Below are 230,686 nucleotides of genomic sequence, written 5' to 3' on the forward strand. Positions count from 1 at the left end.
TCTTCATATTTTTCGTCCTTCCTTACTTCTTGGCGAAAGAGAAGAAACCCGTTTGGGAGAGAAAGTGGGCGAAGTACTCGCAACTGTTTTTAAACCAATTATGTTTGGGCCTCTAAAAAAGTACCGTGCAATCGACTCTGGGAAAGTGGCTAACGCCATGCTCGCTTTTGCTAAAAAGTCTGAAAAAGGTGTTTTTATTCACAATTCAGCTGAATTGCAGGCTTTTTAATCTATGGCTTCCAATTTAATTATCCGTAAAGCAGATAAGGCAGACGAAGTAGTCATCTATCAAATGATCTGCGGACTCGAAGATGTTATTTTGGATCGCCTTGCTTTCAATCATGTCTTTTTACAAAATATAAAAGCTACGAATATTACTTATTTCATTGCGGAGATCAGTAATATTCCGGTTGGGGTGGTTAGCTGTCACATCCAGCCTTTGCTGCATCATGCAGCCCTGGTGTCTGAAATTCAGGAGATGTATGTTGATCCTGCTTACAGATCACAATCAGTCGGAAAAGCGTTGATGGAACACGTTGTCAGTTTTGCAAAAAGTGAAGGTGCTGTTCAAATCGAAGTGACGTCCAGAAATACAAGGGAAGATGCCCACCGTTTTTACCAAAGGGAAGGTTTTGCCAAATCTCATGTGAAGCTGGTGAGATATTTTGACCAAAACGAATAAAAAAGCATCCCGCCACAGACAGGATGCTTTCCAAAATTACCCTAAACCTTCAACTGCCTTTTAGTATCTTCCTCCGCGCGCCCAGTTATCACCCCGGCGATCACTCAGCCTGTGCGTATTGACCATCAGTTTTCTGAGATCTTCTTTCAGAATGCGCGTTTCTCTGTTTGATAATCTTCCGCGACGGCTGAATGCGCGTTCCATACCTTCAATTCTCTCATATTCACGGATCAGTACGCTTGCTTCACGTTGAGATAAGCGGCGGGCACGAATGCCATCCGAGATACGCTGACGAGCTTCTCTTTGAATCATATTGATCTCAGAATCACGTCCGTTATTGTACTCATGGTAGTTGTTGTCCCGGTTGTCGTAACGGTGGCCGTCACGGCCGTCATCGTAACGGCGATCGTCCCTTGGGCCATACTGTGCGTTGGCACTTGTGAAACCTAATGCTAAAATTGCGGCTACAAAAAGTATCTTTCTCATGACTTCTAATTTTAAAGTTCATGGGTTAGAGAAGAAGAATCCGGCCGGGTTTAAAGGTTGATTGTTAACGGTTGTTAAGGGATGTGCGGGGCAGGGGACAGAGAGTTGAGGGATATAATTAAAAAACGAGTTAGCTTCTGATTATCAGGTTTTTGGAAATAAAATTATATTTTTTCGTAAAATGTTAATGGTTTGTTAAGTGAATGCGGTTTTAAAATTGTCAGGATAAAATTACTTTTGATCAAGTATATTTTGAATTGCTGACTGTGCCTCCGCCAGAATATCTTCTACTTTTTTTCCGGCTGGTTCAATGCCGGGAAGTGTTGTCCAGGAAAGTTTAGAAAATGATTTCAGGGGAAATATTCCTTTGGGGTTAAAACTTCCTGTGCCGTTTATTGCCACCGGAATGATTATTGCATCCGGCGCTCTTTTTAATAAGGTAGCTACACCACCTGCAACAAACGGTTTCATAATGCCGGTCGCAGTACGGGTTCCTTCCGGAAATATAATAGCTGAGCTTTTCTCATCTTGAATCAGTTTACCTAATCGTGCGATTTCGACAATAGCCTGTTTACCGTCTTTTCTGTTAATTAAAGCTGCGCCGCTTTTTCGAAGATTATAGGAAATGCTTGGCACTCCTTTTGCTAATTCTATTTTGGAAACAAAGCGGGGATGATACTTTCTTAAAAACCAGATAATTGCAGGAATATCAAATGTACTTTGATGATTGGCGACAAAAATTATGGGGCGATCTTCCGGAATTTCAGACTGTTTATTCAGTGTAATTCTAGCACCCGTGAGATATAAACCGTAGGTGAGAAAGAAGTTTAACCAGTCGACTGAAACCTTGTGTACTTTTTTGCCAAAAACATGAAATGCAATGATCTGAATTACATGAAAAACAAGCAGCGTTAGGCCGAAATGTATCAGATAAACAACACTGAGGATATAGTCGATGATTTTTTTCATTCCTGTTTTTTCTGCAAAAATAGTTTAAAAGAGTTGGGTTTAGTAAAATTTGTGGACCAGGAAATGAGAATTATCATGCAAAACTTACATTAAATTCCCGTACTTTGTGAAATTAGTAGTTAGAGTTTAAAATCGGATTAACAATGGAAACCGCACTTTCAGCAGAAAGACTAGAAGTCATGCAACATGTAGGAAAGGATTTGGACGCGCTGATGTCTGAATATCTGAAGCCAATTGAGGAAAACTGGCAGCCTACTGATTTTTTGCCGGATTCCAGCAAAGATAATTTTTTCAGTGAAGTAAAACTATTGCAGGAAAGCTGCCGTGATTTACCCTATGATTACATAGCGGTATTGATCGGAGATACAATAACAGAAGAGGCTTTACCTACATATGAATCCTGGTTAATGGATGTAATCGGGGTGGATCAGGTTGATAATCCCTCCGGCTGGTCGCGTTGGGTGCGTGCCTGGACGGCGGAAGAAAACCGTCACGGAGATCTTTTGAATAAATATCTATACCTGTCCGGTCGTGTAAATATGCGGGCCATGGAAGTTTCCACGCAGTTTCTTATTGCCGATGGTTTTGATATCGGAACTGACCGAGATCCTTACCGTAACTTCATTTATACTTCTTTCCAGGAGCTGGCGACAAACGTTTCTCACCGCCGTACTGCCACTTTAGCCAAGAAATTCGGAAATCCGCATTTGTCTAAAATTTGCGGCGTTATTGCTTCCGATGAAATGCGCCACGCAAAGGCATATAAGGCCTTCGTTAGCAGAATTCTTGCAGTTGACCCGTCTGAGCTGATGCTTGCACTGGATGACATGATGAGGAAAAAGATTGTGATGCCTGCACATTTTTTACGGGAAACCGGTGTGAAAATGGGAGACACCTTTGCACATTTTTCTGATGCAGCGCAACGTTTAGGCGTTTATACGACCAACGACTATATCGAAATTCTGGAAGCGCTGCTGCTTGAATGGGAAATAGGTTCTGTTCGGGATCTTAATGAAAAAGCGGAAAAAGCACGTGACTATCTGATGGCTCTTCCCGGACGTTTAAAACGCATTGCGGATCGTACAAGAATTCCTGAACTGCAATACGAATTCAGCTGGATTAAGTAAATTAAAATAAAGTAATAAGTCAGGACTGATCCTAAACCGGGAATTAGTCCTGACTTATTTTATACCAATGTTTTCGAATATTCATCAAAGCTTAATACTTTGATACTTCCCTGAGTAGGTGACAAATTTCCCCACACCCAGTTGTAATGTTCAACGAGTAATTCAGCCTTTAAGTGAGTTCTGTCCGCAGTTGTGTGTCCATCTCCAATCACAGCCAGATCATAATCTTTCACCAATGCTGACTGTATAGTTGCTTCCACACAAAAATCCGTAGCAGAGCCGGTAATCGTAATTTGATTAATCCCCTTCGCTTTTAGCAGCTGATCCAGTTCAGTTTGATAAAATGAATCATTGGCGGTTTTTGAAATGAAAATATCTTCCGGTTTCGTAACAATTTCATCCAATAGCTGCCACTCGTCCGTACCGGGAATGAAACAATCTTCCTTTGTCCCGTCATGCTGAATAATGACCACCGGGTATTGCAATGAACGGAATAAGTCCGAGAGATTGTTAATCCTCTCTATTACAAGATCCTTCTGGTGTCTCGGGGTTTCTTCCGTAAATGATCCCTTCTGCATGTCGATAATGAGTAGTGCCTTCATAATATTACCGACGGGTTAAATTATTCTGTTTCAGGATAAAGGTTATAGATTTCCAGGATATTTTTAAGGATTGATTCAAAACCAATTTCCAGATCAATCAGTTTTCCCGTGCGGATATCAAATACCCATCCGTGTACGATCAAACCTCTTTCTCTGTACGCCTCCTGCACTGCCGCCGTTTTAATAAGGTTGGTGCATTGCTCTAAAACGTTAAGTTCTACGAGTCTGTCATAGCGTTTGCTTTCATCACTTATTGCATTTAATTCGTCCTTATGTATCCGGTAAACATCCCGAATATTTCTCAGCCAAGGGTTAAGAATACCTAAATCGGCTGGCTGCATGGCGGCTTTGACACCTCCGCAGTTATAGTGTCCGCAAACAACTATGTGATTTACTTTTAAATGCCGGACTGCATAATTTAAAACTGTCATCACGTTTAAATCCACATTGTTGACAAGATTGGCAATGTTTCTGTGAATAAAGGCTTCACCAGGCTGGATTCCCATCAAATCCTCGGCTGTTACACGACTGTCCGAACAGCCAATGTATAGAAATTCAGGCTTTTGTCCGGATGCCAGATTTTCAAAATAGTGCTCGTCAGTTTCTAATTTTTGAGCGATCCATTTTTCATTATTTGCAAATACGCTTTCAATTTTCATGATTATTTGGTTGACGTTGTAAGTTTAAAGATTTAGAAAAGATGTGAGTTATCGAAATTCAAAATTAATCCAAAATTCAGCGCCCGCAAGTATCTTAACAGAAGCTTTTGGTAACTATAGATAATATTAAGTAAGAATTCTCTACCTGATCAGCATTATATTTCCCTCCTTTTTAATTTTTACTCCACGATCCGTAATGCCTTCAAGCTGATAGGTATATGTTCCGCTGACCGGCTCCGCGCCCTTATATCTGCCGTCCCACCCGATATCCGGTTGATTCGTAAAAAACACCACTTGTCCCCAGCGATTGTAAATTTTGAAATAGGACAAATTCGTAATTGCTTTTGTATTCAGATAAAGAACTTCGTTTTTTCCGTCACCATCGGGAGTAAAAGCAGTCGGCACATAAATCCATGCAGGCGGGACGACGTTGAGTGTTACCTGTGCACTTCCCACACATCCTTCTGCCGAAGTGACGGTAACATTGTATGTCTGGCTGGATAAAAGTGTTGCGAGCGGGTTTGAAATCTTTGGATTATTTAATCCTGATGGCGGCAACCAGCTATAACTGACTCCGGGCTGTCCGGCGAGAGTTGGAGAAGATGCGCTGAGCTGAAAAGGTATCTCCGGTTCTATATCTGTATCCGGTGTAACATTGACTTCAATATCAGGTACAACAAATATCGTTACTGTATCTGTTGTTACACAGTCATCTTTTTTTGCTTCCACAATAAATTGTGCGGTTGACTCCGGAGATGCTGTTGGATTTTGTAACGCGGCATTATCCAGACCATTAACCGGCAGCCAGCTAAAAGAAACCGCATTGCTCTTTGTTGGAAGTGGTATCTGCTGTCCTTTGCAAATCGTAGTATCTCCGATTGTTTGAACAAAAATGGATTCTACCGGTGCAATTTTCACTTCTTTGACCGATGAGCAATTATTTGCATCCTTGATATATATACGATAGGATGCCGGTTTAACCCTAAATTGAGCATTACTTTGATAATTTACCGAATCAATCGAATACTGAAACGGGGCAGCGCCTTCTACGGCTGTCAGGGTTATGGTGGCCAGGCTGTCTGTACAGGTTGCATCTTTTACTGAAGCTGTAAGATCCAAACTGCTGATAACTGCCTTTTTTGTATTATTGATTTTATTTCCGCAAACAGTATTGGTGATTGTAAGTGTTACATTTTTCTCGCCGGGCGTGTTCCAGTTTACCACATAGGGCCCCCGACCGGTACCTGATACAACAGTACCGCCATTCCAGTCCCATTCAAAGGAATAACCTGTTGATGATGCCGGTAATGAGCCAGTATAGTCAATAGTAATATTTTTAGGGTAACCGCAGCTTGGATTCGGATCAATCAGAAATTCGGCAGATGAGTTGATATTTGCATTATAACAAATGTTGTTAAAATCATTTTCCACATCTTTTGGTGAAGTGAAGGCATTGCTGAAAGACAAGTATGCAAAGTTTGCTTCACCGGATTCACAGGAAACCGCAGCATCGTCTCTGAATATGTAAATTGGAGTGCCAGCCTTCCCAGTGTACCTTTTTCCTGAATCATTGTAGGATACGAAAAGCGAATTATTTACATATACATCCATAATACCCGTCCGGCCGTTTCTGGTGAAAGTCAAAAGGTAATAGGTTGAATTATTGAAAAAAGGACACGGACCTGCAATTCCCTGAGGATAAAAATCAATACAGCGGTCAGCGGAGGCATTGCGGTTTTTGAAGTAAATCCCGTCATCAGACTGGCCGTTTGAAAAATCGATGATCCTGGCCCAGGTTGTACCCCAGTCCGTAACTTTCAGGTACAACTGGATTGTATAATTTTCTGAAATCGTGCCGGTTATATTGGGATAGGATAGTCCCCAGTTGCGGTTGGTGTGATAAACTTTACGCTGAGCGCCACACGGAAGAACATCTTCTACAAAATCACCTGCATTCGTTGACGCGCTGCATGTACCAAGCGCTTTAGCCGCACTCAGGTTCGGACCGCATTCAGGCGCTGAGATTTTAAAGTCTTCGTGAAGCCTGTATGAGTTTTTTTCCGGCTGCCCGTTTGCAAAGCACACCGAAAGCCAGGAGGCAAGAAGAAATTGTAAAATTCCTGGTTTCATAACGTAAGCTTTTCAATTGTAGCAAAAAATGATCTGCCGCTATCAGGGCATCTGACTTCGCCTTAGATGCGTTTCTTCAAACCGTAAATTACGCCATAGATTAGCAAAAAGTCAGCAACGAGGTAATTTATCTTTTTACAGATGATAATTGCTCAATACGAACATTATAAAATCCCACAAGAGAATTTGTGAATTATGTTAAATTGATGACAGACTCGTAAAAAAGTAAAGGAGGCTGACTTCTACAAGACAACCTCCTTACAGACAGATTTTGGGTTTTAATTATTTATGAGCGGAAGAGCGTCTGTTTTTATCATCCGTTTATCCTGCTGCTGTAAATTATCTCTGAATGACTCTGCGGATAAAGATGTAACACTTTTTACAGCTTCTGTTCTGCCATTTGTACCTGCCGGAACGCCCATAACATCCAGTGCCTTCCGGAATAATGTTTCGTTTTCGTTACCAAAAGCTTTGTAGGGAATGTTGGTGTCATCAATTTTAAAAGTTGGTGTCATACCGTTAACAGTGCCATAATCCGATTCTCCGTTTACATTGGCGGTCTGACCCAGCATCATATAAATTCCCCATTTCCAGCGATCCTGATCATCGCGTATCAGGGATCCGAAAAGATTTTTTCCAGCTGTATGATCGCCAATCGTGATTACTTCCATATAAGGTTTTAAACCATTAATTACCAATTCACTAGCCGATGCCGTTCCCTGAGAAGTAAGCACAAAAATACGGCTTAAATTGCTGCCCACATTATTGGCTTCGCTAAGAAAATTATAGTTAAGCGCATTAGCTCCCTTTGTTTTTTGCCAATAGGCCATGTACTTATCATTCCACTGTTCTTTGTAAAATACTTTGGAAGCGGATATGTTTTTTCCTATCAGAGAAGCGAGTGTTTTTGCAGAACTGATGTATCCGCCGGAGTTGAAACGCAGGTCAAGAACGAGTTCATTAATCCCGGCAGTTTTAAAATTGGCAAAAACCTGACGTAGCTCGTTGTCGTACTTATTTGCGTCAGCGTCTGTTCCGGGTACAAACTGGGTATAAACCAGATATCCTATCTTTTTTCCACTGGCAGACTTATCAATTACCGTTGAAAATGCAACCGGATCTTCATTAACAACAGCCTTGGTAACGCTGATATTGGTGGTGGTTGCTGTGATAGTAGTACCCGATAGGGTTCCCAGCGTAAATGTTGCGCTCTCACTGCTGCTAAGCAAACCGGAGTAATTATCTTTTGTCAGCTGCGTACCATTGACTTTCAAAATGATGTCACCTCTTTTTAACCCGGCAGTTTCAGCCGGACTTCCTTTAACGACCAAATTAAGAAATAAACCCAGGTTAGATTTTGCATCGTCGGTATATGAAAGCGAATAACTGATGCCAAAGATTTTACTTATACCATTAAAACTGTTTTCCAGTGCATCAATATCTTCGGTAACCATAGAAAATCGGTCGACACTCGAACGTTGGTAGATTAACTTTTCAAAATAGTCATTCGGATCAGTTTTAGTATCCAGTGTTCCCTCGGCAGGCATCTGGCTATACCAGAAATAGGCGTCTTTCATCATTTCATAAAGCCATGTATTAACCGCAGGGTAAGTGGCCGATGAAGCAGAATCTGTCTCATCAACCGGGTCGACCTGTTTGTCTTTACAGCTAAGGAAAACAGTTAAAATAGAAAAGACAATTAGCAGGTTGATCTTTTTAAAGTGTAACATGTTAAATCAGTTTTTATATTTAGGTAAACTGATGGTGCATAGGCCATTCATGATTTTCAGATATCTATTAACGTAACTATTTAACATTACGTATCATCGCTGAAAAGTGTGGCGGATATATTAAAAAAGCCCGAAACAAAAAAAGGTCCGGGAAGCCCCAGACCATTTTATTCACATAACATCCTTTTTAGTTTAGGTTAAATTTTTATGCTGCGGTCTGAAAGGCAAAGCCGGGCTGAACACCAAAAAGCAGGCATGTGCCTTTTCTATTTTGTCCTGAATCATGGCCGACGTTCTGCTTATTCAAAGCTGTTACTACCGTTTACTCAATTATTGTATCCGTTCACTCATTTGCGTAGAATTACGGTTTTTTGACAGTATCAGCTCGTCTAATTTTACAAGAAAAAAAATAGACGCTATGCAGAAGCTTATCAAAACAATCATTTCGGGATCCGCTTACACTGCGGTAATGTTAGTCCTATCTTGCGGAGGAAAGGACAGCTCTCCTAATCCTCTAAACTGCGGTTCCAATTCGGATAAGGTCAGCGCCGCTGCCATGACATACGTACAAAGTCCAACGAAGGCCAATTGCGAAGCCTACAAAAACGTGGTCAAGGATTTTTATAAAAGCTGCGCATCGTTTTATACGGGATCTGCCAAACAAGCGCTGGACGAATTTTTGGCTGAACCCTGTCCAAATTAACAGATGCTATTTGGCGGGTTAACCCGGTTTTGTTCATTTGCTAAAATGAACGTTCAACCCGGCTTTTTAGCCGGGTTGAACGTAAAGTCATATCCCTGTCAGGCCGTTAAAAAACTTCCTTGCCATAATTGCATATTCCAGCGGATTGGCTTTTGCCGGGTCCTGCTCTGCTTCAAGAACAATCCAGCCGGCATAATTACTGACTCTGATTACCTCAAACAGTGAAGGAAAGTCAATACATCCCTCCGTGTCACCGGGAACTGTAAAAACGCCTTGCTTAACGGCCGTCAGAAAGCTAAGTTTCTCTTTGTGCACTCGCTGCAAAACATCAGGGCGGACGTCTTTGAGGTGAACATGAGCAGTTCTTCCGATGTATTTTTCCAGTGCAGCAACCGGATCTTCACCTGCAAAGTAAAAATGTCCGCAGTCGTAGTTAAGAAAAACATTTTCCGGATCAGTCTCATTTAGCAAACGGTCGGTTTCTGCCACAGTCTGGATGCAGGTGCCCATATGATGATGAAAGGCAAGTTTCATTCCCCGGTCACGTGCAATTTTTCCAAGCTCATTTAATCCGAAAGTGAAGCTGTCCCATTCTTGGTTGGTGTTCAGCATGCCCTTTCCTTCAAATACCGGAACATTCATTTGCCCCTGACAGCTGTTTCCGGTTTCACCACCACCGATCACTTTTGCTCCCATTGTTTCCAGGAAATCAAGAAGTTCGGTAAATGACTTTTTGTTGTCTGCCAATGATTTTTTTGTCAGTTCATAGCTGTTCCATTGGTTACAAATCTGGAGGCCACGTAATTCTAATGCCTTACGCAGCACATTCGTGTCACGGGGAAATTTGTTTCCTACCTCACAACCCGTGAACCCGGCCAGCGCCATTTCGCTCACACATTGTTCAAACGTATTTTCTCCACCCAGTTCGGGCATGTCGTCGTTGGTCCAGTTGATAGGAGCAACGCCCAGTTTTATGTTTTCGAAGTTCATTTTAATTTATGGATTACGGAGAAAGGGACGAAGGAGAAGGGATCCTCCGGTCATTCACCCCAATTCCATTTTTATATAATCATTAAAATTGCTTTATTTTTGCAGGGTGAGATAAATCCTTCCTCCCTTTTCTACATTCCTCCCTTTCTCCCTTTCATAAAAATATCCTTTGCTCTTTTTTATTTTCTTTATAGGTTTCAAAAGCCTTCTGTACGGATGGAGAAGTGGATACCTCTGCAACCGGCACTTCCCACCAGGCGTGATAACCCTTTACGGTTCGGTACAAATTGGTTTCAATGTAAATGACTGTAGTCCGATCATTGATTTTAGATTGAGCCAGGGCTTCATCCAGCGACTTTTTATCTGTTGCCTTGATGACAATCGCACCTAAACTTTCTGCATTTTTTGCAAGGTCAACGGGTAGGAATTCGCCTGATAATTGGCCGGATTTTTCGTCACGATATTGATAACGTGTCCCGAACCTTTCACTGCCTATACTTTCGGAAAGTCCGCCGATGCTTGCGTATCCGTTGTTATTCAACAGCAAAATGGTAAATCTGATACCTTCCTGAATGGCGGTAACGATTTCATGATTGTTCATCAGATAACCGCCGTCTCCGCAGATCACATAAATTTCTCTCGTTGGATCCGCCATTTTCGCACCTAATCCGGCAGCGATTTCATAACCCATGCAGGAGAAGCCATATTCGAGGTGAAAGTTTTTAGGATCTGTGGCGCGCCATAACTTATGAAGATCACCAGGCGCGCTGCCGGATGCATTGATCATCACATCACGATCATCCATAAAACTGTTCAATGCACCAATGACAACAGCCTGATCTATTGGAGCGACAGTGCTGTTTCCTTCTTCATATATTTTAGTTACCTCATCATCCCAGGCTTTGTTAATATCCCGAATTTTCTGACGGTAAGTGCTCTCAACTTCAAAGTCTTCCAGCAGTTCAGTCAATTCTGCGAGGACCACCTTTGCATCTCCAACGACTGGCAATGCAGCATGCTTGAACGCATCAAACTCACTGATGTTGATATTAATAAATTTGACATCAGGATTTTTGAAAATGGATTTAGATGCAGTTGTGAAATCGCTGTAACGTGTACCTATTCCGATAACAATATCCGCTTCGTTGGCAATTTCAATCGCGTATTTTGTTCCCGTTGCGCCAAGACCACCGATGCTGTACGGCTGATCAAAACGAACGGCACCTTTTCCGGCAAATGTCTCACCAACAGGAATTCCTGTTTTAGCAGCAAACTGATGAAGGACTTCACAGGCATCGCTGTAAATTGTTCCGCCTCCTGCTACAATAACCGGATTTTTAGATTTTTTAATCCATGCTGCTGCTTCTTTCACAATGTCAGCATCGGGTCTTGGCCGGCCAATCTTCCAGACACGTTTTTTAAACAAATCTTCCGGATAATCGTAGGCGTGTGTTTGTACGTCCTGAGGCATGGATAATGTCACCGCACCCATTTCAGCCTGAGAAGTAAGTACACGCATCACCTCCGGCAGAGAATAAATGAGTTGTTCAGGACGGTTAATTCTATCCCAATATTTGGATACCGGTTTGAAACAATCGTTCACAGAAATGTCCTGAGTACCTGTACTTTCCAGCTGCTGTAAAACCGGATTTGGTTCACGTGAAGCAAAAATATCACCGGGAAGCAGCAATACCGGTAAGCGGTTGATTGTGGCAAGAGCAGCTCCGGTAATCATGTTAGTAGCTCCGGGTCCGATGGAAGTTGTACAGACAAACGCGCCGAGACGGTTTTTTACTTTAGCATAAGCAACAGCAGCATGTACCATCGACTGCTCGTTACGGCTCTGGTAATATCTGAAATCCGGATTTTCGTGTAACGCTTGTCCTAAGCCAGCAACATTTCCATGTCCGAAAATTCCGAAACAACCGCCGAAATAGGGCTGTTCGATTCCGTCTCTTTCAATATACTGATTTTTTAAAAATGTTATGGTAGCCTGGGCTACGGTTAATCTTCTGGTCATAACTGATGTTAAATGCTGTTTTTCAATTTTGAAATTCCGAAGCCATGCCCGCGCATCCGAAGAGATCAAACTTTTTTAATATGAACTTCTTATATTCATCCATGAAAGTTTTACCAGGCGTTGTCGGCGCAAATTCCTGTGGTTTGTCACGGAAAAATTCACGGTTTACCATCGTCCAGAGCAGCCGCATATCGGTTGCAATGTTAATCTTGCAAATACCCAGCGGAATTGCTTTTCTGATTTCGTCTTCCTGGACGCCTTTTGCATCCGTTTTAATTTTGCCTCCCGCAGCGTTAATCCGTTCAACAACTTCGGGACTCACATTGGAGCCGCCGTGCAGCACAAGCGGAAACCCGGGAAGCCTTGCCTGAATTTCTTCCAGAATGTGCAGCTGCAAACCCTGTCCGCCGGAAAATTTATAAGCACCGTGACTGGTTCCAACAGCAATAGCCAGACTGTCGCAATCGGTCGCCTTTACAAAATCCTCCACTTCCTGAGGGTTTGTGTAAAACGAATGAGCTGGATCAACGGTCAAATCATCTTCCACACCGGCCAAAACACCAAGTTCTGCTTCGACGCTGATATTCTTTTCATGCGCTTTTTCCACAACTAGTTTCGTCCTTTCAACGTTTTTGTCAAAAGCATCATGCGAAGCGTCGATCATCACCGAAGTGTATCCGCCCTTTTCGATGGCGTCTAAAATGTGCTCTTCATACCCGTGATCCATGTGAATGGCATATACCGTATCAGGATAAATTCTGGCTGCCGAAGCTATCATAGAAAGCAGCATATCTGCATTTGCATAATCTCTTGCAAAAGGTGTTGTCTGCACGATAAATGGTGCATTAGCCTGCTGCGCCGCTGCGAAAAGCCCATGAATTTCTTCCATAAAAAACACATTCACAGCCGGAATGGCATACCGGGCGTAACATTTTTGGAAGAGTTCTTTTGTTGTTATTAGCATTTAGCTATCAGCTTTTAGCAATTAATCGTTTCAAATTCTCAGCGCACTCTGCGCAAAACTCATTTACTCTGCGTGAAATTCCTACCAGAAAACAGTATACAAGGCTGCCAGTACACCACAGATAAAAATAGACCCCACTACAAAACTTCGCCCCGGACTAAACATGCCTCCATCAATTTCCAGACCTTTTGGATTGTTTTTACTTCTGGAATCAGCCAATGTCATGACGATAATGACGGCGCATAAAATCAAAAATATAATTCCCATGCGATCCAGAAAAGGGACTTCTGGCCAAAGAAACTTTCCGGCAGTTGAAAGCGGAATCGTAAGGAGGGCAGCAGTTAAAGCAGCGGCAGACGTAGTTCTTTTCCAAAACATTCCAAAGATGAAAATCGCAAACACGCCCGGTGTGATAAAACTGCTGTATTCCTGAATAAACTGGTAAGCCTGTTCCAAAACGCGCAGCTGTGGAGCGATGATAATTCCAATGGCCATCGCAACCCAAATGCTTATTCTGCCGATTTTTACCAGCTGAACTTCACTTGCTTTCGGGTTAATGTATTGTTTGTAAATATCAAGTGTGAAAATAGTTGAGATACTGTTTGCCTTGCCTGCAAGCGAAGCTACGATTGCAGCGGTTAAAGCGGCAAAGGCCATTCCTTTTAATCCTGACGGAAGCAAATTCAGTAAAACAGGATATGCATGATCCGGTTTTACCAATCCCGAAGGATCTAACATTTCCTGCTGAAACATCCCGTTTTGGTATAAAACAAAGGCAGCAATTCCGGGAATCACAACGATGATCGGTATCAGCAACTTTAAAACAGCTGCAAACAAAATCCCTTTTCTTGCTGTGGAAAGATCAGCTCCAAGACTGCGCTGTATGATATACTGGTTGCATCCAAAATAAGCAAGGTTGTTAATCCACATTGCCCCGATAATCACAGACAAACCCGGAAGGTCTTTATAAAAAGGGTTTTCTTTTGGTAAAATCATGTGAAAATGGCTGTCTCCCTGTTCTTTAAGTAAAGCAAGCGCATTAAATATGCCCGGTCTGTTGAAATGCTGAGAAACCAGATCGAGTGCAAGATAGGTTGTCGCCAGGCCGCCAAGGACAAGCACAATCACCTGAACAACATCGGTGTAGCCGATCACTTTCATTCCACCTATGGTAATGATCACCGCAAAAATTCCCAGCCCGACAATGCCGTAAGTGAAATCAAGGCCGGCAGTTACTTCCAAGGCCAGAGCACCCAGATACAGGATCGACGTCAGGTTTACAAATACATAAAGCAACAGCCAGAAAACGGCCATAATCGTTGCCACAGTAGGGTTATACCTTTGCCGTAAGAACTGCGGCATGGTATAAATTTTATTTTTCAGATAAACCGGCAAGATGAATACCGCTACCACGATAAGAGAAGCTGCTGCCATCCATTCGTAAGAAGAAATAGCCAGACCGATTGCAAACCCGGAACCGGACATTCCGATAAAATGCTCAGCTGAGATATTGGATGCAATTATGGAAGCTCCGATTGCCCAAAAAGTAAGCGAGCCTTCGGCCAGGAAGTAATCCGTGGAGCTTACTTCCTTTGATTTTTTCTTTTTGTAAATCCAGTAGCCATAAGCTGAAACACCGATCAGATAGATAAAAAAGACAACGTAATCCAGTGTTTGTAAACCTGTGTTCGACATTTAGGATATTGTATAATAAAAGTGAATATTAATTGTACTTTTCAAATTGCAAACGTTTGAAATTCGAAAAGTATGCAATGTAATACATTAGATTTGAAGGAAAGCGAGCCGTTAAACGTGGCTCAATTCCAGTATCTCATTTATTTGTACAATACGACCTTCCGTCAGCGATTTCATAGCTGCAATTCCGATTGCCGTTGCCATCAAACCGTCGTGTGCGTTTACAGGAGAAGGTGTGTCGTTTAACACACAGTCGATGAATGATTTCAGACAAGTCCGGTAGGCAGTTTCGTATCTTTCAAGGAAAAAGTGCAGCGGCAAGGAAATGTGTCCTCCATCGCTGTCAAAACGTACCAATGTGTCTGAGGTATTGTTTTCTGCCTTGGCCATTCCTTTTGAACCGAAAATTTCCAGGCGCTGATCATATCCGTAAACAGCTTTTCTGCTATTGTCAATCACACCGATGGCACCGTTTTCAAAAGTGAGAACGATTACTGCTGTATCGATATCGCCAAACTCCTTAATTTCAGGATGAATAAGCGCATCGCCTTTTACAAAAACTTCTTTTACCTCACTGCCAACAATATAGCGGGCCATGTCAAAATCATGAATGGACATATCAAGAAATATTCCGCCGGATATTTTAAGGTATTCTACCGGCGGCGGTGCGGGGTCACGGCTGGTAATTCTGAGGATATGTGGATCACCGATTTTATTTGCTTCTACAAGGCTTCGGACATTACTGAAATTGGCATCGAAACGACGGTTAAAGCCCAACATAAGTTTTACTCCGTTGTCTTCTACCGCTTTTTCAGCCGCCTGAATTGCTTCAATTGTTACGTCCAGCGGTTTTTCACAGAACACGTGCTTTTTCTGTATGGCCGCGGCCACTGTATAAGGCACATGAAAAGGAGTAGGGGAGCAGATTATAATCGCCTCAACATCCGGATGATTTATAACTTCATAGGCATCTGTCGTCACTGTTTTGACACCAAGGTTGTATGCAAAAGCATGCGACTCTTCCATTACATCCGATGCAATGATCACTTCCGCATCCGGCATGTGGTGCATCAGGTTACTGAGGTGAATCTGGCCAATCCGGCCCAGACCAATCACACCTGTTTTTAATTTCTTTGACATAGGTTCAGGTTTGTTAAAATATATAATGGGGATGGGAATTAGGGAGAAACCTACGCCCCTTTCGCGTCAGAACTTTCTGTTCCACTCTTTCAGCCACCGTTCGATGACTACTTTTGTTTGGGTGAAAAATTCTACGGCATGTTTTCCCTGGCCGTGCAAATCTCCGTAAAAGCTGTCCTTCCAACCTGAAAACGGAAATTGTGCAACAGGCGCGGCAACACCGATGTTGATTCCGATATTTCCCGCTTCGGCTTCATGGCGGAACTTGCGTGCGTTCAAACCGCTGCTGGTAAATACGCAGGCCATATTTCCATATCTGCCGGAATTAATAAAACGGATCGCTTCGTCTATCGTATCAATATGAACAAGGCTTAAAACGGGGCCGAAAATTTCAGTTGCCGCCAGTTCTCCGTCCAGAGGAATATCTTCAATAATGGTGGGTGCAATAAAGTTTCCCTGTTCAAAACCAGGAACCTGAACATTACGGCCGTCAACAATCACGCGTCCGCCTTCCTGAATCCCTTTATCGATTAAGTGATTAACTCTGTTTTTACTTTCTGCGGTAATAACCGGTCCCATTTGTACCTCACTATCCAATCCAAATCCGGTTTTACGTGTTTTAACAGATTCAACCAGACTTTCAGTAATATCCTGATGATCACCGACTGTGATAATGGTAGACGCGGCCAGACAACGCTGTCCCGCGCAGCCATATACGCTGTCAATAACAATCTGGGTAGTCATGTCAATATCTGCATCCGGCAATACGATGACCGGATTTTTCGCTCCGCCCTGCGCCTGAACACGTTTTCCGTTTGCTGCACCCTTGGAATACACATATTTTGCCACATTGGAAGAACCCACAAAACTGATTCCCTTGATAACCGGATGTTCAAGAATCGCGTCAACAACTTCACGGCCACCTTGTACCAGACTTAAAACTCCCTTTGGAAAATCGAGCTGATGCATCAAACCGACGATTTTTGTCATAGTCAGCGGTACTTTTTCAGAAGGTTTGATAATATAGCTGTTTCCGCAGGCCAAAGCATACGGTAAAAACCAGAACGTGATCATTCCCGGAAAGTTGAACGGTGCAATACATGCGCAAACTCCCAGCGGCTGACGAATCATATACTCATCAATACCTTTTGCTATGTCTTCGGAAAATTCGCCCTGCATCATGGCGGGCATTCCGCAGGCATTTTCTACGTTTTCAATTGCGCGGATCATTTCGGCTTTCGCTTCCAGAAAAGTCTTGCCGGATTCCAATGTGATTGTTTTAGCAATATCATCGAGGTTGTCTTCCAGCAATGTTTTTAGTTTAAAAAGATATTGAACCCGTTTCGAAACCGGGGTTCTTCTCCATTCCTGAAATCCTTCATCTGCGGCAGCGGACGCATCAGCCACATCCTGCCCGTTACCAAAGGGAACCTGAGCCAATACTTCCTGCGTAGCCGGGTTAACCACGTTCATAAACTGGTCTGAATGACTATCCACCCACTGCCCGTTGATGTAATTCTTTAATTTTTCCATTATAATATTTTGTTTTAAATATTAAACCTGAGAGTCCGTAGGTGAGAGTTTCCAAGTTTTAGAAACTTGGAAAGTCTTTTTAACCTAAAATCCGCCGCGGCTTTCCACAAATGCCATCACTTCTGAATTAGTCGGCATGAAGTTCGCGCATCCTTCCCTAGTTACGATAATTGCTCCGCATGCATTACCCATTCTTACACTCTTATAAAGATCCCAATCATTCAATAAACCGTAAGAAAATCCTGCACAAAAGGCATCTCCTGCTCCCAAAACATTTAAAACATCAACCGGAAAGCCAGGAACTTTCACTTCCACTTTTCCGGGCTGAAAAATTGAAGCACCATCTTTGCCCCGTTTTACAACCAGCGTCTCTACCCCTGACTTCATAATTTCATTAATTGCATTGTCTATATTTCCCCTGATTTCAGGCGCTGAGATCTGCTGATGTTTAATTAAAAGCTGCTCTTTATCAGTCAGGTATGTGGCGAGAATCTCTTCTTCGGTGCCTACTACAATACTGAAACTGCTCAGAGCCGCACGAAGGGTCACACCAAATGAACGCGGGTCATCCCATTGGTCGGCCCGGAAGTCGATATCCAAAAGTGCTGTGACATTGTTTTTTTTAGCAAGTTCCAAAGCATAAAACATGGCGGTACGGCTCGGGTCTTTACTAAACGCCGTTCCGGAAAAAGCGGCAGCTTTAAAATCAGCAAAAGGAATGGCTGTAACATGATCCAGATTCAGGTTAATATCCGCACAATTTTCACGATAATAAACCAGTGGAAATTTGTCCGGTGGTTCAATGCCCAGAACAACCGCTGAGCTTCTGGTTCCTTCAATCGTCGGTACCCATTCTGTTAAAATCCCTTCCTGATCCAGGAAATGTTTGATAAAATTTCCGACCTGATCGTTTCCGATTCCGGTCAGAATTGCCGTTGTCAGTCCTAGCCGCTGAGCGCCCGTTGCAATGTTTAGCGGACAGCCACCGACAAAGGCATTAAAAGATGAAATTTTCTCGAAGGGGCTTCCAACATTCGCTGAATATAGATCGATAGACGAGCGGCCCAGGGTCAGCAGATCATATTTTTTGCTCATATTTTATTGGTGCCAAAAACGGTCAGAACGCTGTTTAGCGGGCTGAACGTTAATTTTTTTTTGATTTTAAGTTTTTTAAGTGCTGGATTTTTGGTGAATGCTTAGGATTCAGCCCGTATAAAAATACGTTCAGACTCCATGGGATCAGACTCCATTCATTACTGCGGTAACGATTGGTAACCTGGTATCTTTACCTTTCCAGGAATTGTAAATCCATTCATGATCAGGATCGGATGTAGCAGCCAGTGACTGATCGCTTCCTGCAAGAAAATTGAGATAGTAAACATTGTACCCATGCCCGGCCACTACCGGATGGTATCCTCTTGGAATCAGAATAGCATCATTGTTTTTTGCACGAACGATTTCATCCAGTGAGCGGTCATCGGTGTAGACCTGCTGGATAGCGTAACCCTGCGGTTTGTCTATTTTGTAAAAATAAATTTCTTCAAGATTTGCTTCCAATACTTTGCCGTCAGCATCCACCTTGCGCTCGTCATGTTTGTGGGCAGGGAACGAACTCCAGTTTCCGGAAGGGGTATACACTTCTACGCAAACAATTTTATGACAATCATAACCCGGTTCCAGCAAACTATTTATCTGGCGGTTTGCGTTGTCGCCTCCGCGGTATTCAATGGCTGCGTCTTCCGGCCGTTTCATACTTGGAGCGTGGTCTTCGTCAGTAGCAACCCAACAGATAGCGATGTCTGTATTTTCAGACTGGGCTGTTAACACAAAATCAGTGTTACGGGAAAGATACATGGCATGACCGATGCCGCTGAAAACATCCTTACGGCCATTTTTGGTTTCCCATATCTGACCTTTTGCTTCCACTTTGAAGTTTCCGCCCAACAGCACGATACAATATTCGTATTCACCGGTATGCCTGCTTATTTGTTCATTCAGATCCAGTATTTTCGCTTCGAAGTTCAGATATGTCCATCCGGCTTTTTCACTGGTTAAATGGTGGTAGATTTTTTCGTCTGCAGGCCTGATCAGTAAATCACTCATTGTGGTATTTTCAATTACATTTGTACAATAATAGTGTGGTATTAATGAAGTACAAAATATAAATATGTCTATATCCAATGCAAACGTTTGAAAAAATTTATAAAATAAAATTGTTAATATCCTACTAATGAATTCGTCCCGTCCGGTTACCATTAAAGACATTGCAAAACGTTTCCGTTGTTCACCTTCCACGGTTTCGAGGGCCTTAAATGACCATCCGGCCATTAATGAAGACACCCGGAAAAACATACAGGAATATGCCCGTGAGGTAGGATATCAGCGAAATGAAGTGTCGCTGAGCCTGCTGAATAAAAAGACTGCGACGCTCGGTGTTGTTGTGCCAAACATCAGTAACTATTACGAAACTGCCGTTATCGAAGGTCTTCACAATGTGTTGCAGCCGATGGGATACACGCTGAATATTTGCGTAACCAATGAAAGCTACATTTTAGAGAAAGAATATTTATCCAAACTACTTTCCAACAGGGCAGAAGGTATTTTTCTTTCTGTTTCTCAGGAAACTTATGATTCAGGTTATTACGAGCATTTGGAGCAGGTTATTCAGCGTAAAACACCCCTGATATTTATTGACCGCGAGTACGAAGATTTTGAAACAAGCCGGGCAACTGTTGACGATTACCACGGTGCTTTCGCTGCCGTAGAGCATTTGATCAACATGGGTTACAAACAAATCGCGCATTTAAAAGGACCCAACGGCCTGACCGTTTCAGAACAGCGTTTCAACGGATACAAAGACTGCCTGATCAAAAACGGTATGCCTGTCCGCGACGAGCTGATTATCAATACGAACTTTAAGGTAGAAAGCGCCATTTTACCTACAAAACGGCTGCTGGAAATGGACACGCCGCCGGATGCTATTTTTGGAGTGAACGATCAGGTAGCAATTGGTGCGATGCGGGTGGTAAAGGACAAAGGCTTGCGCATTCCTCAGGATATCGGGTTGGTAGGTTTTGATAATTCACCTATTTCCGCTTATACTTTTCCTTCCTTGACTACCGTAAGCCGTCCCGGGAGAAAGATCGGAATGGAAGCTTCCCGATTGTTTTTGAGTCAGTTAAATGCCTCCGGGGATTTTTCCCATGAAAGTATCGTGCTTCCTTCAGAGTTGATTATCAGGGAATCATCTTTGCGGATTTAATTTTTATGAGAATTGTTTAATTACTTATACAGCAGCCATGACAGAAGAAACAAATCAGCCCTACCCAAAATCGTATTTGGAAATCGACGAAGCTACAAAGGTATCCGGTTTTACGATGGCGTCAGATGTATGGACCTGCTCTTTACTTCGAACACTTGCGGCTTCAAAACCGGGTGGCAGGTTTCTTGAACTGGGTACAGGGACGGGGCTTTCCACATCATGGATACTTGACGGAATGGACGATGAATCAACGTTGATTTCCATCGATTTCGATCCCAGATTCCTGGAAATAGCGAAGCGGTTTTTAAGCAATGACAAACGCCTTTCTTTGTTAGAAGCCGATGGCGCTGATTGGTTTGAAGCAAATAAGGACGAAAAATTCGATTACATTTTCGCAGATACCTGGCATGGCAAGTATTTGCTTTTGGATGAGGCGATCAAAATGCTGAACAAAGGCGGCCTGTACGTCATAGACGATATGCTTCCCCAACCAAACTGGCCGGAAGGTCATCAGGAGAAAGCAGTTCAGCTTATTTTAGATTTAGAAAACAGGAAGGATCTGGTTTTGATAAAACAGGTTTGGGCAACGGGGATTGTGGTTGGTGTGAAGAGGTAAATGCCTGATATATTGTTTTAGCACTATTCAACAGGGAAATTATTAAAATTAACTTTACAGGAATTCGTTGAAAGAAAGTTAGGGAATAATGGCTTAATGAGGTTATACAGTTTATTGATTTAAAGGATTAAATTTGTCTGATACAATTTTTAAATTCAAAATAAATTTCATGATTATGAGCGAATTAATTATTGAAAATAAAAAGTATGTGGTTGTTCCTGAGGAGGATTTTCAGTTATTACAAAAAAAAGCTGCTCTGAAATGGAAGCCGGAAAGAACTTTTACAGTGTCCGAAGCGCGTGCGTATAGCAGTAAGCGAATTTCAGAATGGGCTTCAGAAAAGTAATTATTCGCGAATCAGTTGCTGATAGTATCGCAGATATTGCCTGGTTTATCGAATCAAAAGGATTGTTGCAAACTGCCCATAAATTTTCTGATGAGGTTTATGATTTCCTGGACAAACTATCCGAATCGCGTAAAATCTACCGCACTTGCAGAGAACCAGAGAGAGCTCTGTTGGGATTCAAATGCATTGTATATAAGAAAAAATATACCATAGTATTCCTGGAATCGAATGAAGAAATAATTGTTTGTGAGTTTATACCTTCCAAATTGGTATACTGGTAAACAGAAAATACTGTCGTTTCACTTAATATCTCTGGCAGATTGAAGGGCGTGTATTCTTCCCAACCAAACTGGCCGGAAGGTCATCAGGAGAAAGCAGTTCAGCTTATTTTAGATTTAGAAAACAGGAAGGATCTGGTTTTGACAAAACAGGTGTGGGCAACGGGATTGTGGTTGGTGCTAAGCACCAGACAGAAAAAAAATAAATCGCATCACATGAAAAATTTTACGAGCATAATTGCTTTGTCTGTTTTGTTATTATGTTTTGCTAAGACTACCATTGCCTGTGGTTGTGTCGGTACCAATCGAATCTAAAATCTAAATTTCAGTAATTTAATCTCCGCTTATTGAATTTATTTCTAGTTTTAAGCATTTATTCTACCTCTATCTTAAAACTATTACATTGATCCCTTCCTTAAAATTTATAAAATTACTTTTACAGTTCGTGTTAGCTTATCTTTTACTTGCTCACGATGCTCTTGCAACTCCTTCTGTTGGCATTAAGCCCGTTCCGTCCTGGATTGTACCGGTTACTCCAGGCGGCAAACCGCCGTCAGTCAAAGACTTCTCGGATGGATATTATTTCTCCTTCATCGATACTCAGGTTCATTTAGAGAAAAAGACAACCTATCAGCATATCATACGGCAAATCGCTTCTGAGACGGGTGTTCAAAATGGTTCGGAAATTTCTGTTGTTTTTGATCCTTCATATGAGCATATCGATTTTCACAAAATCCTGGTCTGGCGTGAGGGGAAGATCATTTCAATAATGAAAGCCTCCGATTTTAAGCTAATTCCGGTGGAAACTGATCGCCAGCGATTTATTTATAATGGATCTTACTCTGCATCAGTGGTGTTAAACGATATTAGGAAAGGCGACAAAATCGAATACGCTTATTCAATAACGGGATGGAACTCTGTTTTTCAAAACAAGTATTCCAACATTCTGGATTTCGGTGTTTACGATTATGTGGCACACAAACATTACGCGGTAGTTGCTGAAAAAAGCCGGAAGCTTTACATTAAAGAATTTAATAAACCTCCCAAAAAAACAATCCGAAAAGAGAACAAATCTTCTATTTATGAATGGGATCTGAAAGACATAAAGAATATTAAGTATCAGGATTATGTCCCTTCGTGGTTTGATAATCAGCCAAGGATACAACTGACAGAATACAAAAATTGGGATGAAGTTGTAAAATGGGGTTTAGAATTTTATCGGATACCTGAACTGTCAGGTACTTTAAAGCTTCAAATACAGGAATTGAAAAAGAAGGCAAATGGTAACCGTAATGCCTACATAGAGCTGGCCAGCAGATTTGTACAGGATGAAATCAGATATTTGGGTATTGAAACCGGTGAAAATTCACATCGGCCGCAGAGTCCGGATGATGTTTTCAGACAGCGATATGGTGATTGCAAAGACAAAGCCTTTTTGCTATGCGCTTTACTGAAGGCAAATGGAATTGATAGTGATCCGCTGTTAGTGGATACAAACAAAAGGTCGCACGTATCGGATTACCTGCCGTCGCCGGCAGATTTTAACCATGTAGTCGTCCGGGTCCGGATGGCGGATGAAGATAAAAAAATGAAGGGAGAAAAGGCATTTATTTTTATTGATGCAACTTACTCGATGCAGGGAGGAACCGCCTCAATGTTACACTTTCCGGCTTATGGTACAGGTTTGCTGTTAAGGGAAGGGCAGGATGATCTTATTCCTATTCCTTTGCAAAATTCAGGTTACTTAACTGTTGAGGAGGAATTTAATGTTCCGGAGAGTACTGCGGCGGACGCAACTGGTTCGCTTGTTACAAAAACCATATATTTTGAAGGAGAAGCTGACGATTTTCGTTCCCAGTTCCAGCAAGGTAAGGTTTCCGAACTGGAAGAAACTTACCTGGATTATTACAGGACCAATCATAAGCATGCGGAATGGGAAATGGCAGATTCGCTTGAATATTATGATCAGCGGGAAGCGAATAATTTTTCGTTAATTGAACGTTATGCCATGAAAAATCCCTGGCAGTATGACAGCACCCGTCAGAAATACTATTTTTCGGTATTCAGTAAGCTTTTGTACGATCAGGTGATCAGTTTGCCAAACAAGCCTCGTACTGATCCAATGTTTCTTAAATTTCCATATCATCTGTTATATACCATCAAGATACTTATGCCTGGCTTTTGGACCGTTGATGAAGATGAATGGAAGGTAAAACGGGAAGCTTATGAGATTAGTTTTAAATCAGAATTTGATAAAGAAGCAAATGCCTGGATGCTGAACTATGAATACAAGACGCTGCGGGACCACATCACTCCGGAAGAAAGTGACTTATATAAAAAGGACATCGCAAAACTACTGGATAATCTGGATCACGAGCTGACAAAACCTGCGTCTGCCGGAAATGGAGAGAATTCAAAAGATCTTTCTTCGATGATTTTAGGTGGAGTGGGATTTTTTGTTGGTTTAAGTTTTATGCTGGGTTTCTTTGGGATTGTTGTCTTTTTTTCAATTAAGCTGGTTCAAAAACTGGCTTCCAGATTTGATTGAAATTGGTTTAGTTTTTGTTTCATCGCCAATGATAGAAATAATAAACCGGCAAAATATGGCTGGAAGACGAATTTGTCCTATTGTTTAAAACAGAAAGAGAGACCGTCCTTTTAGGAAAGTCTCTTTTTCTGTCCTGATTTGTATTACTCTAATTCCTGGGTATGCCATTATTATCTGTTGGCCTTACCATCGTGGCCTTGTCCTCACCGAAGCAATAAAATAGATTATAAAAGAATGAAGTCATATAAGAAACTGTTTTTTGGAGCTCTTTGTCAGAATCCGAACAATTCAGGTTCCTATCCCACAAGCCCCGCGTATCAGAATAAAAATAAACATACCAGGCGACTTCTGTTTCTTTGGTTCCGGATGCGACTATCCAACTGCCATCGGTAGCGTGAATATTGTCCACGAACCGATTTGATACTTCTTTTGGAAGATTGCCGTCGGACCAGGTGCTGTCGACCAACCCTTTGCCGTTAACTCTGAATTTAAACATTGCCCAGGATGGCTTACAATCAGGGGTTTTCGCACCCACACCGACTGACAGCCGGTCATTTAAACTTCTGCCAGGTGCATCCCGAAATCGAAAATTTTCCGGTTTAATGTTTGAGTTATCTCTAACGTATGATTTGTGCGGCGGGAGTCGCTCATGCCAGGGTGCGAGTAACAATCCTATGTTTCTGGCAGCCTTTTCACCAGCCGATTCCTGAGCAAATGCGCTCGCTGTAAATAGCAAAAGCGCCGAAATAAGTATTTTCTTAATTTGTACAGTGCATCTCATGTGATATAGTCGATCTTGTCTTATGTTTCCAGATATAATATTAAAATAAAATTTTATATATAAGTAAATTTAATACATATAGTTAGATTTGATGACAGTTAGCTGAAGCTTTGGTTTAATTTCACTAATTCTTTAAAACAAGAAATCCCACCGGCAACAGCCGGCAGGATTTCTTTCTCAACTAATCTTAAACTCAATAACTGTCATTTTGCTTCATATAACCCGGTAGGTTAGAGGCTCCGTCGATTGCAGTTTGCGGAATCGGGAAGATCCTTTTCTTTACGTCAGCGTTGGTTTTTTCTGTCCATTTACCTTCGTATTTTCCAAAACGGATCATGTCTGTTCTGCGAAGCATTTCCCAGTAAAATTCAAATCCTCTTTCACGGAACAATAAATCCAGGGACATGGATGTCAGCGCAGGAGGGGGCAGGGTAACTGTACGGGAAGCTCTCACCAGGTTTACATCCGCAAGCGCACCAGCTGCATCATTGCTTTTACGAAGTTTTGCTTCTGCGCGCATCATATAAATATCAGCAAGACGAAGTATTACAATGTCCGCTTCACCTCTGTTACGACCTGTGTTCGAAGAACTGCTGAATTCGTATTTTTCAACACGGTAACCTGAATTATAGTTACTTCCTGCCGTTGTAAAATCGATCTTTTCCGTAAAATCAACCATCAAATCGGCTTTGTTTCTGGTAACGTAGCCAAGTTTTCCAACTTTTAGCTTTCCATCAGGGCATCTTACGAAAGCACCGTTCACACGAAGTGCACCATATTGCTGGCCGCGCAGAATTCCACGGTTTATTTTGTAGCTGGCATCGGTGATACAGGTATCGGCCTTGTTGGAATAGATAGACATATTTTCCTGATAGAACCTCGGATCACGTTTAGGATCCACCGCTCCGTAAGCCTGCACCCACGACTGATAGAAATCAGAAGTAATACCCGGCCCGTCGGTTCCGTTCGCCGCCGGAAATGCTGCCAAGGGGAACTGGTCACCAGAGATTGAAAAGTATGCCATACGGTTGTGACCGTTCAGTTCTGGCCGCTGGTCTACTGCAAAAATCAGTTCTTCGTTGGTGTGGTTATTATTTCCAAAAATCGCAAAATAATCAGCAGAAAGCTTAGCCTGACCTGATGCGATTACCTTGTCGCTGTACTGTATAACTTTATCCATTTCAGCAGCGCTGAAATCAAACGTTGCGCCGTAGATGTTGCGGTATACCGGTGCATTCAGATAAAGGCGCGCCAAAAGTCCCCAGACAGCTGCCTGATTTATTCTGCCCGGCCCAACAGTAGCTTTGGATTGTACCAATGGCTCAACAGCCAAAAGCTCACTTTCGATGTACTTCACCGCTTCATCACCTCTTATGATCTGCGATGTAGTACCTGCATCCTCTTTCAAAAACGCAATTCCAAACATGTCAAGCGCGATCAGATTGTAGTAAGCTCTCATCCCTCTGGCTTCGGCAAGATACAACGCTGCACTTGGGTTTGTAGAGTTTTTAAAGCTTGTGATTGCTGTAATAGATCTGGAAATTGACTGCACAAGGGTATTCCATGTACTCGCGACGTTAGGGTCTGTGCTGGTGGTATTGTGCGCGTGCAAAGCCAGGTAAATTCCATTATCCCCCCAGTCTGTACCTCCGCGGTAAGGCAAAATCGCTTCATCTGTTGAGATTTCCTGCAAGGCAAAATAGGTCGTATGCTGAAATAAGTTTGGCAATAAAGCATAAACAGGAGCAAGCAGACCGTTGGCTTCATCTTCATCTGTGAGTTTCGCACTTAAACTTTCGTCGAGTACTTTTTCCTTCAGATCTGTACAGGCATTACTCAGGAATAAAATTCCTGCAATGGTAAATATGAGAGATAATTTGTTTTTCATCATTTATAAATTAAAAGCCGAGATTAACGCTAAAAATGACTGTTTTAGCTTTTGGATAACTTAAATAATCGATACCATAAGAAGTGATACCATTTACAGAACGGTCGTTGTTTACTTCAGGATCATAGCCATTGTATTTGGTAAACAGAAGTAAATTCTGGCCGGTTACCGACACACGCGCTGTCTGAATCCATTTGTGAATTCCCAGTTTTGTTGTATTCAGGTTATATCCAAGTACAAGGTTATTTAATCTCAGATACGCGCCGTCTTTAAGATATCTGGTTGAAACGGGAGCAGAGTTATTGATAGATTCCTCTGCATTTGCAATGGCTTCCGGTGTTACGTTTACGCCTTTTGACAATTTCAGTTTGTAAAAATTTGAATTGGCTGTGTTATCATAAACCTTGTTACCTGCAACTCCATTAAAATTAGCAGTCAGGTCGAAACCTTTGAAACCAATGTTACCACTGAAATTGTACATTCTTGTTGGAAGCGCGGATCCTGCCGCTATCCTGTCTTTATCTGTGATGATGCCGTCTCCGTCCACATCTCTGAATTTACTGATTCCCTTTTCATCAAATCCGATGAATTCTTTCAGGAAAAACGTTCCGATCGGCTCATTGTTGATATAACCGTTGATCGTTGCAGAAGTAAGACCTGAGCCCTGCGCAGCACCCGATGGAATAACCGAATAAGGAGAATTTTTAACCGTATTTTTGATGAAAGTCATGTTACCACCAATCGAGTATCTCAATCCGTTTTCCAGTGATTTTCTGTAATTCAGATCAAGCTCAACACCCTGATTGACAATCCGCATGTCGGGAACATTTGTCCAGAAAGTACCAGCCGGCTGAACCGGGTCGGCTGGAATTACTTCCAGAAGTATCTTTTCCGAGGTTTTGCTGAAATAATCAATTTCCCCGCTCAGTGCACCTTTAAATAAAGCAAAGTCTAAACCGATATCGGTTTGTGAAGAAACTTCCCATTGAATATCAGGATTTGCCAGCCTGGTGTAGGTTGTTCCAGCAGGATAAGTTGTTGAGCTGTTTAAAGGATAACTGGTTGTTCCTGAAACCGCAGATGTAAACCTTGCCAAAGTAATCTTGGAAGGAATTTCCTGGTTACCTGTTCTTCCCCAGCCTGCACGAAGTTTCAGATCAGAAAACGGTGACGACTTCATAAATGCTTCTTCTGATATTCTCCATCCCAAAGAGAAGGAAGGAAACGAACCATATTTGTTGTTAGCTCCGAATTTTGACGAACCATCGACACGTAAAGTGGCCGTCATCAAATACTTATCCTTGAAGCTGTAATTTACTCTTGAAAAGAACGACTGAAGTTCATTGATAGTGGCATATCCGCCCGGCTGGTTTAGTACCAATGTCAGATCCTGCCCCAAACCGGGATTGTAAATTGGTTCGATGTCAGAAATCGGAAATTTGTTGATGCTGAAATTACGTCCCTGAAGGAAAATCTTTTGGTAAGAATGACCCGCAAGTGCTGAGAAGCTATGGTCTTTTTTGTTGAAATTATAGGTTAAATAATTTTCAATCAGACTGTTGGTATTTTTTACATTGTACGTATCCAATCGTCCGATTTGATAGGGAACTGTATTAGGAAGTGACTGTAAATCACGGGTCGATGTAGAGTTATCAATCCCGAAATTTAGCTTATAAACCAAACCTTTCAGGATTTGTACCGATGGTGATATACTTGCCAGCACACGGTTTGTACTGACCATATCCTTATTCAGTCTCAGCGGAATCAAAGGGTTGGTTCCATCCTGATATTGAAAGGGTTCACCTTTTGCATCATAAGCTGCATAAGTTGGATTAGCTGTAATGGCACCACCGATCATTGCCTGCACATCCGGACGCTGATTCTTGGTGTTGGTGGCATTCAGGTTTACATCCAGTGTAACGCGGTCGTTCAGCAGTTTTTGAGAAAGGTTAATTCTTCCTGTATAACGATCCTGCTGACTGCTTTTTATAATTCCTTGTTGTCTTTGCAAACCAAATGAGCCATAATAAGTCATTTTGTCTGTACCACCACCGATTGAAACGTTGTGATTATGAGTGGTTGCACGACGGGAAATTTCTTTTTGCCAGTCGGTATCCGAGCCGCCATTTACAACCGTGCTGCCTAACTTAGCCGCCTCGGCTATAAACTCAGGACCGGACAATACATCCAAAGGTCTTGCCATTTTCGATAAACCGAGACTTCCGGAGTAAGTTACACTCGCCTGGCCCGACTTTCCTTTTTTTGTTGTAATCAAAATAACCCCGTTTGCACCTCTTGCACCATAGATAGCAGTCGCAGAAGCATCTTTTAACACGTCCATGGATTCAATATCCTGTGGGTTTAAAAAGTTAAGCGGGTTGGTGTCACCGCCTGTTCCGCTGTTGTCAAGCGCCATACCGTCCACAACAAAAAGAGGGGTACTTCCTGTACGCACACCACCTGGACCCCGAACGGTGATACTTGTTTTCCCGCCTGGTTCACCCGTTGCGGAAGTTACGTTCACGCCGGATACCTTTCCCTGAAGGAGTTGTTCGGGAGAGTTGATGATACCGGTGTTAAACTCGCCGCTTTTTAAAGATTTTACAGAACCGGTGATGTCCTTTTTTACAGAACTTCCATAACCTACCACGACAACTTCACCCAGATTGGAAGCCGATTCTGTCATTTTCACAACCAGAGAGTTGCTGTTTGATTCGGTTAGCAAAAAATCATTTACAGCTTGTTTGTCAAAACCGATGTAACTGAATTGTATATTGTACCGGGTGCCGGTCTGAAGTTTTGTAAAAGTAAAAGTTCCGTTTGCGTCTGTTGTTGATCCTTGTTTATTTCCGCCGTCGGTGGTGCTGATTAAAACCGTTACACCAGGCAGGCCTCCGGTCGTTCCTTCGGTTACTACTTTACCCGTTAAAGTGATTTCCTGAAGTAGTACGGCTGGTGGTATTTTTTTCGGTTCCAGGGCACCGGCAAATGTAGTTGAACACAGCCCGCAGAGTACGGTAAACTGCAATAAACCACTTCGCAACACCCGTTTATTGAGAGGAGAAGTCGAGGTTTTTTTCATAGACTCTAATTGATTAGTAAATATTTATTGGTGATTTAACAAGCTGTTTAGCTTTGATAGGTTATAAAGTGACCACAATTTAGTAATTGTATTATTGATATAAATAATGTAAAATACTGAATGGGGTATGCAAACGTTTGTAATTTTTTAAAAGAATGAAATTTATTTTTATCAGAAGAAAAAATGATATGAAAACAGGTATTAATCACTTGTTTTATAACTATTGGAAAATATTCTTGTACGATTTGTGTATATTTAACACAATTTTATTTAGATACATTTGGTTATTTTGAAACAAAGTGCGAAGTAACCTTCTTATTATTATCCCAACATGAAGCCTGTTTTATCTTTGTGTTAATTTGTGGGCGTTATGAAAGACCGGAATTGCAGATAAACGAAAAAAGGCCATTCGAAAATGGCCTTTGAAACAAGTAATTGAGCTGTATCTAAACGTCCTGCCGTAATACTTCCAACGGTGGTTTTGATAAAATTCCCCGGCTGTTGATCAGGCCGATTAAAACAGTCAATAAAGAAACAAAGAAAAAAACAACGGCCACAGGCCAGATTTCCGGCTTGAATTCTGCTTCAAAACTGAATTTAGCCAGTGACCAGCTTCCTGCAACGGCAAGGATAATTCCCGTAAGGGATGCCAGTGAACCCAGGAAAAAATATTCCAGAGCAGTTATGGTGAAAATTTGCTTACGGCTTGCTCCCAATGTCCTGAGCAGAACGCTCTCCTGCAAACGCTGATATTTGCTGATAAGCACGGAGGCGATCAAAACGATGATGCCGGTAAGAATACTGAAACCAGCCATAAACCGGATCACAAATCCGATCTTATTAAAAATATCATCCAGCACGCGAAGTACCAGCGCGAGGTCTATAATGGAAATATTAGGAAACTGCCGGACGATTGATTGCTGAAATTTAGCAGATGCCTCCGGATTAGGAACATGGGTTAACATCACATGAAACTGCGGCGCTTCTTCCAGCACACCTTTTGGGAAAACAACTAGAAAATTGGTTTGCACCTCGCCCCAGTTCACCTCCCGCAAGCTGGCTACAACCGTCGACATCATCGTTCCCTGCACATTGAAGACCATCGTATCACCAAGTTTCACCCGGCTACGGTCAGCAAAGCCTTGCTCAAGGGATATTGGTATCAAACTTCCGTCATTCTTGTAAATACCTTCCCATTTTCCTTTTGTTATTTTTTCTGAGGAAGTGATTGAGTCACGAAAAGTAACCCGGTATTCCCTTCCAAAAATCCTGGCTGATTGTTCGTCAGTGGTATCTTTTTTAAAATCCGAAGGTCCGCGGCCGTTGACTTCTTCCAAACGCATGTTTACAATAGAAACACTCTGATTAACCGGAACATGCTGTTCTTTGGCCAAAGCGAGCACTGCTTCTTTCTGGTTTGACTGAATATCAAAAAGGACTATGTTGGGCTGGTTACCACTGGTAGATAAATTTACCCTGGTTAACAAAATGCCCTGAGTGAACAGGAGCGTACAAATAAGCGCCGTGCCCAAACCTATTGAAACGATCAGAATGGCTGTCTGGTTATTTGGCCGGTATAAATTGGCAAGTCCCTGTCGCCAGAGATAACTCCATGACGTCGGGAAAAATTTACGCGTCAGCCACATCAGCAGGGATGCCATCGCGAACAATACCAGAAACGCACCTAAAATACTGACGGTAAAAACCAAAGCCTCGATCCAGGTACGCATCTGCAGAAAGGAAAAACCAAAAATAAACAGTACGATCAGCGCATATAAAAGCCAGGTCACAGGATCTCTTTCAATGGTTGCACTTTCTCCGGAAGCCCGCAGCACGTTAAGGGGTGAGACTTTGCGGATCGATAAAAGTGGTGGCAGCGAAAATAGAATCGAAATTAATGTTCCAATCGCCAGTCCCTGACCGATTGCCAGCCAGGAAACATCAGTCGTTAATGTAAAGGGAAGAAAATCTTTGATCACAACCGGTAAAAATTGCTGAATTGCAGTCCCAAGGATTGCTCCCAGAACCGAACCGATAATTCCTATCCCAACGATCTGAATCAGATATATCAAAAATGCTTGCGACGCTTTAACCCCAAGACATCGAAGGATAGCGATTAAATTGATCTTTTCCTTTATATATATGTGAATGGCACTGGCAACACCGATACATCCTAAAAGCAAGGCCACAAATCCTACCAATGCAAGAAATCGCGTCAGGTCCTTAAATGACCGGCCCGTATCCTCCTTCTGACTTTGGACAGTTCTGTAATCTAGGTCGGCAGCTTCAAAGCGTTTTTCAAGGTTTTTAACCAGAGACTCAACATTAGTTTTTGGAGCGTATTTAATATAGTATCTGTAAGCGATCCGGCTGCCTTTTTGCATCAAACCGGTTTGGTTGAGATAACGCATCGGAATATACACCGAAGGCGCAACTGTACTGGTAAGTCCCGTTTGTCCGGGCGCTTTTTGCAATATACCGGCTATGGCAAAAGTTACTTCTCCGATTTTTATGGAGTCGCCTACTTTTGCCTGGTATTGCAGCATGAGTGTCTGGTCAACAAGCGCTTCTTTTTTATTGCGGAAAGTCTTACCAGCTGTAACCGGAATAGTTTCCAGCTCCCCGTAATAAGGAAAGTTACCTTCCAGCGCTTTCACCTGAGCAAGACGGTTTCCTCCGCCTTTTGGAAAAAGAATCATGGAAGCGAAACTTCGTTCTTCTGATCTTTCTACGCCAAGCGAATCAACAAGGTCTTTCACCTTACCTTCAACAGCTTTGTTACCCGAAAGAGCCAGATCTGCACCGATTAAAGTTGCAGCCTGATCGTCAATATTTTGTCTTAAATTATCGCCCAGAGAATAGATGGCAACCAGCGCCGCAATACCGAGAATAATTGAAGAAATAAAAAGAAAGAGCCGTGAACGGTTTTTTCTGCTGTCCCGCCAGGCCATTTTCAGCAGCCATGGAAAATTAAAACCCTCAGTATTCATTAGGCAAGAATGTTTTTTAATTGAAAAAAAGCAAGCCGGATAACTTCGGCAACTTACAATGCAGAGACCTGTAACCCGGTAGGTGCGTCTGAAATGATCTTGCCTCCTTTAATCCTGATAATACGCTGTGTTTTGGCAGCCAGATCCAGATCGTGAGTTACAACAACCAGTGTTGTGCCGGCCTCCTTATTGAGATCAAAAAGAAGTTTAACAACCTTTTCGCTCGTCTCAGCATCCAGATTTCCGGTTGGTTCATCTGCGAAGAGAATCTTTGGTTTATTTGAAAAAGCACGCGCCAGGGATACCCGTTGCTGTTCACCTCCGCTAAGCTGAGTAGGATAATGATGGCTCCTTTCGGCAAGCCCCACTTTATCAAGCAGGTCCAGCGCTCTGGGTTTTATATTTCTCTCTCCGCGCAGTTCTAATGGCACCATTACATTTTCTAACGCCGTTAGAGTAGGCATTAACTGAAAGTTTTGGAATATAAAGCCGATGTATTGATTTCTTACCGCAGCCAGCTGATCTTCACTTAAACCATTTAGTTTGGTGCCGTGTAGTTCCACCAGCCCCGAACTTGCTCGGTCCAATCCTGCACATAAGCCAAGCAGCGTTGTCTTTCCACTTCCGGAAGGACCAACAATTGCAAGTGTTGAACCGGTATCAATTGAAAAATTTATATTATCTAAAACTGTTAGCGAGCGGCTTCCGCTTTGGTAAATTTTGCCTACCTGGTTGAGGTTTAGTATGGTCTCCATCAATGACTTATTCTTTTAGGTTTTATGCGGTGCTAAGCTTGGGCAACTGCAAATAAAATATTTTGGTTCTTTTGACGTCTTCGTTCTACATAAATTTAGTTTGAACGGCGCTAAAAGATAAATGAGCGGCGGATGTCCGCAAATCATGATTAAACCGTATTTTTAGAATTCGTTTAAAGCTGTCATCAATTAACATGCCCGTTTTTCAATTTCAATCCGTTTTTATGAGATTTATAAATTCGTTTTTGTCCGTTTGCTTATTTTTCACTTTTCTCATTTCATGTAATTCTGACAAGAAAGAAAACGCCTCGGAAACAAAAGATGCAACCGGTACAGTCGCCAAAGTTACAGCGGCGCAAAAGAAAACAATCGTTTTTTTCGGAAACAGCCTGACAGCCGGATATGGACTGGATGATCCGTCGCTGGCTTTTTCTGGTTTAATTCAAAAAAAGATAGATTCGCTGGGACTGGCATACAAAGTGGTAAACGCTGGTGTAAGTGGTGAGACTACCTCCGGAGGCAATAGTCGTATCGACTGGCTTTTGAAGCAGCCATTGGATATTTTTGTTTTGGAACTGGGTGGGAATGACGGTCTTCGTGGTATTCCGGTTTCGGAAACAAAGAAAAATCTTCAGGCGATCCTCGATAAGGTGAAAGCCAAATACCCCGATGCACAGCTTGTGCTGGCCGGAATGCAGATTCCGCCAAATATGGGTAAACAATATGCCAATGAATTTAAAGCGGTTTACAAAGAACTTGCTGATAAAAACAATATCAAACTGATTCCGTTTCTGCTTGAAGGGGTAGGTGGGGAATCCAAACTCAACCAGGCAGACGGGATACATCCAACCGCCGAAGGTCACAGGATTTTAGCAGATAACGTCTGGAAGATAATTGAAGAACTTCTGTAGAAAAACATGTTCTGTTGTTTGAGTGTTGTAACAATCATCCGCAGCGATGACAATCAAACAACTAAACATTCAAACAAAGCAACATTAACAAGTTCATTTCGGTTTAATCAATTCCCAAAGTTCCATTTTAGCTTTTAAGATTTCGTCTTTTGATACGTAGCTGTCAAAGGTGTCCATATGTAATCCGTCAAGTTTTTTGAGGGAAACGACCCTTTTCAGATAGTCTTTGTCTGTAAACGGATCCAGCCAGCGATCGGAGTTTTTTTCCTGAAAAAATAATAAATATCCCCAATTAGACTGGTTTTCATGCACATAAAGCCAAACTGAAATCTTTATCCGCGTGCCGTCTTTTCGTTTGTATATCTTTTCGTGAGTCATGACAGGAGAGTGCTGCTATTTTTTTGTTTCAGAAAGAATAAAATTACTTATAGTGCTGTGTAAATAATTTAGATGGTAAAATTTTCATTTCCATGAAGTTGTCTGCCACCCAGATTATTCCATGAAGTAATAATTTCAATACGGTCTTCGACTGTTTTTGGGGTAAATGAAATGATGATCCCGCCTTCCTTAATTTTTGCGTCGTAGATATCGGCGTGCTCTTTTGACATTCCGGATCCAACCAGTGCGCCGATTAACCCTCCTGCGAAACCGCCGGCTCCTGCGCCTGCAAGTCCGGCCAGCAAAGGACCTGCAACAGCGATTCCCAACGGTGGTATAAGCACGGCTGTTCCTAAAGCGGCGACAGCTCCCAAAACTGCGCCGGTTGTTCCGCCAATAGCTGATCCGACACCTGCTTTTTCCATGGTTTTGTTTTCAGTATGTCCTTCTTCTTTATCCAGTTTACCATGTACAGGATGCTGTTCATCAGAGAAAAGTACGTTTATTTCTTCCTGTTTGTATCCCCGGTATATCAGCTCATCGTAAGCTTTTTCAGCAACAGGTCTACTGTCAAAAGATGCATTTACATGGGTTGGGTACACATATTCATCCACATTTTCCATAATTACGTTCAGTTTGTCGGTAGGTTTATTTCTGGTGTATAAGAATTATGCCGGCTTAAAATCTTTCTTTGTCAAAAGAAAGGTACCATACAAAAACTCCGGTCTTCATTGCTGAAAACCGGAGCTGTTATATTTTAAATCAATGTTAGACGACCCTGTCTCCTCTGATCACACGCAGAATAATTGCTACAACAGCAATAACCAAAAGAATGTGAATGATGTTACCCATTCCAAAGCTTGCGAATCCAAAATAGCCGATCAGCCAAAGAATGACAAGGATTACAGCTATTGTATAAAGAAGATTTCCCATTGTGTTGAAAATTTAATTAGTAAGATGATATGTTAAATTAATCTTATCCAATTTGGGTGCCAGCAGGGTTTTACTGAATTTAAGACGCCATATTTCCCCGTATTGTACAGAAGTTGAGTCTCGCTTCTTTTGTTACACCATTAAGTTGTAGAAATTTTATCTCAAACACGACCGTAAATAAATAAATTGACATGATGACTGATGCCGCTTTACCGCCTTGAAAGCCAATATTTTGGTGTTTTAAAAGAATAATATCAGAGTAAATGTGCTGGTTGAGTAACTTTGAACATCAATAAATACAGTGATCTCTATTTTGAAAATGAAAAAATCTCTTTTATCTGCTTTTTTATTCTTCGTTACTCTCTCGCTTCAAGCTGCCATTGTCGACACGGTTGAAACTTACAGTGCTTCAATGAAAATGAAAATTAAGGCGGTTGTCATCAGGCCAGATAATTACGAATCACAAAGTCCGATGCCGGTGGTATATCTGCTCCACGGTTACAGCGATAGTTACAATGGATGGATTAAAAAGGCGAATGGGTTTCAAAAAGCAGCCGATTTATACAATATGATCATTGTTTGTCCCGACGGGGGATTCAGCAGCTGGTATTGGGATAGTCCTGTCGATGATAATTTTAAATATGAAACCTACGTTTCGTCGGAACTCGTAAGCTTTGTTGACAGTAAATACAAAACAATAAAGGACAGAAAAGGCAGGGCCATCACAGGGCTGAGTATGGGCGGTCATGGAGCATTGTACCTCGCATTTAAACATCAGGATGTTTTTGGAGCTGCCGGCAGCATGAGCGGCGGTGTTGATATTCGTCCGTTTCCCAACAACTGGAATATGGCCAAAAGACTGGGTAAATATTCCGAAGAGCCCGACCGCTGGGAAAAAAACACGGTGATAAATCTTCTTCACCTGCTGACACCCAATTCTATTTCTCTTATCATTGATTGCGGAACAGAGGATTTCTTTTTTAAGGTAAATGAAAACCTGCATCAGGAATTACTCTACCGGAACATTCCTCACGATTATCTTACCAGACCCGGCGGGCACAACTGGCCTTACTGGACCAATGCTGTGCAGTTCCAGCTCTTATTCATGAACAACTTTTTTGCAAAAGCCAGATAATTTTTGCTTTCCTGATTTGGACGTACTGTGACATTTATCACCTGTCTTTCTAACACAGATCAATATTTTTCTTGCTGCTGTAGTCTAGTTTTGGATCTTAAAATTTATTGCTTACTGCAAAGTTATGATCCAGGAAAATACAGCACATACATTCCACATTCCGGTTTTAGGACTGGGTTACTCCGTTGACACACCCATTAAAGTCGCTCCCTTTGGTATTTCTTCTGTCGCTTCCATAGTGGATGATGAGATGATCGAAAGAATGCGCAGATTCCATACGGTTGCAAACGGTGAAATATTCACGCCCATTTATTCAGTGGAACCGGATTTCAGAAGCAGGCGTATTACCGCTTACCTGAATCTGATGGATAGAATCATCGGTAGACATTTTGATATTTTAAGGAACGAGCCATTTGAAAGGGGAAACGAAATCACACGTTATTTTGACCTTTTGCCCGATTCCTCAGCATTGAAAAAGCGCTACATGGAAATGCTTGCTTCATCAGATGTTGTGGCAAAAAGACAAATGCAGGAAGAATTACGGCTTGGGATGAGAAAGGGAGCAATTGATGTTAATATTATGTCCAAAGTGGACAAGTTGAATGTTGACAACAATGGTGAACTTTTGGAAGATCAATATTCGGATGCATCGGCTGCGCTTCGTGGATTTGCAAACAGCACACTCAATTCTTCCCTGGTGTTATCGGCGGGAATGAACCCGAGACTCTACAATTACCTCGAACATTTCCGGGATTTTTATCCCGACGAGAATGGTAATTTTTCGAAAATGATCATTTTGAAGGTTAGTGACTTTCGCTCAGCATTTATCCAGGCAAAGTTTCTTGCAAAAAAAGGAATCTGGGTATCGGAGTTCAGAATTGAGTCGGGGCTTAATTGCGGGGGCCACGCATTCGCAACTGAGGGTTATCTGCTTGGGCCGATACTGGAAGAATTTAAAGCCAGAAAGCAGGAAATGCTTACAGACCTTTATACTTTGTACCAAGCTGCTTTGGCAACAAAAGAGCTGGCAATTGATAAGGTTCCGGCTGTGAAAATTACCGTTCAGGGTGGAATTGGTACCGCAGAGGAAGATCGGTTTTTATTGGAACACTATGAAGTTGATGCAACCGGATGGGGAAGCCCGTTTTTGCTTGTTCCGGAGGTGACCAATGTGGATGAGGAAACTTTAAAGGATTTAACGCAGGCGAAAAGCGAGGACTATTATGTTAGTAACTCTTCTCCGCTTGGTGTTCTGTTTAATAACTTCAGAAGGAGCAGTGCTGAAAAACAGCGTCTGGAACGAATTGAGAAGGGCAGGCCGGGTAGTCCGTGTAAGAAAAAATATCTTGTTTCAAACACCGAATTTACAACCGAGCCAATTTGTACTGCTTCCCGTCAGTATCAGAATCTAAAAATCAAACAGCTGCAAGCCCTACATCCACGCCCGCTTGATTTTGAGGAGCAAATGAATTCCATTACAGAAAAACTTTGCCTTTGTGAAGGATTGAGTACATCGGCACTACTTAAAAATCATCTGCTGTCGCCGAGAGAAAATAAAGCTGTTTCCATTTGTCCCGGACCAAACCTGGCCTGGTTTTCAAAAGTGTATTCTTTGGACGAAATGGTAAAGCATATTTACGGGAAGGTCAACCTGCTAGATTCCGTAAACAGGCCAAATATGTTTATCAATGAGTTAAACCTGTATATTGAATACTATAAAAAGGGTATCGAACAGCAAGCCACACAGCTGAACGACAAAAAGAAAAAATATTTTCAAAAGTTTAAAGATCAGTTACTTCTGGGTCTTGATTACTACAAAGAGCTTGTCCCTAAACTAACCAGTCAAACGGTGGTATACCGGCAGGAAATGAGTAATCAGCTTCAGGAAATAGAGCAATGGCTCAAAATAGAAAACGAGCTGGTTATCAGTTAGCCGGACTATTTCTTAATGAACCTTAACTTCTTAATGTTGATTTAAAACCATTAAGGGATTAAGGTACATTAAGTTTTATTCAGTTGCTGAAGGAAGATGTATGAGATAAGCAATGTGATCATTGCTTCGTTTAAAATTTTTGCAATAAATAATCTGCGGGGATATTGTTTTCTGCTCTGAATGAGCCACTTCCCATTCAATTGAAACTTTTTAATCAGTCTGCAAAGATTGGGACAAAAAACTTTGATTGGAATCAGTATTTAAATTTCTCTAATTTACATTTGCAAAAATAGAACATACCATACATTTACTTTTATTATTCAGCTAAATGAGTAACTTTTCCCCTGTCGGTAACGCACCTGAACCGGCCCGTTTTACGGATAAAAAATACCTGATTACGCTTATCTTCGTCACTTCACTTTTTATGTTCTGGGGCATTGCCATCACCATGGGTGATGTTTTGAACAAACACTTTCAGCACGTTCTAAGCCTGACTAAAACACAATCCGCTTTCGTGCAATTTGCGATTTTTGGGGCATATGGTGTGATGGGAATCCCCGCGGGACTCTTTATGAAGCGGTTTGGATACAAAAATGGTGTACTTTTTGGCCTTACTCTTTTTGCATTGGGATCATTTTTGTTCGTTCCGGCTGCTGCTGCTGCATCATTTCCCTTTTTTGGTGGTGCTTTGTTTATCCTGGGATGTGGAATTTCAACGCTGGAAACGGTAGCGCATCCCTTTGTGGCTTCATTAGGTGATCAGCGGACAAGCGATCTTCGTATTAACTTCGCGCAGGCCTTTAATGCGCTGGGTACGATTATCGGACCGGCTGTGGGTTCTTATTTTCTTTTGCGAACCAATGTTCCGGGAAGTACGGATCTTACCTCGGTAAAAACGTTGTACATCGTGATTGGCAGTGTGATTGCCACGATTGCTATACTATTCTCCTTTGTGAAAGTTCCTGCACTAACTGATCCTCATACTGTATCAGATACCGAAGCGACCAACGTTGATGTTGCACCCGGAAAAACTCTTTTTCAGCATAAACATTTTGTTTGGGCAGTTATTGCGCAGTTTTTTAATGTAGCTGCGCAGGCGGGTACATGGGCCTTCTTTATCAATTATGGCCACGAGAAAATGGGCTTTACTGATTTGGTTGCAGGAAATTATATGATCCTGTTTTTTGTCCTGATGCTAACCGGACGATTTGTAGGTACTTTCCTGATGCGTTACATTGCACCGCATTCACTCCTGGCAATTTTCGCAGCCTGCAATATTCTGATGTGTCTGATTATAGCGCAAAGCTGGGGCTGGCCATCGTTTATAGCTCTATTGATGTTGAACTTCTTTTTCAGTATCATGTTCCCGACGATCTTCAGTCTAGGTTTAAAGAATCTGGGATCACACACACAACAGGCTTCTTCATTTATCTCAATGGGCGTTGTTGGGGGTGCTTTTTTCCCTTTTGCAATGGGTGCAGTAGCAGAGCATGACGTGGCAATGGCTTATTATTTGCCAATCATTTGTTATACCGTTATCTTCCTTTTTGGGTACAAATTTTATAAAGTGCGGTAAGAGAGTTAAAATCAAACCGTATAAAACTATTAATAATCAAACATAACGAAAGCTGATTGCCGATAGCCGATTCATATGAAACTCTGGGGAATAGATTTAGGAGGCACCAAGATAGAATGTGCCGTTTTGGATTCAAATAATAATTTAGAAGTAGTGGTTCGTATGCGTATTGCAACTGAATCAGCGAAGGGATATGAACACATTTTATCACAGATCAAAAAATTGATTGATCTGGTCGCCGAGCAGGTGGGAGAGCGGCCGGCTAAAATTGGTTTTGCTACGCCGGGCGTACTCGAGCCTGATTCGCAGCTAATGAAAAATTCCAATACGATCTGTCTGAACGGGAAGCCGATGAAAAAAGATCTGGAAGAAATACTGGGAATACCTGTGCAGCTTGCCAACGATGCCAATTGTTTTGCCCTTGCCGAAACATTGATAGGTGCCGGAAAAGATTATCCGAGAGCAGAAGTTGTTTTTGGCGTGATTATGGGGACAGGCGTAGGCGGTGGTCTGGTCGTGAACAATAAAATAATCGGCGGCCATCATGGAATTGGCGGAGAATGGGGACATAATATACTTGAAGAGAACGGTGACTCCTGTTATTGCGGTAAGGCTGGTTGTGTCGAGCAGGTAATTGCCGGTCCGGCTTTGGAACGTCATTACGAAAAGATCAGCGGAGTAAAATTATCATTGAAGGAAATTCTTGAAGAATATCACAGCGGTAAAAATGAGTTTGCCACTGCAACAATAGAACGTTTGCTGGAATTTTATGGCAGAGCTATTTCAACGCTAATCAACGTTTTAGATCCCGGTCTGATCGTTATTGGCGGAGGTGTTGGAAACATCGATCTTTTATATACCGCAGGCTACGACAAAATTAAGAAGTATATTTTCAACAAAGGCGTAGTTACTACCCCGATTGTTAAACCAAAACTTGGTGATAGCGCGGGTGTATTCGGAGCTGCTTTGTTGTAGATTTTAATTAAAATTCTTGAACCCGGATCTTTGCTATTTTGCGAAGTTCCGGGTTATTTTTTTGTGAAGTTATTAGTGCAGCCATCATATACGTAGCATCACTGCCTAATTTTGTTTACCTTGACTTTATGGTAATAGTCCCATTCAATTCAATCTAAACAAAGTGATTTATGAAAAAGGTATTTTTAATTATCCAGTTTGTCGCTGTTTCGTTTGGCGTTATGGCACAGTCGGTTTGGCAAAATGATAAAGCGCACTCGCAGCTCAAATTTGACATTACACACTTAGGCGTATCTACCGTTAGTGGCGCATTTACTGATTTTGATGCAACGATTACAGCCTCCAAACCTGATTTTAGTGATGCCTCTTTTGAGCTGACCGCCAAAACTGCCTCTATCAATACGGGTGTGGAAAAAAGAAATGATCACCTTAAATCGGCTGACTTTTTTGATGCGACGGCCATTCCCGAACTTACATTTAAAAGTACAGAGCTCAAAAGTGCAGGTAAGGACAAATATCAACTGACAGGAAATCTTACTTTGCATGGCGTAACCAAACCTGTGACAATGGAGCTTTGGTACCGTGGTACAATCACCAACCAAATGAGCAAAAAGCCTGTGGCCGGATTCAGGGCAACGGGTGTGATCAAACGTTCGGATTTTAACCTGGGTACAAAATTTGCTGTACCGATGCTCAGTGAAGAAGTAACCATCATAGCGGACGGAGAATTCGGTCCGAAGTAATTTAAAATAATATTTATGTACAAACTAAAAGTAATATCCTCAACGGTGAGGCCGGGAAGAAAAGGTCCGGTTGTTGCAGCATGGATACTGGAAGTCGCAAGGGCTCATGGTAATTTCGAAGTAGAACTGCTTGATTTAGGTGAGATCAATCTGCCGATGATGAACGAGGCTAAGCATCCGTCTATGAAACAATACGAACATGCTCACACCAAAGACTGGAGTGCAAAAATCGATGAGGCTGACGCATTTATTTTTGTAACCGCGGAATATGATTATAATTATCCGGCTCCGTTGAGAAATGCACTGGAATATCTGGTACATGAATGGGGCTACAAACCGGCAGGTATTGTAAGTTACGGAGGCGTTTCTGCCGGCACGCGGGCTGCGAACAGTCTCAAAGCTGATCTGGCAAGTTTTAAAACCGTTGCTCTTCCCGAAGCAGTTAATTTCCCCTTTTTTACAGAAAGCATCAATGAGCAGGGCGAGCTGGTTGCCAATGAAATTTCAAAGGCAGCTTCAAAAAAAATGCTGGATGAATTGTTGAAATGGACAAAGGGATTGAAAGCTATGCGGGAAGATAAGTAGTCTGTCCGATTTGAAGGTAAATACAAAAAGCTGAAAGCATGATCAATAATGTCATGCTTTCGGCTTTTTTGCTTTGCATTTAATTTCTTATTTTCACTGATCCATATACAGGTAGTTATCATAACCATTTCCTATGTCAGTCAGTCTGCTTCAAAGTGAACCCACCTCACGAATCAAATCGATTGATACGATCCGGGGAGCCATCATGATCATTATGGCACTGGACCATGTCCGCGAGTTTTTTCTGATTACCGCTTTCACGCAAAATCCGGTAGATCCGCAGACGACAACGCCAATTCTGTTTTTTACAAGATGGATAACACACTACTGCGCTCCTTCATTTATGCTGCTGTCCGGTATTTCGGCTTATCTGGCCGGAAGCAAACGATCGGCTACAGAAACGAGCCTTTTTTTGATTAAGCGAGGTTTTTGGATTGTTTTGATAGAAGTTACCTTAATGACGTTTATACTATCCTTCGATATTTCCTACAAATTTATTTTGCTGAATGTACTTTGGGCACTCGGATGCTGCATGATTGTGACAGGGATCTTTGTCAGATTTTTTTCAGCAAAAGCGGTGTTAGTTTTTGGGTTGGTGCTCATCCTGGGTCATAACGTTTTTGATTTTATCAAAGTGACGCCGAATTCAGTTTTGGATATTATACTCAATATTTTCTTTACAGCGGCTGGTAAGTTTTATCCTGTGGGCGGACGAACGATTGCTGTTTTTTATGTAATTCTTCCCTGGGCCGGTGTTATGATGAGCGGATACGGTTTGGGAAAGCTTTACGACAAAGATTTTGATGCCGGGAAAAGAAAAAAGATTTTGCTGCTTGCGGGCCTTTCAGCTACGCTTATTTTTATTGTTTTAAGATTTGCCAACGGTTATGGCGACCCGGCTTTGTGGACAACGCAAAAGGAAAGCTGGCGGACAGTGCTGTCCTTTTTTAATGTTTCAAAATATCCTCCATCACTGCTTTTTACACTGATGACAGTGGGGCCAGTTTTGATTTTGCTATCTTTCACCGACAGCACCTCTAACCGTTTGACAAAATTCTTATCTGTTTACGGTAAAGTGCCGTTCTTCTATTTTATCGTTCACTTTTCACTGATTCACGTGCTAAGTGCCATCACCGTCCTGCTGACAGGTTATACCTGGAAGCAGGCAACAGATCCGGAGTTGTTTTTTAAGTTCCGGCCTTTCGATTTTGGTTTTGAACTAGGTTGGGTGTATTTAATTTGGATTGCAATCGTGTTGTCGCTTTATTTTCCCTGCAAGTGGTATGGCAAATACAAAACAGAGCACAAAGCATGGTGGCTGAGTTACCTGTAATTTTTCAAATTACACAAAGTGCCACAAGGATTAGTAAGAGCACCACATAGAATGAATAACTTTCTGACTTACTAAATCTGTTGCTTACCTATTTTTCCTCGGTTTTACATAGAGTATAACAGGTGTCTTTCAGTAGATCTTGTTGGATTCAGATTTATAATGATGAATTCAACAAATCACATCGATGAAGAAAATTTTACTTTTCATTCTTTTTCTTTCCGGTCAAAACATCCTGGCGCAAAGTGTCGAAGAAAACTATCCGACGGATCCTGCCTCGGAACAGCAAGCCGGAATTCCGAAAGGAGAAGTGTTAAAATTTACTTTTGAGAACTCTAAAATTTTCCCAGGTACCTGGAGAGAATACTGGGTGTATGTGCCTGCTCAATACAAAGCCGATAAGCCGGCCTGCGTTTATGTCAATCAGGATGGGATTCAGTGGAAAGCACCGACTGTATTTGATAATCTGATTCACAAGGGTGAAATGCCGGTGACCATCGGTGTATTTGTAATGCACGGAAAAGTTAGAGCCATCGATCCGGATGCAGCGCTCGACCGTTTCAACCGCAGTTTTGAATTTGACGGGTTGGGTGAAAATTACGCGCATTTTATACTGGACGAAATTTTACCGGAAGTAGAAAAACAAAAAACCAGCGACGGAAGAGCGATTAAACTTTCCAAAAATGGAAATGACAGGGCAATTGGCGGATCCAGCAGCGGAGCAGTTTGTGCTTTTACGGCAGCCTGGGAACGACCTGATGCTTTTAGCCGGGTCTTTAGTGCAATCGGAACGTATGTTGGTCTGCGTGGTGCGGACAGGTATCCGACTTTGATAAGAAAATATGAACCTAAACCGCTCAGGATTTACCTTCAGGATGGAAGTAACGACCTGAATATTTATGCGGGTGACTGGTGGATGGCAAACCAGACGATGCTTCGTGCGCTCAACTTTGCAGGTTATGAAGTAAATCATAAGTGGGGAGCTGGTGGGCATAACGGAAAACAAGGAACGGCAATATTTCCCGAAGCCATGCGCTATTTATGGAAGGACTGGCCGGCAGAAGTCAAACTGGGGGTTTCTCAGAATCAGGTTTTGTCAGCCGTATTGGTAGAAGGTCAGGGTTGGGATGAAGTTGGAGCGGGCTTAAAATTCACTGATGGGTTGACCTCAAATAATTCTGGAGAGGTATTTTTTCAGGGTGTTTTGGGTAAAAGTTATAAATCGATACCTGACGGAAAGTTAGAAACGGTTGAAATACAAACGAAAAATACAAGTGCCATTAAATTTGATAAAAAGGGGAACCGGTATGAAGCAAATAAAAAAACCAGATCGATTATTAAGTACAACAGTGGAAAAAAGCAAAGTATTGCAACCAATATAGTTGCCGATGATCTGACGATTGCTTTTAATGGAAATATGTATGTATCTGTTTCTGAGGGAAAAGAAAACAGTTCAACCATTTATCTGATTCGGCAGGATGGAGAAAAAATGCTGGCAGACAAGGGCCTGCGATTAGCAAAAGGACTTGCACTTTCACCGGATCAGTCGTTGTTATATGTTACCGAATCAACTTCTCACTGGGTTTGGGTTTATCAGATTCTGGCAGATGGCACCTTAGCGTACAAACAAAAATATGGTTATCTGCATGTGCCGGATACGGAAGAAAATGCCGGAGCAAGGGCCATAACCTGTGACCGCGAAGGGCGGATTTATGTTGCAACAAATTCTGGAGTTCAGGTTATGGACCAGACAGGAAGGGTAAATGCTATATTGCCAACTCCCAACGGTTACGTATCGAATCTGGTTTTTGGTGGTAAAGAATTTGATTATTTGTTTGTCACTGCAAATGGCAAAGTTTACAGGAGAAAGCTGAACACACATGGTGCCAATAATTGGGATAAACCCAATAAACCTGCTGCGCCTAAATTATAGAAATTGCGGCTTGCTTGTTATTTAACCAGGAAACGGACCGCCCGGAACTCCCCATCCCCATTTTGGCATCGGTTCGGTAGGATTCATAAGTAGCTGGTCAGTATTGGAGTTGAGTACGGCAATCCGGGTTCCCCATTCGATATATGCGACAAAGGCGGAACGAAACTCAGGATCGTCAGGAAGGTTTATCTCGTCAGCGGTTTGCAGAAGAAGAGTAACCCAGCGTTTGCGATGTTGTTCTGTCAAATGTTTGAACAAATGTTTTTGTATCATTTTAAAATGACTACCCTCTTCAGTGCTATACAACTCAGGTCCGCCGAATACCTCTGCTATAAAATGAGCGACGTGGAGCCGATGTTCACCTGACATTTGTTTGAATACAGGTTCGAGCAACTCATCTTTAAGCACCTTATCATAAAAAACATTCGTTAGTTCTTCGAATGCAGGCATACCGCCCGCCCATTCGTACAAAGTTGGTATCGAATTTTCTGGCATGTTCCGGATAGTTTAGATGTAAAATCAAGCTCCAATATTTATGCTTCAAGCACTAAATTACAATGTTAATTTATTGATTTTTTTGAGATTTTAGGGTAAGAGGGAAAAGGATCCTGTAATTGTGAGAAGTTCAACATGGCTGGCGTGATTTTTTAAATAAAAGTTCGGCTATACGTAAAGCACATCTAACTTCGTAAACTTTGAATTTCAAATATCTTTGCTTCCTTCTGCTGGCAATTATTCCGGACGAAGCTGTTTTTGGTCAGGAAAAAAATGGCTGGGTTAAGCGTTTTATTCAAAAGTCTGTGTCTGATACCACATCCCCCGGAAAACCCAGTTTTCGGATATATCCAACACTGGCTTATTCGCCGGAAACAAGTTTTGAATTCGGGTTTTCATCGCTTTTTCTGTTTCAGTCAAAAAATGACACGCTCAACAGGTTAAGTGAGATTCAGGCCTTTACTTTTATTACACTTGAAGCGCAATACGGAATCTGGCTGGATAACGCAATTTACGGAGATAAGGATAATTGGTTTGTTTTGGGGAGGACTCGCTTTCAGCGGTTTCCTTTGCTTTACTACGGTATCGGTCCCGAAACTCCGGGTACGGAACCAGCTTTGATCGATGCCAATTATTTACTTTTAAGACAGCGGGTTTTGCGAAAAGTTGTTCGTAACTTTTTCATCGGTCCCGAAATAGACTATCAGCAGCTTTACAACACTAAATTCAATCAGCCGGAAGATCATGATGTTTATGAGCTTCCATTAGGTAGCAACGGTGGTAAAAACCTGGGGCTTGGCGCTGCCGTGGTATACGATAACCGCCATAATGTTTTAAACGTACGGAAAGGATTATTCAGTGAGTTTTCTTTTTTGACTTACCGAAAAGCGCTGGCCAGTGATCATGATTTTTATGGTTTTAATCTTGATGTACGATCCTCACATCCAACCAATACACGTAACGTGTTGGCCTGGCAGGTATATGGTAACTTCTTCTCCGGCGATGTTCCGTTTAATCAATTAGCTTTGATGGGCGGAGAGATGATAATGCGCGGGTTTTATTCAGGCAGGTACCGTGATAAAAATATGATAGCAGCCCAGGCAGAACATCGCTGGCTTCCTTTTAAATTCAGTAAAAGATTCGGAGGAACAGTGTTTGCCTCAGCCGCAGTGGTTGCTCCAAAAGTGAATGAATTTAGCTGGAAACATATCCGGCCGTCAGGTGGGGTAGGTTTGAGATATTTGCTGTTTCCTAAAAAGGACATTTTTCTCAGACTTGACGTTGGGTTTACCAAAGAAGGCCCCGGAATTTACCTGTTTACAGGAGAGGCATTTTAAGTTGCAAAAAAAACAAAGTTGTTAGTTACCAAGATTGTACAAAAAATCCCAATGGGATTTAATATGAATAGCCCCGGTTACAATCCGGGGAAACGGATATGGGAAATACCTCACAACTACAAAGTGGTTTAATGAATCTCAGAAATTTATTTTCTATAAGTAACCGCCACGATCAGCAAAAGCACACCGACAAAGCCCAGTGCAACCGGCAGTGAAGTCATTTCAGCAATAAATCCAATCATGGCAGGACCAGCCAGCTGACCACTGTATCCCAAGGTAGTGACTGCGGCCAGTGACACAGAGGTTGCCACATTGGGAACATTTCCGGCTGCTGTGAAAAATACCGGTACTACGTTAGCCGCTCCTAATCCGACTAGTATAAAACCGATCAGAGCCGCACCCGGCCATGGAATTGAAACCGCAATGAAGTAACCTGCCGACGAAAGCAGGGCTCCATAGAGTACCACTTTGTAAGAACCGATTTTGTTAACGATGTTATCCCCGGTAAGTCGCATAACTGCCATTGCGATCGAAAATGCTGCGTACCCCAGGCCGGCCATGGATGGTTCATATCCCCGGTTAAATTGAAGGAACACTGCACTCCAGTCCAGTAAAGCCCCTTCTGCAAGGAAAAACACAAAACACATCAATCCCAAAATCAGAACCGGTCCGCGTGGCAGTGCAAAAGAAAACGATTCGACAGAATTTTCCTGGCAATGTGGAAACAAATATCTGTACTGGCTGGCTGCAATAAACAACAGAAGGCCTGAAATGCTTACAGCGGCGATTGTAGGAGACAAACCGAATTTAATCAGAAATCCCAAACCTATGGATCCCAAAAGACCGCCCAGACTAAACATACCGTGAAAGGATGACATAATGTGTTTGCCATATCTTTCCTGCACCAGAACCGCATGCGCGTTCATGGCTACATCGATAGAACCGATGGCAGCTCCAAATATAAAAAGTGCTATGGATAACTGAATAGCAGAAGAGGCCAGCAAAAGATTTGGAAGAATGAGTGCAATGACCGTAGCGGCTGCAAGTGTTACTTTCCTGCTTCCGTATTTATTGATAAGAAAACCCGAAAACGGCATCATCAATATAGCACCAAGTCCCAGCGAAAGCAGTACTAACCCCAGTGCTGCTTCATCCAGATTCAAATTGGTTTTGGCAAAAGGGACCATGGGTGCCCAGCTGGAAAGTCCTATCCCGCAGACCAGAAAGATAAGCATACTTGCGCGCCTGGCGGCAATGACATTTGAATCCGGAGTTGCAGACTGGGTATTTTCCATTGATTTTTTTGAAACGTTTCGTGCAAAGATGACAATACAAAGCCAAAGAATGAAAATCAAAACAACAAAAAACCGGCAACATCACTGTTGCCGGCCGAAATTCCTTCCTCCTTTTCTCACTCCTCCTTTCTCCTTCTATAAATTTTTCTTCTTAGATTCTTTTACAGCAAAATCAACAGCACGTGCAGTCAGAGCCATATAAGTCAGCGAAGGGTTAACACAGGACGCCGATGTCATCGAAGCGCCGTCGGTAACAAAAACGTTCTTCACAGCATGCAGCTGATTGTTGCCGTTGAGTACCGAAGTTTTCGGATCGCGGCCCATGCGTGCAGTTCCCATTTCATGAATAGCCATGCCCAGATACGATCCGTTGTCGTACGTTTTAACGTTTTTGACTCCGGATTTTTCAAGCATTTCGGCAGCGTCATTCATCATGTCTTTACGCATCTTCTTTTCGTTTTCATGCAAATCAGCATCAAAAACGACCGTTGGCATTCCCCATTTATCTTTTTTCTCTTTGTTGAGGAACATGCGGTTGTCGTGGTAAGGCAATGTTTCTCCGAAACCGCCGAAGCCCATTGTCCAGTTACCCGGAGTGGTCAGTTCTTCTTTGAAATCAGCTCCGAAAGCGAGTTCGGCGATATTTCTTTGCCATCCCTGACGGCCGCCGCCACCCTGGTACCCAAATCCACGCAGATAATCACGTTTGTCAGATCCGAAGTTTTGGTAGCGGGGAACATAAATTCCGTTAGCTCGACGTCCGAAATAATACTTATCCAAATCTCCTTCCCAGGTTCCGCTTGCTCCTGTACGGAAGTGGTGATCCATCAGGTTGTGTCCCAGCTCTCCTGAATCGTTGCCCAGACCATTCGGGAAACGTTGTGAAGTTGAGTTCATCAGCACAAGGGTTGAACCAATCGTACTTGCGCAGACAAAAATGATCCTGGCATTGTACTCTCTTTCCTGCAATGTTACTGAATCCGTCACGCGTACACCGGTTGCTTTTTTTGTTTTGTCATCATAAATGATTTCACGAACAACCGAATCAGGACGCAGTGTAAGCAGGCCGGTTTTTACAGCCGGCGGAAGCGTACTGGATTGAGTACTGAAATAGGCACCATAAGGACAGCCCAATGAGCATTTGTTACGATACTGACAAGGAGAGCGGCCCCCTTCAAGTTGTATTTTGGTGGGCTGAGAAAGGTTTGCAACTCTGCCAATTGTCATCGTACGGCCCGGAAATTGTTTTTCAAGTCTCTTACGAACCTCTTTTTCAACAAAATACATTTCCATCGGCGGGATAAAATCGCTGTCGGGCAACTGTGGCAGTCCAAGTTTTTCTCCCGAAATACCTACGTGTTTTTCAACATAAGAATACCAGGGTGCAATATCTTTATAGCGAATCGGCCAGTCCACTGCAACACCATCTTTCAGGTTTGCTTCAAAATCCAGGTCGCTCCATCTGTAAGACTGGCGGCCCCACATGATCGATTTTCCTCCTACGATATTCGGACGGAACCAGTCGAATCTTCTTTTTTCCTCATAAGGTGCATCCGAATCGTTCATCCAGTATTTTTCCGTCATTTCATTGTACGGATAATCGCGGGAAAGAAAAGGATGTGTTTCTTTTTGTTTGATTGTCAAGCGTCCGTTATACTCAGATTCCCAGGGAGCCTTAAGAGCATTTTCGTAACCTGTAACGTGTTCGAGGTTTTTTCCTTTTTCAAGCATCAAAACCTTAAGACCTTTTGCGGTCAGTTCCTTTGCAGCCCATCCACCGGATACACCCGATCCGATAATGATGGCGTCATAGGTCATGTCCTTAACTGCGTCAATATTTAAATTCGCCATTTTTATAAGTATTGTTCATGATGGATTTAGTGCAACAGGCTTATAGAGCCCAGCTTTTTTGTCCTTTCGGCATTGGCCAGGAGCCATCGAAACGGCCGGGAATAGGCAGGTAATCCAATGCCTGTGTAGCCCCGATCTCAGATGTGAAGTATCCAGTGACGGTCAGTCCCTTCATTTGCACGAAGAAAGGTTTGTCGGATTTGGTTGATCTGGTAACCATATCTTTTTTCTGTGCTGCATCCAAAGCGGCAAACCCTTTTTGATAGACTTCCTTGCTGTCGTTGTTAAGCTTTTCGAGCCCGCCGTAAAACTTTTGCTGGTCCTCCATCGGGTAGCAATCACGCATAACCCTGACAATAAACTTTTCTGCTCCGGCAGCTTTTGCACCTGGCGTCGTGGTGGTTGGGATAATAACATCAGCTACTTCGGCAAGCAATGCTTCCTGTTCTGCGGAAACAGTAACAGACGGACCAAAATTTAGTTTTTCGCCCATTATTCCTGCCATGAGTGGTGCTGAAATCATACCGCCCATCATGAGGGTTATTTTTTCAATTGCTTCTCTACGGTTCATCGTTTTTGTAATTGGTTTATTTTTTAGGTTTATGTACAACCCGTTTTTCTTAAATATTATATGGTATAAGTTACATTGCTTTCAAAACAAGATAAAAACTTACAAAAACTACTAATGTTGTTCTAAGAAAGGTATTTAAATAAGTGGACGCCGGTCAGTCTGAGGGAGAGATAAAGACAAATGTTGTTTTATGCCTCTTATCTCTTGTACTAGTAAAGGTCATATCTGATCGGTTCGGGAATCTTACAGGTTACAATTTAAAAAACTTCCTTTTGATTTCAGCTCTTGTTAACGAAATTAATAATTAATATTCTTGAAACAAGAATCGCCGGTAAGCACACAGAAAATCTGCGGCAAACCGGCGATAGGTATTTTTGTGATTTTAATTTATGCCTGAGTTTCAAGGGGACAATCGATCATCCAGCAAATTCCAAATTTGTCGGCAAAACTGCCGAAGTAGGATCCCCAGAAAGTTTTTTCCATTGGCATTTCAATTTTGCCGCCTTGAGAAAGTCCGTAAAAAAGCTTATCCGCCTCAGCTTCATTATCGGCGGAAAGGCAGACATAGACATTATTTCCGACTGTGAGCTTTTGTCCCATTGATTCCAGCGAATCGGTTGCCATGATCATAGTGCCTTCACCAATTGGCAGAGAAATGTGCATTATCTTCGCTCTGTCTGCTTCCGGGAGGTTGTTGCCTTCGGGTGTGTCACTGAACCGTTGCAGGAATGTAAATTCTCCTCCGAAAACAGATTTATAAAAGTTAAATGCTTCTTCGGTCGTGCCCGGAAAATTCAGATATGTGTTAGCCTTTGCCATTTTGTTTATGTTTGATAGTGAATGAATGTTTATTCTAAAACCGGATAATATTTGGTACTGTGCATCATAATCTGGACAGCCGAAGGTGTTTCATCTTCCAGTATTTCAGCTTCGAATCCCAGTTTAAATAAAAGATCAATAAGCTGATAAGAGCATACAATCCCTTTTCTGTTGACGACTCTGAGGATTCTGTCGCAGTCTTCCAGATCGAAACTGGCCTGATAGCTTTCGAAATTCTGTTTAATGTGAGAAAGCACAAACCGGGCTTTCTCCTCATTGTCCACATTCGTTTTAAAAACTTCAATCATCCCGATAAGTGTTTAGTAATAGAGTTATTCGTGGCTGACTGATCGAAAAGGGCGTACTTAAATCTTTGTACTTAAAATGGCCGATTCGGGATAGCCTTATCTGGCTTTAAGCATCGGCAGGTAACTTTCGCGGTAGTGATAGATTACAAATATGTTCGCAAGCAAAACAAAGATCGCAACCGGCATCGCGCTGGCATCCAGGAAAGCATGGAACAAAAATATGTGAACGCTGATCGGAAATAAAACGATTGCAAAAAGTCTGAGGTAAAATCCCGAAATCAGGGATATGGCACAGATCAGTTCAAGCACTTTTAAAAAAGGTATGAAATAACCCGCAGCGGCGAGTCCTTCATTAAATAGTTTAACTTTCCCGGTAAGCGGTGGTGGTGGTATCAGATTTAACAACACAGAAACGGATGCAAAAAGAAATAAGATTCCCAGCAAAACACGAACGATGATAAATGTAATTCTCATAATGTCAATAGATTACTTTTAGGTGATGTTAAAATGATTTATTTCTCTAAAATTGCCTTCAAACTTTTCAGGCTGGTTTCCATGTCTTTGCCCAGCATGCCATTTACAAACAGGTTTGTCAGATTCATCGGGTATTTGCTGGTTCCGCTCATAGTCCAGCCAACTTTGGTTTGACCGCCGGATGAGGATTTAGTGGTCATCTCGATTTGTGCCAATCCTTCAAAAGGCCTGATAAAGTGAATTTGACTTTCCAGCTTTTCTGCCTCGGTAATATTTGTAATTTGTTGTTCACCTTCCCCAACCTGATCGTTTCCGTTCCAGCCATAAATAAAACCAACGGTGCCGTCTATACCTTTCAGGTCTTTTTTCATATTGGGGTCGGCCATGACCCACTTATTATAGTTTTCCTGATTTTTTAAATATTTAACATAGTCAAATACGTCCTTTTTAGGTTTGTTAATGACGATTTCCCTGTGAATGGAGTAATCCTTTTTAACAAAAAGGGCAACAATCAACAGAAGTACGATCAGGATCGCAATTCCGGACAGAATTATAGTGATGAAACGCATCGTGTTAGATAAGAAAGGTTAAGTATGCAGTGTAGTAATTAAACGGTAAGATATTGCAATTTTTGCTTATTTCTAATCTCTTGTTCAGGAAGTATATGAGCCAGACGATTACTGTCCAGGTTTAAGGATTTTATTAATCGAGGATACGGACCAGGCACAAAACGTCGTCACTTTTGTTGTACCATTCGATACAAGGGAAAGTGTAATCCAGCCGGGGATCAGCAAGTAATCTGGTAAAGATTTCACCAATCTGTTGGGGATCCTTCATCCAATCTTTAACAGCTTCGGCAAGATAAGTTCCTGTGGTAATCGTAAAGCTTTCAGCATTCAATTTTTCAGCCTCTGAATCTTCCAGTTCGTTTACGGCTGCTTTATAGATAATCACCCCGTCTTCATTTTGGCTGGAAATACCGTACCATGTTCTCTGTTCACAATTCGGCGTGTTTTCCTGTAAGGTATTAAAAGCGTCTTTGATCCCATCCGGAAAACTTGTTGCCGTCTGACATATCAGTTTTACATCTTTTTTCCATTCGTAAATTTCCATGACTGTGTCTGTTGTATAAAGCCGGTTAAAGAAATATGTTCAAACTTTTAACGTTGCCCGCTGTGTTGGTAAAAAGACAGAGTGAACTTACAAATCCGGACAGGAAGCTGAAAAATTTTAAATTATAACGTGTCAGCATGCTGTCGTTTTAAATACAGCGGATTAGTCTCACAAACAAAAGTGAATTAAATGGCTTTTTGGGTTGGAATTTGCGACAAGAAGCGGGGGGAGATGGGACAGCGGGATAGAAGCAATGGAATTTCGACTGTCGGGTGAAATGAATCATGCACCCAACAGTCGCGATTTATTCCTGAGGAACGGTTGTTAAAAAATATTCATCAATTTGATTCCAGGAATACCTGTATGTGATTCCGCGTACCTCTTCGATAAAATCAGCACCTTTGTCATCTGTATATCCAATCCGCCAGTTGGTCGTATTTTTGATTCTGAACTTTAAAATGGAATTCGCTTCGGGCAGATCTTTTCCCGTTATAATTTTAATCTTCATATCCTGAGTATAATTAATTTTCAGAAGTTACGACAATTAAACCGGACATAACCGGTTTACATGTTTTAATCACAATAAGCACATAACCTGCGCGCGTGAGTGAACAACAGTGTCCGGTAACGAACAGTCCGCTTTTTTTAACCTTTTGGAAATGAGCGGGTTTGAGGATGGCATAAGTTTTAGACAGGGAAATTGCGCGCGGGCGCGTTCAAATGAGCACTTTAAATGGTTTGTGATGATAAAAAATTACTTCAAGATCGCATGGAGGAATCTGCAGAGAAACCACCTTTACGCTATTCTCAATATTTCAGGATTGTCTATCGGGCTCGCCTGTGCGCTGATCGTATTCTGGTTTATCCGTTTTCAAACCACACATGATCATTTTCACAAAAACATAGATCGAATTTATCAGATCACAACCGAATTTCATTTTGATGGGGTAGGTTATTCCCGCGGCGTTCCTACGCCGATGTGGAAGGCCATGCGAACGGAAATGCCGCAGTTTACTACCGGCATGTGTATTGAAGGTTACAATGCTTTTATGGCCGTGCTGGACAATACTGGTAAAACGATCAAAAAGTTTAAAGAAGAAGGCCCTGCGGTGGCCTATGTTCATCCCGAATACTTTTCCATTTTTGACCGGCACTGGCAATTCGGTAATGCAAAGGCATCACTGAGCAAGCCAAACACAATTGTTCTGAGCCGGGCCATGGCAGAAAAATATTTTGGTAAAGAAAATCCTATTGGTAAAGTAATAAGGTTCGCAAACCGGCTGAATCTGGAAGTTACCGGGATAGTCGATAATGCGGTAGACAACACCGATATGCCTTATGGTTTCTTCGTTTCTTTTGCTACGCTCACAGCCAATCCCAAATTTAGCTATGGAGGAAGCGGAATTGATAATTGGGGAGGAGTCAATTCCAATACCTATTGTTTTACACTTGTGCCGGCCGGTACCAATATTAAAAATGTTGAGAAACAGCTGGCTGCTCTTAATAAAAAATATCACGGCAATGATTACAAATCTTACGCGCATCCTATTCTGCCATATAAAGAGATTCATCATTCTGAAAGATACTATGGGCCAATGCCTATGAAGTGGATCTGGATCATGAGTGCGATCGGTATCTTTCTGATCGTAACTGCCTGTTTCAATTTTATCAACATGGCCACTGCACAGGCATTACGACGATCCAAAGAGGTAGGAATTCGTAAGTCCGTTGGCGGAACAAAAAGTCAGGTTTTTTCACAATTTATGCTCGAAACCGGCATTATTACCTTTTTGGCGATGGCCATCGGTCTGATCATCGCCACGTTAACTTTACCCAACATTTCGGAATGGCTTGAACAGCCGGGCGGCTGGCCAAAGCAAATTGTATGGTCGGATGGTTTTCTTTGGATATTTTTAGCTTCATTATTTACTGCAGTGGTTTTGCTGGCAGGATCCTATCCGGGGACTATCCTGGCAGGCTTCCGTCCGGTGCTGGCCTTGAAAGGCAATGTCACGGCCCGTCATATCGGAGGCATATCACTCAGAAGGGGATTGATTGTTTTTCAGTTCGTACTTATTCAGTTGCTGGTTATCTGCACCCTGGTGGTGAATAATCAGGTAAGTTTTATGCTGTCAAGTTCTGTTGGGTATGAAACAAAAGGCATTGCAAGTATTCAGATCCCTGCTCCTGATAAAATAAATCAGTCTACATTCCGGCAAAGACTGCTATCTATCCCTGGTGTTTCGGATGCGTCATTCTGCTTGTTTTTGCCGACCACCACATCGAATAACACATCCAATTTCAGTTATGATACCAGGCAAAAAGATGAGTTATGGCAAATGAATACAAAAAATGCCGACAACCACTACACTTCAACTTTTGGTCTTACTTTGGTTGCTGGAGAGAATATACCGCAAAGTGACACGATAAAAGGGTATTTGATTAACGAGAAAGTTGTGGAAAAGCTGGGTGTGAAAAATTCGAAAGATGTTATTGGAAAAAATTTAAAAATCTGGGGTGTGACGGCGCCGATTTACGGCGTACTGAAAAACTGGAACAACGGTACGTTTAAAAGTGAAATTGATCCGATTGCCATTTTCACCTATAAAGACAATAGTTATCGCTGTGCCATAAAACTCAGCAGCACCAACCTGCACCAAACCATGAAGGAGGTTGAGAAGTTATGGAATGAGTATTTCCCTGATTATCTCTACGAACAGACTTTCCTCGATGAGCAAATCACAAAAGCTTATGAGCTGGAAAATATCATGCTAAAATTAATACGCGTATTCTCCATCATATCTATTTTCATCGGCTGTCTGGGGCTCTACGGACTTGTTAAGTTTATGGCATCCCAAAAGACAAAAGAAATTGGTGTCCGCAAAGTGTTAGGTGCCAGTTTAACAAGTATTCTTGGGATTTTTGGAAAGGAAATTTCGCTTCTGATCGTTGTCGCATTTATAATTGCAGCACCGCTGGGCTGGTATCTTATGCACGCCTGGCTTGAAGATTATCAATACCGAATTCCGATTGGCGCTGATATCATGTCTTTCGCCATTTTAATCACTTTTGTAGTGGCTGCGATCACTGCAGGTTACGAATCTTTGAAAGCAGCGCTGAAGGATCCGGTAAAGTCTTTAAAATCAGAATAGTGTTAGCTTGTTTTTTAGCCACGAATGACACGAATGAACACAAATTTTAAAATGCAATTTGTGTAAATTGGCGACATTCGTGGCTGAAACTTTTACAGAGTTTAAAAATTGGTGACATTTGCAGCCAGAAACTGACACCGATTAACTTCATCTTCCATGAAAAAATGGATCTGCCTGGTCTTATTTGCATTATTATATTTATACTCCGGACAAATATTTGCACAGCGTTTTCTAATGGATCTGGTTGATACAACCAACCAGATGGGAAAGGGAATGTTATCGATTTACGAGAGATACGACCGCGTGAGGATGAGCGGCTACATCCAACCTCAGTTTCAATATATCAAAACCAAAGGCGCTGAATCTTACAATGGCGGCAACTTTCCTGAGCTGTCCAATAATCGTTTCATGCTTAGACGCGGGCGTCTGCGCGTAGATTATGCGCATTTGAATGATAGACGGGAACCCACATCTTACTTCGTATTTCAATTCGACGGAACAGAGCGCGGCGTTGTGATAAGGGATTTTTGGGGAAGGTTTTATGAAAATAAGTTAAAACTGTTTTCCCTGACAACCGGGATGTTTGCCAGACCTTTTGGCTATGAAGTCAATCTCTCATCTGCTAACCGCGAAACGCCTGAAAGGGGAAGAATGTCTCAGATTTTGATGAAAACTGAGCGGGATATCGGAGTGATGCTTACGGTCACTGATCGAAATAAGGACAGTAAATGGGCCAGTGTGAAATTCGATCTGGGTGTTTTTAACGGACAAGGCATGGCCGGGCCGGTGGACTACGACAGTCATAAAGATGTAATAGCAAGGCTTAGTCTGAAGCCAGTAAAAATGGCTGGGTTATCCGGAGGTTTGTTGTCTGCCGGAGTTTCAGGTTATGCGGGAGGAATTGTCAGCCAGTCGGAGGTGCTCTATAAAACAGTTTCACAGAAAAACGGGTTTGCAATGATAAAAGATTCTTCGCGATCCAATTACGGAAAACTGGCACCCAGAAATTATGCAGGTGCAGACGTACAGCTAGTGTTTCCCAACCGTCGTGGAGAGACAGAATTTCGTGCAGAATATATAAGGGGTAAACAGACTGCAACCCTTGCAAGCAGTGAAACGCCGGGAGTTTATCCGGTTACGAACGGATTAAAAGATCCGCTTTATACGAGGAACTTTGATGGGGCATATTTTTATTTTCTTCAGAATCTGGGGAGTGAAGAGCATCAGTTTGTGGCCAAATACGACTGGTACGATCCGAATAAAAAAGTATCGGGAATGGAAATTTCTGAAGCAGCAGGTTTTAGCAAGGCTGATCTTGAATACCATACAATCAGCATGGGTTATGTCTACTACGCCAATACCTCACTGAAATTTATGTTTTTTTATGATTTTGTAAGAAATGAAAAATCGGGACTGGCAGCCTTTGGCGAAGATGTGGCGGATGATGTCTTAACGTGCAGGGTTCAGTATAATTTCTGATTTATTCTCCCCATGCTGTCACGATCAAATTTCTGGTTCCTCCATAATCGCGATGCTCGCACAGATAGATTCCCTGCCAGACACCCAGTGCCAGCTCTCCGTTGCGAATCGGAATCAATACGGAGCTGCCTAAAAGTGAAGCTTTCAGGTGTGCCGGCATGTCGTCCGAACCTTCATAATCGTGCTTATAATCGGGATCGTTTTCTCTTACAGTTTTGTTAAAATACATTTCAAAATCTTTTCTCACAGTCGGATCGGCGTTTTCGTTGATAGTAAGTGAAGCTGATGTATGCTGAATAAAAACCTGGCAGATACCGGTTGTGATCCGTCCGATCTGGGGTAAGGCATTCAGAATTTCACCTGTTATCAAATGAAATCCTCTTGTCCTTTGTCTTAAAGTTACCGGCTGCTGATAGATTTTCATGTAATTCTGTTTCGTTTTTGGTTTTTACAAGAATATCAAAATTTATGGGAACAAAAACACGCCACGAAAGTATTGCTACTATCGTGGCGTGAGGCAAATGTGATGTGTAAGCGTTGAGTAAGACTAAGTGTTATGCATATTGTTTTTCGTACTCGCTAAAATCAAATTCAAGATTTTTTACAAGATTGTCTATTGACCAGATTACAGAGTTAATCTGTCTGTTTTTATAAAAATGCGTTTTGTATCCATCTGAAAAGAAATCTTTTTCGATATAATATTCCAGGAAAACATCTTTTTCCGGACCCTGATGAAAAGGGTTGGGATATTTTTCATTTTTGTATTGCTGCAATTTTTCTGAAGACTCGGTTCTCGAACAGATTACAGCATAACCTCGTCCGGCACGATTCTCGACCGATATAAGCCAGGGAAGTTCCTCGTTTATCACGAATTCCCTAATCAGGTCCGAAGATGTGGATGGTGTAACTTTACCGGGTATTGCTTCTGCCGTAGACCAGCGATTCATAATTGCACTCGTAATTTCTCCCAGTAATTTTTCCATGTACGTGTCGAGCTTGTTTGTGAAAGTCACCTGCTTAATTTGATAATAGGACAATAGCAATAATCGGGCCTTTACCATAACAGCGTTAACAAATATATAAATTCTACATTAATTCTACAAAGTGTAGAATTAATTTTTTTTATATGCGCACATTTTCACACACATGAGAGAAAAATTTGGATAAGCTTTTTGACCTGGTTTTCAGGAGGTAACTATCAATTTCCGGTTACATATATTTCATTGCCGGATATCCAAGAAGTCTGCGCCACAATGCGATCTGACCAATAATATTAGCTTCTCTGTAAACAGAGAAGGAAAGCAAGTCATAAGCAGTCATTTTAAAATCCGGACTCATTTCAATTTCGCGATCCAGTTGCGGGGCAGAAGCGTTGAGGATAGCTTCTCGCAAAAGGGGGGAAATGATTTCCCAATCTCTTCTATAGACATCCAGCGTCGGATAGGTTGCGTTATCCTGAATTCCTTTGTTGCCGGCAAAAAAGTCTGCACCGTTTTGTACTTTGTTAACACCAAATTCCTTTGCCAGTCCGTAGCGCTGTGCTACCAGGCTACCCGTCAGCCAGGCAATGTGGTTAGCTCCTGTATTCAGCCGGTTGGTCGTATCGTTCTCTGAAATGCCGTCTATAACACTTGAAAAAAATGTTGTCTGCATGTCGTAGAGAACCAGAAATCCATCCGTTCTGCTATTTTTGATCTGTTCCATGTTTGTTGTTTTAAGTTTAATTTAAAGACAATGACATGGGTCAAATCCGGACAATTCGATTTTAAATCATATAAAACTCCCCATATTTACAGGTACAGGAGAAAGATAGTTGTGGAAACAGGTGCAGAGTACCCTTATATTTGTAGTTATAAAAAGTTATCCCGAAGCGGACAAGGTGTAGCGCACGTCAAGATTTAACGCACACGTTACTTCGTCTTCACGTAAAAGTGCGAAGCATTATTTTTACCAGTGTGCCTTTCTTCAACCTCAACCGCTTTAATCGAACGGATCAGATCCAGCAGTTTTTTATGTCCATAATTTCTCGGGTCAAAATCAGGGCGTTTTTTCAGAATCATATTACCCAATACACCTAGAAAAATCCAGCCATCCTCATCGGCAATGTCATTGATACTTTCTGAAATCAGCTTGACTAATCCTTTGTCGATCTTGGCGACTGGTGTGATATCTTCTTTCGGAGCCGGTGTTGATTTGGAGGTTTCCTTTGCTGGTGTGTCAGCTTTGGTTTCCTTTTTAAGGATTTCTATGTAAATAAATTTGTTACATGCAGCTATAAAAGCAGCTGGTGTTTTCTTTTCACCGATACCAAAAACCTGCATGCCCGCTTCACGCAGCCTGGTTGCAAGCCGTGTAAAATCGCTGTCACTGGAAACGATGCAAAACCCGTCCACACGGCCGGTATAAAGAATATCCATTGCATCAATAATCAATGCAGAATCCGAAGAGTTTTTGCCAGAAGTATAGCTGTACTGCTGAACAGGCGTAATCGCATTTTCCAGCAATACCGTTTTCCAGCCGGAAAGAGTAGGTTTGGTCCAGTCACCATAAATCCGCTTGAACGTAGGCGTGCCATAAATAGCCACTTCTTCAAGCATACCTTTTACATTGGCATAAGGTACATTGTCCGCATCAATCAGCACGGCGATTTTAAGTTCTCTGGTATTTTCCATGGACCAAAGTTAAGCGAAAGAAAATACAAACAATAGAACACCAAAAAAGGGAGAAACAAGCCAGCCGACTCCATTCCTCCCTTTCCTTTATTTTTCCTTACTACTTATTTCAGTTTTTCTTCAAACAACTTTAGAATCCTTTTGTATTCGTCTGTCCAGGAAGAGGGTTCTACAAAACCGTGATCTTCCATTGGGTAAGATGCCAGTTCCCAGTTATTTTTACCTAGTTCAATCAATCTTTGCGAAAGACGTACAACATCCTGGTAATGTACATTCACATCTATCATACCGTGGCAGATCAGCAGGTTATTCTTCAAACCTTCCGCAAAGTAAATCGGAGAGCTTTTGCGGTAAGACAGGCTGTCACTTTGTGGTTCGTTAAGGATGTTAGCAGTGTAACCATGGTTGTAAGCTGCCCAGTCTGTTACCGGACGAAGTGCTGCGCCGGCTTTAAATACATCAGGCGTAGTAAACAAGCCCATCAGTGTAATAAACCCGCCGTAAGAACCTCCGTAAATCCCGATTTTTCCGGCATCAATTCCGTATTTTTTTACCAGCCATTTGGCGCCGTCGGTATTGTCTGTAAGATCTTTTCCCCCCATGAAACGGTAAATTCCGGTACGCCAGTCACGGCCATAACCTGCACTTGCACGGTAGTCCATATCCAGTACCGTATAACCTTTGTCCACAAGCAGGTTATGGAACATATATTCACGGAAATACTGGCTCCACCATTTATGTGCGTTCTGCAGATATCCGGCGCCGTGTACAAAAATTACCGCGCGGCCATTTGATTTTTTAGGTTCGTAAACCCGTGCGTAAATATCTGCTCCGTCCGTGGCCTTGATGGTCACTACTTTGGCTTCCCGCCATTTATAAGAACGGAATTCCTCGGTTGTCGATTTAGTGATCTGTTCCGGTTTTGCGGCCGTCTGGTTGTCCATCACAAAAAGCTCCCAGGGCGTCGTGCTGTTTGAGTAGCGAACTGCCAGCTTGGTTTCGTCAGGCGAAAGCGTAACATCATGTGCGCCGGTTGCCTGTGTGATACGTGTACGTTCACCGCCGGTAGTTGCCATGCGGTAAAAATGCTGCTCACCCGGATGCAGTTCATTGGTCATAATGTAAAACGTCTTTTTGTCTTTGGACAGCGTAACGTTTTGTACTTCAAACTTGCCGCCGGTCAGCTGCGTTTTCTTTCCGGTTTTTACATTTAAAGAATATAAATGTGAATAACCGGTTGCTTCGCTCTGGAAGTAAATCGTTTTTTCATCCAGCCAGCCCAGCTCGCCTCCATTGAAACCGCCGATGCCAGGCCCGCCGATCCAGGCTTCGTCACGCTGTCTGTCCAGTAAACGAAGCGTCAGAGAGTCAGCGTTCAATGACATAATCCAGCGGTCCTTATTATCCTGGGCACGTACAATCACCACCGCGTTTTCGCCGTTTTCAGACCAGAATGGCCCTGCAATCGAAACCTCACGTTCTTTTTTCTTCCAGGCGCTATCCTGTTTCGGGTAGTCTTTCAGATAGTCCGGTTTGTCGTTGATGCCCGGAATGTTCTTTACGCTTACTTTTCTGGTTGTGTCTTTTTTGATATCATAAACCCAAAATTCATTCGCCGTACCCGGAGCGCCTACCTTGGTACGTCCGGGAATATCTTCGGTAAAACCTGACTCCGTAACATAACTCGGAACAATGGTTGACTTTGCAGCTTTATCCGGCTGTGAAACGCGGTATGTTACAAAACGGCCGTTTGGGCTCAATTTCGCGCCGCTAACGTTTTTTTCGCCGATGTAAATTTCCTTCGGATAATCCGGCTTATCAGAATCGGCGATTTTTTTACCCGCATCTTTTTTATCCTTTCTTTCTTTTAACACCTGAAACATTTTAATCTGGTCGTTTTTCAGGTATTTTTCTTCATCGCTAAGCTTAGGCTCCGGCCGTTTTGCACCTGATTTAAAATCAGTATGCTGTGTTAGCAATCCATTACTTAATGAAATGCTAAAAAGGTTGTTGTTACGTTCAAAGATGATGCTTTGCTCATCGCCGCTGAACGCCGGGTTACTCTCACGGTCAACTGTATTGGTCAATTGGAGAACATTGAAATTTTTGAAATCCACCACAAACAGATCTCCGTTCTTAGCATAGGTTTTCAGTGTATGTGAACGGTTAAAAACTCCGTTTCCGGCAGATGATTTTAACCTCTCTGCTGCACTGACTTTGTTTATCTTTTTGTCCGATAAGGAATATCCATAAAGAGAATCAGATAAGTTTTTATCAGGATTCCAGTCAAAGTAAATGGTTTTGGAGTCATCGGACCAGGATATATTGGATGGCGCTGTACCGATCCATATCTTTGGGTCCCGCATGATCTTTTCTACGGAAAGCGTGGTGAGTTTCTGAGCCGTGACCGGCGTAAGGGGTAGGAGAAAAAGTAATAAAATGGATTTTAAAAAGTATTTCATGGATTTGTAGGATGATTCAGTAATACGTTCCGCTGTCTTTTGAGTCTGAGTCTTAAATGTACAGATTTCAGCAGTATTTTTGCCAAACCCAGTTATTTTATCAGGACGTTTTACGAATGAACAAAATATTTTTAATCCTCTTAATTGTTGTCAGTTTTTTTTCTGTTAATGCACAGAAACTTCAATTTGTTTTTTCGGACAGTACCATTCTGCCGCTAAAACCCACCGGTAATCTGCATGGTATTTCAGCGATCGAATATGTTGCTTCAAAAAATCAGTGGCACCTTGCAAGCGACCGGGGAAACTACTTTGTTTTTGACAGCATCAAAACAATTCGTGATTTTGAAAAAGCAGAAAAAACGCTTGTGCCAAAGTCTACACATAACTGGTTTGAAGCGGTAAGATTTGATAAGGACAATGGGCGGTTCATTTACGCGGTAGAAAATGAGTATGAGCCGATTTGGGAAAACATCGATTCGACAACCTTTGTAGCATATTATGATTCTTATCCTCCGAAAGTAGGTAAACCGCATTTTCTAATTCCTCCAATGTGGCTGCCTGCCGACAACAAAGGAGTTGAATCGCTGGCGATCACCGAAAGTGGAAATATCTGGGTTGCGCCGGAAGCCGGTTGGACAGGTGAAACAGAAGTAGGGCAGGACACCATCCATTTCCGGAAGTTTGTAAAGTCAGCAGATGGCTATAAACAGCCGGAAGCTTTCAGTTATGTGATCGACCGGAGCGGCTGCCCGTTCGGACCCTCGGAAAAACGGGGAGGGATTTCTGAGATTTTATCTGTAAATGAAAATCAGCTTTTGGTTTTGGAACGTTGCTACGACAATGGCAAAGGCGGCACACTAACCACTAAAGCTAAACTTTGGAATGCTACCGTAAAAGGATCACATTTAGAAAAAGATAAAGAGCCCGCATTTGATTTTAACACACAAATGCCTTTTGCTCCGGATAATCTGGAAGGAATGTCATGGTGGCCAACCAATGGCGGCAAAAGAAAGCTTATTATAGTGAGCGACGACAATCCGGGACTCAAAAACAAGCAGCGAACACAGCTTATTTTGCTGGAAGAGAAGTAAGGCATGCATGTTTGAATCTATTTTATTTCAAAGGTTAATTTGCTAAATTTGATATTATGGATACACTACGAATCAACATACTGAATCCGAAAGCCAGAACGCTTCTGAAAGATCTGGCCGATATGGACCTGATAGAAATACAGGATACAGCTGATAATGGATTTGCAGCTGTTTTAAAAAGGATGAGGTCTAAACAAATTGTCCCTTCTTTGGATGACATCACCAGGGAAGTGGAGAAGGTACGTACCAAGCGATATGCCAAATAAGGTTAGCAGGATTATTCTCGACACCAATCTTTGGATTAGCTTCCTCATTTCAAGAGACTTCAGCAAGCTTGACGATCTTATTATCACCAAAGGTTGTGTGTTGATTTTCAGTAAAGAACTACTTGATGAATTTCTTGAAGTAGCCAGCAGACCCAAGTTTCGACGATATTTTTCCCAATCTGACGTTGAAGATATCCTTGATACAATAGACGAGTTTGCTGAGTTCATTACTGTAAAATCCCAATTTGATCTTTGCAGAGATGTGAAAGATAATTTCCTACTATCACTTTCTTTGGATGGCGCGGCCGATTTCCTTATAACAGGAGACAGCGACCTTATTGATATAAAAGAATTTAACAATACCCGGATTTTAAACATTACAGACTTTTTCAATCTTAATATCTAAGGGTGAGAAAATTGTCAGGAGCTATTCTTTTTTAACAATTCTTTTTCAAATTTCAATGCATTCATTTTCACTCAGCTCCATATTATTAACACTTCTCATTATAACTTTTAGCTGCAAAAAATCAGATAATACCATTCCTGAAAAAGGAGTTTCTTTCTCGTTAAACGAACATCGCAAACGAACCATTGACAGTATTGAGTATGCGATTGAACTGGATATACCTGCTTTGAAAAGTCAGTTTATCAAGGGCAAAGAAACCATTTCTTTTAATCTGAAAAAATTGGATCAGCCATTGACGCTGGATTTTAGTGCTGACAGTTCTCATTTGATCTCAGTAAAATTGGACGGAAAAGATCTGGCTTACAGGTTTGTCAATGAACATATTATCATTGATTCGGATGAATTTAAAAAGGGTGAAAATAAAGTAGAAATCGAATTTATTGCCGGAGATATGTCGCTCAACAGAAGTGACGAATATCTTTATACGCTTTTCGTGCCCGACCGTGCTTCAACCTGTTTTCCTTTATTTGACCAACCAAATCTTAAAGCAGGTTACAGCCTGACCTTAAAGACACCTGCAAGCTGGGAGGCGGTTTCTAACGGAATTTTAATGGAGAAGGTAAGCGAGGGAGAAAAGAGTGTTTACCGTTTTAAAAAAACCAGGCCGATCAGTTCTTATCTTTTTGCCTTTTCTGCCGGGAAATTTTTTAAAGTGACCAAGTCATTAAATGGCCGTGAGATGACGATGTATTACCGTGAAACGGATACGGCGAAAGTAAACCGTAGCCGCGATGAGGTATTTGCACTACATGAAAAGTCGCTTAGCTGGCTGGAAGAATATACCGCCATAAAATATCCGTTTGGCAAGTTTGATTTCGTATTGCTTCCCTCATTTCAGTATGGTGGAATGGAGCATCCGGGCGCTGTGTTTTACAGCGAGTCCGGATTATTTTTGGATGAAAATGCGTCGGTAAATAGGAAAATGGCACGTGCCAGTGTGATTGCGCACGAGTCGGCGCACATGTGGTTTGGTGATCTGGTTACAATGGACTGGTTTAATGATGTTTGGCTTAAGGAAGTGTTTGCCAACTTCATGGCTGCCAAAATTGTACATCCCAGCTTTCCGGAGATCAATCATGAGCTCCGTTTTTTGCTCGCCCATTACCCGTCTGCTTACGATGTTGACCGGTCCGTCGGTACCAATCCGGTTTTACAGGATCTTGGTAATCTGAAAAATGCGGGAACGCTTTACGGAGCCATCATTTATCAAAAGGCTCCCGTCATAATGCGTCAGTTGGAACGCAAAATTGGCGAAAAATTGATGCAGGAAAGTTTGATGGAATATCTGAAGACTTACTCTTTTGCAAATGCCCGCTGGGATGACCTTATTGGTATTATAGATAAAAAAACACCTTTGGATATTGCTGACTGGAGTAATGTTTGGGTAAAAACAGCCGGCATGCCGGAGTACGATCTGGCTAAAAAGGAAGGTAAGGCAGGGATTCAGCAAAAGAAAGATTCTGTTTCGGGAAGGATCTGGGAGCAGTCTGTTTCCGTTAAAACAAGGACCGGTGATACTTATACAAAAAGCAGTTTAAATCTTGCAGGTCCCGAGCCGGTTTATATGCCCGGATCGTCAGAGCTGACTTTCCCCAATAACGACGGAGTAGGTTACGGGTATTTTAAAATGGATAGTCTCAGCAAAGATTATTTTATAAAAAATTACAACCTGGCATCGGACTCGGTAGCGATCGACCCGGTTTTTCGCGGAGCGATGCTGGTAAACTGCTGGGAAGGTTTTTTAAGGGGCGACGGTCCTGCGCCGGAAGTTTTTGCAGAAAATATTTCAGGCCTTTTACCAAAAGAAGAAAATCCTTTGCTGGTGGATTATTTACTTGGTAACCTGCAATCGGTCTGGTGGAATTTTCTTTCAGAGCAGACAAGAGCAAAACATCAGGTGAAGATTGAACAGCAGCTTTGGGGTTTGCTGAACAAAACAAAAGATAAGGGGATAAAAACCTCCTACTTCCGTGCTTTTCGAAATGTTGCTTTAACGGCGGACGGCATTGCTAAACTGGAAAATTTGTGGAGTGACAAGCTTGTAATCAAAGATCTAATCTTGTCGGAGGATGATAAAATCGGGCTGGCTTATGACATTGCGCTAAAGGGTGCTGCGGATCCGAAAATCATTTTGGATAAACAATTAAACAATACGAAAAATCCTGACAGAAAGTCGCGTATGCAGTTTGTCATTCCTGCTTTAAGCAAAATTGAAAGGGACCGTGATGCTTTTTTTGAATCTTTAAAAAATGAGAAAAATCGCGAAAAGGAAGCTTGGGTGATTGATGCACTTGGCTTTTTGCATCATCCGCTTCGCCAGAAAAGTGCGCTGAAATACCTTCGTCCGTCACTGGATCTTTTACAGGAAATTCAACTGACCGGTGATATATTTTTTCCTACACGCTGGACAAACAGTACGTTTTCAGGACATTCAACCAAAGAAGCAAAACAGATTGCCGATCAATTTTTAGCAGAAAATCCGGACTATCCTTACTTCCTGAAAAATAAGGTATTGCAGGCAAAAGATATGCTTAAACGGGCAGTTACACTTAAACAGTAGCGCATGGCTGCAAGATCATCTATTCCGCTTCACTTTCTGGATGACGAGACGAAGTTTGGCATGTATGTGCATCGGCTCGATGAAATTGATGCTGATGAGGTAAAACTCATGCAGGCGCACCGTGACAATCACTGTAACTTTTTTTTTCAGGAATCCGGGACTTCGCATATGATGGTGGATTTTCGCGAAGTCAGCGCGAATGGCTGTGCTATTTTTTGCATATTGCCCGGCCAGGTTCATATGCCTTTGTCGTTGTTTAATGCCAGAGGCTGGTTTATTGCAGCGGATTTAATGTCCCTGGGGGATCAGTACCGATCAGTTTTTGAAGAATTTTCAATTAACGGAGAACCGATTTCCCTGAACAGCGAACAGGCTAAAAAACTGAGTAACTGCTTCGATATGTTGTCCGACCTTTCCAAACAACCGGACGATACTTTTTTTCATCAGGCAACTTTAAATGCGATGCTGCAGGTATTTCTGGGAATGTTTGCAGCCATCGTCTTAAATTACGAGCAGCAGTTTTCGGCCAGTAATTCCCGGACGGCGACAATTACCCGGCAGTTCAAAAGTTTGCTGGTGAAGAATTTCAAAACAATGAAAAGTCCTTCTGAATATGCCCGTGTTTTAAATATCAGTCCTTCTTATCTGAACGAGGTAGTAAAACAGCACACGGGTTTGGCGGTGAGTATTTTGATTCATCAGGAGATCATGATGGAAGCCAGAAGGCTTTTATACTTTACAGATCTGAGTGTGAAGCAGATTGCTTTTTCACTTGGTTATGATGATCACACTTATTTTTCCAGACTTTTCAGAAAAGTAATCCAGGTTTCTCCCGGTCAGTTTAGAAGTGTTTACCGCAAATAGTCCAATCATTGCCATTCTTCCTCTCTTTTAAAATACGGTCTTCGGGTGTTGCTTTGTCTTACAATATCGTTGTTAATCTAAGTGACGCAGGTTGCCGTTCATTTACGGTTATTAGCAGATGTTGTAGGTAAAGTTTTTGTAATGCTAACAGCTACATGCTAAATTTTATGAATATAATAAAACGAAAAGCACTGAGTATAATCGGAAATGCACTTGCTAAAACCGGCACAGTCCTGGCCGTACGCGCCTGGCAGCCCGCCACATTTTTTGAAGTTGATGTTCACTTTCCTAATATGGATATGTCGTCCTGGGAAAAAGTGCAATACATCAAAGTGAACGTAGAAGAAGGGGTTTACCGCGATTACACCCCGGCTGGCTGGGACGAAGACACCCGGACATGCACGCTGTATGTTGACGGTGTACACGACGGGCCAGGCAGCAGATGGGCCAAAATGGTGCAACAGGGCGACGAGATCAGTTACATTGGTCCGTCACGAACTTTTCACCGTCCGCTCGAAGGAAAGATGATTGTACTCGGTGATATGAGTGCTTTGGGACATTACCTTGCATTACAGCAACTTGCGGGTGATCGCGCGTTAACAGGTGCTGTTTCCGTTATAGAAGAAGGGCATCTGGCCAGCTTCTACGATTATTTTAAATGGGAAGTGGACGCGGTAAAGCAGCAGGACGAGGGAGGTTTTGAAGCGCTACTTGACTGGACAAAAGACAAAGATCTGACGGATACAGAAATATTCATTGTGGGGCACATTCCTACCAGTATTCAGCTTAGAAAAGAATTGAAAAAAAGAAAGGATCATCCCAATACGATCAGGGTACAAGGTTTCTGGTCTTAAAATAAATCAGGCCGGCATCATCTACCGGCCTGATTTGTAATATAAAATCCAGTTATTTCTGTCCTACATATCTTTCGAAGAACTCATAAATACGAAGTGTTCTGTCAATTCGCTGACGGGGATTTCCTGTCCTGCTCAGCTCATGGGTTCCTCCCGGCATACGTACATATTCCACGTCCCTGCCTAAAATTTTCAGACTTTTATAAAGCAATTCGCTTTGGATGACTCCTGTACGCAAATCTGTTTCTCCGTGTTTGATCAGCAGCGGCGTATGGATTTTGTCGACGAAAGTCTGCGGTGAGTTGGCATCCATTATTTTTTTGATTTCTGCCTCCCATGGATAACCTCCGAAATAATTCGGAACCAGATTCCAGGCGTTACCTTCGCCCATAAAAGTGGTTAGTTCATACACACCTCTTTGCGCATGTGCCGCCTTAAAACGGTTGTCATGTCCAACAATCCAGGCCGTGAGATAACCTGCATAAGATCCCCCGGTAATTACCTGGCGGGCAGTATCAGCCCAGGATTCTTTTGCTGCATCAGCGGCTGCGGAAAGCACATCCTCCGCTGGGCCCGTTCCCCAATCCCGGAAATTAGCTTTCATAAAACCAAGTCCGTATCCGCCCGATCCGCGTGGATTGGCATACACAACCCCGTAACCCTGCGAGCAAAAGAACTGAAATTCATGCCACATCGAAAGTTCACCAGGTCCCCACATTGCCGTCGGGCCACCGTGCATTTGCAGCAGCAGCGGATATTTTTTGCCAGGCTCGGTCTGCGAAGGTTTCATGATCCAGTATTCGATGGTTTGTCCCTTGGAGTTGGTCAAGGTCCTTTTTTCAGGATAACTGAGCAGTTTATCTTTCAGCCATTCACTGTTGTGGCTGCTGCGTTTTGTTTCGGATTGAAAAGTAAGGTCGGATACAAACAGTTCGGAAGGGTTGGCGACTTCTGTTTTGGCATAAACGGCAATGTTTCCTGCGATGTCAAAACTGTTAATTCCGGAGTTATAACCGGTCAGCTGGTTTACTCTTTTGTTCATCACGATCATCCGGTAAGCCGGAAAACCGCCATTGGAAGCGGCTGTAAAATAAAGTGATTTACTGTCAGACGACCAGGTCAGATTTGCAGCGCTCCGGTCAAATTGCGAAACGTAAGGTTTTGATCCCGAACCGAATGTTAGAACGCCGATGTGCCCCTGATCCAGAGATGCAGGTTTTAACGCTGCGGCAGAGGTGATGTAAGCAAGGTATTTATTGTCTCTAGAAACCGAAGGCTGGCTGAAACTGTATTCCGGATCACTCAAAAGTACCATTGTACCCGTTCCGTCTGCATTCATCCTTATCACACGGCTTGCTTTACTTCTGTCGGGATGCTGCAGACTGTCGCCCTGTGTAACCATGATAACTTTACCGTCGGGTGTCCATATTGCCTGACCGAAATTGTAAAACCCTTTTGTAACCGGCCGGGCGATTGCATTTTCTTTAACCTCAACGGTGTAAACATGAGAAAAAGTAAGTTCGGGCTGCGTGGTAGCTTCACCCTGGAAGTTAAGCCTGTTGATCACTTTTGCTTTTTTGTCATCAACATCTTTGTCCAGGTAAGCCCGGATCTCAGCAAGCGTTCCGTCCGGATTTGGTTTAACCGACGGGTCTTTTTTGATAAAATTGTTATTAGCAAAACCTGGTTTTTCCATCGACCAAAGCGGCACCAGTTTGCTGGGATTCAAAAGAGAATCTTTCAGGATCTCACTTAAAGACATACCTGCCGAAAAAAGTACTTTCCCTCCGTCAGGTGACCATTTTGGGCTTGATGCGCCGTAGCTAAGGCTGGTCAGCTGCCAGGCCTCTCCACCGTTTACAGGCAGAACAAAAAGCTGATTTTTATCTTTGATTTTTCTTACAAAAACGATCTTCGTTCCGTCCGGCGACCATTCCGGCTGGCTTGCACTTTCACTTCCGTGTGTGAGTGCAACAGGTTCATTTTTATTGGTAAGGTCCAGCAGATATAAATGCGTGTGATATTCGAATTCGAAGGGAGAATCGGGAACTGGGTCTGTTGTGAGCAGTGTATAAACCGCGCGTTTCTCATCAGGAGAAATTGCGATTGTGCCGACCTGCTTAATTTTTGTCAGATCGCTTGCTTTGATTTTTTCCTTCGGCTGAGCGTAGGCTGTAAAGCAAAACGAACTCAGCAGAAAAAAAACATATAATTTCTTCATAAGTTGGTATAATTGGGATTAGTGTAAAGGATCATCCTGCTTGAAAAACCAAGTTAGAATAAATTCCTGAAAATGATGTAGATAAAACCCGCTGGCGGAATACGGTAAGTTACAACAGCACTTCTCCGATTTTAAGAAATCTGATGTCGTCATCAGAAGTTTTTATTTGCCTTAAAACACGAATCGGATCTCCAACGGGTTCATCTGCCAGATCGAATGTACCGTAATGCATCGGAATCATTGTTCTCGCCTTCGTATCATGAAAGGCTTTCAGGGCGTCGGCAGGGCTGGTGTGGCTTTGTCCCATAAAAAACTCTGGTTTGTATGCACCGATTCCCACCATGCAGTAGTCGATGTTCGGGAAGACCTCAGCCACATCTGCAAAGTGGCTGTCGTAACCTGAGTCCCCGCAGAAATAAATGGTTTTATCAGCGCCTTCAATCACGTAACCACCCCATAGCCGCAGATTCGTGTCATTTAAACCACGTTTGCCCCAATGTCTGGAAGGAATGTAAGTAATTTTTAATTCCGGCAGGGTTTCAAATTGCTGGTACCAGCCGGCGTTTTGAATCTTTTTACTTCCCGAGAAAGAATAAAGTATTTTTTCCATGTTCAGTCCGGTAAGCCAGGTAGCGGCGGGATTGTTTACTGCCAGACAGCGGATACTTTTTTCATCAAAATGGTCACGGTGATCATGGGAGATCAATATATAATCCAGATTTATGAAGTCTTCCGGCAAAACCGGCAACGGACAAAGTCGTTTTAAAAACGTACTGTCAAACAGAATGGGATCAATCAAAAGTGTTATACCAGCCAACCGGATGAAAAATGATGCATGGCCAAGCCACACGATACAATCCTGCCCGGACTGTAAAAAATTGCTGTTTGATACAACTTCCGGTCGCCAGGTATCTTTTCGTTTTTCTTCTTTCTGTGGATTTGTCTGTAGCTGCCATTTAAGTAATTCCAGCAAAGAATCATTAAAAGGGTACTGCTGGTTAACAAACCTTCCGTTATCCAAAACCGGTGTGCCTTTCCATTCAAATGGTAAAGAAATCGTTTTCAGATCCGGATTTGAAGTGTAAGGCATAAAGTAATTGTTGAAATTTAAGAAAGAATAAAGTCAATTGCCTTTTCACATTGCACTGCAATCGTATTGATCAGAACAGGTTTTGCTGTTACGTTGCGAAATGCAAGCGGCAATTCTGTGCAGGCAAGAATAAACGCGTCAAAGTCGTCATATTTATCTGCCAGGGTCTGAAAGTAGGAGATAAATTCATCTTTAATAATCCCTTTTGCCAGTTCGGTTTGTATTTCCTGAATGGCTGCGCGTTCCTCCGGGTCAGGTATTGCCACTTCGATACCCGCGTCCATCAAAGGTTTTTTGAAAAAATCATCTTCCATGGTAAACTTTGTTGCCAGCAACAGCACGCGGTTCCATTTATTTTTTAGGATAAATTCCTGTGTGAGGTCAATAACATGAAATACCGGAGTCTGGATCTGCATTTCATTTTTGATCTGGTCAAAAGCTTTGTGCAGTGTATTGTTACAAATGATCAGACCGTCCGGATTCAGGGCAAGAATATTTTCAATTTCAGTTTTTAGGAGCAATGGTATCTCAGCCCAGCCATCCGCATATCTTGATTTAATTTCATGATAATCGATGTTGTACAAAAGCATCGGACAGCTATGCGATCCGCCGAGTTTTTGGTTTATGCGCTGGTTTAGTTCAGTATAATATTCAAGGGTCGAAGGCCAGCTGGTGCCTCCCAATAAAGCAATTCGTTTCATTTGGGAAGATACAGGATTTTGAATAATAATACCAAAGAGAGCGTTCTATAACTCCTGGCTCAGGATGTCTCGGGCTTCCATTAAAGCGAACCCAAGCAAATTTTTTCCTGCCCAGAGTTCAGGATATCTTGCTCCGTGACTTTCTGCTGTCAGTCCAATTCCCCAGATCGTGTCAACCGGACTTGCTTCGACAAGGATTCGCTGTTTGGTGTTAAGAAGAAATTCTCTCAGTCTGGAGTGTTGCCCAAACTTATGGAGACTTCCTTCTAAGACTATTTGATAGCGTTTTTGCTCCCAGATTGCGAGGTTGAAATTATCTACCTGTCTACCCAATTCCTTAGCCTCACCTGGTGATTTTGACGAGATAATTTTATGAAAGGTATTTTCATCTTTAAATAGTAAGGCTTTTTGAGCCATCATCCAGTGTTCTGAGGTAGGGTAAATAATTCCATCAACCAAAACCGGGGCGTTAAACCATTGACTAAAACATGACGAATTTATTGATCCATCCCGGCTTGGCTGATGTCCCCAAAAGAAGATGTACTTGACACTTTCTTCTCTTCCACAAATGTCAATTAACCAGGAGGTTGAATATTTCACCGTATAAATTGATTCTAGCTAAATAAAACTGAGCTGACTTCTGTAGCATCACTCAAAATTAATCTTCATTCCTTCATGCGAAGCAACAAATCCCAATTTTTCATAAAATCTGAGTGCATCCGGGCGTTTTTTGTCGGTTGTCAGCTGAAGTAAATGTGCACCGCGTTCTCTGGCTCTTTCAATAGCCCATTCAAATAATTTCTGTCCGATTCCTGTTCCTCTCACATCTTCACGGATCCTGACTGCTTCAATCTGCGCGCGGATTCCACCCTGGAAAGTCAGATATTGTAAAAAGCTAAGCTGCAGTGTTCCAAGGATTTCGTCATTATCATCCTCAACGACAATGAGTTCCTGGTTGGGGTCGGAGTCAATACTGGCAAAAGCAAGGTAATATTTGTTTGGCAGAGGTTCCCTGAAATCCTCCCTTGACTTTCCAAGCTCATCATCTGAAAGCATTTTGACGATGGAGGGAACGTCTTCTCTGGCGGCTCTTCTAAAATTCATGTTTGCTTATAACGGTGAATAAAACGGATGGCTAAAAGTAGTCTGCTTTTTATGTTTTGTCAATAATAAACGTTCCGGATTTAGTTTGGAGAGCTTTTAGTTCTACAAACTTGCCAGCATCAGATACAGGACAGATGACCGACCTGCCATCTTTCTCATTTTCTTCTGACCACGATCCCAACTGCCAGGTTAATAATAAACAGAGCCTGGGCAACTATTAAAAGAACCAAACCCGCCTGAATAATCATGAGTTGCTGATGGTATTTTTGAAAACCACCGTACGGCGCGTAACTGTCGATACTCATAAATCCGAAAAATGTTTTTTCAATCGCAAAAACTGATAAAATGCTGATCGTTAAAAGTATGTGAGCCCGGGTGAGATATTTGGACCACAAAAATTGATGCAGGAAATGGTAGAGCAGGTAAAATACCACGAAGATGAATATGACCAGGCCTAAAAGTAAATAAGCCGGAAACACAAGGTATGTGTCGTGAAGGTTGACATCCAGTTCCCGTTTACCAGCCGCAAGGGAAGCGATTAAAAAGATGATAATAAAAACGATGAAGAGATTGTGGGCAGTTTTGGTAAAATTGTTCATAGGTTCATTCTGACTTGCCGGGTGTAGTCTGGATAAAAAATGTATCCCGATGTAAATTACAGCCAAAATAATTATTAAATTCCGATAAACCGGACGTACCTGTTTTAGAAAAAATTTACCTTGGAATTAATACTTTGTTTTAACCGCTTAAATCGCTTAATTGAAATAGCTTACTGATAACTAACCAGCTTTATATGAAAAATAAAATTACGCTGATAATTAATTTTGTTTTAACACTTTCTGTCAGTTCTCCCAGTGTCTTTGCACAGGAAGAAGTGTTGAAAAAACTAAAAGAAATTGCGGTTATCGAACAAAAGATCATGATGCCTATGCGGGATGGTGCCCGCTTGGCTACGGATGTTTACCGCCCTAAAACCGATAAAAAAGTACCTGTTATTTTTTCAAAAACACCTTATAACTTTAATTCCTGGGGTGATGGTGAAATGAAATCCGGCACGTATCAGGCTGCTCTGGACGCGGTGCAACGGGGTTATGCATACGTCGTGCAAAACGAACGAGGTAAATTTTTCTCAGAAGGTCAGTGGGATATTCTCGGGCCACCTACAACGGATGGTTATGATGCCTTTTCCTGGATGTCTGCCCAGCCCTGGTCGAACGGGAAAATAGGTACATTAGGTTGCTCTTCAACAGCAGAATGGCAAATGGCTGTTGCAGCTTTGGATCATCCTTCACATGCAGCTATGGTGCCAATGGGATTTGGTGCAGGCGTAGGAAAGGTTGGCCCTTTCACAGAGCAGGGCAACTGGTATCGGGGAGGAGCCCAGCAAATGCTTTTTACAACCTGGCTGTATGGAACGGAAACGGATAACCTGGCAAGGCCCCTGTTTCCAAAAGATGCAAAAAGTGAAGATCTGGCACGTGTTTCCAGGTTTTATGATCTGGCTCCGGAAATGCCCAAAGTAGATTGGGCACAAAAACTGAAACACCTGCCTGTTCAGGACATCATCAAAAACGTGGACGGGCCGAAAGGCGTTTATGAAAAAATGATCGTAAGAAAACCAACCGATCCTGAGTGGTATAAAGGCGGGTTATATCACGAAACCATGCCATTTGGTGTTCCGAGTTTCTGGTTTGTTTCCTGGTATGACGTTTCAACCGGACCAAATCTTGCCTTGTTTAATCATGTAAGAAAAAACGGGATCGATCAGCAGGTAAAAGATGGCCAGTATCTTGTGATTGCGCCAACATTACATTGTGCCTACAAACGTGCAACCGAAAATACAATCGTGGGTGAACGCAGCGTTGGAGATGCACGTCTCGATTATGACGGTCTGATTTATGGCTGGTTTGATTATTGGCTTAAGGGTGAAGATAATGGTATGCTGAAAAAAACGCCGCGCGTTCAGTATTATACCATGGGCTCCAACAAGTGGCAGTTTTCCGAAACCTGGCCGCCAGTGAGTACGGAGCCGGTAACCTATTATTTTTCGAGTAAAGGGAGTGCAAATAGCCTGTATGGAGATGGGAAACTGACGACCAAAGCCCCGGCCAAAGATGAAAAGCCCGATCTTTTTACCTATGATCCGGCATTTCCGGTACCTTCTTATGGCGGTAATGTTTGCTGCACCGGGACGGCCATTCAGGGCGGATCCTGGGATCAGCATCAGATGGAAACCAGGCAGGATATCTTGGTTTATACCACCGAGCCTTTTAAGGAAGGTGTGGAGCTTACGGGTTCGATTGAAACCACACTTTATGTTTCTTCTGATGCAAAGGACACGGATTTTACGGTTAAACTCATCGATGTATATCCAGATGGCCGTGCTTACAATCTGGATGAAACGATCCTGCGTGCCCGCTACCGTGAAGGATTTGATAAAGAAGTCATGATGGAAAACGGCAAGGTTTACAAACTGACTTTGAGCCCCATGTCAACAAGTAATTATTTCGAGCCGGGACACAGCGTTCGTCTGGAAATTTCAAGCAGCAACTTTCCCCGTTTTGATCGAAATTTGAATACAGGTGGAAATAATTATGACGAAACAAAAGGGGTTGTCGCCCATAACAAGGTTCTTCACTCGGCTCAGTATCCTTCGGTTGTAGTGCTTCCGGTGGTGAAAAAGTAAGTGTGTGTCTCTGGTTTAAACACAACGTTTTTAGCGTTTTACGCGGAGTTTCTCAAAGGTGTTTCATCTGGGAAACTCCGCGTTTTTATTTGGCCAAAGTCTAGATTGTCCGGTCGAATCTTTCCTTTTTTAAGTCTTCTAAAATCTGTTTTGTAGATTCGAAACCTGTGTGCTGGAAAGCTTTTATACCCAGCTTTTTGGCTGTGTTGGTAAACATAATCCGGTCATCAAAGTATACGCACTGGCTCGGTGTTGCCTGGGCGATACCCATGGCTAACTGAAAAATTCCCGGATCAGGTTTACGCATTTTTACTTCGCAGGAGGAGATAAATGCATCGAAACAAAGGTGAAGTTTAAACTTTTGAACCCGGTAGTCATTGAGTTCTTTACCTTCGTTATTGATTGAGATAATCCGGAATCCGCAGTCTCTTTTCCATTCTTTCAGCCATGCGAGCATGTCAGGCAATTCCACAGACTGCGCATACATAAACTCTTTGAAATCTTCACGGACAAAATCTCTCGGGTGATTAAAGATAACCGTATCGAGATATTGATCTAAGGTGATGCTTCCAATTTCGTAGACGTTGAAGATAAAATTATGCAGCGAATCCAGCTCTTTATAATCCAGTCCGAATTTTTCAGCTGCCGCCATCCTTGACTCATGTCCCCAGCCATTACTTAGCAGTACTCCGCCGATATCAAAAAAAAGTATTTTCAGGTCACTGCTTTGCATGAATAAGCGTTTTTGGTGAATCGTAAAGATGGAAGGAAAAGTTGGTATTGACAATTCGTTCATCAGCGATGGTATTATCTTTTCCGTTCATCTTTTCACACAACACCTGGTATCAGCATATTTCCTAAACCAGATCCCATTTTTTTCGGGGTTTGCGGGAAAGTAATTTATTGGCTTCCTTATCTCCGATAAATTTTTCTTTCTCCGGATTCCAGTTTAATTCTCTTTCTAAGCGATAGGAAATAAGCGCCAGATGCATGGGAAGCGTAAGCTCACGGGCGTAAGCAAGGTTTGATTCCGGCTGCGTTCTTGATTTTACCGCATCGACGAAGTTCTGCTGATGTCCGGGTGACCTGGGATTTGTTTGCGGGATTTCGGCAATGTCTGTCATTGTTTGCCCATTGATTGTGATTTCTCTGCTGTCATAATCACAGACGAGTGTTCCTTTATCACCTTCAAAGTAGGCACCGATTCCTCTTTTTGCGGCTCCGGGAACATTTGGTGGTACGGTTGTCCAGAAAACTTTAAGGTTTTCAAATTCATAATCGACATCCAGCCACTTGGGTGCGTCGCCTATGCCACCTGGTTTTTCACCACGTGCAGATACCTTTTTAAGTCCGGCTGGTTGTATCGAAGAATAAACAACATCGGCAATGTGGCACCAGAAGTCAGCAAAAACGCCGCCGGAATAATCCAGAAAATAGCGAAAAGTACCGTGGCATTTTGCAGGAATATAGTCGGTGTAAGGAGCAGGCCCAAGCCACATATCCCAGTTTAATGTTTTGGGGATAGCCTGGACAGCCGGGTTACCGAGTTCGGGAGATTGTCCTGTTTTCCACAGACGTACAGTGCTGACCTTACCAATTGCTCCGGATTTAATAATCTCTACAACGCGGTGAAAGTTCTCACTGGCATGTATCTGGTTTCCCATTTGAAAAATCCTGCCGTGTTTACTCAAATTTTTAAGCATCATATTGCCTTCGCTGAAATTATATGACAGCGGCTTTTCTCCATATACATCCTTCCCTGCCTGAAATGCCAGCGTGGCAATTTGCGCGTGCCAGTGGTCAGGTGTGGCAATGGTGATCGCATCTATATCTTTCCTTTCCAGTATCTGTCTGAAATCTTCATACACGTCAACTTTTAAATTCGGCTGTATTTTCTCAAGTCTTTTTCTGGTCTCGCCCAAGTGAAGCTGATCAACGTCACAGAGTGCGGCGATTTCGACCTGTGGCAGATCTGCGAACCATCGCATGTGACTGTTTCCCATCGAACCCAGCCCGATATGTGCTATTCGCAAACGGTCGCTGGGAGCTGCTTTTCCAATCAGGGATGGTAATATTGTGAAACCTAACGCACCCAAAGCTGCTGTTTTGATAAAACTTCTCCGTTCTGTGTTTTTGTCTGTATGTTTGTAGTCCATGATCAGTTTTATTGAGCCCTGAAATTATTTATATCTATTCTTTAATCCGGATGTTTTTAAACCGAACGACTGATCCATGGCCCAAAAAAGCGATATGTCCTGACTTGTTTAAAACCGCCTGTTGGAATGATCCTGGCTTCAATTTCGATGTTGCCTGGTTCAGATTTCCGTCAAGAATGGTTTCCCCGTTTAGGATCACCTGAATGTGGTCACCTTTTGCCCGGACCTCCTGCATGTTCCACTCACCAGCAGGTTTCAGAAAACCACGTTTGGCAGGAATGATCTTATACACGGAACCATGATATTGACCTGGCTCCAGATCTTTGTAGCTTGCATGTTCGTTGTCCAGAATCTGAAGTTCCATTCCGCTATACCCCTGTTTTGGTTCAACATAGTCATGGCGCAGGCCAAGTCCGTTATTCCCTGCCGGACTAAGCAGAAATTCAAAACGTAAAATGAAATCGGAGTACGTATTTTTTGAGTATAAATTCCCACTTGCACTTTGAAGCGGACGCATTGTGATCGTGCCGTCTTCCAGCACATATTCTTTGGTATTACCTTTCCAATGATCCATTGAGGTGCCGTCAAAAAGAATTTTGTAACCTTGTTTCTTCTCTTTTTTTGAAAGCTCAAATTGTTTAACCGGTGGCGTTTGTCCTAAAAGTTTAAAGCATAGGAGACATAAAACAGACAGTGTAATAACACCAGCTTTTATACTTTTCATATTTTGGAAATATTTACGATTGGTTTGATACGCAGGAAACCCCATCGTAATTATTACTTTGGGGTTTCTTTGTGGGTTTAGTCCTGGATGGAAACAGGAATAAGCATCGTTGATTTTGCCGGATTTATTCCAAACAGAGATACCTGAGTCAATTTCAACGGCAGCATGTAAGCGCCTTTTGGCGCATTGTTTTTGAGCAGATAATAGGTCAGTGCCTGTTCGTTATTCAGGTTTTGTACAAGAAAGCTTGCCGGATCCAGCCTGTAAGCCTGAGAAGGAAGGATCTTATGACTTGTTTTTTTCTCAATGTTATACGCTGTCAGCACCGCCTCATCAACTTCTACCTTGTATTGCAGATCCGCTTTGTTGTTGTAATTGGTCTGCACAAATGCATAAAACTTTGTTTCGGCAGGTGAGCCCGCAAGACTTAAGGATGAAGTTGCTGCGGCAAGTCCGGCCGTTTTAAATCCCAGGTATGGACTTACCACAGTTGGTACAACCACTGAATAAAGTTGAGTTTCAACAGCGGTATGAAGTGACCCCGCCGAACTTAATTTAAACGGAATCGCATAAGTGAACTGTGTTGTAGTTTGCAAAGCTTCAATGCCCGCTGCGTCAAAAGATACTTCAAAAGGGACCTGATAATCTGATTTTTCTATTTTCAGTGTAGAGTTTTTTACCTTGTAATAGGCAGCAGGGAGCAAGGTATATTTTGTTCCGTAATACTTAGCCAGGAGGGATTCATCTACGGTTATGGTCACTTCACCTTCCTGTGTGCCGACACCACTTTTGACTACCTGTAAATTGTAAGTGAAGTTATCTCCTTTGAAAACGTTCTGGTTATTTAATCCGAAATTATTGAGGTACACCTTATCCTCCACCATATTGTTCATCCTGCGGTCTTCACAGCCTGCTGCTAAAATTATGAGTGAGAGCGCCAGCAGATGCAATAAACTGTTTTTATAATTCTTCATGATTCTGAATCGTTTGTAATGATTACCATCCATAATTTTGGGTGAAACTTTTCATTTCATTAAGTTGCTCCTGGTTGATAGGAAAGAAATAGTGTTTTTTTTCAAAAACTCTGGTGCCCGGAAAAAGCGTTGACGAGCGTTTCCATGAATCATCATAATTGGTTGCTGACAAATTACGGGTGTAGTTTGGTCCGACAAATTCGGTTTCGGCAATCATCCAGGTACGTGCATCATGGTAGCGGTGCGATTCAAATGCCATCTCTACCATACGTTCTTTACGAATGAGCTCGCGTAGCAGCGATTGGTTTCCGATCACTTCGGGGTAGGCCACCTGCAGGTTATTTAACCCGCTGCGGTTCCTGACTTTGTTGATGTAAAGTAGAGCATCGGCTTCATTTCGCTGTGGCTTTTCGTTGCAGGCTTCGGCGTAGCTTAGAAATATTTCAGCAAGCCTGAAAGTAGGCCAGCAAAATTGTCCCCACTGTCCGCTTTCCGTATTATTGCTTGGATCGCTCATTCGCCGCCACAAATATCCGGCTTTTACACAGTCACCGGACGCCTGGTATCCCGAAGTACCTCCTGTATGGAAAGTAATGAGTTTATCGCCTGCACCCCGGTTATACCAGTTGAACCCGTTGGCCAGCACGGAAGCATAAAAACGCGCATCACGGCCAACTGTGCTGTTATGGGCACGAATCGCTTTCCAGTTGTCGAGTGGGTGAATGTATCCGGCAGTGAAACCTTCTTCCTGATAACCCGACTTGGAATCAATAATCGGGTAGCCGGTGGCATCATAGCCGGTTACAGGGTAACGTCCGCTTGCGGCCATCGGGTAGGTATCTACCAGTTTCAGCGAAGGTGCATATCCGCCATAACCCTCTTTCACGGCGCGGGGAGGATTAGCCCTTACTACCCATCCGTTAGCCGCACCCAGCCAGCGTCCCCAAATCACTTCCGAATTCCAGAACTTGAAGAATACACCCTGGTAAGACTTGATTGCCTTGCGCATCGGATCGGTTTCGGTGTTGTCGGTGTACAGACTGTACTGATTCATATCAATAAGCTCCCTGGCGGCTTTCGCAGCGGTTTCCCATTTACCTGCGTCAACGGTTTGAGGAAATATCTTTTGGCCTTCTTTATTAATCATGCTTCTGAGATATTCAGCTCCGTTAAAAAGCGGGCGGGCCGCATAGAGTGTTGCACGGGTTTTTGCAGCCATCACAGCCCCTTTTGTCGCTCTGCCAGCCCAGGCTTCTTCTGTTACGGTGGCTGGTAAAGCAGCGATGCACTTATCGAATTCGGAGAGGATGAAGGCAAAGTTATCGTCGACTGTGCCGCGATCAATTGATTCAGGACGAATCGTGATATCCGGATCTTTGTCACCCCAGATATAAACCGGGCCATACTTTCTCAACAGGTTAAAATACAGGAAGGCACGGATGAAACGCGCTTCAGCTTTCATAATATCCTTTGTTTCCTGATTGATTTCGACGTTTTTATCAACATTATTCATAAAAATCGTTGCCTGATTAATGCCGGTATAGCTGCTTTTCCAGGTAAGGAAAGCTGTGCTTGTCGGGCCCCAGGAGCCATTGTTCATATTAAGCCAGGACACACCTGATAGCCAGGAAAACATGCCTTCGTCCGATCTTGGAATAACCGATGCCTCGCCACCCACTATGTCGGATTCATTCGGCAGAAAACTATATATCTGAGCCAGATAAGCTTCTGTGGTGCTTCTTTTATTAAAAGTTTCCTCCAGCGTCAGTGCATTTTGTAGCTCAACAGATAAGTAATCACTGCAAGAGGTAAACACGGAAACACTTAATAATAAACCAAGTAAAAGGGATGATTTTCTCATTTTCATAATTATTAAAAATTAAGACTTGCTCCGAAACTGACTGTTTTCATTTGCGGATAAACATTGCCATAACTGGCATTAAGCTCCGGATCCCAGAGTTTAAATTTGCTGAATGTGAATAGGTTCACCCCTTGTGCATAAATTCTTACCGTTGATATCTTCGCACGGCTTACAATGCTTTTTGGTATGGTGTAGCCTATTTCAGCATTTTTCACCCGGATAAAACTCATGTCCCTTTGATAAAAAGTAGAGGATTGCCGGTTGTTCTCATTAAAAGCCAGTGACATCCTTGCATATTCTGCATTGGGATTCTGGTTGTTCAGAGACCACCTTTTGTCTGCTGCATCGGCAAGGATCTGTCCGTTTACCAGAATACTTCCCGCGGGTCCCTGTAACGGATCGCCGCTGATAATTCTGGTAACATGGCCAACGCCCTGAAAAAAGGCAGACAAATCAAAGTTTTTATACTTGGCACTCAATCCGAAACCATAAGAAATTTCCGGTACTGTACTGCGTCCGATGGCGATCTGGTCGTAGCTGTCGATGACTCCATCGGCGTTGATATCTTTATACTTAATATCACCAGGCACGACAGATCCGAATTTCTGAACAGGACTTTCCGCAATGTCCTCAGCGGATTTAAACAGACCAAGAGAAATTAAGCCAAACTGTTGATTGTAAGCCTGACCTGCAACCTGCTGATAGGCATAAATCGGGGTAGGGGCATCGTTATAAATGACTTTGTTTCTGTTGTATGAAAAGTTTCCACGGGCCGAAAGCATCCAGTCGCCTTTTACGTAGGTATATTCCAAAGAGCCGTCCATCCCGCGGTTGGCCATCTTACCCAGGTTCACATACTGTGCAATGTTGATCCCGACAACAGAAGGAACACTTTGCTGCAGAATGTAGATGCCGTCACGGCGCTCGTTGAAATAATCGAGCTGTAATTTCAGCTGGTCCCATATTCCCAGTTCAAACCCAATGTTGGTTTTGATAGCCTGCTCCCAGGCCACATCCGGATTTCCGGGATTGCCGGTGGCCACGCCCGTAATACTTTTTTGACCAGTAGTTCCAAAAATATACGAGCCGGAGTTCTGCATTTCGGAATTGTAAGCAAAGCGGCGGTTTCCTCCGATCTGGTCATTTCCTATGTATCCATGCGAACCGCGGAATTTCAGCAGGTTAACATCCGGTAATATTCTTTTAAAGAATTTTTCCTTACTTAAATTGTAACCAAAACCGATGGAAGGGAAAAAACCGAACCGGTGAGCAGGAGCAAAGTTTTCGGAGCCGTTGTAACCAAAATTGCCGTCAAAAAAGAACTTGTTTTGGTAGGCATAGGTGACACGCCCGGCAATTCCTATGTTGCGATATGGAAATGCAGCAATGTAGTTCCCTGGAAAGTTGTCGGTATGTTCTCTTCTTGTAAACAAAAACAAACCACCAACCCGGTGGTCACCAAAGGCATTGTCGTAATTAAAAGATGATTCCAGATTGGTGGTTTTCGTACCTCTGTTTGATCTGGACAAAGATAAATAGTCACTGCCATCTACGTTTTTGTGCAAAATCAGTTTGCCGTTCTCATCACGTCCGGTTGCGTAGTAGGTTGCCGGATTTTTGCGCTTATCCAGGGTTGACTCGTTGGTGGCATCCCACGAAAACTTGATATTGAATTTCAGGCCGGGAAGAATGTAATCTCCCAAGTCCTGAGTCAGGCTCATCAATGATTGGGAAGTGTTCCAGAAATCCTGAGAATACCCCGTGCCATTGAGTGAATAATATGGGTTGCTGCCTACCAGCGGCTGTGCATTGGTTCCGTCGGAATAGTAGGGGGCGATCGAGATCGGAGGTGTTGTCATCACGATCTGATACATGGTTGCCATATCTACGCCCAGCCGGTTTTTATTCTCATAAGTATTGGCCAGATTCAAACTCAGCTCTGTCGTTTTTGTTACATCCACATCCAGATTGGAACGAAAAGTGAATTTGTTATAGCTTACCGAAGGATTGTAGGATTTGGTTACAACGGGGTTAAAAAGCCCGTTTTCATTGTAATAAGAGCCGGACACATAATACCTGGCAATCTTTCCCCCACCAGAAACATTCAAATTCAAACGGTTGCTTGTTGTCGCTTCCTTGTAGATTGTTTTCATCCAGTCAACATTCGGGTACAGGTCAGGATCCTCTCCGGATAAATATTTCTGTCTGATGTGATCTGGAAAAGGAGTCGAACCATTTGCATCATAGCTGATATCATTGTAATAATCCATCCACTGACCTGCATTTGCAAGCTTTGGAAGTCTTACAGGCGCGAGTATGCCTCTTTCGTAACGGGTGTTTATGGTAGGTTTATCGGAGTACTTTCCTTTTTTAGTAGTGATCAGCACGATACCGTTTGCACCGCGTACACCATAAACCGCCGTTGCGCTCGCGTCTTTAAGAATCGAAAACGATTCAATATCTTCCGGATCCACCAGATCCATAGAGCGCTGAATACCGTCTACCAGAATTAAAGGTGTATTACTTGCTCCGAAACTGCTGATTCCGCGTATCCAGAAACTGGAACCCGAACCAGGTTCGCCGCTTCCCTGCACCGATACAATACCAGCAATCTGCCCGGCGAGCGCGTTACTTAATTTACTGACCGGCACTTTTAAATCACTTGCTGAAACAGATGAAATTGCACCCACTATACTTTCTTTGCGCTGTGTGCCAAAGGCAACAACGACAACTTCTTCCAGATTTTGGTTGTCCGGTCTGAGAATCACATCAAGTGTTTTACGATTTCCCAAAACAACTTCCTGCGTCACATATCCGATAAAAGAAAATACAAGCGTAACTTCTCCTTCCGGAACAGACAGGCTGTAGTTCCCCGATGCATCAGCAGATGCACCTCTGGCTGTTCCTTTTACCATGATATTTACACCAGGCAGAATTTCTCCTCTCTCGTCCGTCACCCTGCCTGTAATAGGGATCTCGGCAAGAGCCATGGAAACCTCCTTTATTTTTTTACCCATCGTTTCGATGGCCTTCACCCCGCTGGCCGGTGTTTTTTCAGGAATGTCTACAGGCTTGATGATTGGCTCGGGCGTATTTTTCTCATCCAGCAACACATAGGTTCCCTTTTTTACTTTTTTGAATTTGATGTTTGTCGTACGTAGAAGAAGTTCCAGATTGTACTCAAAGGATGCATTTGCCCGGATCGCATTAGCAGGCACCATGATTTGGGACAGAATCTTTTCTTCAAAAAGCAAATCGACCTGATATTTGTCTTTAAGAATCAAAAGCATGTCTTTCAGCTGAGCTGCTTGTGGACGCACCTCTGATTGCCGCACGACAGATTTTGAATTGGCAAAGAGCTGGCCAAATACCAGATTCGGAAATACCCCGATTGCAACGCAGAGCCAGAACCGCCTGAATAACAGTAGTTTTAAATTCATAAATCTATTAGATTGGGGTTGATAATTTAAATTAAGGGTTAGGAATTAATAAGATCTTATTGTCTGCTTTTGTGATTTCAAAACTGTACATGAAAGACATGCTGGTAAGGAGCTCTTCTGCATTTTTTGCAGGAAAGGAACCTGTGGCTGTACGCATTGCCAGGTTTTTGTCGTTAATGCGGACCACAACACCAAATACCTCACGGATTTTAACAGCAACCTCTTTGAGCGGAGTATCATCGAAAACAAATCGATGTTCTTTCCAGGCAGTTTGTTCAATAAGTTCAGTCTTGGAAAGCTGCTGCACCTTGATTTGGCCGTTACTTTCCACAGTAGCCCGATCTCCTGGCCGCATAGTAAGTGGTTTCTCTTTGGCATAAGAGGATAGCTGCACTTTACCTTTGTTTAAAACCACATTGGTGCGCTGCTTACGGGTATAGACCACAAACTCTGTCCCCAGCACGGTTATCAGGCTTTTATCAGCTGTATGTACCTTGAAATACTGGTGATCAATTGTATGTTTTACAGAAAATTCGGCTTCACCTTCCAGGAACACATGTCGTGTTGATTTTCCAAAGCCCCATCGGGGTACCTTTAATGAAGAATTTGCATTTAAAACAACCTGGCTGCTGTCATCAAGTGTAAAAGACTTTAATTCCCCAAAAGCGGTCTGATAGGTTTTGTACATCACCACCTCACGTTGGGTGTATATCAGTACGCTTAAAATCAGCATAACAGAGGCGGCCCATTGAAGCATCGTCTTTGTAGAAATACCTGGTGCCTTTATTATTTGTGGTTCGGAAACCGGTTCAGCTTTTTGCAGAATCCTTTCATCCATTCTGTTTAGCGCCAGTGAGGTATCAGGTAAAAATTGCGGTTGCATGGTTTCCCACTCTTCAAGCCATTCGAAGTATACTTCAACGTTCCGGATATCTGTCAGCCAATCTTCGATCAGTTTTTTCTGAAGTGCTGTGGAGTCACCCGAGAAGTATGAGAAAACGATATGTTTTGTAAGTTCTGGTCTCATTTTTATCTTTTTGTGTATGACAAAGACTGGAAAGTCTTCATGGCTAATAGATTTCCTATAACAATCCCGTTAAACCTGCGAGCAGGATTATGGTCTGGCTTTTAAGTGCTTTTCTGAATTCGGTCAGCGCTTTGCTGATGTGGGCTTCAACAGCCTTTTTTGAGATTTGAAGTTTGTCTGCTATTTCCTGGTACGATTTGCCCTCGAAACGACTCATCAGAAAAACTCTCTGGTTCTGTGGAGGAAGAGCGTTAATTATTTTTTCAATTTTCAAGTACAATTCGTCGAACTCCATGAGCTTATCAGGCTGCGAATGTGCCGATACCAGATCGTATTCGTCAAGTTCTTCGCAGGTTTCCTTATTCATTTCCCACCTGAGGTAAGTCAGGCATTTATTTCTGACGGAGATAAACAGATAGGCCCGAAAGGATGTCGTGATATTTTCGTGGGCCGATTTTTTCCAGAATGCAAAAAATACGTCAGCCACAATATCCTCTGCAATCTCCTTGGAATAGACGTATCTGACGGCATGGCTGCAGAGCGCCGCATAGTAATGACGAAACAACAGGTCGTAGCCTTTTTTGACATCTGTTAAAAAGACATTCCTGATAAAAAATTCTTTATCATTGTTGCTGTTGACAGGTGTTCTGCCTGTGTCTTGTGAAGGCGCTTGCTTTAAACTTTCCTGTCCGAACGCGTCGTTTGATGGATCTTCCGGTTGCTGTTGTCCCAATTTGCAAAATATAAGTTAACCTCTTTGTTGAAGAGACAAAATTTTTGAAAGGTACCCTACCTGCTAAATTTTGTTTTTGTAAAATATTTTTGAGCTTTTTTGAAATTGACCTTATCAGGAGTGTTTATCCTGATGACAAGTTATTATGAAAAAAAAAAGCGTCGCACACGCCCGTTTGTTTTGGCCGTTCTAGCAAATGAGGACTAATTCGAAATTAATAGATTTGCTTTGAAGAACTTACCGGCTGGTGAGGACGAACTTTATTTTATCTTTTTAGTCTTGATTAAGATTCAGACCTATGCAAATGGCAGACAGAAACTTGATTTCTGCTCGATGATTTTTGGCTCGGTACGTTAGAGTCGTTTTGTTTAGTGCTCAACCTGAAAATATGATTATGACAATAATAGCCAGATACTGGAAATATTACTTGATGCATTGATGGTCGGTATCATAACTTATTCAACGGTAAACAATCTCTGATAACCAACCTTTACATTTAGCTCAAAAATATTGTTTCTGAAAGCACCCGCCCTGTTGCTATCGAAAACTAACACTCACTGAGCACATGAAACTGAAACTACTACTAGCCGCCTTGCTCCATGTACTTTACATATACGCTAACGAGGCTTTCTCACAAGCGGCTAAATCCCGGTTATCATTTAAAGCTCAAAAGTTAATCACCCTGTCGGAAGGTTTTATCAAACGAAATGAATATGACTCGGCTTCTTTCAGGCTTAAAGAGGCCCTACAACTTTCGATCAAAGCTGATTCCCACTACGATATGGCGGTTGCCTACGACAAACTTGCAGATCTGAGCCAGTCCATGGGAAAATCGAATGAGATGAACAAATTCGACTCATTGGCATTTCCGGTAGTTAGACAATTAAAAGACAGCAGCTTACTCGTTAATATTTACAACCGAAAAGGAATCTACGCCATTGAAAGAGGTAAAAATCACGATGCGGATATCTTTTTTAAAACGGCGCTGGCATTAGGTCTCCAGAAGCAGGCCTCCGAGAAAACAGGAGAGGTATACAGCAATCTGGGTTCGATGTATCTGGCAAAGGGTGAAAAAGACAAGGCTCTTGAAAACTTTCTGAAGGCTTTAACGCTTTTCGAAAGGAACAATGCTGAGCAAGGTATGGGTGAAACGTACAGCAATATATCCTCACTTTTCTATCTTTTGGGAAAAGTGGACGATGCTATCCAATATCAGCAAAAAAGCATCACGATAAGAAAAAAGCTGGATGACAAAAAGGGACTGGCCGTTACGAATATCAACATCGGTCAGCTTTACATTCTCAAGGGGTCCCTTGAACTGGCATTAAATCATCTTCAGCAGGCACTACGATATGCCGAGCAGGTAAAAAACCCAAAGCTCATAGCCTCTGCTTACTCTGCACTTTCGGTTTATTATTCAAAAACAAAAAACTATTCGGAGGCGCTCAGCTGGCAGACAAAGGGCATTGCACTTTTTGAGGAAATAAATGATAAACAAATGCTTTCCAGACTGTATGTCTCGGCTGGCAACCTGGCTTCAGTTGCTAATGACTCTCTCAAATCGGTACTCTATTATAAAAAGGGATTGAATCTGGCCAGATCGCTGGACAACAAAGAAAATATTGCCAATGCCTATGAAAAGCTCAGCGCTTTCTACTTCGCCCGGAATCATTTTGAACAAGCCCACCTTTACTACAAACAATTTATAACCTACCGTGACAGCATCTCCGAAAAAAGCAACCTGGCAAAGATCACAGAGATCCGGACGTTGTATGAAACTGAAAAAAAAGACGGGGAAATATCACGTCTCAATGTGCTGCAAAAATTAAAGCAACTGCAAATCGAAAAACAAAATGTCATCATAGCCGGCAACGTATTGGAAGCAAAGCAAAAGCAAGCCGAAATAGAATTGCTGTCCACGGAGAAACAATTGAAAGACGACGCACTGGAAAAACAGAACCTGCTTACTAAAAACAGAGAGCAGCAGCTGGCCCTTTCTGAAAAGGAGGCATTATTAATGGATACGCAACTGTTGAATCAAAAAATAGTCCGGAACCTGCTGCTTACGGGACTCGTGCTGACCCTGGTTACGGGCCTGACATGGCTAAACCGTTTCAAACTTAAAAGAAAAATTCAGCAACAGGCCGACTTGCTGGCTATCCGGAACAGCATTAGTAAAAACCTGCATGATGAAATCGGCAGCACCCTGACAAGCATTAATATTTTAAGCAATGTCTCTCAGAAAACGCTCCTGAATAATCCCGTTCATGCCGGAGAAATGCTCGGGAAAATTTCAACACAGAGCAAAACCGTGCAGGAAAAGATGAGCGACATTGTTTGGGCTATCCGACCTGAAAATGAAAAAATGGAAAGCCTGGTGGCAAGGATTAGAGAATATGCCTCCCAAACACTGGAAGTATTGGATATTGATATCAAAATTGCGCTCGGGGATGAACTGATCGACCAGGAATTGCCTATTCAGGCGAGAAAGGAACTGCTTTTGATTTGCAAGGAGGCCATCAGTAATATTGCCCGACATGCTGGTGCTTCTACCGTCACGATGGAATTTGTGCGACATAACGAAGCGCTTCAACTGGAAATAAAAGATAATGGAAAATGGAAGGGTGGCGGAACCGGCACCGGAACCAAAAGTATGAGAGACAGAGCACAGCAGCTTGGAGGGGATCTCTCAGTCGTACCCGGTGATTCAGGAACGCTCGTTCACCTATTGATTCCCCTAACCTGAATATGGTATATCTTTCCAAAATAAATGGCACTACATTTGACCATGGCTGCAAAGGTACTTATATACGAAGACAACGAAAGTCTGCGTGAAAGCGTGGTAACGCTTCTGGAATGGGAAGGCTCCCTTGAGGTGGTTGGCGCCATGTCGGACGCGAGCTTTGTAAAAAAGGATATGCTTCGGTACAAGCCGGATGTGATCATAATGGACATAGAAATGCCTCATAGCAATGGGGTTGAAGCAACGAAAGCACTTCGGTTAGTAGACAAGGATGTTCCGGTTTTGATATTTACGGTTTTCGAGGACGACGAAAATGTTTTCAATGCCATTTGCGCTGGGGCAAGTGGTTATATACTCAAAAAAAACCTTGATTCCCTGCAATCTTCAATCAGAGATGTCATGGACGGAGGCGCACCGATGTCCGGTTCGATAGCCCGGAAGGTCCTCGGGTTTATTCCCAAATATGAAACCAAAAAAGACCCTGCCCTTGAATTGCTAAGTAAAAGAGAAAATGAAATTCTGGAATTACTGGTAAAAGGATACAGTTACAAAATGCTTGCTTCCGAATTGGGCATTTCCATCGAAACCGTCCGTGTCCACATTAAGAGTATTTACAGAAAGCTACATGTAAATAGTGCCACTGAAGCCCTGTACAAGGTTTCACTTGGTAAGTGAACTAATCACGTCCCGGCGGATCTCAAATTCCTTTAATCCCTTTTCAACCAACAGGCCCATTCGACCTGGCAATTCACATTGCAATTTTACAATCAGCGTGGCTCTGATAACTGTTTTGACCCCGGCTTTAAGCTTTCTGCACTAAGGTAAAAACTCCCTATACGGGTATTAAAAGTGGAATAACATTGCTTCACCACGTAGTTTCCCGTAACCCATATATGTTATTGCAGTGCGTGGGCTTTTACCTCAAATTTGCATATCAGGAAATTCGAAATCAGACCTTTCCATAACCCGGCAAGAAACCCGGTACCGCATTTCTTGATGATCACACACTCGGAAAAGATACATCATAAGGCAAACAATGAAGCATGTCAATTCAAATCTACTTTCTCTCTTAATCAAACAAACTATGGATTCTGTTCCTCTCTCGACTTCTTCGCCCATGGGAGCGAAACCTCGCCACCAATTGATCCAAATCAAAAGAATTATAAAAGGGCTGGTATTCTTTTGTGCTTGGCTACTGGTGGTTGTAGCAAATGCCCAGATAAAAAAAATTGCGGGTCCGGCGGGTAGTGAATCGTTTGGATTAGCAGTCACTGTGCTAACCAATGGGAACTACGTGGTGACGGACCCTCTGCATGACATACCCGGAATCACTAATGTGGGAGCGGTTCATCTCTATAACGGCATCACACATGCGCTGATTAGCACCATTACCGGTTCCGGCCCGAGCGATCAGGCAGGCAGCGGAGGGATAACTGCCCTCACCAATGGTAATTTTGTGATCAGCAGCCCTCAGTGGCGAAATGGTGGTTCTACGCAGGCAGGTGCTGCCACCTGGGGCAATGGAGTCACCGGTATATCGGGTGTAATAAGCATTGCGAATTCACTGGTAGGGAGCACTCCGAATGATAATGTGAGCTCGTTAGGTATCAGGGCGCTGCCCAATGGCCATTATGTGGTCGTGAGCCCGCATTGGGAGCATAACGTCTTGTTGATGAATGACGCAGGCGCGGTAACATGGGGAAACGGGACTACCGGAACAGCAGGACTTGTGTCTGAAAGTAATTCAATCGTTGGCAGCCGCTGGGACGATGCCGTAGGTAGCGAAGGAATAACGATCCTAACCAATAATAACTACGTTGTTACCAGTACAAAATGGGGTGGCAGCACCCCCCTTACTTCTCTGGGTGCTGTTACCTGGTGTAATGGGTCGGGGGGCTCTGCAGGGCGGGTGAGTCTTACCAATTCCCTGTTGGGAAGTTTGGATGGCGATAACATTGGTTCGTCCGGGGTGAAGGCTTTGCCCAACGGGAATTATGTGGTTTGCAGCCCTTCAAGCCGGCAGGGTGGGGTTGCCGAAGCGGGAGCAGTAACATGGGGGAACGGAGCCACGGGTACATCCGGCCTCGTCGATGAATCCAACTCCCTGGTTGGAAGTCACGCACAGGATCAGGTTGGATACACTGTGACTGGCGGGGTTGTCGTGCTCACCAATGGTAACTATATTGTCGATTCCGAAAATTGGGACAATGGCTCCATTGTCAATGCCGGCGCTGTAACCTGGTGTAATGGTGTTACGGGCCGGACAGGAGTTGTAACGGAAATGAACTCCCTGGTAGGAAGCACCGACGAAGATAAGGTAGGAGGAGGCTCTGGTGAAGGGAAGGTTGTAGCCCTAACCAATGGCAATTATGTCGTTTCGGCACCATTCTGGGATAATGGGGCCGCTATGAATACCGGGGCAGTTATCTGGTGTGACGGGAATATCGGCTCCAGCGGAACTGTAAATCCCGCAACAGCCATAATCGGTGCTCAGGCCAATGATCAAATAGCACGCGGCGGCGTCACCCCTCTTTCAAATGGCCATTATGTCATTTCAAGCCCATTCTGGGACAATGCAGCCGTTCCGGACGTGGGTGCAACCACCTGGGCGAATGGAACCATGACAACCGCAGGCACTGTCAGCATCAGTAATTCGATTATTGGAAGTTCTACCAATGACTTTCTAACGCAACGGATAGCGGTCCTTACGAACGGTCATTACGTCATATCAAACCGGTACTGGAACAATGGAGCAATCATAGATGCTGGTGCAGCCACCTGGCGAAATGGCAACGTTGCTACCAACGGAGTAATATCTGCTGATAATTCCCTGACCGGAAGTACATCAAGCGACAACGTGGGCCAGGATATCGTACCACTGCGCAATGGGAACTACGTGGTAGGCAGCCGCAACTGGAATAAAGGCGCTATATCTGATGCTGGTGCAGTTACATGGGGTGATGGCGCGACGGGCATTACAGGTCTGGTTAGTGAAGCCAATTCACTGGTAGGTAGTAGTACAAGTGATCAAATAGGAGTCCAGGCAACTGCTGGTCTTGACGTGGGTATACACGCCCTCGCCAATGGAAACTACTTAGTGGAAAGTCACCTTTGGAATAACGGCGGTGTGGTTGATGCCGGTGCTGTAACATTGGCCGACGGAACAAAAGCAGATACCGGAATCATTGATGCCAGCAATTCCCTGGTTGGCAGCACCGCAAACGACAATTTAGGATATTATTTTACCAGTCCGCTCACGGATGGAAATTATCTGGTCCGGGGTGTAAACTGGGATAACGGTCTTAATGTAAATGTCGGCTCGATGACCTTGGGAAATGGATCCTATGCGGTAACCGGTGTCGTCAATCCGTGCAACAGCGTCATAGGATCGGACGCCAATGAAGGCCCTAGCTTAAAACCTGTGTACAATTATCCAAAAGCTTATCTCATTGTAGGGACCCCTCAGGAGAACGCCATCAATATTTTCAAGCCTACCGGACAAGAACTGATCATGACTGCATCAGACGTTAACGTCAACATTACCGGTGTCAACCAGGTCCCGATTCTTGCCACGGGTGGCTGTTACATTCTGGCTAGTATCACGCCTAACGGGAGCGATCCGGTTAGCGGTAAGGTGCACACCCAGGTGTGGATCGAAGGTACCGTGCCTTCCACCCCCACCTATCCTTTTGTTGCCCGACACTACCAGATCACGCCCGAAAAAAGCATTTCCACGGCACGGGTAACATTGTATTTTACAAACAAAGACTTTCTTGAATTCAATAGTCATCCGGGCAGCATGTTAAACCTTCCGGCAAACGGAGGGGACGCGGTTGGTATTTCAAACCTTCGGGTCGAAAAATTCGCCGGAAAAAGTGACGACGGGACGGGCCTTCCAGCGACTTATCATGAAGGGTCCATGACCATCAATCCTGATGACAGTGACATTGTCTGGGACAATTACTCAAACCGGTGGGAGGTGAGTTTCGATGTTTCCAAAGGCTTTAGCGGATTCATTGTACATACCAACAGTGAGGCGCTTCCCGTTCGCCTGGTGTCCTTAACAGGAGAAGCACGGGAGCAAAATGCATTCCTGCAATGGAAAATAGCAGACCCAAAGAACTTCTATCGCTTTGAAGTGGAAAGAAGCACCGATGCCAAAAAATTTCAGCGCTTAAACAAAATAGCCTTTTCACCCGGTACTGATCAATATGATTTTGTTGATAAGGGCGCGGCCGATTTCACCAACGCTCAAAGTCAGCTCTATTATAGACTAAAAATGCTTGATCTTGATGGGAGTTACGCATATAGTCGAATCATTACCCTGAAATTTAATAACCTGTATACGACGTACGTCTATCCTAATCCGTTCAGTAACGAATTTTCAATCATTGCACCAAATAAAAATATCGCGGATGTAGAAATACAGTTTATCGATTCAAAGGGAAGATTGGTCATGACCAAGAAGGGCGCCACTGCTGATAGCAAAATCCACGTGACGAATTTGAAAATGCCACCTGGTGCCTATACCATCAGTGTCAAAACGAAAGCAGGAATTGTCATCCTAAAAGGGGTTAAGCAGGACTAAAACACAAGCATGAGGGAATTGCCAACTGACATCCGATAGTATTTTTTAATAGAAACAATAATGAAACATTTGATCCCCATGAGAATCCTTTCGCTTAAACTTATTGTGTTATGTATGCCGCTTTTCATAGCGGCAAGATGCAGCAACAACGACTCAAATCCGCCAATTCCGCAGGAGAATACAAATGAGTATGGGCTGGATGCTACTTTCGATGTAGGTGAAAACTACTCATTCAAACAATTTATAACGATGGAGTCCAGCATGGGGCTACAAACGGCATCATGCAATTTTCAGGGGAACCAGATGACTGTCGGCTTCGGCGCACTGAATTACCTTGATCCAACCAAATCCAATGGGTTCAGTTGTGGGTTTTCCATTGATAATGTGACACATACCGGTGTGTATACGTTTCGTAAGGAAGATGCGGCGGCGAAAAATACGTCGACGCTTATTAAAAGAGTCAGATCGGGCCTGGTGGCCTCCTCTCCGTCTCCGTTGAAGATATATGACAATACCAAAAATAAGTGGAGGCTCGCACCCGACGAATATGGCGTCTGTCGGGAACAGGACCTGGAGGTAGGTTTCCAATCGATTGACATCACCAGGTACAGCAGTGAAAATGGGGGCATCATAGAAGGCAGCTTTTACTTAAACGTGTATCATAAACCTGTCGACAAATGCGCCCAATACGAACATCAGTTGATCACCGGGAATTTTAAATTAAAACGAATAAACATACCAGAATAACCAAACAAACAACCATGAAAATATCGAAATTTATCACAACCGCTCTGATACTTCTTGTCCTTATATCCTGTAAAAAAACAGGCAATGAAATCGATCCTATGGATAATGACCAGGATGGAACTATGTCCATGGAAATAGACGGAACGCAATGGAACGGGAATTGCGGAGCAGTAGATGTAAAGAATGGAGCCGGAATAAACGTATCTATTCTAAGTGACAACAAGCCCAAAGACGACCTAATATCAATTACGCTCGTTGGTTACACCGGTGTAAACGACTACGCTGCAAGCTTCAGGACTGAAAGCAGTTTGACGCTGATCTACAATGGATCAACCTACAAGTATGACAAAAAGTCAACAGACCCACTTGTTGTAAAAATTACTGAAAGTTCTTTGCCTACCACTCCCCTGGGACCCGGAAAGATCGTGGGTGAGTTCAGCGGCACTTTGAAAAATATTGTGGGAGGAAAATCATTGGTGATTACCAAAGGTAAATTCCAAACGACCGATATTTTGTAAGCCAACTCGTTTAAATTCGGGACTTTTGAACATTTAAATTCCTGACATTCGAAAATACACAAAGGTCAGGATGACCAATGATCTGGAATTAAACTGGCATGCACTTCGGCTACAGCTGCTGCGCTCGCGGTTTGTTTGCCAGGATATAGTTATTAAGTGAATGTTTTGATGCCTTTCAATAAAAAAAAATCCCTGTAAATCATTGATTAACAGGGATTTTTGTGTTTTTGTTGAATTGTTTGTGCACCCAACGAGATTCGAACTCATATCGTCGGTACCGGAAACCGAAATTCTATCCATTGAACTATGGGTGCCTGGGGTAACGGGGTGCAAATATAGGTGCTATTTTATTTTTTTGATACAAAACGGTTGAATTTGTATTAAAAAAAGGACAGTCTGTCTACCGATTGTTACAGCTGTTTGAGTAACTCCCAGTCTCCCACGTTTTTAAGATACATAAAGTTGAGCAGGATACCGTTTACATTGGTGATCAGCTTATGTCCTTCCGCAAACGGAACAACGAAGGTATCGATGTATTCGTGATCTGACAGCAAACCCTGGCTCTTGTTGTGATATGAAATAATTTGATCATGTGTTAGCTCCAACTCGCAGTAAAACAGATACATGGCCTCGTCGCTGGTGCCTGTGGAAGGGAAAAAAGGCTCGTCGTTTAATTTTACAAGTTGCTCAATTTCAATTTTTATCCCTGTTTCCTCCCAAACCTCACGCGCAGCAACCGAGGCCGCATCACTTTCACTATCCAACATTCCAGCCGGGTGTTCATAAGTAAGCGATCCGTCACAAATACGGCGCTGGCGGACCAGTAAAAGATATTTTTCTTTTGTTACCGAGTCTATAAAACAGATCAGGACGCAGACAACTTCACCTTTCAAAAAACAGATGGGCGGTATTTTGTTCCCTTCCGGCGTCGTTGCATCGGTGTAAAGCAATGAAAAAAGAACTTCTCCTTGATGATTTCTTCTCGAGTACAATTCATCAATGCGATGAATTTCCAGACCATTGGATTCAAGTCTGTCTTTCCAAAGATTATATTTATGAGAATCAATTAATTGTTCAGTCATGAAATCGTTGAGGCGGCTCTAATTGTATAAAGGAAATGAGACAGATGCATACGGAACACCATAACTTTGAGAAAAGCGTGTTTGCCCATTGTCAAGTTTTTCTGAGGAGGCGTAGGTAATCCGGCCATGAACATACCCTACTTTCAGGCCGACGCGCGGGGTAAACCAATACCGCAGGAAAAGCTCGGATTGACCAGACTGATTTTCCAAAAATAAGGGCAATGCATTTAGCGTGCTTGGCGCGCTGGGTACATAAGAATTGTAAAATTCGGCTCCTTCTCCATCGGGAAGTGTTGTTTGAGTATACAGGCCGCGGCGTCTTGCGCCAAACGCAATACCCACAAGATCTGTATTTGCTCCAATATCAAATCTCCATAACTTTATACTCGCTCCTGCCAGAAAGCTAAGTCCGTTTGACGTAATTTTTCCAAACTTTAACGTGTCTCCCGACAGAGACGTATTTTTAGGTGCAAGATCGGTTCGGCCAGCGTAGTAACCCCACGCCCGAACTCCCCATCCAATGCGCAGCCAGGGAAAATGATTAAGACTTAGTTCCTGATGATACATGGCCGACGGAACCCAGGTTTTGTCTTTATAACCCGTACCAAAATCGACCCCGGCAGTAACCCTTGCCGGCTGCTGTGCGTAGATTTTAACTGAAAAAAGAACTATAAATATTACTGCCAGTCGTGTGCTTTTCATTGGTTTCAATATAGTTGATTGGCAAAGGTAAAAAATTGTTGAAAAAATAAGGCAGAGATGTCTCTCTGCCTTGTAAACTTTCAATCAATATAAATTTTTAATGATTCTCACAAAGGCGGAAAAGCTAGTGGTTTTACTTTCGCACTCTTTTTCAAAACCACAGCACCCATAGGAGGCAAATCCAATAATACCGAATTTGCTCTGCCATGCCACTCATTAGGTTCGGAATGCAACAAGTCATAGTTTATAATTCCGCTGCCATAAAAAGCAGTTTGATCTGAGTTGAAAATCTCTTTCCATTCTCCGGCAGAGAGGACGCCGACCTTATAACCACGTCGCGGGATAGGTGTCAAATTCAAAATCACCACCAGATTAAGCTCCGGATCCATTGATTTTCGGGCATAGATCAAAACTGAGTTTTCGCGGTCCTGCGTATCAATCCATTCGAACCCTTCATGTGTGAAAGAATAGTCAAACATCGCCGGCTCTGTCTTGTAAAGGTGATTGAGCGCTTTAACGCATTCTTTCATGCCCTGATGTGGCGCCTGTTCCAGCAGATGCCAATCGAGGCTTTGTGCAAAATTCCATTCGGATGTCTGTCCAAATTCGCAGCCCATAAACATAAGTTTCGTACCCGGATGCGTAAACATGTAGGTAAACATCAGTCTCAGGTTGGCAAAACGCTGCCACTCGTCACCAGGCATTTTATTGATCAGAGACTTTTTGCCATATACCACTTCATCATGTGAAAATGGTAGCATGAAGTTCTCAGTAAATGCGTATACAACGCTGAACGTAAGCATATCCTGATGCCATCTGCGGAAGGCAGAATCTTTCTCGAAATATTTAAGCGTATCGTTCATCCAACCCATCATCCATTTCATTCCAAAACCCAGGCCGCCCACGAAAACCGGACGTGAAACACCGGGGAAAGCAGTTGATTCTTCGGCAATTGTTTGTATGTCTGGAAATTCTGTGTAAGCGGCGATGTTCATTTCTCTTAAAAGCGCAATTGCTTCCAGATTTTCCCGCCCGCCAAATTCATTCGGAATCCACTCTCCATGATTTCGGGAATAATCCAGATAAAGCATCGACGCAACTGCATCAACACGGATCCCGTCGGTATGATAGCGGTCCATCCAGAAAATGGCATTGCTGATCAAAAAGGATTTTACCTCGTTTCTTCCGTAATTAAAGATGTAACTCTTCCAGTCCGGATGATAGCCTTTCTTTGGATCTTCGTGCTCGTACAAAGCCGTTCCGTCAAAGCGGAACAGACCGTGTGCATCGCCGGGGAAGTGGGAGGGAACCCAGTCCATATACACTCCAATACCTTCCTTATGAAGTTCATCGATCAAAAACATGAGTTCCTGAGGAGTCCCCATACGCGAAGCTACTGAGAAATATCCGGTGATCTGATAGCCCCACGACGGTGTGTAGGGATGTTCCATAACCGGCATAAGTTCGACATGGGTAAAGCCCATTTCTTTAACGTAAGGAACCAGCCCGGCTGCAATTTCTTTAAATGTCAAATGCCTTTCCGGATCTGACGGGTCGCGCTGCCAGGAACCCAGGTGCACTTCGTAAACCGATATGGGTGCATTCAGTTTGTTTTTTTCTTTACGGATTTTCATCCAGTCGGCATCACCCCACTCATACCAGGTATCCCAAACAATGGAAGCCGTTTTGGGGCCGATCTCACACCAAAGCGCAAAAGGGTCTGATTTTTCAAGATGCTGACCGTTGTTTGAAATAATAAAATATTTATAAACTTCACTGACACCGACATTTGGAATCCAGCCTTCCCAGATTCCCGAACTGTCCCAGCGCGGTATCAAAGCATGCTGTCCTTTATTCCAGCCATTAAAGTTACCAATGACGGAAATTGACGAAGCATTTGGCGCCCAAACAGCAAAGTAGGTTCCTATAACCCCTTTGTGTTCCATAACATGGGAGCCAAATTTTTCATAAAGTTTGAAATGTTTGCCCTGACGAAATAAGTGTATATCAAAATCTGTAAAGCGGCTAATTGTTTCTACCGAATTTAGTTGTTGCATGTGCGTTTCCGGGCTCGTCTCTTCGGGAGATATTACCACAGGTTCCGCTTTCTTTTTACCAGTTGACTTAGCCATTAGATTTTATTCTTTTTTACGAAAATCAAATATTAGTATGTAATATTTACAATTTTATTAAACTATTTCTTAAAATGTATATATTTTTTATCCTCAGTAATTGAAATTACCTGAATGACAAGCTCTTTTAGCGGGAGGCTGTTGCGCCTTTTTCAACTTTATCCAGTACACGCATGATGTTGCCTCCCCAGATTTTTGTGATGTCTTTTTCAGAATATCCTCTTTTCACCAGCTCTTTTGTGATTTCTCCGATCTGGCTAACATCATTTAGTCCGACAACCTTTCCTCCTCCATCCAAATCCATACCAATGCCAACATGATCTACGCTGGTTAGTTTAATTACGTGTTCAATATGGTCGACAGCTTCTGCTACCGTCGGTAAATCTTTCTCGTATTTTTTGTTATTAGCAACCATTTCATCACGCAAGGCCTTTCTGTCATCGGCGGAAAGATCGGTCTGGCGCATTTTCAGACGAATGGTTTTCATAGACAATTCCTGCTGCATAGAAGGCTTTTTAACAAAACCAGGAACAAAATTAATTTGAATCACACCGCCGTTTTTAGCAAGCGTTTTGATCATATCGTCGGTCATGTTCCGCGGTACATCGCAAAGTGCCCGGCACGAGGAATGCGAAGCGATGACAGGGACTTTACTTAAATTGATAACATCATAAAACGTCGAATCCGAGACGTGAGAAATATCAACCATGATACCCAAACGATTCATTTCCTTAACCACTTCTTCCCCAAACTTGCTCAATCCGTTGTATTCCGGCCCGTCAGGATCCGTAGATGAATCACAGATGTCATTGTTGGAAGAGTGTGAAAGGGTAATATACCGAAGACCAAGGTCATAGTACAACTTCAAATTTTTGATGTCATTTTCTACCGGCCAGCCGTTTTCCATTCCGATAAAAACAGCTCTTTTACCTTCTTTTTGGAGTTGATAACCCTGTTTTGAAGTAGTTGCCAAACCAGCTGCATCCGGATGCAGCCGGACTGACTCGTGTATTTTATCAAAGATCGCAAGTGCTTTTTTCTTGGCTTCTGCATTTGCCTCCGGTGTGCGCTTTCCCTGTCCGAGATACACAGCAAAAAACATCCCGTCCATTCCGCCTTTTTTCATACGCGGAAAGTCGATCTGCGTGCCATCCTTATCATAATCATGCTCAACAGAAACATCGAATCCATCCTTCATCATGTTGATCGGTACATCTGCATGCGTATCGATGGTAAAGGCCTTCGCATGTATTTTAGCAGCCTTTGCCGTTAATTCGTCGGGAGTTGTCTGAGCATAAGTGACCAGAGGAAGCGCTAATAATAGCAGAATCTTTTTCATAAAAGCGTAGAATAGTTTATGGGGAGTGAAAATGAATAATGCTTTAAATTGATTCTTTTTTACCGAAAAACCAACATAGGAGACCGCTAATACGGATTTGGGATAAATTCTCAGGATTACAGGCAACAAGCTCAAAGGAAAATCCTGCAAAGCTGACTTGTTTTGGATTATTAAAGGTAAAACCTGATGCCGCGTCGCTTTTTCCCGTAAGTCTTATTCCGAAACCCATAAATTATGAAAAGGTATTTTAATGTAGTTGTTTTTTTGCTGTCCGTTTCTCTTGCCAGGGCTCAGCAGGTTCATCCCGATGCCCGGTATGCAAAGGCACAATTAATCCAGAAAAAGGCGGATGGTTTTAAAGGGATCTGGTATATGAATCAGCCTTCCAATGACGAGTATGTTTACAAGTACAGCGGCGGACTTGCCGTTTATCCTGCTAATCACCGTCCGTTTGCCATTTATGCCAAAAAGGTAAATAAAACGTTTTTTTGTTTTGGAGGAACAGATGATAAAAATTCTACTTTGCTTCATAATGTGTCGTACTATGATCATAAGACCGGAAAGGTGGCTAACCCGGTAATCCTTCTTGATAAAAAAACGACCGATGCGCATGATAATCCCGTAATTTCGGTTGATAAGAAGGGGTACATTTTTATCTTTTCAACTTCACATGGTGTTGCACGTCCTTCGTACATTCATAAAAGCAAAAAACCTTACGATATATCTGAATTTGAAACGGTTAACGCCACGGAGATTGTCGACGGCAAGGAGCAGCCTTTTAATAACTTTTCTTATTTCCAGGTATATCCTATCAAAGGAAAAGGGTTCATTGCTTTGTTTACCAAATACAACAAGGCGGGTCATCGTGTAATCGGTTTTAATACAAGCAAGGACGGCGCTAAATGGAATGAATGGAAGATTCTGGCGCATATTGAAGATGGTCATTATCAGGTCAGTGCCGAGTCGAATGGCAAAGTCGGCGTTGCTTTTGATTATCATCCCAAAGGAAAAGGACTTAATTACCGCACCAATCTGAACTACCTTGAAACCTCGGATTTTGGCCAAACCTGGCAGAATATCAACGGGGAAAAGGCGCAGCTGCCTTTGACGGAAAGTAAAAACCTGGCTGTTGTCCATGACTACGCGGCCGAAAAGCTGAATTGTTATTTGCTGGATATCACTTTTGATAAAAAACAAAAACCTGCAATCCTGGTAATATCGAGCAAAGGTTTCGAAGCCGGCCCGGGCAACAACCCCCGTAACTGGACACTTTACCGTTTCCGAAATAATCAGTGGGAATCCAACATCGTGACCACCTCGGACAGTAATTATGATATGGGATCCATTTATGTGGAATCCGATAAGGTTTTAAAGGTAATCGGGCCTACGGGAGATGGTCCGCAGGCGTACAATCCGGGTGGAGAAGTGGCAATGTGGCTGAGTGAAGATGAGGGTAAAAGTTGGAAGAAAGAAAAACAAATGACGCAAAACAGCGAAATGAACCATTCCTATGTTCGCAAACCTTCCAACGCCCAGCCTGACTTTTACGGCATCTGGGCCGACGGGCATGGTCGAAAACCTTCGGAGTCTAACCTGTATTTTACCAATGAAAAAGGAGACGTTTACAAATTGCCCCGCAATAGTATAGATGCAATGATCACCCCGGAATTAGTGAAGTAAATTCCCGGGCGGAGAACTGGCATGTTCTGTTTTTCGTAAGTTTGGGTTCCGGTTTTAGATTGGAGATCCGTAATTTTAAATTACCGTAATCAAATGGAAGAAATACAAATCATCGCTTTCGACGCAGATGACACCCTTTGGGTAAATGAACCCTTTTTTCTTGAAACAGAAAATAAATTTTGTGACATGCTGGAAGATTTCCTGCCACATCATAGTCTGTCGAGAGAACTTTTAACTATTGAAATTCAAAATCTTAAACATTACGGCTACGGTGTGAAGGGCTACATTTTGTCTATGATCGAAGCGGCTATCACGATTACCGAAAGAAGGATCGGGGTGGAAACGATTGAACGGATACTGGCCTTAGGAAAAGAAATGCTTGATAAAGATATTGAACTCATTGACGGAGTGGAAGATGTGCTAATCGCATTGCAAGGAAAATACCGGCTGGTGATGGCTACCAAAGGGGATTTGCTAGATCAGGAAAGAAAACTCATCAAGTCGGGACTGGCAAAATATTTTCATCATATTGAGATTGTTTCGGAAAAACAGGAACCTGAGTACCACAAACTGATCAAACATCTTGACATTCAGCCGCAACAGTTTCTAATGATCGGCAACTCATTGAAATCGGACATTCTTCCCGTACTTAACATCGGGGGGCATGGTTTTCATGTTCCGTTTCACACAACCTGGGAGCATGAAAAAGCAGAAATAAATATGGATCATGCCAATTTTAAACAACTTTCCAATATTCGGGAAGTACTTAATTTTATTCATTAACCATGACAATCCTTGATTTAGAAAACTGGGAAAGAAAGGAGCATTTTCGATTTTTCAGCCAGTTTGAAGAGCCATTCTTTGGTGTTTGTGTTGAAGTTGATTGTACGATTGCTTACCAAAAAGCAAAACAGCTGGGCACTTCATTTTTTATTTATTACCTGCATAAAACACTTGTGGCTGTAAATGAAACTGAGCCGTTTCGGTACCGTATAAATGAAGACAACGACATCGTTATCTATGATAAAATATCCGTTTCTGCCACCGTTGGAAGGCCAAACGGCACCTTTGGGTTTAGCTATATGCCTTATGATGAGGATTACCAAAACTTCGAAGCAACTGCCAGGCTGGAAACAGAACGGATTATTAAGTCCAGCGGATTATTTCCTTCAGCCAATTCCGAAGATGTGATCCATTGTTCATCTCTGCCGTGGATCAAATTTACATCCATGTCTCATGCCCGTCGGTTCAGTTCAAAAGATAGTTGTCCGAAAATATCTTATGGGAAAATGACAGAAAGTAGTGGAAAAAAATTAATGCCAGTTTCCATTCACGTACATCACGCACTCATGGACGGGCTGCATGTAGGCATGTTTGTAGAAAAGTTTCAGTCGTTGCTGGATAGTTGAAATGTGCATTTTAAACCATTAAGGAGTTAAGGTTCATTAAGTCTTAATGTTTCTTAACTTCTTAATGGTAATTTTTCAAACGAACAAAAATTGTGACTTTCAAAGATCCTAACTTCTTAATGGTAAATTAATTATCAGATGAGAATTATGACAAAAAGACAAGTCACGCAACTATCATATGAAATTACCGGGTTGGCTATCAAAGTTCATAAAGCACTTGGCCCCGGTTTACTTGAGAAAATTTACGAAAGGTGCCTCAAATACGAATTAGAAAGAAACGGATATGAAGTAGTACAGCAGCTGATTGTGCCTGTTATCTATGATGGCTTACTGCTGGACACTGAGCTTAAGTTGGATTTGCTGGTAAACAATTGTGTTGTTGTTGAACTTAAAGCCACTGAAAATGTACTGCCGGTTCACGAAGCGCAGATATTAACATACATGAAACTACTCCAAAGGCCCCAGGGATTGCTGATAAATTTCTTTACGGATAACATAACAAAATCTATCAAGCCATTTGTGAATGAGTATTTTAGGGTATTGCCGGATTGAAATGTTTTAAACCATTAAGAAGTTAAGAAAGAATTAAGAACCTTAATGAACCTTAACTTCTTAATGTTAAATTTTAGAAAAGTAAGTAACTTCTCAATGGTTAAATCCAACTTCAGATTTCCTACAAATTTTGTAGCTTCATTTGTTCAAAATAAATAACATGAAGTTATTACTCATAGAAGACGAAAAGGCGTTGGCCACCAGTATTCAGAATTATTTTCAGCGTGAGAATTTTATCTGCGAGTGGGCGGCAGACTATGAAACCGGGATTGAAAAAGTCAATATTTACCGTTATGACTGTGTTTTGATTGATATCATGCTGCCTGATGGCGACGGACTCGACGCTGTGCGGGAGCTCAAGAAAAAGTTTCCCGAAACAGGAATCATCATCATTTCAGCAAAAAACTCACTTGATGACCGTATCAGCGGCTTGAATCTGGGTTCTGACGATTATCTTACCAAACCTTTTCACCTTTCTGAGCTCAACGCACGGGTACAGGCAGTGATTCGCAGAAGAAATTTTCAGGGAAATCAGCAGATTGTTTTCGGCAAAATCAGCATTGATCCGCAGGAACATTCTGCTACTGTTGCCAGGCAGGAAGTTATTTTGACAAGAAAAGAGTATGATCTGCTTGTTTATCTGATCGCCAACAAAAACCGGGTACTTACCAAGGAATCCATTGCCGAACATCTTTGGGGAGATGATGCCGACCTGATGGATAACTTCGATTTTATATATACCCATATCAAAAACCTGCGAAAAAAGCTGATGGACAAAGGCGCTCCGGATTACCTCAAATCCATTTACGGAGTGGGCTATAAATTTAGCGAGTCATGAAGTTGCTGGCGCGTATTCTGCGCTATCAGATTATGACTTCTCTGCTTGTTCTGTTTCTGGGCGCAGGGCTTTTCTTCGTTTCAGTCCGGTATCTGATTGATGACGAGGTGAATAAAGAGCTTTTGAATAGTCAGATCAAAGTCAGCTGGCAACTGCGAAACATTGATGCACTTCCGGTTTATATCTTACAGCTTGGTGACAGTCTGCAGCTGGACGCGGTGAGATATCCCCGCCGGCCAATTTTGAGGGAAAAATTGTTGTATAACATTGCCGAAAACCAGTATCATCCTTACCGTCAGCTGATCTTTTACGAACGGGTAGAAGGACAGTGGTATAAAGTTACGATCAGCAAGCTGCTGGTGCAGCGTCAGCAGCTGATGAACGCGGTTGTGATGACGGTCACCTTCATTGTGGCCTTGCTTTTGATCTCGTTGCTGGTTTTAAACAGTGTCCTGTCGGGCAGGATATGGCGGCCTTTTAACAAAACACTTGCTGCGCTGGATCAATACCAGCTCGAAAAGCATGAGGTGTTAAAGTTTCCCGAGGAAGAAACGGAGGAGTTCGAAAAGCTCAATCAATCTGTTACGCAGCTTACCGAACGGCTTGCGACGACTTATCAGAATCTGAAAGAATTTACTGAGAATGCGGCGCACGAGATTCAGACTCCACTGGCGGTAATACTTTCGAAAATTGAAGGGTTGTTCCAGGATGAAACGCTGACCGAGTCACAGCTTATTGCCCTCTCCGAAGTCAGTGAGGCGGCTAACAGGCTTAGTAAACTTAACCAGGCCCTTCTGCTTTTAACCAAAATAGAAAACCGACAGTTTTTGGCAGGCACCGAGCCGGTTAACCTTTCTCCGATTATCAATCGTAAGTTAAGAGACCTGGAAGATCTTATCGACCAGCGGCGGATCAATATTAAAACGGAATTGCAGCCAACAGGACCTGTAATGCACCCGGCGCTGGCAGAAGTTTTGGTGAATAATTTACTGACTAACGCGATTCGCCACAACCTGCAAAACGGAAGCATCCTGATTGCTTTAAGCACAGGCAAACTGGAAGTTAAGAATACAGGTAATGCGATTAACGGAAACCCGGAGCAGCTTTTTGAGCGTTTTAGAAAAGATACCAGCCAATCGGCATCGCTGGGGCTGGGGCTGGCACTTGTTAAAACCATTTGTCAGGTGAACGGACAAACGTTAAGTTATAATATTGAAAATGAGTGGCATGTATTGACTGTCACGTGGCAATAGATATTTCATGGCTAGTAGTAAACAAAAAGGATGGTTTCTGACCGTCCTTTTTTTATGCTTTTTGAAAAAAAATTTACAACTACAGAATGTCTTCAGAATGTCACCAGGATTGCAACAGAATTGAGTTGCAAATTTGAATCACCAAACGAGAAAAAAGGAATCTGAAACGTTCCGGTGTGCTCAGAAAGGTAAACCAAACTTTAAACTTTATCCTTGTTACAACCATGTTTCAAACTTCGAATTTCAGAAAAATAACTTCGGTAGCCTTGCTATCGGCCTTGTTGGGAGGGACCTCCTATGCAACTTATGAGCACATGAGCAAACCGGACACCCTTTCGACCTGGGTAGAAAATGCGACTCCGTTTGTGAAAGCACGTTTAGATGACAAAAATACAAATCCGAAAGTAGCCATGATTCCGGCTGACTTTACTTTCGCATCGAAAAAAGCGACGGCTGCTGTAGTACACATCACTTCAACAATGAAGCCGGAACGTAATGTAAGTCAGCAGATTCCTGATGAGTTTAAAGATTTTTTTGGGGGCCGCGATCCGTTCGGACAGCAGGGGCCACAAGGAAGAGGACAAAAGTCCAAAGCTTCGGGCTCCGGTGTAATCATCAATTCAGACGGGTTTATCGTTACCAATAACCACGTGATACAGGGTGCCGAATCATTGGAAGTGACACTTGCAAATAAGCGCACTTATAAGGCAAAAGTAATTGGTTCTGATCCAAATACGGATATTGCCCTGATCAAAATTGATGCAAAGGATCTTCCTGCACTTGCATTTGGTAATTCTGAAAATGTGGAGGTTGGCCAGTGGGTGCTTGCTGTTGGCAATCCGTATAACCTTACTTCTACTGTAACTGCCGGAATTGTCAGCGCAAAAGGAAGAAGCATAAATATTTTGGGAGAAAATGCCAAAGCACCTATTGAATCATTTATTCAGACTGATGCAGCAGTTAACCCCGGGAACTCAGGTGGTGCCCTGGTGGATCTAAACGGAAACCTGATCGGTATAAACACAGCTATTGCAAGCCAGACCGGCTCCTTTGCGGGTTATTCCTTTGCGGTTCCTTCCAGCATCGCACACAAAGTAGTTGAGGATTTGTCAAAATTCGGATCGGTTCAAAGAGGCTATTTGGGTGTGGGAATCAGTGAGGTAACTGCTGAAAAGGTAACAACTTTCAATTTGAAAGTAACTGATGGCGTAAGAGTCGAAAGCTTTGCGGACCAGAGCGCAGCCAGGGACGCAGGTATTAAGGTAGGGGATGTGATTACCAAAATTGACGGACATGCGATACTGGGCGTACCTCAGTTGCAGGAAGCCATTGCGCAGCATAAACCTGCCGACAAAGTGCTTGTGACTGTAAATCGTGATGGTATAGATAAAATTGTGACCGTCACCCTGAAAAGCAATGCAGGAAACATGGTGGCTGACGTATCCGACTCAGCGGTTTTGGAACAGCTTGGTGTTGAACTGCAAGACCTGACAGCACAGCAGAAAAAAGCCTGGAGTGTTCCGGCCGGTGTGCAGGTAGGCCAGATTAGCGCCGGCAAAATTCGCCAAAGCACCGATATGGAAGACGGCTTTGTGATTACCAAAGTTGATAAAACGCCGGTCAGCAGTGTAAAACAGTTAAGTGATATACTAAAAGGGAAAAAAGGCGGTGTGATGATTGAGGGTATTTATCCCGGAAATCCGGAAACACAATATTATGCCATTGGATTGTGAGGTTGATTAGTGGTGAAACGCAAAGGGAGATCTTGTATCTCCCTGGCGTTGTTACCAGATTTCAGTAATAGTTATTTCACTGTTATTTAAATTTCAAATACAATGAAAAAGAATCTGATTTTGTTGGGAATGCTGACGATTCTAAGTGCTGTCTCATTTGCACGGGATCCGTTTAAATCAGCAAATGATCCTACAAAGGCACGGACCTATAACTGGATTGTGCCGGATATGAAAACAAATTTAAACCCGATGTACAACAGCTCTTTTTCCCGTCAGCGGATTCAAAAAGCTTTTGACAATGCTTTGGGCGAAAGAGGCTTAAACAGGAACACAAAACAGCCGGATCTGCTTTTACAGTTTCATACTTACACCCAGAAAGTAAGACGAAATTATTACGGAGGTGGCGGTTATCCGATGATGGGACGTTACGGCTGGGGCATGCCTTTAGGAAGTTATGGGTATGCCGGAGCGTATCCTTCCTCTGTTACCAATACAGACGGGACGCTGATTCTTGATGTGATTGACACTAAAACCGGCGATATTATCTGGCAAAAAGCCATCACCGGGGACGTGAGCAATCCCAACCGGCTCGATAAACAAATTAGCAAAGGAGTGCGTAAGCTCATGAAGGATTTTCCTGTTCAAAAGGGATAATGTTGAGTAAGTGTTTTAAATAATTCTCCCGCATAGCAATTTGATCAGGTGGATTTAAAGGGGTTTTTAATCAGCCTGATTTGCTTATTGGCGGGAGAAATTATTTTTTCAAAGCATGTTAACTTCAGTATTTCAACAGAATCATATTATAATTTAGATGTGTTAAAGGGCAGCAGCCAGTAAAAATTTAACATCAAAGCTCATGAAATCGCCAGAAAATAATAGTATGGTAAAAGCCACAAGCCGGAGCCGGTTTGATAAATATAGATTATTGAAAATTATCTTTGCCAGCGCATTGTCAACCTTTTTTTTAACAGGTTACAGTCAGGATTCTCAGAATGGATATAGTGCACTGCAAAATGTGGTAACCGATCAAAGTTTGGTTGACGCTATTGCACCCTACGATGCGGATGTCCGTCAGAGTGTTCTGGTGGCGTCGCAGTATCCTGATGTTTTAGAGAAATTAGCGCAAATTCGAAATCAAACCAGTAATGCTTTTCAGCAAACAATTCAAGGTTATGCTCAGAAAAAGCAAAATTGGTTTTACGAAATTTCGAGGTATCCAAACCTGATGGACCAGCTGGCAAGTTTGCCGCGGAAGCAATCCAGACAACAAATTGAAAGTTTGCTGAATAACCCGTCGGATGAGTTGAAAGAGACCGCCTGGAAACTTTATGACAAACACCATAAAGATCTGGTAGCTATTAATAACCTGAATCGTCAGGCTGTGAGCTCATTTCAGGAGTTGATCAATCCGTTAAGCCGGAATGCACAGAATGCTTTTAAGACTTTGCAGGAAATGCCTGATGTTCTTTCGCTTCTGAACGATCATATCGACATTTCTTCCCAGCTTGGTGAGCGTTACAGAAATGATCCGGCAGGCGTAGATCAGGAAATTGCCGCTCTGCACGATAAGCTCGAGGAGCAAAGCAAACAGGAGCTTGCTGCGTATCAAAACGAGCTTTCACAAGATCCGAAGGCTATGCAGGAATTAAGCCGGGCGTCCAAAGATTATGCAAGCACAGGCGGATATAGTTATCCTGCTCCAACGGGTGAAAAAGTCATCAACTACGGAAGTCCGTATTCTTACTGGTTTGGCTATCCTTTCTGGTATAATTCACCAATGTGGTATCCGGGTGCTTTTGGTTATGGTTCAGGAATTTACTTTGGGCTTGGCGGTTATCCTTCTTTTTACGGATTTCCCTCGCTTGGATTTTCGAGATGGTTTTTCGGCGGAGCATACAGATATTATCCTAACCTATACCGTCAGTATGGTCGTTATTATCGTGAAAGTGGAGCCCGCAGCCGTTATATCTCGCCAGGGAGAAGTGCCTTTATTGGCAGCGCCGGAAGACATTTTTCTCCAAATATAAGCGGCAGATCTTATCAGTCTAATGGCAACAGGGCTTATAGAGGCGAACAATCGCCTGGGCAAAGCAGAAGCAGAATGGCACCATCACAAAATTACAGGCAGGCTCCGCAGCGAAGCAATTCTTACAGGGTAGCTCCTAATACCCGCTCATACAATAGTCCATCTTTTGGAGGGGCTAACAGAAATGGTTTTAGTGGTGGCGGAATGCGCGGAGGCAGCAGCCGGGGAGGACGACGTTAATACATTTCATCAGCAATAGTGAATCAGGCCGGTCATTTTGACCGGTCTTTTTTTTGTTTATTTATCTAAAACTTAACATTTGCGTAAAACATTGACTTTGACAAGTATTACAAGCCCGCCATGGTGCTTTTATAAATGGTTTATCATTCACCCTAAAACACCAATTGCCTATAATGAGAAATGTACGAATTTATTTGCTTTCCCTGATTGGAATGGCACTTTTTGTAACAAGAGTTGAGGCCCAAACCCGGCAGATAACGGGTAAGGTGGTAGATGAAACAAATGCGGCCATTCCCGGCGCAAGCATTTTAATAAAGGGATCCGGAACAGGGACTAATACGGGAGCAGAGGGAAATTTCTCACTCAGTATTCCATCAGGAAATCAGATTTTGACCGTTTCTTCAATCGGGTTCAAGCCGCAGGATATTGAGGTTACCTCAGCAATGTCCAAAGTGACTGTGAAACTGCTGCCGGATATTAAAAGCCTGGGTGAAGTGGTCGTTACGGCTCTGGGTGTTCAGCGGAATACGAGAAATGTCGGCTACGCAGTCCAGCAAATCGATGGCAGCGGCATTCAGGAAGCAAGGGAAGTAAACTACATTAACTCATTACAGGGAAAACTGGCTGGTGTGCAGATAGGCGGCAACAGCGGTTCGATGGGAGGTTCTTCAAAAGTTACTATCCGCGGGCTGAAATCCATTTCCGGAAATAACAACGCTTTGTTTATTGTCGATGGTGTGCCGATGGCCAACATGAACCTTAACTCTTACGGGGTAACCGGTGGGCAAGGCACAGGTGGCGGCGGATTTGACTACGGTAATCCCGCTCAGCTGATCAACCCAAACGATGTTGAAAACATCTCGGTGCTGAAAGGTGCTGCTGCAACCGCTCTTTATGGTAGTCGCGGGCAAAATGGTGTTATCTACATTACGACTAAAACGGGCAAAGGATCAGGGAATCTGTCTTTGAATTATGATTTTAATATTCAAATGGATCAGGTTTCTCTTCTTCCCAAATTTCAGAATTCTTATGGCGGCGGCGGTAGCTCCACTTTTACTAAACTTTATGTAAACCAAAATCCAACCGGTTTTTTACCTGGCGGGGGCACTTACGATGATAATGATGGCAAAGGGAAATACGATCTGATTCCCGATTATGGAACCGATGAATCCTGGGGACCAAAAATGGACGGTGCTTTGGTGAGGCACTATTGGTCTTGGGATCAGGACAGAAATAATCCTAATTTCGGCAAAACAGCACCATGGAGCGCTCATCCCGACAATGCCAAAGATTTCTTTAAAACCGGGATAACCTTTTCCAACAATTTGTCCGTTGCCAGCAGCACCGACAAAGGTTCAATCCGCTTTTCACTTGGCCAGACAAAGCAAAATTTTATTTATCCTGGAAGTCATTTGAACCGGTTTTTCATCAGTTTGAATACTACTTATAAATTCAACGATAAATTTACTTTCAGCGGTGGTATCAACTACGTTAATGATCATTCCAAAGGTCGCCCCGGAACCGGCTTTTTTGGAAATAACCCGATGCTTTTCTACGTCATGTATGGGCAGCGCCAGATTGATGACGCCTATTTGAAAGAATACAAATATGCAGACGGAACAGAGCAATCCTGGAACAGAACCGCCTGGAATATTCAGAAACCTGCTTTTAGTCAAAATCCATATTGGAATCAATACGAAAACTACAACACCGATCAGAACAACCGCTATTTCGGTAATGCAGGGCTTACCTACAAAATTACCGACTGGCTTTCGGCTGATGTGCGCGTTTTCTCCGATTATCTTAATCACCTCGATGAAGTGCGCAGTGCCAAAGGATTTTTTGTTGGTTCGTATGCCAAAAGGGTAGCAATTAATAATGAAAACAATTACCAGGGAACGCTGAATGTGAATAAGAGTTTTGAAAATTCGAACCTAACACTGGAAGCTGTTGCCGGGGGGAATATCCTGAGTATTAAATCAAGTATAGATAACGGCACCACCAACGGAGGTTTGCAAAACCCGCTCGTGTACGTACTTCAAAACTCAGTGACGCCGGCAACGGTTTCAAATGCTTTTGGAAACAGACAGACTAATTCACTTTTTGCATCGGTTACACTGGGTTATAATAAGTTTTTGTATCTGACAGCAACCGGAAGAAATGACTGGGCTTCAACGCTGAGACAAACAGGTAATTACTCTTACTTTTACCCATCCATTGCCGGTTCGTTTATTTTCTCGGATGTTATACCAAAAAGCAACTGGCTCACTTTGGGGAAAGCCCGTTTGTCTTATGCAAGAGTGGGTAATGATGCAGATCCTTATTCAGTTTCAAGATATTATGATTACGTTGCACCGTTCAATACCTTCCCGCTTCAAAGTACATCCGACAGACTTTTTAACAGAAGGCTAAAACCGGAATTGTCTTCGGAAGTTGAGGGTGGATTTGACTTCAAGTTTTTCAACGATCTGATCGGAGCCAACTTTACCTATTACGACCGCCGCACTAAAAACCAGATTTGGAACGTACAGGTGCCGTCTGAAAGCGGTTTTACAACCAAGATCGTAAACGGCGGAACGGTTCAGAACCGGGGAATTGAGCTAACGCTATCCGCTTCGCCGGTAACGACCAAGAATTTCAGCTGGAGAATGGCTTTGAATTTTTCTAAAAACAAAAACAAGGTACTTGACCTGAACAGCACCAGCGATCAGATACAGGGAATTGAACGTTTTGTGATTGGTACCGAGCGTCGTACAAACAAAGTTTCCATGGTGGCGCAAAAAGGCATGTCATTGGGAACCATGCTTGGAACAGATTACGTGTATGATGCAGCAGGAAACAAAATCGTCGGTGCAAACGGGACCTACAACGTAACGCCTACACCGGTAATTATCGGAGATGCCAATCCGGATTTTATTGGCGGGTTGAATAATACGTTTAGCTTCAAAAGTTTATATCTGTCCGCTTTGGTTGATTTCCAAAAAGGCGGGGATTTCTTTTCTTACACAAATTTGTATGGAAACAAGTCGGGGATGTTTGAAGAAACGGCCCTTCCGGGTATCCGTGAAAACGGGTTGGTCAATCCTGGTGTAAAAGAAAATGGCTCTCCGAATGATGTAGTTGTGACGGCCCGTACGCACTTTAATGCGGATGGCGGTAACCGGATCAGCAGGGCCAATCTTTATGACGGTAGTTATATTTATCTGCGTGAGGTTCGTCTGGGATGGAATTTACCTGATGTTTGGGCTAAAAAGTTAAAAATGCAGGCGCTGCGTTTTACACTGACCGGGCGTAATCTGTGGCTGATCAAAAGTAACGCACCCAACGTGGATCCTGCCAACATTACCAACTCGATCGGTAACCAGATCGGATTTGAGGGTGGTGCGCTGCCACCTGTGCGCAGTTATGGTGCAAACCTGAATTTTACTTTTTAAACGACTTACCTGAGCGTAACAATCATAAACTTTATCGAATATGAAATTCAAAATTATTTTTCTGCTTATAGCCTCTTTATTCGTTTTTGCCGGCTGTGACAATTTCGAAAAGCTTAACACTGATCCATCCCGATCCAGCGAAACGCAGCCGGAATTCCTTTTGGCCAGCGCACAAAAAAAGGCCATGGATCTGACCTATGACACCTATTTTAATGGTCGTATCGGTATGGAGCTATCGCAATACTGGATGGGAACCGACAAAACCTCCGACGGTCGTTTCCTTTTTACAAACGACGGATTGTGGACCGGAATGTATTCGGGCCCATTGATGGATCTTCAGGAAATTCAAAACTATTATGACCGCCACCCAACAGAGACCAGTGTACACACACAGGCTGTTGCGGAAATTCTTAAATCCTGGATTTTTCACGTTTTAACAGATGTTTACGTGGACATTCCTTACACTCAGGCTCTTAAAGGCGATGACATTCCACAGCCTGTTTATGATAAAGGGAAAGATGTTTATACGGCAATTCTGGCTTCACTTAAAAAACAAATTGATGTACTTTCCGGAACTTCTTCCGGTGCGATCCGCGGAGATGTAATCGCAGGTGGAAGTGCAACGCAATGGATAAAAATTGCCAATGCACTGCGTCTTCGTATTGCTTTAAGAATGGCAGATGCCCAGCCGGCAGAAGCAAAGGTTATTATTGAAGAGGCTGTGAAAAATACAATCACAGCAGTGAGTCAGGATGTCTTTTTTCCTTACAATGTCAGTGCTGTTACCAGTCGTTTTCCCTATAATGATGTAGATAGACCGTTGGTAGAATTTGCAGTTACCTCCACGCTGGTTGACTATCTGACTGCGGTTAAAGATCCAAGATTGGCCATTTATGCCCGTCCGGATGAAACCAATGGCAAATACATCGGCAAGGTGTATGGTACCGAAGCCAATTCTCCTACCATGATCGGACTTTCGAAACCTGGCGTGGTGGCATACAGTGGTTCAGCAAAAGGGTACATGATCACTTATGCAGAAGTAGCATTTATAAAAGCTGAAGCAGCAGCCAGAGGTATGACCGTTGGAACAGCGACAGCCGAAGATCTTTATAAAGAAGCTGTGACCGCTTCGATGACACAGTGGGGAATTACCGATGCAAAAGCGATTGCAACCTATCTGGAAGGTGTTCCTTATAAGGCCGGTAACTATAAAAATGTAATCGGTACCCAAAAATGGCTTGCGCTTTATATGCAGGGCATTCAGGGATGGATGGAAAGATTACGATTGGATATTAAAAAACCAAATGGCGATATTTTATTCATAGCGCCTGCTTCGGGAAGTCTGGATCCGGAAGTGAAAGATGGCATTGTGAAACGGCTTAAATATCCAAGCGGAAGCCGTGCAAGTAACGCGACAAACAGCGAAGCGGCGGCAAAAAGTATTGGCGGTGATTCACAGGCAACCAAAAACTGGTGGGATGTGCTGTGATAAACTGAGTCATATTTTCATTTAAATGTAAAGACGTTCGGGAGTTATCCGGGCGTCTTTTTTTGTAGTCGTAATCACCGGAACTAACCTTACAAGACCAACCTGCCAATTAAAATCTTTAATTTTGAAGCAGAACTTCAAATGCTGACCTGATAAAAAAGCAGCATGATCAATCATAAAAATTATGGAAATAGGAATCAGTATGTTTGGCGACGTGGCTTACGACAAGTCTGCCAAAGCTTTTCAACCTGCACAGCAACGTATCCAGGAAATTCTGGAAGAAATAAAACTTGCCGACGAGGTTGGATTAGATGTCTTCGGAATCGGCGAACATCACCGTCCCGACTTTTCGGTATCAGCTCCGGAGATTATTCTTGCCGCAGCGGCAGGAATCACAAAAAATATAAAACTGACAAGTTCGGTTACTGTTTTAAGCTCAACGGATCCTGTTCGTGTTTATCAGAATTTTTCTACCGTAGATTTGATATCCAACGGCAGGGCGGAAATTACGGTTGGCCGGGGTAGCTTTATTGAGTCCTTTCCGCTTTTTGGATACAACCTTAATGATTACAACGGTTTGTTTACAGAAAAGCTGGATTTGCTGATGGCGATCAATGAAAACGATACCATCAGCTGGAAAGGCAAGTTCAGGGCTCCGCTTGTATCACAACAGGTTTTGCCACGGGCAGTTGATAATCATCTGGACATCTGGATTGCAGTGGGCGGCACACCCGAATCGGTTGTTCGGGCTGCAAAGCTTGGACTTCCGCTGATTATCGCCATTATCGGAGGGATGCCAAGACAATTCCAGCCTTTCTTTAGGCTTTATAAAGATGAATACCTGAAAGCAGGCCACGATATTTCCAAAATGCAGCTCGCCACACATTCTCATGGACTGATCGGAGAAAATTCCCAAGCCATATCAGACCGTTATTTCCCTCACTATGCCGATCAAATGAACAGAATTGGCAAAGACAGAGGCTGGTCGCCTTACACCAAAGAACAGTTTGAAGGTGGAAGAAGCAGAGATGGCGCCTTGTTTGTCGGAGATGTCAATGAGTTGACTGATAAGATTTTATACCATCAGGAAATGTTTGGTCTAACCAGGTTTCTGCTGCATGTCGATGTGGGAGCACCTTCACACGATGACCTGATGAAAACGATAGAACTTCTGGGTACGCATGTCAAGCCGGCTGTCAACAAAGCTTTGGGAAATTAAATCAGCAAAGCATTAATTGCGAATTGTTTTAAGTTGTTTTGTCTTTTTTTGCAAAAATCTAAAACCTTTAAAATCTGCTTTTCAGTGAGGAGAGCTTGTTTCCGGATGATGATTTCTTTTCGTTAACCGCATTCTTCCAATAAGTTAAAGTAAGCTGATATTCCGTTCAGCCCGGCTTTGCCGTTCAGACCAGAGCTCCGGTCTGAATGACGCAGTCAGGCTGAACGGTTTTTATTGCCAAATATGCACCTTCGCTGGTGGTGGGATCGTCGGCAGGAATTACAAACCTGGATCCAAAATTAGCAGGAAGAATTCAACGACGTTAACGCAAACTGTTTATCCGGAAACGGAATACCGACTTTTTTATAAGAAACCATAATACAATGCACTCACTTTTTAATCAGATTCTCCATTTTCATCCATTCTACACATCTGCCGAACCACTCTTCAAAGGACGGGTAGGTAAGAAAACCATGTTCACCAAAGGCATAAATATGCATCGCTGCCCTGACCTTATTTTTATTGAGCGCATCATAAAAGCGGGTGCTGTTTGCGACCGGCACTACGGTATCAGCGCCGGAATGTACCAGGAAAGTTTTCGGCGTTGATGCATTGATAAACAATTCATTGGAAAAGTATTTTTTGGTTTCTTCCGTTAACAAATTACCTAATAAATTATCCCTGGAGCCCACGTGGCCGATACTATCGTCAAAACTGATGACCGGATTGATCAAAATCATAAAGTCAGGTCTTAAACTGATTGTCCCGGATTCATCAATAAACCGTTTATTAAAATGTGTCCCGGCCGTCGCTGCTAAATGTCCGCCGGCGGAAAATCCCATAATGCCGATTTTCTTAGGATCGACTTTGTATTTAGCCGCATTTTCTCTCACGATTTTAATTGCCTGCTGCGCATCCTGCAAAGGCCCGATCGAGCGGTCTTTCATCGTTTTGTCGCTTGGAATCCGGTATTTCAAAACAAAAGCTGTAACACCAAGTTTGTTAAATGCTTTGGCAACATCGCTTCCTTCCCGTTTGGTCAGTAAGATACCATAACCACCTCCCGGACAAATGATTACAGCTGTTCCATTTGGCAAATCAGGCAGAAATACAGACAAGTCAGGGATCGAAACATTTCCTGTCAGTGAATCGACCAGCGCATTTGCGGTATGTTCTTCCTGGTTTTTGGTAGCGATCGAATTTGGGATTGTACCGGAATACAACGGAATTCTGGTTTGTGCGAATGTTTTAAAACACAGCAGCAGTAGAGTAGCAATTAGAAGCCTGGTCAGCATAAACGATTTTTTTGATCTACTTTTCTGTAACAACCAGCGTTCCCTGCATCACACGCCAGTGGCCCGGAAAAGAGCAGATGAACGGATATTCACCGGGCTGAGCAGGTGCTTTAAAATTGAGACGATATGTTTTCCCGGAATTGATCAGCGGTGTTGCAAACAGGACATCCTTTGTGTCCGGTATGAAATTTCTTTCAAAACCATCTTTCAAACTTGCCATTGCATCGGCAGCTTCGCCTACTTTTTGAACACTTCTCGGTTTGACGATCACAACGTTGTGCGGCATCAGGTCAGGATTTGAGAAGAGCAGAGAAATGGATTTTCCGGCCGGAGCGGTAATGTTTTTTTTATCAAACGCCATTTTGGCTTCGATGGCAGTAAGCGTTATTTCCAGCGTAGCGAGTTCCTGTAATTGGGACAAAACCTGCTTTCTTTCATTTTCAGGAAGCTGCATGGCAAGATTTTCTGCTTTTTTGATTTCTGTTCTGAAAAACTCCGAGCCCTGCAAACTGTCCGCTGTGCTGCTGATGTATGTTGCGAAGTTTTCCAGGATTTGCTTTTTGTTTTCATTTCCGATCTTAAATAATAACTCATAAGCCGCAGCGTGCACCGGATAAAATGGCGAGGCAATTCCGTTTTTTTTCGAAGACGATTTATCTGCAAGATTTTCCGGAACCGTTGTTGTCAGATCTTTTATTTTTTGATAAAAAGTATTTTTCAAATTCTGATCTGTGAGCAAATCGATTCCTTTTAAATAACCAACCAGATTTCCAGTTTGCTCCTGCGCAATGTTCCAGACTGAGCGATCGGATTGTTCTTCGGAAATAATTGCCGCGTATCCGATGGGTTGCTGATAACCGTTGTTTTTAATTAGTCTCAAAAATTCAGCATTAGCCAATTTTAATTCCGATCTGTCGGATTGAAGCAGCATCGCAGTTAAATCGGCAGAAGCCGGTTGACCGTTCTTTTTGTTTTGGTTTACAAGGATGTTTAGCAAAATTTGGACCGCATTGCTGTTTTGCGTTTTAACGATTTTAGCAAGCGCTTCCTGTTTTTGTTTTAAGTTAATGTCGCTTCGTGACAGCAAAACTTCCGGCACCTGGGGAATTCCGGGTAAGTCCAAAAGTTCCTGTGTATTCAGATAGTTTAGCAAATGGCTTATCTGGATGTTTTTAAATTTTCCATCGCTGCCATTTTTCTTTAACTCCGATAACCATAATGGTTTAAGATATAAAAATGTTTCCCGGATTGCATAGTCCAGATGGTAGTCTGTCGGATATTTGAATACATCCAGTGCAGCCAGGAACGCATCATCAGAATTAAAAAAACTCAGTGCAACCACAGCTTCCAGCCTTACCCTTGGCGACTGGTCGTTGACACGCTGCCGCATCAAATCGGTGGAGCCAGCTACACGGTCACGCCAGTTTAGAAGCACTTTGGTTGCCGCAGCACGCGCCTGATACTGTTTTGCATTTAAAAGCGTAGTTAATAAATTTTGTTCAACAACATCAAAATCCTGGTAAAGCCAAAGCGCTTCCAAAAGATAATGCTCGTAGTGTTCATTGTTTTTGTCGAGCGCAGCTGTCCACTTTTTTATTTGCGGCAAAATATCAGAAGCTTTTTGCTCACGTATTTGTGCGCGGGTCCGGTGGCGCAGACGATCTTCGTGTTCTTTCAGATTGTCCAATAGCTCGGGTATGGTAAGCTTCGAGAGGTCCGTAACCTTAAGCAATGGTTTGTTTTTATAGGTTATTCGCCAGATCCGTCCGTGCGACTTATCCCTTGCCGGATCGCGGGGCGGATTTTCACCATGAGATATCAGCGGATTGTACCAGTCTACAATGTAAAGCGCCCCATCCGGCCCAAATTTGATATCGATTGGACGAAAATTAGGGTCTGAGGATTGCAGCAGGTTTTGTACTTCTTTGCTTTTTATTCCGGAGCCCTCCGGTAAGATGCGGTGCTGTTTGGTTCCCTGAAATCCGATGTTGTTATTGATAAGAAAATCGCCCTGCACAGAATCAGGAAAGTTTCGGCTGGAAACGATTTCAATGCCCGCGGTTGGCCGGACCCTGTTTTCTGTAAACATTTCCATACGGGGATGTTTGTCAGGATAATCGATCTTTCCGGTCATAGGCGGCGCAAAATAATTGGAACCGTCCGAAGCGTCGCCAATTAAGTGCATGCCCCATTTATCAAAAACATTTCCCCAGGGGTTAAAGTAAGGGTAAGAAATATAATGCGAAAGTTTTCCCGTTCTCGGTTCAAAACGGTAAGTGGCTCCGCTATATGAGCGCACCGGACCATAAGGTGTTTCAATTTGTGAATTCAGAAAAATACCTTCATTAAAATACAGCGCTCCATCCTGACCAAAAGTAAAGGCATGAGTTGCATGGTGGCTGTCTTCGGAGCCAAAACCGGTCAGTACGACTTCGCGTAGGTCCGCTTTTCCATCACCGTCGGTATCCTTTAAAAAAACAAGATCGGGTTCCTGCGAAACATAAACGCCGCCGTTGCCAAATTCAAACCCCAGAGGAAGGTAAAGGTTATCGGCAAAAACAGTATGTTTATCGGCTTTACCATCCCGGTCCGTATCTTCCAGAATTACAATTTTGTCATGAACCGGAATACCAGGAAAATACTGCGGGTAGGTAGGCATGGTCGATACCCAAAGCCGGCCTTTTGCATCAAAATTCATAGCCACCGGCTTTTCAACCGGAAAATCCTTTTCTGATGCAAAGAGGTTAATCTGGTAGCCTTCGGGAAGGGTAAACTTTTCAGTGGAAGTCGAGAAGGTTTGTTGGTGCTCGTGTGCAGCATCGCCTTGCCGGCCTTTCATCGGAATATCAGGAATCAGCATCGGATCGACCGGTTTGCCTCTTCTGTCAATGATTTCAATCGCTTTTGCAAAACTGTTTTTGCCTCTGCTCAAATCCCAGATCACTGAGTCCAGAGCTGCCGTCATCTGATTTAGTTTGCGGAGTTCCGGCGGAAAAGCGATCACCCCAAAGGGTTCCCGCCGTCTGCCATAAATGTATTCACCGTTAACAGCACGCCACCGGTAAAAAAAATGATCATCCTTCATTTTGATGACCTGCCGCAGCTTTTTGCTGATCTCTGAGTTTAAGTCTGTTTTTGCATTCATTCCCAACGATTTGGCCATTAATTCCGCAGCCAGTTTATAGCCGGAGTCGTTTAAGTGTATGCCATTGATAGTGAGTGGTTTAGTATTTTTTGAAACAAAGTTATTGGTAAATGGTGTGAACAGATCTATAAAAAAAAAGCCATTTGCATCAGCCATTTTTTTCATTGACTTTGTGTAAAGATCCAGGTTTTGATTGTGTTCAGCAGGATCAGGATAATGGCCACCCAGATTTTCATGCGCAATAGGGGAGACCACAACAAGTTCCGGGGCTGAAGTTCCGTTGTAACGATTGCTTTGCAGATTTTTTATGAAGGCGGAAAAGTCTTTTTCAAACTGTGCGAGACCTGAGTTTCCTTTAAAAGCCTCGTCCATACCAAAACATAGGAAAATAATGTCGGCTGTCTGGTCTGTAAGATCCTGGTTCAGACCGGTAAAGTTTAGCGCGACCGGCATATATATCGGCTCACCTTCGTGGGTGAAACCCTGAAAAGTAATTTCTTTTTCAGTCTTGGGTTTGGATAATGTTTTTTCTCCGAAACCTGGGAAGTTCAGCGGCCGGGGTTGCAGGCCAACCTCATCAGCACTCCATCCCATGTTACGCAGCCGAAGCTGGCGGTCGGGAAAATTCTTTTGGAGCAGGGTTTCGAAATAACCATAATGCCGCATCCTGTCTGCAAAAGTATTTCCGAGAAACACAACATGACTGCCTTTTTTTGGTTCTAATTTCTTTACCAAAGGCTGGCAAAAACCGGAAGTTGTGAGGAGGCAGAGAAAAACATAGCGAATCGCGAGCGTCAGAATTTTTCCGGCTGTCATAATTTAAAGTGTTTCATGACACGCCGGCCTGATCCGGTGGTCATTATTAAGAGTTTAGTTTCTGTACAGAAGTAAACCGCCGGACACCTTGTTTTTACTTCTTAGTTTTCAATAAATTCTGTATTTAGTGATAATTTAAAAATCTTGTTGCTTTACTGTATGTTGGTACAGAAAGAGGTAAGTCCTGCTAAACTATTATTTCCGATATTTGCAGAAAAATATTTCGCACTAACAAAAGAATACTTGTCGCCGGATCAAACAAAACCAGTTTTTAGTGTTTTCGAAGAATCACTTACTTCTTATTCTTTTCCTGATAGATTTGCATTCCCTTTTGATTATCAGCCTCATCCGCTGAGTTTACTGGCAGTTGGAAAACTCCAGGCGCATTTGAGCACACAGCGTAATTGGCAGCATAACTTTGGTTTGTCAGGTGATGAGAAGGATGTAATCGGAAAGATGTTTGGTGTTCTGGTTGTTCGAACTCAGGAGGGCGAAATTGGTTATTTGTCGGGTTTTTCAGGAAAGTTGGCGGGCGGAAATCAGCATGACGAATTTGTTCCGCCTATTTTTGACGGAACCGCTCAGGGGAGTTTTCTGAATGAGGGCATGCTGGAACTAACCCGAATAGGCCAGGAGATCAGGGTACTGGAAGAGCCATGTAACACTACCGATGCGGAACAGATTCTGGTTTTGAAAAATGCACGAAAACTGTATTCTGTTTCTTTGCAAAACAAAATATTTGATCAATATCACTTTCTGAACCGGGCGGGAACTACCAAAAGTTTACGCGAAATCTTTGAAGCTACTTCATATAAAAATCCACCAGCCGGAGCCGGAGAATGCGCTGCACCCAAACTGTTACAGTATGCCTTTAAGCACCAGATGCAGCCAATTGCAATGGCTGAGTTCTGGTGGGGATTATCTCCAAAATCAAATTTTTGGAAACACGGTCATTTTTACCCGGCCTGCCGCGAAAAGTGCGAACCAATCCTGGCCCACATGCTTTCGGGAATTGAAATGGAAAAAAGGCCGTTAGAAGTGTAATAATATTTGATCTCCTTATGCAAAAACAGTGTGGCAGATGCAGGCATTTGTTTCAGTGCCAGTCGGATGACATCGAAAACTGTCAGTGTAATAAAGTAAAGCTTACCGATGAAACAGTCGCTTTTCTTGGCAAAACTTATTTTGATTGTCTTTGCCAGGCTTGTCTTTTGCACTTAAACGCCCAGACATCAGCCGTAAAGGATCTTACTTTCCCTACCCGCAGTGATATGTTCGTCGAAGGAGTTCATTTTTACAAAGAGGGAAATAACTGGGTATTTACAGAATTGTACCATATGCTGCGCGGACATTGCTGCGGGAACAGCTGCAGGCATTGTGTGTACGGTTTTTAAAAAGGCCGTGTTTAAAGTTTGTTTTGACAAGATTGCGAATTTACTAACCATATCATTGCTCGTTTAAACCGGAGATAAAAATTAAAGAATTATCTTTGCACCATAAAACGATACTATGATTTATTTCTTCACCGACGATCACAACACTGTTTTTGCTGTTCAGATTGAACGAACACTCACAGCCTCAGATATTTCAAAATTAGAATGGCTATTTGCCGGAGCAAAACTCAGCCATCAAACCATCATTACTGATTCATTTGTTGGACCTCGTGCTGCCATGATTACGCCATGGAGTACCAATGCTGCTGAAATAACCCAGAATATGGATATTCAAAGCATTGTCCGTATTGAAGAATTTAAAAGGGTGGAAGCAGATTTTACCGGCTTTGATCCGATGCTTTCGCAAAAATACAGTGAGCTCAACCAGGATATCTATACAATCAGCATTCGGCCTGAATCCATTCAGGAAATTGATGATATAGCCGAATATAACAAGCAGGAAGGGCTTTCTTTGAGCAGTGAAGAAGTTGATTATCTTAACAAACTTTCAGAAAAACTGGATCGTAAATTAACGGATTCAGAAGTCTTTGGATTTTCGCAGGTTAATTCAGAACATTGCCGTCACAAGATTTTTAACGGAACATTTGTGATCGATGGTCAGGAGCAGCCGGTTTCGTTGTTTAAGATGATTCGCAAAACTTCTGAAACAAATCCAAACGGAATTGTTTCAGCCTATAAAGACAATGTGGCCTTTGTTAAAGGTCCTGTTGTTCAGCAGTTTGCACCAAAAAGACCGGATGTTCCGGAATACTATGAAATAAAAGACTTTGAATCCGTAATTTCTTTAAAAGCGGAAACACATAATTTCCCGACAACGGTTGAACCTTTCAACGGTGCAGCAACCGGATCCGGTGGAGAGATTCGAGACAGGCTTGCAGGCGGACAGGGTTCGCTGCCTTTAGCTGGAACGGCCGTTTACATGACCGCACTGTCCCGTCTGGAACAAAACCGTCCATGGGAAAAAGGAGTAGAGGAAAGAAAATGGCTTTACCAGACGCCAATGGATATTCTGATCAAGGCATCAAACGGAGCTACTGATTTTGGTAATAAGTTTGGTCAGCCGTTGATCGTAGGATCATTGCTAACCTTTGAACATGAGGAAGATGGCCGCAAGCTGGGTTATGATAAAGTGATCATGCAGGCCGGTGGCATTGGATATGGCAAAGCCGGCCAGGCACAAAAACAAAAACCGGAACCTGGTGATAAAATCGTTGTTTTAGGAGGAGAAAATTACCGGATCGGAATGGGCGGTGCTGCTGTTTCATCGGCGGACACGGGTGCTTTTGGTTCGGGTATAGAGTTAAATGCCATTCAGCGGTCTAATCCGGAAATGCAGAAGAGAGTTGCCAACGCCGTTCGCGGAATGGTAGAAAGTGATAACAATACGATCATTTCCATTCACGATCACGGTGCAGGCGGGCATTTGAACTGTTTATCTGAACTCGTTGAAGAAACTGGTGGAAAAATCGATCTGGATAAATTGCCGGTTGGTGATCCTACACTTTCTGCAAAAGAAATTATTGGAAACGAGTCCCAGGAACGTATGGGACTTGTCATCAATAAGGAAAATCTGGAAATATTAAAGACCATCGCCGAGCGTGAAAGAGCGCCGATGTACACGGTTGGCGATGTTACAGGTGATCACCGTTTTACATTCGAATCTGCCAAAACCGGGGCCAAACCGATGGATCTGGAAATGGATGACATGTTCGGAAGTTCGCCAAAGGTGCTTATGCATGACAAAACGGTTGAGCGCAAATACGAAGCAATATCTTACGATCAAGCAAAGTTGCACGATTATGTAAGTCAGCTCTTGCAGCTAGAAGCCGTAGCAAGTAAAGATTGGCTTACCAACAAAGTCGACCGTTGCGTAGGTGGCCATGTTGCCAAACAGCAATGTGCAGGTCCGCTTCAGTTACCTCTAAATAATGTAGGAGTAATGTCCCTTGATTTTCAGGGAAAGGACGGGATTGCAACTTCAATAGGTCATGCACCACTTTCCGCGCTGATTGATCCTGCCGCCGGAAGCCGCAATGCCATAGCCGAATCCCTTTCCAACATCGTTTGGGCACCATTGAAAGATGGACTTGCCAGCGTTTCGCTGTCAGCAAACTGGATGTGGGCATGTAAAAATGAAGGAGAAGATGCGCGGCTGTACAAGGCTGTGAAAGCTTGTTCTGAGTTTGCGATCAGCCTGGGAATCAATATTCCGACCGGAAAGGATTCGCTTTCGATGAAGCAGAAATACAAGGATACTGAGGTAATTGCCCCGGGTACTGTGATCATTTCCGCTGCCGGACATTGCGATGATATAACAGCTGTTGTCGAACCGGTTTTGAAGAAAAACGGGGGAGCGATCTATTATATCAATCTCTCAGGCGATGATTATAAACTGGGAGGTTCCTCATTTGCACAGATATTAAACAAAATCGGAAGGGAAACACCGGATGTTGTGGATGCAGAAAAATTTGCGGCCGCCTTTAATGCCATCCAGCAATTGATAAAAGCAGGAGAAATTCAGGCAGGTCACGACATCGGCAGCGGCGGTTTGATTACCACCCTGCTTGAAATGTGTTTTGCCGATCGTGATCTGGGTGCATCTGTTGATCTTTCTGTTTTAGGTGGTCAGGATATTATAGAAAAACTTTTTGCAGAAAATATTGCCATTGTATTCCAGGCACATGAGTCTGTGGAAAAAGTGCTTACCGCCAGCGGTGTAACTTTTCATAAAATCGGCAGCGTTACTTCAACAGCAGGTTTGGATGTAAAAAACACTTCTGAGTCCTGGACTTTTGACATTGACCAGCTGCGTGATGTCTGGTTTAAAACTTCTTACCTGCTCGACCGCAAACAAAGTGGAGAGGTTAAAGCAAAAGAACGTTTTGAAAACTATAAAAACCATGTGCTTCGTTACGATTTCCCGGAAGGTTTTGATGGTAAAAAACCAGTAATTGATGCTTCAAAACCAAGGCCAAAAGCGGCGGTGCTTCGTGAGAAAGGAAGTAATTCTGAAAGAGAACTGGCCAACGCCATGTATCTGGCAGGTTTTGATGTTAAAGATGTTCACATGACTGATTTGATCTCAGGCAGGGAAACGCTTGAAGATATTCAGTTCATTGGCGCGGTAGGTGGGTTTTCCAACTCGGATGTATTGGGTTCTGCGAAAGGCTGGGCAGGCGCATTTCTTTATAACGAAAAGGCAAAAATTGCTTTGGAAAACTTCTTTAAAAGAGTGGATACGTTATCTGTCGGGGTTTGTAACGGCTGTCAGCTTTTTATAGAACTTGGGCTGATTAACGAAAACCACGAGGAAAAGCCAAAAATGCTGCACAATGAAAGCGGCAAGCATGAAAGTATTTTCACTTCGCTGACTTTGCAGGAAAACAATTCCGTGATGCTTTCTTCTCTTGCAGGAAGTACACTGGGCGTTTGGGTTTCACATGGCGAAGGCAGGTTCCAGCTGCCTTACGAAGAAAACAAATACAATATTGTTGCCAAATATGGCTACGAAACATATCCTGCCAGTCCGAATGGTTCTGCTTACAACACGGCGATGCTTTGTGACGAGTCAGGCAGGCATTTGGTGATGATGCCACATATTGAAAGATCATTATTTCAATGGCATTGGGCAAATTATCCGGATGGAAGAAAAGACGAAGTTTCTCCGTGGATGGAAGCCTTTGTGAACGCCAGAAAATGGGTTGAATCAGCAAATCAAAAATAAACTGGTTGCTCTTTAGGTGAAGTAATTACGAATCCGGGTTTTGAAAAGTGTGCTAATTTGGCGGCTTTACAAAACCCGGATTTATTTTGCCCGAAGTTTGGCGCTAAAAGGTTTTAAGATTTTTTAACATGAATATGTAACGAATTTGTAGAATTAATATACCACAATTGTATTGCCGCCCGTTAGCCGTATTCATAACCTACTCTCTACATGCGAAAGAATCTCTATCTGTTATTACCTCTGCTGTATTTTTCCTTACAAAGTTTTGCCCAGCAAATTACAATCAGCGGTTTTGTCCGCGAAAAAGGAAGCCGTGAATTGCTGCCCGGCGTGAATGTTTATATCGAAAACACTTCTTTCGGAACCGTTACCAATACTTATGGATTTTACTCGCTAACCATTCCCAAAGCAGATTCCATTTCTGTTTCCTATTCTTTTGTAGGTTACGAAAGGCAACAGCTCAGGATTGGTACGCAGGCAAATCGGGAGCTAAGTGTTGAGCTTCCGGCAGTGAATCAGCTCGACGAGGTGCTTGTTACCGCCAGTCGCCAGGATGAGAAAGTAAGTGAATCGGTGCAGATGAGCAAAATTGAAGTGCCGATTTCTCAGATCAAAAAACTGCCTGCTTTTCTGGGAGAAAAAGATGTGATACGTGTTTTACAACTCATGCCCGGTGTTCAGAAAGGGACTGAGGGGCAAACTGGATTGTACGTCAGAGGAGGCGGCCCTGATCAGAACCTGATTATACTGGATGACGCGGTGGTGTACAACGCGAGCCATCTTTTTGGTTTTTTCTCTGTTTTTAACGGTGATGCCCTCAAAAGTGTTGAGCTGACAAAAGGTGGTTTTCCTGCACGTTATGGCGGAAGACTTTCTTCGGTTGTGGAAATGAACATGAAAGAAGGAAGTAAGGAAAAACTGCATGGCGAAGGTGGTATTGGTCTTATTTCATCGCGGCTTACGCTGGAAGGACCTTTGGCAAATAAAAAATCTTCGTTTCTGATATCTGCAAGACGTACATATATCGACGTGCTGGCTGCTCCGTTAATTGCCCAGCAGCAGATAGGTGACGACAGCAAAGTAAAACCCGGCTATTTTTTTTACGATCTGAATGCAAAAATTAACTACGATTTCGGACCAAAAAACAAGGTTTACCTGAGCGGCTATTTTGGCAGGGATAAATTTAGTATCAGAGAAAAAAGCTCCGACAGCGAGAATAGATCAGGATTAAACTGGGGAAACGCTACGGGAACATTACGCTGGAATCATTTGATCAACCAAAAACTCTTTGTTAATACTTCACTGATTTACAGTCATTTCAATTTCAATATTTTTTCTTACGACCGGGATGAAAATGAAGGTAAAGAACCCGATATTTTTAGTCTGAACTACAACAGCGTGATCAGGGATTTCAGTTTAAAAACAGATTTTGACTTTTATCCCAGTACAAAACATGCGATCAAATTTGGTTTACAGGCAACTACGCACCGTTTTGTACCTTCTGCTTTGGCTGTTGCCGGAGATTTCTTTAACAGCCAGGTTGATTTACAGGCCAAACCAATTAACAGTCTGGAAGGCGGTGTTTACGGGGAAGATACCTGGCAGCCTTTTGATAAACTTAAAATAAACGCCGGGTTCAGGTTAAGCGCTTTTCAAACGCCGGCAAAAACTTATATCCGGCCTGAGCCCCGTTTTTCTGCTGCATTAAAATTGGCCAAAGACTTTTCGATGAAGGCTTCTTATGCAAAAATGAATCAGTATGTACACATGCTCAGCAACACCGGTTTGGGTTTGCCAACAGATCTCTGGGTTCCGACCACGGACAGAATCGCACCGCAGCAATCGAGTCAGGTGGCTTTCGGTTTTGCAAAAGATCTGGAAAAACCAGGACTGGCATTGACTTTGGAAGGCTATTACAAAAAAATGAACAACATCATTAGCTACAAAGAAGGCTCTTCCTTTATCAATCTGGATGGTGAAAATGCTAATGAGATTAATTGGGAAGACAACGTGACTTCCGGCAAAGGCTGGTCGTATGGTGCTGAATTTATGGTGCAAAAGAAAACGGGCAGGCTCTCGGGCTGGGTTGGCTATACACTTTCCTGGACGCAATGGAAGTTTCCTGAACTGAACTTTGGAGAAACCTTTTACCCGCGTTACGACCGCCGCAATGATCTTTCCATTGTGGGGATTTATGAGATCAGCAAACGGATCACACTTTCGGCAACCTGGGTGTATGGGACAGGGAATGCGCTTACCCTGCCTGTATCCAGATACACGACATTCAGAAATCCATATGTTCCGGGTGCGGCGAATGGTAACTGGTTCTACCCAATTTACGGATCTAATACAACGGAGTTCGGTAAAAAAAATTCTTTCAGGGCAGAGGCTTATCATCGTATGGACGTTGCCATTCAGTTTCATAAAAAGAAAAAGAGGCACGAACGTACCTGGGAATTTGGACTCTATAATGCTTATAACCGCAAAAACCCGTTTTTCTATGATATTGATAATAAGATCGATCCAAAGAATCCTAACCAGAGAATTAATGTACTGACCAGGATTTCGCTTTTTCCCGTGCTTCCATCATTCAGTTACAATTTTAAGTTCTGATCATACCCGGATTTTTATATCATGAATAAAAAACATTACATCTACATACTGATTTGCTGCTTTTTGCTATCCGGCTGCGAAAGCATGATCAACGATCTGGACGCCGATAAATTACCAGCTGTTGAATCCCGCCTGGCTGTCGAATGTTACCTGTCGCCACAGGAAAATGAAATCAAAGTAAGAGTTACCCAGTCTCAGCCGCTGCTGGGGCCGGCCAGTTATGAAGCGGTCTATATCAAAAATGCCACTGTCGTAATTGCTGGTGACGCCGGTCAGATTACGTTACCTTACAATGATTCCCTGAATACTTATGTGGTCAGTGCGAGCCAGTTTAAGATAGAGGCGGGCAAAAAGTATAATTTGTCTGTCAGTGATGGCAAGCGTTCGGTGAAGGCCAGCTGTACGGTGCCAGCAAACACTGCAATTGTAAAAAGCTACTCAATTGAAGCTGTTACTACCGGTCCGAGATATCCGGGAGATAGCCTCATTCAGGCAAAAATGGCGTGGGAAGATATTAGGGGAGAGCCAAACTATTATGTACTGCGGGGTTATGCCGGGATCGAGCAAACAGATTACGCCTACAATCCGTCGGGCGGAGGTGGAAGCATTGTCAGGCAGAGAAGCAAAAACGTATTTAATTCCAGCTACGAAAATTTTCTTTATGTCGACACCAACATTGATGGAATTACCTTCAACTCGCCGGTTTTCCCCATTTCGCTTTATAATCGAAAGTTCAATTACCTGGACAAGGATGGAAAGCAGCAGTCGGTATCGTCCGATCCGGTTTTGAAAGAAGTGTATTTCGAGATTTTAAATATGGATGAAAATTACTATAAATTCTGTAAGACTCTGAAAGATAACAGCAACAGTGATAATCCCTTTGTTGAACCGGCCCTGATTTACACCAACATCGAAGGAGGACTGGGATGCTTTGGCGCATACAATACAGGAAGTCTTTTGATCAGACAATAGCCGGTTTATTCTCATTTCCATGACTTCTCGCAGGATTAGCCGGTGAGAGGTTTTTTTAATTTTAAATCAGTAATATGGTAATCATCGCTTAACGACTGGGTAATCTTGTTTGCCTTTATTTGCACACAAATTAAAGAAGCAAACCGATTATTCGATGCCTAAGTTTTCACTCCTGTTACTACTCTTTTTTGTTGCGCTTATTTCGTTCGGTCAGGATCAGAAAAAACCTGATCCGAACTATAAGTTATTGGTTGGAAATGCTGTCGTTCAGTCCAAAAATTATTACCTGTTTACCCTTTTTGAGCAAATTCCTGCGGTTAAGCTTTTGCTTGAAAAAGATGAGAAGTTATCAAAGCTTGCAAAAGACAAGTTTAATAATCTGGAAAATTCTGTAAAAACCTGTAAAAACGATTACCTATGTTTTACAACCAGAATGAAGTTTACCGAAGAAGAAATTTCACTGGTTTCTCAACGCTTAGCGGAACTGTATTCGGAGAAAAATGCATTGGGTAAACTTGTGTCTGAACATTTAATTGCCTCAGGAACCTACATTTTGTTTCACAAATCTTCACCAAAAGAAATTCTCGTAAAAGCCTGGGAGCAGGATGCAAGAGGAATTAATCATGTAATAGAAGTGTATGCTGAGGGTAAAAAACCAAATTATCCCGCCATCGACTCTATCGGTTTTAGAACAAGATCAAAAAGTTATCCGGTTCTTGTCTACGACTGTGCTGAAATGGTCAGGCAGGAAAGGAAGAATCCGGGTCTGTTTTTTGCGCCGTCCATGAATTTTGCCTTGCAATTTCTGGAAGTAAATGAAAGAAACGAAGTAGCTGACTATGAACCAATGGTTTCAACAGTGAATAAGGCTGCTTATGAAAAAGTTAAAAAGATTGATTGGAATAAATTCAAATATACGCTCATTCTGGTTCCGGGAGCGGGTCCGGATACCCACGACAGAGCACTGAGCGAAGGTGGAATTCTGCGTTGCCGGGTTGCAGCGCTTCGTTATTTTGAGGGTTTGGCTCCGTTTATAGTGGTTTCCGGTGGAAGGGTTCATCCATATAAGACCAAATACAGCGAGGCATTTGAAATGAAAAAATTTCTGATGGAAACACTGAAAGTGCCTGAGCATGCAATCATCATGGATCCGCATGCCCGCCATACGACTACAAATATGCGTAACGGTGTGCGGCTGCTGTTCCGCTACGGAATGCCTTTTGATAAGCCCTGTCTCGTTTCAACCATGCGTGCACAAAGCTACTATATTACAAATGATGCCTTTGTGACACGCTGCCAAAAGGAAATCAACCACGTTCCCTACAAGCTTGGTAACCGGCTTTCAGAAACTGATTTTGAATTTTACCCGGTTATTGATGCACTGCACATTGATGCCGATGAGCCGCTTGATCCATAGGATTATACGTCTTACTTCAAATTTACAAATATCAAAAAGTTTACATTTTGATAACAAAGGCTTCCCATTGGCGTAACAGTGGGAAGCTACTTTTGCGCCCGGATTCGGCACGTTACATATCGTAAGGGTTGCGTTTTCCGGGAAACATCTTATTGTTTTAATCTAATAAAAAGTTTTATGAAGAAACTACTTTTACCTGTAATTCCAGTGATGATTGCCGGTGCTTTGGTTTTTAGTCCGGGTTCATTTATTTGGGCTGCACCGGTTAAAAATCAATCTGTAATCGCTGAGAGTAAACGTGCGCCGAAAGTGAAGGTGACGGGCAGGGTAATTGACGAAAGCGGAGAGGCGCTGTTTGGTGTAACGGTTCTTGAAAAGGGAAATAACAGCAGCGGAACGGTGACGGATGTTAACGGAGAATTTTCGATTGAAACAAATCAGGGAAGCACGCTGGTTTTTTCTTTCGTTGGGTTTATAGCGCAGGAAGTCGTGGTATCAGATAAATCCTCAATTCAGATTCAGCTGAAACAGGATGCTTTGATGCTCAACGAGGTAGTTGCAGTGGGTTATCAGACCATGCGTAAAAGTGATCTGACCGGAGCGATTTCAAGTGTAAAGGCAAAAGAGCTTAACCTCACAACACCAACACTAGGGCAGGCTCTGGTAGGAAAAGTGGCGGGTGTTCAGATTTCACAGGTAAGTGGTGCTCCTTATGTAGGAACTAAAATACGTGTAAGGGGAGTAGGTTCAGTCAATGCGAGTTCGGATCCTTTATATGTTGTGGATGGTTATCCTGCCGGGACGGATATTTTTATCAATCCCAATGATATCGAGTCTATTGATATTCTTAAAGATGCAGCTTCTGCGGCCATTTATGGGTCACGTGCTGCCGGAGGTGTTGTTTTGATTACAACCAAAAGGGGTAAAGAAGGCAAAGGAAAGCTGGAATATGATTACCAGTTCGGTGTGCATCAGCTGAGCAAAAAAATCGATATGCTCAATTCTTCGGAATTTGGACAAATAATGATCGATGGCCGTAACAACAGCTACCGCGATCTGATGGTGAACGGCGGGAAAGCCTGGACGGATGCGAATTATTCCGATGACAATGCTACCAGAATAAAAAACGTAGGAAATGCCGGTACGGTGAGTATACCGACAGATCTGTACGATTTTGCTAACCAGAAATTGATCACACCAAAATATGATACAGACTGGCAGGATGAGCTTTATCGCAATGCACCAGTGAATCGTCACAATATCACATTCAGCGGCGGGCAAAAGGGATTGCGTTACGCAATTAGCGGAGGACATCTGACCCAGCAGGGGATTATTCTCAGTACCAAACAGGAAAGAACAAACTTCCGGGCAAACATTGATGCCGATGTTAACAAAAGGCTGAAAGTCGGAGCAAACCTGTCATTTACGTCTAATGCCAACCGTGAGGTTCAGGAAGGACGTTTCAATCAGGGGCCAATTCTTGGTGCATTGGTTTATATGCCAATTTTTAAAGCATATAATGAAGATGGCAGTCTGGCTAAAAATGAGGCGGCTGCACTGAGTGCAGGATACGGATATCAGTCGATTGAAAACCCGGTAGCATTGGCCACCGAAACGCATATCAACAGAAAAGGTCAGCGCGGTACCTATAACGGTTTTGCAACTTTCGAAATCATCAAGGATTTGAATTTCAAGGTAAACCTTGGTATGCAGACTTATAATGAAAAGTATGAGTATTACACGCCAACGAGTCTGAGCAGCGGTGCAAATCCTCCGGGATCAGCCCAGGCGATTGCAGCTGCAAATGCTGTTGCACAAACGATCATGCAAACCGACAAACTGGCCGAGTTTACACTGAATTATAAAAAGACTTTGGGCAAGCATAATTTTGACGGACTTGTGGGATACACGGTTCAGGAAAACAACCGTGACCTAATCGCAGTAACTTCAAGAGGTTTTCAAAATGACCGTATTGAGGAAATCACAGGAAAAGGAGCTGATGCGACATTCTTCTCATTAAATTCCGGAACAGGAAAAATAGACTGGACACTGATCTCGTATCTGGCCAGAGCGGTTTATAATTTTGATAACAAATATTATCTGACTGCTTCTTTCCGTACCGATGGCTCTTCCCGTTTTGGTCCGAATAACCGATGGGGTAATTTTCCCTCTGTTTCAGCAGGTTGGAATATATCTAATGAATCTTTTTACCATGACCTGCTTGGAAAAGCTTCAACGATGAAGCTTCGTGCAAGCTGGGGTCTGAGCGGAAACAACAACATTGGTAATTACGCCTTTTTGCAAACAATGGCGGCTCCTGGCGGCGTCGTATTTGGAAACAGCTCGGTTAACACAGCCATGTGGGCCGAAGGTATCAAGGATCTGAATCTGGGTTGGGAGTCTACTTCTCAATACAATGTGGGTCTGGATCTGGGATTGCTCGATGATCGTCTTTCGATCATTGGCAACTACTATCTGAGCCGCTCTTACAACCTTCTGTTTAATCAGCCATTGTCTGCCATTTCAGGGACATCTACGATTTTGACGAATTTAAGAGATTCCAAAGTTCAGAATACAGGGTTTGATATCCAGGCTGATGCCCGTGTTATTTCAAAAAGGGATTTGAGTTTAAATATCACCGGTAATTTTTCTTTAAACCGCAACAAGGTTTTGAATATGGGTGGTGCGAGTACAATTTACAGCACTGGTGCTGAGCGCTCGTACCTGACACACATCACCCGTGAAGGTCAGCCAATCGGAATGTTCTATGGCTTCAAGGTCAAAGGCATGGTAAGAGAATCGGATATGGAAAATCTGGCTGCGGATAATGCCGTTTATAATTCGGCAACACAATCGTATCCTGCTGGTTACGTTTTGAAAGGACCTGCGCGCTCAACCGCATCAACCAACCCGCTTCGTCCTGGTGATCTTTACTTTGAAGATGTGAACAAAGATGGTGTTGTAAACGATGCAGACAAAGATGTGATCGGTACTCCTTATGCAAAATTTACCTACGGATTTGCAGTTTCAGCCAGCTATAAACAGTTTGATTTTACTTCTTCCTTTAATGGAAGTCAGGGAAACCAGGTGCTTGATGGCCAGGATTATTACATCTACAACATGGAAGGATCGGGTAACCAGTATGCTAAGGTTTTAAATCGTTATCGTTCAGAAGCAGAGCCAGGCGATGGGAAAGTTTACCGTGCTGCCCGTGGAGGAACGCAAAGCAACAGCACACGTCTTTCTTCTTTTTACTTACAGGATGGTTCGTACCTGCGCTGTACCAACATCACGCTTGGATATAATGTAGCACAAATCGCCAGACTAAGTAAAAATGCGGTAAGTCAGCTGAGACTTTATGTAAGTGTTGACAACGCTTTCACGGTAACTAAATATCTGGGCTACAATCCGGAGGTGGATTACAACAACGGAGCCAACCTGACTCCAGGTGTTGATTATGGAAAATATCCGCTCGCCCGTGCTTACAACATCGGCGCCCGTATCACATTTTAATTTCTGAAATATGTTTAGCTATAAATTTAAAATAACAAGCCTTCTGGCTGCGGCAGGACTCGCCATTATGAGTTCATGTTCGTCTGACTTTATTGACCTGCGGGATCCTAATGCGGTTTCCAATGATACCTATTACCGGACAGAAAGCGATGTGCTCGCTGCGCTGAACGGGATTTATCAGTCGCTGAGAAGTGGTAACGGAATTGGAGAGACAAGTGCATTATTTAACGAAGAACGTTCTGATAATACCGGAAGAAACGATAACCAGTCAAATGCCGGAGAGCCGTTTCAGTTTAATGATTTTTCGCTGCTGCCAAGCAATGCCTATTTGAAATCTCACTGGCTTGCCTTATACCAAAGTATTTCCAGGAGCAACCAGGTTCTCGACGGAATTGAGAAGGTTACTTTTACAGATAACAATCTGAAAGAGCAGTACAAAGCAGAAGCCAAATTTATCAGGGCACTGACTTATTTTCATTTGGTTCGTAAATGGGGTGATGTGCCCTTGGTGACCAAACCGTTGACGACGATTGCAGAGGTGCAGGCAAGTACAGCCCGTGAAAAACAGGCGGTAGTCTACCAGCAAATTGTGGCAGATTTGAAAGATGCAGTGGGCAGTACTTTGCCTAATGTGCAAACCGCAGCAACAAAAGGAAAAGTTACAAAGGCGGCTGCAAACGCCCTTTTAGGCCAGGTTTATCTAACCATGGCTACGACTTTGGACCAGGCTGGCCGCACGGCAAATCTTAATGAGGCGAAGACTTATCTGACTGCCGCTTATAACCTGCGCTCGTTCGGTTTATTAAAAGAAATTCCTTATACAGATGTTTTTGATGTAGCCAAGAAGTCAACCTGTCCGGAAATTATTTTCCAGGTTGTGAACCGTCAGGGAGATATCAACTTTTCTTCTGCAATTGCCAGAAATAACCAGGCAAAGGGCGAGACGATTAATTCTCCTTTTACGTCAACCGGTGCAGGTGGAAATGTAACGCCTGATCTGGTTTTGGATTATGAAGAAACGGATCTGAGAAAAACCTTTTCGATCAAATATGCGAATGACGCCATTGTTAAAGACTATTTTATCACCAAATTTCGTGATGCAAGTGCAGCAGCAACAACAAATGGTTATGGCGGAAATGACTGGATATTAATTCGTTATGCAGATGTTATCCTGATGCTGGCGGAAGTGAATATGTATCTGGGAGATGCAGCTGCGGCGATTGGCTTCCTGGATCAGGTCAGAGAAAGAGCTGGTATGCCAAAATATGATGTGATGAAAACAAATGCGGCTTATACAGCTAAATATCCAACACTAAAACTTGCGATTCTGCATGAGCGCCGCGTTGAGCTTGCATTTGAAAACCACCGTTTGTTTGACCTGTTGCGTAGCTTCACAACAGACGAACTGGTAGCTTATTTTAAATCCAAAAAACAAGCTGACTTTGGAATAGCTAAACTGATCAATTTTGGTAAAAAGGACCGGTATTATCCGATTCCGTTTGATGAGGTTAAGCTTAATCCTGAAAAGATGTACCAAAATGAAGGATATTAATTCCTGATTCTCCTTATACCTTCCCGGCTGTGTTTACTTATAGTAAATGCAGCCGGTTTATTTTTGTTGTATGTAAAAATTCCTATAATCTGCTGGAACAATTATTTAAGGAGCTGTAACCTATTACGCCAAATATGAAAACCTTAAATTTAATTATCATGAAAAAGTCAGTCATTTATATCGGAATTTTCTCTCTACTTTTAACCGGAGGGGCGTTTGCTCAAAAAACGACAATTTCTACAAACCCGAACGAGAGTACAAGAGATACTACCAAGCAAAGAACAACCACAGGCGCCCGCAAAACAAATGACGGAACGCATCAGCCTGCCAATTCAAAAGTAAATACCGCCACACAACAAGGTAGAGCAACAAATGCAGGGGCTGCCACAAAAAATGCGGATGGTAAGGTGAGCAAAGGCGGGGTAGTGGGTAATTCAGGCGCATCAGCTCAGGCACAAACTTCGCAGTCAAGCCCGGCTACATCGCCGCCAAAGAAAACCAGAAAAGAAACCATTAATATTTCTCAGGGACCGATCAATAAAACGCAGCCGGATTCAGAAGTGAAAAAAGGAAGCGGATCCGCTCCCAAGAATACTAAAAATAAAACGGGAAAAACCGGGAACTACCAAAATGAAGCCACTAAAAAGGATAACGGAAATTAATTCGTAGTTCAATAAAGTCTAAGCCACTCTGTCCGTAATAGGGCAGGGTGGCTTTTGTCTTAAAATACTTCCCCAAGCGTGAGTTTGATTCCCCTGTAATCTTTACTAAAACCATAATTCAGCGCAATATTTGTCCCTGAACGCTTGTTCATTTTAATGCGTAAACCTGCACCGGCTCCGGGGTTCCAGCTGATCAGGAATGTGCTTTTCGGGCCGCTTACCGTATTGGCATTGGCAAAAATGACGAATCCTAAAAAACCGTTGCTTGTAATATCGCGGCGGTATTCAGCCTCCACATAAAAAAGACTTCGTCCACGGTAACGGTTCTGGTCAAAACCCCGACCCGACCGGTTATAATCTTCCCATCCTATACTGGGCAAATCCAGATAAGGTACTTTGTGACCCATGGCCTTCCACAGATAAGACCAAACCGCCAGCATATTTTGTTTATGATCAGCAGTTTGATTGAAGCGGATATATTTACGAAAATCAACATAAACCGACTTCCATAAATCTTCATTGCCCAAAAAAGGAGGGTTCACACGGTACTGCAAACTTACATAATATCCGTCCAGCGGGTTGATTGTATTGTTTCTCGTATCGAATAAAACATTAAAACTTAAACCGGAGGAAAAGCTATTACTTAATTGCGCGGTCCCGTAAGGATAGCCGGTATAGTCTGCCAGAAGAGGATCTTCCGGATTGGTTCTTACCCGCATACGGTAATCGATATGATAGCCGATTCCTGCAAAAAATCCATGCGACAATCGTTTGAGAGCCTGCTGATACAAACGCAGGTAAGAATAATTGACCAAAAGTTTATCGTCTTCTTCAAATTGTCTCCCCAAGCCCCAGGTATACTGAGGATAAACCATCAGCCGTGTGTCTCCGCTGATTACCCAGCGATTCTGCCTTAGCCAAATGTAAGACCGGATCGGAAGTCCGAAACGCTTTTTGAAGTTCCAGTAAGGGGTAAAAGTGACTCGCGACATGTAAGTGTCTTCCCTGTCACCCAGATAAAAACCGGCAGTTGTGGAAGTTACCAGCGCCGCTCCGCCGCCGGGAACCTGTGTAGAAAAAGGAAGGGCAGAAAAATAAATCGTTTTGCCCTCTGTTGGTTCCGGTTTTCTGATCCGGATGTGTAACAATCTTTTTCCTACATCTACCAAATCCAGCAATTTGCTTGTGTCGCCTTTTATAGTAGAATCGCGTTCAATCACATTTCCGGGACTTTGCGCATACAGCAGACAGGGAAGGCTGCCGGCAAACAGCATGAGAAAAGTCAATACCCGGCGTGTTTTTTCTGGAAGCAGCTTCGAATTACACTTTATTATTTTACTGCCGGGACTCAAATTCATTATCTGTGTGTTTCAAAACTATTTTACCGGATTTGTCAGGCAGATTGGCTGCGAAACGTGTGTCCAAGATGTAGTCTTTACACCTGCATGGCATAACACCAATAAAAACGAAAGCATTCACGGAAATGTCCGGCAGCGTCCCAAGAAGTCATTGGGAGCTGAAAAGCTGGATTTTAATCGTTATTCAAAAACAACGCGGATAGTTTGGCTGCCTCTTGCTTTTTCGTTGAATGTTCTGAAAAGATAATTGCCTTTGGAAGTTAAGGGTTGGGAATACAATGCACTTTTAACAGTAGGTTCACTGCCATCGGTTGTGTAGTGGGTTTTTAGGTTTTTAGATTGATTGTTGGCAAATATTTTACCATCCTTTATCAGTACACCAGGGGTGGGAATACGATAGTTGAACCCGCCGGAGTAGGAATCAAGTCTTGGCATCTCGCGCTGATTCAGCGTGGCGACATAAGCATTCCATGCTTTTTGGTATAACACCTTGCTTTGAGTAGTATCCAGCTCACTGACCCACTCGGGATCTTTTGCCCAGGATCTTTCCGCTACGCTTATTACTTTGGGTAAAAGCATAAACTCGAATCGTTCCGGTGTAGCGATGGTCTCACTCCAAAGCGCCGCCTGCAAACCGGTAATATTTTTTCTGGCCGCTACACTTAGTTGCTGTTTGCCTGCGTAAGCGTTGGCAGCAATTGGATCTCCATCCAGATTTTCTTTACTGTTTTTGTAATAATTGTATGGAATGAAATAATAGGGTTTGTCGATATCTACATATCCACCCCAAAACATACCCGGCTCATGAAAACTTTTGTTAGCGGCCATATCCAGATAGTTATTGGTCACGTTGGACAAAATAATCTTATATCCCATGTTGGCCATCCGGTAGGCAAGATCCTCAGCTCCTGTTCCAAGCAGGTTGTTCCACACATCGGCGTGGTAATTCCGGTCAGCGACCGTGCTGTCCTCAATCATTCTCTTTTTGCCATTTTTAAGAACTTTTTTCATGCCAATCTCCTCCCATCCCGACATGTAAAGGTTTCTGGATTTTAACATTTCATGCACTTTTGAAAAATAATACTTCCAAAGTCCGTCAACATTTTCAATTGACTTATCTTTTGCAAGAAGCTCATTTACTGCGGGAGATTTTTCCCATACGCCTGCCGGAACTTCATCACCGCCAAAATGGATCGTTGTCAGCGGCGCATCTGCTTCTTTGTACATCAGCACAAGTTCGTCGGTAATTTTTTTCATAAAATTATAAACCGATGGCAGTGCCACATTAACGACGTTATCTCTCCACATCTGAACGGAGCGGTAAGTGGATTGGTCCTGTGGATCTGCAAGTCTGTATTTTTCGGCGGCCTGTTTTTCACCTTTGGCTGAAAGGTTTTTGTAACGCGCTTCCATGGACATGATCGCTGCACGGGCGTGCCCGGGCGATTCAATTTCAGGAATGACCTGAATATGGCGTTGCTTGGCAAAACGAAGTATTTCAGTAAAATCATTTCTGGTATAAAATCCACTGCCTGAACTAACGCCAGTCTGAGGACCCGAGCCGTAGGTTGGTGGAAGGTATTTTTCACTGGTGAGTGTATGGCCACGCTGTGAGCCAACCTGAGTTAATTCGGGCAAGCCCGGTATTTCAAGCCGCCAGCCTTCGTCGTCACTAAAATGAAAGTGCAACACGTTCATTTTATACAAAGCCATCACTTCCAAAGTTTTCAGAATTTCTTCTTTTTTGATAAAATTACGCGCAACATCAACCAGAAGGGCGCGATGTTCAAATCTGGGTGAATCTGTCACTTCAACAGCCGGGATGTTGATGAAAGACTGTTTAACAGCCCACGATTTGGGCGGCATTAGTACTTTTAAGGACTGCATTCCGTAAAATATGCCCGTAGCTGTGGACGCAGTGATTGTTATTTTATCCGAATTAACGGATAGCTGATAAGTATTTTCGGGTAAATGCGCTTTTTGCAGGATAATTACCTTGCCGGTTGATTTTGGCAGAACAGCAGGTTTGCGTCCCAATAATTTTTCCAAATCAGCTGCCAGCAAATTTGCCTCCTTGCTGAAAGAAGCGTCAGTAACAATTTTGGCAGAAAAATCGAGTCGAAACACACCGCTTTTTTCTTCATACTTTACTGGCGTGGGAAGGATTTTTTGTGGAGCAGGAAGATCTTTTAACTGAGTATTCTGAGAAAAAATTTTGGCAGCAAACTCCGGTTCGGACGGAATAGCGCTGATATAACCGGGGTCGGTATTGGTTAAGGAATAGCCTTTTTCAGGATTTTTGTCCCATACAATATAGAAGCCCAGGGGCATGTCGGAAATGTTTCTTGAATCCTCCGCGGTGATTTTAATTTCACGGCTTGCTCCTGAAGGTAAAGAGGCAAAACTTTCAGTTGGAGATAATCTGTACAAGCCACCATGAATGGACGTTATCGTGAAGTCGGGATTTTTCTCGTCTACCAGTCTTTTAAATGAGTTGAAATAGATGTTCCAACCTTTCGCAGGCAGGCTTTCTTTTCCGGAATTGGTAATTAACACGGCAGTACGCATAGGCGAAGCCGCTTTGAGTTGAATTTTATAGGTCAGCCTAACGTCTTGGGCTGAACAACAGGCAATACTGAAACTTAAAAGCAGACAAAGCTGTATCAATCGGATCTTGTAATTCATACTCCAAAATTACCTGCTGCCCACCGCTGCTTGTGTTCCAATAATCCCAAAAGAGCATAATTCTGTCCCGTTAAGATGGAAAAATTAAGATTGGGAAGCATTTTTTAATTTTGCCAAATATTCAGATGGAGATACTCCATATTGTTTGATAAAACTTTTTGAGAAATAGGAAGGCGTGTTAAAACCAACCTCGTAGGCGATCTGATTGATGTTAAGCCGGCCCTCCTGCAAAAGTTTCAAACTCTTTTTCAGCCGGATTGATTTGATAAAATCATGCACACCCTGACCAGTCAGTGATTTGAATTTGGCATATAGAACTGTCCGGCTCAGACTGGTGAGCTCACCGATCTTTTTGTGATCCAGCTCCGGGTCCGAGAGATTCTCTTCAACGAATGCAACTATTTTGTCCAGAAACTCTTTGTCCGGTTTGTTAAATTCAAGATCACTCGGGTAAATGTCTTCCGATTGTTCAAATTTCTGACGTATGTTTTCCTGACTGCGAATGAAATTATAGATCACCTGAAAAAGCAGATGCTGCCGGATGGGTTTAAGCAGATAACTGTCCGCACCGGCTTCATAACCTGACAATTGACTTTGATCATTTGCCTGGCTTGTAAGCAAAATAACAGGAATATGGCTTGTATTAGCTTCGGTTTTGATAGTTTGACAAAATTCCAGTCCGTTCATAACCGGCATGATCATATCGGAAATGATCACATCGGGCTGAGATCTTGTTGCCTGCTCAATTCCCTCTGCACCGTTGGTAGCCTCAGAAACTTCAAAAATATCCGATAACAGCAGTTTGAGAAATGATCGGATTTCGCTGTTGTCATCTACGATCAGAATTCGTTTTCCTCTGAGCGCTTCCAGTTTTTCCAGGGATAAACTTTCACTGCCATTTTGATTTGCTGGTTTTTCATCTTTTTCAAATGCCAGGGCTGATTTATTTGCTGCAACGGTTGCATTTGCTTTTGGAAGAGCTATGGTAAAAATTGTCCCCTGCATAGGCGTACTTGTTACTTCAAGCGAGCCCTGGTTGGCTTCAATAAATTCTTTTACGATCACCAGACCCAGACCAGTACCGGTTTCTCCTTCGGTTCCGTTGGCAATGCTCGTTTTTTTTGTATCAAACAGATTTTTAGCCTGTTGTGCGGACATGCCAATTCCGTTGTCTTTAAATAAAATTTGGATTTTCTCTTCTTCTTCGTGCGACTGAATACTTATCTGACCACTAGACGCCGTGAATTTTATGCTGTTGCTCAACAGGTTACGGATAATGGTATCGATCATTTGCGGATCGGCAAAAATTGTATGCAGCGGGTTTACCTGTACTGAAAACCGGATGCCTTTTCGTTTTATCTGCTGCTCGATCAGTAATTGATTTTTGACTACCAGCTCATACAGATTTAAATTCGATGGCGTGTAAACAATATTATTGGTCTGTGTTCTTGCCCAGTCAAGCAAATTGATCAGCAGATCCTGTATTGAATTTGAGCTTTTATTAATATCGCTAATGTAACTGTAAACATCTTCACTGCTAAGCTGCGGAAATTTTTCTTTTAACAGATCCGAAATGCCCGAAAGCGCTGCGACCGGGTTTTTGAGGTCATGGGCGAGAATTGAAAAGAAACGATCCTTGGTATGATTACTGGATTCGAGGTCCTGGTTTGCTTCTTTCAGCTCAAACGTTCTTTTCGCAACGACCTCTTCCAGCAATCGGTTGCGCTGCTCGATGGAGGCAACACGTCTGTAAAAAATATACAAAATCGCACCTGTTATTGCCAGAAGCATAAGTAGCCGGAACCACCATGTTTTCCAGAATGGCGGTGTCACCACAATTTTTACTTCTGCGATTTTACCTGAGGAATCCGTTTTATCCCAAACCGTTTTCACTTTAAACGTATAGGATCCGGGATCAAGATTGGTGTAGGTGACGTTGTTTTTTGCTCCGATGCGGTTCCATTGTTTATCAAAACCTTCGAGGATGTAAGCATACTGTATCTTTTCTTTATTGACATAATTCAGAGCGGCAAACTCAAAGGTTATAACCGACTCGGCATAGGAAAGTATAATTTCTTTCACCGAATTAATGCTTTCTTTTAAAGGTGAACCTTCTTTTGAAACAGCTGCCTGCTTATTGAAAATCTGAAAGCCGGTAAAAACAATTGAAGGGTCCCGGCGCTCGGTTTTGGTTTGTTTTGGATTAAACTCGTTAAAACCCCTGAATCCGCCCAGGTACATCAGGCCATTTCTACTCCATGTCCCTGTGCCTTTGAACTCATAACCTTGTATCCCGTCAGTAAGCGTGAAATTTTCAAAGGATTTTTTACCAAAATCATATTTAGCCAGTCCCCGGGTAGTGCTGATCCACAAATTGCGGTCGTCCGATAGCAGTCCGGTAATCACGTCATTGGGAAGTCCGTCTGCGGAAAACAGATGCGTAATTTTTCCGGTTTTTCTATCCAGTTTGTTGAGACCATAATTGGTGCCTGCCCAGATATTTTTGTTTTTATCTATCCAAACAGAAGAAACGCTGTTGTTGCTCAGACTGTTTGGGTCTTCCGAGTGTTTGTAAGAAACAAAGCTGCCGGTTTTTGTATCAAGAATATTTAAACCGCCCCCATCCGTTCCGATAATCAGGTTCGCGTTATTGTCTTCTGTGATGCTGAGAATGTTGTTGCTTGCCAGGCTATTGGGGTTTTTGGGATCATGGGCGTAGTGGATGAAAGAGTCGGTTTGCGGATTATAGCGTTCAAGACCGGCTCCATAAGTTCCTATCCATATTTGATTCTGGCTGTCTTTAAAGATAAAAAATGCATAATTACTGCCAATCGTTTTGGAATCCGACGGATCGTGTCGGTAGTGCCGGTAGGAATTTTTTTCAGGGTTAAAAACCGTCACACCTTCACCCCAGGTGCCCACCCAAAGATCATGGCTAGCGTCTTCCGCAACACTTAAAACATAGTTTCCGGAAATGGAATTGGGATTCCCCGCAATATGTCTGTAATTTTTAAAAAGTCCTGTTTTTCTGTCAAGCCGGTCTAGCCCGCCGCCATCGGTTCCGATCCAAAGCAAGTCTTTAGAGTCTTCGAAGATATAATTGACAATGTTATTACTCAGGCTGTTCCTGCCCTGCTGGTGGCGATAGTGACTGAACTTGCCTGCGCTGGTATTGATCAGGTTTACCCCGCCGTTGAGTGTTCCCAGCCAAATATTGCCCATTGCATCTTTTAATACAGAGTTGACTGTATTGCTGCTGATGGTGGTTTGGTCGCCGTCGTCGTAATGGTATTTTGTCAGTTTTCCGGTAGGCGGATTAAAAATGATCAGTCCGTCATTTTCTGTACCCAGCCAAAGATTTCCCTGGTTGTCTTCTGTGACAGACAACAGAACATCGTTGCTGAGCCCGTCCATGGAGACGGATTTTAAAACGCCCGTTTTTCTGTCCAGCTGGCTCAGTCCGCCACCATAGGTGCCAACCCAGAAATTTTTACGGCTGTCTTCAAAGATAAATTTGATGTTATTGTAAGGAGAGGCATTTTGCCGGTTTTGCTCGTGAAGAAAGGGTTTGAAGGTGTTTGTTTTTTTGTCAAAGAGATTCAGGCCGGTTGTTGTCCCAATCCAGATATCTTGATTTTTGTCCTGATTAATGGCCGATATATTATTGCCCGTCAGCCCATTGGGTTTACTGCGGTTGTGTGCATAGTGAAAAAAACGCTTTTTCTTCCGGTCATAAATGTCCAGCCCCTCCAGTTCCGTACCAATCCATACGTTGTCCTGGCGGTCTACATAAATACATTCAATATAATCACTTGTCAGGCTTTGAGGATCCGTTGGATTTCCCTTTCGGTAGTGAGCAAATTTTTCAAGTTTTGGATCAAATACGTTCACACCACCTTCCCAGGTTGCAATCCAGAGTTTTCCTTCCGAGTCCTCCGAGATGCATTTGATATCATTTGAGCTCAGGCTGTTTTTGTCACGAATGTCCTTCTTATAAACAATAACCTTGTACCCATCGTACTTGTTGAGCCCGTCTTTTGTGCCAAACCAGATGAACCCTTTTTTATCCTGAAAAACGTATCGGACCGTACTTTGGGACAACCCTTCATTGATGCCAATATGTAAAAATCTGACGTTGCCGGATTGTGCGAAAATGAAATTTGAGAGAAAAACTGATAAATAAACTAATGAACAATATCTCATATTGAAAATATCCTAAACGCCTCGTTTTGCCATTTTTTAATTCCTGAAATTACGATTTCGGGTTAGAATTTATTTGTAATTTCAAAAAACGCAATTGAATTCTTCTTCAAATATGCTAAAAAACTACGATGCGGACTAATTTACCAACAATCGGGACTATTGGAACACAGCCCTGAATGGCTCCGGGGTAACTTTATCGAATATTACCTGACACCTGATGGTCAAACCTTTCAAAAATTCCAGTTAGCTTCGAAAGCTGCCCTTTTCCACAACTTTTTTACCGTTTATCGGATCAACCATTAATTAAAGTGATGATACTATTTACCAAAAATTTACGAAACATTTTACTGCTTGCCATACTGGGGTTACCGGTGTATTGTGGGTACGCGGCTTCGGCAGGCCCTCTGCATATCCGTATGGAAAAAATCACTGTGAGCGGAACTGTAACCTCCAGGGAAGGGGAGCTTTTGCCGGGCGTTTATGTATTAGAAAAAGGAACGCAAAATGGTACAAGTACCGATGCTTCCGGAAAGTATAGTCTGATCGTGGATGATAAGGCTGTGCTTGTTTTTCGCAGTCTCGGCTTCAATACCGCTGAACTTCCTGTTGGTGGAAAATCAAAAATTGACATGCAGCTGGCAACGGACGCTACTTCGCTGGATGAGGTGATGGTAGTAGGTTATGGCAGCAAAAATAAAAGCAACTTTACAGGATCCGCGGTCACGCTGAATTCTGAGGATCTCAATAAAGCGTCCCTTTCGATGGCTAATCTTTTACAGGGGCGCGCAGCCGGTGTACAGGTAAGCCAGAACAACGGTACGCCGGGAGCTGCACTTTCGATCCGCATCAGGGGAACGAATTCTCTGAACGCAGATAGCGAACCTTTATATGTGATCGACGGATTTCCTGTCAGCGCGCAGGTGGGTTATTCGCTTAATCCGGAGGACGTCGCCTCCATTACCATTTTGAAAGATGCCGCTTCCACATCGATTTACGGAGCACGGGGTGCAAACGGAGTTATTTTGGTAACTACGAAGAGTGGTTCTAACAAAGCAAGCAGACTGACCTTGCACAGTTATTTCGGGGTACAGCAGGTAGTAAACCGGTTTGATCTGGCTGGTCCGTATGATTACGCAGTGCGTATCAACAAACTGGCGGGATTAGATGGCAACCTGGCTCCTTATAAACCTTCACGACTGGATACATTGCAAAGAGGTTTGCTTGGTACCGACTGGCAGGATGAGCTTTTTCGTACCGCTTCGGTGCAGAATCACTCGGTAAGTTTCGTAGGCGGAAGCAATAAAACGTCGATTTTTTCGAGTTTCGATTACATGAACCAGGAAGGGATCATTGTTCATTCTAATTTTAAAAGAATTGGCGGCAGGGTCAATGTTGATCACAGTATCAATGATAAATTCAAAATGACAGCCCGCGTTTTTGGAAACTATGGTATTCAAAATGACTTGCCGCTGGCGCCTTCAACGATCAACGGATTTTTAAAGCAGGTGCTGAAAGCCAATCCGGCTTCCACATTTGATCCTTCCGTACCACCACAGCGTGATGCGCGAAATCCGCTGCATTTTGTACAGGCAGAAGACAGAGAAAATCTTTCTTACCGCACCAATGGCTATTTCTCTCTCAAATATGAAATTTTAAAAGGACTGCTTCTGCAATCTGATTTTGGTGCTGATATTAACAAAGGGAAATTCCGCTACTTCGCTCCGTCGACTGTGCCGAATGCAATTGCTACAAAAGGTTTGGCGACTGTAACAAATACAGATGAGCTGGATCTGATCTTTAACCCGACCCTGAACTACGATCTGAAAAAAGGAGATCACTCGGTTAAACTTTTGCTGGGTTACAACTTACAAAATTACACTTACGAAGAAACCGGATTAACAGCTACCAATTTCAGTAGCGACGATCTTGGTTATAACAACCTGGCGACCGCACAGCAATTTAGCGCCTATTCGGGTAAAAATCAGGTGAAACGTAAAAGCTGGTTTGGACGCGTGGATTATGATTTTAATAATCGCTATATTTTCACAGGAACCTACCGGATCGATGGATCTTCTGTTTTTGGAAGCAATCACAAACTGGGTTATTTCCCGTCAGCGGCTTTCGCCTGGAAATTCAGCGAAGAAGATGCTTTGAAAGATCTTGGGTTTCTGTCTTCGGGTAAAGCGCGTGTAAGTTACGGTATCACTGGTAACGACCGGATCAGTTCAGGAATTTCGCTGGCAACTTATGCAGCTGACAATTCGACCAAGTATACTTTTGACGGGGTAACAACGGTAAGCGGAATTGCAGTAACAAGAATCTCAAATCCGGATCTTAAATGGGAGCAGACGGCTGCCTGGGATTTTGGTATTGACGTCGGTTTTTTCAAAAACCGTTTGATTCTGGAAGCAGATTATTATCACAAAAACACAGATGATCTTTTGCTGGACAGAAGTATTTCGCCGTCAACTGGTTTTCAGACACGTTTTGGCAACACAGGTCAGGTTCAAAACAAAGGTTTGGAATTGTCCCTTCAAACAGTCAATATCAACAACAAGGATTTCAAGTGGAACAGCACGGTGTCATTTGGCATGAATAAAAACAAAGTGAAATCGCTCGGCTCAAACAATTCTGATATTTATGTCGGAAGCTTTAAGCCAGACGGTGCAGCGAATTTTGAAAGTCCGTTTATTATCCGCGTAGGAGAGCCTATCGGAGCGATTTATGGGTATATTTATGACGGAATTTTGCAGGAAAACGATCCTGCACTAAAAACAACCCATCCAAATGCACAAGCCGGTGATCCTAAATTTGTGGATTTGGACGGAAACGGAATTATCAATGCAGATGACCGTAAAGTATTGGGAACGGGTGTGCCGAAAGTGAATCTGGGTTTTACCAATAATTTTGTATACAAAAATTTCAGTCTGGATGTTGTTTTACAAGGACAAACAGGAGGGAAGCTTTTAAACGTGCAAAAAATTGATTTGCTAAACCCGATCACACAGGGAAATACGCTGACAGACGTTCTGACTGATACCTGGTCGCCGGAAACGCCTGAAGGAACCATACCTGCCCGCAGCTTTTATGGTAACACTCATGGCGGCTGGACCAATTCCCGGTTCGTTGAAAGTTCTGATTACGTAAGGCTGAAAAACGTTACGCTTACTTACACAGTGCCTTCCTCAGTTTTAAAGTCGATTGGTATTGCAGGATTTGATATTTACGTAAATGCACAGAACCTGCTGACGTTCACAAATTATTCTGGTCTGGATCCTGAGGTAGGTAACCTGGTCAACAATTCACAGCAGAACCGGAATGTGGCCAGAGGGCTTGATTTTAACGCTTACCCGGTAAGTACCATGTTTTTACTGGGCGGAAGGCTGACATTTTAATCATAAAATATAAATCGAATCAGAGATGAAAAAAGCATATCATATTTTGTCTATCGCCCTGCTGTCCGGATTTTTTCTGGTGGTGGCCTGCGAAAACGGCCTTGAGGAAGAAACGTTCTCGGTTTATGATGAAAACGTACTTACCAAACCTGAACACGCCGAGCAGGCTGTTCGCGGTGTTTACGCAGCCCTGAAAGACAACGGAGGTTTTGGGTATTATGCGGGCTATTTGTACTGGCTATATGAATATCCGGCGGATGTGGTCACCACTACACCGACTGCGCGCCAGGGTGTGCAGATAGACCAGCTTACTTATGACGCTTCTAATTCGGTCATTAATAATGTGTGGACAAGCGTTTTTCGATTGATCTCACGTGCCAATGAAGCGGAAGAACTGATCAGCAATGTTAATTATATCGGCAATGCATCTTCGGTTACCGTACAAAACCAAAATTTGGGAGAAGTAAGGTTTTTGAGAGCGCTGGGTTACTATGATGCCACTTCACTTTGGGGTGATGTGCCGTTGCTTTTAAAATCTTCATCCAAATTTACAGAAGCAGATGAAAACCCTGCTTTGGTCGATCAGGCAGAAGTTGAAAAAGCAATGATCGCCGATTTGCAGTTTGCGGAAAGTAATCTTCCGGCAAGTTATCCTCCGGCAGAAATCGCAAGAGCGACCAGTGGAACGGCAAAAGCCCTTTTGGTACGTTTGTACATGCGCCGCGGTGAATGGCAAAAAGCGGCAGACAAAGCCCTGGAAGTCATGAACAAAAATTATGATTTAAGAACAACAGCAGAAGGTGGCGTGGTATCACTTTACAACACATCTAACCGTTCCGACAACGAATTTATCTTTGTTTTAAAATCTTCAAATGAGGCCGGTGCTTATGGGGTTAACAGTAACAGTTTCGGGATTAACTCTGTGCCCTGGGATTACAATCGTGGCTGGGGAAGTTTTCCAATCCATTTGCAATTTTACTCTGCTTTTGAAAAAACGGATGCAAGAAGAGATCTTCTGACTGGAATTTTCAAAACACTTTACGGACAGGTTATCAGTGTGCCAAAACAATACGGAGGGCTTGGTGGAGCGGCGCCGGATACCGTGGCAGCTACTTATATATACAACCTGAAATATCCGCACGTAAATAATTACAACTACGCTGGTTTTAACAATGTGACAATTTTACGTTATGCCGATGTGCTGATGATGAGGGCCGAAGCATTAAACGAGCTGAACGGTCCAAATCAGGAAAGTATTACACTGGTAAATCAGATCCGCACAAGAAGCAAGTTATCGGAGCTGACTTTGGGTTCTTTTACTACAAAAGCGGCGCTTCGTGACAAAATTTTTGAAGAGCGCGGACGTGAATTTTTCATGGAAGGCAGAAGAAGAGATGATTTGATCCGCTGGGGAAAAAGTGCTTCCAATGGTGCTACACCGCTGTTGAAATTCAAAGAAAAGGTATTGCCAACACTGAGAAGTGCTGCAACCTACTCGGATAATGTCGATTATACGGTTTATCCATATCCTCAAAACGAAATCCAAAGCAATACTTCAATGGATGCTTCGGTTAATGCGGGCAGAGTGAAGTAAAATATCGTTGGCGCACCGTGATTTTATTGCGGTGCGCTGCACCTTTGTAAAGGGTGATTTAATTCTATTCCTACAAATATTACGGCGCTATGCGCCTCTACGGAATTGTTACATTACAGTGAATTCACAATATTGTGAAATTGAAGAAGGTGCGGCACATTGTAATTATTTGCGCTTTGGCAATTTGGGAAAATCAAAAATCAACCCGAAGTAAAAAAAGGTGCATCGCACCGAAGTATTTGTAGAAAACGATTGTCAAAGTATGCGGTCGTTAAGGTGCAGCGCACCGTAATAATTTTCACTTTGGCAATCTATGGAAATTCAATAATATCAAATCAGAGTAAAAAAGGTGCAGCGCAACGTAATATTTGTAGAAAACAATCTCTAAAATCTGCGATCATAAAAGTCTAGCGCACCGTAATAATACCAGTGCTGATTTTACTATTACTCACCCCTTGAAGTTGGTAGCCCTGAATCAGCAAAATGAAGGTAAATTGATAAATATGTCTTTAAAAAAAAGGTTAATATTTTTTGCTACGGTGATTCTGTTGTCGGCATTCGCTCTCTGGCAGTTTGATGCAGTTAAAAATGCGGTTGTTCCGTTGCGGATAGACAAAATTGACCTGGTTCATTTGCCTGAAAACCGCCTTCGTTTTAAAGTGAATGTTTCTACCAACCGCAATAGTGACGCTTACCTGAAATACTGGACACGCAGCAATGACACACTTTATTCGAAAATATCGAAGGCAGCCACTGAACATACGATCTGGATCGTCAACACAACAGCGCTGACGAATTACACCTTCCAGGTTGTTGCCTCAACAGTCTCTCAATCGGCGAAGAGTAAAAAATATCCACTTGAAACCAAGCCAATCTATCAGGCAACGCCTTATTTTACCCTTGAATATCTGGACAGCAGTTTTGCCAGAGAAATCGAAGGTAAATTCTTTCTGACGCAGATTTTAACCGAACCGGGCTCATCTGTTATCATCAATCACAAAGGAGATATTGTCTGGTATGAGCCGTCCAAAAAAGGGGTGAAGGTGTCACACTGGACACCGGAGAAAACGGTGCTATGCATTGTGGGAGCTGAGAAGATCCCTTCTTCCGGAGGTGATGAGATCATCGAATATGACCTTTCAGGAAAGGTGCTTACGCATCTGCAGGTAGGAAAAGGCGATATGGACAAAATGGTTCATCATGAAGTCCGGACAGATAAAGACGGAAATATTTATGCTCTGACTTTTGATAAAAAAATCTTTGACCTGACCAAAGCCGGCGGCATCAAACAGGATACAGTGAAAGGTGACGGCATTGTAGTTTTTAGCAGGGCAGGGAAAAAAATTTGGGAATGGACGATGCTGGATCATTTGGATCCGTTGTCTGATCCGGCGATTTTAAAAAATAAAAAGGATTGGGTTCATGCTAATTCCGTGTTCAGAGAAGCAGATGGCGATTTTTTGATTTCTTTCAGGGATTTAAATCAGGTTTGGAAAGTTGATTTTCAGACCGGTAAGATCATCTGGAAATTGGGAGAGAACGGCGATTTTCCGCTGAGCAATAACCAGCTTTTCAGCGCGCAGCATTTTGCACATATTAACCAGAAAGGTGATCTGATGATTTTGGATAACGGTGTAAAAAAGGAAATCTCACGCGCTCTTTCCTTTAAACTTGATCCGACAGCGAGAATTGCTGTTACACAGCTGGATATTCCTTTACACAAGGATTACTACAGCACAGCGAAGGGGAATGCCCAATTTATGGGAAATGACAAAGTGATTTACTGCATTACGGATCCGCGTGTTTTTCTGGTTACAGATCTGGAAGGAAAAGTTTTATGGAAAATACAGGTAGGAGGAGACCCTTACAGACTGGAAGAAACGCCGGGTTTTAAACTTACCAAACCGCAGTAACTTCTTGTTTAGTCTTTTTATAAAATTAAAAATATCGAAATGAAAATATACGTGTGGATGACGTGCCTGGCTCTGTCTTTTTTTATGAGCTGTAAATCAGACGGACAAGTAACTGAGCCCCCGACTCCTGAGCCGGCTGAAGAGGTATTGGACGGAGATCCGGATATTGGCGATTTGTCCGTAACAGGTACATTTTACGATAAATTTGAAGGTGCCTTAGACGTTGCCAAATGGGATAAAATGAACCGTCTCTGGGGGCAATCTACCAATACACTTTACCAGCATGGCGGTGTGATTCCTGAAAATGTGTATATCAAAAGCGGCCATGCGGTGATGCGTGCGCTGGGTGACCACTATACGGGCACGCTCAGAGGTCCGGCTGGCCATGCCAAACGCCTGGGTGGAGTGCTCACGTCGAAGCAACGATTCGCTTCCGGGCGATATGAGTTTAAAATGCGTGTTCTCCAGGCGCCCGATATGGGCGTGCTTTCTGCGGCATGGTCGTTCTGGTACAAAGAAATTACGGCTGCATCTGATCCGGCCGCTTGGCAAAAAGCGATTGCCGCGGGTAATATTGCCGACAACGGAAAAATCACGCTAAATCATGAAATTGATATTGAGGTAAAAGGTGCGAATTTAACCAATCCGATTTACACCAACTGGCTGGGTGAAAAAAACGGCGAGTATGACAGTAAAAACGTGGCATATTCAAAAGGACTCAATGACCAGAAATTTCACATTTACCGCTGGGACTGGCATACAGGCGGAAACGGACAGCAGCCGCGGGTTGAGTATTATATTGACGACCAGCTGATGCGCACGAGTACAACAAAAGTGCCTTATATCGCTTCATACATCAACATCGGAAACTGGTTTGCGTGGTGGGCCGGGAATGATTCAGGAACATACAAAGCACCTGCTTTTGATTCGATGGAAATGTTTGTTGACTGGGTCAAATTCACGCCTTTCAATGAAGCTAATGATGATTTTTTGAAGGAGTAAAAAAATTAAGGAGTTAATTTTCAATAAGTTTTTAAAAAAAAGTTATGAGATTATCTTAGCTCCGCAGGAGCTTCCTGTTTATAGGAAAGATTTATAAGTATAAACCAAACTCCGTAGGAGTTACCTAAAATTGAACTTTGATTGTCGCCAGATGTTATGCGTTTAAGTTCATTAAACCATCGTCAAACAGAATTCTTTTAGTCTAAGGCAATCATGTCACATCAGTCAATATCTATTCCCGCATCCAGTCTCGATTTTTTGGAGTTATTAAAAGAAAACAATAATCGTGATTGGTTCAACGCGAACAAAGAAGACTTTCTTCAGCAGCAAACATACATCGAAAACTTTGCCGGGACCTTGTTAAACGAGCTCAGCAAACATGATTTAATCGAAACCCAGTCAGGTAAAAAAAGTCTGCACCGTATTTACCGGGATACGCGTTTCTCAAAGGAAAAAATTCCATATAAAACCAATTGGAGCGGCAGCTTTTCAAGAGCTACCAAACAGTTGAGAGGCGGATACTACTTTCACATTCAGCCTGGTAACAGTTTTGTTGCCGGCGGATTTATGGAGCCTAATGCCGAAGATCTCAAACGTGTCCGCGACGACATCAGTTTTGACGCTGGTCCGCTTCGTAAAATTCTCAAAAGTAAGTCCTTTGTTGAGACATTCGGAAAGCTGCGTGGAGAACAGGTGAAAACGGCGCCAAAAGGTTTCGCTTCCAGCCATGAAGCGATAGAGCTGCTTCGTTTTAAGCAATTTCTACTGATAAAAAACTTCACAGATAATGAGGTGCTCAGTCCGCTTTTTCTGGAAAATGCAAATCACGCTTTCAAAAATATGCGGCCCTTTTTTAACTACATGAGCGAAGTGCTGACCGTGGATAGTGACGGAATAGGATTTTAACCCACATCTTCTTTTTCCATTCTTCTTTTAGCGACCTGGTTTTCAATTAATGGCCAGGCGATGGTGACTAAAAAAATACTGGCGTAGAAATACTGCCAGTTGAGTGTTGACTCGGTTACGAATTTGGGGTTGTTGCAGAAAGCATGAAAAAGCGCTGTATAAACCACATTTCTGGTCATGAAATAAATCAGAAACAAAAAGATTCCACTGACAAAAATATTTCCTAATGAGCTTAATCCTGCGTCGTATTGAAACAAATAAGCCGGAATATGGATCAGCGTAAACAGCAGCAGCATTAAAAGAAAAAAAATGTTTGAAGGCATTTTAAGCGAATGGGTGTGCGCCAGCCGAAAAGGGAAACACCTGAATAACCATTCTTCCATTAAAGCACCCGGAAGAGAATTCAAAAGGAAGATCTGAAAGAAAACCAGCCATTGATCTGTGTTGTCTGATGTTTCCATACGATCATCGAGCATGCTAACGAATACCGCTGTAAGGGAAAGAGCAATCAGAAAAGCAATCGCACCTTTGATAAGAAATTTAGCTTTGAAAGGGAATGTAAGCCAGTTTCTTTGGTCTTTCAGCAGATACCAGGTCATGGCAAACTGGAATCCATACAGACAAAGTCCGGTTAATATCCGATGTCCGGGGGCCAGTGCGTAGCTTTTGAAATCCGGGAGAAGTGTTAAAAGATTGAAGCAAATAATGATCAGGCAGTTGGCCAGCAGCACCCGTAAAAACAATTTTACCGTCATCTTAAAGGTTTTCAGTTTATTACTGAACAGCTGATATCTGTAAATTAGTTGCCTTTAAAGATGTTTTCGTGGATCCGGTAAAGAAGTAGCTGCTTTTAAACCACAGATTTCTGTTTTGAACCAATAAGGAAATACAGAATGCCGCCAAAGAATGGCATGCCTACGATTACAATGATCCAAACCAGTTTATTGATGTCTTTTTGGAAGTCGCTTTTGATCGCATCAATCAAAGCCCAAATTGTCAGCCCGACAGGAATAAGCAGAATAAGGAGTTCAAACGAGCCCAGTCCCATGAAAAGTAAAGTCGACGCAGCCATTTTAGGTGGGTTTAGTAAATATTTTTGCTAATATACATAATTATGACGTGTAAAAATATAATTAATTTTAGTTGATATTTCAAATAAATGCCTGCCGAAGCCCAATTCTGTAAAGGTTCGGCAGGCAAGATACTAGAATTTATTTTAGCCCATATTTCTATCCCAGAACGCAGGCGGCTCCACACCCAGCGCACGCAGGTAAACATAACCCTGCCCGCGGTGGTGAATTTCATTGTCTATCAGATAAAGCAGCGTTCCGTGAATAGGCCCTTCATACATGCCAAATGCATTATCACGTTCCTGAAAACGCTCCGGAGCAATCTGCGGCCAATAAGTTTCTATTTTTTCAGTAACGGAATCCCACAGGGCAAGTAATTCCTGTTTGGTAGTGGGTGCTGCGGAATGCCCCTGTTGGCCAGAGTCACCATATCCCGACCAGTCCCCGGTAGCGATGCCTTTAACGCCAGCGCCAGCCAGGTCGATCATCTCCATAGTCAGGTCTGCGTAGTTGCGCATTCCTCCAATAGAAAAAGTGTAAATTTCATTTTCCGGAAAGGCCTCAATCATCCTTCTTGAAAGGCTACGATGTTCCTGCCAGTGACTGCGCAGCTGTTCAGGTGTGATGGTAACTGTTCTGCTCAGTACTTCGTTTTCAGTTGCTGTATTTTCCATGTCACTAAGAGTTTAAAGTGTTTTTCTTGATTTCCTGTACAAAGAAAACCGGAGTGAGTGACAGCCCTATGTCAGCAGGTTTTTTTAAATGTAAAATTATTTTTGGAGTGCTCACATAGATTTAACTTCGGTCTGGCTTCATTGCCTTAATTCCTTAATGTTTAACTTTGAAATCGATTCTAATTTTAAAAGCATGAAATCAAAGCCGCAAACAGAGGAAAAGCAAAATCTTCATCCAAGGAATCTGCATCGTTCCAGATATGACTTCAAGGCTTTAATTAAGAGTAGTCCTGCACTTTCCCGGTTTGTAGCTGTTAATCAATACGGAAATGAATCTATCGATTTTGCCAATCCGGTTGCCGTTAAGGAGCTGAATAAAGCCATACTCAGGCATTTTTATAACATCAAATTCTGGGATATTCCGGCGGGCTATTTGTGTCCGCCTATTCCCGGCCGGGCGGACTATCTTCATTATATTGCAGATCTATTAAAGGCAGACAGTAAAATTCCCGGAGGAGGAAACATCCGCGGAATGGATGTCGGCATGGGGGCAAATTGTGTTTATCCTATTATTGGTCATCAGGTATATGGTTGGTCGTTTGTCGGCTCAGATGTAGATGTTACCGCTTTGCATTCGGCCAGACAGATCGCGGATAAAAACCCCGATCTGAAAGCGTTTATTGAATGTCGTTTGCAAAAATATCCCGCCAACATTTTTGCTGGTATAATTCTGCATGAGGACAGATTTGATTTTACGATGTGTAATCCGCCTTTTCATGCTTCCCAGGCGGAGGCAAATGCAGGTACAAAGCGAAAATGGCAAAATCTGGGAAAGGATAAAATCAAACAAAACGGCACGCTCAACTTTGCAGGCCAACCGGCTGAATTGTGGTATCCCGGTGGTGAGCAGGCTTTTATTATAAAAATGATCGAAGAGAGCGCGCAAATCGAAGATCAGGTTTTGTGGTTCACTTCTTTGGTTTCTAAAAAAACCACGCTTCCGTCTTTATATCAGGCTTTGAAAAAAGTGAAGGCGATGGAAGTTAAAACCATTGAAATGTCTCAGGGACAAAAAGTAAGCAGAATGCTGGCCTGGACTTTTATTGGGAAAGATGTGTGGCAACAGGAGAAATAATATGGTTATTCAACCGAAAAACCATCCTGAAAGGCTACAATCATTGAAATTCTGCTGTCTGGTCGATATATTTGTTCATATTGCAACACTGCCTACGAACTATTAAACGACAAACATGGATCCGATCGACTATTTCCGAAATGAAATAAAATCGTACTTCCCTCAATCAACGGAACTGACACTTTCCAAAGCGTATGCACAGCACCGTCGATTTAATTTTTACTTTACGATAAAAGAAAATTATCCCTATTTACTTTATTTAAACTGGGATGGCGAAGGAGAGCGGTTTACGTTAAAATGTCTCGAATTCAAAAGTGCAGAAATACTCAGCGGACTCGCAGCGGCGTATGCTGAAAACGGATCCAAATCATTTAATGCCGGACAGCCTAAAACGACTGTATCCTTTATTTTAAAAAGCCAGGACAACCTGTCTGTGACCGAATTTAGAGGTTCTGAAAACAAACAACTGAATGGAGGTGAGATTGTTGGAAAAAGACTGATGGAAAGTGTGGATCCGGAGCTTCCTACTGAATAATTTAAATTTCAGTTCTACAGGGGGCTATCCTTATTACTGACGTGTTATTGAAATATGGTTATTAACAGGAGTAACTTTAGGAACGTCCCCGTCCAGCCAGCATAATCCCAGAGCATAATCTCCATCCGAAAGTTTTGCTGGTATTCCGGCATACATTTGCTTTTCCCCGCTTTTGTTAAAAAGTCCGCGAAATCCTGAGCTTGATGAACATGCCAGGGCAACCAGATAAAACTTGCCGGGAGCATTTTGATCAGCCATACCCAAATATATTTTTTTGGAAGGAACATGATCGGGAATGTTTGTTAACGTAAATTCCAGGATGGGGTTTATAGAAACTTTATATTTACCAGAAGGCATTCCCGAGACCTGTACCAACTTTATGCTATTATCTTCTCGATGGTTTATAATCTTTTCTTTCCATAACTCGATTGTCTCATCTCCAAAGAAAACCGGAAACTCACAGTTTTTATAAAAATCGGGATCCGGATCAGTCAGGTTTATATCTTGATGGAGGAAAACACCGTTTTTTGAATAATTGTAGCTGTCGGCCTTCAACTCAGATTGTGTAAGAGCGATTTGCGAATCGTATTTAATATACATATAAATACAGCTAAGGAAACTGGCCACTGCAACGCCAGTTGTAAGAAGTTTTCTCCTCTGATTTTTTACGGCACTGAAAATCAAGATAATAGATAGAATTACGATACAGACATCGTAGATATTAAACCGGGAAGCCAGAATAACATCTGATCCATCGGACGATCGTCCGATACTGATCATTGTAACACTTGCAAGCAGCCGTAGAAAAGAGACCTCCAGCAAGCCGATGGGCTCAAAGCTATTTGATTGTTTACTGGGCAAATTGTACTTTTTCACAATGCCGATTATTGCTATTGTAAAAAAAATGACAAGAATTATAAAGCCTGCAAACATGGAAATTTTTATCGCATGGGTATCAGAAATTACTTTGGCAAATGAGCCTGAAAAGCCGATGAAATTTCGTGAAACAGCTGTGACTAATTCCTTTGCAGGAAGTATTTGGGTAGCAGACGAAAATTTAAAATTTGTGAAGTAAAAGACAGAGTAAAGGATCATTAAACCACCAAATATAAAGCTGTCTTTCCATCGTTTTTGCGTCAAAAGCCAGAAAAGTCCGATTGGAATTATGCTCACACCGTCTAAAAATGTCAAAGTTGCCAGTATGGCAAAAGGAAAACACCAAAGCCATGAATCCCTTTTGCATTGCTGCATGAAATACAAACTGGTAAAGGAGAATGCGACAGAGAGCGTGGATTGAAAAGCAGTAAGACTAAATATATGAACGAGAAGGCTGAATGGGGAGAATAATAAGTAAGCGATTGGAATAAGTGCCCAGGTACTTAAATTTTTGGATTTCATTATTAGAAATAAACTGTAACCCAGAAACACAAGATTTAACATTCCAAAAATAACAATCCACTTGAAATTCAGCTTACCGTTTAAATAATAACTAATTATGCTTACCGATTTAAAGAAAACGGACCGGTGGTCATTCTGTTGACGAATAAGAATGTTTAATAAATCCTGCGGTTTATCTAAAAAATCATTGAGTGTTATAATAAGCTCCATATCATCCATGTATGGAACATTAACAGCATAATAAATACAGTAAAAAAATAGAACTATGACAGGAACAGCACTAATTGCCAACGGTATAAAACGGCTATCCATCTTGATACTTTTGAACATTCTCTGCAAAGATTACAAATGATGGGGAAATCAGGAATGTCAGTTATTTAAAGTAGTCCTGAAATCGACTGGTCTCACTATTAAGTAATAGCAAAACAAAACTAGTAAATTTCGTTTAACAGTCCGGTTATACCTTCACGATTTTAATTATAGGGTTCTTCAAAAGTTTATACTCTTTAAATTTTCGAAGCAATAAGTAGTTTTATTATATATAAAACTTTTAATAAATATAACGTTGAAAACCGTATTTCATGTGCTTAAATACCTTTCTCTGATTTTATTTTTATGTACCAGCTGCGCCCGGCAGCCCAGACTTCCTGAAAATAGCCGGTTCAGCGTAACTGCATTGCGAAACGATTCAACCTGGTTTGCGACGGGAAAGGGGCTTAGACTCATTCCGGCGGATAGAGATCCGGGATCTGTAAAGCAATTTAATTTGCGAATGACAACTGATATTCCTTTTCCGGGACGAGTAATTCCACAAGTCGATTCGGCAAAAATCGTAACAGGATGCGTCGGAAATTGCCGTCCTAGTCAAGATCTGCTGGCGTATAACATTCCTATGAGAAAAGGTAAATATAAAATTGCTAAGCTGGATAAGCGCCGAACAATAAATAATGAACGTTCAAGTTATTGGCTGGTTGGCTATTCCGGAGGCGCAAGTAAGGCATATTACCATAAAGGACGTAAACCGGGATGGATTCGTATCACAAATTTTGATAAAAGTACGAATGTGGCAGAGGGTAGATTTGCAGTCAGTCTTGATGAAGACCTGACGCTTTTTAACAGACTGATAAACGAAATACCGCCGGTTGCACGGTTCAGGGAAGGGTTGTTCAGGGTAAAAGTAGAAGATGTGAAATTGAAAAAGTAATTAACTCATATTAATGAACCTAAATTTCTTAATGTTATACCAACCATTAAGGGATTAAGGTTCATTAAGTTATAAATTCAATTTTAGGCCATACTTTAAATTAAGGACCTGGAAGAATTCGTGCTTAAGCATACGGCACGGTCGTAACATCCTGGTAAATCCCCGGAACACGGCGTGTTAGTGTGCTGCGAAGACTTTGGGGTTTGGCTATGATGCGTGCGCCCGTCCAGGTGGAAGCGATGACCATTCCGGCTGCTATTAAAATGATATCTTTTATAATGTATTGAGCCGCAAGAGTCGGCGCATGCATGGGTCCGGAGAACAGTTCGGCAGGATATAAAAACAGGGGTGACATCGCGCCAATCATCTGTACTGCTAAAAGCCATACTCCCACACGCAGAAACATACCGGTCAGAAAACATAAGCCGATGATGGTTTCAAGAGTAGCTACAAACAACATGGCTTTATGACCAGTGAAAAAACCAAGTGTCAGAACGGATGTTGTGCGGGTAGCGAGTACTTCAATCGGACTAATTCCTGAGAAAAATTTGAGAACGCCAAAACCCAGGAAAATAATCCCCATGGAAAACCTGAGAATGTTGATACTGTTGGCTACCAGCCATTTGTTGATCTTTGTGTCCAGTTTATCAAACCGGTCAAATAAATTTAGTGTGCGTTCCATATCAGGTGAGTTGGTTGTGGTTAAAGTCAGACCTACGTCGCATGTAGATAAACGGATTGTTTTAAACCTGATAGGTGTACGAAAGAATGATGTTGAGTAAAAACCAAGAGGAACCGGGCTTCTCAACAAACAAAACTTGGACTTTTAAACAAAGTGACTGCCTTGTTTTACCATGACCTTTGTAAAAACAAAAAAAATCATGAACAAGACAGTTTTAATCACCGGAACGTCATCCGGTATAGGTAAAGAATCAGTAAAGTATTTTTCTGCAAAAGGATGGAACGTGATTGCAACAATGCGTTCTCCTGAGAAGGAAGAAGAATTAAAGCAGCTGGACAATGTGCTGGTAGTAAAACTTGATGTGCAGCGGCCAGACACTATTTCAACGGCCATTGCAAGCGGAATAGCAAAATTCGGCAGCATTGATGCGCTGATAAACAATGCAGGTTATGTGAATTTGGCATATTCGAAGCAACGCCAAAACAGCAGGTTGATACGCAGTTTGCCATCAATGTATTTGGTGTGATGGATACGATCCGGTTGATACTACCTCATTTCCGTGAAAGAAAATCGGGGACAATCATTAACATCAGTTCCGGGGCAGGTCGTTTTACGCTGCCGCTTATCTCACTTTACAGCGCATCAAAGTTTGCACTCGAAGGTTTTTCCGAAGCGCTGTCATTTGAATTGTCTACGCTGAATATCATGGTAAAGATCGTTGAGCCCGGCGGAACAACCACGAATTTTAATAATGTCAGTGGGAACCGAATGGCGGATAAACTTTCGATCCCTGATTACGATCCGTTATTGGCAGCTGCCGGAAAAATGTTTGCACAAATGAGCGGACTCACGCTTGCAACCGCTGAGCAGGTAGCTGACGTGATCTACGAAGCTGCGACGGATGAATCAAATAAATTACGCTATATTGTTGGTAATGAAGATTTCAAAAGCCGCATTAACGCAAGGCAAACGATGCAGGACGAGGATTATCTGGCTGAGATCAGGAAAGGTTATACCCAATACTTATAAACTTCATCGCTGATTCAGTTAGAGGTTTCAAAACCTGTTCACATTGAAATATACCAATGGAAGCATCAAATAATAAGTATCCCTGTCATATCAATCCGACAATCTCGGGTGAGCAGTTTATCGCAGAACATATTTTTATTTTCATAAAAGCTGGTACGATGACGATTTTCGACGAGGCCGGTAACGAACATCATTTGCAACCAGGAGACTATTGTTTTGCAAGAAGAAATTCTTTGGCCCGCTATCTGAAAAAATCACCTGAGAACGGTAGGTTTGAGTCTGTTGCCCTGTTTTTTAGTCAGGATTTTCTCCGGAGTTTTGGCAGGGAGTACCGTGTTTCGGCTGATTGCGTTTTAAACAAAAATGCCATTATCAAACTTGATCCTCATCCTTTATTTGCAAACTATGTTCAGTCACGGAATGCTTACAAAGGTGTGGTAGAAAACGAAGATATTATGGCGCTGAAGAATAAGGAAATCATCCTGATTCTTTTAAAAACCAATCCTGAACTTCGCAATCTTCTATTTGATTTCACCGATCCGGATAAGATAGATCTGGCAACCTTTATGACCAGAAATTTCAGATTTAATGTAAGTCTTCAGCGTTTTGGTTATCTGACTGGTAGGAGTTTGACGTCTTTTAAAAGGGATTTTGAAAAAACATTTCATATGGCACCCGGCCGCTGGCTGCTTGAAAAACGGTTGAACGAAGCGCGTTTTCTGATTGAAAAAAACGGAGCGAAACCATCGGAGGTATATCTGGAGGTTGGTTTTGAAGACTTGTCTCATTTTTCTTTTGCATTTAAGAAGATGTTTGGCATCTCACCCAATCAGCTAAAAAGCCTGCAAATGGCTTAAACAGTGACCGGCAGCGATTAGCCGGTCATTGTTTTTTACTACTTACCTTTTCTGGCTTCGAGGTTATTGATGCGAATATTAATCACATGAATGGTGTCCAAAATCGCATCATTCTGCTTTTGCATACTGTCTAACTTTATTTCCAGCGCTTCGGCCTTAAGTTGAAACCTGCCTTCCGGAGAGGACTCTTTACCACAGGAAATTATGGACAAAGAAATTAATACAATAATTATAGTCTTTTTCATATCTGTTTAGTTTACAGTGTTAGTTGCAAACCAAAGTCAGAATCTTACACTACGGGCCATTTTTCTTTAAAGGACAAAGTCCGGTGATCAAGCACGGTTATTTTATGGAGGCAGCGTTCATCTTTTAAAATAACAATGAGTCTTTTAAACATAACAATTGTTGGCGGTGGTGCCTGTGGGATATCTGCCTTTATAGAATTTTTTCTTCAGCTCCGAATCGCTCAGCTTCATAAAAAAATATCTGTTACCATTATTGAAGAAAATAAGGAGGTTGGAAAAGGACTGGCATTCGGTACTAAACAGCCGGGCCACATTCTCAATACCCAGGCAGACCTGATGGGCATCCACTTTACCGAGCCTGCGCATTTTAGCGACTGGCTCAAAGAACACGATGAAAGGATCGGTCATGAAGTTGTTGATAATCAGGGTGAATTTAATGCTTTCACAACCAGAAGATTGTACGGAGATTATCTCAAAGAACAGTTTGAACACTATTTTAAGCTGGCAAAAAACGAAGGCATGCAGGTAGAAGTGATCCGTGCAAGGGCAGTTTCGGTATCAGAGAAAAAACAGGGTTATGAGATTGTTTTATCAGATAATAAAACACATCAATGTGACTATCTTGTTTTATCGCCCGGAACACCCGTGGCAGACAATTATCCCAAACTGGAAGGTAAAGAAAACTACTTTGGCTCTCCCTGGCCCTCAGCGCCAATTTTAGAAATACCTACTGACGAAGACGTTGCTATTTTGGGATCAAGTTTGAGCGCCATAGATGCGGTGATGACACTCACAGACAATGATCATCAGGGAAAAATAACGTTGTATTCTCTTGACGGACTTATGCCAAGAGTACAGGCGGAGGATCCCAGCGATTACCGATGTAAAATATTAACAGTTAGTAATTTACATAAAATTCAGCGTGAGAAACTACGAAACCCAACCGTAAAAGAAATGCTGAGGCTTTTTATGCAGGAAGCTGAACTTCATGACGGCAAAAAGATCGATTGGGACGCTACTGACCGGACAGGAAAATCAGCAAAACAATTGCTAAAAAAAGATATTGAAGTTGCGCGCAACGGTGGTGATGCACTGATGAACGTTCCGCTTGCACTTCGGTACGAAAGCTCGGAAATGTGGAAAATGCTTGACGAAACAGAAAAGTTGAAATTTAAAAAGTGGGTTGGTAATCAGTGGAATACAAACCGACACTGTATGCCACTGGTGAATGCAGAGCGGGTTGAAAAGCTCTTTTCTACCAAACAGCTCCGGGTAAATTCGGATTTGACTGACGTTCAGTTTGATACAAAATCCGGCCATTTTAATCTTGTTCATGATGATAAAACAACATCTGAAAAATACCTGATCAATGCCACCGGACCTGCTTCCGCTGTGAAGGATATGAAATCGGAGCTAATTCAGAATCTGTCGGCTTCCGGAATGATTGAAGCCGAAAAAGCGGGCGGAATTAAAATTCATACGGAAACGATGCAGGTAATGAGGAAGGGAAAAACCTGCCACAACCTTTACGCATTGGGGCATATTACCAACGGACTTCTGCTGGATGTGAACGCGGTTTGGTTTAATGTAAAAACAATTGGCAATCTCAGCCGCCATCTGATTAATAATCTGACTCTTGAAAGTACTATTTGAATTATATGCGGAGCTCTTACCAGTAATGGCTTTCATACCGTTGGGTTATTTTGTTAAGAAAAAATTTGATGTCAGTGACAGCTACGTCAGCACGCCGCTGATAAAGGTGCTTTTGCCGCTATTGGTGTTTTTCAATGTGCTGGATGCCGAAGCCCAAAAACTTTATATCCTGCCGGTGCTTACTTTTCTCCTGGCTCTGGGCATGGTGCCGGCAGCGAATTTTGCCCATGAACGTTTTGCAAAAGAATCCAATCCGCTCTTACTTAGAAGCTCATTCTCATTTTTTAACATCGCATTTTTTGGCATTCCTACCATCACTGCACTTTTTGGAGAGGACAAGGTCAGTACTTTGATCTGTATTTACCTGGGCTCGGCTTTGTATGGAGACACGATTGGTTATTTTCAGGTTGCTAAAACAAAGTTATCTTTTCGGGAAGCATTCAAAGAAGTAGCAAAAATTCCGTTTTTGTATGTCTTTATCGCTGCTATAATTTGTAAAGCTGCCGGAGTCGAAAAACCTGATTCTTTCGAGTCGCCACTGAAAGTGGTAAGTTTTATCGTGTCTGCTGCCGGAATGCTCATTGTCGGTTTTAACCTTTCGGAAGTAAAGTTGGAAAACTTCAAATGGAAATATTACTTCCGGCTTTTATCGTTTCGTACCGTTGCAGCCATTTTGATTCTGGGGCTGCTTGGGGGAGGGGAGTATTTGATTTTTAATCAGCTGGAAAAAGAAGATTATCTGATACTTTCTCTGGTTCCTCTTTTTCCGGTTGCGGCCAACGTCACGGTTTTTGCATCATTTTTAGGTTCAGAGCAAAAACAATCTTCTTTGCTGGTTTTTCTTTCCATGCTGCTTTCATTGGTTTTGGTATCGCTGGCTGCACTTTTGTTTTAACATCGTGCAGCCAACTTTTATTTCTTCCAGTCAATGATCTTAAAGACAATCGATTTGTAGCCGTCTTTTTCGTAGAGAATGCCAACACTGTTTTTAGATGTCTGAACAAGGTCGGAGTAGGCAGTGTAATCTTTTTGACCGGCCGTGCTTTTGTCGATCAGATAGGATTTCTCCCATGTTTTGCCGTCGTTAAAACTGATACGTAGCGTAAGATTATCGCGGTTTTTTGTATCTGCTGCATTTGCAAAAGCCAGTATGTTTTGTTTTTTATTTTTACCAATTGTCAGAATACTGCCTTCGCAAACCGGATCCGGCAGATTGTGGTCGAAGTAAGTCGTGTCCCATTTAGCGCCGCCGTCTGTGCTGATTGCTACAATCCTGGCACGGACATCACCTTTCTGATTTCTTGCATTAAACATCAGCCTTCCCTGAGAAATCTCTGTCGCTGTTGACTCGTTGGAGCCGCCAAAAGAAATATTTTCACTGATTTTAAATGTTTTACCATGGTCGTCGGAGTAGAATCCATGCGCCTGGTAATCACTGAAATCCTTTTTCGGCTCACCTGCTGAGTGGTTGCCGGGAACATAAATGCGTCCTTTGTACTTACCGGATCCGAATTGCATCGCGTGGCCAGGCGTATTGGCATAACTTCGCCAGTCTTCTGTGGAATTGTAGTCAGGATCTAGGTTGGGTTGTTTTGGTTTATGGACTTGTTTGGTAATATTCCCGGCCTCCGACCAGCTTTTCCCCGCATCAACAGAAGTTTTGTACCAAACTTCGCGCAAACCGTCTCCTTTTCTTACTTCACCTTCATGGTTGTTGCCGGTATTGTAAAAAAGATAAAGCTTTCCTTTTGGAAAATCGGGATCAGTCAAATCAAAAACAGGAGCAGGGTTTCCTGCCTGCAATTTGTCATAATCGGCAACAGTTTGTATAGCAGACCAGCTTTTGCCGCCATCGCTGCTTCTTTTCATGATGATGTCAATATCTCCAAAATCACCTGCGCCGCCAACCCGCCCTTCTGCAAAAGCAAGCAGATCACCGCCGGGAGCGCGAACGATCGCTGGTATACGAAATGATTTAAATCCTTCGGTTCCCGAAACAAATACAGGCGTTTGTGCAAGAAGGATATTTGAAAGACAAACAGTCAGGAATGCCAAAATGATATTTTTATTTCTCATAGTTCAGTGCTTATAGATTTTTAAAGATCGTTTTTTGTTTTAATTACTTCCTGCAACAGGTGCGAACAGTACCATTCCTGTCTGGGCAAATGAAAGGGACCTTTGAAAAGATTTCCCTTGGCTGTTTGCGCAACCGTACCGTCCCGGTGCAGATAACCAAACCATTCCCCGTTTTTTTTGTCATGAAAATGCCTGTATGCATAATCATGTGCCATTTTGTGCCATTTCGCGTACTTCTCATCTCCGGTTAGGGTGTAGGCCAGCAGCGTCGCAATGATTGCTTCATTGTGCGGCCACCAGAATTTCATATCCTGCCAATATTCCTGGACAGGTTTGCCAAAAACATCACGGAAATAAAAGATACCTCCATGCTCGTTGTCCCAGCCTCGTTCCCACATGTAATCCAGCATTTTACAGCCAAGGTTAATCAGATCCGGATCATTGCCGCGGTGTTTGGCTTCATGCAAAATAAACCACGCGCCTTCAATGGCATGGCCGGGGTTAAGCGTTCGGCCGTCGATGTGATCGATGATACTGCCATCGGGCGCTACCTGTTCCATCACACAGCGGATATTGTCTTTGACAAAATCTGTCCTGATTTCTTTGATAAAACCGTCAATCAGCTCATCACAGCGCGGATCACCGATTGTTTCTCTAAGCTGCTGGGCGGTATTCATCAGAATCATCGGTACGCCAATTCCTTTTGACGGACGGGTTGCGGTAAATTTGGGTTCGAGAAGACCGGGTGTGGTTGCGTACTCAATACATTTACCAAACAAATATCTTGCTTTTTCCGCTGCCGCTTCGTCGCCGCTGGCCTTCGCATAGGCCGCGTTTGCAATCACGGCAAAGGTTTCTGAGAAATAGTAACGGCGCTTACGGATCGGCTGGCCTCCTTTTGTCACATGAAAAAACATGCGGCCATCGGTATCAAAGCAGTGATTATTTAAAAAGTCAATTCCAGATTTTGCACTTTCAAGCCATTCGGTTCTTGGTTCAACGGTGTTGTATAAAGTAGAAAGCAGCCATGCGGCACGGCCCTGTATCCAGACAGCCTTGTCATCATCAATTAAGGTCCCGTCCTGATCGCGCATGAGCAGATAACCGCCATGTTCGCGGTCCAACGATCTGGGAAACCAAAATGGAACCGTATCGTTGATAAGCTGATTAGAATAAAAATGATGAAGATCTTTTAAATCTGTTTGGGTGTAAGCCATGGTAAAACAACGTTAAGGAATAGAAACGGAAAAGGTTGAAGCAGGCAAGCCGGCTTCATTGATCAGGTTTGCTCTTGTAAATGGCTGATAGGCGTAAAGTACCGCTTTGATTGTTTGACCATCCGGAACTCTGATAATAACCTGATTTTTAAAAATACGTGCATCAGCAGGCAAACGTTTTCCTTTTTCATCGACAAGTTCAAAGCCGGTTAGTTTGCTGTTTTGAGAGGTAAGCAGCTTGTTTTGGGATTGAAAATCAATGTAAATGAGATTTTCTTTTTTCTGAATCTTTTTTAGAGCAGGGCCAGTTGCAAGGATTTTTCTTTTGTAAGTATCACGAAGTGCCAAAAGTGCAAGCCGTTCTCCGATTTCTTTTTTCCTAACCGGATGCACGTTTAACGAATCACCCAGATCATGACTGACCACCATTCCGCTGTAAGGAATATCAGCAAGCATTTGGCGCTGTGAATTTCTAAAATCGGGCCAGGATGCCCGGTCTATTGCCGACAATTGAACATAGTAAAACGGCAGCTCAAAGCCCCAAAATTGCCGCCAGCTTTTGATAAGTGTTTTGAAAAGATGTTCGTGAAGAATGAAATTGTGTGTGTTGCTTTCACCCTGGTACCAGATGACACCTTTCAACGGAAGTTCTGTTAAATGTGAGATACCTGCTTCGAAGTTATAGGCCGGTTCATACGGATGCCTTTGTTTGGGAAGCCAAGATTTTTTTAAATTAGTACCTGCCCGTTCTCTGCACCAGGGCATGATAAAATCTGATTTCTGCCAGTTTCTAAGCATGTCAACAAGCAGATCGTCACCTTCGAGCGTATTTCTGTCAATCCAGGATTCAGTCGTAGAGCCTCCAACGGCCAGCTGGATAAGTCCTATCGGAACATCAATATCAGTATGAATTTTTTTTCCAAAGTAGTAGGCCACGGCTGAAAAATCTGCTGCTGTTTCAGAATCATTAACCTTCCAGTTTCCTGAGAAAAAATCGAGCTTATTTGTTTTGATAAGTGTAGCAGAATCCCAGGCTGCGTTGTTTGTTTCGGCCAAAGAATTGAGTTTAAAAAGGCGGATTTGCGAAGAAAAAGTGTTTTCACTCAATTCGGCCGGGCCGGTTTTTGAATCTTTTAGTTTAAAATCCATATTCGACTGTCCACTGCAAAGCCAGACATCACCAATCAGAATATTCTCAAAAACAACGCTTTTCGATTTTGTCTCAACAGAAATGCCGAATGGTCTGCCCATGGTTTTGGCTGGAAAAACCACTTTCCATTTGCCGTTCCTGTCAGCCCGGGTCACAAGGCTTTGGTTTGCCAAATGTACAGTTACCTGCTCACTGCAATTGGCCATTCCCCAGATCACGATCGGCTTTTGTCGCTGTAATACCATGTCGTCGGAAAAAACCGGCGGGAGTTTTAGTCCTCCGAAGTTTCCTGTTAGATGCTGATAAATTGTCTCTGCAATGATGCCGGCACCCTCTTTGTCAGGATGAATACTGTCATTAAAAAGATCCGGACGGCATTTGACCTTTGTATGCAGATCAATAAGCTCCGCACCATTTGCCATAGCTATGCCCGGAATCAGCTGCTGAATTTGCCGGTGCCATTCTCTGGTTCCGGATTTAAACCTGGGATGACCGCTGAAAATTGGGGTCAGTTTGCAGACAAAAATTTTGGCAGAGGGATTTTCCTGTTTCAAAGTATCAAGAAGCCAGGCATAGTCCGATTCAAAATCGTTTTTAAAATCCGGCCAGTCTCGCGGGTCCGTATCATTTAAGCCCAGATGAACAACAATGACATCTGCTTTAAAATCCAAAGCCTTCTTAAATACAGCTGTTTTAAAATAAGGATTGTGTCCCTTTTTTAACAGCGTAGCGCCGTTATGTCCGAAATTTTTAACCTGATAATTTTCTCCAAGTAAATTTTGCAGAACAACCGGATAAGACTCATTTGATGGCGTTTTTAATCCGTACCCAAAAGTGACTGAGTTTCCGATGCAGGCCACTCTAATCGGTTTTTGTTCGGCAGATGCGAGACCGCAGCAGCACATCAGCACCAGCAATACAGGTATTCTCATCATTCGTACATCGTTAAACCTTTGATATGCTGCTTTGTAGGAAACAACAAACTAAACAGATAACCAAAAATCACACAGCTGACCAACCCGGTAAAAGCGTACATCAGTAGATGAATGTCGGTATACTGCTGGATCATAATCTGCGTAACACAGCTTATGGCCATACCAGTCATCACGCCGTTCCCATTTGCTCTTTTTGTGAAAATGCCCAGAATGAAAGCGCCGCCGATGCAGCCGGTAAATAGTCCAAGGATGGTGTTGAATTTATCCCAAAGCGATGATACGCCTTTGTGGGCCATGTACAAAGCAATGCAGGTGACAAATATGCCAAGTAGTAAAGTAGTGGTTCTGGCAAAAAATAACGTCTGTTTTGGTGTTACTGCCGGTTTGAATTTTTGGTAAAAATCAGTTGTCAATAGCGTTGCGGTCGAGTTCATGCTCGCCTCTGTGCTGCTCATGGCGGCTGCAAAAATTCCGGCGATCAGCAGACCCGACAGACCTGCCGGCAACTGGCTGACGATGTACCAGGGGAAAATGTTGTCCTGGTTTTCCAAAGCCATATTGACCTGCTGCGGATGCTCCCTGAAAAACAAAAAGAGCAGCGTACCAATCGAGAAAAATACCAGCGTGGACGGGAGTGTCAGCCAGGCTCCCAGTTTCAGACTTTTTCTAGATTCCTTCTCGGATTTAGTCGTCAGATAACGTTGAACAGTGGTCTGGTCCGTGCCGTAGGTAAGCAGGTTAATCGCCATTCCGCCTATAACAACCACCCAAAAAGTGGGCTCTGTAAAGTCAAAACGCAGATCAAAAACTTTCAGTTTTTCAGCGGAATTTAGTTCCTGAACACCTGCATCCCAGTCGCTGATGTGAAATGGAAGATAAAATAGACAGAACAGTGCGCCGGTTGCCAAAATCAAAACCTGGATAACCTCTACCCAAATAACAGCTTCAATTCCGCCTTTGACCGTAAAAAATATACTTATTGCCCCGATCATTATGATACAGATATTGATGTCGATCCCCGTTACCAGCGTCAGGGCGATACTTGGCAGCAGCACAACAATCCCCATTCGCCCGATTTGAAGCAGCACATAAAGGGCCGATGCCATCACCCGTGATCCGTAATTAAAACGTTTTCCCAGGTACTCATAGGCGGAGGTTACGTGCAGTCTTCGGTAAAAAGGAATAAAGTAATTCGCTACAATGGGCATGACCATGATGATTGTCATCAAGAGAAAGAAGTAGGTCCAGTCCGTGGCGTATGTTTTGGCAGGAATACCCATAAAAGTAATCGCGCTCAACTTAGCTCCAAAAATGCTGATGCCCGCCGCCCACTGCGGAATACGTTCTCCCCCCTTAAAATAATCATCGGTGTTGCTGGTTTTGCCGGTAAAAAGAAAACGTCCGGCTGTCATCAAAAGAAAACAAACGAATAACACTGCTGAATCAATCCACGAAAAAAACGGCTTATGCGCAATGGTTCCTTTGGTGATGACCGGCGTTCTGGTCCCGGGTTTGATCTCGCCGCTTGGAATAAAAATCTCGTTTCCCCACTTCACAGCAGTGGTCGTTACCTGGGCAAAATCAGGCATTTCACCAATTTTTGTCCAGGCATCTGTTACCGTATTGTAAAGAAGCACATCTTTGCTAAAACCTTGGTGACCTGTTAGTAACTGAACTTTTTCAATCTGCAATTTTTGTTTTTCTTCCTGTGTTGAAGCTTTGGCGATCCGGGCGTTAAAGGTTTCGATCTGGTGAAAAACATTTCCTTTATCTCCACCAAACAGCAGGATGTAGGAAGCGCCATTGGCAACACCAGTTCCGGCTGAAAGCGTTGAAACCGTTGTACCATCACTGATGTTGCCGCGTTTGATCCATTTGTTGGCATTCGGGTCAAAGCAATAATTGGTATTGTGCAGGTCGCTGATGCCGGAAGATGTGCTGCTTCGTCCACCAATTACGTAAATGCAAGAATGTTTTCCATTATTTTGTGCAACCACAACGGCGTGGGAAAGTGTGGCCGGCAACACAGGCAAGCTTTGCCATTGTTTGTTTTCTGAAGACAAATCCAGAGAGAAAAATCCGTCGGACGGTCCTTCGCTGTTTTCGCCTCCCACAACATAAATGGTGTTCCCAATACTGGTCACACCCGCATTGGCGAGGGCAACAGGCAGATCCGGCAGCATTTTAAAAATGATGTCTTTTTTGGCCGCGTCCCACTGCATCAAAAAAGCTTTCCTGCTAAATCCGTTATCAGTTTCTCCGCCCAAACAAACAATTCCTTCCGGAAGTGTTGTGCTTGCCCCGTAAGCTACTCTGGTTGTTAGCTTAGGTGTTTTGGCAGTGATCCATTGGACAGATTCGCCCTGTTTTTGTAAAACATAAATATCGTCACGATAAACCTTTTTGCCACCCTCCCATGGTTTGCCATCCGGGAAATTGGCGCCTGCTGCCACGATCAGCACGCCGTTGTGTACTCCTGTAAAAGCTCCTGCCACACCAGGCTGTTTTTGGTTGTCTGCCGCTGAGGGCAACTCAGCCGCTGCGGTCCATGAGATTTCATTCGCTTTTTGGTCCTGAGCAAATGCGGATTTTAAGAACATAATATGCACACAGATTATTAAACAGAAAACCTTGGCTTTTATATGCATTACAGTGAGCTGTTTACCGTGTCCATTTTTGACTTAAAGGTATCAAAATCCAGGCTGGCAACATCGGATTTAAAATCATTGGACTGGGCTTCACTCATATTTTTTACCGGTAAACGGAATTGTCCGCAGTCGATGCCCACCAGTTTCATGTAAGCTTTACCCACTGATATTCCGCCATATTTACCCAGCAGTCTGATCATGTCAATGGATTTTTGCTGTAAAGCACCAGCGCGGCTTAATTCGTGTTTTTCAAATGCGTTTATCAGATCATAGTAAAGCGGGGCGGCGTAATTAAATGTACTGCCGACTGCTCCCTTTGCACCTACGGCAAGCGCAGAAAGCATGTTTTCATCTCTGCCCCAAAGCATATCATATTCGCCGTTTTTGTAATTCAGACAAGTCTGAAAATCCATAAAATCCTCATGGGTGTACTTAATGCCGGCAAAGTTGTCAAGACGCCCGTCGAGCGCTTTCAAAAGGTCAAACATGGCAAAACCAACGCCCGTCAAAACAGGAATATGATAATAGTAAAAAGGTATTTCGGGCACAGCTTCGGCAATGGAAATGATCGTTTGAGCCAGCATTTCTACATTAGCGGGTTTAAAATAAAACGGGCTGGTAAACGAAACAGCATAAAGCCCAACCTCTTGCGCATGCTTTGCAAGTTCGATACAATCCACAATGCAGGTTCCGCCCAAAAGTATCATCACTTTGAAATCCGGATCCAATTTGGTGCATTCGGCCCAGGCTGATGCGATTTGTTTTTTCTCGGTCAGACTCATCGAAACACCCTCGCCGGTTGATCCGCAGATAAACGCGCCGGTGATCTGGTTTTGTTTTAAAAATTCATAATAAGCAGCGATCAGGTCCGTGTTGATACTGCCATCGGCATGCATAGGGGTAAAGGGAGCGGCGATCAGGCCTTGTAATTTTGGTTTCATATAAGTTTTTATAAAAAATAAATAGCTGAGTGAAGCACCTGCCGTTTGATTCCGGCAGGTGCATTTTGAATTAGTTTGGGCGTGCTGTGGTGTAACCCGGTGTTTGTTTTACCAAAGGATCATTTGTCCAGATCGCTGCTTCAATCGGCCAAAGGATCCGGTATGCCTGCGTGGTTTTATCCAATACACCAAATGGATGGCTTGCACTTTTAAAGACAAGCGGCTCAGCGCCATATTTCATGCGGCGGAGGTCATACCAGCGTTTACCTTCGTGGACAAATTCTTTGGTACGTTCTGTGAAAATAGCCAGCTCGTTGGCATCCTTTCCCGCGTTCACAAATGGTTTAGGATCTTTTCCCGGTGCAAAAGCGCGGTCACGCACGGGTTGAATGTATGCGGAAGGGTCGCCGCCTTCCGCATTAACTATTTCGGCGAGCATTAAAAGTCTGTCAGCTTCCCGGTAAACCGGCCAGTCATCGGAGAAATATCGTTTGTTGGTTTCGATGGTTCCAAGAAACTTCACCAGTGCTGTATTTTTAATGGTTGGTACAAAAGGTCTTACTGCTGTATTGACCTTGTAATAATCATAAAAAGTGGCGTTTCTTCTCGTGTCGCCCAGATCGTAGGATTGGAAAAGCTCAAAAGTATAGGCATACCGCTGGATGACCTGCGCGGAATTGGTTGCTGCCAACAAAAGCGGATCCACCAGAAAGTTTCCAACACCTGCACTGGCGGTCGAATCTTTGTAATGCAGTCCGTTGAAATTGAAAGTAGAGTAGGTGTATGCCGCCACATTGCCCATTTCTGATTCACCAACCCGGTAGCGGATTGCAAAAATAATCTCGTTGTTATTTTTTTGAGAGTAGGCAAAAACATTGGCAAAGCTTGGGAGCAGTACACTTCCGGCCGCTGAAGTCAGTGCAGCTTTTGCTTCTGCAAGATCTGCGGTTGTATTGTAAACTATGGCAGACCATAAGAATACTTCGCCTTTTAACATATAGGCTGCTTTTGGAGACCACTGGCTTTTGTCTGTCGTGCTTGCCTGTGTTCCAAAAAGCGACACCGACTTGTTTACATCCGCTTTGATTGCAGCCAGCACCTGCGCTTCTGTGGAGCGCTCTTTACGAAGCAAAACCGCATCCGTTGTACCGTTTAATACATCAGCTTGCAAGATTAAGGGTACTCCGCCGTAGGTTCGAAGCAGATGAAAGTAGTAGTAAGCGCGCATCGCATAAGCCTGACCAAGCAGATAGCTCTTTTTAGTTTCAGGCAGAAAGCCAATACTTTCTACTTTTTGAATAAAAAGGTTGATCTGTAAAATAGGACCATAAAATCCAGCCCAGCTGCCTACACCGGACGAGGTTTCTTCCAGACGCTGCTCGATGACGGGGAGTTCATTCAGTGAAGTGGCTTGTCTGTCTACATTGCTGTACGTGCCTCCGCGCATTTCACCCAAACGTAAAAACTGAAACTGGTTGTCGCGAAACTGTTTGTGGAGTCCAACCATAAAGTTGCTAACCTGTGCTTCATTTTGCCAGAAATTGCCATCTCCGAAATAATCCTGCGGCGCAAGTTCAAGTGCATTCTGGCAGGAAAATGTCAGCATCGACAAGGCGGCCAGGTATATAAAATATTTGATCTTCTTCATAACTCGTTGCATTTAAAAGGTAAAGTTTGCGCCCAGAATTAAGGTAGTAGGAATCGTGTAGGCGCTGTTCTGGGATCCGGTGCGCTCAGGTAAGCTCAGCATTTTGTTGGTTACATATCCCAGATTTTGTCCTGTCACAGTGAAGGTCAGTCCGGCGATTTTTGCTTTTTGAATAAGCGCCGAAGGTACCGTGTAGCTCAGTGAAACCTCTCGGAAAGCCAGGTATGAAGAGTTTACCCAAAACATGCTGCTGGGGCGGTCAAAGTTTTTCGAATTCAGCTGGTCAGCCCAGGTGTATCTTGGGTATTTTGCATCCGGGTTCTCAGGTGTCCAGGTATCCTTCACAGCATCGGTGATGTTGAATTCCCCCTGAAAACTTCCAAGCGACCACATTTGCTGGAAATCCATTTGTTTGTGTCCCAATGCAAAATCCATTCTTGCAAAAAGAGAAAGGTTTTTCCAGCGAACCGTTGTGTTAAATCCGCCGGTCCATCTCGGGATCGTGCGTCCCAGCGAAACCATATCACGTGTGTCAATCGTATCGTTCTGATCCAGATCTTTCCACATCATATCACCCAGCTGGGTTGAGATATAAGTCGTTCTGTTCAGGTTTTTAGAAGTGATCAGTGCTGCGCTGGCCACGCGTTTTCCGGCGGAGGCTCCGTACTGCACCTCACCGGCAGCGATGTCTATTTTGTTGTATTTGGCAAGATCTTCACCATTTCGGATGATGCCTTCACTTACATAGCCAAAAATCTGACCATATTCCTGTCCTTCCTGTAAACCGCCAACCCAGATGACCTGGCCTGATTTTGGATCATAAACCCGCTGTCCGCCTTGTCTGTTATTTTCATTTCCGTTAAAAGGAAGTTTCAAAATCATGTTTTTATTCCAGGCTGCATTTGCTCCAATCTGAACTGTAAAATCAGTTTTTTGAACTGCTTTAAATACACCCTCTAGCTCGACGCCACGGTTACGCATGCTGCCATTGTTTGTGCGGATGCTTGAAATTCCCGCAGAAGTGGGAAGGATCACACTGGCGATTTTGTCTGTCGTGATCCGGTTGTAAACAGCGATGTTAGTCGTGATTCTATTGTTGAAAAATCCCATTTCTACACCGGCCTCAACGGTATTACTTTTTTCCCATTTCAGATTTGGATTGGCAATTCCCGTTTGCAGAAAGCCGATTGTGCCGTTGTAGGCTGTTTGTGAACCGTAAGATCCCTGCAGTTCGTAGATGCCGATGCCGTTATTGGTGCCGATTCCGATATTTCCGTTTTTACCATAACTCGCTCTCACCTTCATAAACGAAAGCCACTTCTGGGTTGCCGCCATGAAATTTTCTTTGTGCAAAAGCCAGCCTGCCGAAAATGCCGGGAAGGTTCCAAACTGGTTATCGCCGATCAGCCGTGAATAACCATCGCGTCTCACAGTAAAAGAAGCCAGGTATTTTCCATCGTAATCATAATTTAGCCTGCCGAAGGTGGAAATGATCCGCTCCTGGCTGTGATAGGAATCGACGGTTCTGGTGTTGGCATCATTAACAGTGAGCGCCAGATCCTGGAAATCATCTGTCGGGGCGAGTTTACCGCCGGCACCAAAACCTTTGTTGGCTTCGTCATAATATTCAAAGCCCGCCATGGCATCAATGCTGTTTTTACCCAGGAAATCCTTTTTGTAGTTTAAAATCGCGTTATAGGTCTGGCGGATCGTCCGGTCAAAACTTGCAGAACTTGCCCGGTCACGGTTCCAGCCTGTGTTTGGGTTGGTAAGGCTCATAATCCCGATCCTGAAATCTTTGTTAAAGGACTCAGCAGTCGACTCGTCATACATCAGGATTCCACCCATTTTAAAGAACAAATCCTTAAAAAGATCCACGCGGAAAGATTGTCCCAGTGTGAATTTATCCGACTGATTGTTTCTTTTATATTTATCAATGTTGATAGCCGGGTTTCCGTCGCTGGCATCACGTCCCAAAATCAGCTCTCCTTTTGCATTTGTTCCGCGCATGGTCGGCGGGGCAGAAAGCATTCGTCCCCAATAGTTGGCTTCTCCGTTCTGCAAAGACTGATCGCGCCAGTTGGCTCTGGCAAAAGCCAGACTGCTTTCAGATTTAAGCCAGCTTTTGATCTTGTAGTCTCCGTTAAGTGTAAAGGTAAGACGGCGGTAAAAGGTGCCGAGCGACAAACCATCTTCATTGTAATATCCCAGGTTGGCATAGTATCCTCCCTTTTCATTTCCACCGTTCATGCCAATGTTGTAATCCTGAGAAATGGCCGGCGACTTAAATGCATAATCTCCGTAATTGAAGTCCTTGTAAATCAGATCTGCATTTGTTCCGTTTGGATCGTAAGCGCCTGCTGCATTGGTTTTCACAGGATCTTTCATGGTTCTCCATCCGTCAGTGCTGTTGAGAAGCTCGCGGTTTTCGTCTGTCAGCCGCATCGTGCTCCATATCGCGCGCGAATCATAATTGCCATCCAGAACAGCTCCGCTGGCATCTTTATATAAATTCCCGGTGCCTCGCGGACCTACTCCGCTTAAAAGAGAAGAAGTGGTTGTTCCGTTTTTGATCGCTTCCAAAACGCCAAGGCGGGTCCAGTGAATGTAATCCTCAGCGTTGACAAAATTGTAAGGAACATTCAAAAAGTTAATGCCCGTTTTTGCTTTAAATGTAATGGATGAAGAACCTGATTTTCCTCTTTTTGAAGTGATCAGAATAACACCGTTGCTTGCGCGCGCTCCGTAAATCGCTGTCGCAGAAGCATCTTTTAAAACTTCCATGCTTTCGATATCATCCGGGTTAATGTCGCTTAAAGAACCGCGTACCTGGCCGTCAACGACAATCAGCGGACTTCCGCTTCCGTCAAAGTTTGTTCCGCCGCGAAGGGTAATCGAAGGCAAAGAACCCGGCCGCCCGGTAGCCGTCGAAACACGCAGACCGGCAATGGTTCCGGCCAACGCCTGAGCGGGGTTGGAGCGCAGACCTGTTTCGAGCACCTTTGAATCCAGTTTGGCAATTGATGAGGTGATTCTGGTTCTGCTGCTGGACCCGTAGCCGGTAACAACTACTTCATTCAGCGCTGATACATCCGGTTTAAGAAAAATATCAAGCGTTGCAGAGCTGCCTGCCGGAACTTCCTGCATTACATAACCTATCATTCTGAACTGGACCACATCTGTGCCGGTCACGATAATGGAATAGTCACCTTCCAATGAAGTCTCCACGGCAACACTTTTTCCTTTTAACAAAACAGTCACGTTCGGCAAAGGCATTTTGTCATCATCGGACAGCACCTTGCCGGTGAGCGTTCTGCCAGGCTGCGCATGCAAAAGCGTAACCAGAAAGATCCCGGTCAGACTTAACAGCAATTTTAAACAGGTAAGATTTGAATTCATAAAGAGGTAAAGGATTAATGTATTATGTATAACATAATAAAGGTAGAAGTTTTAGTTTGTTGATTGCAAGCATCTTGCAAAAAATATTTTTTGAATCTTTTTCCGGGCACTGGAAAATGAGTTGAATATTTGAAGAAAACATTCATTTTTGTACAACATAATACTTTCCCAATCACATGGCAGATTTGTTCCAGGGCATAAAATCGATTGATACAAGCTCGCTTGTGGACAAGGTTGAAAGCAACCTGATTGAATTGTTTATAGAAAAAGAATTTAAGGTCGGCGATTCAATCCCAAAGGAACTGGAGCTTGCCCAGTCATTGGGTGTGAGCCGGACGGTTGTTCGCGAGGCTATGCTCCGCCTTCGGCTAATGGGACTGGTCGAATCCAAAAAACACAGGGGGGCGGTTATCACCAGTCCGGATCTGGTATCGGTACTGGAAAAAAGTATGAACCCCAAGATTCTGAATGGAGAAACGCTGAAAGAAATATTCGAAATGCGGCTTTCACTTGAAATCGGGATGGCCGATTTTATCATGGAGCGGGTAACGCCGGAAGATATTGAAGCGTTAAAGGATCTGATTAAAAATGAGCCTTCACTTTCAGACAGGATGCTTTTTCAGATTGAACATGAAATTGCTTTTCATGGCAAGTTATATGAGATTACCAGAAATGAAACTATGAAAAAGTTTCAGAAGCTGCTGTTGCCTGTTTTTGATTATGTACATAAAAGCGGTTTGCTGAAAAAAATGCCTGTAAACCGCAATTATGTTTCGCATCAGGGCATTGTAGAAATCATTGAAAACGGCAACTCGGAGAAACTGCGTAATGCAATGAGGAGTCATCTGGAAAATCATTTCGCCAGGTTGTTTGAATAAAACAAATAATGCACTGGCTTGTGCTGTGCACATATTTAAAGTAAAGGCTTATGGAAAGAAATATTGTTATACGTCTGCGCCACTGGGTTTATGTCAATGAAACCAAGTTTTTTGGTCCGGGACGTTATGAGCTTTTGGAAGGCATTCAGCAAACCGGCTCGATTGCCAAGGCCGCCAAGGAAATGGGGCTGTCTTATAAAAAAGCGTGGGCGATGGTGGATGCGATGAATACTTTGGGACAAAAACCTTATGTGGTAACGCAAAAAGGCGGATCAAAGGGTGGCGGAACGATCCTTACCGAAACAGGGAAAGATGTTCTGACTGCCTACAAAAAGCTAAATGAAAAGCTGCTGGCCGTTGTCGAGGCCGAACGTGAGCTTCTGACGCTTATTTAAGATTTTTTTTTGGAAATGATCTTTCTTTAAATGCACTGTTTATATTTGCGATATAGCTGGTTGAATATATCGTTTAAGGACTACCGACTGTTTTGTCCATCCTGATAGTAAAATGTCCAGCCCGGCATCAGCTGATTTTTTTAATCGTTTTATCCTGAACAGATGCGCAGTTTTAAACTTAATTTCCGGAAAATGGCAATGATCTCGTCATTGGCTGTATTTCTTTCCCAATCCTGTTTTTCTCAAAATACCGCTTCACTTTCCATCACCGGCGAAGTTGCAGCGCCATTGGAGATAAAAATGCAGGATCTGGCCGCCTACAAACAAGTAAGTCAGAAAGTAAAAGACCGTGATGGTAAAGAACATGAATTTAAGGGTGTGGCATTGATCGACCTGCTGCAAAAAGCGGGCGTGACAACCGGTGCTAAACTTCGCGGCGAGAATCTTGCCAAATATATTCTGATCACTGCTGCGGATGGTTATGAAGTGATCTATTCGCTCGCTGAGGTTGATCCTGAATTTACTGATGAGCTCATCCTGTTGGCAACAGAAAAAGATGGTCAGCCGCTGCCTTCCGGTGAAGGACCATTTAGAATCATTGCCCAACATGATAAAAAACCAGCCAGATGGATCCGGGAAGTCCGTTCAATAAAAGTGGTTTTTGCAAAGAACTGAGGCTTATAATTTGAAGGCAGCTAAAAGTTTTGATCTTTGTCTAAAATCAAAATCTGATGCAGGAGCTTAAATTGTTTATGGTCTTACTCGGCTGTCGTCCGCCGGGCAGACATACCGAGCAGCACGATATCTTCTTTGGAATCGCAGAATCTTTGTCAGCACTTGTGCCTGCTATGAAAGCATTCTGGCGTGAGGCTGCCCAAAAAATACATATTGACGCCTGGCGGGAAGTAAATCTGGTAGATGGCTATCGGGTAAAGGTTTCGGTGAGACAGGACATTTTCAAAATGCCTGGACATAAAGAACAGCGTTTATTCTTCGTCAATCTGGGTGGTTACCAGCCCGGCAAGTTTGAAGAGCAGCATCACACGATTTTAACTGTCCAGCCAAACCGCGCTTTGGCTATTCAGCAGGCAAAGGCAACACTGTTTTTTAAAAATAATCATTTTGGGAAGGCAGTTTCACACATAGATGACAAGTATGGCATTGACGTCGATGAGCTCTATGATATTGAAGAAATTCTGCCTGCGGCTCACAAATCCGCCTATATGATTGAGTTGATTCCCACAGAAAATTCCTTAGAAGATGAAATCCATCTGGGGTATCTTAAATTAAGTGCGCTTAAATAACGATGAAACAAAAAAGCTCCGGAATATCTGTAATCCCGAAGCTCATTGACTTTAAGTTTGTAAACGACTGAAAACGGTTTACTTTGAAATTAACACTAGTAGCTGTAACGGATCATTCCGGGAACCATCGCGCAAAGAAGTGGATTGCTCACCTTGGTCTGCTGGGTGAGCAACCGTCCCTGATCGTCATAACGTCTTTCTATCAAGGCAACCTGCTCTTTTGAGCTGGCAACATATTCGCCGATCTGACGCAGGTTTCCTGAGAAAAGATGCTCAAAAGATCTCATCTCTTTACCCGTAGGATCATAATAAGTCTCACGGGTCAATACATCGTTTTTGTAAGTATAGCCAATCCGGTAGCTGAGCTTGTTTTGCATATCGTACGAGCTCTGGCTTGTCTTTTTGCCGTTTTCAAATAGGTAGGTGATCTCTCCGGTAGCAACTCTCCGGTCAGGGTATTTAAAATTGGAAAACATCTTCTCTGAGTGAAGAACGCCGTTTTTATATTCAAATTCCGATTCACTGCCAATCTCAAACCCAGTGCCCTGATAGATTTTATGGTAGGAAATTTTGTTAGTGAGCTGACCGGAGGCATTATAAATTAAATCCGTGTAATTCAAATTCTCCAGTTTACCAATCGCAGTGCGGGAGTAGTAGTTAATGCGCGTTAGTTTTCCGGAAGCATTGTACAGATAAAGCTCTTCCTGAAAAGGATCATTACAGGCCGCATCGGTACAATACGTTTTTTTTGAGAACAGCGCTTCATCATTATATGCGAGTTTTGGCTCAACGCCAAATAGCGGGGCATCGACCGGTTTGCATGCCAGCCACAGTGGTAAGAAAAAAAGCAGGTATAGATTCTTTTTCATGGTTTTTGGTTTAGATTTATTTCAGGATCAAATCGGTGACAAAATGGTTGGAACCAGCTCTGATTTTATTTGCATTTTATGACATTAACGGGATTAAATTTCACAAGTTGTTTTAATTACCAATATACAAAGCTTAATAAATCTAAAATACCTAATTTCGGACAGCAAATAAATCCGCAACTGCCAACCGCTGTTTATGAAACATTTTACCGTCATTTTTCTGCTGCTCGTGTTCGTTTCTCCCATTTTTGCGCAGAAGACTGCACTAACTGCAGAAGACTACAAAAGGGCTGAAAGTTTTCTTGCCTACAACACACAAAAATATATTGATAATGCAGTGGGCCGTCCCACCTGGTTTGCCGGCGACCGCTTCTGGTACCGCAAACTGACGCCTCAGGGAAGCGAGTTTATTTTAGTCAATGCGGCAAAAGGTACGAAGGCAGCAGCATTCAACCAACAAAAACTGGCCGCATCGCTTTCAGCTGTCAGCGGAAAAAACTACACGGCCTTTATGCTTCCGTTTGAAAGTTTTACTTATTCTGCTGATGATAAATTTGTTTCTTTTAGTGACGGGAGCAAACAGTGGAAAGCGGATTTGAAAACCTACGAGGTAATGGAGGACTCCGATGCAAAACCGAAGCCGGCAGGCAGGAATTTTTTTGGCGGGGGATTTTCTCCTGATGGCAAAAAAGCAGTTTTAATCAAAGATTACAACTTATGGGTCCGGGATGTTGCCAGCGGTAAGCTCACGCAGCTGACGACGGATGGCACAAAAGATTTTGGCTATGCGACAGACAATGCCGGCTGGAAACACAGCGACAGGGCCATTGCTAAGTGGTCTTCTGACTCGAAGAAAATATTTACCTTTCAGCAGGATGAGCGTAAGGTAGGCGATATGTACCTGGTTACCACCAATGTGGGTCACCCGAAACTGGAGGCGTGGAAATACCCGCTGCCGGGTGATAGTATCGTAGCGATGCTGCACCGGGTAATCATTGAAGTGGAAACGCCTAAGGTAATACGTTTACAGATAGCACCTGACTTTCACCGAGCCACCCTGGGTGATGACATCAGCAGCGGAGGTGAGCTCAGTGATGCGGCATGGAGTGAGGATGGATCGCACATTGTCTTTGTTTCGACCTCAAGAGATCATAAAAACGAGAAAGTTCGCGTAGTTAACGCGGCAACCGGGGTAGTAAAGGAATTGTTTGAAGAAACATCGCCTACGCAGTTCGAGTCTGGGCAATATGGCATCAGCTGGCGTTATTTGTCAAAAGCAAAAGAACTGATCTGGTACTCCGAGAAAGATAACTGGGGGCATTTGTATCTGTATGATGCGGCGACAGGAAAGTTTAAAAATCAGATTACAAAGGGTGACTGGGTTGTAACACAGCTGATTAAAATCGATGAAAAAAACCGCGTTATCTATTTTATGGCCAACTCCAAAGAACCGGGCAATCCTTATTACAGCCATTTTTATAAAATTAACTACGACGGCAGCGGCCTTGCTTTGCTTACACCGGAAAAAGGCGTGCACTCCGTTTCACTGTCACCTTCAGAAAATTTCTTTACCGACACCTATTCTGAACCCGATGTCGCTCCCGTTACTGTACTCCGCAACCTGAACGGTAAGCTGATCACCGAACTGGAAAAAACAGATGTTAGCCGTCTGAGAGCGGCAGGCTGGAAACCCCCAATTCCTTTTTCAACAAAGGCCCATGACGGCAAAACAGATGTTTATGGATTGATGTATACACCGGTGAATATGGATTCAACCAAAAAATATCCGGTTGTCGACTATATTTATCCTGGCCCGCAGGGCGGCAGCGTACGTACCTGGGCCTTTAATCCCTCACGCCGCGATAATCAGGCGCTGGCAGAATTGGGTTTCATCGTTGTTGAGCTCGAAGGAACCAGCAACCCGCTCAGATCCAAAAGTTTTCATGATATGAGCTACGGCAATATGGCAGACAATACACTACCAGACCAGGTTTCAGCCATAAGGCAGCTTGCAGCAAAATATGCCTGGATTGATAGCAGCAGGGTAGGGATGCACGGACATTCAGGTGGTGGTTTTGCAACAGCCTGCGCGATGTTCATGTATCCGGATTTCTTTAAAGTGGGTATTTCAGAGTCAGGAAATCATGAAAACCGTAATTATGAGGACGACTGGGGCGAGCGCTATATTGGTCTGGACAAACAAAATGCAAAAGGTGTATCGATTTACGAAGCACAGGCAAACCAGGTTCATGCCAAAAAACTAAAAGGAAAACTCATGATCGCGCATGGAATGATGGATGATAACGTTCCGCCATATAATTCCCTTTTGGTAATTGAAGCACTCGCAAAGGCCAATAAGGATTATGACCTGGTCATTTTCCCAAACAGCCGCCACGGTTACGGAGCCTACGGGCCCTACATGATGCGCAAACGCTGGGATTATTTTGTCAAAAACCTGCTGGGCGTTGAACCGCCAAAGGAATATTTGTTTGGCAGTGGGTCGGATCCCAGGAATTAGGGGGATTTTTTGCTAAGTTGGTTGTCAGGTTTGTTCAGGTAATGGGTTGAGAATTTTAAGTGCCGGCAGAACTTTACCTCTCCCCATACCGAATCACCACCCGTCTGTTTTTCATTTTGTTCTCCGGGCTGTCGTTTGAAGCGGCGGGTGCATCAGGGCCTTTCCAGGTGTAGGAAAGCTGCATTGGCTGCACGCCGTTTTCCTTCAGATAGTTGGTTACTACCCGCGCACGATATTCAGACAATGTCACATTCAGGTCCCGTTTGCCAACATTATCGGAATGGCCGGTGATAGATACCATCAGCCGATTTTGTTCGGCAAGTAAGTGGGCTATGGAATCCAGCGTTTGTTTGGTGGCGTTTCTTAGATGATAACTGCTTTGGTCGAAATACAAAACGGTGCTGTCGTAGGTTCTGATTTTTGCCGTTTCTTTTTTAGCTTCGGGGTTAGGTTTGATCTCTGTAAATAGTGGTTTTGGTAGTGCTGCTTCCGGCTCAACAGCAACATCCTGCTTAGGAACTTTTGGCTTTACTCCCATAAAATTAAAACCACGTTCTATCGTAAAACTTTCATCCAATAGTATTTCTTTTCCGGCTGTTGCGGTCAGGTAATGAAGACCGGTTCCAATAAAAGACTGATAACTTTGAAAATGTCCCGGTTGTCCCATACTCCACGAATCTTTATCAAATCTTTCTTCTTTTCTAGACGACAAATTATAGAAAATTGGTAAATTTTTGGGTGCTTCAAGAGACATTGACAGTGTAACCACATCACGCAGCAACCGTATCTGATAAAATTCTTCCCTGTTTTCAGGCTGATTATTGATCAGGTTTCCGATGTAATCTTTATGCCCGGGTGAGCTGACAATAAATGAGATTTTATCCTGTGTATTTACAGGAATGGAAAAGTTTGTTTTGGTCGAATCAACATCGTAGCATTCCACATTTCCAGTCTGAGTAAAGTTTAGACAAACCTTTGCACTTAGTAATTTTCTGTTTTTTGCCTCTTTTACTTCGAAAAATAGCTTTTTTCTTTGCTGTGATGGCTTTGCCGGATCACTCACCTCGGCAAACAATACTTTATTTACCTGCTGAGAATCTTTTTTGATCATCTCCACATGCATTTGAAAACGATAATGACTTTCCATCGTTCCAATAAAATTTACCGGAATAATTTCGGTTCGGTAGCCTTCACGTTCAAAAACAACATGCTGCGTGGTTTCGGGTAAACGAAGTTCAAATTTTCCTTCGTCGTTGCTTTCTCCAAGACTCACTTTACCGTTTTTTAAAAGCGCAGTGGCCTTCACTTTGATATCCAAACCAGAGGAAACGTCCCAGCTAAAACCATGGATCGTTACGGTATCCTGCGGCATTACTTTGACAATGCCGGAATGCGGAGCAGATAAAGTAAAGGTGGAAAGAAGCAGTGCGAAAAACATAACGTCCGAATTTATGTCAGAAGGATATTTGTAATATGCAGAAAAGTGTCAGTTATATATAATTTACTTTTAGTCTGAAATTATTTTACCTGCACTTTTCTGTGATCGCGTCTCAAAAGGAGCTTCTGTAACCAATATTTATCGGCTAATCCTCAGCGCTTTCGAGAAGCATGTCGTACAAATCCTCTGCGCCACCATCGAACCGGGTGCCGTTTACAAAAAATGTAGGTGTTCCGTTTACGCCGCTGCGAATCCCGCTTTCAAAGTCGGCATCCACTTTCTCTTCTAAATCCGGGCGTTGAATATCATTTTTGAATTGTTCAATGTTTAAGCCTGCCGATTTGGCCATGGCAAACAATCCTTCATGGCTCAGCGACTTTTGGTTTTCGAAAATAAGATCATGCATTTCCCAGTATTTCCCCTGCAACCCCGCTGCTTCTGCTGCGACCGCTGCCGGCAAAGCAAAACGGTGCGATTCGGCTAGCGGGAAATTGCGGAATACAAATTTGATCTGGGTTAAAAACTTCTTTTGTATTTTTTGAATCACCGGATAAGCCGCACCACAATGCGGGCATTGGTAATCACCATATTCCACAATTTCAATGGTTGCTTCCTCTGCACCCTGAATATGATCCTGATTGCTGACTGCGGGTTTTAATTGACCTGGCATGTTACTGGTTTTTTGAGGTTAATGATTCGAGTGCATCCAATATTCCGTCGGCGCCCGGGTTGATCGCTGCCGGAGATAAATAACTCCAGGCGATGATACCTTCTTTATCAATGACAAACAAAGCGCGGTTACTTTCTCCTTCTTTTTCGTTGTAAACACCATAAAGTTTAGACACTTCTCCTTTCGGTTCGAAGTCAGCCAGTAATGGAAAATGTAGTGTCCGTGATTGTGAGAAGGCTAAATGGCTCCATTTACTATCAACTGAAATTCCCAAAATCGTCGCCTCATACTTGGAAAAGTATTTCAGCATTTCATTGTAGAGCGCCATCTGATCGCTGCAAACCGGACTCCAATCGGCCGGGTAAAATGCAAGAATAATGTTTTTACCTTTTAGTTCGCTGATTGAAAACTTTTGATCAGGCGTGGCAAATAATTCAAAATCAGGGGCTTTGTCTCCTTTTTGTAACATGGTTTTATTTTTTGTTGGTGATCAATCAGCCAGGAACGCATCGTGCTGATCTTCCTGTAAAACAATATAAATCCGCGACCAGCTGTCCTGGCTTAACATCCGCCATTTATGCCCGGTTCCGGCAGTGTCCAGTGCGATCACCACATCACCGGGATGAACCACAAAACTGCTTCCGTCGGTAACGGTAAATTCAAGTGAGCCTTTAAGGGTTATCACATATTGTCGTCTTGGCGCAGGATGCCAGTCGAAATGGCGTCTTTCCGGCTCATCATTGACGAGAAAAAAATAGGGTGATGAAATGTGTTCGAGCTCTTGTATGGTTCCCTGCTGAAAAGCGCTGGCTCCGTCCGGGGTATTAAATAGTTTGTATGCTCTCATTCAATTTTATTGTCTTATGATCAGTCTGTGCTGTAATCGTTCAGCATCTCAGACAAGGTAAGTCATCGTTATTTAAACTCAGCTTTTCTTTTTTACTAATCTTTTGCTGTCAAAGCCAGTCCCATAATTGTTCCAGGGATTTTAAAGGCAAAATACTGTTTAGGAACGCTGTTCTGCAAACGTTTCACACCGCTTTTATTGGCATAAAATTCCCATCTGCTTTTGGCATAATTGTTATAAGGGACGAATCAAAGGTCAATTCATTCTCTGATCAAACATCATTCACCATGCTAAATTATCAATCAACCTACTCGCCGGTACTAACCAAAGATTTTGACACCAGGCCGGTCACAATCAACATTAACGGAAAGCCCACCACCCTGCAGCTAATGCCTTGGGTAAGTCTTCTCGACGCGCTGAGAGAATATGCAGATTTAACCGGAACAAAAAAAGGCTGTGACCACGGTCAGTGTGGCGCCTGCACGGTAATCTGTGATGGTGACCGTATTTTAAGCTGTCTGACGCTGGCAGTAATGAAAGAAGGTTCTGAAATCACAACCATTGAAGGTGTAGCCGAAAACGGACAGCTTCATCCGCTGCAAAAGGCTTTTATCGAGTACGATGCTTTCCAGTGCGGCTACTGCACGCCGGGCCAGATTTGTAGTGCGATAGGGATGCTTAAAGAAGGAAAGGCGAAAACAAGAGCCGATGTAAAGGAGCTTATGAGCGGCAATTTATGCCGGTGTGGAGCCAATACCAATATCATCGATGCGATCATGGAAGTTAAAAATCAAGATAGTCATGAATAATTTCAGTTACATAAAAGCAAATGATTTGCCCACGGCCTTTGGTCATGTACGTTTGGGGGATGCTGCGAAATACATTGCAGGCGGCACCAACCTGATTGATTTGATGAAGTACAATCTCACCAAAGCAAGTTCTTTGGTTGACATCAATCATCTTGTCGGAAATCATGACATTGAAGAGTTGCCGGATGGCGGGTTAAGACTTGGCGCATTTGTCAGAAATGCAGCTACGGCCTATCATCCCTTGGTTGAGGAGCGCTATCCGCTGTTATCCAGAGCTATTCTGGCCGGCGCGTCGGCTCAGATCAGAAACATGGCTACCAATGGTGGTAATCTGCTGCAGCGTACTAGATGCTACTATTTTTATGATGCTAATACGCCTTGTAACAAAAGAGAACCAGGTTCTGGTTGTTCTGCTATTTTAGGTTATAACCGTATCATGGCTATTCTAGGTACGAGCGAAAGTTGTATTGCCGTTTTTCCCTCGGATATGTGCGTAGCGCTTGCTGCCCTGGACGCGGTTGTGAACATCAGCGGAGAAGATGGAGAACGCAGTCTGGCATTTGCCGACTTTCACAGACTTCCCGGAGATACGCCAGAATTAGACAATAATTTAAAGCCGGGTGAGATCATTACCAGCATTGATATTCCTCAGAAGGGTTTTGCCCGGAATTATTCTTATCTGAAATTACGGGATAGAAATTCCTACGCATTTGCTCTGGTTTCAGTTGCAACCGGTTTAGAGCTGGAAAACGGACTGATTAAAGATGCACGAATTGCACTTGGCGGTGTGGCACATAAGCCATGGCGCGTGAAAGAAGCCGAAGACTTTTTAAAAGAAAAAGAACCTTCTGCTGAAAATTTTGCCCAGGCAGCCGAAATTATCCTTTTTGGAGCGAAAGTGTTTGAATACAACAGTTTTAAAGTGGAATTGGCAAAGCGGGCGATTGTTAGAAATTGCATGATGGCATTAAATCCGGAGTCTCAACTACCTGGCGCACAGCCCTCAGCCTAACTAAAATTTACAAACATTATGTCAACACGACCAGCAATAGGACAGCCCATCAGCCGTCTTGAAGGACACATGAAAGTAACCGGTGCAGCCAAGTATGCCGGAGAATATAACGTTCCAGGATTACTTTATGGTTACGTAATCAACAGCACCATTACAAAAGGGAAAATCATAAGTTTTAATACCGAAGCGGCAAAAGCGCTGCCAGGTGTTATAGAAATTTTCACGCATGAAAACCGTCCGTCACTGGCCTGGTTTGACTTGTCGTATGCGGACATGGACGCGCCTCCCGGTTCGCCTTTCCGGCCTTTGTATAACGCAGAAGTCAGCAGCAACGGTCAGCCGATCGGACTTGTTGTGGCCGAAACTTTTGAGCTGGCCAGGTATGCGGCAACGCTTATGGAAATTCAATATGAAGAGGAATCTTTCAGGGTTGATCTGAAGGAGAATCTCGCTGAGGCGCACACGCCAAGTATAGGCATGGCAACGATGTTAAAGCCGCCACCGCCCAAGCCAAAGGGCGATTTTGAAGAAGCATTTGCTAACTCTTATGCGCAGGTTTCCGCGGAATATTTTCACGGAACGGAGCATCATAATCCGATGGAATTATTCGCTACCACCACCATCTACGAGGGAGACGGCAAGCTGACGATTTATGATAAAACGCAGGGCACAATTAACAGCCAGCTGTATGTAGGAAATATTTTCGGGCTCCATTTTAAGGATGTGAGAGTGATTTCTCCATATGTCGGCGGCGCTTTTGGGTCCGGTTTACGGCCACAATATCAGCTGTTTTTGTCGGTAATGGCGGCGCTGGAATTAAAAAGACCGGTGCGGGTTACTTTGGATAGAAGCCAGATGTTCACCTTCGGGCACAGACCACAGACGGTGCAGTATACACGGTTTGGTACGGATGAATACGGCAAGATTATAGCGATGAATCACAAGGCGATCGGCGAGACTTCAAAAAACGAAGATTACACCGAAAATGTTGTGAACTGGGCAAATATGCTGTATGCTTCCAAAAACACTTTGATGCAGTACGAGCTTGTGGATCTGGATGTATTTAGTCCGCTTGATATGCGTGCGCCGGGTGGCAGCACAGGATCTCATGCTATTGAAAGTACTATGGATGAGCTTTCCTACAAACTGAAAATTGATCCGATGCAGCTGCGTTTGATCAATTATTCTGAAAAAGATGACAGCTTGGGAAGACCTTACAGCAGCAAGGAACTTAGGCAATGTTATTTGCAGGGAGCAGAAAGATTCGGGTGGGCAGAGCGTAATCCCGAGCCGCGCAGCATGCGAAGAGGAAACAAGCTTATAGGTTACGGAATGGCAACCGGAATATGGGAGGCCAATCATTTGCCGGCTCGTGCCGAAGCGATCATCGACAGTGAAGGAAAATTACAGGTGAGCAGTGCTGTGACTGACATCGGGACAGGAATGATGACGATCATGGCGCAGATTGCCGCAGACGAGCTTGGCTTACCGGTGGAAGATGTGGCGATTTCCTACGGGGACAGCAAAATGCCTTTCGCGCCTATACAGGGAGGATCCTTCACAACATCGACAATTGGATCTGCCATTAAAGCTGCCGGTAAAGCGCTTCGTAAAAAGCTTTTCAAAAAAGCAAAAGATATGGACAGCTCCATTTTTAGCAGTATGGATATTGAAGATGTGGCGTTTCGGGATGGCAAAATTTCTGTGAAGGATTCACCGGCTCTTTCTGTTTCTTTCAAAGAAATTGTGGCTGCCAACAAGGGCAAGGCTATCAAAACAATCAACTTTTCAGTACCTAAGTTTTTTAAACTGAAGAAATATTCAAGAGCGGCGCATAGTGCAGTTTTTGTTGAAGTGGAAGTCGATGAGCAGTTGGGTGTCATTAACGTCACCAGAGCCGTTACTGCGGTTGCTGCCGGTAGAATTATCAATCCAAAAACGGCCCGAAGCCAGATTTTGGGCGGAATGGTCTGGAGTGTAAGTAAGGCACTACGCGAGGAAACTATTACGGATTACCGGTTGGGCAAATATATGAACCAGAATCTGGGCGAGTACCATATTCCGGTGCATGCGGATATACATGACATGGATGTGATCTTTGTAGAGGAAAAAGATGAAAACGTAAACGAGCTCGGAACAAAAGGGGTGGGAGAGATCGGACTTGTAGGTATGCCGCCTGCAATTGCCAATGCAGTTTACCATGCGACAGGAAAAAGAATCAACCAGTTTCCGATCCATTTTGATTCCTTGTTATAAACTTAGATGATTGATTGAAGGCCTGCGTTGAATCCCAATACGGGATAAATGCAGGCTTTATTGCGTAAATACTCCCGATCCGGTGCCTGCCATCTGAGGCGAAATATTATAAATTGATTAATTGTAGCTGAATAGTAGTTAAGGCGGTCTGCATGTAATACATTTGACCGTAATTAAATGAAAATCAAATAAATGGATATTCTCCAAAGAAACAATGTGACTCTATTGGGAGAAGGTATTCAGCCTATGATTTTCGCGCACGGCTTTGGATGCGCTCAGCACATGTGGCGGGATGTGTGGCCTGCGTTTAGTAAAGATTACCGGATTGTACTCTTTGATTATGTGGGAAGCGGCGGCTCAGATATAGACAGTTATAACCCGGAGCGTTATGCAAACCTGAATGGATATGCCCAGGATATTTTAGATATCTGCAAAACATTGGACTTAAAGGATGCGGTTCTGGTCGGGCATTCGGTAAGCAGTATGATTGGCATTCTCGCTGCTATCAAGGAACCCTCCTTTTTTAAGGAGCTGATTTTGATAGGACCTTCACCCAGATACATCAACGACGGGAATTATCACGGTGGATTTGAAAAAGCGGATATCGATGAGCTTTTGCAGACCATGGAAAAGAACTTTACGGGTTGGGCGAACTTTCTGGCGCCTGCCATGATGAAAAACCAGGATCGTCCCGGGCTCTCTGAGGAGCTGGCTGAAAGCTTTTGCAGTGTAAACCGCGCCATTGCCAAACAATTCGCAGGGGTGACGTTTTACTCCGATAACCGAAGAGACCTGGCTAAACTCAAGCATCCCTCACTCATTATGCAATGCACGGATGATATTATAGCGCCCCTGGAAGTCGGGGCTTATCTGCATGAAAACCTGGCAGGGAGTACTTTTAGACTGATGCAGGCAACAGGCCACTGCCCTCACATGAGCGCGCCTGATGAAACTATACAGATCATGAAGCAATATCTCCAACCGTTAACCTGAAATTGTCTTGGAAGATTTTCGTATTGCACATGATATATTGCAGGCCATGCCCTGTGGTTGTGTATCGTTTGACGAAAACGGAATCATAGAATTTGTCAACCAATCAATGTGTGATCTTCTTGGTTACGAAACGGCCGACCTGATTGACCAAAACATCGAGCGAATTTTTACCATTTCAAGCCGGATATTTTACCAAACGCAGCTTTACGCTTTGATCCGGTTAAATGGTAAAGCAGATGAAATATTTATTTCATTGAAGGCAAAACAAGGCGAAGTGATTCCTGTGGTGGTGTACGGAAAGCTCAGTAAAACGTTAGATAAAACAAGTATTATATGCTCATTTTTAACCGTTTGGGAGCAGCAGAAACACCACCACTCAGCAAACACGGATGATACTGATCGGCCATATTCGGATAAAAATGCACTTACTAAACTAAAAGAAGAATTTGAGCTTTATCAGCAGAAGCTAGACCGGCAGGTCTTAATGCTTTTACAGCGTAATCAGGAGTATGTACAGCTCAGTAAAGTACTATCGCACGATTTGTCCGAGCCTATTCGCAAAATTGGCATTTTTACCGACTTACTGATGAACCATTCTGTGCAGATTCCCGATCCGGTGGCTGCGGGCAGGATGGGGAAGATCCAAAAATCGGTTCAGCGTTTGCAGAATCTGACCAACAGTTTGCAGCAGTTTATATACGTAGATAATATTGTTGAAGAAACGACTGTCCTGGATTTCAGTAAGTTGGTGGCAGAGTCAAAGAATGAAATTATTATCGAAACGGGATTCAGTGATTTTCAAATCATCTCCGATCACATCCCGGGTTTTCAGGGCCGCTCTGCGCAGATTGGCGTTTTGCTGAAAGAACTGTTGCAAAATGCAATTCAAAACCGTCTGGAAGAACAGCCACTGATGATTAAAATAACTTCACAGATCACCGAGCAAAACAGTTACCAGGTCAACAAAACAAAATACAATTATACCGATCACATCAAACTTGAAATTACCGATAACGGCTCAGGTTTTGAAAATGAATACGCATCTCATGTGTTTGGTTTATTTAATAAACTAAACAATAAATCCGCGGGTGCCGGACTTGGACTTGCTCTTTGCAAGCAGATCGTTTCCTATCATTACGGAACAATCACGGCAAGCTCTAAACCAAATCACGGAACGACCGTTACGATCATGCTTCCGATATGGCAGCCGGTATAATTTTTTTGATTTTAAATTTGAAATCAGGAAGTTATCTGATTAAATATCAGTGTATTGATTCAAAAAAACCGGAGCAATGAATCACCACTCCGGCTTTAAGTCCGGCACTTTGTGATTTACATCGCAGATGCCTTTCCACCGGTGATTGTAATTCCCGCAGGAAAAACAAAGTTTTCGTCGTGACGCTGAGAAAAAGATTTTTCAATAAGTTCTTTGCGGCGCACGGCCTTTCCTTTAAAAATTACTTTGCCATTCTGGCTGACGGTAATTTCTTTATCCAGGTTCATCATCTTATCGTTAAGCAGGATGTGCAGCGTTTCGTTGTCGTTTTTATCGATACTGATCTGCTGACCTTTGTATGAAACAAAAACTGAATTTTGCTTTTTAGCAGAAGATTCCGGTACAGCCAGCCAATAGAATTCCGTGCGTACTTCATCGTCTTGTATCCAGTTGACTTTTGCCGGGTAAGGATTTCTTTTGAACTTAGCCATCCATGGCACACTGATAGTATCCTGTCTGTTCATCCAGTGCGGCATGCCAGCCATGATGTAGGCATCGTGTACAAACCCGCCTTTGTCTGTGACCTGTAATGAGTCCAGTGTTTTCGACCATTCCTTTGCCAGTCCATTTCGGTTGTAGGCGCCATCTTTTTCACCGACAGCCATCCAGAAAGGCAGATTTCTTAAATTCAAAACCTGAGCGTCTCCGGGGTGACCGGCCATCATTGCTGCAGCGGCCCAGTGATCTGCCAACCGCGGAGCGAGTTGGTAAACCCCGTCTCCACCGGCTGAGTAGCCCATCACGTAAACCTTATTAGGATTGACATCTTCCATGATCACTGCATCGGCAATGGCTCTTTCAAGCAAACCATCTACCGGTTTTTGGTGCCACATATTCCAGGTATTTGACGGCGAGCGAGGAACGAAGTAGACACCTTCGGCAGGCGTGTAGAGTTTTTGCTGATTTCTATACTGACCGTCGTTCATCTTCGCCGGACCGTTTCCGCCGCCATGCAACGAGATATACAAACTTCTTCCGTCAGCAGGTTTTGATCCAAAAATTTTAGTTGTAAAGATCAGACTGTCTGTGCCGATTAGAATCTTTTGACTGACCCAGTCTTCTTTTGCGGTAGGAGTAAATTTTTCCTTGTATGCTTTTAACACCTTTTCAGTTTCGGATCCGGCTTCTTTTAGTGTCAGACCTTTAACCGCCGGCTGCGCCTGTAACGAAACAATAACTGTAAAAAGAAAAACAAGTTGAGACAACGATGTTTTTATAAAGAACATAGCATATTTTTTAAAAAAAATTAAGAAGTTGCAAGGTATGGAAAGTTTTAAACAGCCAAGTAGTCCTGTTTGTAATCCAGGCAAATTTTGTTAAAGAGTATGTGAATTTATCAGTTAATCATACCACTAAAAGCTTGAACTGCATCAAAAATGCCAAAAATTGGGTAGGGGCTAATATTATTAAAATGTTACCACTACTCTGGAGCAGAATTTTAAACTTTCTTTTTGCGGTAATTTAAATGATGGATTCAAGCTCGACAATATGAATGATTCTGAACTTCTACTAAAACGATACTTTCCCTGGCTGTTGCTTTTAGGCATCGCACTTAACATTCCCGGATTGTGGCTGGATGTGATGGAGCCCGACGGTGCGCTTTATGCAACCATCGCTAAACACATGGTGCTACATAATGACTGGATTAATCTTTTCGGAAACGGCAGTGACTGGCTGGATAAACCGCATTTTCCTTTTTGGATGGCAGCTATCAGTTACAAGATATTCGGTATCAACGGTTTTGCCTATAAACTTCCTGCTTTTCTGTTTTGGCTTTTAAGTCTTTATTATACCTATCTGACAGCAAGAGACCTGTTCAATTCTTCGGTGGCGAGAATATCGGTGCTCATCTACACGGTGGCACTGCACAGCACCCTTGCGAATTTCGATGTGCGAGCAGAGCCCTATCTGACTGCCTGTGTGACAGCAGCAGTGTGGCACATGCTTAAAGTTTACCGTAAAGAAAAGGGGTGGCATATTGTGGCTGCCGGCATTTTCATTGCCTGCGCGATGATGACCAAAGGAATTTTTGTGCTGATCACAATTGGCGGAGGCTGGGTAATATTTTGGGCACTTACAAAACAGTGGGAACAATTTGTGAATTACCGATGGTGGCTTGTTTTGGCTTTATCATTTGTCTTCATTTTACCGGAATTGTATAGTCTGTATGTTCAGTTTGACCTGCATCCGGAGAAGGTAGTTTTTGGTCAGACAAACGTTTCAGGTGTAAAATTCTTTTTCTGGGATAGTCAGTTTGGAAGGTTTTTTAACACCGGACCTATTAAGGGAAAAGGTGATCCGACTTTCTTTTTGCACACCTCTTTATGGGCGTTTCTTCCCTGGTCGATTGGTTTGGTTGCAGGTGTAGTTTACCTGATTCGTTTCGATAAAAGCAGAGATCCGCAGCGCTGGATTATTTATGGAAGTGCCCTGATTACTTTCCTGATGTTTTCGATGTCAAAGTTTCAGCTGCCGCACTATATCGTCATGGAGTTTCCTTATTTTGCTATCATCACCGGATACTTTTTCTATCAAATGTCCGTGAGCACCAAGCTGGGTAAACTCGTTTCTGCCCAGTCAGTGCTGGTTTATATTCTGGCCTTGGCAATATCGGGACTATTTTATATCACCCACATGGAAAACGCGGTATTGGGCATTATTCTCACCGTTTCTATTGCGATTGGATCCACTCTGCTGCGTTACAAAAATCCATTACAACAATTGATGTATAAGAGTTACGCTTCAGCAATGATGCTTTATATATTTCTCTTCTGTTTCTTTTATCCGTTTTTGCTTAAATATCAGTCTGGTGGCGAAGCAGCAAAGCTCATTCCAGACGAAAAGGAACACCTGCCTGTTGCAGCTTATGGCTCTTTTTCCTATGCTTTTGAATTTTATTCACCCGGAGATGTAAAGCTTATCCGGAGCAACAATGAGCTTGACAATTTTATCAAAGACAATCCATGCTTTATCTACACGACCGCAGCGGTCGGCGATAGTCTGATCAAATCCGGCGTGGATGCCCAGGTAGTCGGCTCGCCGGAATTCTTCCACATCACCAGGCTTAAAATGGGTTTTTTAAATCATGAAAAACGGACTCAAACATTACAAAAGCGATATTTGTTGTATGTCAACGATCCGGAGTATGACTAAGACAGCGCTTTTTCAGATGAGAAAATCTTAATTTGAGCCAATCATTTGTTTAAATTCCTTCACTGCTTTTCTAAGCTGTTTGTCGGAAATGCCGCTGTATTGTATTTCAACGATCTTTGATTGACGCCAGTCGAGTTTCTTTAATTTCCAGTATTTGGGATGATCCCTGCCAATTGGCGGCCGAAAATCTTCTTCCTTCGGATCCTTAACCAAAACGTCCAGTCCAAGTCTCACTTCGGTTTCATTGTCTGCCAGGGGGATTTTTGTAATTACTTTTACCGTTCTTCCCGTCGGCAGTAAAAAGGTTTTTTCAAGCGTCATGATTCTTTTTATTTTTCAGCACACAAAGTTATTCATTACATTCTTAGCAGTTACTGCTTTAACAATTTGATAATACCGGCTCGATCTTTACGTTTGAGTAAGGCATCCTTTCCATGAAATAACAAAATGAAGATATCTGTGTTTTTTACCTGCCTGATCCTCCTAAGTGGTTTCTGCTGCTATTCCCAAAATATTTTCAAAAGGGAAAACAATTCGCCAAAGAATGTGATTTTAATGATTGGTGACGGTATGGGTACTTCCCAGATTTATGCCGGTATGGTAGCCAATAAAAATACGCTGAATCTGGAAAGGGCGCAGTTTATCGGTTTTCATAAAAATCAGTCGGCTGACAGTTTTATAACCGATTCAGCTGCTGGCGCTACGGCCTTGTCCATTGGTAAAAAAACAAAAAACAGCGCTGTGGGCGTTGATGCAGATGGCAAGCCGCAAATGACTATTCTGGAAGCAGCAGAAAAAAAGGGTTTGGCCACCGGCATGGTGGTAACCTGCTCGATGACGCACGCTACGCCGGCTTCGTTTATTGCACATCAACCTTACCGGGGACTTACACAGGAAATTGCAGCGGACTTTCTTAAAACCGATATTGACGTTTTCATCGGCGGGGGAAGAAATGATTTTGACAAAAGAAAAGACGGACTTAACCTGATTGATAGTCTTAAAGCCCATGACTATCAAATTGCCGGATCGATTCTGGAAGTACAAAAAATAAAATCGGGGAAAATGGCTGGTTTTCTTGCAGATAAAGAACCACCGCGGTTTTCTGCAGGAAGAGCCGATCAACTTTCAAAATCGGCAGATGCCGCTATTGATATTCTTAAACAGAATAAGAAAGGTTTCTTTTTGATGGTAGAAGGTTCTCAGATAGACTGGGGCGGGCATACCAACAATTTGAAATACATCACAGAAGAAGTCGTCGATTTTGATAAAGTTATTGGACAGGTTTTTGATTTTGCTCAAAAGGATGGAAATACGCTGGTTATTATTACAGCCGACCACGAAACCGGTGGACTGTCCATCCGCGGAGGAAGCACTAAAACAGGAGAAATCAAAGGTTCGTTTTCAACCAAAAAACATACTGGTGTTATGATTCCCGTATTTGCTTTTGGGCCGGGAGCCGAAGCTTTCGCAGGGATCTATGAGAATACAGCCATCTTCGATAAAATGATCGAAGCATTAAGACTTAAATGAGATACTACTGAATTTAAAAGCCAAATTTAACGCCGAAGGCTAAATTCACGATGTCGCTTAATTTAAGAAATCCGGTATTCTGAACGTAGCTGATCATCATCAAATCATAACTACCCAGTTCATAATACAGCTCCAAACCGCGTTTTCTTTTATTTGTATTTACAGTCCTGCCTACTTTCCCACCAATATAGGCGCCCGGGCGGAAAGCCGTTGCCCACCAGTAATAACCCCTTGGATAGTAGGAGGGCCATTTGGTATCAAATTGTGGCCCGAATGTATAGCTCAAATACATTCCCAGTGAAAATGGAGCGAAGTAATGCTCGTTTTTTAAAGCAATAAGCCAGGGAGAATAAGTGGTCTTCAGCGTGGTACTGATCAGGGCATCCCCACCGAATTTTTGCGGAAGAAAACCAAACAGAATGTCGGTTTCCAGGGTTTTGTTTTTGGAGCTATAACCCGGCCCGCCGGACATAAACCCGATGTTGCCGGCAAATTGCAGTTTCATGTGATCGGGAAGATACCAATGATTGGCCCCGTCGGCAAGCTGCTCTTCCTGTGCGGTGGCAGTCAGGCTCAGTAAAATTAAAAAAGGTAAAAGTATATTTTTCATGTTCTAGTATTCTATTCTGTCCACTTTGTATCCGCCCTTCCAGGTTGTAACTACCATATAGCCTCTTGCGCCCATGCTGGTAGTTAAAAAGTAGTGAACGCTGTCATTATAAAATTCTCCGTCTTTGAATGTGTGCTGATGGCCGTATAAGCTGAATTTAACATTGGGGTCACCTGCCAGAATCGACGCATATTTTTTTTCGAGGGCAGGGTCGAAATCCGCATCAAAAGGCGGAACATGCGCGACCACAATGGCATTTTTATTTGAAGGGTTGTTCGTTAGCTGCGCGCGCAGCCAGTTCAGATTTGGAACAGAGCCATCAAAGGCATACTCGCGGGAATTGGTATTGATAAAAATGAATTTGTTATCGCCAAACTCAAAGGAATAATTCATAGGGCCGTACATACGTGCATATACGATAGGGCCGTTTGCTACCATATCGTGATTACCGATGACAGTAAGATATGGATATTTAAGTTTGAGCATAATTTCATTGACCCACTTAAACTCCTGGCTGATGCCAAAGTCAGAAATGTCGCCTGCGTGCAAAACAAATGAGATTCCGTGCTGATCGTTAGCGCTTTTAACAAAATCGGCCGATTCGTCATACCAGCGCTGTGTATCACCCATTAGAATAAACCGCAGCGTGTCTTTGACAGGCAGGGATTTTATTCTTTCAAGATTCTTATTATTCAAATCCTTTTCGCTGTCTTTGAGGACTATTTCATTGGGATTATACTGAAACAGTGTGTCACAGGAAGTGGTGAAAATGGCAAGCAGTAAAAGAAATGAAAATGGAAGTAATGTGCTTTTCAAATGGTTAAGTTGATGATTCATGGCAGAAGTGAACAATACGTTAAACAAACAGGGAAGCAAAAGGAATGATTCCTGTCTGCTTCCCTGTTTGAGTATTTCAAATGGCTGATTATTTTTTAACAGCAGGGATTGCCCAGAAAATACTGGCCTGGATAACGCTGTTTTTAAAATCAGGATTGATGTTTTGTCCGTTGAAATCTCCAACTTTCGACAGTCCTGCGATATATCTTACACCAATACCTAAACCGATGTTGGATTGATAGCCAATACCACCGGCTGCGGATAGGTCAAGGTTTTTAGCAAAGTTGTTGATGGTTTGGTCCGGAATATCAGTAGATGTTCTGAAACTCGCCTGAGGCCCTAATTCAACATAGAATCCACCAGTCGTTTTTAGTCTGAACATAACCGGTACAGTTACATAGTTAACTTTAAAGTCTGTTTTGCTGCCTGCTCTGTCAACTTTGGCTCCCTGGGTTGAAAACAAGACCTCAGGCTGAATAGAAAAGTGCTCTCCGATACCGAAGTTTAAAAGACCACCTAAATGATAACCTACACGTGCATCAGACTCAATATCTCCTCCTGTATAATTGCTGACGTTAATACCCGCTTTGGGACCGAAACTAAACGACTGAGCCATCGAAAACGTGCTGATGGCAACAAAAACCATGGTAACTAATAATTTTTTCATTTCATTAATGTTTAAAGTAATCAATGCAGACAAGTAGAAATCGTCTAACTGAATTCTTAATGCTACTAAGCTTCTTAATCCTGTTGGTGAATTTTCTGACTGATCCGTAAATAGAACTTATCCAATATCGTACCAACACCTGATTTCAGCATTCAAAATCAAATTGCTGATAAAATTAGACCAAGTGAGCAAAATGGTCCACTTTTTAAGGCGAACAGCTGTGCAGGTGACGGAATAAGTTAGTAAACGGCTGAAATACAGATCTTTGTTTGGGAAGATGTGTAGAATTTAGAGGAGAATTTTGCAAGTGTAAAGGCAGTATACGACATCTAAAAGGCTTATAATCAAAATTTTAATAATTACAGGGCGATGGGAATATTAAGAATAGTAAATAAAGGTGTTAAGATTACGACCCGGTTTATTTTGCTGGTCGTGTTGTCAGCTGGTGTGTCAATGGCCCAGAATGCACCTGAAAAAATGGATCTTTATTTGCTGATTGGCCAATCGAACATGGCGGGAAGAGGTAAACTGTCAGAGACGACGCAACAAACAAATGAAAATATCTGGGTAATAAACGGCAAAAACGAGTGGGTTATGGCAAAAGATCCGCTGCATTACGATAAGCCTGCGGCGGTCGGGGTAGGACCCGGACTTTCCTTTGCAAAAGCGATCTCCGAATATCATCCTGAAAAGAAAATCGGCCTTATTCCCTGCGCTGTTGGCGGAAGTGGGATTGATGATTGGGTAACAGGTAAAAAACATGATCAAACCGGAATTTTTTCCTACGATTCCATGCTGGCAAGAGTTAAGGAAGCGCAGAAACATGGAAAGATTAAAGGAATTATCTGGCATCAGGGCGAATCGGATAGCTCACCGGAAAAGAGCGCAGTCTACGAGCAGAAGTTGACCGCATTTTTTAAACTCTTAAGGAAGCAGACAGGAACCAAAAAGACGCCGCTCATTCTGGGGACCCTGGGTGATTTTTATGTGGCTAAAAGGCCGGATGCTTCAAAGGTGAACCAGATTATGCACGATTACGCATCTAAGCATAAACATGCTTACGTAGTCTCATCTTCGGGGCTTACCGATTTAGGAGACGGTACTCATTTTAATACACAGTCGGCTCAGGAGCTGGGAAAGCGTTATGGGGAAATGTTTTTAAAGGTTTCCGGAAAATAAGGTAGGCGCAATGTGATTGGTATTCAGGAGAATAAAAATTTTCAGAAAAATTAAAGTTTAATTAGTCGTACAATATTAAAAAATATCCTAAGTTTGCACCACGTTACACCATAACGATGGTCGCAGCGAAGTCTGGTTTGGTAGTTCAGTTGGTTAGAATACATGCCTGTCACGCATGGGGTCGCGGGTTCGAGTCCCGTCCAGACCGCACATTTTTTTTGCAAAATTTAAGAAATCCTGTTAAAATTCAATTTTAACAGGATTTTTTTTGTGCTTTTGATCTTCAAAATGTTCAAAATCGCTCAAAATTAAAAAGCGTCTTTCAGTGCGTCTTTTTATTTTTCAAAAAGACGCACTGAAGTGCTTGTAATTAATTTTGAGTCAACCTGTTAAAGAGATTTACATCTTGCGTTTTTTGTGTAGCAATTCGACATTTGTTTAACCAAAACTTTTTATCAAATGATCGAGAAGAGCTTCGGATTGTTATTTTTTTTAAAACAATCCAAAAATCAGAAAAGTGAAAGCCGGTATGTTTTCCTTAGAATCACCGTAAATGGCAAATCCAAGGAAATTTCGACCAAAAAGCAATGGGAAATTAGCCGCTGGAGTAGTAATTCGGGGCGTGCTTTAGGAAACAAGGAAGACTCCCGAACCCTTAATGCTTATCTTGAATTGCTGAGTGCGCAGGTTTATTTTGCCAAACAAAAACTGACAGAATCAAAAAAAGAAATCACAGCAGAGGCCATTAAAGATTTTATTCAGGGTAAAGTAGAAGCCAAGAGAATGATCCTTGAAATTTTTCAGCGTCATAATGATCAAATGGAAGCGCTTGTCGGAAAAGAATTTGCTCCGGCGACTTTGACTAAATATAAAACTTGCCTGAGCCATACCCGTTCTTTCATTGAGACTAAATACGGGAAGAAAGATTTGGAGTTAGAGGATTTAAATTTTGAGTTCATTTCAGAATTTTCTTTTTGGCTAAAAACTGTACGTGGCTGTGGTCAAAACGCAACGGTAAAATACTTAACCAATTTTAAGAAAATTGTTATCCATTGTGTTAATAACGGATGGATTCCGCGAGATCCTTTTTCTGGATTCAAGCTTTCAAAAAAGGAAGTGGAGAGGGATATATTGTACAAAGATGAACTTCAGGCGATTGCCGATAAGGAACTAGCTATTGAAAGACTTGCACAGGTAAGGGATATTTTTCTTTTCTCCTGCTACACTGGTCTGGCATATATTGATGTTAAGCAGCTCAAACGTTCAAACCTGTTAATGGGGATCGATAGTGAACCATGGCTTATGACCAGTCGAGAGAAAACAGATTCCTCTATCCGGATACCTTTGCTTCCAAAGGCCAAGGAAATTATCAATTTTTATGAAAAGCATCCTTCATGTGTGAAGTCGGGAACGGTTTTGCCAGTACTAAGTAATCAAAAGATGAATGCATATCTAAAAGAGATAGCTGATTTATGCGGCATTACAAAAAAACTGACCTTTCATGTAGCCCGCCATACGTTCGCTACCACCATAACGCTGACCAATGGGGTGCCTTTTGAAACGGTTTCTAAAATGCTTGGTCATAAATCGTTAAAGCAAACTCAGCACTACGCAAAGATTGTGGATTTGAAAGTAAGTGAGGATATGAAAATGTTAAGAACCAAACTTTAAATGCTATGTAATTCAGAGGCCTGGTCAAACTCCCAGTTTGGTTAGGCCTCTAACTGTATTTACGATTTATGTAGAAGCGGATTCTTATTTATAAGACTTTTTTAAAACTGAATGAGTTTACAGAAATATCAAACAACGTGGGTAAATCCCAAAGAATATGTCGGCTATTTTACCTTTGTTGATATTCTTGATTCATGTAAATTTTACAGTATTGGTAAGAATGGAGAATTCGAGCTTCGACTGCTGATAACCAGGCTGAAAGGGGATACAGATGAGAATGTCTTTAATTTAGGCTTCGGTGTTTGGGATAGACAGCGAAAGATCGTGGATGATACGATTGAAACTAGAAATAATGATATGCAGCAAATTTTAGCTACTGTGGCCGACAAAGCGATTGAATTTTTACGAAAATATCCTCTTGCAGCTTTATACGCTGAGGGAAGCACAGTTGTTCGAACCCGGCTATATCAAAGAGAAATCGCTAAAATTATCGATGACATTCCGATTGAATTACGAATCGACGGTTTGATCCGTAAAGACGACGTAGGTTTCATCCCATTTCGAAAGGGAATAAATTACGATGCGTTTTTGTTATCCATTAAATGATTTATAAATTTGGTTATAATAACACTGCAATATGGGCGCTACCTCGGTAAAATATAAAAAGAAAGTTGCTGCAAAAGAAACTACGGCAGAAGTGCTTGCTATTGATTATATGAAAAGTAATATTGTCCAAAAAACAATAAAAATGGCTGCTACCTTGAAAAAATATCCGAGGCCGAAAAATAATAGCTAGCAGAAAGATTTCGGTTTCCGACAGGGAATCAATATTAGATCGATTTTAACCTTATAAAAGCAAAACTTAAATATGAATTGTAAGGTCGATTGCTACTTCTAAAGTATGACCTTAGATAGAGGGAATTTTATATTTGATTAGAAAGCTCTGTTAAATAAAATTTAGCAGGGCTTTTTGATTAAGTGTGTACCCAGAAATTTAAAAATTGAGCGATTTAGGTTATCTCTGATTCCGTGAAGTGATATTTTTAATTAAAGGCCTAAAACTAATTTTTGAAAATGGCTTATGAGACGACCGTACCTCGGCTTGTTATTAGCTTATCTATTTTTCTATCCGCTTTGTAAATGGAATTACAGGAGATCGATTACAGGCCAATTTGAAACAATCCGGAATGTAATGTAGATTTGATTCCAACAGAAACTAAATTTTTTAATATCAAATGCTCTCAGAAGATCAACAGGATTTTTATCTCAGGTGGCTTGAGAAGGCCGACAATATTGTAAGCGAGGATATAGCCAGCCTTATTGATAAGTATGTAACCTTATTTACCACCTACAACTTTCTTTATAACATTGTTCCGATAAAAAAAGCTCAGGATACTGGCAATGTAAGAGAACAGGTCGGTGACAGAGCTGGAGCCACTACTTTTACGATTGACTTTCTTGGCGCTACTGCTATTTCTCATTTTTTAACACAAGAGGCACTTGACAATCAAATTGACAGCTTACGCCTGGCGATGCCTGATTTTAATATTGATTTGAATAAAGGAATCCCTCAACCCAGGCGTGACCAACAACTTATTAATGGCTTACAATCAGCAGTCCCTGGCACGAAGATCCTTGCATTGATGAAAACACTCTATTCAATCCGATGCAATATTGTTCATGGAGAAAAAGCACTACATCAATATCAAGAGATGCTGTTGCTGCCGGCAATTCAGTTGCTAAGAGCAATAGTTGTGTATGTACATAGTAGGGTTGATACCTAAGCTAAGTAGCTTCCTCTCCAGGATATTATAAGTTAACTTCGTTATCCTCGTAATAAAAGCCTTTACAGTCGTGACAGATGGTAACGTTTAAGTAGTTGCCCTATTTCAGATCGCTATATTCGACCCAATTTTCGCAACTCTCGCACATTCCCCATTGGTCTTCGCTCCATGGTCTCTGGACACTAATCAAGAAAATGTGGCTGTCCGAAATGCTTCATAGCGTACCTTTCAGAATTATGTTGCACGATTTGTTGATAAATAGTTTGCCAGTATCTGATTATAATTGGCATGTAAGATATGTAAAGGAGCAGTTCCGCCTTAGGATGCTCCTTTATTTTTGAAGTCATTCCTTCGAATCAAGCTTATATTCTCCCCTGATCCGCAAACTAACAACAACTTCCTTATCCGTCTTATTTTTAAAATACCAGCCGTGACGTCCTTCAAACGGAGCCAGGAAAGTCCCGATCATATTGCCCGAATAGGCCGATGTGTAACTTTCAAAGAATTCATCTTTTCCAGGATTTGCCTGTTTAGGCTCTCCGTGAAAATCGAAGTAAAGCACCCCTTTATTAGTAACCCATTCGTATTTTACTTGCCCGTATTTCAAAACATTTATTTTGTATTCAAGCCCTTTTCCTGCCGGCACCCGGATCGTAACACTGTCCTGACGCAGTTCAAACTGCTTTGCAGGGGCGGGGTTATCTACTTCCCTCGGTATAGGAACATCTGGTCCTGATCCTAGTTCTTCAAGTTTTAGCGGTGGATAGGATTTCGGCCCGTCTGTTTCAATGGTTGCAATACCGACCGGCGAGTCCGGCAGATAAAGGCGACTGAATCCGAGTGATTTGCCCGTTCCCAATGGATCAATTCCATATTCAGCGGGTAGGACCGCAGTTACAAAAAGTACACTTCCCAGCACCAGGGCAAAGACAGTCGCCTTTACAATTTGTTTAGTTTCTAAAAGAGGTGGATTGATATCTGTCATGTTCTTTATTTTTATTGAGTGAAATAACCTGTTAACTGATAGCCGATCAAAAGAAAGCCGGCCGCCATTAGTAGCGTATTAGCTAAAGTGGAGAACCGTTTGAAGCTCTCACTGTAACGCCAGGCGCTAATAATAAGCAGAACCAAAATCAAAGCCAGAAATTGACCGATTTCAACGCCGATGTTAAAACCGATCAGGTTGGTTAGAAGTCCCTCCTTTGCAAATTTGAAATCCTGTAACTTGCTGGCTAAACCGAACCCGTGAAATAGGCCGAAGACGAGCACCGTAGCTTTTGTATTTGGCTGGAACCCGAATAATTTCTGAAAACCACCCAGGTTGTCAAAGCCCTTATAGACAATCGAAAAGGCAATGATGGCATCGATCAGGTAGGCATTGATTGAAATGTTTGCCAGCACACCAAGCAGCAGCGTCAGGCTGTGTCCGATCGTAAAGAAACTGACATAGATCAGAATGTCCTTGGGCTTGTAAAGAAAGAATATTACCCCAACCAGAAACAAAATATGGTCGTAACCGGTAATCATGTGCTTAGCGCCGATATACAGAAAGGGTACGAATGCGGCACCTTCGTTGCCAATTAAAAAAGATCTGGTTTTATCATCCACACCATGCGCTAATGCGCTGCCGACCGCTATGCTTAGCAGTAAGGATAGACTAAAAAATAACTGTTTTTTGTAATTCATAAATTGGACGGAGATTTAATGAGACCCGGATTAACATGATTTTGTCAAGCAGTTAATCCGGGGGAATGCTTCATGAAAAATGAGTGGGTTCGAATCTATTAGGGTCTGTCGTGACTGTGGCCATGGGCCGTTGTATCTGTCTGAGATTTATCATGACTGTGACCATGTTCGATAGAATCGTGATTGGTCGAGTCGGCAGAAATTAACTTAGTCGAATCTGTGTGGTTCGCATGCTCGCGACCATCGCCGTGGGTGTGTGTGCCTTTTTCAGATTTGCTTGAGCAGGCTGTTAAAATACCAAAAGACAGCATTGAAATAAAAAGCATTCGTTTCATAAAAATTGAGATTAGATGAGAAATTAGTAAGACTGTTTGATACGATTTTGATTGAAATAAGCTATGAGTTAATCTGATAAATTAACACGGTTTGGATGCTTGTGACGGAAAAGAAAAAAAACGAGAATTAGGAGCGTCAGTGTTAAAGTTCCACCGTACAGAAAGTCTTTTCCTGGAAAACGGCTTCCCCAGAAACCTGCAATCGGATAAGCAATTGCCCACCACAAATGCGAGAAAGCGAAATGGGAACCATATACTTTGCCTTGCTGGGCATCTTCGATGTTTTCCCCGATCAGTGTTTCGGAAGGTATTTCAGCCAGGCTTTGTCCCAGGCCGGCAATCAGCCATAACACCAGTAAAATGGAAAAACCTACGTAGTTGGCTGTGATGACGGCAAGTCCAAGCAGAAATGCACCCGTGAGAAGTGATAGCCGGCGGCTTTTGCTTTTATCAAAGCTGCCCGAGAAGAAAGCAGCAATGGAAGCGCCGATCCCAAAGGCAGCCATAACCCACCCATAATGCTGATCGGTAAGTTTAAGGCCTTCCTTGATATGCCCGACCGTATTGACCAGGATCTGGGCACCGGCAATGGCGGATATAAATTCAATTACCAGCGAAAAACGGATCAACGGATTTGAAAAAAGAAGTCTGGTGCCATGAAGCACATCCTGCCATGTCGACAGTGGCTTTTCAACGGATTCAGTTTTCGAATTTCTTAAAAGATCCGTCGGAAGCATCAGAATCAGAATCCCTGCAAGCACGAAGGAAACGGCATCGACCAGGAAGATATTTCTTGCCCCAAACCAGACTGCCATGATCCCGGCAAGGCCAGGCCCCAGCACGCCAAGGAGTTGGAAGGTAGCGCTTGAAAGCCCGATTGCCGGACGGTACTGTTCCTTGGCAACAATATGAGGGATGATCGACCGGTAAGTAGGTGTAAAAAAGGCATTAAAGACGTTGAGCAGAAAAACAAGCAGATAGATCTGCCACTCCTGCGTGATAAAGACCATGCCAATCACAATGGCCATTCTGATAAAATGGGTGATGTAAAGGATTTTCTTTCGGTCGATCCGGTCAGCCAAAACTCCTGCAAACGGGGAGAAAATAATAAAAGCAGTCACGCGCAGCGTCAGTGCAGTGGATAAAATGATGGCCGAACGATCCATGCCAAACTGGTAGGATAATAGCGCAAGGCCGATCCAGGTAAAAGCATCCCCCAAAAGGCTGATGGTCTGAGCAAAATACAAGGTGGCAAATACGCGGTTGCGCAAGGCTTTAAAAGGCTCTGCAAGAGCAGTGAAAGCACCCGTTTTTTTCATTGGATCAAGTTTAAAACTACTTTAATTACTCCTGTTTATTCTTCTTCCGACGCGTTAATCAATGCCGACAGGATTGCATAGGCTCCTTTTGTGACGATGACCGCATCGGCTGCAACCGTAGAAGGAAGTATTACCTGTGTGAGATTATCCTGCTGGATCCCTTTTCTGACCGGTACCATCTTGTAGCTGTAACCTTTGTCTGACTGGGAAGTCTGTATGAAAATGTAATCCTTGCCTTCTGATTGCACGATGGATTCATTTGGCAAAACAGGTACGGAGTCAGTTGTTTTTTCAATCCAGGCTTTGGCATACATACCAGGCAGCAATCCTTTGCCCGAGGATGGCGACAAGTGGCAATGAACCGGTATCATCCGGTCGTCGGCTGTCGCCTTTCCGATCAGAAAGACTGTGGCTGTGCGGTTCAACTCCTGTTCACTGCCTAGCCCGAACCGGATCGTTTGTCCGGCTCGGATCTGGTCAATGTCTTTTTCAAAAACATTCAAGGCAAGATGCAGCTCCCCATTTTTTGCCAGTTCAAAAAGCACATCGGTGGGATTGACATATCTGCCAATGTTGATATTACTTGTCCGTACATAACCCGTAATCGGGGAGTATAAACTGGCTGACGGAAGTATTTTCCCTTCGGAAAGCGCTGCTTTGCTGATTCCTGCCATCGATATCTTGGCATCAAGTGCGCTGAGCTTTGCTTTCATAACCTGCAAATCAGAGGTGACCTGCTGCAAAGTCTTGGCCGCATTGACGTCCTGTTTGCGAAGCAGCTGCTGACGGTCGAATTCCTGTTGTAACAAGGTTACACGGCTGCTGCTTTCCAGATACTGCTGTTGGATATCAATAAATTCAGGGTTTTCCAGCGTGGCAATGACCTGTCCTTTTTTGATGGGCTGGCCCGGCAACAGGCCAGCCGTTTTAATATACCCACCCAGCGGTGCTGAAATTGTTACCACACTTGATGGCTCCACATCGATTACGCCCGTGGCCTTAATGATGCTCTTCAAATTGCGTGACTCGACCTTTCCGGTCTGAATGCCTGCCATCGCAAACTGGTCTTTGGAAAAAGTAATCTGATCTGCAGATTCCGCTTGCGCGGTTGTATCCTTTTTTACAGTTTCTTCATCCGATTGCTTTTGTTCTTTACTACACGCTGTCAGCAGCACCAGGCCCAAAGCCGAACCTAAAGAAAGTCTTTTTATAAATTTCATAAAAGAAAGTTTTGAAATGATGGTTACTGGATGCCCGCAAGCGTCTGGATCTGTTGCACCGTCAGATTGTACAAATAAAGTTTGTCCAGATAATCGGATTTGATCCTTGTGGCAACAGAAATGCTTTGAAGCAGCTGGCTGTAAGAAGTTTCCCCGCTGCTGAAACCCTGCCGGGCCTGGCTGGTGATCAGATTGGCCTGAGCAAGCGCAGTGCTTTCATAATACTCCAGTGCAATCCGGTTCTTGTTATACTCCTGAACCAGTGATTTCAGCTCCCCCGAAAGGTTCGTATTTTCGTATTCCAGCTGCGTTTTTGCGATTTGCTCTGAAATCCTGGCTGCGTTTGACGATGCCCGGTACCCTCCTGGCAATAGGGGTATGGAGACGCCCGCGTGCAGCACATGAAAACGGTCGGAAAGCGAAAAAACTTCCTGATTTCCTGTTGCAATCTGCACACCGCGGAAAGACTGGTTGGTATAACCCAAAAGGATTTCGGGCAGTTTTTTTTGTCTTTCCACCAGAAGCTGCTGCTGACTGACGGTAATTTGCTGTTTCAGGTAGGCTAGTACCGGATTTCGGCTAAGTGTGTTACTGTCTGCGAGTGGCAAGTCCAGGATGAGTTTGGAAAGTGTCTGTTCGGTACTGGTAACAACCTGGTTGGTATTCAGAAGCGTTTGCAGCTGTTGAGCCGCAATATTAATATCAGCCTGGTTCTGGCTCATCAGGTTTTTAATCTCCATAGCCTGTGCAGCTGACGTCGCCCTTTCAAGCTGGCCTGTTTCTCCCGCTTGATAACGTAGATCGCTCGCTTTCATTAGCCCCGAGTAGATGCTGTCCTGCTCAGCTAAAACCAGGCTTTTGGCTTTAAAGTAAACCAATCTTTCGTATGCTGACCTTACCTCTTTGATCAGCTCGTTACTACGAACGGCCTGTTCGAGCGTGCTGCTTTCGATGCGGGCTTTTGCCAGTTTTTTCTGGCTTGCATACAATCCCGGCAAAGCCAGCCGCTGGGTCAGGTTAAAGGAATTATCACGCTCCTGACTGTTGATATTCCCCTGTGAAAAAAGAAAATCCGTTTTAGGCAGGTTTACAGCTCCTTTTAGCAACGCCTTCTGACGGTCAGTTTCAAAGCCAGCAATTTTCTGGCCGCTATTGTTTTTCAAGGCCATCTCAATGGCCTGCGGAAGCGTCAGTGTTTGCAGTGAAGGTGCCAGCTGTTGCATCGGTGTTTGGGCCAATAATGGCGCAGAAAGACCTAGAGCGAAAATGATGATTGTGACAGAAGCCATAGCGCCCTTACTGCTTTTTGGTTTTATGGAACCAAAATAACTGTAAAGCACGGGCAGCACGATCAGGGTCAGAAGGGTTGCTGTGATCAGGCCACCGATCACCACTGTGGCCAGCGGCCTTTGTACTTCGGCACCTGAGCTTTGGGAAAGGGCCATCGGAAGAAAACCAAGAGATGCCACGGCCGCGGTCATCAAAACGGGTCTGAGCCTGATTTGTGTTCCCTGGATTACCCTTTGGTAAACATCTGTTACACCTTGTTTTTCAAGCCGGTTAAATTCACTAATCAAAACGATCCCATTTAAGACTGCTACACCAAATAGGGCGATAAAACCAACGCCCGCAGATATACTGAAAGGCAATCCCAAAAAATAGAGTGCGAATACCCCACCAATGGCGGAAAGTGGTATGGCAGAGAAAATCAAAAGACTTTGCTTGAACGAATGGAATGTAAAATAAAGCAGCAGCAGAATCAGCGTCAGCGCTACCGGAACAGCAATGGCTAGCCGCTCTTTGGCTGCCTGTAAATTCTCAAACTGGCCCCCGTAGGTCACATAGTAGCCCACCGGTAGCTTCATCTTGGTATCAATGATGCCTTGTATATCCGCCACAATGCTCTGCACATCACGGCTTCTGACGTTAAAACCCAGGGTGATCCTTCGTTTGGCATTGTCACGTTGGATCTGATTCGGGCCTTCTCTGTACTCAACATTCGCCAGCTGCTCCAAAGGGATTTGCTTTCCTGAAAGTGTGCTTACATACAGGTTTTTAACATCGTCAATATCCCTACGGCTCAGGCTGTCCAGGCGCACGACCATCTCAAACCTTCTTTCTCCTTCATAAACAAGACCAGCGTTTTCTCCTGCGAAGCCCGTGCGGATCACCTGGTTGACATCTTCGATATTCAGACCATACATGGCAATCTTGTCCCGGTCAAAATCAATTTGTATCTGGGGTTGGCCCGTAACTTCTTCTACGTACAGGTCCTGCACACCATCCACACTGCGGATCAGCTTTCCGACGCGGCCAGCCAGCTGTGAGAGCACATCCAGGTCTTCACCATATATTTTCAGGACCACATCCTGTTTTGCGCCGGTAATCAGCTCGTTAAAACGCATCTGGATCGGCTGCTGAAAACCAAAGGTGGCATTAGGTATTACGGCCAGGGCCGCCTGCATTTTTTCAGCCAGCTCTTCCCTGGAAGATGCGGTGGTCCACTCTGATTTGTCCTTCAAAATGATCATCATATCACCCGCTTCAATAGGCATCGGATCGGTTGGGATTTCACCCGAGCCAATTTTATTGACCACCTGCTTGACCTCGGGGAATTTGAGAATGATCTTCTGTGCTTTTTTCGAGACATCCAGCATCTGATCAATCGAGCTTCCGGTTAAAACACGGGTCTCGACGGCAAAATCCCCTTCATCCAGCTGTGGAATAAACTCACCGCCCAACATGGAAAACACAAAAAGGCTTAATGCAAAAAGGCCAATGGCTAAGATCATGACGAGCGCTTTGGCGTTCATAGCCGCTTTAATCACAGGCGTATACAGGCGCTGGAAAAACTGCATCATTCTGTCCGAAATATTAGGTTTGTGACCGGGCTTTTTACTCAAAGCCAAAGCAGCAATCATGGGCACATAAGTAAGTGACAAAATGAAAGCACCCAGGATAGCGAACGAAACGGTCTGGGCCATCGGGCGGAACATTTTCCCCTCAATGCCGACCAGTGCCCAAAGCGGAAGATAAACCATCAGGATGATAATTTCTCCGAAAGCCGCCGAACTGCGGATGTTTGTCGTGGCGTGATAAACTTCGTCGTCAATTTCATTTTGGGAAAGACGGTGGGTATATTTTTTACCTACGATGTGATGCAGGGTGGCTTCCACGATAATGACGGCACCATCCACGATTAGCCCAAAATCAATCGCACCCAGGCTCATCAGGTTACCCGATACGCCAAAGAGGTTCATCATCGAAATAGCAAAAAGCATCGCCAAAGGAATCACTGAGGCGACAACCAGGCCGGCCCGGAGATTACCCAGAAAAAGGATCAGGATGAAAATGACGATGAGTGCACCTTCGATCAGGTTTTTTGAAACGGTATGGATCGCGCCGTCAACGAGTTTTTTGCGGTCTAAAAAGGGCTCGATGGTAACACCTTCCGGTAGGGTTTTCTTGATCTGTTCGATGCGGGCTTTCACGTCATTAATAACTTGTGACGAATTCGCTCCTTTGAGCATCATCACAATTCCGGTCACTGTTTCACCTTCACCGTTACGGGTTGCTGCCCCGTACCGGACGCTGCTTCCAAAGCGAACAACAGCTAAATCCCTGATAAAAACGGGTGTGTTCCCATTATTTTTTACCACAATCTTTCCCAGGTCTTCCAAGCTTTTAACCAGTCCTTCACTGCGGATAAAGTAGGTAGTTGGGTTTTTATTGATGTAAGCACCTCCGGTGTTCTGGTTGTTTTTTTCAAGGGCAGTAAAAATATCGGTCACGGTAACCCCCATGCTTTGCAGTTTATCAGGATTGACCGCGATCTCATACTGCTTTACATATCCGCCAAAGCCGCTTACTTCTGCTACGCCGGGTGTGCCCAGCAGCTGCCGCTTGACCATCCAGTCCTGGATCGTGCGAAGCTCCATGGCATCAAACTTGTCTTCATATCCTTTCTTGGGATGAATCACATACTGATAGATTTCTCCCAGGCCGGTCGTAACTGGGGCCATTTCAGGGGTGCCGACACCAGCAGGTATTTGTTTTCCGGCTTCAACAAGCCTTTCACTGATCTGCTGACGTGCCCAGTAGATATCAGTACTCTCTTTGAAGACAATGGTGACGATTGACAGCCCGAAACGCGAAAATGAGCGTATTTGATCAATTTCAGGTATACTGGCCATGGTCTGTTCGACCGGGAAGGTGATCAGTCTCTCTACTTCCTGAGCCGCAAGCGTAGGACTTACAGTGATCACCATGACTTGGTTATCGGTAATATCGGGCACGGCATCAATGGGCAGTCTGGTCAGCGAGTAGCTTCCCCAGGCAATTAACGCCAAAGTGAAAATGCCGATTATAAGTTTATTATAGATCGAAAAATGAATGATTCGGTCAAGCATCCTGAATAATTTAATAGATAGAATAAATCAACCCGTTCACGACGCAACTAATGCACCCTGAAAAGAATTGTTATACCAGAAAATTAAATGATCAGAATTTTGGCGGTTGCCAGATGCTGTAAGAAAAGCTGGAAATTAGCCTGGATACGAATGAGAACTTTGGCTTGTTCACGTCAGCATAGTTCGCTGGATGAAATACAAGACTGTAAAGAGGCGTAAAAAAGTAATTGACTACCGTGTTCAGGTGGTTGTGATGAAACGGAAGATTTTCGTGTCCACCAGAGTTTTTGTGGTGCTCGTCAGCATAATGCATGCTCAGAAACTCCAAAATACCAAGGTCATCATGATTAGCATCCTGGTGATCATGTTCGTGCTCGTGGTAATGCTCAATCAGCTCAGCTATCCCGGAAAGTTCATGCATGTCTTGGTTTGGCAAAAAATTTACCAAAAGCAGTCTCATGCATAAAATCAGGGCCAGTGCTTTCATTGAGGGTAAAAGTAATAAAATATTTGTAATTCAAAACTTCAAAAACTGTTTTCTGACTATTTACATAGCTAATTTAATAGGTGCGCAGAAAATTTATACATCGTTAACGATGAATTTGGAAAGAAACCTTTTGTTTGATCTTCAAGAAGTGACAAGATTTTTAGGCACATTAGAAGAAATATTTGATAACAATTCCAACAATAGCGGCGATTAGAATGATATAGGGTTCCTGTAATTTTTTGATGTAAACTAATGAAAGTATAGTGACAGCTGCAATTATGGCCGAGGGAGTATCGACAATTGAACGGCCGGCGATCACAAACACAGATCCAACCAGGGCCCCGACGACAGCAGCTGTTATCCCGTCAACAAACGCTTTGATGCTATTGTTTTTAGAAATTTTCTTAAAGTAAGGTGCAGGCAACACCGTAAACACATAACAGGGTAAAAATACACCCAATGCGGCAACGACAGCACCTGCAAAACCGGCAACCAGAAAACCAATGAAACCCACAGTAATTACAACAGGTCCTGGTGTGATCATAGCGACAGCAACTGAATCCAGGAACTGCTGCTCATTAAGCCAGCCCATTTCATTGACTACACCAGCTTGCAAAAATGGAATAATGGCCAGGCCGCTCCCAAAAACAAATGCCCCTGCCTTGGTAAAGAACCATCCGATTTGAATAAGCTTATCGGGTTGATATTGCCAGAAACCAATACCCGCTAAAAACACGATTGATAAAGCAGGTTGCCTGTTTTTTTGAAGCCACTTGGGAGGTGCTTTAACGACCATGTAAATAAAGCCAAGGATCATAAAAAGCCAGACTTCCTCTCGTTGAGTAACTGCCGTTACAACGGCCATGATCACAAAGAAGAGCCACAGCAGCCAGCGGTTTTTAACGGCTTCCCATTCCAGTTTACTGACAGATTTGATAGTTAGTTTGTAACAACTTAGTGTGATGATACCGATAACGGCCGATCCAACTCCGTAGAAAACAGCCTGCATCCAAGGCAGTCCGCCATAAAGCTTATAGGCCATGCCAAGCAAAACAACCATCACAAAAGATGGAAGCACAAAAGCAAGCCCTGTCAGCGTAGCACCCCAGACGCCGTAATGCACATATCCCAGATAAATTCCCAGTTGGGCCGCCAGTGGACCAGGCGCAAGCTGCGCCAAGGCCAATCCTTCCCGGTATTCATCTTCACTGATCCACATGCGCTCTTCTACCAGGTCACGGTGCATATAGCCGATAAGGGCAACCGGGCCACCAAAACCAAGCGTGCCCAGTTTTAAAAAGTATTTTGTAAGATCTGTCAGATTGTATCTGTCTGTTTGATTTTGGGTTATGGTTTCCATATATGTTTTTCTTTTTGAAGGTATTTTGCCCATGCATACAGTGCATCATATACTTTAAAGCCAACTTCGAGCATTTGATGATCGTCTGTGATGGTATGTGAAAGACCAGCTGAAATAGCCCATAATCCGGCAGCCTGCGGTGCGAGTTCAAAACGGTCTGTGTCGGCAGCCCGGACAATAACAGCAAGCTGCTGAATAGCAGGGTCATTTATTTTATGTTTGGCAACAATGAAATCAAAACTGCATTGGTCACCATAGTGGGAATATTCAGCGCCGTCTATATCATAGGGGATAGCATCCAGTTCCAGAGCTTTGTCAAAGACCTGATCTTTGGGAACATAGTAAAATATAGCCTCCGGATCTACGAAATTCTTAAGTAGCCAGGGGCAGGCGATCCTATCAATTTTTGGACGTTCCCGGGTGATCCATCTCATTTTGTCAATGGGTTGCGTGTGAGTTTTTTCCTGATTTACCCAGCACGTCCAATGCAGCCCTGAATCCTTTTGCCAGTGTGAGCGCAGGACCGCTCCCGTAATAATGAAGAAAAATGATTCTTGGGTTTTCTCCGAACATGTGGTTATGAAGCGCCACCACCTCCAGGTTATGTGAGCGCAGCACCTTGATAACAGCATTTACTTCTTCTTCCAACATAGCGATATCGCCGGCCACATGTGCACTATCCTTGTTACCGGCGAAACTTGCCCAGGAATTCAACCCAATGGCAGCTGTCATTTCAGCACCCATGGCCATTACCGTAAGGTCATCCCTGCCAACTGTATATTTATAGGTCGGTCCGTTGACCGTTCCTGTATATTTTACAACCGCATCCAATGTCGGAATGTCAAATAAGTCTTTTCCGGTAGCGGTAGGCGGCGCGGAAGGAGCAGGCTGATTGGCAGGTGAAATCTTGGCATCTTTAATTGTTGCCGCAAACTTTTTGGCCAGTACCTCTGGAGTGCCCATGCCGTGCAAATGCATGTAAAAAATACGAGGCTGCTCATAAAAAAAGTGATTATGGATAGCCCCGATTTCCAGCCCATTGGCATGCGCCGCTGAAATCAAAGGATTTACTTCTTCTTCCAGCAAAACCGTATCACTCATTAAAACAGCTGATTTGCCATCGACTGTTTTTTTAATAGATGCCCATCCGCCAAAACCGAATGGTATCGGGACAGGTTCTCCTTTAATGGTTACTTTCAGGTCGTTACGTGGAAGTGGTGTGGTATGGACTGCCTGACCTTCATTATAAGAACCTTTTTTACCCATGGCCGCCTCAATCGCTGTAATCTCTTCTTTAGTCAGAGGGGGCGTCTTGACCGCGATGCTTTCCGCTTTGCCAACATGAGCACCCACCAGTCCGGCAGCTGTGAAAAAAGTACTTGATTTGAGCCAGGCTCTGCGTGAAAAAAATGTTTTCGTCATGATTTCTTTTGTTAATAATGATCAAAAAATATGAGGTGACTTTTAAACAAATCACTCTTTCAGTATCGTGATTGCGCCTTTTTGGTCTTTCCACGCCTGGATGCCGCCTTCCAGTCTTTGGGCTGAGAATCCTGACTGACGAAGCCTATCAACAACCTGCCTGCTTACTTGATGTCCATGTACGCAGTAAACGACTACGGGCTTGCTTTTATCCAGCGATTTAGCCCATTGGTCAACCAGGCCCGGATCCTGCCACCTGGCAGTAGGGATTACCTGCGTTTTATCCAGGTCTTTTTTTAAGCGGACATCAATGATTTGCAGATCGGATCCGGTACTCAATAGGGATTTTAAGTTTTTCACAGAGATCGAATCGGCCTTTCCGGTATTATTATCCTGTTGGCAAGCCCAATTACCCAGGATTGTGTGATCAGTAAAGCCAGTTGTCAATAAGGCAATGCTACATAGGAACATGTACCCAAAGAGCTTATTTTCCATGATTGCAGTTGGTTAAAATTCTCTAAATACTATTTGTAGATCGGCATTCATTGCCTTTTGGTAATACAATGTTAGTAAGTCGAAAACTCGGATAATAGAATAGAAATTACTTTTTGTATATGCTTTACCTTTTTATTAATAATATCTGATTGTTAAGGCCAGGTTGTTAATTTTTCAAAGGCTTTATGGCTACCGAAACATCAGCTTTTAACTCCTCAGTGGCTTTCAGTACCAGCGTGTCTCCGGGCATGATGTCCCCAAATACTTCAATTTTATCTCCCAGATTAAGTCCCTGATTAATGTCTATCCATTCTGTTTTCCCCTGCTTTATTTTAATGGCAAACTTTTTTTCCAAAGTTGTTACAATGGCTGACGAGGGTAGGGTAATCCCGGGCTGCGAACGCAGAACCACTAATTTTGCATCGGCATACATACCAGCTTTCAATAATTTGTCCGGGTTAAGCACTTCAAATTCCCAAATTTCACTTCGGGTGGTATTGTCAATATTTTCGGATTTACGGACTAATTTGGCGTCAAATATTTTTTCAGGCATCGCTTTTGTTGTGAATTTGATGCTTTGCTTTTTTAAACTGGTGCCCGTATATACCTCCGGAACAGCTACACGAAGTCTTAGCCGGGAATTATCTTCAATTTCCAAAAGAGGAAGCTCACCCGGGTTTCCCACAAAAGTCCCTTCATGTGCATTTCGCTTGGTTACTACTCCGTTAAATGGTGCTGTGATGGCCAGATAATTGCCCATTTGCTTATAGGTGGCAGCGGTGAAGATGGCGGCTTTATAATCGGCACTGTCTGCCATAAAGAGATTTTTAACTTTATCCAGTTCACTGGCCGCAATAACACCGTCAGTTTGAGAAGCGGCATAAATACGCTCAAAATTGTCCTTACTGGCCAGGTATTTCGCTTTGGCAGACTGGATCTTTTCGGTTACCTCGCTAAGGCGTGAAGCAATTTCCGGTGCATCAATAAGAGCGAGCAATTGCCCTTTTCGTACCCTGCTTCCGATATCAACATTTATTTTTTTTAAATAACCCTGAATCTTGGACCTGATTTCGACGCGCTCATAAGGCAGCAGTTCACTGGGTAAAGTGATTTTCTTTTCGACCGAATCACTTTTGGCAATGTAAATCGCGACCGAATCTTTACCTTCCGGTTTGGTTTCAACAGTTTTGGAACCTGATTGCTCTTTGCTGTCGCAAGCGTAGAGAAGCAAAAGGCAGACGGAACTGCAAAAGAAAATTCTAATCATATCACTTGTTGTTTTACTGGCCAAAGTTTTTGCTTTCATTGTCATCAGGATCTAGGGAAACGCCTACATAATTTTTACTGCCTATCCAGGAATTGTAAATTAGAGGCGTGATAAGTAAAGTGGTTAAAGTTGAAAAGAGCAAACCGCCGATAACGGCCACACCCAAAGGTGCCGTTTGCTGGCCGCCTTCACCGATGCCGATCGCCATAGGGATCATGCCGGCTATCATGGCAAGAGCCGTCATCAGTATGGGGCGCAGCCGTGTTTTTGCTGCCGCCTGACCAATATTTAGCGATAGAAGATTTTGCATCCGAATGGATTCTGCATTGGTTACCAAAAGAATGACATTGGCCACAGATACCCCGATTGCCATAATGCACCCCATGAATGATTGTATGTTTAAACTATGGCCTGCCAACAGCAGAAGCAGAAGGGAACCTGTTACCACTGCCGGGATAACCGAGAGGACAACAAGCGGAATCCTGAACGATTGAAAATATGCTGAAAGCATTAGAAAAATGACAGCGATGGCCAGCAGAAGTCCCAGTGCAAGCTCATTTTGCGTTTGATCGAGCAGTTCCGATTGCCCGCGCAAATACACTTTCGTTCCATGCGGCAGTTCTCCTAATTGGGTAATGGCTTGGTTCACCTGCTTTACTGCCGCACCCAAATCCTGATTGTAGATATTTGCCGTTACCGTGATGAAACGCTGTTGGTTCATACGGTCGTACTCGCCAACTGAATTGGTCTTTTTCCAATCGGCAACATCACGTAGATAAAGATTATTGCCATTCGCGCTGCTGATTGGAATTTGTTCGATCTGCTCAGGACTGTTCATTAGATATTGCGGATATTCTACCTGCACCTGATAGGAGTTTCCACCTGCCTTGTCAAGCCAGTAAACAGGTTGGGTGTTACGGCTCGATGCAACAGCAGCGGTGACCGACTTGCCGGCCTGTTCAATCGAAAGACCCATTTGTCCCATCCGAACGCGGTCATAGTTGATTTGAATGCTGGGGTAATCCAGCGGGATGCCAATTTGTACATCCCGTAAAAAACCAATTCTTTGCATTTTAGATTTTAGCCGTTCTGCAAACACCCTGCCTTGCGCCAGATCCTTTCCCTGCACCAGCACTTCTACAGGTGTACTGGATCCCTGGCTCATTACCTGATCCACCAGATCGGCCGGTTCGAAGGAAATCGTGGCATTGGGAATCTCTTTGGATAATTTCTCCCTGATTTGTTCTTTTAATTGTTCAATTTTAACTGCTGACCCTTTCACAAGCTTCACTTTTAATAGCGCTTCGTGTGGTCCGCTTGTCCAAAGGAAGATCGAATTGATCGCGTACGTCGATGGCTGTAACCCTACAAAGCAGGAACTAATGGCAATGTTCTCTTTTCCGGCCAAGGTGCTAATCAATGCTAGCGTTTTTTTTGTAGCATCCTCCGTTCTTTCGATCCGGGTTCCCGTTGGCATTCTTAGACGAAGCTGGAACTGGCCGCCGTCGATTTTCGGGAAAATATCTGTTCCTGAACCGCTGTAAAGAATGATGGCAATACCAATGAAAACAAGGGTAAGCAGGGGTGAAATGAATTTGATTTTTCCGAAAGCTGCAAGTGTTTTATCATATTTTTCGCTGAACCTGTCGAATGAGGAGACATTTTCTTTTTCAAGTTCTCCTTTTAGAAGCCAGTTGGATAGTATAGGAACAAAGGTTTGAGATAATAAAAACGAGGCGATCATGGAAAATCCAACCGACAAGGATAAGGGAACAAACATCGCTTTGGGTACGCCGGTCATAAATAATGCGGGGATAAAGATCACCAACACGCTCAATAGTATTAAAAGCTTGGGCGTAGCTATCTCCAGACAAGCATCCAGAATTGCCCGTGATTTGAATTTGCTCATTTGCTGGTGCCGGTGGATATTTTCAATAGTCACCGTCGCTTCATCTACCAGAATACCGACCGATAAGGCCAATCCGCCTAATGTCATGATGTTGATTGTTTGTCCTGCCAGATAAAGACAAACAACAGCAGCAAGTATTGCCAATGGTATGGTTAAGACGACAATAAGTGCACTTCTGGAATCCCTTAAAAAAAGCAGAACCACAAGCCCGGTCAGTATCGCGCCCAAACCGGCTTCAAATAATAAGCTTTTCAGGGAATTGATCACATACCCTGATTGGTCAAATTCGTAGGTTACTTTGATATCGTCTGGAATGGCAGCCTGCATTGCCGGAAGGTTTTCTTTAATGCGCTGCACAACATCCCAGGTTGATGCATCGGCCCGTTTGGTTACGGGAATGTAAATAGAACGCTTGCCGTTGATCAGCGCATAACCGGAGGTAATATCAGCCCCATTTTCGACGCTTGCCACATCTCTGACAAAAACAGATGTTCCCTTTACCTCTTTTACCGCGATCTGTTCGAGCTCCTTAAAGTTGTCAACGACACTATTAGAGGGCGTCATCAATGTCTGGTCTCCGATACGCACATTACCCGCAGGTAACAGCACGTTGTTTTTGGCAATGGTTGCCACCAGCTCGTCGGGGGAAATATTGTAGCTTCTTAACCGTTCCGGATTTGCTTTGATCAGGATCGTACGCTGGTTTCCACCCAAAGGTGGGGGGGCGGACACACCGGGTAAGGCACCAAACATCGGCCGCACCTTGAACAAGGCCAGGTCCTGGATTTCATTCAGCGAGCGGGTAGCGCTGCTGAAAACCAGCTGGCCAACCGGAAGCGAGCCTGCGTCATAACGCATGACAAAGGGTGGAAATGTACCGGCTGGCATAAACGCACGTGCCCGGTTAACATAAGAAATGGTTTCAGCCATGGCACCCGCCATATCAGTCCCCTCGTGAAATTGCAGTTTAATGAGCGATACCCCTTGGACTGATTTGCTTTCAACGAATTTGATGCCGGTGATATACAGGAAATGGTACTCGTAATAGGAAGCAAGAAAGCCTTCCATTTGTTGTGGCGATAAGCCACCGTAGGTCTGTGCCACATAAATGGTGGGCGTTCCCATTTTTGGGAATATATCAATGGGCAATTTTCTGATGGCCAGAATGGAAAAGAATAGTATTCCCACAATGGCAACCATGATAAGGACTGGTTTCCTTAATGCAAAACGTATGAGTTGAAGCATAGCTTTCTATTTCAGTTCATTTAAGAATATGTTGATATCGCCCTGTGAAACAGCTTTGTTCAGCAACGCTTTCCAGATGTACCAATAAGACTGCTGCGAATCGGTTTCGGCTTTTAACAAGTTGTACTGCGTTTGAATAAGGTCGCTAAAATTTACCAAACCGGTATTGTATCTGATTTGCATGGCCTTATAAGCATACTGAGCCGATTGCAGCTGCGTAGAAGTTTCTGTGGCGATCAGAAGTGCGTTGTCGTAGGTCAGCTGGCTGATCTTGTTTTTCTTGTCAAGAATAAGCAGGTTTTCTTCCAGTTTTTGCTGAATGGACTGGGTCATCAGACCCTGCTGCTGGATTTGCAGGTTTTTATCCGAAAATTTTAACAAGGGATAAACGATTTGAAAGCCCAGGCCGTAATTGAAACGGCTAAATCCCAAACCATCACTGGCATTAACGGTGCCGTCATACTTGATTCCTGAACCACGTGCATATGCCGTGCTCCATATGTTTATCTTAGGCAGATAGGATCGCTTGATTAATCTCTCCTTCGCCAAGCTGTATTCTAAAATGCTTTTCGGATAGCTGCTATAGGGGTGGCTGCTAAAATCGGACGAAGCAGCTGGGAGTGCTCTTGGAAACTTTTCAAAGAATACACTGTCTTCCGTATCAACATCTTCATTAATTGCTAAAAATTGGGACAGTAATATTTTTTGGGTTTCTAATCTCTCAGTGGCATTTAACAAATCAATTCTGCTTTTGGAAAGCTCAGATTGGAATAATGCTGTATCAACACCCGGCCTAAGCCCTTTATTCGTGAGCGTGCGCGATTGGATCAATGTAAATTCGACCCTTTTAATATTTTTCTGGCTTACGGCGATCAGCTGCTTTGCCAGTGTTACATCCAGGTAAGTGTTGGTAACATTGATCAGATGGCTGAACAATTCCATTTTCTGGTCTGCTTCCTTTTGATTGACCCCGGCAGTTGCATAGGCGATTTGCGCATCGCGCTGGCCAAAGGTGATTGCCTGCCAGTTCATCGAAAACCCCGCAGCGCTGCCAAAAACGGGCTGATATTTGTTGTCCGTAGAAGGCGGCCCGCTGATTGGAAATATTCCGGATGGGTTAAGCATTCCTGTAATATTGTTGTAGGTCGCCAGATTAGCCTGGTAGCTTAGATCGAGCGAAGGGATAATCGTATTTCTGCTCAGGGCCACTTCTCTTTTGGCCGCCTCGGTTTCATATCGCTTGGATTTTAGCAATGGGTAATTCTTTTCGGCTAGCAGCAGCGCTTCGCGTAGCGAAACAGTTGTATTCGGCTTTTGCCCATAGACTAAATAGGAAAACAACAACAAAAAGAAGGTGCCCGTTATTTTTAAGTATGGCATAAATAGTAAGCTTTCTGTGAGACGATAGCAAATCTATTTATTGATTTTGGAGAAACTTTGGAGGCGTATACTTAATTGAAAAATACCGTGATGCGGTGTTCCGTTTTTTCGTATTGATAGCGAAGTTTTAGTTGATACAACTGGGTAATTTGTTTGACCAATGCCAGCCCGAGTCCTGTGGTTTTGGATGCATCGTTACCTTTTTTAAACCTTTCAAAAAGCTGCTCGGGGTCACCAGTAATCTCATTTCCTGTATTGGTAATCACCAGTTTTTTGTTATCCAGCTCCACATGGATCCTGCCTTTAGCAATATTATGAACCACCGCGTTACCCACCAGATTGCTGAGAAGGATTTCAAAAAGAGAAAGATTGGCAACGATGCTTATCTGTGACTGTATAGATTTTGTTAATGCCGGGAAATTTTCATAATGCTGCTGATAATTTTCAAGGATTTTTTCCAGCATCTTTGAAATGTTCACCTGTTCCACTTGTGGGAACTGATTGCTATCAATCTTCGCTAGTAATAGCAGACTTTTATTTAACTGGCTCAATCTTTCATTCGCAGCTGTTATGTCGGCCAGTAAAGCCGCAGTCCTTTCGGTTAAAGCCGGATCATTGATAAGAAACTCCATTTTTGAACGGATGATGGCTAGCGGCGTCTGCATCTCATGGGACGCATTTTCAACAAATTGTTTTTGGTTGGTGTATACTTTGTTGACTTTTTCAATCAGATCATGCAGTTCTTCGTTCAGTTGGTTGAATTCCGTGATTCCGGTCTGAGTTTCCAGTTGAAGCAATGGATTACGCACCACATCATACGCGCCTGCTTTTTTAAGTGTACTATAAAATGGCTGCCAAAGCGTTTGTGAGCTCTTTCGGTTAACAACGACTATGGCCACAAGCAGAAGTAAAAAGATAACGATCTCGGCAAGGAAGACCTTAATAATTAAATGTGAAACTTCTTTGGCAGAAACATAGGTAGTTAACTGAATGGATTTTCCTTTCCAATTCAAATACCTGGTCAGTGTAACAAAATCTACCGCAAGTTTTGTCTCAGGATTGTATACATTTGTGTCTTTTGGGGCGCCAGGCAGCCTATTATCAATACGGTTACTGGTATCAATATCATATTCCCCGGGGACGTGCTGGGGCATGGATTCGGGTTGTAAAGTAAACGCTTTCCAGATATTGGCTTGCTTCAATTCCAGCTGTTTCTGTTGCATATGATGTGCGTGAAAAACAAGCATCACGTAAAATGACACGGAGCCGGCAAGCAGCACAAGAGGTAGCCATATCAATAGATACCGGGTGTTTTTTTGTTCCAGTGTTTTGGTCATATCGAAAGCTTGTAACCTAGTCCATAAACTGTTTGAAGCAAATCACCGCATCCTTTTTCTTTCATTTTTTTCTTTAGGTTTTTTATATGCGAATACACGAAATCAAAGGATGCCAGATTATCTGTTTCCTCTCCATAAATATGCTCTGCAATGGCCTGTCTGCTTACCACCCGATTTTTATTGGTCAGCATAAAAAGCAGCAGGTCATATTCATTTTTGGTAAGCACAACCGGTTTACCGGCCCATTCAACTGTTTTTAAAAGTAAATCTACTTTCATGTGGCTGATTTCAAGTGTATCCGAACCGGACGCATACTTCCTGCGGATCAATGATTTTACCCTGGCGAAAAGTTCGGACAGGTGAAAAGGCTTCGTAAGATAGTCATCAGCGCCCAGGTCCAGACCCACAATTTTATCGTCCAACGAGCTTCGGGCAGAGATGATAATCACCCCTTCGCTTTTCTTGTTTTTTCTAAGATATTTAAGGAGTTCCAATCCGCTACCGCCTGGAAGGTTGATGTCCAGGATGATGCAATCGTATTGAAAATCCTCCATCTTTTCAATTCCCTGTTGATACGAACCGGCTCCCTCACATAGAAAGTCTGCCTGCGTGAAGTATTCTATAATACTTTGCAGTAAGCTCTCTTCATCTTCAACTACCAGTAGTTTCATTTGGAATATTTTTGCTAAACTAATTCATAATTTTGGAGGAATTTTGTTGATGTAACACTCACCCATTTATTTTAATCCACAACGTAGTTCTTTATTGCGTTATGGATTCGTCATTATGTATTAGAGTTTATCACGAAAGATTTAATCCGGAGTTTCCGGACGAGTATCTAAGATTGTGAATTCCGTCCACCAGCAGCATAACCAGATGCGTGGCTTTGGGAGATTTCAATCGTACCTTACTTTGGATTATTTTCAAGCGCTTAACCCTTTAAGTTTTGTGAAACTATCTTTGGTGAAAAGTTAGTTTTCTAAAGAAGAATATTTATAACCTAAAAACTTTGTAAATAAGTAACCGATAAAATCAAGGGCTGTAAAATGAAAAATAAAAGGGAGCAGTTTATTCTGACAGAGAAAGAGTGGAGCTGCATACTTGACAGTTCTTGTTCCTCTGGCCAAAAGGTACCAGAACTTTTTGATCGGTTAGGGGAAATTATTTGCGAAGGAAAAACAGTAACCCGTGAAGATGGACGAATCTTGGGGTACGATGTTGAAACTTTAAAGTTTTATGACACCTTTCAATATGTAAAGTCTCGAAAGAATCCCTATTTCATCGGTAGAAGGTTGGATGGGATTTTACTGAAAATTGCAGTAGCACTGATCGGTTATAGTGTTATAAAACAGCTGGTTATTTATTTATTATGGTATTATGTACCGGAGGAATTTAGATTTGCGGTCGAAGACCTGACAACTCCGCCTTCGATTTTACCGAAAAGTGATTTATTTTAGCTTAGCACTTTTTTTTCTTTAAATTAAGATCCAACATTAATGTTTGGTTGCAATAAATAACGAGAATACTCTAGCAGAGTATTCCTGGCGCTGTCTATATATTTAAGGTAATTCGGTCATTAATAATCCTGGCTTTTTATTCCCTCAAAAAACAGCTCGGCTGCCTGCCAGGAATAAACCGGATCATAAACAAGTCCATAATTTTCTCTTAAGGATAAATTCATTCTTTCAAATGCCCAAATGTTGGCTTCGACGAAATCTCTTGGTTTCGTCCATTTTTCGTATTTCAATTTATTTTTAGCCATGTGGATCATACTATGGATGATGTGCACTTGGGCCTTATAGACTTTCTTGGGTTTTGTTGGTATCATGGCTTATCTATTTTAAATCACATTTCCAATACCTGCAAACCCAATATAATCCGAGTTAATAAAATCGATGATGGCGTCGATCTGGGCTCCATCCATGTTCCTTTGTTTTGTCCGCAGATTTAAAAGGGTTTGTGTCTGATCAGCTGCAAGGGTAAGTGCGTGTTGGCTAAAAAGGGATTCTGTGTGCGTATCAAGCAGCTGGAGTTCGATTTTTAACGGAATTTGCTGTGACCAGAAAGGCAAGACACTAAAATCAAGCGGGATAACAAGGGGCTGTGAGGGCTGTTGATACCTAAAGGTCAGTATAGGAATATCGCAAAGCGAATTTAATTCAAAATGCACTTTGGAAAGTGTGTAGGCCAGATTTTGATCTTCCGACTGAAAAACCTGGATGGTAACTACGGTTTCACCCGGCATTATTTTAATTGTTTCCATATTTAGCACGTTGGAAATAAGCATTTTCCTTTGACTTAGATTCGGTATAATCTCTCCGGATCTCTAAAAGATTGTTCTTTTTTCATTATATTGATATTATTAATATCAATATAATGATACAAATAATACCAATATTAAGGAGAGATTTTTTCAATGTCAAGTT

Annotated in this window: 182 protein-coding genes, 2 tRNA genes and 1 pseudogene (1 of these 185 only partly in view); 83 read left to right on the forward strand and 102 right to left on the reverse strand. The window is 43.0% G+C overall.

Going from position 1 to position 230,686, the window contains the following annotated elements; all coding sequences use genetic code 11:
* A protein-coding gene (locus tag E0F88_RS15325) for an oxidoreductase (protein ID WP_131959148.1) crosses the window boundary here: on the forward strand, nt 1-229 show its end. The gene continues 431 nt to the left of window position 1, outside the view; the window shows 229 of its 660 coding nt (coding positions 432-660); its start codon lies beyond the left edge, outside the window; the stop codon is at nt 227-229.
* Between the two features lie 3 nt (nt 230-232).
* Nucleotides 233-682 carry a GNAT family N-acetyltransferase gene (locus tag E0F88_RS15330; RefSeq protein ID WP_131959149.1) on the forward strand — a complete coding sequence of 150 codons (450 nt, stop codon included), beginning with the start codon at nt 233-235 and terminating at the stop codon, nt 680-682.
* 60 nt (nt 683-742) lie between these two features.
* On the opposite strand, the gene E0F88_RS15335 is transcribed toward E0F88_RS15330, so the two are convergent.
* On the reverse strand, nt 743-1,168 hold the full coding sequence (locus E0F88_RS15335; protein ID WP_131959150.1) for a hypothetical protein: 426 nt from the start codon (nt 1,166-1,168) through the stop codon (nt 743-745).
* Nucleotides 1,169-1,399: 231 nt separating this feature from the next.
* On the reverse strand, nt 1,400-2,137 hold the full coding sequence (locus E0F88_RS15340; RefSeq protein WP_131959151.1) for a lysophospholipid acyltransferase family protein: 738 nt from the start codon (nt 2,135-2,137) through the stop codon (nt 1,400-1,402).
* Nucleotides 2,138-2,280: 143 nt separating this feature from the next.
* Between E0F88_RS15340 and E0F88_RS15345 the strand changes: the two genes are divergently transcribed.
* The gene (locus E0F88_RS15345) at nt 2,281-3,264 is read left to right on the forward strand and encodes an acyl-ACP desaturase (RefSeq protein WP_131959152.1); all 984 of its coding nucleotides are present in this window, start codon (nt 2,281-2,283) and stop codon (nt 3,262-3,264) included.
* A gap of 59 nt (nt 3,265-3,323) precedes the next feature.
* Here E0F88_RS15345 and E0F88_RS15350 read toward each other — a convergent pair whose 3' ends face one another.
* The 4 genes from E0F88_RS15350 to E0F88_RS15365 all read right to left on the reverse strand — a co-directional run bounded on the left by E0F88_RS15350 (nt 3,324) and on the right by E0F88_RS15365 (nt 8,385).
* Entirely contained in the window at nt 3,324-3,866 is a 543-nt protein-coding gene (locus E0F88_RS15350) for a cysteine hydrolase family protein (RefSeq protein WP_131959153.1), read from the reverse strand.
* Between the two features lie 20 nt (nt 3,867-3,886).
* A complete protein-coding gene (locus E0F88_RS15355; protein ID WP_131959154.1) occupies nt 3,887-4,525 on the reverse strand; it encodes a carbonic anhydrase in 639 nt (212 codons plus the stop codon).
* A gap of 141 nt (nt 4,526-4,666) precedes the next feature.
* Nucleotides 4,667-6,655: a T9SS type B sorting domain-containing protein gene (locus tag E0F88_RS15360; RefSeq protein ID WP_131959155.1), complete on the reverse strand. Its 1,989-nt coding sequence runs from the start codon at nt 6,653-6,655 to the stop codon at nt 4,667-4,669.
* A gap of 278 nt (nt 6,656-6,933) precedes the next feature.
* Nucleotides 6,934-8,385, reverse strand: coding sequence for a S41 family peptidase (locus E0F88_RS15365; RefSeq protein ID WP_131959156.1), 1,452 nt, complete (start codon nt 8,383-8,385; stop codon nt 6,934-6,936).
* A gap of 418 nt (nt 8,386-8,803) precedes the next feature.
* On the opposite strand from E0F88_RS15365, the gene E0F88_RS15370 reads away from it, so the two are divergent.
* Nucleotides 8,804-9,088 (forward strand): hypothetical protein, encoded by a 285-nt coding sequence (locus E0F88_RS15370; protein ID WP_131959157.1) that lies wholly within the window; start codon nt 8,804-8,806, stop codon nt 9,086-9,088.
* A gap of 87 nt (nt 9,089-9,175) precedes the next feature.
* Here the strand turns inward: E0F88_RS15370 and iolE are convergent, their stop codons facing one another.
* From iolE to iolB, 8 genes are all read right to left on the reverse strand, one after another.
* Nucleotides 9,176-10,078 (reverse strand): myo-inosose-2 dehydratase, encoded by a 903-nt coding sequence (gene iolE / locus E0F88_RS15375; protein ID WP_131959158.1) that lies wholly within the window; start codon nt 10,076-10,078, stop codon nt 9,176-9,178.
* A 154-nt stretch (nt 10,079-10,232) separates the two neighbouring features.
* Nucleotides 10,233-12,098, reverse strand: coding sequence for a 3D-(3,5/4)-trihydroxycyclohexane-1,2-dione acylhydrolase (decyclizing) (gene iolD / locus E0F88_RS15380; RefSeq protein WP_131959159.1), 1,866 nt, complete (start codon nt 12,096-12,098; stop codon nt 10,233-10,235).
* A gap of 22 nt (nt 12,099-12,120) precedes the next feature.
* Nucleotides 12,121-13,062 carry a class II fructose-bisphosphate aldolase gene (locus tag E0F88_RS15385; protein ID WP_131959160.1) on the reverse strand — a complete coding sequence of 314 codons (942 nt, stop codon included), beginning with the start codon at nt 13,060-13,062 and terminating at the stop codon, nt 12,121-12,123.
* An 81-nt stretch (nt 13,063-13,143) separates the two neighbouring features.
* Nucleotides 13,144-14,757: a sodium:solute symporter family transporter gene (locus E0F88_RS15390; RefSeq protein WP_131959161.1), complete on the reverse strand. Its 1,614-nt coding sequence runs from the start codon at nt 14,755-14,757 to the stop codon at nt 13,144-13,146.
* Between the two features lie 111 nt (nt 14,758-14,868).
* A complete protein-coding gene (gene iolG, locus E0F88_RS15395; protein WP_131959162.1) occupies nt 14,869-15,897 on the reverse strand; it encodes an inositol 2-dehydrogenase in 1,029 nt (342 codons plus the stop codon).
* A gap of 66 nt (nt 15,898-15,963) precedes the next feature.
* On the reverse strand, nt 15,964-17,430 hold the full coding sequence (locus E0F88_RS15400) for a CoA-acylating methylmalonate-semialdehyde dehydrogenase (protein ID WP_131959163.1): 1,467 nt from the start codon (nt 17,428-17,430) through the stop codon (nt 15,964-15,966).
* An 84-nt stretch (nt 17,431-17,514) separates the two neighbouring features.
* Nucleotides 17,515-18,525 carry a 5-dehydro-2-deoxygluconokinase gene (iolC, locus tag E0F88_RS15405; protein ID WP_131959164.1) on the reverse strand — a complete coding sequence of 337 codons (1,011 nt, stop codon included), beginning with the start codon at nt 18,523-18,525 and terminating at the stop codon, nt 17,515-17,517.
* 144 nt (nt 18,526-18,669) lie between these two features.
* Complete coding sequence (gene iolB, locus E0F88_RS15410) at nt 18,670-19,533, reverse strand: 5-deoxy-glucuronate isomerase (protein ID WP_131959165.1); 864 nt, start codon at nt 19,531-19,533, stop codon at nt 18,670-18,672.
* Between the two features lie 127 nt (nt 19,534-19,660).
* On the opposite strand from iolB, the gene E0F88_RS15415 reads away from it, so the two are divergent.
* The 4 genes from E0F88_RS15415 to E0F88_RS15425 all read left to right on the forward strand — a co-directional run bounded on the left by E0F88_RS15415 (nt 19,661) and on the right by E0F88_RS15425 (nt 24,480).
* Nucleotides 19,661-20,692, forward strand: coding sequence for a LacI family DNA-binding transcriptional regulator (locus E0F88_RS15415; RefSeq protein ID WP_131959166.1), 1,032 nt, complete (start codon nt 19,661-19,663; stop codon nt 20,690-20,692).
* Between the two features lie 37 nt (nt 20,693-20,729).
* Nucleotides 20,730-21,308, forward strand: a complete 579-nt coding sequence (locus tag E0F88_RS15420; RefSeq protein ID WP_131959167.1) for an O-methyltransferase — start codon at nt 20,730-20,732, stop codon at nt 21,306-21,308.
* Nucleotides 21,309-21,483: 175 nt separating this feature from the next.
* Complete coding sequence (locus tag E0F88_RS33710; protein ID WP_165940075.1) at nt 21,484-21,654, forward strand: hypothetical protein; 171 nt, start codon at nt 21,484-21,486, stop codon at nt 21,652-21,654.
* A gap of 723 nt (nt 21,655-22,377) precedes the next feature.
* Complete coding sequence (locus tag E0F88_RS15425; RefSeq protein ID WP_131959168.1) at nt 22,378-24,480, forward strand: DUF3857 domain-containing transglutaminase family protein; 2,103 nt, start codon at nt 22,378-22,380, stop codon at nt 24,478-24,480.
* Nucleotides 24,481-24,628: 148 nt separating this feature from the next.
* On the opposite strand, the gene E0F88_RS15430 is transcribed toward E0F88_RS15425, so the two are convergent.
* The 5 genes from E0F88_RS15430 to E0F88_RS15450 all read right to left on the reverse strand — a co-directional run bounded on the left by E0F88_RS15430 (nt 24,629) and on the right by E0F88_RS15450 (nt 33,976).
* Nucleotides 24,629-25,261 carry a hypothetical protein gene (locus tag E0F88_RS15430; protein WP_131959169.1) on the reverse strand — a complete coding sequence of 211 codons (633 nt, stop codon included), beginning with the start codon at nt 25,259-25,261 and terminating at the stop codon, nt 24,629-24,631.
* A gap of 193 nt (nt 25,262-25,454) precedes the next feature.
* A complete protein-coding gene (locus E0F88_RS15435) occupies nt 25,455-27,149 on the reverse strand; it encodes a RagB/SusD family nutrient uptake outer membrane protein (protein WP_131959472.1) in 1,695 nt (564 codons plus the stop codon).
* Nucleotides 27,150-27,159: 10 nt separating this feature from the next.
* Nucleotides 27,160-30,231: a SusC/RagA family TonB-linked outer membrane protein gene (locus E0F88_RS15440; RefSeq protein ID WP_131959170.1), complete on the reverse strand. Its 3,072-nt coding sequence runs from the start codon at nt 30,229-30,231 to the stop codon at nt 27,160-27,162.
* Between the two features lie 446 nt (nt 30,232-30,677).
* Complete coding sequence (locus E0F88_RS15445; RefSeq protein ID WP_131959171.1) at nt 30,678-33,221, reverse strand: ABC transporter permease; 2,544 nt, start codon at nt 33,219-33,221, stop codon at nt 30,678-30,680.
* A gap of 53 nt (nt 33,222-33,274) precedes the next feature.
* Nucleotides 33,275-33,976: an ABC transporter ATP-binding protein gene (locus tag E0F88_RS15450; protein ID WP_131959172.1), complete on the reverse strand. Its 702-nt coding sequence runs from the start codon at nt 33,974-33,976 to the stop codon at nt 33,275-33,277.
* 224 nt (nt 33,977-34,200) lie between these two features.
* Here E0F88_RS15450 and E0F88_RS15455 point away from each other — a divergent pair, with 224 nt between their 5' ends.
* A complete protein-coding gene (locus tag E0F88_RS15455) occupies nt 34,201-34,887 on the forward strand; it encodes an arylesterase (protein ID WP_131959173.1) in 687 nt (228 codons plus the stop codon).
* A 93-nt stretch (nt 34,888-34,980) separates the two neighbouring features.
* Here E0F88_RS15455 and E0F88_RS15460 read toward each other — a convergent pair whose 3' ends face one another.
* The 3 genes from E0F88_RS15460 to E0F88_RS15470 all read right to left on the reverse strand — a co-directional run bounded on the left by E0F88_RS15460 (nt 34,981) and on the right by E0F88_RS15470 (nt 36,198).
* Complete coding sequence (locus E0F88_RS15460; protein ID WP_131959174.1) at nt 34,981-35,265, reverse strand: hypothetical protein; 285 nt, start codon at nt 35,263-35,265, stop codon at nt 34,981-34,983.
* 68 nt (nt 35,266-35,333) lie between these two features.
* The gene (locus tag E0F88_RS15465) at nt 35,334-35,888 is read right to left on the reverse strand and encodes a hypothetical protein (RefSeq protein ID WP_131959175.1); all 555 of its coding nucleotides are present in this window, start codon (nt 35,886-35,888) and stop codon (nt 35,334-35,336) included.
* Nucleotides 35,889-36,033: 145 nt separating this feature from the next.
* On the reverse strand, nt 36,034-36,198 hold the full coding sequence (locus E0F88_RS15470; protein WP_131959176.1) for a lmo0937 family membrane protein: 165 nt from the start codon (nt 36,196-36,198) through the stop codon (nt 36,034-36,036).
* A gap of 319 nt (nt 36,199-36,517) precedes the next feature.
* Between E0F88_RS15470 and E0F88_RS15475 the strand changes: the two genes are divergently transcribed.
* The 8 genes from E0F88_RS15475 (at nt 36,518) to E0F88_RS15510 (ending at nt 46,408) form a co-directional block, all read left to right on the forward strand.
* Nucleotides 36,518-37,333, forward strand: coding sequence for an alpha/beta hydrolase (locus E0F88_RS15475; RefSeq protein ID WP_131959177.1), 816 nt, complete (start codon nt 36,518-36,520; stop codon nt 37,331-37,333).
* A 124-nt stretch (nt 37,334-37,457) separates the two neighbouring features.
* Nucleotides 37,458-39,266, forward strand: a complete 1,809-nt coding sequence (locus E0F88_RS15480; protein ID WP_131959178.1) for a hypothetical protein — start codon at nt 37,458-37,460, stop codon at nt 39,264-39,266.
* 328 nt (nt 39,267-39,594) lie between these two features.
* Nucleotides 39,595-40,842, forward strand: coding sequence for an L-fucose:H+ symporter permease (gene fucP, locus E0F88_RS15485; protein ID WP_131959179.1), 1,248 nt, complete (start codon nt 39,595-39,597; stop codon nt 40,840-40,842).
* 75 nt (nt 40,843-40,917) lie between these two features.
* Nucleotides 40,918-41,817, forward strand: a complete 900-nt coding sequence (locus tag E0F88_RS15490) for an ROK family protein (RefSeq protein WP_131959180.1) — start codon at nt 40,918-40,920, stop codon at nt 41,815-41,817.
* A 170-nt stretch (nt 41,818-41,987) separates the two neighbouring features.
* A complete protein-coding gene (locus E0F88_RS15495) occupies nt 41,988-42,560 on the forward strand; it encodes a YceI family protein (RefSeq protein WP_131959181.1) in 573 nt (190 codons plus the stop codon).
* A gap of 15 nt (nt 42,561-42,575) precedes the next feature.
* Nucleotides 42,576-43,145 (forward strand): NADPH-dependent FMN reductase, encoded by a 570-nt coding sequence (locus E0F88_RS15500; RefSeq protein WP_131959182.1) that lies wholly within the window; start codon nt 42,576-42,578, stop codon nt 43,143-43,145.
* Between the two features lie 133 nt (nt 43,146-43,278).
* Nucleotides 43,279-44,478 (forward strand): acetyltransferase domain-containing protein, encoded by a 1,200-nt coding sequence (locus E0F88_RS15505; protein WP_131959183.1) that lies wholly within the window; start codon nt 43,279-43,281, stop codon nt 44,476-44,478.
* 184 nt (nt 44,479-44,662) lie between these two features.
* On the forward strand, nt 44,663-46,408 hold the full coding sequence (locus tag E0F88_RS15510) for an SMP-30/gluconolactonase/LRE family protein (RefSeq protein ID WP_131959184.1): 1,746 nt from the start codon (nt 44,663-44,665) through the stop codon (nt 46,406-46,408).
* Between the two features lie 21 nt (nt 46,409-46,429).
* Here the strand turns inward: E0F88_RS15510 and E0F88_RS15515 are convergent, their stop codons facing one another.
* Nucleotides 46,430-46,903 (reverse strand): group II truncated hemoglobin, encoded by a 474-nt coding sequence (locus E0F88_RS15515; RefSeq protein ID WP_131959185.1) that lies wholly within the window; start codon nt 46,901-46,903, stop codon nt 46,430-46,432.
* Between the two features lie 200 nt (nt 46,904-47,103).
* Between E0F88_RS15515 and E0F88_RS15520 the strand changes: the two genes are divergently transcribed.
* Nucleotides 47,104-48,240 carry a BamA/TamA family outer membrane protein gene (locus E0F88_RS15520; RefSeq protein ID WP_131959186.1) on the forward strand — a complete coding sequence of 379 codons (1,137 nt, stop codon included), beginning with the start codon at nt 47,104-47,106 and terminating at the stop codon, nt 48,238-48,240.
* 146 nt (nt 48,241-48,386) lie between these two features.
* On the opposite strand, the gene E0F88_RS15525 is transcribed toward E0F88_RS15520, so the two are convergent.
* The 9 genes from E0F88_RS15525 to E0F88_RS15565 all read right to left on the reverse strand — a co-directional run bounded on the left by E0F88_RS15525 (nt 48,387) and on the right by E0F88_RS15565 (nt 55,179).
* Nucleotides 48,387-49,535, reverse strand: coding sequence for an MFS transporter (locus tag E0F88_RS15525; RefSeq protein ID WP_131959187.1), 1,149 nt, complete (start codon nt 49,533-49,535; stop codon nt 48,387-48,389).
* Nucleotides 49,536-49,670: 135 nt separating this feature from the next.
* Nucleotides 49,671-51,386, reverse strand: a complete 1,716-nt coding sequence (locus tag E0F88_RS15530; protein ID WP_131959188.1) for a GMC oxidoreductase — start codon at nt 51,384-51,386, stop codon at nt 49,671-49,673.
* Between the two features lie 40 nt (nt 51,387-51,426).
* On the reverse strand, nt 51,427-51,957 hold the full coding sequence (locus E0F88_RS15535) for a gluconate 2-dehydrogenase subunit 3 family protein (protein WP_131959189.1): 531 nt from the start codon (nt 51,955-51,957) through the stop codon (nt 51,427-51,429).
* Between the two features lie 387 nt (nt 51,958-52,344).
* A complete protein-coding gene (locus E0F88_RS15540) occupies nt 52,345-52,776 on the reverse strand; it encodes a VOC family protein (protein WP_131959190.1) in 432 nt (143 codons plus the stop codon).
* 29 nt (nt 52,777-52,805) lie between these two features.
* Nucleotides 52,806-53,084 (reverse strand): hypothetical protein, encoded by a 279-nt coding sequence (locus E0F88_RS15545; RefSeq protein WP_131959191.1) that lies wholly within the window; start codon nt 53,082-53,084, stop codon nt 52,806-52,808.
* 96 nt (nt 53,085-53,180) lie between these two features.
* The gene (locus tag E0F88_RS15550; RefSeq protein WP_131959192.1) at nt 53,181-53,558 is read right to left on the reverse strand and encodes a DoxX family membrane protein; all 378 of its coding nucleotides are present in this window, start codon (nt 53,556-53,558) and stop codon (nt 53,181-53,183) included.
* A gap of 38 nt (nt 53,559-53,596) precedes the next feature.
* On the reverse strand, nt 53,597-54,127 hold the full coding sequence (locus E0F88_RS15555) for an SRPBCC family protein (protein ID WP_131959193.1): 531 nt from the start codon (nt 54,125-54,127) through the stop codon (nt 53,597-53,599).
* Nucleotides 54,128-54,260: 133 nt separating this feature from the next.
* Nucleotides 54,261-54,671, reverse strand: coding sequence for a hypothetical protein (locus tag E0F88_RS15560; protein ID WP_131959194.1), 411 nt, complete (start codon nt 54,669-54,671; stop codon nt 54,261-54,263).
* 304 nt (nt 54,672-54,975) lie between these two features.
* Nucleotides 54,976-55,179 (reverse strand): hypothetical protein, encoded by a 204-nt coding sequence (locus tag E0F88_RS15565; RefSeq protein ID WP_131959195.1) that lies wholly within the window; start codon nt 55,177-55,179, stop codon nt 54,976-54,978.
* Between the two features lie 151 nt (nt 55,180-55,330).
* On the opposite strand from E0F88_RS15565, the gene E0F88_RS15570 reads away from it, so the two are divergent.
* Both E0F88_RS15570 and E0F88_RS15575 read left to right on the forward strand, forming a co-directional pair.
* Complete coding sequence (locus E0F88_RS15570; protein ID WP_131959196.1) at nt 55,331-57,823, forward strand: ABC transporter permease; 2,493 nt, start codon at nt 55,331-55,333, stop codon at nt 57,821-57,823.
* Nucleotides 57,824-57,979: 156 nt separating this feature from the next.
* Entirely contained in the window at nt 57,980-59,302 is a 1,323-nt protein-coding gene (locus E0F88_RS15575) for a porin (protein ID WP_229213781.1), read from the forward strand.
* 1 nt (nt 59,303) lies between these two features.
* Here E0F88_RS15575 and E0F88_RS15580 read toward each other — a convergent pair whose 3' ends face one another.
* From E0F88_RS15580 to E0F88_RS15600, 5 genes are all read right to left on the reverse strand, one after another.
* Entirely contained in the window at nt 59,304-59,726 is a 423-nt protein-coding gene (locus E0F88_RS15580; protein WP_131959197.1) for a secondary thiamine-phosphate synthase enzyme YjbQ, read from the reverse strand.
* Nucleotides 59,727-59,856: 130 nt separating this feature from the next.
* A complete protein-coding gene (locus E0F88_RS15585) occupies nt 59,857-60,285 on the reverse strand; it encodes a hypothetical protein (protein ID WP_131959198.1) in 429 nt (142 codons plus the stop codon).
* A 226-nt stretch (nt 60,286-60,511) separates the two neighbouring features.
* Nucleotides 60,512-61,006, reverse strand: coding sequence for a DinB family protein (locus tag E0F88_RS15590; RefSeq protein WP_131959199.1), 495 nt, complete (start codon nt 61,004-61,006; stop codon nt 60,512-60,514).
* 206 nt (nt 61,007-61,212) lie between these two features.
* Complete coding sequence (locus E0F88_RS15595) at nt 61,213-61,974, reverse strand: NYN domain-containing protein (protein ID WP_131959200.1); 762 nt, start codon at nt 61,972-61,974, stop codon at nt 61,213-61,215.
* Between the two features lie 104 nt (nt 61,975-62,078).
* Nucleotides 62,079-64,436 (reverse strand): S9 family peptidase, encoded by a 2,358-nt coding sequence (locus tag E0F88_RS15600; protein WP_131959201.1) that lies wholly within the window; start codon nt 64,434-64,436, stop codon nt 62,079-62,081.
* 116 nt (nt 64,437-64,552) lie between these two features.
* Here E0F88_RS15600 and E0F88_RS15605 point away from each other — a divergent pair, with 116 nt between their 5' ends.
* The 6 genes from E0F88_RS15605 to E0F88_RS15630 all read left to right on the forward strand — a co-directional run bounded on the left by E0F88_RS15605 (nt 64,553) and on the right by E0F88_RS15630 (nt 70,537).
* Nucleotides 64,553-65,527, forward strand: coding sequence for an esterase-like activity of phytase family protein (locus E0F88_RS15605; protein WP_165940076.1), 975 nt, complete (start codon nt 64,553-64,555; stop codon nt 65,525-65,527).
* Nucleotides 65,528-65,583: 56 nt separating this feature from the next.
* Complete coding sequence (locus E0F88_RS15610; protein WP_131959203.1) at nt 65,584-65,793, forward strand: hypothetical protein; 210 nt, start codon at nt 65,584-65,586, stop codon at nt 65,791-65,793.
* Nucleotides 65,783-66,199, forward strand: a complete 417-nt coding sequence (locus E0F88_RS15615) for a putative toxin-antitoxin system toxin component, PIN family (protein WP_131959204.1) — start codon at nt 65,783-65,785, stop codon at nt 66,197-66,199. Before E0F88_RS15610 ends, E0F88_RS15615 begins: the two co-directional genes overlap by 11 nt.
* Nucleotides 66,200-66,254: 55 nt before the next feature.
* Nucleotides 66,255-68,819 (forward strand): M1 family metallopeptidase, encoded by a 2,565-nt coding sequence (locus E0F88_RS15620; protein WP_131959205.1) that lies wholly within the window; start codon nt 66,255-66,257, stop codon nt 68,817-68,819.
* A 3-nt stretch (nt 68,820-68,822) separates the two neighbouring features.
* Nucleotides 68,823-69,683 (forward strand): helix-turn-helix domain-containing protein, encoded by an 861-nt coding sequence (locus tag E0F88_RS15625; protein ID WP_131959206.1) that lies wholly within the window; start codon nt 68,823-68,825, stop codon nt 69,681-69,683.
* Nucleotides 69,684-69,850: 167 nt separating this feature from the next.
* Nucleotides 69,851-70,537: a siderophore-interacting protein gene (locus tag E0F88_RS15630; protein WP_165940077.1), complete on the forward strand. Its 687-nt coding sequence runs from the start codon at nt 69,851-69,853 to the stop codon at nt 70,535-70,537.
* A 52-nt stretch (nt 70,538-70,589) separates the two neighbouring features.
* Here E0F88_RS15630 and E0F88_RS15635 read toward each other — a convergent pair whose 3' ends face one another.
* The 6 genes from E0F88_RS15635 to E0F88_RS15660 all read right to left on the reverse strand — a co-directional run bounded on the left by E0F88_RS15635 (nt 70,590) and on the right by E0F88_RS15660 (nt 76,252).
* Nucleotides 70,590-72,758, reverse strand: coding sequence for a S9 family peptidase (locus E0F88_RS15635; RefSeq protein WP_131959208.1), 2,169 nt, complete (start codon nt 72,756-72,758; stop codon nt 70,590-70,592).
* A 109-nt stretch (nt 72,759-72,867) separates the two neighbouring features.
* Nucleotides 72,868-73,848, reverse strand: a complete 981-nt coding sequence (locus E0F88_RS15640) for an MBL fold metallo-hydrolase (RefSeq protein ID WP_131959209.1) — start codon at nt 73,846-73,848, stop codon at nt 72,868-72,870.
* 17 nt (nt 73,849-73,865) lie between these two features.
* The gene (locus tag E0F88_RS15645; RefSeq protein WP_131959210.1) at nt 73,866-74,549 is read right to left on the reverse strand and encodes an aspartate/glutamate racemase family protein; all 684 of its coding nucleotides are present in this window, start codon (nt 74,547-74,549) and stop codon (nt 73,866-73,868) included.
* Between the two features lie 45 nt (nt 74,550-74,594).
* On the reverse strand, nt 74,595-75,149 hold the full coding sequence (gene ybiA / locus E0F88_RS15650; protein WP_131959211.1) for a riboflavin biosynthesis intermediates N-glycosidase: 555 nt from the start codon (nt 75,147-75,149) through the stop codon (nt 74,595-74,597).
* Nucleotides 75,150-75,197: 48 nt separating this feature from the next.
* Nucleotides 75,198-75,653: a GNAT family N-acetyltransferase gene (locus E0F88_RS15655; RefSeq protein WP_131959212.1), complete on the reverse strand. Its 456-nt coding sequence runs from the start codon at nt 75,651-75,653 to the stop codon at nt 75,198-75,200.
* Between the two features lie 155 nt (nt 75,654-75,808).
* Nucleotides 75,809-76,252, reverse strand: a complete 444-nt coding sequence (locus tag E0F88_RS15660) for a hypothetical protein (RefSeq protein WP_131959213.1) — start codon at nt 76,250-76,252, stop codon at nt 75,809-75,811.
* 194 nt (nt 76,253-76,446) lie between these two features.
* Between E0F88_RS15660 and E0F88_RS15665 the strand changes: the two genes are divergently transcribed.
* The gene (locus tag E0F88_RS15665) at nt 76,447-78,339 is read left to right on the forward strand and encodes a CocE/NonD family hydrolase (protein WP_131959214.1); all 1,893 of its coding nucleotides are present in this window, start codon (nt 76,447-76,449) and stop codon (nt 78,337-78,339) included.
* Between the two features lie 100 nt (nt 78,340-78,439).
* Here E0F88_RS15665 and E0F88_RS15670 read toward each other — a convergent pair whose 3' ends face one another.
* From E0F88_RS15670 to E0F88_RS15705, 8 genes are all read right to left on the reverse strand, one after another.
* A complete protein-coding gene (locus E0F88_RS15670) occupies nt 78,440-79,072 on the reverse strand; it encodes an HAD family hydrolase (RefSeq protein ID WP_131959474.1) in 633 nt (210 codons plus the stop codon).
* Nucleotides 79,073-79,196: 124 nt separating this feature from the next.
* On the reverse strand, nt 79,197-80,495 hold the full coding sequence (locus tag E0F88_RS15675) for a Gfo/Idh/MocA family protein (protein ID WP_131959215.1): 1,299 nt from the start codon (nt 80,493-80,495) through the stop codon (nt 79,197-79,199).
* A gap of 34 nt (nt 80,496-80,529) precedes the next feature.
* Nucleotides 80,530-81,219 (reverse strand): 3-keto-disaccharide hydrolase, encoded by a 690-nt coding sequence (locus tag E0F88_RS15680; RefSeq protein WP_131959216.1) that lies wholly within the window; start codon nt 81,217-81,219, stop codon nt 80,530-80,532.
* Nucleotides 81,220-81,296: 77 nt separating this feature from the next.
* The gene (locus E0F88_RS15685; RefSeq protein WP_165940078.1) at nt 81,297-82,193 is read right to left on the reverse strand and encodes a DUF1735 domain-containing protein; all 897 of its coding nucleotides are present in this window, start codon (nt 82,191-82,193) and stop codon (nt 81,297-81,299) included.
* A gap of 22 nt (nt 82,194-82,215) precedes the next feature.
* Entirely contained in the window at nt 82,216-84,054 is a 1,839-nt protein-coding gene (locus E0F88_RS15690; protein ID WP_131959218.1) for a RagB/SusD family nutrient uptake outer membrane protein, read from the reverse strand.
* 11 nt (nt 84,055-84,065) lie between these two features.
* A complete protein-coding gene (locus E0F88_RS15695) occupies nt 84,066-87,494 on the reverse strand; it encodes a SusC/RagA family TonB-linked outer membrane protein (RefSeq protein ID WP_220466304.1) in 3,429 nt (1,142 codons plus the stop codon).
* Nucleotides 87,495-87,525: 31 nt separating this feature from the next.
* A complete protein-coding gene (locus tag E0F88_RS15700; RefSeq protein WP_131959219.1) occupies nt 87,526-88,521 on the reverse strand; it encodes a FecR family protein in 996 nt (331 codons plus the stop codon).
* Nucleotides 88,522-88,576: 55 nt separating this feature from the next.
* Nucleotides 88,577-89,254, reverse strand: coding sequence for an RNA polymerase sigma-70 factor (locus E0F88_RS15705; RefSeq protein WP_131959220.1), 678 nt, complete (start codon nt 89,252-89,254; stop codon nt 88,577-88,579).
* A 565-nt stretch (nt 89,255-89,819) separates the two neighbouring features.
* Between E0F88_RS15705 and E0F88_RS15710 the strand changes: the two genes are divergently transcribed.
* The 5 genes from E0F88_RS15710 to E0F88_RS15730 all read left to right on the forward strand — a co-directional run bounded on the left by E0F88_RS15710 (nt 89,820) and on the right by E0F88_RS15730 (nt 97,850).
* The gene (locus E0F88_RS15710) at nt 89,820-92,000 is read left to right on the forward strand and encodes a tetratricopeptide repeat-containing sensor histidine kinase (RefSeq protein WP_131959221.1); all 2,181 of its coding nucleotides are present in this window, start codon (nt 89,820-89,822) and stop codon (nt 91,998-92,000) included.
* A gap of 24 nt (nt 92,001-92,024) precedes the next feature.
* The gene (locus tag E0F88_RS15715; RefSeq protein ID WP_229213782.1) at nt 92,025-92,672 is read left to right on the forward strand and encodes a response regulator; all 648 of its coding nucleotides are present in this window, start codon (nt 92,025-92,027) and stop codon (nt 92,670-92,672) included.
* Nucleotides 92,673-93,081: 409 nt separating this feature from the next.
* A complete protein-coding gene (locus E0F88_RS15720; protein ID WP_165940079.1) occupies nt 93,082-96,585 on the forward strand; it encodes a T9SS type A sorting domain-containing protein in 3,504 nt (1,167 codons plus the stop codon).
* Nucleotides 96,586-96,645: 60 nt separating this feature from the next.
* Nucleotides 96,646-97,332, forward strand: a complete 687-nt coding sequence (locus E0F88_RS15725; protein WP_131959223.1) for a hypothetical protein — start codon at nt 96,646-96,648, stop codon at nt 97,330-97,332.
* A gap of 14 nt (nt 97,333-97,346) precedes the next feature.
* Nucleotides 97,347-97,850, forward strand: a complete 504-nt coding sequence (locus tag E0F88_RS15730) for a hypothetical protein (protein ID WP_131959224.1) — start codon at nt 97,347-97,349, stop codon at nt 97,848-97,850.
* Nucleotides 97,851-98,092: 242 nt separating this feature from the next.
* Here E0F88_RS15730 and E0F88_RS15735 read toward each other — a convergent pair.
* From E0F88_RS15735 to E0F88_RS15755, 5 genes are all read right to left on the reverse strand, one after another.
* Nucleotides 98,093-98,164 (reverse strand) — tRNA-Arg (locus tag E0F88_RS15735).
* Nucleotides 98,165-98,260: 96 nt separating this feature from the next.
* A complete protein-coding gene (locus E0F88_RS15740) occupies nt 98,261-98,932 on the reverse strand; it encodes an NUDIX hydrolase (RefSeq protein ID WP_131959225.1) in 672 nt (223 codons plus the stop codon).
* Between the two features lie 18 nt (nt 98,933-98,950).
* On the reverse strand, nt 98,951-99,634 hold the full coding sequence (locus tag E0F88_RS15745) for a hypothetical protein (protein ID WP_131959226.1): 684 nt from the start codon (nt 99,632-99,634) through the stop codon (nt 98,951-98,953).
* Between the two features lie 107 nt (nt 99,635-99,741).
* The gene (glgB, locus tag E0F88_RS15750) at nt 99,742-101,766 is read right to left on the reverse strand and encodes a 1,4-alpha-glucan branching protein GlgB (RefSeq protein WP_131959227.1); all 2,025 of its coding nucleotides are present in this window, start codon (nt 101,764-101,766) and stop codon (nt 99,742-99,744) included.
* A 127-nt stretch (nt 101,767-101,893) separates the two neighbouring features.
* Entirely contained in the window at nt 101,894-103,105 is a 1,212-nt protein-coding gene (locus E0F88_RS15755) for a dipeptidase (protein WP_131959228.1), read from the reverse strand.
* Between the two features lie 234 nt (nt 103,106-103,339).
* On the opposite strand from E0F88_RS15755, the gene E0F88_RS15760 reads away from it, so the two are divergent.
* The 12 genes from E0F88_RS15760 (at nt 103,340) to E0F88_RS15815 (ending at nt 118,978) form a co-directional block, all read left to right on the forward strand.
* On the forward strand, nt 103,340-104,785 hold the full coding sequence (locus E0F88_RS15760; RefSeq protein WP_131959229.1) for a BNR-4 repeat-containing protein: 1,446 nt from the start codon (nt 103,340-103,342) through the stop codon (nt 104,783-104,785).
* A 93-nt stretch (nt 104,786-104,878) separates the two neighbouring features.
* On the forward strand, nt 104,879-105,568 hold the full coding sequence (locus E0F88_RS15765; RefSeq protein WP_131959230.1) for an HAD family hydrolase: 690 nt from the start codon (nt 104,879-104,881) through the stop codon (nt 105,566-105,568).
* Between the two features lie 2 nt (nt 105,569-105,570).
* A complete protein-coding gene (locus E0F88_RS15770) occupies nt 105,571-106,194 on the forward strand; it encodes a chloramphenicol acetyltransferase (RefSeq protein WP_131959231.1) in 624 nt (207 codons plus the stop codon).
* A gap of 147 nt (nt 106,195-106,341) precedes the next feature.
* Nucleotides 106,342-106,746: a GxxExxY protein gene (locus E0F88_RS15775; RefSeq protein WP_131959232.1), complete on the forward strand. Its 405-nt coding sequence runs from the start codon at nt 106,342-106,344 to the stop codon at nt 106,744-106,746.
* A 160-nt stretch (nt 106,747-106,906) separates the two neighbouring features.
* The gene (locus E0F88_RS15780; RefSeq protein WP_131959233.1) at nt 106,907-107,584 is read left to right on the forward strand and encodes a response regulator transcription factor; all 678 of its coding nucleotides are present in this window, start codon (nt 106,907-106,909) and stop codon (nt 107,582-107,584) included.
* Complete coding sequence (locus E0F88_RS15785) at nt 107,581-108,837, forward strand: sensor histidine kinase (protein WP_131959234.1); 1,257 nt, start codon at nt 107,581-107,583, stop codon at nt 108,835-108,837. The genes E0F88_RS15780 and E0F88_RS15785 overlap by 4 nt, the downstream gene beginning before the upstream one ends.
* Nucleotides 108,838-109,013: 176 nt before the next feature.
* Complete coding sequence (locus E0F88_RS15790; RefSeq protein ID WP_229213783.1) at nt 109,014-110,570, forward strand: Do family serine endopeptidase; 1,557 nt, start codon at nt 109,014-109,016, stop codon at nt 110,568-110,570.
* Nucleotides 110,571-110,672: 102 nt separating this feature from the next.
* The gene (locus E0F88_RS15795; protein ID WP_131959235.1) at nt 110,673-111,224 is read left to right on the forward strand and encodes a DUF4136 domain-containing protein; all 552 of its coding nucleotides are present in this window, start codon (nt 110,673-110,675) and stop codon (nt 111,222-111,224) included.
* Between the two features lie 202 nt (nt 111,225-111,426).
* Nucleotides 111,427-112,836, forward strand: a complete 1,410-nt coding sequence (locus tag E0F88_RS15800) for a hypothetical protein (protein WP_131959236.1) — start codon at nt 111,427-111,429, stop codon at nt 112,834-112,836.
* Between the two features lie 173 nt (nt 112,837-113,009).
* Nucleotides 113,010-116,270 carry a SusC/RagA family TonB-linked outer membrane protein gene (locus E0F88_RS15805; protein WP_131959237.1) on the forward strand — a complete coding sequence of 1,087 codons (3,261 nt, stop codon included), beginning with the start codon at nt 113,010-113,012 and terminating at the stop codon, nt 116,268-116,270.
* A 40-nt stretch (nt 116,271-116,310) separates the two neighbouring features.
* The gene (locus E0F88_RS15810; protein ID WP_131959238.1) at nt 116,311-117,759 is read left to right on the forward strand and encodes a SusD/RagB family nutrient-binding outer membrane lipoprotein; all 1,449 of its coding nucleotides are present in this window, start codon (nt 116,311-116,313) and stop codon (nt 117,757-117,759) included.
* A gap of 184 nt (nt 117,760-117,943) precedes the next feature.
* A complete protein-coding gene (locus E0F88_RS15815) occupies nt 117,944-118,978 on the forward strand; it encodes an LLM class flavin-dependent oxidoreductase (RefSeq protein WP_131959239.1) in 1,035 nt (344 codons plus the stop codon).
* A 389-nt stretch (nt 118,979-119,367) separates the two neighbouring features.
* Here the strand turns inward: E0F88_RS15815 and E0F88_RS15820 are convergent, their stop codons facing one another.
* Together E0F88_RS15820 and E0F88_RS15825 are read right to left on the reverse strand one after the other, a co-directional pair.
* A complete protein-coding gene (locus E0F88_RS15820; protein ID WP_131959240.1) occupies nt 119,368-120,273 on the reverse strand; it encodes an alpha/beta hydrolase in 906 nt (301 codons plus the stop codon).
* 16 nt (nt 120,274-120,289) lie between these two features.
* Entirely contained in the window at nt 120,290-124,234 is a 3,945-nt protein-coding gene (locus E0F88_RS15825) for a PVC-type heme-binding CxxCH protein (RefSeq protein ID WP_131959241.1), read from the reverse strand.
* Between the two features lie 159 nt (nt 124,235-124,393).
* On the opposite strand from E0F88_RS15825, the gene E0F88_RS15830 reads away from it, so the two are divergent.
* The 9 genes from E0F88_RS15830 (at nt 124,394) to E0F88_RS15870 (ending at nt 140,141) form a co-directional block, all read left to right on the forward strand.
* Nucleotides 124,394-125,278, forward strand: coding sequence for a pseudouridylate synthase (locus E0F88_RS15830; RefSeq protein WP_229213784.1), 885 nt, complete (start codon nt 124,394-124,396; stop codon nt 125,276-125,278).
* A 17-nt stretch (nt 125,279-125,295) separates the two neighbouring features.
* On the forward strand, nt 125,296-125,628 hold the full coding sequence (locus tag E0F88_RS15835) for a cysteine-rich CWC family protein (RefSeq protein WP_131959242.1): 333 nt from the start codon (nt 125,296-125,298) through the stop codon (nt 125,626-125,628).
* 115 nt (nt 125,629-125,743) lie between these two features.
* Nucleotides 125,744-129,412: a phosphoribosylformylglycinamidine synthase gene (gene purL / locus E0F88_RS15840; protein ID WP_131959243.1), complete on the forward strand. Its 3,669-nt coding sequence runs from the start codon at nt 125,744-125,746 to the stop codon at nt 129,410-129,412.
* A gap of 210 nt (nt 129,413-129,622) precedes the next feature.
* A complete protein-coding gene (locus E0F88_RS15845; RefSeq protein WP_131959244.1) occupies nt 129,623-132,025 on the forward strand; it encodes a TonB-dependent receptor in 2,403 nt (800 codons plus the stop codon).
* A 21-nt stretch (nt 132,026-132,046) separates the two neighbouring features.
* Nucleotides 132,047-132,997 (forward strand): DUF4249 domain-containing protein, encoded by a 951-nt coding sequence (locus E0F88_RS15850; RefSeq protein ID WP_131959245.1) that lies wholly within the window; start codon nt 132,047-132,049, stop codon nt 132,995-132,997.
* A 154-nt stretch (nt 132,998-133,151) separates the two neighbouring features.
* The gene (locus E0F88_RS15855; RefSeq protein WP_131959246.1) at nt 133,152-134,414 is read left to right on the forward strand and encodes a YdcF family protein; all 1,263 of its coding nucleotides are present in this window, start codon (nt 133,152-133,154) and stop codon (nt 134,412-134,414) included.
* Between the two features lie 177 nt (nt 134,415-134,591).
* Nucleotides 134,592-137,927, forward strand: coding sequence for a SusC/RagA family TonB-linked outer membrane protein (locus tag E0F88_RS15860; RefSeq protein ID WP_131959247.1), 3,336 nt, complete (start codon nt 134,592-134,594; stop codon nt 137,925-137,927).
* Between the two features lie 10 nt (nt 137,928-137,937).
* A complete protein-coding gene (locus E0F88_RS15865) occupies nt 137,938-139,479 on the forward strand; it encodes a RagB/SusD family nutrient uptake outer membrane protein (RefSeq protein ID WP_131959248.1) in 1,542 nt (513 codons plus the stop codon).
* Between the two features lie 158 nt (nt 139,480-139,637).
* Nucleotides 139,638-140,141 (forward strand): hypothetical protein, encoded by a 504-nt coding sequence (locus E0F88_RS15870; protein ID WP_131959249.1) that lies wholly within the window; start codon nt 139,638-139,640, stop codon nt 140,139-140,141.
* Nucleotides 140,142-140,200: 59 nt separating this feature from the next.
* Here the strand turns inward: E0F88_RS15870 and E0F88_RS15875 are convergent, their stop codons facing one another.
* The 3 genes from E0F88_RS15875 to E0F88_RS15885 form a co-directional block, all read right to left on the reverse strand.
* A complete protein-coding gene (locus E0F88_RS15875; protein WP_131959250.1) occupies nt 140,201-141,499 on the reverse strand; it encodes a BamA/TamA family outer membrane protein in 1,299 nt (432 codons plus the stop codon).
* 180 nt (nt 141,500-141,679) lie between these two features.
* Nucleotides 141,680-144,184, reverse strand: coding sequence for a family 20 glycosylhydrolase (locus E0F88_RS15880; RefSeq protein WP_131959251.1), 2,505 nt, complete (start codon nt 144,182-144,184; stop codon nt 141,680-141,682).
* A gap of 84 nt (nt 144,185-144,268) precedes the next feature.
* Entirely contained in the window at nt 144,269-148,387 is a 4,119-nt protein-coding gene (locus E0F88_RS15885; RefSeq protein ID WP_131959252.1) for a hybrid sensor histidine kinase/response regulator transcription factor, read from the reverse strand.
* Between the two features lie 311 nt (nt 148,388-148,698).
* Here E0F88_RS15885 and E0F88_RS15890 point away from each other — a divergent pair, with 311 nt between their 5' ends.
* From E0F88_RS15890 to E0F88_RS15910, 5 genes are all read left to right on the forward strand, one after another.
* Nucleotides 148,699-151,782, forward strand: coding sequence for a SusC/RagA family TonB-linked outer membrane protein (locus tag E0F88_RS15890; protein WP_131959253.1), 3,084 nt, complete (start codon nt 148,699-148,701; stop codon nt 151,780-151,782).
* Between the two features lie 25 nt (nt 151,783-151,807).
* The gene (locus E0F88_RS15895; RefSeq protein ID WP_131959254.1) at nt 151,808-153,376 is read left to right on the forward strand and encodes a RagB/SusD family nutrient uptake outer membrane protein; all 1,569 of its coding nucleotides are present in this window, start codon (nt 151,808-151,810) and stop codon (nt 153,374-153,376) included.
* A gap of 503 nt (nt 153,377-153,879) precedes the next feature.
* A complete protein-coding gene (locus tag E0F88_RS15900) occupies nt 153,880-155,289 on the forward strand; it encodes an aryl-sulfate sulfotransferase (RefSeq protein WP_131959255.1) in 1,410 nt (469 codons plus the stop codon).
* A 39-nt stretch (nt 155,290-155,328) separates the two neighbouring features.
* Nucleotides 155,329-156,291 (forward strand): glycoside hydrolase family 16 protein, encoded by a 963-nt coding sequence (locus tag E0F88_RS15905; RefSeq protein WP_131959256.1) that lies wholly within the window; start codon nt 155,329-155,331, stop codon nt 156,289-156,291.
* 213 nt (nt 156,292-156,504) lie between these two features.
* Nucleotides 156,505-157,197 carry a DUF2461 domain-containing protein gene (locus tag E0F88_RS15910; RefSeq protein WP_131959257.1) on the forward strand — a complete coding sequence of 231 codons (693 nt, stop codon included), beginning with the start codon at nt 156,505-156,507 and terminating at the stop codon, nt 157,195-157,197.
* On the opposite strand, the gene E0F88_RS15915 is transcribed toward E0F88_RS15910, so the two are convergent.
* The 3 genes from E0F88_RS15915 to E0F88_RS15925 form a co-directional block, all read right to left on the reverse strand.
* Entirely contained in the window at nt 157,194-157,952 is a 759-nt protein-coding gene (locus E0F88_RS15915; protein ID WP_131959258.1) for a CPBP family glutamic-type intramembrane protease, read from the reverse strand. The two genes, E0F88_RS15910 and E0F88_RS15915, sit on opposite strands and share 4 nt — an antisense overlap.
* A 95-nt stretch (nt 157,953-158,047) precedes the next feature.
* On the reverse strand, nt 158,048-158,269 hold the full coding sequence (locus tag E0F88_RS15920; RefSeq protein WP_131959259.1) for a PLDc N-terminal domain-containing protein: 222 nt from the start codon (nt 158,267-158,269) through the stop codon (nt 158,048-158,050).
* Between the two features lie 144 nt (nt 158,270-158,413).
* Complete coding sequence (locus tag E0F88_RS15925; protein ID WP_131959260.1) at nt 158,414-158,941, reverse strand: DinB family protein; 528 nt, start codon at nt 158,939-158,941, stop codon at nt 158,414-158,416.
* A gap of 193 nt (nt 158,942-159,134) precedes the next feature.
* Here E0F88_RS15925 and rlmF point away from each other — a divergent pair, with 193 nt between their 5' ends.
* Complete coding sequence (gene rlmF, locus E0F88_RS15930; protein WP_131959261.1) at nt 159,135-160,076, forward strand: 23S rRNA (adenine(1618)-N(6))-methyltransferase RlmF; 942 nt, start codon at nt 159,135-159,137, stop codon at nt 160,074-160,076.
* A 115-nt stretch (nt 160,077-160,191) separates the two neighbouring features.
* Nucleotides 160,192-160,611: a hypothetical protein gene (locus E0F88_RS15935; RefSeq protein ID WP_131959262.1), complete on the forward strand. Its 420-nt coding sequence runs from the start codon at nt 160,192-160,194 to the stop codon at nt 160,609-160,611.
* Nucleotides 160,612-160,644: 33 nt separating this feature from the next.
* Here the strand turns inward: E0F88_RS15935 and E0F88_RS15940 are convergent, their stop codons facing one another.
* Entirely contained in the window at nt 160,645-162,009 is a 1,365-nt protein-coding gene (locus E0F88_RS15940) for a hypothetical protein (RefSeq protein ID WP_131959263.1), read from the reverse strand.
* A gap of 565 nt (nt 162,010-162,574) precedes the next feature.
* On the opposite strand from E0F88_RS15940, the gene E0F88_RS15945 reads away from it, so the two are divergent.
* Entirely contained in the window at nt 162,575-163,213 is a 639-nt protein-coding gene (locus E0F88_RS15945; protein ID WP_131959264.1) for a hypothetical protein, read from the forward strand.
* 124 nt (nt 163,214-163,337) lie between these two features.
* On the opposite strand, the gene E0F88_RS15950 is transcribed toward E0F88_RS15945, so the two are convergent.
* On the reverse strand, nt 163,338-163,895 hold the full coding sequence (locus tag E0F88_RS15950; RefSeq protein WP_181956093.1) for a DoxX family membrane protein: 558 nt from the start codon (nt 163,893-163,895) through the stop codon (nt 163,338-163,340).
* A 199-nt stretch (nt 163,896-164,094) separates the two neighbouring features.
* Between E0F88_RS15950 and E0F88_RS15955 the strand changes: the two are divergent.
* Nucleotides 164,095-164,924, forward strand: a pseudogene (locus E0F88_RS15955) (SDR family oxidoreductase).
* A gap of 56 nt (nt 164,925-164,980) precedes the next feature.
* The gene (locus tag E0F88_RS15960; protein WP_131959265.1) at nt 164,981-165,781 is read left to right on the forward strand and encodes a helix-turn-helix domain-containing protein; all 801 of its coding nucleotides are present in this window, start codon (nt 164,981-164,983) and stop codon (nt 165,779-165,781) included.
* Between the two features lie 38 nt (nt 165,782-165,819).
* Here the strand turns inward: E0F88_RS15960 and E0F88_RS15965 are convergent, their stop codons facing one another.
* Nucleotides 165,820-166,026 (reverse strand): hypothetical protein, encoded by a 207-nt coding sequence (locus tag E0F88_RS15965; protein WP_131959266.1) that lies wholly within the window; start codon nt 166,024-166,026, stop codon nt 165,820-165,822.
* Nucleotides 166,027-166,161: 135 nt separating this feature from the next.
* Between E0F88_RS15965 and E0F88_RS15970 the strand changes: the two genes are divergently transcribed.
* Nucleotides 166,162-167,679 (forward strand): FAD/NAD(P)-binding protein, encoded by a 1,518-nt coding sequence (locus E0F88_RS15970; protein WP_131959267.1) that lies wholly within the window; start codon nt 166,162-166,164, stop codon nt 167,677-167,679.
* Nucleotides 167,663-168,574, forward strand: a complete 912-nt coding sequence (locus E0F88_RS15975; RefSeq protein WP_131959268.1) for an AEC family transporter — start codon at nt 167,663-167,665, stop codon at nt 168,572-168,574. The genes E0F88_RS15970 and E0F88_RS15975 overlap by 17 nt, the downstream gene beginning before the upstream one ends.
* A gap of 17 nt (nt 168,575-168,591) precedes the next feature.
* On the opposite strand, the gene E0F88_RS15980 is transcribed toward E0F88_RS15975, so the two are convergent.
* The 7 genes from E0F88_RS15980 to E0F88_RS16010 all read right to left on the reverse strand — a co-directional run bounded on the left by E0F88_RS15980 (nt 168,592) and on the right by E0F88_RS16010 (nt 181,693).
* On the reverse strand, nt 168,592-169,755 hold the full coding sequence (locus E0F88_RS15980; protein ID WP_131959269.1) for a sialidase family protein: 1,164 nt from the start codon (nt 169,753-169,755) through the stop codon (nt 168,592-168,594).
* A gap of 20 nt (nt 169,756-169,775) precedes the next feature.
* Entirely contained in the window at nt 169,776-170,972 is a 1,197-nt protein-coding gene (locus tag E0F88_RS15985) for an AGE family epimerase/isomerase (protein WP_131959270.1), read from the reverse strand.
* 12 nt (nt 170,973-170,984) lie between these two features.
* Nucleotides 170,985-173,057 carry a GDSL-type esterase/lipase family protein gene (locus E0F88_RS15990; protein ID WP_131959271.1) on the reverse strand — a complete coding sequence of 691 codons (2,073 nt, stop codon included), beginning with the start codon at nt 173,055-173,057 and terminating at the stop codon, nt 170,985-170,987.
* Nucleotides 173,054-175,657, reverse strand: coding sequence for a sodium:solute symporter family protein (locus E0F88_RS15995; RefSeq protein ID WP_131959272.1), 2,604 nt, complete (start codon nt 175,655-175,657; stop codon nt 173,054-173,056). Before E0F88_RS15995 ends, E0F88_RS15990 begins: the two co-directional genes overlap by 4 nt.
* Nucleotides 175,658-175,704: 47 nt before the next feature.
* Nucleotides 175,705-176,646 carry a dihydrodipicolinate synthase family protein gene (locus E0F88_RS16000; protein ID WP_131959273.1) on the reverse strand — a complete coding sequence of 314 codons (942 nt, stop codon included), beginning with the start codon at nt 176,644-176,646 and terminating at the stop codon, nt 175,705-175,707.
* Between the two features lie 70 nt (nt 176,647-176,716).
* Nucleotides 176,717-178,294 (reverse strand): RagB/SusD family nutrient uptake outer membrane protein, encoded by a 1,578-nt coding sequence (locus E0F88_RS16005; RefSeq protein ID WP_131959274.1) that lies wholly within the window; start codon nt 178,292-178,294, stop codon nt 176,717-176,719.
* A gap of 12 nt (nt 178,295-178,306) precedes the next feature.
* On the reverse strand, nt 178,307-181,693 hold the full coding sequence (locus tag E0F88_RS16010; protein WP_131959275.1) for a SusC/RagA family TonB-linked outer membrane protein: 3,387 nt from the start codon (nt 181,691-181,693) through the stop codon (nt 178,307-178,309).
* A 176-nt stretch (nt 181,694-181,869) separates the two neighbouring features.
* On the opposite strand from E0F88_RS16010, the gene E0F88_RS16015 reads away from it, so the two are divergent.
* The 4 genes from E0F88_RS16015 to E0F88_RS16030 all read left to right on the forward strand — a co-directional run bounded on the left by E0F88_RS16015 (nt 181,870) and on the right by E0F88_RS16030 (nt 184,270).
* Nucleotides 181,870-182,571 (forward strand): FadR/GntR family transcriptional regulator, encoded by a 702-nt coding sequence (locus tag E0F88_RS16015; protein ID WP_131959276.1) that lies wholly within the window; start codon nt 181,870-181,872, stop codon nt 182,569-182,571.
* Nucleotides 182,572-182,621: 50 nt separating this feature from the next.
* On the forward strand, nt 182,622-182,966 hold the full coding sequence (locus E0F88_RS16020; protein ID WP_131959277.1) for a winged helix-turn-helix domain-containing protein: 345 nt from the start codon (nt 182,622-182,624) through the stop codon (nt 182,964-182,966).
* Between the two features lie 192 nt (nt 182,967-183,158).
* Nucleotides 183,159-183,641 carry a molybdopterin-dependent oxidoreductase gene (locus E0F88_RS16025; RefSeq protein WP_229213785.1) on the forward strand — a complete coding sequence of 161 codons (483 nt, stop codon included), beginning with the start codon at nt 183,159-183,161 and terminating at the stop codon, nt 183,639-183,641.
* 56 nt (nt 183,642-183,697) lie between these two features.
* Nucleotides 183,698-184,270 carry a DUF1543 domain-containing protein gene (locus tag E0F88_RS16030; RefSeq protein ID WP_131959278.1) on the forward strand — a complete coding sequence of 191 codons (573 nt, stop codon included), beginning with the start codon at nt 183,698-183,700 and terminating at the stop codon, nt 184,268-184,270.
* Nucleotides 184,271-184,365: 95 nt separating this feature from the next.
* On the opposite strand, the gene E0F88_RS16035 is transcribed toward E0F88_RS16030, so the two are convergent.
* Nucleotides 184,366-185,139 (reverse strand): hypothetical protein, encoded by a 774-nt coding sequence (locus E0F88_RS16035; protein ID WP_131959279.1) that lies wholly within the window; start codon nt 185,137-185,139, stop codon nt 184,366-184,368.
* Nucleotides 185,140-185,335: 196 nt separating this feature from the next.
* Between E0F88_RS16035 and E0F88_RS16040 the strand changes: the two genes are divergently transcribed.
* Nucleotides 185,336-187,657, forward strand: a complete 2,322-nt coding sequence (locus E0F88_RS16040) for a S9 family peptidase (protein WP_131959280.1) — start codon at nt 185,336-185,338, stop codon at nt 187,655-187,657.
* Nucleotides 187,658-187,730: 73 nt separating this feature from the next.
* Here the strand turns inward: E0F88_RS16040 and E0F88_RS16045 are convergent, their stop codons facing one another.
* From E0F88_RS16045 to E0F88_RS16060, 4 genes are all read right to left on the reverse strand, one after another.
* A complete protein-coding gene (locus tag E0F88_RS16045; RefSeq protein WP_131959281.1) occupies nt 187,731-189,095 on the reverse strand; it encodes an OmpA family protein in 1,365 nt (454 codons plus the stop codon).
* 145 nt (nt 189,096-189,240) lie between these two features.
* Nucleotides 189,241-189,765, reverse strand: coding sequence for a DsbA family protein (locus tag E0F88_RS16050; protein ID WP_131959282.1), 525 nt, complete (start codon nt 189,763-189,765; stop codon nt 189,241-189,243).
* Nucleotide 189,766: 1 nt separating this feature from the next.
* On the reverse strand, nt 189,767-190,234 hold the full coding sequence (locus E0F88_RS16055; protein ID WP_131959283.1) for a redoxin domain-containing protein: 468 nt from the start codon (nt 190,232-190,234) through the stop codon (nt 189,767-189,769).
* Nucleotides 190,235-190,255: 21 nt separating this feature from the next.
* Entirely contained in the window at nt 190,256-190,612 is a 357-nt protein-coding gene (locus E0F88_RS16060; RefSeq protein ID WP_131959284.1) for a cupin domain-containing protein, read from the reverse strand.
* Nucleotides 190,613-190,899: 287 nt separating this feature from the next.
* On the opposite strand from E0F88_RS16060, the gene E0F88_RS16065 reads away from it, so the two are divergent.
* The 5 genes from E0F88_RS16065 to E0F88_RS16085 all read left to right on the forward strand — a co-directional run bounded on the left by E0F88_RS16065 (nt 190,900) and on the right by E0F88_RS16085 (nt 196,898).
* Nucleotides 190,900-191,421: a (2Fe-2S)-binding protein gene (locus E0F88_RS16065; protein WP_131959285.1), complete on the forward strand. Its 522-nt coding sequence runs from the start codon at nt 190,900-190,902 to the stop codon at nt 191,419-191,421.
* Complete coding sequence (locus E0F88_RS16070; RefSeq protein ID WP_131959286.1) at nt 191,414-192,433, forward strand: FAD binding domain-containing protein; 1,020 nt, start codon at nt 191,414-191,416, stop codon at nt 192,431-192,433. The genes E0F88_RS16065 and E0F88_RS16070 overlap by 8 nt, the downstream gene beginning before the upstream one ends.
* Nucleotides 192,434-192,451: 18 nt before the next feature.
* Entirely contained in the window at nt 192,452-194,689 is a 2,238-nt protein-coding gene (locus E0F88_RS16075; protein WP_131959287.1) for a xanthine dehydrogenase family protein molybdopterin-binding subunit, read from the forward strand.
* A gap of 192 nt (nt 194,690-194,881) precedes the next feature.
* On the forward strand, nt 194,882-195,682 hold the full coding sequence (locus tag E0F88_RS16080) for an alpha/beta fold hydrolase (RefSeq protein WP_131959288.1): 801 nt from the start codon (nt 194,882-194,884) through the stop codon (nt 195,680-195,682).
* A 7-nt stretch (nt 195,683-195,689) separates the two neighbouring features.
* The gene (locus E0F88_RS16085; protein ID WP_131959289.1) at nt 195,690-196,898 is read left to right on the forward strand and encodes a sensor histidine kinase; all 1,209 of its coding nucleotides are present in this window, start codon (nt 195,690-195,692) and stop codon (nt 196,896-196,898) included.
* A gap of 116 nt (nt 196,899-197,014) precedes the next feature.
* Here E0F88_RS16085 and E0F88_RS16090 read toward each other — a convergent pair whose 3' ends face one another.
* Nucleotides 197,015-198,184 carry an alpha/beta hydrolase family protein gene (locus tag E0F88_RS16090; RefSeq protein WP_131959290.1) on the reverse strand — a complete coding sequence of 390 codons (1,170 nt, stop codon included), beginning with the start codon at nt 198,182-198,184 and terminating at the stop codon, nt 197,015-197,017.
* Between the two features lie 262 nt (nt 198,185-198,446).
* On the opposite strand from E0F88_RS16090, the gene E0F88_RS16095 reads away from it, so the two are divergent.
* Nucleotides 198,447-200,111 (forward strand): ArnT family glycosyltransferase, encoded by a 1,665-nt coding sequence (locus tag E0F88_RS16095; protein WP_131959291.1) that lies wholly within the window; start codon nt 198,447-198,449, stop codon nt 200,109-200,111.
* A gap of 27 nt (nt 200,112-200,138) precedes the next feature.
* Here E0F88_RS16095 and E0F88_RS16100 read toward each other — a convergent pair whose 3' ends face one another.
* Nucleotides 200,139-200,432, reverse strand: coding sequence for a hypothetical protein (locus E0F88_RS16100; protein WP_131959292.1), 294 nt, complete (start codon nt 200,430-200,432; stop codon nt 200,139-200,141).
* A gap of 126 nt (nt 200,433-200,558) precedes the next feature.
* Here E0F88_RS16100 and E0F88_RS16105 point away from each other — a divergent pair, with 126 nt between their 5' ends.
* Nucleotides 200,559-201,641 carry an alkaline phosphatase gene (locus tag E0F88_RS16105; protein ID WP_131959293.1) on the forward strand — a complete coding sequence of 361 codons (1,083 nt, stop codon included), beginning with the start codon at nt 200,559-200,561 and terminating at the stop codon, nt 201,639-201,641.
* A gap of 13 nt (nt 201,642-201,654) precedes the next feature.
* On the opposite strand, the gene E0F88_RS16110 is transcribed toward E0F88_RS16105, so the two are convergent.
* The 3 genes from E0F88_RS16110 to E0F88_RS16120 form a co-directional block, all read right to left on the reverse strand.
* Nucleotides 201,655-202,251, reverse strand: a complete 597-nt coding sequence (locus E0F88_RS16110; protein WP_131959294.1) for a hypothetical protein — start codon at nt 202,249-202,251, stop codon at nt 201,655-201,657.
* Between the two features lie 3 nt (nt 202,252-202,254).
* Nucleotides 202,255-203,088 carry a metallophosphoesterase family protein gene (locus E0F88_RS16115; protein ID WP_131959295.1) on the reverse strand — a complete coding sequence of 278 codons (834 nt, stop codon included), beginning with the start codon at nt 203,086-203,088 and terminating at the stop codon, nt 202,255-202,257.
* A gap of 88 nt (nt 203,089-203,176) precedes the next feature.
* Nucleotides 203,177-203,755, reverse strand: coding sequence for a porin family protein (locus E0F88_RS16120; RefSeq protein ID WP_131959296.1), 579 nt, complete (start codon nt 203,753-203,755; stop codon nt 203,177-203,179).
* A 369-nt stretch (nt 203,756-204,124) separates the two neighbouring features.
* Between E0F88_RS16120 and E0F88_RS16125 the strand changes: the two genes are divergently transcribed.
* The 5 genes from E0F88_RS16125 to E0F88_RS16145 all read left to right on the forward strand — a co-directional run bounded on the left by E0F88_RS16125 (nt 204,125) and on the right by E0F88_RS16145 (nt 208,389).
* A complete protein-coding gene (locus E0F88_RS16125) occupies nt 204,125-204,934 on the forward strand; it encodes a sialate O-acetylesterase (RefSeq protein ID WP_131959297.1) in 810 nt (269 codons plus the stop codon).
* Between the two features lie 134 nt (nt 204,935-205,068).
* Nucleotides 205,069-205,142: transfer RNA gene (locus E0F88_RS16130), tRNA-Asp, on the forward strand.
* A gap of 251 nt (nt 205,143-205,393) precedes the next feature.
* Entirely contained in the window at nt 205,394-206,605 is a 1,212-nt protein-coding gene (locus tag E0F88_RS16135) for a site-specific integrase (protein ID WP_131959298.1), read from the forward strand.
* Between the two features lie 111 nt (nt 206,606-206,716).
* The gene (locus tag E0F88_RS16140; protein ID WP_131959299.1) at nt 206,717-207,211 is read left to right on the forward strand and encodes a DUF6934 family protein; all 495 of its coding nucleotides are present in this window, start codon (nt 206,717-206,719) and stop codon (nt 207,209-207,211) included.
* A 629-nt stretch (nt 207,212-207,840) separates the two neighbouring features.
* The gene (locus E0F88_RS16145) at nt 207,841-208,389 is read left to right on the forward strand and encodes a hypothetical protein (protein WP_131959300.1); all 549 of its coding nucleotides are present in this window, start codon (nt 207,841-207,843) and stop codon (nt 208,387-208,389) included.
* A gap of 343 nt (nt 208,390-208,732) precedes the next feature.
* Here E0F88_RS16145 and E0F88_RS16150 read toward each other — a convergent pair whose 3' ends face one another.
* The 16 genes from E0F88_RS16150 to E0F88_RS16225 form a co-directional block, all read right to left on the reverse strand.
* Nucleotides 208,733-209,374: a hypothetical protein gene (locus E0F88_RS16150; protein WP_131959301.1), complete on the reverse strand. Its 642-nt coding sequence runs from the start codon at nt 209,372-209,374 to the stop codon at nt 208,733-208,735.
* 11 nt (nt 209,375-209,385) lie between these two features.
* Entirely contained in the window at nt 209,386-210,075 is a 690-nt protein-coding gene (locus E0F88_RS16155; protein ID WP_131959302.1) for a HupE/UreJ family protein, read from the reverse strand.
* 98 nt (nt 210,076-210,173) lie between these two features.
* The gene (locus E0F88_RS16160) at nt 210,174-210,410 is read right to left on the reverse strand and encodes a hypothetical protein (protein ID WP_131959303.1); all 237 of its coding nucleotides are present in this window, start codon (nt 210,408-210,410) and stop codon (nt 210,174-210,176) included.
* Nucleotides 210,411-210,478: 68 nt separating this feature from the next.
* Entirely contained in the window at nt 210,479-211,729 is a 1,251-nt protein-coding gene (locus E0F88_RS16165; RefSeq protein ID WP_131959304.1) for an MFS transporter, read from the reverse strand.
* 35 nt (nt 211,730-211,764) lie between these two features.
* Nucleotides 211,765-212,949 carry an efflux RND transporter periplasmic adaptor subunit gene (locus E0F88_RS16170; protein WP_131959305.1) on the reverse strand — a complete coding sequence of 395 codons (1,185 nt, stop codon included), beginning with the start codon at nt 212,947-212,949 and terminating at the stop codon, nt 211,765-211,767.
* Nucleotides 212,950-212,972: 23 nt separating this feature from the next.
* A complete protein-coding gene (locus E0F88_RS16175) occupies nt 212,973-217,358 on the reverse strand; it encodes a CusA/CzcA family heavy metal efflux RND transporter (RefSeq protein WP_131959306.1) in 4,386 nt (1,461 codons plus the stop codon).
* Nucleotides 217,359-217,449: 91 nt separating this feature from the next.
* On the reverse strand, nt 217,450-217,845 hold the full coding sequence (locus E0F88_RS16180; protein ID WP_165940081.1) for a hypothetical protein: 396 nt from the start codon (nt 217,843-217,845) through the stop codon (nt 217,450-217,452).
* Nucleotides 217,846-218,014: 169 nt separating this feature from the next.
* Nucleotides 218,015-219,205 carry a chromate transporter gene (locus E0F88_RS16185; protein ID WP_131959308.1) on the reverse strand — a complete coding sequence of 397 codons (1,191 nt, stop codon included), beginning with the start codon at nt 219,203-219,205 and terminating at the stop codon, nt 218,015-218,017.
* The gene (locus E0F88_RS16190) at nt 219,193-219,639 is read right to left on the reverse strand and encodes a chromate resistance protein ChrB domain-containing protein (RefSeq protein WP_131959309.1); all 447 of its coding nucleotides are present in this window, start codon (nt 219,637-219,639) and stop codon (nt 219,193-219,195) included. The genes E0F88_RS16185 and E0F88_RS16190 overlap by 13 nt, the downstream gene beginning before the upstream one ends.
* A 4-nt stretch (nt 219,640-219,643) precedes the next feature.
* Nucleotides 219,644-220,627, reverse strand: a complete 984-nt coding sequence (locus E0F88_RS16195) for a DUF1259 domain-containing protein (protein ID WP_131959310.1) — start codon at nt 220,625-220,627, stop codon at nt 219,644-219,646.
* 51 nt (nt 220,628-220,678) lie between these two features.
* Complete coding sequence (locus E0F88_RS16200) at nt 220,679-221,122, reverse strand: rhodanese-like domain-containing protein (protein WP_131959311.1); 444 nt, start codon at nt 221,120-221,122, stop codon at nt 220,679-220,681.
* Nucleotides 221,123-221,288: 166 nt separating this feature from the next.
* Nucleotides 221,289-222,389, reverse strand: coding sequence for an efflux RND transporter periplasmic adaptor subunit (locus tag E0F88_RS16205; protein ID WP_165940082.1), 1,101 nt, complete (start codon nt 222,387-222,389; stop codon nt 221,289-221,291).
* 13 nt (nt 222,390-222,402) lie between these two features.
* On the reverse strand, nt 222,403-225,543 hold the full coding sequence (locus E0F88_RS16210; protein ID WP_131959313.1) for an efflux RND transporter permease subunit: 3,141 nt from the start codon (nt 225,541-225,543) through the stop codon (nt 222,403-222,405).
* 6 nt (nt 225,544-225,549) lie between these two features.
* Nucleotides 225,550-226,923 (reverse strand): TolC family protein, encoded by a 1,374-nt coding sequence (locus E0F88_RS16215; protein ID WP_131959314.1) that lies wholly within the window; start codon nt 226,921-226,923, stop codon nt 225,550-225,552.
* A gap of 71 nt (nt 226,924-226,994) precedes the next feature.
* Nucleotides 226,995-228,260, reverse strand: a complete 1,266-nt coding sequence (locus E0F88_RS16220) for a sensor histidine kinase (protein ID WP_131959315.1) — start codon at nt 228,258-228,260, stop codon at nt 226,995-226,997.
* Nucleotides 228,257-228,931: a response regulator transcription factor gene (locus E0F88_RS16225; RefSeq protein ID WP_131959316.1), complete on the reverse strand. Its 675-nt coding sequence runs from the start codon at nt 228,929-228,931 to the stop codon at nt 228,257-228,259. Before E0F88_RS16225 ends, E0F88_RS16220 begins: the two co-directional genes overlap by 4 nt.
* A gap of 375 nt (nt 228,932-229,306) precedes the next feature.
* Here E0F88_RS16225 and E0F88_RS16230 point away from each other — a divergent pair, with 375 nt between their 5' ends.
* Complete coding sequence (locus E0F88_RS16230; protein WP_131959317.1) at nt 229,307-229,717, forward strand: hypothetical protein; 411 nt, start codon at nt 229,307-229,309, stop codon at nt 229,715-229,717.
* Between the two features lie 119 nt (nt 229,718-229,836).
* Here E0F88_RS16230 and E0F88_RS16235 read toward each other — a convergent pair whose 3' ends face one another.
* Both E0F88_RS16235 and E0F88_RS16240 read right to left on the reverse strand, forming a co-directional pair.
* Nucleotides 229,837-230,088: a hypothetical protein gene (locus E0F88_RS16235; RefSeq protein WP_131959318.1), complete on the reverse strand. Its 252-nt coding sequence runs from the start codon at nt 230,086-230,088 to the stop codon at nt 229,837-229,839.
* Between the two features lie 12 nt (nt 230,089-230,100).
* Entirely contained in the window at nt 230,101-230,523 is a 423-nt protein-coding gene (locus E0F88_RS16240; RefSeq protein ID WP_131959319.1) for a hypothetical protein, read from the reverse strand.
* Between the last annotated feature and the right edge of the window lie 163 nt (nt 230,524-230,686).

The organism is Dyadobacter psychrotolerans (assembly GCF_004349265.1).
GTDB lineage: Bacteria > Bacteroidota > Bacteroidia > Cytophagales > Spirosomataceae > Dyadobacter > Dyadobacter psychrotolerans.

What these genes read in the sequence shown, in the direction of transcription:
- E0F88_RS16210 (WP_131959313.1), bottom strand. Translation starts at nt 225,543, where the DNA reads ATGCTTCAACTCATACGTTTTGCATTAAGGAAACCAGTCCTTATCATG.
- E0F88_RS16055 (WP_131959283.1), bottom strand. Translation starts at nt 190,234, where the DNA reads ATGTTACAAAAAGGAGACAAAGCCCCTGATTTTGAATTATTTGCCACG.
- E0F88_RS15435 (WP_131959472.1), bottom strand. Translation starts at nt 27,149, where the DNA reads ATGAAAAACAAATTATCTCTCATATTTACCATTGCAGGAATTTTATTC.
- E0F88_RS15360 (WP_131959155.1), bottom strand. Translation starts at nt 6,655, where the DNA reads ATGAAACCAGGAATTTTACAATTTCTTCTTGCCTCCTGGCTTTCGGTG.
- E0F88_RS15700 (WP_131959219.1), bottom strand. Translation starts at nt 88,521, where the DNA reads ATGAGACCAGAACTTACAAAACATATCGTTTTCTCATACTTCTCGGGT.
- E0F88_RS16205 (WP_165940082.1), bottom strand. Translation starts at nt 222,389, where the DNA reads ATGATTAGAATTTTCTTTTGCAGTTCCGTCTGCCTTTTGCTTCTCTAC.
- E0F88_RS15550 (WP_131959192.1), bottom strand. Translation starts at nt 53,558, where the DNA reads ATGAGAATTACATTTATCATCGTTCGTGTTTTGCTGGGAATCTTATTT.
- E0F88_RS16030 (WP_131959278.1), top strand. Translation starts at nt 183,698, where the DNA reads ATGCAGGAGCTTAAATTGTTTATGGTCTTACTCGGCTGTCGTCCGCCG.
- E0F88_RS15575 (WP_229213781.1), top strand. Translation starts at nt 57,980, where the DNA reads ATGAAAAAATGGATCTGCCTGGTCTTATTTGCATTATTATATTTATAC.
- E0F88_RS15530 (WP_131959188.1), bottom strand. Translation starts at nt 51,386, where the DNA reads ATGGCGAATTTAAATATTGACGCAGTTAAGGACATGACCTATGACGCC.
- E0F88_RS15450 (WP_131959172.1), bottom strand. Translation starts at nt 33,976, where the DNA reads ATGGAGACCATACTAAACCTCAACCAGGTAGGCAAAATTTACCAAAGC.
- E0F88_RS15570 (WP_131959196.1), top strand. Translation starts at nt 55,331, where the DNA reads ATGAGCGGGTTTGAGGATGGCATAAGTTTTAGACAGGGAAATTGCGCG.
- E0F88_RS16175 (WP_131959306.1), bottom strand. Translation starts at nt 217,358, where the DNA reads ATGCTTGACCGAATCATTCATTTTTCGATCTATAATAAACTTATAATC.
- E0F88_RS15695 (WP_220466304.1), bottom strand. Translation starts at nt 87,494, where the DNA reads ATGAATTTAAAACTACTGTTATTCAGGCGGTTCTGGCTCTGCGTTGCA.
- E0F88_RS15675 (WP_131959215.1), bottom strand. Translation starts at nt 80,495, where the DNA reads ATGGACTACAAACATACAGACAAAAACACAGAACGGAGAAGTTTTATC.
- E0F88_RS15805 (WP_131959237.1), top strand. Translation starts at nt 113,010, where the DNA reads ATGAGAAATGTACGAATTTATTTGCTTTCCCTGATTGGAATGGCACTT.
- E0F88_RS15540 (WP_131959190.1), bottom strand. Translation starts at nt 52,776, where the DNA reads ATGGCAAAGGCTAACACATATCTGAATTTTCCGGGCACGACCGAAGAA.
- E0F88_RS16050 (WP_131959282.1), bottom strand. Translation starts at nt 189,765, where the DNA reads ATGCCAGGTCAATTAAAACCCGCAGTCAGCAATCAGGATCATATTCAG.
- E0F88_RS15835 (WP_131959242.1), top strand. Translation starts at nt 125,296, where the DNA reads ATGCAAAAACAGTGTGGCAGATGCAGGCATTTGTTTCAGTGCCAGTCG.
- E0F88_RS15460 (WP_131959174.1), bottom strand. Translation starts at nt 35,265, where the DNA reads ATGACTCACGAAAAGATATACAAACGAAAAGACGGCACGCGGATAAAG.
- E0F88_RS15895 (WP_131959254.1), top strand. Translation starts at nt 151,808, where the DNA reads ATGAAAAAAGCATATCATATTTTGTCTATCGCCCTGCTGTCCGGATTT.
- E0F88_RS16115 (WP_131959295.1), bottom strand. Translation starts at nt 203,088, where the DNA reads ATGAATCATCAACTTAACCATTTGAAAAGCACATTACTTCCATTTTCA.
- E0F88_RS15500 (WP_131959182.1), top strand. Translation starts at nt 42,576, where the DNA reads ATGTACAAACTAAAAGTAATATCCTCAACGGTGAGGCCGGGAAGAAAA.
- E0F88_RS15760 (WP_131959229.1), top strand. Translation starts at nt 103,340, where the DNA reads ATGAAAAGGTATTTTAATGTAGTTGTTTTTTTGCTGTCCGTTTCTCTT.
- E0F88_RS16000 (WP_131959273.1), bottom strand. Translation starts at nt 176,646, where the DNA reads ATGAAACCAAAATTACAAGGCCTGATCGCCGCTCCCTTTACCCCTATG.
- E0F88_RS15810 (WP_131959238.1), top strand. Translation starts at nt 116,311, where the DNA reads ATGAAATTCAAAATTATTTTTCTGCTTATAGCCTCTTTATTCGTTTTT.
- E0F88_RS15710 (WP_131959221.1), top strand. Translation starts at nt 89,820, where the DNA reads ATGAAACTGAAACTACTACTAGCCGCCTTGCTCCATGTACTTTACATA.
- E0F88_RS15505 (WP_131959183.1), top strand. Translation starts at nt 43,279, where the DNA reads ATGTCAGTCAGTCTGCTTCAAAGTGAACCCACCTCACGAATCAAATCG.
- E0F88_RS15905 (WP_131959256.1), top strand. Translation starts at nt 155,329, where the DNA reads ATGAAAATATACGTGTGGATGACGTGCCTGGCTCTGTCTTTTTTTATG.
- E0F88_RS16160 (WP_131959303.1), bottom strand. Translation starts at nt 210,410, where the DNA reads ATGAAACGAATGCTTTTTATTTCAATGCTGTCTTTTGGTATTTTAACA.
- E0F88_RS15665 (WP_131959214.1), top strand. Translation starts at nt 76,447, where the DNA reads ATGAAAAATAAAATTACGCTGATAATTAATTTTGTTTTAACACTTTCT.
- E0F88_RS15725 (WP_131959223.1), top strand. Translation starts at nt 96,646, where the DNA reads ATGAAACATTTGATCCCCATGAGAATCCTTTCGCTTAAACTTATTGTG.
- E0F88_RS15640 (WP_131959209.1), bottom strand. Translation starts at nt 73,848, where the DNA reads ATGCCTTACACTTCAAATCCGGATCTGAAAACGATTTCTTTACCATTT.
- E0F88_RS15630 (WP_165940077.1), top strand. Translation starts at nt 69,851, where the DNA reads ATGAATATAATAAAACGAAAAGCACTGAGTATAATCGGAAATGCACTT.
- E0F88_RS15470 (WP_131959176.1), bottom strand. Translation starts at nt 36,198, where the DNA reads ATGGGAAATCTTCTTTATACAATAGCTGTAATCCTTGTCATTCTTTGG.
- E0F88_RS15455 (WP_131959173.1), top strand. Translation starts at nt 34,201, where the DNA reads ATGAGATTTATAAATTCGTTTTTGTCCGTTTGCTTATTTTTCACTTTT.
- E0F88_RS15445 (WP_131959171.1), bottom strand. Translation starts at nt 33,221, where the DNA reads ATGAATACTGAGGGTTTTAATTTTCCATGGCTGCTGAAAATGGCCTGG.
- E0F88_RS15980 (WP_131959269.1), bottom strand. Translation starts at nt 169,755, where the DNA reads ATGAGAAATAAAAATATCATTTTGGCATTCCTGACTGTTTGTCTTTCA.
- E0F88_RS15780 (WP_131959233.1), top strand. Translation starts at nt 106,907, where the DNA reads ATGAAGTTATTACTCATAGAAGACGAAAAGGCGTTGGCCACCAGTATT.
- E0F88_RS15465 (WP_131959175.1), bottom strand. Translation starts at nt 35,888, where the DNA reads ATGGAAAATGTGGATGAATATGTGTACCCAACCCATGTAAATGCATCT.
- E0F88_RS16220 (WP_131959315.1), bottom strand. Translation starts at nt 228,260, where the DNA reads ATGACCAAAACACTGGAACAAAAAAACACCCGGTATCTATTGATATGG.
- iolE (WP_131959158.1), bottom strand. Translation starts at nt 10,078, where the DNA reads ATGAACTTCGAAAACATAAAACTGGGCGTTGCTCCTATCAACTGGACC.
- E0F88_RS15990 (WP_131959271.1), bottom strand. Translation starts at nt 173,057, where the DNA reads ATGATGAGAATACCTGTATTGCTGGTGCTGATGTGCTGCTGCGGTCTC.
- E0F88_RS15580 (WP_131959197.1), bottom strand. Translation starts at nt 59,726, where the DNA reads ATGAAAATCTATCAGCAGCCGGTAACTTTAAGACAAAGGACAAGAGGA.
- E0F88_RS16230 (WP_131959317.1), top strand. Translation starts at nt 229,307, where the DNA reads ATGAAAAATAAAAGGGAGCAGTTTATTCTGACAGAGAAAGAGTGGAGC.
- E0F88_RS16065 (WP_131959285.1), top strand. Translation starts at nt 190,900, where the DNA reads ATGCTAAATTATCAATCAACCTACTCGCCGGTACTAACCAAAGATTTT.
- E0F88_RS15670 (WP_131959474.1), bottom strand. Translation starts at nt 79,072, where the DNA reads ATGCAAAGCAGTGACCTGAAAATACTTTTTTTTGATATCGGCGGAGTA.
- E0F88_RS16060 (WP_131959284.1), bottom strand. Translation starts at nt 190,612, where the DNA reads ATGAGAGCATACAAACTATTTAATACCCCGGACGGAGCCAGCGCTTTT.
- E0F88_RS16025 (WP_229213785.1), top strand. Translation starts at nt 183,159, where the DNA reads ATGGCAATGATCTCGTCATTGGCTGTATTTCTTTCCCAATCCTGTTTT.
- E0F88_RS15965 (WP_131959266.1), bottom strand. Translation starts at nt 166,026, where the DNA reads ATGAAAAAGACTATAATTATTGTATTAATTTCTTTGTCCATAATTTCC.
- E0F88_RS16240 (WP_131959319.1), bottom strand. Translation starts at nt 230,523, where the DNA reads ATGGAAACAATTAAAATAATGCCGGGTGAAACCGTAGTTACCATCCAG.
- E0F88_RS15685 (WP_165940078.1), bottom strand. Translation starts at nt 82,193, where the DNA reads ATGAAGAATTATAAAAACAGTTTATTGCATCTGCTGGCGCTCTCACTC.
- E0F88_RS16005 (WP_131959274.1), bottom strand. Translation starts at nt 178,294, where the DNA reads ATGAAGAAGATCAAATATTTTATATACCTGGCCGCCTTGTCGATGCTG.
- E0F88_RS16015 (WP_131959276.1), top strand. Translation starts at nt 181,870, where the DNA reads ATGGCAGATTTGTTCCAGGGCATAAAATCGATTGATACAAGCTCGCTT.
- E0F88_RS15755 (WP_131959228.1), bottom strand. Translation starts at nt 103,105, where the DNA reads ATGAAAAAGATTCTGCTATTATTAGCGCTTCCTCTGGTCACTTATGCT.
- E0F88_RS15605 (WP_165940076.1), top strand. Translation starts at nt 64,553, where the DNA reads ATGAACAAAATATTTTTAATCCTCTTAATTGTTGTCAGTTTTTTTTCT.
- E0F88_RS15615 (WP_131959204.1), top strand. Translation starts at nt 65,783, where the DNA reads ATGCCAAATAAGGTTAGCAGGATTATTCTCGACACCAATCTTTGGATT.
- E0F88_RS15510 (WP_131959184.1), top strand. Translation starts at nt 44,663, where the DNA reads ATGAAGAAAATTTTACTTTTCATTCTTTTTCTTTCCGGTCAAAACATC.
- E0F88_RS15970 (WP_131959267.1), top strand. Translation starts at nt 166,162, where the DNA reads ATGAGTCTTTTAAACATAACAATTGTTGGCGGTGGTGCCTGTGGGATA.
- E0F88_RS15985 (WP_131959270.1), bottom strand. Translation starts at nt 170,972, where the DNA reads ATGGCTTACACCCAAACAGATTTAAAAGATCTTCATCATTTTTATTCT.
- E0F88_RS16180 (WP_165940081.1), bottom strand. Translation starts at nt 217,845, where the DNA reads ATGAAAGCACTGGCCCTGATTTTATGCATGAGACTGCTTTTGGTAAAT.
- E0F88_RS15565 (WP_131959195.1), bottom strand. Translation starts at nt 55,179, where the DNA reads ATGAAGATTAAAATTATAACGGGAAAAGATCTGCCCGAAGCGAATTCC.
- E0F88_RS15385 (WP_131959160.1), bottom strand. Translation starts at nt 13,062, where the DNA reads ATGCTAATAACAACAAAAGAACTCTTCCAAAAATGTTACGCCCGGTAT.
- E0F88_RS15740 (WP_131959225.1), bottom strand. Translation starts at nt 98,932, where the DNA reads ATGACTGAACAATTAATTGATTCTCATAAATATAATCTTTGGAAAGAC.
- E0F88_RS15910 (WP_131959257.1), top strand. Translation starts at nt 156,505, where the DNA reads ATGTCACATCAGTCAATATCTATTCCCGCATCCAGTCTCGATTTTTTG.
- E0F88_RS15920 (WP_131959259.1), bottom strand. Translation starts at nt 158,269, where the DNA reads ATGGCTGCGTCGACTTTACTTTTCATGGGACTGGGCTCGTTTGAACTC.
- E0F88_RS15415 (WP_131959166.1), top strand. Translation starts at nt 19,661, where the DNA reads ATGAATTCGTCCCGTCCGGTTACCATTAAAGACATTGCAAAACGTTTC.
- E0F88_RS15915 (WP_131959258.1), bottom strand. Translation starts at nt 157,952, where the DNA reads ATGACGGTAAAATTGTTTTTACGGGTGCTGCTGGCCAACTGCCTGATC.
- E0F88_RS15635 (WP_131959208.1), bottom strand. Translation starts at nt 72,758, where the DNA reads ATGAAGAAATTATATGTTTTTTTTCTGCTGAGTTCGTTTTGCTTTACA.
- E0F88_RS15795 (WP_131959235.1), top strand. Translation starts at nt 110,673, where the DNA reads ATGAAAAAGAATCTGATTTTGTTGGGAATGCTGACGATTCTAAGTGCT.
- E0F88_RS16140 (WP_131959299.1), top strand. Translation starts at nt 206,717, where the DNA reads ATGAGTTTACAGAAATATCAAACAACGTGGGTAAATCCCAAAGAATAT.
- E0F88_RS15940 (WP_131959263.1), bottom strand. Translation starts at nt 162,009, where the DNA reads ATGAAATCCAAAAATTTAAGTACCTGGGCACTTATTCCAATCGCTTAC.
- E0F88_RS15865 (WP_131959248.1), top strand. Translation starts at nt 137,938, where the DNA reads ATGTTTAGCTATAAATTTAAAATAACAAGCCTTCTGGCTGCGGCAGGA.
- E0F88_RS15825 (WP_131959241.1), bottom strand. Translation starts at nt 124,234, where the DNA reads ATGACAGCCGGAAAAATTCTGACGCTCGCGATTCGCTATGTTTTTCTC.
- E0F88_RS15355 (WP_131959154.1), bottom strand. Translation starts at nt 4,525, where the DNA reads ATGAAAATTGAAAGCGTATTTGCAAATAATGAAAAATGGATCGCTCAA.
- E0F88_RS16235 (WP_131959318.1), bottom strand. Translation starts at nt 230,088, where the DNA reads ATGATACCAACAAAACCCAAGAAAGTCTATAAGGCCCAAGTGCACATC.
- E0F88_RS15490 (WP_131959180.1), top strand. Translation starts at nt 40,918, where the DNA reads ATGAAACTCTGGGGAATAGATTTAGGAGGCACCAAGATAGAATGTGCC.
- E0F88_RS15585 (WP_131959198.1), bottom strand. Translation starts at nt 60,285, where the DNA reads ATGGAAAAATTACTGGGAGAAATTACGAGTGCAATTATGAATCGCTGG.
- E0F88_RS16190 (WP_131959309.1), bottom strand. Translation starts at nt 219,639, where the DNA reads ATGAGATGGATCACCCGGGAACGTCCAAAAATTGATAGGATCGCCTGC.
- E0F88_RS15495 (WP_131959181.1), top strand. Translation starts at nt 41,988, where the DNA reads ATGAAAAAGGTATTTTTAATTATCCAGTTTGTCGCTGTTTCGTTTGGC.
- E0F88_RS15555 (WP_131959193.1), bottom strand. Translation starts at nt 54,127, where the DNA reads ATGCGTTTCATCACTATAATTCTGTCCGGAATTGCGATCCTGATCGTA.
- E0F88_RS15440 (WP_131959170.1), bottom strand. Translation starts at nt 30,231, where the DNA reads ATGAAAAAAACCTCGACTTCTCCTCTCAATAAACGGGTGTTGCGAAGT.
- E0F88_RS15850 (WP_131959245.1), top strand. Translation starts at nt 132,047, where the DNA reads ATGAATAAAAAACATTACATCTACATACTGATTTGCTGCTTTTTGCTA.
- E0F88_RS16145 (WP_131959300.1), top strand. Translation starts at nt 207,841, where the DNA reads ATGCTCTCAGAAGATCAACAGGATTTTTATCTCAGGTGGCTTGAGAAG.
- fucP (WP_131959179.1), top strand. Translation starts at nt 39,595, where the DNA reads ATGAGTAACTTTTCCCCTGTCGGTAACGCACCTGAACCGGCCCGTTTT.
- E0F88_RS16100 (WP_131959292.1), bottom strand. Translation starts at nt 200,432, where the DNA reads ATGACGCTTGAAAAAACCTTTTTACTGCCGACGGGAAGAACGGTAAAA.
- E0F88_RS15535 (WP_131959189.1), bottom strand. Translation starts at nt 51,957, where the DNA reads ATGAACCGTAGAGAAGCAATTGAAAAAATAACCCTCATGATGGGCGGT.
- E0F88_RS15370 (WP_131959157.1), top strand. Translation starts at nt 8,804, where the DNA reads ATGCAGAAGCTTATCAAAACAATCATTTCGGGATCCGCTTACACTGCG.
- E0F88_RS16035 (WP_131959279.1), bottom strand. Translation starts at nt 185,139, where the DNA reads ATGAAAAAGAATCTATACCTGCTTTTTTTCTTACCACTGTGGCTGGCA.
- E0F88_RS16150 (WP_131959301.1), bottom strand. Translation starts at nt 209,374, where the DNA reads ATGACAGATATCAATCCACCTCTTTTAGAAACTAAACAAATTGTAAAG.
- iolB (WP_131959165.1), bottom strand. Translation starts at nt 19,533, where the DNA reads ATGAGTGATTTACTGATCAGGCCTGCAGACGAAAAAATCTACCACCAT.
- E0F88_RS15590 (WP_131959199.1), bottom strand. Translation starts at nt 61,006, where the DNA reads ATGGAACAGATCAAAAATAGCAGAACGGATGGATTTCTGGTTCTCTAC.
- E0F88_RS16045 (WP_131959281.1), bottom strand. Translation starts at nt 189,095, where the DNA reads ATGTTTTTCGCACTGCTTCTTTCCACCTTTACTTTATCTGCTCCGCAT.
- E0F88_RS15655 (WP_131959212.1), bottom strand. Translation starts at nt 75,653, where the DNA reads ATGAATTTTAGAAGAGCCGCCAGAGAAGACGTTCCCTCCATCGTCAAA.
- E0F88_RS15430 (WP_131959169.1), bottom strand. Translation starts at nt 25,261, where the DNA reads ATGAGATGCACTGTACAAATTAAGAAAATACTTATTTCGGCGCTTTTG.
- rlmF (WP_131959261.1), top strand. Translation starts at nt 159,135, where the DNA reads ATGAAATCAAAGCCGCAAACAGAGGAAAAGCAAAATCTTCATCCAAGG.
- E0F88_RS15715 (WP_229213782.1), top strand. Translation starts at nt 92,025, where the DNA reads ATGGCACTACATTTGACCATGGCTGCAAAGGTACTTATATACGAAGAC.
- E0F88_RS16185 (WP_131959308.1), bottom strand. Translation starts at nt 219,205, where the DNA reads ATGGAAACCATAACCCAAAATCAAACAGACAGATACAATCTGACAGAT.
- E0F88_RS16195 (WP_131959310.1), bottom strand. Translation starts at nt 220,627, where the DNA reads ATGACGAAAACATTTTTTTCACGCAGAGCCTGGCTCAAATCAAGTACT.
- E0F88_RS15625 (WP_131959206.1), top strand. Translation starts at nt 68,823, where the DNA reads ATGGCTGCAAGATCATCTATTCCGCTTCACTTTCTGGATGACGAGACG.
- E0F88_RS15350 (WP_131959153.1), bottom strand. Translation starts at nt 3,866, where the DNA reads ATGAAGGCACTACTCATTATCGACATGCAGAAGGGATCATTTACGGAA.
- E0F88_RS16120 (WP_131959296.1), bottom strand. Translation starts at nt 203,755, where the DNA reads ATGAAAAAATTATTAGTTACCATGGTTTTTGTTGCCATCAGCACGTTT.
- E0F88_RS15475 (WP_131959177.1), top strand. Translation starts at nt 36,518, where the DNA reads ATGAAAAAATCTCTTTTATCTGCTTTTTTATTCTTCGTTACTCTCTCG.
- E0F88_RS15845 (WP_131959244.1), top strand. Translation starts at nt 129,623, where the DNA reads ATGCGAAAGAATCTCTATCTGTTATTACCTCTGCTGTATTTTTCCTTA.
- E0F88_RS16095 (WP_131959291.1), top strand. Translation starts at nt 198,447, where the DNA reads ATGAATGATTCTGAACTTCTACTAAAACGATACTTTCCCTGGCTGTTG.
- E0F88_RS15855 (WP_131959246.1), top strand. Translation starts at nt 133,152, where the DNA reads ATGCCTAAGTTTTCACTCCTGTTACTACTCTTTTTTGTTGCGCTTATT.
- E0F88_RS16070 (WP_131959286.1), top strand. Translation starts at nt 191,414, where the DNA reads ATGAATAATTTCAGTTACATAAAAGCAAATGATTTGCCCACGGCCTTT.
- E0F88_RS15400 (WP_131959163.1), bottom strand. Translation starts at nt 17,430, where the DNA reads ATGGAAAAATTAAAGAATTACATCAACGGGCAGTGGGTGGATAGTCAT.
- E0F88_RS16020 (WP_131959277.1), top strand. Translation starts at nt 182,622, where the DNA reads ATGGAAAGAAATATTGTTATACGTCTGCGCCACTGGGTTTATGTCAAT.
- E0F88_RS16215 (WP_131959314.1), bottom strand. Translation starts at nt 226,923, where the DNA reads ATGCCATACTTAAAAATAACGGGCACCTTCTTTTTGTTGTTGTTTTCC.
- E0F88_RS15330 (WP_131959149.1), top strand. Translation starts at nt 233, where the DNA reads ATGGCTTCCAATTTAATTATCCGTAAAGCAGATAAGGCAGACGAAGTA.
- E0F88_RS15525 (WP_131959187.1), bottom strand. Translation starts at nt 49,535, where the DNA reads ATGGAAAATACCCAGTCTGCAACTCCGGATTCAAATGTCATTGCCGCC.
- E0F88_RS15870 (WP_131959249.1), top strand. Translation starts at nt 139,638, where the DNA reads ATGAAAAAGTCAGTCATTTATATCGGAATTTTCTCTCTACTTTTAACC.
- E0F88_RS15680 (WP_131959216.1), bottom strand. Translation starts at nt 81,219, where the DNA reads ATGAAAAGTATAAAAGCTGGTGTTATTACACTGTCTGTTTTATGTCTC.
- E0F88_RS15365 (WP_131959156.1), bottom strand. Translation starts at nt 8,385, where the DNA reads ATGTTACACTTTAAAAAGATCAACCTGCTAATTGTCTTTTCTATTTTA.
- E0F88_RS15730 (WP_131959224.1), top strand. Translation starts at nt 97,347, where the DNA reads ATGAAAATATCGAAATTTATCACAACCGCTCTGATACTTCTTGTCCTT.
- E0F88_RS15600 (WP_131959201.1), bottom strand. Translation starts at nt 64,436, where the DNA reads ATGAAATACTTTTTAAAATCCATTTTATTACTTTTTCTCCTACCCCTT.
- iolD (WP_131959159.1), bottom strand. Translation starts at nt 12,098, where the DNA reads ATGACCAGAAGATTAACCGTAGCCCAGGCTACCATAACATTTTTAAAA.
- E0F88_RS15770 (WP_131959231.1), top strand. Translation starts at nt 105,571, where the DNA reads ATGACAATCCTTGATTTAGAAAACTGGGAAAGAAAGGAGCATTTTCGA.
- E0F88_RS15660 (WP_131959213.1), bottom strand. Translation starts at nt 76,252, where the DNA reads ATGAACAATTTTACCAAAACTGCCCACAATCTCTTCATCGTTTTTATT.
- E0F88_RS15690 (WP_131959218.1), bottom strand. Translation starts at nt 84,054, where the DNA reads ATGAGAAAATCATCCCTTTTACTTGGTTTATTATTAAGTGTTTCCGTG.
- E0F88_RS16165 (WP_131959304.1), bottom strand. Translation starts at nt 211,729, where the DNA reads ATGAAAAAAACGGGTGCTTTCACTGCTCTTGCAGAGCCTTTTAAAGCC.
- E0F88_RS16110 (WP_131959294.1), bottom strand. Translation starts at nt 202,251, where the DNA reads ATGAAAAATATACTTTTACCTTTTTTAATTTTACTGAGCCTGACTGCC.
- E0F88_RS16225 (WP_131959316.1), bottom strand. Translation starts at nt 228,931, where the DNA reads ATGAAACTACTGGTAGTTGAAGATGAAGAGAGCTTACTGCAAAGTATT.
- E0F88_RS15340 (WP_131959151.1), bottom strand. Translation starts at nt 2,137, where the DNA reads ATGAAAAAAATCATCGACTATATCCTCAGTGTTGTTTATCTGATACAT.
- E0F88_RS15960 (WP_131959265.1), top strand. Translation starts at nt 164,981, where the DNA reads ATGGAAGCATCAAATAATAAGTATCCCTGTCATATCAATCCGACAATC.
- E0F88_RS15610 (WP_131959203.1), top strand. Translation starts at nt 65,584, where the DNA reads ATGGATACACTACGAATCAACATACTGAATCCGAAAGCCAGAACGCTT.
- E0F88_RS15745 (WP_131959226.1), bottom strand. Translation starts at nt 99,634, where the DNA reads ATGAAAAGCACACGACTGGCAGTAATATTTATAGTTCTTTTTTCAGTT.
- E0F88_RS15875 (WP_131959250.1), bottom strand. Translation starts at nt 141,499, where the DNA reads ATGAATTTGAGTCCCGGCAGTAAAATAATAAAGTGTAATTCGAAGCTG.
- purL (WP_131959243.1), top strand. Translation starts at nt 125,744, where the DNA reads ATGATTTATTTCTTCACCGACGATCACAACACTGTTTTTGCTGTTCAG.
- E0F88_RS15335 (WP_131959150.1), bottom strand. Translation starts at nt 1,168, where the DNA reads ATGAGAAAGATACTTTTTGTAGCCGCAATTTTAGCATTAGGTTTCACA.
- E0F88_RS15935 (WP_131959262.1), top strand. Translation starts at nt 160,192, where the DNA reads ATGGATCCGATCGACTATTTCCGAAATGAAATAAAATCGTACTTCCCT.
- E0F88_RS15900 (WP_131959255.1), top strand. Translation starts at nt 153,880, where the DNA reads ATGTCTTTAAAAAAAAGGTTAATATTTTTTGCTACGGTGATTCTGTTG.
- E0F88_RS15645 (WP_131959210.1), bottom strand. Translation starts at nt 74,549, where the DNA reads ATGAAACGAATTGCTTTATTGGGAGGCACCAGCTGGCCTTCGACCCTT.
- E0F88_RS15815 (WP_131959239.1), top strand. Translation starts at nt 117,944, where the DNA reads ATGGAAATAGGAATCAGTATGTTTGGCGACGTGGCTTACGACAAGTCT.
- E0F88_RS16135 (WP_131959298.1), top strand. Translation starts at nt 205,394, where the DNA reads ATGATCGAGAAGAGCTTCGGATTGTTATTTTTTTTAAAACAATCCAAA.
- E0F88_RS15880 (WP_131959251.1), bottom strand. Translation starts at nt 144,184, where the DNA reads ATGAATTACAAGATCCGATTGATACAGCTTTGTCTGCTTTTAAGTTTC.
- E0F88_RS15785 (WP_131959234.1), top strand. Translation starts at nt 107,581, where the DNA reads ATGAAGTTGCTGGCGCGTATTCTGCGCTATCAGATTATGACTTCTCTG.
- E0F88_RS15420 (WP_131959167.1), top strand. Translation starts at nt 20,730, where the DNA reads ATGACAGAAGAAACAAATCAGCCCTACCCAAAATCGTATTTGGAAATC.
- E0F88_RS15950 (WP_181956093.1), bottom strand. Translation starts at nt 163,895, where the DNA reads ATGGAACGCACACTAAATTTATTTGACCGGTTTGATAAACTGGACACA.
- E0F88_RS16075 (WP_131959287.1), top strand. Translation starts at nt 192,452, where the DNA reads ATGTCAACACGACCAGCAATAGGACAGCCCATCAGCCGTCTTGAAGGA.
- E0F88_RS16040 (WP_131959280.1), top strand. Translation starts at nt 185,336, where the DNA reads ATGAAACATTTTACCGTCATTTTTCTGCTGCTCGTGTTCGTTTCTCCC.
- E0F88_RS15480 (WP_131959178.1), top strand. Translation starts at nt 37,458, where the DNA reads ATGATCCAGGAAAATACAGCACATACATTCCACATTCCGGTTTTAGGA.
- glgB (WP_131959227.1), bottom strand. Translation starts at nt 101,766, where the DNA reads ATGGCTAAGTCAACTGGTAAAAAGAAAGCGGAACCTGTGGTAATATCT.
- E0F88_RS15860 (WP_131959247.1), top strand. Translation starts at nt 134,592, where the DNA reads ATGAAGAAACTACTTTTACCTGTAATTCCAGTGATGATTGCCGGTGCT.
- E0F88_RS33710 (WP_165940075.1), top strand. Translation starts at nt 21,484, where the DNA reads ATGAGCGAATTAATTATTGAAAATAAAAAGTATGTGGTTGTTCCTGAG.
- iolG (WP_131959162.1), bottom strand. Translation starts at nt 15,897, where the DNA reads ATGTCAAAGAAATTAAAAACAGGTGTGATTGGTCTGGGCCGGATTGGC.
- E0F88_RS15800 (WP_131959236.1), top strand. Translation starts at nt 111,427, where the DNA reads ATGAAATCGCCAGAAAATAATAGTATGGTAAAAGCCACAAGCCGGAGC.
- E0F88_RS15885 (WP_131959252.1), bottom strand. Translation starts at nt 148,387, where the DNA reads ATGAGATATTGTTCATTAGTTTATTTATCAGTTTTTCTCTCAAATTTC.
- E0F88_RS15345 (WP_131959152.1), top strand. Translation starts at nt 2,281, where the DNA reads ATGGAAACCGCACTTTCAGCAGAAAGACTAGAAGTCATGCAACATGTA.
- E0F88_RS15560 (WP_131959194.1), bottom strand. Translation starts at nt 54,671, where the DNA reads ATGGAAATTTACGAATGGAAAAAAGATGTAAAACTGATATGTCAGACG.
- E0F88_RS16090 (WP_131959290.1), bottom strand. Translation starts at nt 198,184, where the DNA reads ATGTTCTTTATAAAAACATCGTTGTCTCAACTTGTTTTTCTTTTTACA.
- E0F88_RS15830 (WP_229213784.1), top strand. Translation starts at nt 124,394, where the DNA reads ATGTTGGTACAGAAAGAGGTAAGTCCTGCTAAACTATTATTTCCGATA.
- E0F88_RS15925 (WP_131959260.1), bottom strand. Translation starts at nt 158,941, where the DNA reads ATGGAAAATACAGCAACTGAAAACGAAGTACTGAGCAGAACAGTTACC.
- E0F88_RS15515 (WP_131959185.1), bottom strand. Translation starts at nt 46,903, where the DNA reads ATGCCAGAAAATTCGATACCAACTTTGTACGAATGGGCGGGCGGTATG.
- E0F88_RS15820 (WP_131959240.1), bottom strand. Translation starts at nt 120,273, where the DNA reads ATGCTGACCAGGCTTCTAATTGCTACTCTACTGCTGCTGTGTTTTAAA.
- E0F88_RS15545 (WP_131959191.1), bottom strand. Translation starts at nt 53,084, where the DNA reads ATGATTGAAGTTTTTAAAACGAATGTGGACAATGAGGAGAAAGCCCGG.
- E0F88_RS16080 (WP_131959288.1), top strand. Translation starts at nt 194,882, where the DNA reads ATGGATATTCTCCAAAGAAACAATGTGACTCTATTGGGAGAAGGTATT.
- E0F88_RS15720 (WP_165940079.1), top strand. Translation starts at nt 93,082, where the DNA reads ATGGATTCTGTTCCTCTCTCGACTTCTTCGCCCATGGGAGCGAAACCT.
- E0F88_RS16155 (WP_131959302.1), bottom strand. Translation starts at nt 210,075, where the DNA reads ATGAATTACAAAAAACAGTTATTTTTTAGTCTATCCTTACTGCTAAGC.
- E0F88_RS16105 (WP_131959293.1), top strand. Translation starts at nt 200,559, where the DNA reads ATGAAGATATCTGTGTTTTTTACCTGCCTGATCCTCCTAAGTGGTTTC.
- E0F88_RS15595 (WP_131959200.1), bottom strand. Translation starts at nt 61,974, where the DNA reads ATGGAAAATACCAGAGAACTTAAAATCGCCGTGCTGATTGATGCGGAC.
- E0F88_RS16170 (WP_131959305.1), bottom strand. Translation starts at nt 212,949, where the DNA reads ATGAAATTTATAAAAAGACTTTCTTTAGGTTCGGCTTTGGGCCTGGTG.
- E0F88_RS15620 (WP_131959205.1), top strand. Translation starts at nt 66,255, where the DNA reads ATGCATTCATTTTCACTCAGCTCCATATTATTAACACTTCTCATTATA.
- E0F88_RS15390 (WP_131959161.1), bottom strand. Translation starts at nt 14,757, where the DNA reads ATGTCGAACACAGGTTTACAAACACTGGATTACGTTGTCTTTTTTATC.
- E0F88_RS15995 (WP_131959272.1), bottom strand. Translation starts at nt 175,657, where the DNA reads ATGTTCTTAAAATCCGCATTTGCTCAGGACCAAAAAGCGAATGAAATC.
- E0F88_RS15765 (WP_131959230.1), top strand. Translation starts at nt 104,879, where the DNA reads ATGGAAGAAATACAAATCATCGCTTTCGACGCAGATGACACCCTTTGG.
- E0F88_RS16200 (WP_131959311.1), bottom strand. Translation starts at nt 221,122, where the DNA reads ATGGAAAATAAGCTCTTTGGGTACATGTTCCTATGTAGCATTGCCTTA.
- E0F88_RS16010 (WP_131959275.1), bottom strand. Translation starts at nt 181,693, where the DNA reads ATGAATTCAAATCTTACCTGTTTAAAATTGCTGTTAAGTCTGACCGGG.
- E0F88_RS15890 (WP_131959253.1), top strand. Translation starts at nt 148,699, where the DNA reads ATGATACTATTTACCAAAAATTTACGAAACATTTTACTGCTTGCCATA.
- iolC (WP_131959164.1), bottom strand. Translation starts at nt 18,525, where the DNA reads ATGAGCAAAAAATATGATCTGCTGACCCTGGGCCGCTCGTCTATCGAT.
- E0F88_RS15775 (WP_131959232.1), top strand. Translation starts at nt 106,342, where the DNA reads ATGACAAAAAGACAAGTCACGCAACTATCATATGAAATTACCGGGTTG.
- E0F88_RS16125 (WP_131959297.1), top strand. Translation starts at nt 204,125, where the DNA reads ATGGGAATATTAAGAATAGTAAATAAAGGTGTTAAGATTACGACCCGG.